The sequence below is a fragment of the Sciscionella sediminilitoris genome, from assembly GCF_000737195.2.
Lineage (GTDB): Bacteria > Actinomycetota > Actinomycetes > Mycobacteriales > Pseudonocardiaceae > Sciscionella > Sciscionella sediminilitoris.
The window spans coordinates 1-188,421 of record NZ_JALM01000017.1; the positions used below are offsets into that span (position 1 = coordinate 1).

A 188,421-nucleotide genomic window follows, 5' to 3' on the forward strand; every position below is an offset into this window, starting at 1 on the left:
TTTCAGGGGAAGTCCAACTCTGGGGAAAGTAATACTTCGCTGGTCGAAGCGATTTGTGTATGTGATCGTGAACAGGCTCGACTGGATGCCGCGATTGTGGATCACGTATATGCCTTGTATCGCGAGCAGAAACGGCGTACCGGCGAGTATCCGCATGCCTCGGTGGTCGAGGAGCTTCGGTTGGCGCGGAATGTTTCGCGTGGCCAATCGATCGACACCGTGAAGACCGCGATATTCCTGCGGGAACGTACGCCCGGGCTCGTGCGATGTATGCGAGCAGGCCTGCTGGGATTGGTTCACGCGTCGAAGGTGCGGAAGGCCTTCGGATCCTTGCCCGGTGATCTTGTGGACCTGATGGACACTCGGATCGTCGAACGCCTCCAGAGGAAGGGGCGACCCCGAGATTGGACTGGTTATCTGCGACGGCTGGCAGACGGGTTGGAGCCAGAGGCAAAAGCTATTCGCCTCGCGGCAGCACGCGCGGCGAGACGTGTGTCGTTTCGAGATCGAGAGAACGGTACCGGTAACTTGTCCGCGCGCTTACCGAGCGAAGATCTCGCCGCTTGCGAGACACGAGTCGAGGCGATCGTCCGATCTCTGCGCGGGGCTGGTGATCCGCGCACACTGGATCAGTTGCGCGCCGACGTGGTCACCGACCTCCTCACCGGCCACGACCGGCACGGCGGGGTACAGGCAGTGGTGAACGTGCACGTACCGCTCGGTGTCGCGCTCGAACTCAGCGACGAGCACTGCCGCGTCAATGGTTACGGCGAGATTCCCGCGCACACGGCGCAGGCGATGCTGGCCGATCCGCGCAACGCGGTACGTAAGATCCTCACCGACCCTGACACCGGCGTGATACGCGGCCTCGGACGACACTGTTACCGACCGAGTCCTCGGCAGCGCGACTACGTTCGATTACGTGACCAACGATGCCAGGTTCACGGATGCTGTCGCCCCATCACCGAAATCGACCATATACAAGGGCAGGCCTCCGACGACACCGGTCCTGACAACTTCCGAGGGCTCTGCCGCTTGGACCACAGGATGAAATCAGTCCCCGGTTGGCACCATGCGCTCAACCACCGCACCGGCGAACTCGAAATCACAACACCATCCGGGCATACCTATCGCAACTGAGGGGCGAGGACTGAACGGTCAGACGCCTCGGTGTTCGGTGGCGAACCCCACTGACCTCGCCCATAATGACCCGATGAATTTGCGCGCCCTTGCCCGGGAAGAACGCACCGACCTCGCGGCGTTCCTGGAGACGTTGAGCCCGGAGGACTGGGAGACTCCGAGCCTGTGTGAGGGGTGGCGGATCCGGGACGTGATCGCGCACGCGATCAGTTTCGACGAGATCGGCCTGCGCGGGCACGTGGAACGGTTCGCGCGCGGGCGGCTGAATCCGAACCGTATCAACGCCATCGGTCATGCCGAATACGCCGGGTGCGAACCCGAGGAGCTGATCGCCATCCTGCGCCGCAACCTGGACCCGAGTGGGTTTCCCGCGGCCTTCGGCGGGATGATCGGGTTCGCCGACGGGCTTATCCACCACCAGGACATCCGGCGCCCGCTCGGCAGACCACGCGAGATTCCCGCCGAACGACTGCGGCCCGCGCTCTCGGTCGCCCTGTTCGCCCCGGTACTACTCGGCGTTCTGCGGGTACGCGGACTGCGCGTGGAAGCAACCGATCTCGACTGGTCCTTTGGACGCGGGCCAGTCGTGCGCGGACCCGGTGAAGCGCTGCTACTGACCATCGCGGGCCGGCCCGGAGTGGTCGAGGAACTCGAAGGTGAAGGCCAGCCGCTACTCGCCTCGCGTGTGGGTTGACCCTCGCTCCTAGGCTGGCCGCATGCAGTTTTCGGTCGTGCTCAGTTTCATGCTTGCCTGTCTGGTACTCAATCTGGTCCCCGGCCCAGGGATGCTGTTCACCATCGCCCAGGGAATTCGCCGCGGACCGGCTGGCGGTCTTGTCTCGGCGCTCGGTATGGCCACTGGCATGCTGGTTCATGGAACCCTGGCCACGCTCGGGTTGAGTGCGCTGCTCAGCACTGCCCCGGTTGCCCTGGATGTGGTGCGGATCGGCGGGGCGCTCTTCCTGCTCTACCTCGCCGTCACCACCTGGCGTAGCGGAGCCGACGGCTTCCTCGAACCCGGCCAGCGAACGGATGGTTCACTCGGCCGGACTTACCTGTCCGCGGTGCTGACGAATATCGCGAATCCGAAGGTGATCGTGTTCTATCTGTCGTTCGTGCCGCAGTTCCTCAGCGCGGGCGGGTGGCCGATTCCGGCGCAGACCGCCGTGCTCGGTGCGATCCTGATCCTGCTCGGCCTGCTGGTGGATGCCGTGATCGGCCTGTGCTCGGGTGCCCTTTCCGCCCTGCTGCGCGCAAAGCCCGCGATCCGGCGGTGGATGAGCCGGATCGCGGCCGGTGTGTTCGCCGGGCTCGGGATCCGTCTGTTGAGTGAGCCCGCCGCCAGTTAGCGCGAGGCGCCGCCGTTGAGTGGGAAAATCTGTCCGGTCAGGTGCCCCGCTCGTTCGCTGGCGAGGAATCCGGCGAGCGCGGCCACATCCTCGGGCCGGCCGGCCCGTTTGTTCGCGGTCTCGGCGATGAGCACCGCCCTGCGTTCGGTGGGCAGGCCAGGACCGAAGAACTCGGTCTCCTCGATCAGCCCCGGCGCGATGGTGTTCACGGTGATCCCTCGTTCACCAAGCTCTCCGGCCATCTGGGAGGTCCAGGTCTCGATCGCGGCTTTCGCGGCACCGTACCCGCTCGCTCCCCGGCGTGCGGCGATCGAGCCGATGCCGATCAGCCGCCCGTTGTCCGCGAGCCGGTCCCGCAGTGCCTCGGTGACCAGCACCGTGGTGAGCACGTTGGCGGTGAAGTTCGCCGTCCACGATTCCTTGATCTCGGTCAGGGTGCGTGCGGGTTGCGCACCGAGGTCGGGGTTACCTCCCGCGCTGTGCACGAGCACGTCGATACGTTCGGGGAGGTTGGGCAGTGCCGCGGTGATCTCGTCGGGTTCGGCGGCGTCGAATGCGACCCAGTCCGCCCCGATCTCCCGCGCGGCTTTCTCCAACACATCCGGGCGCCTGCCGGTGAGCACGACACGGTGCCCCATGGCGAGCAGTTCTTGTGCGATGGCTTTGCCGATCCCGGTGCCGCCGCCGGTCACAACGGAGTTCTTTAGATCTAAACTCATGTCTTCGAAGCTACCATGAGAGGCTCGCCCCATGCAGCAACCGGATACCGCCGCACAGATCCAGCAGGCGTGGCAACGTGAACTCCCCGGGGTACCGACCGGTTCGATCGGCATCATCACCCGGATCTGGCGCGGCGCGAAGTTGCTCTCCGATGAACGCAGGCGCACGCTGTCCCGGCTCGGCATCGACCGGGCGACCCTGGATCTGCTCTCGGTACTGCGCCGCAGCGGTGTCCCCTATCGGCTGACCACCTCCGAGCTGGCGGCACGCTCCCTGGTCAGCGCGGGGGCGATCACCCAACGGGTGGCGCGCGCCGAGGCGGCCGGATTCGTGGAGGTGAGCCGGACCGCGAGCGGGGCGCGCACGACCGGGGTGACGCTCACCGCGGAGGGGCATCGCTGGGTGGACCGTTCGGTGACCGAACTGCTCACCGCGGAGGAAGACCTGGTCGAGCACCTGAGTCCCGATGAGCTGGCCGAGCTGGCCCGGCTGCTGGAGTCGTTCCTGACCGGCCTGCACGTTCGCCTCGGTGTCCCGGACACCCCGGAGGCCGGGCACTGAACGTCGACGGCCATCACCGGACCGGCCCAAGGCGCCGCTGCGCGCAGTCACCCGCGGGCGGCTGGGCACCGACCTCAGGAGCACCTGAGCTTTCCCGCTGACCTGCGCGAACAGTGAGTTCGGCCACGGCGGTAACGAACCGCCTATTACAACACGATAAACTCCTTCGTCCCCCACGCGGAGCAATCCTGCGCCGCGCACAGAGTCAGAGGGTGGCGAAAGGTGCTGATGGGCGCGATGACCCTCACCGTCGAACCGGAGATCAGGACAGCCGGGACAGCGGCGCCGCACGAAACGACGAGGACAGCGGTCCGTGCCCAGTACGGGACCACCACCGCGGCGCCGGCGCGCACCCTGCACGAGGTGTTCGCCGCGACCGTGCGCGCCCATCCGAACGCGCCCGCGATCGACGACGGCAACCGGGTGCTCAACTACCGGGCGCTCGCCGAGCGGGTGGAGACGCTCGCGCACCGGCTCACCGAACACGGCATCGGGCGCGGCGACCGTGTCGGGATCCGGCTGACCTCGGGGAGCGCGGACCTCTATATCGCCATCCTCGCGGTACTCACCTGCGGGGCGGCCTATGTCCCTGTCGATGCCGATGATCCGGCCGAGCGTGCCGAACTGGTGTTCACCGAGGCCGAGGTGTGCGCGGTGCTCACCGATGGGCACGCGCTCGAATCGCGCGGTGAGCCGAAGGGCTCGCACGGGCGGCCGGTTCCCGCCGACGACGCCTGGATCATCTTCACCTCGGGATCGACCGGAAAACCCAAGGGTGTCGCGGTCACCCATCGCAGCGCGGCGGCGTTCGTGGACGCCGAGGCGGAGCTCTTCCTCGCCGAGGAGCCGCTCGGCCCGGGTGACCGGGTGCTGGCCGGGCTCTCGGTCGCTTTCGACGCCTCCTGCGAGGAGATGTGGCTGGCCTGGCGCAACGGTTCCTGTCTGGTTCCCGCCCCGCGCTCGCTGGTGCGCACCGGGGTGGATCTGGGTCCGTGGCTGCTCGAGCGCGGGATCACCGCGGTGTCCACGGTTCCCACGCTCGCCGCGTTGTGGCCGATCGAGGCGCTCGAAGATGTGCGGTTGCTGATCTTCGGCGGCGAGGCCTGCCCGGCCGAGCTCGGCGAACGGGTCGCGGTGGAGGGGCGCGAGGTGTGGAACACCTACGGGCCGACCGAGGCCACGGTCGTCGCCTGCGCCGCGCAGCTCACCGGGGAGGGCCCGGTGCGGATCGGGCTTCCGCTGCGCGGCTGGGAACTGGCCGTGGTGGATGCCGATGGGGACCCGGTCGCCGAGGGCGAGACAGGTGAACTGATCATCGGCGGGGTCGGGCTGGCCCGCTATCTCGACACCGCCAAGGACGCGGAGCGTTTCGCCCCGTTCGACCGGCTGGGCTGGGACCGGGCCTACCGCAGCGGGGACATGGTGCGCGCCGATCCCGAGGGGCTGGTGTTCCTCGGCCGGGCTGACGAACAGGTCAAGCTCGGCGGCCGGCGCATCGAACTGGGTGAGATCGACGCCGCGCTCGCCGCCCTTCCCGGGGTCGCGGGCGCCGCGGCCGCGGTACGCACCACCAAGGCGGGCAACCAGGTCCTCGTCGGTTATCTCGCGGGCGAGGTGGACACCGCGGAGGCGAACGCCCGGCTGCGTGAACAGCTGCCCGCCGCCCTCGTCCCACTGCTCGCGGTCGTCGGTGAACTGCCGACGCGCACCTCCGGCAAGGTGGACCGGGCCGCGCTCCCCTGGCCGCTGCCCAAGCGCACGGAGCGCGACCAGTTGCACGGCACCGCGGCGATCCTGGCCGAGGCATGGGCCGAGATCCTCGGTGTCCCGGTCGCCGACACCCGCGCGGACTTCTTCGCCTGCGGAGGTGGCAGCCTCACCGCTGCCCAGCTCGTCGCCGTCATCCGGGCCACCCACCCGCAGGTCTCGGTGACCGATATCTACACAAATCCGACCCTCGGCGAGCTCGCCGCGCTGCTCGACCGGATGGACGCCACCGAGACCACGCGCGCGGACGTGCGCCCGACCCGGCGGCGCACCGGTATCGCACAGGCACTCTGGCTCGCTCCGATGTTCGTGCTGCTCGGGCTGCGCTGGACCACGATCGCCGCGGCGCTCGGCAAACTGCTCGCCCTCGCCGGGGTGTCCTTCGCGCCGAACCCTCCGATTTGGGCTCTCGCGCTCGGCTGGCTCGTGCTGTTCAGCCCGCTCGGCCGGATCGCGATCGCCGCGGGCGGTGCGCGGCTGCTGCTGCGCGGGGTCCGCGCCGGGAGCTATCCGCGCGGCGGGCGGGTGCACATGCGGCTGTGGGCCGCGCAGGAGCTGGCGGATTTCTCCGGTGTGGCCGAGGTTTCCACCGCGTCCTGGATGACGCACTACGCGAAGGCGCTCGGTGCGAAGGTCGGCAAGGATGCCGATCTGCACGCCCCGCCACCGGTCACCGGGATGCTCAAGCTGGGCAAGGGAGCCGCGGTCGAGCCGGAGGTGGACCTCGCCGGCTACTGGATCGAGGGCGACACCCTGCACATCGGCAAGACCCGGATCGGCGCCGGTGCCCGGATCGGGGCCCGCAGCACCCTGTTCCCCGGCGCGCGGATCGGCAAGAACGCCGAGATCGCCGCGGGGTCCACGGTGCGCGCCGCCGTGCCGGCCGGGCAACGCTGGGCCGGATCCCCCGCGACGCGCGACACCACCGACGCGATCTCCTGGCCGTCGAGCCGTCCGCCGCGCTCACGGTTCTGGACCGCGGTGTACGGCTCGAGCTCGCTGCTGCTCGGCACGCTCCCGCTGCTCGCGACGCTGCCCGCGGTGCTGCTGTTCGCCGCGGTGCTGCGCGGTACGGACTCGCTCTCCGCCGCGATCGGGCCGGCACTGCTCGCCGTTCCGGCGGCCACCATCGCGTACTTCCTGACGTTCGCGGTGCTGATCCTGGTGCTGGTGCGCGCGCTCGGGATCGGTATGCGCGAGGGGCATCATCCGGTGCACAGCCGCAATGCCTGGCAGGTGTGGGCGACCGAACGGCTGATGGACATGGCGCGCATCGCGCTTTTCCCGTTGTACGCCAGCCTGTTCACCCCGGTGTGGCTGCGGTTGCTCGGCGCGCGCATCGGCCGCGGTGTCGAGGCGTCGACCGTGCTCGCACTGCCCAGGATGACCAAGGTGACCGATGGCGCGTTCCTGGCCGACGACACCATGGTCGCCACCTACGAGCTCGGCGGCGGCTGGCTGCACGTGGCGCCCGCACGCATCGGCAAACAGGCGTTCCTGGGTAACTCGGGGATGACCGGGCCAGGGCGCTCGGTCCCCAAACGCGGGCTCGTCGGGGTGCTCTCGGCGACCCCGCGCAAGACCAAGAAGGGCGCCTCGTACCTGGGGATGCCGCCCATGCCACTGCGCCGCGCGGCACAGGAGGCGGACACGGCGCGGACCTATGCCCCGCCGCCACGGCTCAAGCTCGCCAGGGCACTCGTCGAGCTGTGCCGGATCATCCCGGTCATGGCGGGCACCGCGCTCACCGTCGGCGTGTTCGCCGCGCTGTACGCGCTGTGGGACAGCGCCGGGTTCCTCACCGCCGCCGCGGTGTCGGGTCTCGTGCTGTTCGCGGCCGGGGTCCTCGCCTCGATGCTGGCGATCCTGGCGAAATGGGCACTCATCGGGCGGTTCCGGGCCGGGACCCGGCCGCTGTGGAGCGGATTCGTGTGGCGCACGGAGCTCGCGGACACCTTCGTCGAGGTGCTCGCGGTGCCCTGGCTGATCGGTTATTCGAGCGGCACTCCGCTGCTGACCGCCTGGCTGCGCGGGATGGGCGCGCGCATCGGCCGCGGGGTGTGGTCGGAGACCTACTGGCTGCCCGAGTCCGATCTGGTGCACCTCGGCGACGGGGCTACCATCAACCGCGGCTGCGTGGTGCAGACCCACCTGTTCCACGACCGGATCATGAGCATGGACGAGGTGCGGCTCGACGAGGGTGCGACGCTCGGCCAGCACGGGATCGTGCTGCCCGGCGCGAGCATCGGGGCCCGCACCACCGTGGGCCCCGGTTCGCTGGTCACCCGCGGGGACGCGGTGCCCTCGGACGGGCGCTGGCTCGGCAATCCGATCGCGGTGTGGCCGCAGAAGAAGACCGGAAAGGTCACCGCCAAAGAGTCACGAAAGGGCAGCCGGCGTCGAAAGTGATGGCGATCGATTCCTACATTCCCGAACACGGCGACGACGGTTTCCACGTACAGCACTACGAACTCGAGCTCGACTACCGGGTCGGGCCGAACCTGCTCTCGGCGAACGCGCAACTGTCCGCGATCGCGGCGCGCCCGCTTTCCCGGTTCGCGCTCGATCTCGCCGGGCTGCGGGTGCGCCGGGTGCGAGTGAACGGGCGCGCGGTGAAGTTCGGGCATTCCGGGACCAAGCTGCGGATCACCCTGCCCGCACCGATCGCCGCCGACACCCCGTTCACCGTCGAGGTCCGCTACAGCGGCAATCCCCGGCCGCTCGGGGGAACCTGGGGGGACATCGGGTGGGACGAACTCACCGACGGGGCACTCGTGGCCAGCCAGCCGATCGGCGCGCCGACCTGGTTTCCGTGCAATGACCACCCCTCGGACAAGGCGAGCTACCGGATCGGCATCACCACGGACTCGCCGTACACCGTCGCGGTGACCGGGAACCTGGTCGGCAAACGGCGCTCGGCGAGCAAGACCAGCTGGGTCTTCGACCGTCCCGAACCGACCGCGAGCTATCTCATGGGTGTCCACATAGGACAGTACAGCGAGCTCGGCCTCGCCGAGAAGCCGGTGCAGCGGGCCGTTTTCCCCGAGCGGCTGCGCGCGCCGCTGCGCCAGGATCTCGGCAGGCACGCGGAGATCATGTCCGCGCTGCAGGAGTTCTTCGGTCCGTATCCGTTCGACGAGTACGTGGTCGTGGTCACCGATGACGAACTGGACGATCCCATCGAGGCGCAGGGGCTCTCGGTGTTCGGCGCCAACCACATCGACGGCAGCGGGGTGCACGAACGGCTCATCGCGCACGAGCTCGCGCACCAGTGGTTCGGCAACAGCCTCACCGTCGCCGACTGGCGGCACATCTGGCTCAACGAAGGGTTCGCCACCTACGCGGAATGGCTGTGGTCACAGGCCTGCGGCGGGCCGAGCACCGAGGAACTCGCGCGGCGCTGGCACGCGCATCTCGCCGCGGGGGAACAGGACCTGATCCTCGCCGATCCCGGGGTGGACCGGATGTTCGACGAGCGGGTGTACAAGCGCGGGGCGCTCACCCTGCATGCCCTGCGTGCGGAGCTCGGCGAGGACTCCTTCTTCGGCCTGCTGCGCGAATGGTGCGCGCGCTACCGGCACGCCACGGTGACCACCGAACAGTTCCGCTCCCTCGCCGCGGAGTTCACCGCCCGCCCCCTGGACGGCCTCTTCGACCGCTGGCTCTACCGGGCGCCGCTGCCGTGACCCACGGGGCCGAGGCGTATCGCAGCCGCGAACCACTTGCCGCCCGGATGAACATCTATCGGTGGCAGCGCGATCCGGTGGACCTTCCCGGGCTCGCCGTCGCCGAACTGTCCGGGGTTCGCGGAACCGTGACGGATATCGGCTGCGGGGTCGGCGGCTACACCGATCGCCTCCGTGCGCAGCGGCCGGACCTGCGGGTGCTGCCGCTGGACCGCTCCCCCGCGATGGCCGCCGATGCCCTCGCCGACATCCGGTACCTCCCGCTGGCCGATGGTTCGGCGGATGCCGCGCTCGCCATGCACATGCTGTACCACCTCGAGGAGCCCGGTGCGGCGATCGGCGAACTGCGCAGGGTGCTCCGTCCGGGCGGCACGCTGCTGGCGAGTACGAACGGAGCGGGTGACAAGGCGGAGATCGCCGAGCTGTGGGCCGCGGCGCTGCGCGATCTGCTCGGCGCCGAACCGGAGCCCTACGCGAACCCGGCTGCCGGGTTCACCCTCGACCACGGACACCTGTTCGAACCGCATTTCGCCGGGATCGAGTTGCGCGAGTTCGCCAGGGAGACCGTGGTGCCCGAACCCGGCCCGATGATCGCCTTCCTGCACAGCCTGCGCGGGCTCGCCGAAGGGCAGTTGCCGGACGGGATCGGCTGGCCGGACTTCCTGGACCGCGCCGCTGCGCTGGTGTGTCGCCGGATCGAGGAGACCGGAGCGTTCCGCCTCACCAACCGGTTCGGCCTGTTCGTCTGCCGCTGAGCCGTGCCCTCCGGCGCCGGGCGTGGCAGACTGCGCGCATGCCTGCGATCGACGCGTGGATGCAGCACCCGAGCCTCCGGTTCATCAATCACGAGATGCTCGCCTCCCTGCGACGCTGGACGGGACTGGAGAAGTTCACCGAGGATCCTCCGGTCGCCGCCACCATCGCGGCGATGGACGCGGGCGGGATAGAGCTGGGCCTCAGCTGTGCCTGGTACGGCCCGGAAGGTGCGCTGGTCAGCAATGACGAGCTTGCCGGTTTCGTCGAGGAGTCCGGCGGGCGGTTGCGCGGGATCGCGGGGGTGGACATCCGGCGCCCGGTGGCCGCGGTCCGTGAGCTGCGCCGTGCGGTGACCGAACTGCGGTTCATCGCCCTGCGGATCGTGCCCTGGCTCTGGGAACTCGAACCCACCAACCGGCTGTACTATCCGCTCTACACCGCCTGCGCCGAGCTCGGGATCCCGTTGTGCACCCAGGTCGGGCACACCGGTCCACTGCGCCCGTCCGAGACCGGGCGCCCGATCCCCTATATCGACCGGATCGCGCTCGATTTCCCGGAACTCGACATCGTCTGCGGGCACATCGGCTATCCGTGGACCACCGAGATGATCGCGGTCGCGGACAAGCACGAGCGCGTCTACATCGACACCAGTGCCTACACCGTGCGCCGCTATCCGGCCGAGCTCGTGGACTATCTCCGCGGGCGCGGCCGGGGCAAGGTGCTGTTCGGCACCAATTATCCGATGATCACCCCGGCCAAGGCGCTCGACGGGCTCGGCGAGCTCGGCCTGGACGAGGAGACGGCCGAGTTGTTCCTCTCCGGCAACGCGAAACGGGTCTTCGGACTCTGAAACTCCGAAACTCTGCAAGCTCCGAAGACCCGGAAACGCGCGGCTGCTACTCCAGCTCGATGAGCAGGTCACCGCCCTCGACCTGTTGCACGGTGTTGATCGCCAGTCGGCGCACGGTTCCGGTGCGCGGTGCGGTGATCGCGGCCTCCATCTTCATCGCCTCGATGGTGGCCACCGTGGCCCCGGCCTCGACCTGGGCGCCCTCGGCCGCCGAGACCGTGACCACCCCGGCGAACGGGGCGGCGACGTGCCGGTCGTTGCCCCGCTCGGCTTTCTCGGTGACCGGGAGATCGGAGGCAACGGAATTGTCCCGCACCTGGATCGGCCGCATCTGCCCGTTGAGCGAGGCCATCACGGTGCGCATGCCGCGGTCATCGGCCTCGCCGACGGCCTCCAGTTCGATGAGCAGCCGCACACCCTGTTCGAGGTCGACCGCGTACTCCTGCCCGGGCCGCAGTCCGTAGAAGAAATCCTTGCTGGAGAGCACGCTGGTGTCGCCGAACTGTTCGCGGTGCGCGCCGAACTCCTTGGCCGGGCCGGGAAAGAGCAACCGGTTTAGGGTGGCACGCGGATCGTTGCGCAGCCCCTCGGTGTCCTCGGCGGAGAGCGGGGTGACCGGCTTCGCCGCCGCCCTGCCCTCCAATGCCTTGGTACGGAAGGGTTCCGGCCAGCCACCGGGCGGATCGCCGAGTTCTCCGCGCAGGAAACCGATCACCGAGTCCGGAATGTCGAACCGCGCCGGATCCTCCTCGAACCGCGCCGGGTCCACGTCCGCGCCGACGAGGTGCAGCGCGAGGTCACCGACCACTTTGGACGATGGGGTGACCTTGACCAGGTGGCCGAGCATCCGGTCCGCGGCCGCGTACATGGCCTCGACCTGTTCGAACTTGTCGCCGAGGCCGAGCGCGACGGCCTGGGTGCGCAGATTGGACAGCTGCCCGCCGGGAATCTCGTGGTGGTAGACCCGGCCGGTTGGCGCGGGAAGCCCGGCCTCGAAGGGCGCGTAGATCCGGCGCACGATCTCCCAGTACGGCTCGAAGGAGGTGACCGCGCCGAGATCCAGATCGGTCGGCCGTGCGGAATGGTCGGTGGCACCCACGATCGCGGACAACGAGGGCTGCGAGGTGGTTCCGGAAAGCGAGGCCGCGGCGCCGTCGATGGCGTCCGCTCCCGCATCCACCGCGGCGAGGTAGCTGGCCAGCTGCCCACCGGGAGTGTCGTGCGTGTGGATGTGTACCGGAAGCTCGAATTCCTTGCGCAGCGCGGAAACCAGCGTGCGCGCCGCGGGCGGGCGCAGCAGCCCGGCCATGTCCTTGATGGCGAGTACGTGCGCACCGGCGGCCACGATCTGCTCGGCCAGCTTCAGGTAGTAGTCCAGGGTGTAGATGTTCTCCTTGGGATCACTGAGATCCCCGGTGTAGCAGAGCGCCACCTCGGCGAGCTTGTCCGCCTCGCCGACCGCCTCGATCGCCGGGCGCATCTGCTCCACATCGTTGAGCGCGTCGAAGATGCGGAAGATGTCGATCCCGGTCCGTGCCGCCTCGGCCACGAAGGCGTGCGTCACCTCGGTGGGATAGGGCGTGTAGCCGACGGTGTTGCGCCCGCGCAGCAACATCTGCAGGCAGATGTTCGGCACGGCCTCGCGCAGTTTCGCCAGCCGTTCCCACGGATCCTCGGCAAGGAAACGCAGTGCGACATCGTAGGTCGCCCCGCCCCAGCACTCCAGGGAGAGCAGTCCGGGCAGCAACCGCGCCACGTGCGGGGCGACCGCGAGCAGGTCCTTCGAGCGCACCCGGGTGGCGAGCAGCGACTGGTGGGCGTCGCGGAACGTGGTGTCGGTGATCCCGATCGTCGAGGATTCCCGCATCCACTGCGCGAATCCTTTCGGGCCAAGGGTTTCCAGGCGCTGCCTGGAACCCTGCGGTGGCGCGGCGGACAGGTCCACCTCGGGCAGTTTCTCCACCGGGTCCACGAAGGAGGGACGGGGTCCGTGCGGTTTGTTCACCGTCACATCGGCGAGATAGGTCAGCAGCCGGGTGCCCCGGTCCGCGGAATGGCGCGCGGTGAGCAGCTGCGGGCGCTGCTCGATGAACGAGGTCGTCACCCTCCCCTCGGCGAAGTCCCGGTCGTCCAGCACCGCCTGCAGGAAGGGGATGTTCGTTGCCACGCCCCGGATCCGGAATTCGGCGACCGCACGCCGCGCCCGGCCGACCGCGGTCGGGAAGTCCCGGCCGCGGCAGGTCAGTTTCACCAGCATGGAGTCGAAGTGCGCGCTGATCGCGGTGCCCGCGAAGGCGGTGCCGCCGTCCAGCCGGATCCCGGAACCGCCCGGTGAACGGTAGGCCGAGACCGTCCCGGTGTCCGGGCGGAACCCGTTCGTCGGGTCCTCGGTGGTGATCCGGCACTGCAGGGCCGCCCCGCGCAGATAGATCGAATCCTGGGTGAGGCCGAGATCGCTCAGTGTCTCCCCTGCTGCGATGCGCAGCTGGGACTGCACGAGGTCGACATCGGTGACCTCCTCGGTGACCGTGTGCTCGACCTGGATGCGCGGATTCATCTCGATGAACACGTGATTGCCGCGCTGATCGAGCAGGAATTCCACGGTTCCCGCGCAGGAGTAGCCGATCGAGCGGGCGAACCGCACCGCGTCCGCGCAGATCCGCTCGCGCAGCGCGGGATCCAGGTTCGGCGCGGGGGCGAGTTCGATGACCTTCTGGTGGCGGCGCTGCAGCGAACAGTCGCGCTCGTAGAGGTGGATGACCTCACCGGTGCCGTCACCGAGCACCTGGACCTCGATGTGCCTCGGTTCCACCACGGCCTGTTCGAGGAACACCGCGGCGTCCCCGAAGGCGGACTCGGCCTCGCGCATCGCCGCCTCGATCGCCCCGCGCAGGGCCGATGCCTCGGTGACCCGGCGCATCCCGCGCCCGCCACCGCCCGCGATGGCCTTGACGAACACCGGATAGCCGATGTCCTCGGCGGCCGTGAGCAGTTCGTCGACATCGGTGGACGGTGCCGAGGACTGCAGCACCGGGATACCGGCCTCGCGGGCCGCCGCGACGGCGCGTGCCTTGTTCCCGGTCAGTTCGAGCACCTCGGCGCTCGGGCCGACGAAGGTGATGCCCGCTTCCCGGCAGGCGAGCGCCAGGTCCGGGTTCTCCGAGAGAAACCCGTACCCGGGGTAGATCGCGTCGGCTCCCGCCTTCTTCGCGGCCGCGACCACTTCCTCGACCGACAGGTAGGCGCGCACCGGGTGACCGGGTTCACCGATCTGGTAGGACTGGTCGGCCTTGAGCCGGTGCAGCGAATTGCGGTCCTCGTGCGGGAAAACCGCGACCGTGCCCGCGCCGAGCTCGTAGGCGGCGCGGAAGGCGCGGATGGCGATCTCGCCGCGATTGGCGACGAGCACCTTCGAGAACATCATGGACGCCTGCTCCTTACCTGGTATGGCGGGATGCGGCGTTCATTGTCACAGTATCCGAGCCCACGTTGCCAGGTGCCCAAGAACACACGAAGGCGGCGACCATCCACATGCTGGGATGGTCGCCGCCCCGCGCCCGATTTCGGTGTGCTGTTTACTGCGGAAGCGACACGCCGTAGTCCTTCGTGGACAGCGTCGCCGGATAGAAGCAGGAGGTCGAGCTGTCACCGCCGGTGAGCGTGCCGAGCCCCTTGCTGCCGTCGTAGGCGGGTCCGCCGGAGTCGCCGCCCGCGGAGTGCGCGGTCGTGCAGAACTCGTGGTAGACCGTGTATCCCTCGGCTACGAAGGTGTAGTCGAGCTCGGTGACCGAACCCGAGGTCACCCCGCTGGTGCGGCCCGCGCGCTTCATGTTCTCGCCGACGGTCGGATCCGCGATCGAGGTGATCTTGGTGCCGTCGTTGATCTCGCTCGGTGCGGAACCGGTGTTGTTCTCCACGAGCATGGAGTCCTTGGTCGGGAAGTCGGCGTTGACCACCTTGCCGCCGTTCCAGTCCCCGCTGCCACCGAGCACCGCACAGTGACCGGCCGAGAGCAGGTAGTCCTTGCCGTCCTTGGTGACGTTGAAGCCGTTGGAGCAGGTTCCGCTGCCGTTGCTGATCTCGTCCCCACCCCGGATGAACAGGCTCATGGCGCCGCGCTCGTGCTCGACGCGCGCCTTGTCACCCAGCGAGCGGGCCTTATCCTGCAGCGCCTGCTTGGCAGCCGCGGGCGTCGCGTCGTAGAGGTGCACGACGACCTGGTTGCGTACCGGGTCGATACCCCAGCCCGCCTGGGTGACACCGGGCAGCCGGTCGAAACTCGTCTTCGCCGCGGTGAGCTGGGCCATGGTGTGCTTGACCAGCTTCGGTACCGCGCCCGCGGCCCGCACCGTGGCCTCGTCGGCCTTGTTCACCACACCGACGACCGCCTTGCCCCCGGCGTCGAGGTAATGGCCACCACTTGCCGCGCCGAGCTCGTTCGCGACCGAATTGGCGAGATCCACGGAATTCACCGAAGCCGGTGCCGCCGAGGCCGGTGTGCCGAATCCTGCGAGTAATAATGCCGCACCGGCCGAGGCCGCAGCGGCGAGAATTCTTGACCGGGTACCACGCATGGGTTCCTCCTGCCCTCTTTGGATACCGCGCCCAAGGCTCGATGCTGCTCGTCACCGAACCGTACGGCAAGAATGCGTCACTCGGGGTTACCGTTAACTCTTCACTTCCGCAGCTGACGTTTCAGCACTTTCCCTGTCGAATTGCGGGGCAGCGCCTCCACGAATTCGACGTGCCGGGGGCTTTTGTAATGCGCGATCCGGGAACGCGTCCATTCGATCAATTCCTCCGCGCCGAGGTCCGTGCCCGGCTTGAGCGCGACCACGGCCTTCACCGATTCACCCCAGCGTTCGTCGGCCACCCCGATGACCGCGACCTCGGCAACCGATTCGTGCGCGGCGATCGCGTTCTCCACCTCCGGTGAGTACACGTTCTCCCCACCGGTGATGATCATGTCCTTGAGCCGGTCGGAGATGGTCACGAAGCCGTCCTCGTCGACCCAGCCGATGTCCCCGCTGCGCAGCCAGCCGTCCTCGGTGATCGTCTCCGCGGTCGCCTGCTCGTCGTTCAGGTATCCGGCCATGATCTGTTCGCTCGCCAGCCACAGCTCGCCCGGCTCCCGCGGCGGGAGGTCCTTGCCGGTGGCCGGATCCACCACGCGCAGCCGCACTCCCTCGATCGGGGTTCCCGCCGAGGCGAGCCGCTCGGGATGCGCGGAATCGCGGTGTGCCTCGGGTTTGAGCGAGGTCACCACCCCGCCCATCTCGGTCATCCCGTAGACGTGGATGAACTTCATCTCGGGCCACGCGGCCAAGGCCTTGCGCAGCAAGGGATAGGGCATCGGCGAGGCGCCGTAGCCGAGGTACTTCAGCTTGCCGAGCACCGCGACCGCCTGCTCCCCCGCCGCGAACGCGCCCGCCACGATGGCCGGGACGAGGAAGGCATGCGTGGCACCGGCACTGATCGCCGCGAACAGGGTCGCCGCGTCCGCCTCGCGGGTCAGGTAGGTCGGCGCGCCGTTGTGGATCCCGATCTGGATGTAGGAACTGCCGCCGACATGGAACAGCGGCATGGCCACCAGGTTCATATCGCCGCGCTCGAACTTGAAGTCCCCGTTGCCCGAGATCGTGTGCGCGACCAGGCCGCGGTGGGTCAGCTGCACCCCTTTGGGTTTGCCCGTGGTGCCCGAGCTGTAGAGCACGGTGCACACCTCGTCCGGGCCGATCTCCGGATCCCGGTCCCACGGGGCGGCCGAGGCGAGCAGCGGTTCATAGGCGTCCTGCGCACCGCCGACGACCACCCGCTCCCCCACCGAGGTCAGCCGGTCGGCGATACGCTCGATCGCGGGTGCGAGCTCCGCGCCGACGAACAGCAGGCGCGGGCCGGCGTGGTTGAGCACGTAGACCAGTTCCTCATCGGCGAGCCGCCAGTTCACGATCGCCGTGGCCGCGCCGAGCCCGGCGGCCGCGAACACCGCCTCCACACAGCCGATGTGGTTTTTGTCCAGGAAGGCGATCCGGTCGCCCCGGCCGATCCCCTTGTCCCGCAGCGCGCCGGTCAACCGCCGGATCCGGTCGTGCCAGCCCGCCCAGGTCCACGTCTGATCCGCGAAGGTGATCGCCGGCTCGTCCGGGGTCGCCCGGGCCCAGTGTTCGAGCCGATCGCCGATCAGGACGGGTGCCGGGGCCTCAGTCATCGCTGTTCCCATCGCCGGTGATCAAGGTGTCGATCAGCCTGGCACACCCCGGCGCGCAACTACAAGCACGCCGGATTGTTTCCCCCGGCGTGCGGGTCCGCATTGCAGCGAAAACTATGCAGAACGACCTTTGCAGAAAAAGTTCTGCAAAGGTCGCTCTGCAGGCCCCTCGACTCAGCGCCGCTCCCGGCTCAGGGCCGCGGAATATTGCGCAGGTTCGACTTGGCCATCTCGAGCATCTTGCCGACCCCGCCGTCGAGCACGGTCCGGCTGGCCGCCAGCGCGAATCCGCGCACCTGTTCGCCGGTGATCTTCGGCGGGAGCGACAGGGCGTTGGGATCGGTGACCACGTCCACGAGCGAGGGGCCGTTGTGCGCGAACGCGGTGCGCAGGGCGTCTCCCACTTCACCGGGCTGCTCCACGCGCTGGGCGTGGATACCGAGCGCGGTGGCCACGGCGGCGTAGTTCACCTCCGGCGTATCGGTCTGGTACGAGGGCAGCCCGTCGACCAGCATCTCGAGCTTGACCATGCCGAGCGAGGAGTTGTTGAACACCACGATGTTCACCGGGATCTGCTGCTGGGCGACGGTGATGAGTTCACCCATCAGCATGCCGAGACCACCGTCCCCGGACAGCGAGACGACCTGGCGGCCGGGATAGGCGAGCTGGGCGCCGATGGCGTGCGGCAGCGCGTTGGCCATGCTGCCGTGGATGAACGAGCCGATCACCCGCCGCCGCCCGTTCGGGGTGAGATACCGCGCGGCCCACACGTTGCACATCCCGGTGTCCACGGTGAACACCGCATCGTCCGCGGCGACGTCGTCGAGCACGTCCGCGGCGTACTCCGGGTGGATCGGCAGGTGCTTCTCGATGTCCCTGGTGTAGGCGTCCACCACCTTCTCCAGGGAGCGGTGGTGGCGGCGCAGCATGTCGTCCAGGAAAGCGCGGTCCTGTTTGCGATCCAGCAGCGGCTGCACCGCCTCGAGGGTGGCGCGCACATCCCCGTGCACGGCGAGGTCGAGCGCGGTGCGCCTGCCGAGCCGCGCGGCATTGTTGTCCACCTGGATGGTGCGCGCCTGGGGCAGGAACGAGTCATACGGGAAGTCGGTGCCGAGCAGCAGCAACAGGTCGGCCTCGTGCATGGCGTGGTGCGCGGCCCCGTAGCCGAGCAGTCCGGACATCCCGACGTCGTAGGGATTGTCGAACTGGATCCATTCCTTGCCGCGCAGCGAGTGCCCGATCGGCGCGTGCACGGTCTCGGCGAGCCGGATCACCTCATCGTGCGCCTCCCGCACGCCCGCGCCGCAGAACAGGGTGACCTTCTCGGCGGCGTTGATCGCATCGGCGAGCGCGCGCACCTGCTCTTCGGTGGGATGCACGATCCCACTCGGCGGGCAGTAGCCGCCGGTACCGGTCGGATTGGTGGCGGGCTGATCGGCCACATCGCCGGGGAACACGAGCACCGAGACCGAGGAGGTCGCCACGGCGTGCTGAATGGCCACCCGGACCAGGCGCGGCGCCTGGCTCGGGTCGCTGATCATCTCGCAGTACTCGCTGGCGTCCACGAAGGTGCGCTCCGGGTGGGTCTCCTGGAAGAACCCGGTGCCGATCTGGCCGCTGGGGATGTGCGAGGCGAGCGCGAGCACCGGGGCGCCAGTGCGGTTGGCGTCGTAGAGGCCCTGGATGAGGTGGGTGTTCCCCGGGCCGCAGGAACCGGCGCACACCGCGAGCCTGCCGGTCAGCTGTGCCTCGGCGGCCGCGGCGAAAGCACCCGCCTCCTCGTTGCGCACGTGTACCCATTCGATGGCATCGGTTCGACGGATCGCGTCGACGACCGGGTTGAGGCTGTCCCCGACGACCCCGTACACCCGGCGTACTCCCGCCTGGGCCAGGATCTCGACGAACTGCTCGGCCAAGGTTTTCGCCATTTCGGACTCCCCTTGCACGTCATGATCATCAGGTGTCTGACCACCCGCACGTTACGCGGTGGGCGCGGTACCGGCAGCGCGAGGAGTTCGCCGACGTGCCAGGGGTCACCACCCTCTGGCGGCATGGTTCATACTGTGGTTAGGCTGTCCTAATAAATTTGCAGGGAGACGTATGGCCTCCGGTTCGGAACTGCTACGCGAAAACGTTGCGGGGCAACGCAAACTGCTTGCCGCCTCCTCGACCCTGGCCGCCGTGCATCAGGGCGGCGAGGCGCTGGTGCCGGTGCTGATCGGTGTGATCATCGATTCGGCGATCGCTTCCGGTTCGGCGGGCGCCCTGCTGGTCTGGGTGCTCGTGCTCGCCGCGGACTTCGCGATGCTCTCCACCGCGTACCGGTTCTCCGCGCGGTTCGCCGAACGGGCCAACCAGCGCGCCGCGCACGAGCTGCGCATGCGGGTCACCGAACGGGTGCTGGACCCGCGCGGTGGCGCGGAATCGGCCCGGTTGCCCGGCGAGCTGGTGAACATCGCGACCGGGGACGCGCGCCGAGTCGGGAAGCTGCAGTTCGCCATCCCGTACGGGCTCTGCGCCTCCCTGGCCGGGGTACTGGTCAGCGCCATCGCCCTGCTGCGGCTGTCCATCCCGCTCGGGCTGACCGTGTTGCTCGGCGCTCCGCTGATCGTGTTCGGCGCGCAGCTGATCGGCAAACCCCTCGAGCGGCGAAGCGATGCCGAACAGGACGAGGCGGCCTTCGCCTCCGGGGTCGCCGCGGACCTCGTCTCCGGCTTGCGCGTGCTCAAGGGCATCGGCGCGGAACGCCCCGCGAACGCCCGTTACCACGCGCGCAGCCGTTCCTCGCTCACCGCGACGCTGCGCGCGGCACGGGCACAGGCCTGGCACGACGCGACGATCCTGATCCTGACCGGGCTGTTCATCGCCGCGGTCGCACTGGTCGGGGTGCTGCTGGCCATGCGCGGTTCGCTGGGTATCGGCGGACTGGTCGCGGCGATCGGGCTCGCCCAGTACCTGCTCGGCCCGTTCCAGGCCTTCGGCAGGCTCAACGGGCTGCTCGCCCAGGCGCGCGCCTCCGCGGGACGGATCGCCGCGGTGCTCGACACCCCGCACGCGGTACCGGGCGGGGAGCGCGCCCCTGCCGAACCCGTGCGCGGCGCGCTCAGTCTTCGCACGGTGCACTGCGGACGGCTTTCCGGGGTGGACATCGAGGTTCCGGCGGGCGCTCTGCTCGGGATCGTGTGCCGGGAACCGGACGCCGCGACCACGCTCGCCGAACTGTTCGGCCGTGCCCGTGATCCCGAGTCCGGGCAGGTGTATCTGGACGGGGTGCCGCTGACCGAGCTGGACCCCGCGCTGCTGCGCACCGGGGTGCTCAGCGCCGCCCACGACGCGGAGCTGTTCTCCGGGACCCTGGCCGAGAACGTGTCCGCCGCGGCGGACGGGGCCATCGAACCCGCCCTGCGCGCGGCCGGGGCCGAGGAGGTCGCCGCCACGCTCGCGCAGGGAACCGCGACCCGGATCGCCGAGCGGGGCGGATCGCTTTCCGGTGGCCAGCGCCAGCGGGTCGCGCTCGCCAGGGCCCTCGCGGCCGAACCACCGGTGCTGATCGTGCACGATCCGACCACCGCCGTGGACACGGTCACCGAAGCACAGATCGCCCGTTCGCTGCGGGAGTACCGGGACGGCCGCACCACGATCCTGCTCACCACCAGCCCCGCGCTGCTCGCCGAGACCGAATCGGTGGTCTTCCTCGCCGACGGCACGGTGACCGCGCGCGGCAGTCATGCCCAGCTGGTGCACGAGAACGCCGACTACCGGACGGCGGTGCTGTCATGAGTGAACGTCTTCCCGTCGCCACCGGAAAGCAGACCGCGAGCGCGCTGCGGGAACTGTTGCGCGGCAACCGGTTTCTCGCCGCGGCCGCGCTCGGCGCGCTACTCGTCTCCACCGCCGTCGGCCTCGCCGTCGCCCCGCTGCTCGGCAGGCTGGTCGACCTGGTCGCCGCGCACCGGGCCCCGTCCGCGCTCGTGCTGCCGATCACCGCGCTGGCCGTGGTCGCCGTGGCGCGCGGGCTCACCAGCGCGCTCGGTGCCATCCTCACCTCGAAGCTCGGCGAGACGATGCTGGCCCGGCTGCGGGAACGGTTCGTCGCGCGCACCCTCGATCTGCCGCTGGAAACCGTGGAACGGGCCGGATCGGGTGATCTCACCGCCCGCGTCACCAATGACGTCGCCCTTGTCGGGGAAACGGTGCGCGAGGGGCTGCCGCAGCTGGCGCAGGCGGTGCTGACCATCGTGCTCACCTTCGGCGGGCTCGGCGCGCTCGACTGGCGGTTCCTGCTCGTCGCGCTGATCGCGGTGCCGCTGCAGCTGCACACGCTGCGCTGGTATCTGCGCCACGCGGTGCCGCTGTACGCGCGCCAGCGGGTGGCCAGCGGGGACACCCAGCAGTCGCTGCTGGACACCGTCGGCGGCGCGAGCACGGTGCGCGCCTTCGGCCTTTCCCGCGGGCACACCGAGAAGGTGGCCGGTGCCTCCTGGTCCGCCGCCGAGCTGATGCTGCGCGGGATGCGGCTGGTCACCCGGTTCTACGGGCGGCTCAACCTCGCCGAGTTCATCGGGCTGGGCGCCATCCTGGTGATGGGTTTCTTCCTGGTCCGCGCGGATGCCGTCACCATCGGCGCCACCACCGCGGCCGCGCTGTACTTCCACAGCCTGTTCAACCCGATCAACGTGGCGCTCGCGCTCGTGGACGATGCGCAGGCCGCGGCCGCGAGCCTGGCCCGGCTCGTCGGCGTGGTGGACATCCCGGAGACCGCACACGGGGAATCCGGGCGCCGTCCGGGCGGCGGGACCGTGAAAACCTCGGCGCTGCACCATTCCTACGCGAGCGGGCCGCCGGTACTGCACGATGTGCACCTGGACATCGCCGAGGGCGAGCGGGTCGCGATCGTCGGCGCGAGCGGGGCGGGCAAGACCACGCTCGCCACCATCATCGCCGGGGTGCACACCCCGGCCGGTGGTTCCGTGCTGCTCGGCGGAGTGCCACTCGAAGAGCTCTCCCCCGATCGGCTGCGCGCCAGCGTGGCCCTGATCAGCCAGGAAGTGCACGTGTTCTCCGGAACACTGGCCGAGGATCTGCGGCTGGCCAAACCCTCGGCCACGGATGCCGAACTGCGTGCCGCCCTGGACCGCGTCGGTGCTGCCGACTGGGCACAGGCACTCGAACACGGGCTGGACACCGTGGTCGGGGACGGCGCGCACCGGCTCACCACGACCCAGGCCCAGCAACTGGCGCTGGCCAGGCTGCTGCTCGTGGATCCGCCCATCGCGATCCTCGACGAGGCCACCGCCGAAGCGGGCAGCGCCGGATCGCGGGTGCTCGAGCGGGCCGCCGAGGCCGCGCTGCACGGGCGGACCGCGCTGATCGTCGCGCACCGGCTCACCCAGGCCGCTGCCGCCGACCGGATCATCGTGCTCGACGCGGGCCGGGTGGTGCAGACCGGGACCCACGCCGAACTGTCCACAGCCGACGGCCCGTACGCGAAACTCTGGGCCGCCTGGTCGGACAACCGGAATTGAGCCGCGTCCGGCGGGAGTTCGCGCTACCGTGCCCATCATGAACGAGGACGGCTACTTCGACGCACAGGTCGCGGCGAACTACGACCGAACCAATGCGGCGATGTTCGCACCCGAGGCGGTGACACCGGCCGTGGAGTTCCTCGCCGCGCTCGCCGGGGACGGGCGCGCCCTCGAACTCGGCAGTGGCACCGGCCGCATCGCCCTGCCGCTTTCCCGGCGTGGTGTTCCGGTGCACGGGATCGAGCTGTCCACCGCGATGACCGCGCTGCTGCACGCCAAACCGGGCGGTTCCGCGGTCCAGGTGACCACCGGGGACTTCGCGAACACCCGGGTTCCCGGCACGTTCTCCGTGGCATACCTGGTGTTCAACACGATCAACAATCTCCTCGCGCAGCAGGAACAGGTGACGTGTTTCCGCACCGTCGCCGAGCACCTCGAACCGGGCGGCAGCTTCGTCATCGAGGTCGTCGTGCCGGAACTGCGCAAACTTCCGCCCGGTGAGCGCATCGTGCCGCTGTACGCGAACCCCACCGAATGGGCCTTCGACGAGTACGACGTGGCCACCCAGTCACTGAGCTCCAACTACGTCGAGGTCACCGAGTCCGGCGCCAGCTATCGCTCGATCCCGTTCCGCTACGTGTGGCCGAGCGAACTGGATCTGATGGCCCAGCTCGCCGGAATGCGGCTGCGGGAACGCTGGGCGGACTGGAACCGGGAACCGTTCACCAACGAGAGCACCAAACACGTGTCGGTGTGGGAAAAGCTCAGCTGAGTTCACGGTCTTCGGCACCTTGCGTCACCGGCACGGGTGCCGCCCGGCCGGGCACCCGTGCCGGTCCGGGCCATACGGCTGATGAACAGCGACCACTTCGGCTTCGCACCGAATCGGGCACTCGGTGATTCGTGGTGGCCGCACAGGCACCGACTCGCGGGGAGTGAAATCGCCGGGAGTCCACGTGTCCGGGCTGTAGGTGAACTGATCGGCCTTGTGCGGCAGGCGGATCGTGTCCGGTCAGCATGGCGATCGCATCCACCTGGCACCACCTCGGGGCATCCGGGTAGTCGATGACGCACTCGCCTTCGCGTTCCAGATCCACCAGGGTTTGCGATGAGACCGCCCAGCCGAGGACCATGGTCCGGCCAAGAGCCCACGAGCAGGACATCGGTCCGATGTTACAGCTGCCATCGGGACTCATCGTGGTGATCAGCGCGACCGGCGTTCCGACGTAGAGCACCGTCAGGCCGAACTTTCGCCGACACGACGGTCCAGCCCGTCGAGGATGAGCGCCAGGCCCTCCTCGAACGCCGACTCGTGATCGATCGCCGGGATGTCGCCCGCCCGCTCCGCGTTCTCTCCGAGTGCGGCCTCCGCCTGCTCCTCGAGCACGCTGCCCACGGTGAACCGGCTTGCGGCCAGCATCGCCAGCTGCGCGTCCCGCTCCGGCAGCCCGGCGGCGAGCAGGAACTCCATCTTGCGACCGAGGCGATCGAGGTCCGCGCCCGCGGGGAAAACCCCGGCGTGCAACCGGGCACCATCGCGGCGCAGCAGCAGTGTTCGCCGGAAACTGCGGGTGTTCTCCAGGAACCAGGCGCGCCAATCATCCGCAGGCCGCGGTAGCGGGACCGCGGCGTGCGGGGCCATCGCCGCCTCGGCCATGGCGCTGAGCAGTTCCTCCTTCTTCCGGAAATGCCAGTAGAGCGAGGGCTGTTCGACACCGAGCCGCTTCGCCAGCCTGCGAGTGCTCACGGCGTCCAGACCGACCTCGTCGAGCAGCTCGAGCGCCTCGGCGACGACCGTATCCCGGTTGAGCTTGACCATATTGACAATCTATCGCCGATAGGCAACTCTGTAAACAGAACCTATCACCGATAGATTGAGGTATCGAGATGACACGGCACGCTCCACTGAACGTCCTCGTCTGCGGCGGCGGAATCGCCGGACCGGCCCTGGCCTACTGGCTCACCAGGGCGGGCCATCGGGTGACCGTTGTCGAGCGCTTCCCGGCGCTGCGGGCCTCGGGCGCCCAGGTGGACCTGCGCGGGCAAGGCATCGAGGCGATCGAGCGCATGGGGCTGCTCGACGCGGTCCGCGAGCAACTGGTACACGAACCGGGGGTCACTTTCGTCGGCAACCGGGGCAAGGCACGGGGAACCATCATGGCCAACACCTCCGGACACGGCAGGCAGACCCTGACCTCCGAGTACGAGATCATGCGCGGCGATCTGGTGCGGATACTGCACACGGCGACCGAGAACGACGTGAACTACGTCTTCGGCACCAGCGTGGAGAGCTTCGAACAGGACGAGAACCGGGTCCGCGCGTATTTCGCCGACGGTTCCTCCGGAGAGTTCGACCTCTTGGTCGGCGCGGACGGCCAGGGTTCACGTATTCGCAGGGCGATCCTGCCCGCCGGGGCGCCCGAGCCGTACTGGAAGGTGGGGATCCATACGGCGCACTGGCTCATTCCGCGCACCGGTTCGGACAGCGATTTCAAGAACACCTTCCACGCCCCGAACGGCCGGATGATCATGCGCCGCAGCCACAACGCGGACGACACTCAGGTGTACTTCTTCCTGCGGGAACAGTCCGCCGAGGCCTCGGCGATCCACCGCGAACCGGTCGAGGAGCAGAAGCGATTCTGGGCCGATCGGTTCCGCGACGCGGGCTGGCAGACCGAACGATTCCTCGACGGCATGGCGAAAAGCGAGAGCTTCTACTCCCAGGAGGCCCTGCAGGTGCGCACGGACACCTGGTCCAAAGGGCGCGTCGTGCTACTCGGCGATGCCGCACACTGCGCCTCCCCGTACAGCGGCATGGGCGCATCCGGTGCCCTGGTCGGCGCCTACGTCCTCGCCGGGGAACTCGACCGGCACACCGACGACCTGCCGACCGCGCTGGCGAACTACGACAGCACACTGCGGCCGTTCGTGAACGAAATCCAGGCCTCGGTGAAACCGCGCCTGCTCCGCCTCGGCATGCCCGACAGCAAGCTGGCGATCGAGGTTTTCCACGGCCTCACCACACTGGGCTGCGCGCTGCACCTTCCCGAGCTCGTCGCCCGGTGCTCGCCGCAGGACCGGGGCGGATCCTGGCAGCTTCCCGCGATTCCGGACCTCGTCGCGGGATGAGGTGCGAATCCAAAGTAATCGGGACGCCGAGGAGGCGCTGTGGCAGGCCGAACGTCCGGCCGCCGCGCCGTACGTCGACTATCCGCCGACACCGGCCTGGTACCCACCGGCCATCGGACTGCGAGCCGCTGCCTTCTGCCTGGCGATGGGCATCCCATCCGGCGGCGCCCGCAAAGCGGTCGCCGTGGCTCTCTTGGGGATGGCAGAGTCCGGGTTTGCCGTCTGGTATCGCCGATATCGAGGAGTGTTGCCGCGTGGACGAGCACCCGAGGAAGTCCGCAAGGTGCTGACGGCCTTCATTTTCGGTGCTGTGGTCGTGATCGGCGTCGTCACACCCGCGATCATGGGGCACGAGCGGGCATACACTGCCGCCGCCAGCAGCACCAGGGCGCGACTGGCATGAGCCAGTTCGGCTCGACCACCTACCGGATCACCAAGACCGGCCGCCGAGCCTGCCTCGCACACCGCAAGGCACTACAGCGCAACCGGACCATCCACGGACCCCTGGACTACGAAACCGGACTCAAACTCCGCAGCGTCCTCGACGCACTCGGCACACCCGATACACGTACCCAAGCCGAACGCACCGGTCGATATCTCCGACTCACCACATCGCCTGCGACACCGGACATACCAAGGAGGCCGGAGGTAAGCCGACTCGAAGAAACACGGCCCATCCGACCGACAACGCTCGGCTTACCGGAGGCCGGATTGGTATCTACCAACACAGCATCCCCACCATCCTCGGCAGCGACGGCGAAGTACTCGACACGGGCTGCCGCGACCGCACCACACCACCCAAAACAACATGGTGCTCCTCTGCGCCCACCACCACCGCATGATCCACCACACCGAATGGCAAGTCCGCATCACCAACGGCAAACCCGAATTCACCCCACCCGAACACCGCACCCGCCCAGCCGTCGAGCCATCGGTTTTGACAGGCAAGTAATCACTTGCCTATTATTCGGCCGCGGCCGATCACGGCCCACTGACCGCGGCCGGACAGGCGGGGACTCGCATGACAACCACCAAGGCCTACGGAACGCTGGAGGACATCGGCGGCCGCCGGGCGCTCCGCTTCGAGCTCTCGGTCGCGTACCCGATCGAGCGGGTATGGCAGGCCGTCAGTGTGCCGTCCGAACTCGAACAGTTCTTCCCGGGCGCCGCCGATTGGACACCCGTGACCGGCGAGACCATCACGGTCGCCGGGCTGACCATGGAAGTCACGGAGGTCACCGCGCCACACCGCTTGGCCTGGACCTTCGCCGGTCAGCCGCAGAGCTTCGAACTTGTCTCGACGGAAACCGGCTGCACGCTGACCTTCACCCACGTCATCGACGACCTGCCGGCAGCGCAAACGGCGACCGGCTGGGAGGTCTATCTCTCCCGGCTCGGCCCGCATCTCGCCGGCGATCCGCTCAGCGACGAGGAAGCGCACCGGCCGTGGCGTGAAATCCACGAACTCTATGCCACGCGTTTCGGGGTCGACCCGGAACCGGGCCGGGAGTGGGCGGAACAGAACCTGCCCGGCCGGGCCTAACGCAGCTGACCTTCGGCGATCCGGTCCAGTTCGCGCAGTGTCTCGCTTTCCGGCATCGTCTCCAGGAAGAACGTCGCCCGGTCGATCCCGGCCTCGGTGAGCTCCGCCAGATTCGTCCCGGCGGGCGCGTTGATGACCACCTCGGAGCGACCGCGCGCGGTGAGCTCGGCACGAACCTCGCGCACCTGCTGCGGGGTGACACTGACCGGCAGCCAGCCATCGCCGTGCGTGTAGAGCCGTTCGAGCGCGGACTCGCTCTGCCCGCCGATGTAGATCGGTGGCTGTCGCACGGGTTTCGGCCACTGGTGGATCGGATCGAAGTCCACGTGCCTGCCGTGGAACTCGGCCCCATCGGTACTCCAGATCCGCTTGAGCGCGGCGAGCTGTTCGTCCAGCAGGGCGCCCCTGGTCCGCGGATCGGTGCCGTGGTTGGCCATCTCCTGCCGGTGCCATCCCGCGCCGACCCCGAACAGCACGCGCCCGCCGGAGAGCAGGTCGAGCGTGGCGACCTCCTTGGCGGTGTGGATGAGGTCCCGCTGGGTGAGCAGCACGATCCCGGTGCCGAGCAGCAGGGAGCTCGTGGCGGTGGCCGCGGCGGTCAGCGCCAGGAACGGGTCCAGGGTGCGGTAGTACTTGGCGGGCAACGGGGAACCGTCCGGGCCGTCGGTATCGCCGACCGGAAGGTGCGAATGCTCGGCGAGGAACAGGGCGTCGAAGCCGCGTTCCTCCAGGGCACGCGCGAGCACATCCGGCCGGATACCGTCATCGGTGACGAACGTCGAGATACCGAATCGCATACCTCTGGCCAACCGCGGTCCCCCGCGCGAAATTCCCGGTTCAGCTCACCTCGCGCAACGACTTCGGCCGCAGATCGGTCCAGTTGCGCTCCACGTAGTCCAGGCAGGCCTGCCGGGAGTCCGCGCCGAACACGGTCCGCCAGCCCTGCGGGACCTCGGCGAACTCGGGCCACAGCGAGTGCTGTTCCTCCTCGTTGACCAGCACGTAGTAGCGGGCATCGGGGTCTTCGAACGGATTGGTCACCGATATCTCCTATTTTCCCGCGATTCCGGGCTTCGCCTTCTTGACCGCGTCCACGACGCGCTGCAGTTCGGGGGTGGCCAGCTGGTAGCTGAATCGCGGTTCGCCGTTCCAGGCGCCGATCTGGTTCGCCCGGACCGCGGGCAGCTGGCGGAACGTGGGGAACTTCTGCTTCATCTGGTCGGCGGAAAGGGAGAACTTCCGCGAGTCCGCGAGGATCAGGTCCGCCGGGTACTTGTCCGCCCGTTCCCAGGAAAGCTGTTCGTAGAACTGATCGGCACCGCCAGCCCCGCCGAGCAGCTGCATGCCGAGCTGGGTGTAGTAGATGAGGTCGGAGTAGAACTTCGGGTTGGCCACGTACATGCCCTCGTTGTCCCCGTAGACGACCTCGACCCGCAGCCCCTGCTTCTCGCGCAGTGCCGAGCGCAGCTCCTCGCCGGTCTTCTCGAACTCCTCGCGCGCCTTCTTGATGCCCGCGAGGTCCGCGCCGAGCCGCTGGGCGAGGTTGCCGTAGGCCTCGATCACCTTGGGCTGCGGCTTCTTGGACTCCTGGATGGCCAGCACCGGGGCCAGTTTCTCGACCTTGTCCGCGAGCTGGTCCTTGAGGATCCAGCGATCGGCGGGTTTGTCCCCGGCCAGGCCGGTGATGACCAGATCGGGCTTGAGCGAGGCCACCTTCTCGATGTTGAAATCGTCGTAGCCGTTGCCGACACTGGTCACCTTGCCGAGGTCGATATTGCCCGCCTGCAGGGACTTTCCGCCGTCGTCATCGCGCTGTGGGCCGAACACGCCGACCGGGTGGATCCCGAAGTCCCACAGCGCGGCCGCGCAGCTGACGTACGCCACGATCCGTTTCGGCTGCCCGTCGCGGCGGATGTGCTTGCCGAGATCGTCGGTGTACTCCCAGTTCCCGCCCCCGGAGCCGGACTGCCCGCCACCGCAGGCCGCGAGTGCCGTGGCGGCACCTGCCCCGGCGACCGCGAGGAACCCTCGCCTTCCCATGCGCGTGTTCAGCACTGTCATTCCCTTCCTGTCCTGCGGCCGTTGTGTTCGGCCGATCCGGGGACCGGTTCGGCGGCGTCGTTGCCGAGTGCCACGACCCGGTTGGCTTCGTCCACGTGCACGATATTCGGCCGGTGTCCGGCGATCTCGTGCTCCTCGAGCTGGGCGAAACTCATGATGATCACCAAATCACCCGGGTGCACCAGATGCGCTGCCGCCCCGTTGATCCCGATGACCCCGCTGCCCGGCGGACCGGTGATCGCGTAGGTCTCCAGGCGCGCCCCGTTGGTGATGTCGACGACCTGCACGAGCTCGCCGTCCACGATCCCGGACGCGGCGAGCAGATCGGCGTCGATGGTCAGCGAGCCGACGTAGTGCAGATCAGCCTCGGTCACCGTGGCCCGGTGAATCTTGGCGTACAGCAGGGTTCTGCGCATCATTCCTCCATGGTGGACAGTCGAGCGGCGATCGCGGCCGGACTGGTGAGGGTGAACAGTTCGGCGATGGACAGGTGCGCGCCGAATTCCTCCGCGATCGCGGCACGCAGCCGGACGAGGGACATCGAATGCCCGCCGAGGGTGAAGAAGTCCTGCTCCGGACCGACCGTGGCGGTCTCCAGCACGGTGCCGAACAGCTCGCACAGCCGCCGCTCCACCGGGCCCTCCGGATCCCGGCCCGCGTCCTGCTCCGCGGGAACCGGAAGGGCACCGAGGTCGACCTTTCCGTTGCGGGTCAACGGGATCTGCTCGACCCGCACGATCGGGGAAGGCACCAGGTAACCGGGCAGCACCCCGAGCAGCGCCGCGCGGGGATCCTCGGGTTCCCCGACCACATAGCCGATCAGCCGCTCGCCGTGCACGGTGACCGCGGCATCCCGCACCCCGGGCACACCGCGCAGCGCGGCCGCGACCTCACCCGGTTCGATGCGGAACCCGCGGATCTTGACCTGGTCGTCCGCCCGGCCGAGGTAGCTCAACTGCCCTTCAGGGGTCCAGCGGGCCAGGTCACCGGTACGGTACATCCGCTCCCCCGCCGCGCCGAACGGGTCGGCGAGGAACCGCTCCGCGGTGAGCTCGCCGCGTCCGAGATAGCCGTGCGCGAGCCCGGAACCGGCGAGGTAGAGCTCGCCGGTCACTCCGGGCGGCACCGGGCGCAGTGCCGCATCCAGCACATAGGCCCGCGCCCCGGCGACCGGGCGACCGATCACCGGTCGTTCGCTGTGCCCGGCCTCGGCGACGAGCGCGTCCACGGTCGCCTCGGTCGGCCCGTACAGGTTGTAGGCCGCGGTCTCGCGCAGCCCGCGCAGCCGCTCCCACAACCCCGAGGAGACCGCCTCCCCGCCGATACCGACCGCGGTCAGCTCACCGTCGGCGAGCCCGAGCAGGTCCAGCTGGGACGGGGTCAGCTCGATGAAGTCGAGCCCACGTTCCCGGATCGCCGCGGCGAGCAGTTCCGGGTCCCGCCTGGTGTCCTCGGCGAGCACGTGCACCTCATTGCCGTCGAACAGCCACAACTGGGGCTGCCAGGAGGCGTCGAAGGCGAACGGCCAGGCGTGCCCGACCCGCAGGTTCCGCCCGGCGCGTTCCCTCGCGGGCCGGTGCAGGGTCTCCCGGTGGCTGTGGAACAGGTTCGCCAGCGCCGAATGCGGGATCACCACGCCCTTCGGGGTCCCGGTCGATCCGGAGGTGTAGAGCACATAGGCCGGATCCCCGGGACGCGGTGCCCGAACGAGCGCGTCCGGCCGGTCCGGCCCGTCGAGCTCGATGCGGGGCACATCCCCGGGAAGGGCCGCGCTCCCGTCGGTGAGCACCAGGACCGGCCGGGCCTCCGCGAACACCTGCGCGGTGCGGGCCAGCGGTTGCCCCGGATCGACCGGCAGATAGGCCGCACCGGAGGCGAACACCCCGAGGATGGCCTCGTACACCCGGGCGGACCGGGAAAGGGCAAGCGCCACAACGGTTCCCGACTGTGCCCCGGCCGCGGCGAGCCGCCGGGACAACCGGGCGACCCGGTCCTCGAGTGCGGCGAAGCTCAGCGTCTCGTGGTCATCGGAGAGCGCGTTCGCCTCCGGAGCACGGCGCACCGCCTCGGTGAACAGTTCGGCCGCCGTCGTGACCGGGCCCGGGGCGGCGCCCGTTCCCCAGTCCAGCACCCGGGCGCGCTCCTCGGGCAGCAGCACCTCGAGTTCGCGTACCGGGCGGTGCGGATCGGCGAGCACTCCGCGCAGCACGGCGAGGAACCGGGTCGCGAGCCGTTCGACGCTTGGTTCGTCGAACAGGTCCGCGCTGTACTCGATCTCGCCCTCGATCCCCGCGCCGCCGGAGAACTCGACCAGATCGAAGGACAGGTCGAATTTCGCCGCCCGCGCACCGGGATCGGCCCAATCCGCGTCGAAGCCGAGCAGCCGCTCCCGTTCCCGGGAACCGTGGTAGACCGCGAGCATGACCCCGAACAGCGGATGCCTGGCCAGTGACCGCGGCGGGTTGAGTAGTTCCACGAGCCGTTCGAAGGGCAGGTCGGCGTTCGCGTAGGCGGCGAGGTCGGTCTCCCGGACGCGCGCGAGCAGTTCGGCGAAACTCGGCGCCCCGGACAGATCCGTGCGCAGTACGAGAGTGTTCACGAAGAACCCGGCCAGTTCGTCCAGTGCGTGCTCGGTGCGCCCGGCGATCGGGGTGCCGATCGGGATGTCCGCGCCCGCCCCGGTCCGGTGCAGCAGCGTGGCAAGCGCCGCGTGCAGCACCATGAACACGCTGGTGTTCGATTCGGCGGCGAGGGCGCGGAGTCCCGCGTGCACCTCGGCGGGCACGGAGAACCGGACCAGTCCGCCGCCTCCGCTGGAGCGCACCGGGCGCGGCCGGTCGGCAGGCAGTTCGAGCTCGACCGGGGCACCGGCGAGGGCCGCGCGCCAGTAGTCCGCCTGCCGCCGCATGGTCTGTTCGTCGAGCTGTTCCCGCTGCCAGAGCGTGTAATCCACGTACTGCACGGGCAACGGTGTCCATTCCGGACTCGTGTCCTCGAGCCGGGCCCGGTAGGCGGATTCGAGATCGCGGCGCAACGGGGGAAGCGACCAGCCGTCCGCGGCGATGTGGTGCGCGGCCAGCAGCAGCACGCTCTCCCCGCCGAGCCGGAAAACCCAGGCACGCAACGGAATCTCCGCCTCGATCGCGAAGCAGTACCCCGCGGCCTCGGCGAGCAGCGCGGGCAGTTCCGCCGGTGCGCAGTCCCGCGCCTCGAGCCCTACCGTGGCGCGCGGATCCTCCTGATCGAGCACGTGCTGGTACGGCGTGCCGCCCTCGTCGAGGATCAGCGTGCGCAGCGCCTCGTGCCGGGTGAGCAGATCGTCCAGTGCCCGTCCGAGCGCGGTCTCGTCCGGTCGCCCGGCCAGCCGCCAGCTCCACGCGATGGTGTAGGTGGAGCTGGGCCCGGAGAGCCGGTCGAGGAACCACAGTCGCTGCTGGGCGAAGGAGAGCGGGATCCGTTCCGGGCGCTGCCTTCTGGTCAGCGCCCCGGTCGCGACCCGGCTGCGCCCGATGTGTTCGGCGAGCCGCTCCGGGCTCGGCGCGTCGAACACCGCGCGCAGCCCGATGTCCGCGCCGAACATCGCCCGGATCCGGCTCACCAGCCGGGTGGCGAGCAGCGAGTGCCCGCCGAGGGTGAAGAAGTTGTCCTCCGCGCCGATCCGGTCGGTGCCGAGCACATCCGCGAACAGTTCGCGCAGTGCCGTGACCACGGGGGAATCCGGCCGGTCCAGGCTCGCCGGCGCGGGCACCGGGAGCGCGGCCACATCGAGTTTCCCGTTCGCTCCCAAGGGAAGCGTGGCGAGCGCGAGGATCGCGTCCGGGACGAGCGCAGCCTGCAGGTGCTCGGCGAGGAACCGGCCGAGCCCCTGGGTGTCCACGGTTTCCGGGGTCACGTAACCGATCAGCCGGTCCCCGTCGGCGCGCACCGCGCAGGAGCGCACCTCCGGATACCGTTCGATGGCCGCGGTGACCTCGCCCGGTTCGATCCGCACCCCGCGCACCTTGAGCTGATCGTCGGCGCGGCCGAGGTGTTCGAGCACCCCGTCCCGTCCCCTGCGGACCACATCCCCGGTGCGGTACAAGCGCTCCCCGTTCCCGAACGGGTTCGCCACGAACCGTTCCGCGGTCCGCGCGGGCATACCGGAATAGCCGCGCGCGAGACCGGGCCCGGACAGGTAGAGCTCCCCCCGCACCCCGTCGGGCACCGGGCGCAGCGCCGCGTCGAGCACATAGGCGCCGGTGTTCGCGATCGGGCTGCCGATGCGCGCGTCCGCGTCCAGCACCGGATGCGCGAGGCTGTCCCCGGCGAGCTCGGAGCAGCCGTACAGGTTCACCAGCCGCGCGTGCGGCAGCGTCCGGGCGAACCGGGCGGCCAGCGCCGGACTCAGCGGTTCCCCGCTGGTCACCCAGTCGGTGACGGTGGCGAGCGCGCCTTCCGGTGCGGTGTCCAGCAGCGTGGCGAGCAGGCTCGGCACCACGGTGAGCGCGCGGATCTCCTCCCGCTCGGCGAGCTCGGCGAGCGCGAGCGGATCGGCGGCCTGCGCGTCTTCGGCGAGCACCAGCGGATCACCGGAGGCGAGCGCACCGAGCAGTTCGGTCGAGCCGTCGATGAAGGTGAGCGCGCTTTTCGCCAGCCGGGGCCCGATCGGGCGGGCCAGGGCGGCGAGCCGGTTCGCGAGCGCCCGCTGGGTTCCGGCGACCGGTTTCGGTACCCCGGTCGAGCCGGAGGTGAACAGCACATAGCCGAGCTGATCCGGATGCACCGGGTTCGCGGCCTCCGGTCCGCGTTCGTCCGGGTGCACGCGGGTGATTCCGGTGTCCGCGAACAGTTCCGGATCCTGGGTCACCAGGGTCCGCGCGCCCGTGCTCGCCAGCATCTCCTCGCTGCGCCGCCGCGGCTGATTGAGGTCCAGCGGCAGATAGGCGGCACCGAGGCGCAGCACGCCGAGCAGCGCGATCACCAGTTGCGCGGATCGCGGAAGGGCAAGTGCGACAACGGTTTCCGGTCCCGCTCCGTGGTGGCGCAGCACCCCGGCGAAGGCCGCGGCCGCCGCGTCGAGTTCGGCGTAGCTCCAGTCCTGCCCGCTCGCGCGCAGCGCGGTCGCCTCCGGCCGGGCGCGCACCTGCTCGGCGAACAGTTCGGCGACGCTGCCCGGGACCGGGGTGACCGGGGCCGGGGCGGTGAGCCGGGCCCGTTCCGGCGCGCCGAGCAGTTCGTGTTCGGTGATGCGTGCCCGCGGATCCCTGGTGACCGCGTCCAGCAGGGTGCGCAGCCGCGCGAGGAGATCGCGCACGGTCGATTCCTCGAACACCTCGGTGTTGAACTCCGCGTCCACCCGGATGCCGTCCTGTGCCCCGACGAACAGCACCAGATCGGCGCGCGCCGTCCCGGTGTGCACCTCGACCTCGCTCGATTCGAGCCCGGGCAGGCCCGCGGCGACCGCGGAGGTGTCCTGCCAGGCGAGCATGGTCTGGAACAGCGGATGGTAGGCCAGCGAGCGTGCCGGGTTCAGTTCCTCGACCAGCCGCTCGAACGGGACATCCTGATTTGCGTACGCCTCGAGGCCGTCCTCCCGGACCCGCGCGAGGAGTTCGATGAAGCTCGGATCTCCGGACAGGTCGGTGCGCAGCACGAGGGTGTTCACGAAGAAGCCGACGAGCCCTTCGAGCGCGGGTTCGGTGCGCCCGGCGATCGCGGTGCCGATCGGGATGTCGGTGCCCGCGCCGAGCCGGTGCAGCAGCGCGGCGAGCGCGGCGTGCACCACCATGAACAGGCTCGCCCCGTGCTGTTGCGCGAGCAGTTCCGCGGACTCGCGCAGCACCTGCGGGTAGTACACGGTGAACGAGGAACCACGGTAGGCGCTCACCGGCGGATGCGGGCGATCGGTGGGCAACTCGATGCGCTCGGGCAAGCCGGCGAGCCGCTCCCGCCAGTAGCCGAGCTGCGCGGGGAACACCGCATCGGCGAGCTGTTCCCGTTGCCAGAGCGTGTAATCCGCGTACTGCACGGACAACGGTGTCCATTGTGGATCCAGTCCGGCCCGGCGCGCCCGGTAGGCATCCGCCAGATCCGTCCACAGTGGACCCATGGACCAGCCGTCGCCCGCGATGTGGTGCAGCACGAGCACGAGAACGTGTTCCCGTTCGGCCACCCGCAGCACATGGGCGCGGACCGGGAGCTCTTCCTCGATGGCGAAGGGCACCCGCACGAGCTCGTCCACCTGCTCTTCGAGCTCCCCTGCGGGGCGCACATCGAGCACCGGCTCGGCCTCGGTCAGGATCCGCTGCCACGGAACGCCGTCCTGTGCCGGGAACACGGTGCGCAGTGCCTCGTGGCGGTCGAGCACATCGGCCAGCGCACCGCGCAGCGCGGTCAGGTCCAGCTCACCGCGCAGCCGCATGGCCAGCGGCATGTTGTAGGTCGCCGAGGCCCCTTCGAGTTGGTAAAGGAACCACAACCGTTGCTGGGCATAGGAAAGCGGCAGCTGCTCCGGACGCTCGGGAACCGCGTGCAGCACGGGCCGCTCCCCGGATTCCGGTGCGGGCTCCGCGGGGAGCAGTTCGGCGAGTTCGGCGACCGTCGGTGCCTCGAACACCGCGCGGATCGCGATCGGGGCGCCCAGCGCCTCGCGGATCCGGCCGACGAGCCGGGTGGCGAGCAGCGAATGGCCGCCGAGTTCGAAGAAGTTCTCGTCCGCGCCGACCCGGTCCATGCCGAGTACCTCGGCGAAGATCGCGCACAGCGCCTCTTCGGCGGGGGTCCGTGGCTCCCGCCCCGCGCTTTCCCGCTGCGGTTCGGGAAGGGCGGCGCGGTCGATCTTCCCGCTGGGCAACAAGGGGAACCGGTCGAGAACCAGGAATGCCGATGGCACCAGGTAATCGGGCAGCCGCGCGGCGGTGTGTTCGCGCAGCGCGGCCAGCAGCGCCCCGGTATCGCTGCCCCCGGAGGGCGTATTGCTCACCGCACCGGACACCTCGATCCGCCGGTACACCGCCTCCGGGCGTGGTTCCGCGTCGAACACCACGTCCAGGGTGTCCACCTCAGCGGGCGCGAAGAACACCCGGTATCCGGCCCGTTCCCCGATCCGCACGTACTCCTCGGGATCGGTTTCCGGCGCTGCGGTACCGAGCAGTTCGCGGGCGCGGTCGAGGTCTCCCTCGGCCAGCGCGGTCTCGGCGCGCCGTTCCGCGGCCAGCCTGCCGTTCGGCACACCGCGCAGCCGGGCCCGCCGCGGATACGCCTCGGCCAGCTCCGCGGTCCCGGTCAGTTCCGTCTCCTCGGGCGGGTTCTCGTGTTCCCCCTTGTGCAGCACCACGTCGTAGCGGTGCCTGGTCAGTTCATTGTGGAACACGCCGCGTTTGGCGAGCACGGTGAACCGGCCGAGCGAACCGGAATTCTCGGTGAACCGCGCGAAGAACTCCGGATCGAGCACCAGTTCGCTTTCCCCGGAGAGTCCGCGCTCCGCGGCGGCGAGCACATCCGCGGCGGTGTCCCCCGTCTCGGCGCGGTGCAGCGCGATCGCGGTGCGGAAGGTGGGCAGGGTGCGCAGATTCCGGATGTCGCCGAGGAAGATCCGCCCCTCGGGGGCCAGGAATTCCAGTGCGTTGCCGAGCACCTGCTCCAGGTAGCTCGCGCTCGGGAAGTACTGCGCGACCGAGTTGATCACGACCGTGTCGAAGTAGCCGCGCGGCATCCCGGAAAGGTCGTGCGCGGCGCGCGCGGCCAGTTCGACCTTCGCGTCCAGCTCGGGGCGCTGCGCGAGCGAGGCACGCAGGTTCGCCACCGCACGCTCGGAAAGGTCGACGCCCCAATAGGATTCGCAGTCCGGGGCGATCATGGACAGGATCAGCCCGGAACCCACGCCGATCTCGAGCACCCGGCGCGGTCGCAGCGAACGGATCCGCTCGATGGTCGCCGCGTGCCATTCGCGCATCTGCTCGAGCGGAATGGGATCACCGTCGTAGCTGGAGTTCCATCCGGCGAAGTTCTCTTCCATGCCACCGGATTCGGCATCGGCGAACACCAGCTCGTGCAGCTCCTGCCATTCGCCGACGAGTTCGGTGTCCTCGGCGCCCTTGCCCTCGGCGGGGACGACGTAGCCGGTGAGCCTGCCGTCCTCGGCGGTGACCACGGCGGAGGCGATGTCCGGGTGTTCGGTGAGCACCGTCTCGATCTCGCCCGGTTCGACCCGGAATCCGCGCACCTTCACCTGTTCGTCCGCGCGGCCGAGGAAGACCAGCCTGCCGTCCGCGGTCCAGCGCACCACGTCCCCGGTGCGGTACATCCGGTTGCCCGGCGCGCCGAACGGGTCGGCGAGGAAGCGTTCCGCGGTCAGGTCCGCGCGCCGGTGATAGCCGCGGGCCAGCCCGAGGCCACCGAGATACAGTTCGCCCGCGATTCCGGGCGGGACGGGACGCAGTTCGGCGTCGAGTACATAGGCCCGCGCTCCGGGATCGGGCACCCCGATCGGCACCACGGAGGCCTCGGCGAGCTCGGCCGGATCGCAGAGCCCGAGGGTGGAGTTGACGGTGGCCTCGGTCGGGCCGTAGGCGTTGAACATCCGCCGTCCGTGCGCCCAGCGCTGCACCAGCCGCGGCGAGATGCGCTCGGTTCCGGCCAGCAGCACCGAGTTCTCCGGCAGCGTGCACTCCTTCGGCAGCGCGTCGAGCAGCGCGGGCGGCAGGATCATCATGTCCGTGCGGTGTTCGAGCGCGAACTCGGTCAGTTCCGGTCCGGCGACCCGCCGCCACGCGGGCACGGTGACCAGCCGGCCACCGGAGCACAGGGCGAGCACCAGATCCCAGAAGGCCACGTCGAAACTCGGCGAGGCGAACTGCAGTACCCGGGTCTCCGGGCCGAGGCCGAACCGCTCGGTCTGGGTGGCGACCAGTTTCGCGACCCCGGAATGGGTCAGCAGCACGCCCTTCGGTCTGCCGGTGGAACCGGATGTGTAGATCAGGTAGGCGAGGTTGTCCACCCGCAGCGGGGCCTTCCGGTCCACATCGGACACCGGTTCCGGCGAGGCGGCGGCGCGTGCCGCGATCAGTTCCGGACCGTCGAGCACCAGGAACGGCGCGGCATCCGGGAGTCCGGCGGCGAGCTCGCTGGTGGTGAGCACGGCGAGCGGGGCCCCGTCGGTGAGCAGCAGCCGCAGCCGTTCGGCCGGATAGTCGGTGTCCACCGGCAGATAGGCCGCACCCGCGGTGAGCACGGCGAGCTGGGCGATGGTGAGCTCCGCGGTGCGCGGCAGCGCGATCGCGACCACGGTCTCCGGTCCGGCCCCGCGGTCGATGAGCACCCGCGCGAGCCGGTTCACCGCGGCGGAGAGCTCGGCGTAGCTGTGCTCGCCGTCTTCCGTGACAAGAGCGACCGCGTCCGGGCGGGCGCGCACCTGTTCGGCGAACAGCTCGGGAAGGGTGCGTTCGGTGATCCGTTCGTCCGCCCCCGTCCAGCGGTGCACCGCCGCTCGTTCGCTCGCGGTGAGCAGATCGATGCCCCCGATGCGGATGTCCGGATCCGCGACGGCGGCGCGCAGCACGCTGCCCAGCCGGGCCACGATCAGTTCCACGGTGGAGCGCTCGAACACATCGGTGTTGTATTCGACGACCAGTTCGACGCCTTCGCTGGCATAGACCGAGATCGACAGGTCGAACTTGGATGCCCCGGTCGTGACGAGCTCGTGCCCGGTCTCCAGTCCGGCGAACTCCGCCTGCGCGCGGGTGTTGTTCTGCCCGGCGAGCATCACCTGGAACAGCGGGTGATACGCCGGGGAGCGCTTCGGGTTGAGCTCCTCGACCAGCCGTTCGAAGGGCAGGTCCTGGTTGGCGTACGCATCCAGGTTCCGTTCCCGCACCTGGCCGAGTAGCTCGCGGAAGGTGGGGTTTCCGGAGGTGTCCACCCGCAGCACCAGGGTGTTCACGAAGAACCCGACGAGCTCGTCGAGCGCGGCATCGGTGCGCCCGGCGATCGGCGAACCGATCGGGATGTCGGTGCCCGCGCCGAGCCGGGTCAGCAACGCGGCGAGACCCGCGTGCACCACCATGAACACGCTCGCCCCTGACTCGTTCGCCAGCGCGGTGAGCCCGTCGTGCAGACGCGCGTCCCAGTCGTGGGTGAACAGCTCACCGCGGAACGAGGCGCGCGCGGGATGCGCACGGTCGGTGGGCAGCGCGATCCGGTCCGGGATCCCGCTCAGTGCCCGGCGCCAGTGTTCCAGCTGGCGGTGCCCCTCGCTCTCCGGATCCGCGAGGTCCCCGAGCAGTTCCCGTTGCCACAGCGCGTAATCCACGTACTGCACCGGGAGCGGGGACCAGTCCGGGGCGGCACCGGATCGGCGCGCCGAATAGGCCTCGGCGAGATCGCGCCACAGCGGGGCCATCGACCACCCGTCCGAGACGATGTGGTGGAACAGCAGCACCAGCACGTGTTCCCGGGGCCCGCGGCGCAGCAGCGTGAAGCGCATCGGCAGTTCGGTGCCGAGTTCGAACGGTTCGCGCACCAGCTCGCGCAGCGTCTCGGCCAGTCGCCAGTCCTCGGCCTCCTGGATGTGCAGGGGAACCTCGGCGTGGTCGAGCACTCGCTGCCACGGAGTCCCGTCCTCGGTCTCGAACACGGTGCGCAGCACCTCGTGGCGGTCGAGCACATCCGCGAGCGCCGCACGCAGCGCGGCCACGTCGAGTTCCCCGCTCAGCCGCAGCACGAGCGGGACCGAGTAGGTCGCCGAGGGGCCTTCGTACCGTTGCAGGAACCACAATCGCAGCTGGGCGAAGGACAGCGGCGGATGCCCGGGACGCGCCACCTCGCGCACCGCCGGTCGCTGTGCCGCGGGACGCTCGCCGTCGAGCAGCGCGGCCAGCCCGGCGATGCTCGGGTTCGCGAACACGGTGCGCAGTTCGATGTTCGCCCCACCACCGCGGCGCAGCCTGGCCACGAGCCGGGTGGCGAGCAGCGAATGCCCGCCGAGGGCGAAGAAGTCGTCGTCCACGCCGACCGAGTCCAGCCCGAGCAGTTCGGTGAACAGGCCGTGCAGCAGCCATTCCTGCTCGGTTACCGGTTCCCGGCCGGATACGGTGATCTCCGGGGCGGGCAGCGCGGCCTTGTCCAGCTTCCCGTTCGCGGTGACCGGGAACCTCTCCAGGGCGACGATCGCCGCGGGCACCATGTAGGCGGGCAGCGATTCGGCGAGGAATCCGCGCAGTGCCTCGGGATCGGTGTCCCGCTCCGGAACCACGTAGCCGATCAGCCGCTCCGCGCGCGGCACCACGACCGCCTGTGCCACATCCGGATGCCCGGCGAGACGGCTCGCGATCTCCCCCGGTTCGATCCGCTGGCCGCGCAGTTTGATCTGGTCGTCGCTGCGGCCGAGGTATTCCAGGGCACCGTCGGTGCGGCGGCGCACCACATCCCCGGTCCGGTACATCCGCTGCCCCGGCAGGTTCGGATCGGCGAGGAACCGTTCCGCGGTGAGCCCGGCGCGGCGCAGATAACCGCGCGCCAGCTGGGCACCGGCCAGGTACAGCTCACCGGCCACCCCGCTGGGCACCGGGCGCAGCCGCTCGTCGAGCACATAGGTCCTGGTGTTCCACACCGGATGGCCGATCGGCACACTCGGCTGCCCGGGCACACAGGCCCAGGCGGTGACATCCACGGCGGCCTCGGTCGGTCCGTACAGGTTGTGCAGACCCGCTTCCGGCAGCCGCGCGAGGAAAGCCTCGGCGAGTTCGACCGGCAGCGCCTCACCGGAGCAGAACACCAGGCGCAGGGTGTCCAGCCCGGCCGGGTCCGCGGCGAGGAATTCCCGCAGCATGGAGGGAACGAAGTGGGTGACGGTCACCCCGGCCTCGTCGATGAGCTGCGCGAGGTAGTCGGGATCGCCGTGCCGACCGTCCTCGGCGAGCACCTCCACCGCCCCGTTCGCGAGTGGCAGCAGCAGTTCCCACACCGAGACGTCGAAGGTGGCCGGGGTTTTCTGCAGCACCCGGTCGGCAGGAGTGAGCCGGTACTCGTGCTGCATCCACTCCAGGCGGTTCACGATGGCCCCGTGCGAGACCACGACTCCCTTGGGCCGCCCCGTGGAACCCGAGGTGTAGATGACGTAGGCGGGATGCTCGGAGCGCAGTCCGGTCTCCGGTGGGGTAGCCGGGAACCGGGCCAGTTCCGGTTCGATGGCGGCCAGTTCCGCTTGGTCGAGTACGCACACCGGATCGGCCTCGGCGAGCACCGATTCGGTGCGCTCACCCGGATGTCGCGGGTCCAGCGGCAGATACGCCGCGCCCGCCTTGAGCACGGCGAGGATCGCGAACACCAGTTCCGGTGACCGGGGCAGCGCGAGTGCCACGACCTTCTCCGGCCCCGCACCGCGCTCGACGAGCAGCCGGGCGAGCCGGTTGGTGTACTCGTGCAGTTCGGTGTAGCGGTACTCGCGCGCACCGTGCCGCAGCGCCACCGAATCGGATATCCCTTGCGCGGCAAGCAGTTCCGGCAGGGTTCCGTGCTCGATTCGCTGTGTGGCACCGGTTTCGGCGGTGGCCAGTGCGGCGCGCGCGCCCGCGTCCAGCAGTTCCAGTTCCCCGATGCGGGTTTCCGGTTCCGCGCACACGGCGGCCAGCAGATCGTGCAGCCGCCGCACGATCAGCTCCACGCTGGAGCGGTCGAACACGTCGGTGTTGAATTCGACGAGCCCGCGCAGCCCGCCGTCCCCGGGTTCCGAGATGGAGATCCACAGGTCGAACTTCGCCGTACTGGTGGAAGCGGTGAGCTCCGTGGTCTCCAGCCCGGGAATCGACACGCCCGCATCCGGGGTGTTCTGCCAGGCGAGCATCACCTGGAACAGCGGGTGGTGCGCGAGACTGCGGGTCGGGTTCAGTTCCTCGACCAGCCGCTCGAACGGAACTTCCTGATGCGCGAAGGCATCAAGGTCCCGTTCGCGCACCCGGTCCAGTAGCTCGGTGAACCGCGGGTCCCCGGATGTGTCGGCGCGCAGCACGAGGGTGTTCACGAAGAAGCCGACCAGACCGTCCAGGGCCACATCGCCACGCCCGGCGACCGGGGAACCGATCGGGATGTCGGTGCCCGCACCGAGCCGGGTCAGCAGCGCGGCGAAGGCGGCGTGTACGACCATGAACACGCTCGCCGAGCGGGCGCGGGCGAGTTCGGTGAGCGCGGTGTGCAGGCGAGCGTCCCAGTCGAAGGTGAACAGCTCGCCCGCATAACTGGCATGCGCGGGATGCGGGCGGTCCAGCGGCAGTTCGATGCGATCCGGAAGCCCGGAGAGCGCGGCACGCCAGTAGTCCAACTGGGCCGCGGCCATGGTGTCCGGCTCGCTCGCGGCGCCGAGCAGTTCGCGCTGCCAGAGCGTGTAGTCCACGTACTGCACCGGAAGCAGTCCCCACGCCGGCGGGGAGCCGGCCAGCCGCGCGGTGTACGCGGTCGCGAGGTCGTGCCACAGCGGGCCGAGCGACCAGCCGTCGGTGGCGATGTGGTGGAACACCAGCACGAGCACGTGCTCGGTTTCGCCGCGGTGCAACAGGACGCCGCGGAACGGGATCGCCGCGGCGAGGTCGAACCGGGTCCGCACGATCTCGTCGATCGCGGGCTGTACCTCATCCGCGACCACCGAGCGCTCTTCGAGTTCGATACCGGCCTCGCCCACCACCCGCTGGAACGCGGCCCCGTCCTCCTCGGCGAACACGGTGCGCAGCGCCTCGTGCCTGGCGAACAGGTCACCGAGCGCCGACTGCAGCGCGGCGTGGTCCACCGCCCCGGAAAGGCGCATCACGAGCGGCACATTGTAGGTCGGCGAGGGGCCCTCGAGCTTGTGCAGGAACCACAACCGTTGCTGGGCATAGGAAAGCGGCGGCCGTGCCGGGCGGACCGGGGAGCGGCGCAACGCCCGGCGCACCTGTCCGCCGCGGGCGCGCGCCTGCTCGGCGAGCCCGGCGACGGTCGGTTCCTCGAACACGGTGCGGATGTCGAGCTCCACCGCGGCGTTCGCGCGCGCCCGCATGATCAGCCGGGTGGCGAGCAGCGAATGCCCGCCGAGCGCGAAGAAGTCCTCGTCGATGCCGACCTCGTCCAGGCCGAGCACCTCGGCCATGGCCGCGCACAGCGCACGTTCCAGGTCATCGCGCGGGCCGCGGCCGGTTCCGCTGCGCCGCCGCGGTTCGGGCAGCGCAGCGTAGTCGATCTTTCCGCTGCGCAGCACCGGAAGTTCGGGAAGCGGCACTACCGAGGAAGGCACCATGAAGGCGGGCAGTTTGCCCTTCGCGTACTCGCGCAGCGCGGCCTCCTGGGGCCGGCCGCCTTGCGCGGCAACGACATAGGCCGCCAGATAGGTGCCACCGCGCCGGTCCTCGCGCGCCTGCACCACGACCCGGTCGATCTCCGGGTGCTCGGCGAACACCGACTCGACCTCGCCCGGTTCCACCCGGAAACCGCGGATCTTGATCTGTTTGTCCGTCCTGCCGAGGAAATCCAGCCGCCCGTCCGGCAGCCACCGCACCACGTCTCCGGTGCGGTACATGCGCTCCCCCGGCGCGCCGAACGGGTCGGCGAGGAACCGTTCCGCGGACAGTGCGCTGCGCCGCAGGTAACCGCGCGCCAGCCCGCTGCCCGAGAGATAGAGCTCCCCGGGAACTCCGGCGGGCACCGGGCGCAGCCGCGCATCGAGCACATAGGCACGGGTGCCCGGGTCCGGATGACCGATCGGCACGAGCTCGGCGCCGGGCGCGCATTCCCCGAGGGTGGAGTTCACGGTCGCCTCGGTGGGCCCATAAGCGTTGAACATCCGCTGGCTGCCCGCGTACCGGGCGACCAGTTCCGGGGCGACCCGCTCGGTACCGGCGAGCAGGGTCGCGCCCTCGGGCAGCGTGCAGTCCGGCGGCAGCGCGGCGAGCAGCGCGGGCGGGAGGATCAGGAAATTGGCCGCGTGCCGGGCCGCGTACTCGGTCAGTTCCGGACCGGCGACCCTGCGGTGCTCGGGAACCACGATGAGCGTGCCGCCGGAACCGAGGCCCAGGCACAGGTCCCAGAAGGCCACGTCGAAACTCGGGGAGGCGAACTGCAGCACCCGGGAGTGCGTGCCGACCCCGAACCGTTCCTGTTGGGTGGCAAGGAGTTTCGCCACCCCGGAGTGGGTGACGACCACGCCCTTGGGACGCCCCGTCGTCCCGGAGGTGTAGATCAGGTAGGCGGCGTTGTCCGGGGTGATCGCCCGGCTCGGCGCGGTGGTCGGCGCGGCCTCCAGTTCGGCGCGCACCTGCGGCGATTCCAGTTCGAGTACCGGGACATCCGCGGTGCCCGCGAGGGCCCCGCTTCCGGTGAGCACGCAGGCGGGGGTGGCATCGGCGAGCAGATATGCCACCCGGTCCGCGGGATAGGCCACGTCGACCGGCAGATACGCCGCCCCGGCCTTGAGCACCGCGAGCTCGGCGATGATCAGCTCGGCCGAACGGGGCAGCGCGATCGCGACCGCGTCCTCCTCGCCGACCCCTCGCGCGCGCAACAGGTGCGCGAGCGCGTTCGCCCGCGCGTCGAGTTCCACATAGGACAGTTCTTCGTCTTCGAAGATCAGCGCGGTGGCCGTGCCGCGCTCGGCGACCCGGCGCTCGAACAGGTCCGGCAGCGTGACCGGCGGGATCCGGCACTCGGTGTCGTTCCAGGTCTCCAGCACCCGGATGCGCTCGGCAGCGGAGAGCAGCGGGAGTTCGTCCACCCGGGTGCGCGGTTGCGCCCGGGCCCCGGCGAGCAGCCGCTCCAGATGGTCCAGCGGGGCCGCGAGATCGGTTCCGGGCAGCGGGGCCGCGCGGTACTCCAGGCCGACCCGGTCACCGTCCACTCGGAACACGAAGTCCAGATCACGTTGGGTGGCAAGGGAGAACTCGATCCCGCGCAGCCGCTCGGTCAGTTCGGCGAAGCTCACCGAACCCGGCACCTCGAACTCGCGCGCACCGTCGAGCAGCACCTCGCCCGCGGCCGCGTAGTGCGAGAGCAGCGCGAGAATCCCGGCGCGCACATCCGTTCCCGGCAGGGTCCGCTGCGCACTCCCCGCCTCGGTCGCCTCGGTCATCGGCCGCCCGCCTTCGCCGGTTCCCGGGAAAGGGCCGCGAGCAGCGAGTCGCGGATCTCCCCCACCCGCACGGCGGTGTTGGACAGCAGCGAGGAGGTGATCCCGTGCGTGTGCTCGGTTCCACCCTGCAGGTACAGCCCGGCGCGCATCCGGGGCGCGGTGCGCAGCCGGTAGTCCCGCTCCACCCGGAGCCGGTCCTGCTCATCACGGGCGCAGTAGGGCTCGAGTTCCCCGAGCAGCGGGCTCGGATCCGCGGGCCGGTACCCGGTCGCGTACACTACCGCGTCCGCCTCCAGTTCGGTGTGTTCCCCGCTGACCAGGGAACGGATCGTGACCCGCACCCCGTCCTCGGTCTCGCGCACCCCTTGCGCCTCGGCGAGATTGCACACCCGCAGCCGTTGCTTGCCGAGCACCCGCTCCTGGTACATCCGCCGGTAGAGGTCCTCGATCAGCTCCAGGTCGACCGCCGAGTAGTTGGTGTTCCCGTGGTAGTCCAGCAGCCGGTTCTTCACCGCCTCCGGAGCCTCGTAGAAGGCGTCCACCGCGTCCGGGTCGAAGATCCGGTTCGCGAACGGGCTGTCGTCCGAGGGGCTGTAGCCGTAGCGGGCGAACACCGCGCACACCTCGGCCCCGGGGAACTGGTCGTGCAGATACGCGGTGACCTCGGCCCCGCTCTGCCCGGCGCCGATCACCACGAACCGCTTCGGCTCGGTGCCCGCGAGCGATTCGACCCGCCCGCGCAGATCGCGGTTGTGCCAGACCCGCGCGGACTCGGTGATCCCGTTCGGCAGGTTCGGCACCAGACCGGTCCCGAACACCACGTGGCGCGCCCGGTAACTGCCCGCATCGGTGTGCACTTCGACACACCGGACATCCTCGCCGTCCCGGATCACCGAAAGCCCGGTGACGGACGTGTCATAACTCACCATTCCGGGCAATTTGGCGGCGCACCATTCCAGATAGTCGTGAAATTCGACGCGCAACGGAAACAGGGTTTTGTGATTGATGAAATCGACGAGGCGTCCATTGTCGTGCAAGTAATTGAGGAAACTGAATTCACTCGTCGGGCGACGCATGGTCACCAGATCCTTGAGGAAGGAGACCTGCATCGTCGCGTCTTCCAGGAGCATCCCGCGATGCCAGCCGAATCGCGGCTGGCGCTCCAGAAAACGCGCTGTCACCGGAGAGTCGCTGTCCTCGTTGTGTTCGGAGAGCGCGATCGCGAGGGCCAGATTCGAGGGCCCGAACCCGATCCCGAGGACGTCGTATGTCACCGGTTCACCCGCCCCGGCCCTCACCCCATTGGTCGTGCCGTCGCGGAGATCATCCCGAGTGATTCCCTGTGTCATGCCCGTCCTCGCGTCGTGTGTCGTTCCGGTGGCATTTTTAGGGAACCCTAACTTAGGTTAGCCTGTGTTCGCCAGATGGGTGTGAGCTAACGAAGGAGACAGAATGCGCGTCGCTATGTTCGGTTACCAGACCTGGGGGCACCGGACGTTGTCCGCTCTGCTGGGCTCGGAGCACGAGGTGGTGCTCGTGGTGACCCATCCGCGCAGCGAACACGCGTACGAGAAGATCTGGTCCGACTCGGTCGCCGAACTCGCCGAGGAACACCAGGTCCCGGTGCACATCGCGCAGCGGCCGACGGAGGAGACCGTGCAGGCGCTGCGGGACGCGGCCCCGGACATCATCGTGGCGAACAACTGGCGGACCTGGATCCCGCGGGAGATCTTCGACCTGCCCCCGCGCGGCACGCTGAACGTGCACGACTCGCTGCTTCCCGCCTACGCGGGCTTCGCCCCGCTGGTCTGGGCGCTGATCAACGGCGAACCCGAGGTCGGGGTGACCGCGCACATGATGAACGAGGAACTGGACGCGGGCGATGTCGTGCTGCAGCGCTCGGTCGCGGTCGGCCCCCGGGACACCGCCTCGGATCTGGTGCTCAAGACCGTCGACCTGATCGGGCCGATCGTGGTGGACGCGCTCGCCCAGATCGAGGCAGGAACCGCCGTGCTCACCCCGCAGGACCGCAGCAAGGCCAGCTTCTTCCACAAGCGCGCGGTGCGGGACTCGCGCATCGACTGGACCTGGCCCGCCGAGGACCTCGACCGGCTGGTGCGCGCCCAGGCCGACCCCTACCCGAACGCGTTCACCACGCACAACGGGGCCACGCTGCGCATCACCGAGGCCGAGGTCTCCACCGCGCACTACGGCGGCACCCCCGGCCGGGTTTTCGTCCGCGAGGGCGAGGGCATCGTGATCGTGGCGGGCCCGCAGGCGCGCTCCGGGCACTCACCGGGGCTGAAGCTGCTGCGGGTGCGCACCGAGGACGGCACCGAGCACGCCGCGGTGGACTACTTCAAGCGAATGGGCGACTACCTCGGCGACTGAGCCGCCAGTCGCATTGGCTTTTCACCGCCCAGTCGACCAGCACCACGGGACCCGCCAAGCACCTCAGGCGGCCGTCTCCCGATTCTCCTGCTCGGCGAACTGGGTGCGGTAGAGGTCGGCGTAGTGCCCACCCAGTGCCAGTAGGTCTTCGTGGGTGCCACGCTCCACGATCCGGCCCTGGTCGAGGACCAGGATCTGGTCGGCCTGGCGCACCGTGGCCAGCCGGTGCGCGATCACCAGGGAGGTGCGCCCGGCGAGCGCGGTGGCCAGCGCGTTCTGCACGGCCACCTCGGATTCGGAGTCCAGGTGCGCGGTGGCCTCGTCGAGCACCACGATCTCCGGTTTCTTGAGCAGCAGCCGGGCGATCGCGATGCGCTGTTTCTCGCCACCGGAGAGGCGGTAGCCACGGTCGCCGACGAGGGTGTCCAGCCCTTCGGGCAGTGCCTCGAGCAGTCCGCTCAGGTGGGCGGCACGCATTGCCTCGCGCAGTTCCTCGTCGGTGGCCGATGGCCGGGCGTAACGCAGGTTGGCCCCGATGGTGTCGTGGAACAGGTGCGCCTCCTGGGTGACCACGCCGAGCCGGTCGTACAGCGAGGAGAGCCGCAGTTCGCGCACATCGTGGCCGCCGATGCGCACGGTCCCCGAATCGGCGTCGTAGAGGCGCGCGGCGAGCTGGATGGTGGTGGTCTTGCCCGCGCCCGAGGAGCCGACGAGCGCGACCATCTCCCCGGGCCGCGCGGTGAAGCTGAGCCCGTGCAGCACGCGCTGTTTGCGGGTGCGCTCGCCGGTGGCGACCGCTTCGAGCGAGGCGAGTGAGACCTCGTCGGCGCTCGGGTAGGAGAAGGTGACGTCCTCGAACTCCACGCTCGCCTCGCCCGCGCCGAGTTCCACCGGCCGCTCCGGCTCGCTGATCATCGGCTTCAGGTCCAGCACCTCGAACACCCGGTCGAAGCTGACCAGCGCGGTCATCACGTCGACGTGCACATTGGACAGTGCGGTCAGCGGGCCGTAGAGGCGGGCCAGCAGCGTGGTGATCGCGACCAGGGTGCCGAGCTGGAAGCTGCCCGCGATCACCAGTGAGCCGCCGAGCCCGTAGGTGATGGCGGTGGCCAGCGCGACGATCATGGTCAGCAGCGCGAAGAACCCGGTGGAGTACATCGCCGAGCCGATGCCCAGATCGCGCACCGCACCCGCCTTCGCGGTGAACGCGCGGGTCTCCTCGGCGGGGCGGCCGTAGAGCTTGGCGAGCATGGCACCGGAGACGTTGAACCGCTCGGTCATCATCGAGCTCATCTCCGCGTCCCGGCGCATCTGCTCGCGTGCCACGGCGGAGAGCTTGCGGCCGAACCACTTCGCCGGGAGCACGAACAGCGGCAGCAGTACCAGCGCGACCAGGGTGACCTGCCAGGACAGCACCAGCATCGTGGTCAGCACGATCACCAGGCTCAGCGCGTTGGACACGATGGCCGACAGGGTCCCGGTCAGTGCCCGCTGCGCGCCGATCACATCGGAGTTCAGCCGGGAGACCAGCGCCCCGGTCTGGGTGCGCACGAAGAAGGCCACCGGCATCCGCTGCACGTGGTCGAACACCTCGGCGCGCAGGTCGTAGATCAGCCCCTCGCCCAGCCGCGCGGAGAACCACCGTTCGGCGAACTGTAAACCGGCGTTGACGATCGCGATCGCCGCTGCGGCCCCGGCGAGCCAGAGGATCACGTCATAGCGGCGTGGCACGATCCCCTCGTCGATGATCGCCTTGAGCAGCAGCGGGGTGACCACCCCGAGCGCCGAGCCCAGCGCGACGAGCAGCAGGAACAGCAGGACCGTCCGCTTGTAGCGCGCGGCGTAGCCGAGCACCCTGCGCAGCGTTCCCTTGGACAAGCGTTGCCTGGTCACCGATTTGTCCCTGGAAAAGGACTGCATCGTCTGCCAGCTCGAGACTTCGGACATGCCTCGAGTATGAAACCTCGAGTAATGTAGAGGTCAACCCCGCTCGGCGGATGTGCGGATCGTGAGGCCGGTCTCGTCCTCGCTCACCGTCAGTTCCGCACGCAGGCTCCACAGCTCGGCGAGGGTGCCGAGGTGGGTGCCGCCGCAGGGCACGCTCGCGGTGCCGTTCGGGAGCTCGCACTCCCAGGTGCGCAGGTCGGTCAGCAGCGGGCCCTCGCTGCGCACCGCGACCTTGGCCGCGGACGCGCACCATTCGGCCAGCTTCTCGTTGACCGCCTGCTCGATCCCGGGCGCGTCCGCGGCGAGCTCACCCGCCGTGAATCCCTTCTTGCGCAGGGATTTCCCGATGCGGTACTCGTCGATGCTGCCGCCTTCGAGGATGCGGGAGCGCACCATGGCCAGCGAGTCGAAGTCCGGGCTGCCGAGCGAATCGGCGCGCACCTCCTTGCGCCAGCGGTCGGCGAGTGCGGCGTTGAGCGCGAAGGCGAGCAGGTGGCAGCCGGTGTGCCCGGCCGAGAGCGCGGCACGGTATCCGGCGTCCACGAGCAGGTCCACCTCGCTGCCGACCTCGGGCGGCTCGCCTTCCACCACGTGCGCGACGTGCCAGGACCACTCCGGGTCTCCCCTGCGCGCCGGGATGTCCTCGCCGAGGAACACCCCTTGCCCGTCCCCGGCCGCGGTCACCGTGTCCACGACGGTCAGCCCGCCGAGGGTTCCGGTGTCCCCCGGCTGGTCCGGCCAGGTGTGGTCCACCGGATGAAACGGCGTGCTGTCGGTGAGCACGGCGAACCGGCCTGCCTCGAGCTCGTGCACGGCGAGCACACGCGCGCTGCCGCGCGACCCGCCATCGGGGAAATCGATCTTCGTGGTGGGTAGCAAGCTGGGGATCCCGTTACTTCTTCGGCGCGGTTACTTGGGACTGCCGGCCTTCTTGGCGGCCTTGCGCAGTTGCAGGATCCGACCATACCCGGGGATCGCGACGAGCAGCACGCCACCGACGGCGGCGAGCAGCAGCGCGACACCCGCGGGCAGTTCGCCCTGCGCGCCGAAGAAGTAGATCTTCACCGGCTGCAGGTTCTGCACGATGAAGATCAGCAGCAGGACCAGCACGATCGCGGCGAGCACGAGGGTCGTCCACACCACGCCCATGCGGGTGTTCTTGACCTTCGGCTTGGCCGGGGTGCTCGTGCTGGGAGCCGGCGTCTCCGCCGCCTGCTCGACCTCGGTCGTCCCGGGAGCCTCGACGGCCTCTGGAATCTCGGCCTGCTCCGAGGACTGCTGTTCCTTGTTGTTCACCGGTTCGCTCCTCTCCGTGCGAAGTGTGTCGCCAGGTGTTGTCGTTCTACCTTCTAGACACGCGCCGGAGTGGAAAGATCACCCGCGATTCGGTAACGATTCGGACGTCACCGGCTACCGGGCCCTTCCGTGGCGGAGTTTGACCACCTTGCGCACCAGGGCGAAGACCAGCCGGTTGCGGTTGAAGGTGAACAGCTCACCGCCGGGGATGGAGAATCGCTTCTCCGCGATCGATTTCGGCCGGGAGAACTCGCGCAGCCCCTCCTCGCCGTGGATCCGGCCGAAACCGCTCTCCCCGTGCCCGCCGAACGGCAGCGCCGAGGTCGCCGCGAAGGCCATCACCGAGTTCACCGCGGTCGCGCCCGCGTTGAGCCGGTTCGCGATCTCGGCGCCGTGGTGGCGGGAGAATACCGAGGCCCCGAGCCCGTAGTCGGTGGCATTGGCCAGCTCGACCGCCTCGTCCATCGAGTCCACGGTGCGCACGGTCAGCGTCGGGCCGAAGGTCTCCTCGCGCACCGCGGCGCTGTTCTCGTCCGCGTCCAGGATCACCACCGGGTCCACGAAGGGCTCGCGCACCGACTCCGGCCCGCCGATGACCGCGCGCCCACCGGCGGCAAGCGCCGCGTCGATGTGCCTGCGCACGGTGTCCGGACCGGTCGGCATGGTCATCGGCCCGTAGCTGGCGTCGGCCTCCCCGCCGGGGCGCAGTTCCCGCGCCTGGGCCCGCAGCGCCTCGAGGAACCGGTCCCGCACCGGGCGCGCCACGTACACCCGCTCGGTCCCGATACAGGTCTGCCCCGAGTTGGAGAAGGCCCCGAACGCCACCGCGTCCGCCGCGGCCTCCACATCCGCGTCCTCGGCGACGATGAACGGGTCCTTGCCGCCGCATTCGAGCACCACCGGGGTCAGGTTCTCGGCGCAGGCGGCCATGATCTTGCGCCCGGTGCCCGGGGAACCGGTGAAGGCGAGCTTGTCCACCCCGGAGCGGCACAGTGCGGCACCCGTCTCGCCGAAGCCGGTGACCAGGCTCAGCACCCCGGCGGGCAGGTGCGGGTTCGCCTCGGTGAACGCGTTGACCAGGTATTCGCCGACCGTCGTGGTGTACTCGCTCGGTTTGAACACGACCGTGTTCCCCGCCGCGAGGGAGTAGGCCAGCGAGCCCATCGGCGTGTAGACGGGGTAGTTCCACGGCCCGATCGCGCCGACCACCCCGAACGGGCGCTGTTCCACGGTCGCCGAGAAGTTCCCCATGAGCAGTCCGGTGCCCACCTTGCGCGGCCGCAGCACCCGGCCCGCGTGCTTCGCCGCCCAGCGGATGTGTTCGAGCGCGAGCAGCAGTTCGGCGTACGCGTCCTCGTGTGGTTTGCCGTTGTCCTTGTGGATGACCTCGGCGAACTCATCGCTGTGGTTGACCAGGTAGGCGGCCCAGCGCAGCATCGCCTTCTCCCGGTCGGCGAACCCGAGGGTGCTCCACCGGCGCGCGGCCTCCCGGGCGGTGGCCACGGCAGCGTCCACATCCTCGGCGGTGTGCACCGGATAGGTCGCGATGAGCGCCCCGCTCGCGGGGTTCACCGCACGCAACTCGGCACGGTCGGCCCGCGCGGTCCCCTTCGTCCCCGCGACGGTCTCAGTCATCACGTTCTCCTCACATCGGCCGCGCAACCTTGTTCGTACAGCGTGCCCCGCGAACCCTATAATTGACAAGATGCCAATACGCCCCGAAGCTCGCTGAGCATGAGTGTCGACGTCCCCGCACGCCGGGGCAGAAGGCTCGAGCCGGACGCGCGCCGCGAACAGATCTTCGAGTGCGCGCGGACGCTGTTCCTCGCGAGTGACTACTCCGCGGTATCCACCGGGGACATCGCCGCGGCCGCCGGGGTGGCGCGCGGACTGATCAACCACTACTTCGGCACCAAGCGCGCCCTGTATCTGGAGGTGCTGCGCGAATCGCTCACCCTGCCGCCGATCCCCGAGCTGGATCTGCCGCAGGGTTCGCTCGAGGAGCAGGTCACCGCCGGGGTGACCTGGTTCGTGGAGTTCGTCTGGCGCAACCGGCAGGCCTGGATCGCACTGTCCGGGGTCGGTCCGGCCGCCGATGAGGACATCCGCCAGATCGTGCACGAAGCGGAGGAGACCTGCACCGACCGGCTGCTCGCCGCGATCGAACTCGGCGAGCGGCTGGTGGACGAGGGCTCGCGGGCCACGATCCGGGCCTTCGCGGGCATGGTGCGCGCCACCGCGGCCGAATGGCTGGTGCGCGGCTCGATGGACCGCGAGCGGGTACGCGAGCTGCTCAGCTGCTGCCTGCTCGCCATCCTGCGGGATGTGCTCGCACCCTGACGGCGGAACCCTGACGGCGGCACCTACAGCGGGGGCACGAAACCGGGCAACCAGCCCGAGTCCTCCCCGTCCCCGCACACCGGGCACGGGGTCGAGGCGAGCTGACCGGGCGCGACCTCCCGGATGATCATGCCGTCCCCCGGGATGATCAGGGTGCGCACCCGCAGGGTCTCGTCCGGGCCGTCGACGTGGGTCTGGGCGACGCGCCGGCAGCCGTGACAGACCGTGCGCAGACCGGGGAACGCACCGTCGGCGCGGTAATCGTCGAACGGAAGTGCACCAGCCATGCCTCCACGCTAGCGAAGCAACAGGAACACCGCTCCACCGGCGACCGGTCCGAGCAGTGCCCCGGCGATCACCTGGGCGAGCGTGTGGTCGGCGAGCCGCACCCGCGACCAGCACACCACCGCCACGGCGGCGTACAGCGCGAGGTAGGGCAGCCCGTAGACGGCGACGACCGCGGCCGCGGCACCGGAGGCGACCGCCCCGTGCAGCGAGATCTTCCACCAGCGGGTGATCACCATCGCCACGACGAGCACCGTGAGCATGGCGGCCAGCAGCGCGATCAGCTCCCGCGGCGCGCCGCCGAACAGCAGACCGGCGAGGCAGCCGAGCGCGCACAGCAGGCAGGCGAGCATCGGTACGAAGCGTTCCTCGCGGTTGCGCACGTGATGGGTCTCCCACCGGCCGCGCCGCGCCCCGTGCACGATGAAGGCCATGGGCAGCGCGCTGCAGCACAGCGCGACCAACAGTCCCCAGCCCAGTGTCGGCCACGGCCGGTACCCGGTGGCGTGCCAGGCGATCGCCAGCGGCAGGAACACCACCACGATCCCGGGGGAACCGCCCTCGCTCAGCGCTTTCGCGAACCTCATCGGTAGGTGAGCAGTTCGCGGCCCGCGCCGTCGAAATGCGCGTGGTCGTTGAAGCACAGCAGGTTCGCCCCGCTGCGGCCGATGACGATCTTGCTGATCGAGGCGTTCGCGGTCACCCGGTTCAGCGCGATGAACCCGCGCACGTCGAGCCCGAGGATGCTGGCCACGACCGCGGAGATCACCCCGCCGGAGGTGAACACCACCGCAGCGGCCCCCTTGCCGAGTTCCCCGCGCAGCTCGTGCATCGCGTCGTCGATGCGCTGACGGAACTCATACCAGGTGCCGGGTCCGGTCTCGCTCCCCCAGTGTCCGAGCGACTGCTCGAGCAGTTCCTGGCTCGGCGCCGGCCAGACCGCGTCCTCGCCCGCGTAGCGGCGGATGATCTCGGCCGCGTCGTACTCGTTCCACCGCTGATCGGCACGCGCCTCGAGGTCCGGGAGCGCCTCCGCCGCGGTGTCCAGCTGCCTGCGCAGCGTCCCGGACAGGGTCAGCTGCGGTGCCACGCCCCTGCGGCGCAGTTCCGCCCCGACCAGCCGGGCCTGTTCCCGCCCGAGTTCGGAGAGCACGTCGTAGTCCTCGGCACCCCAGGCCGCCTGGCCGTGCCGGACCAGGTAGATCACACCCATATCGCTCCTGGCTTGCGTACCGTGTACACCGAACACCGTAGAGGAGGTCCGAGCATGGCGCGCTGCGTCGTCCACATCGCCCGTCCGGTCACCGACCCCGATCGCTGGCGGTTCCTGCTCGACGAGGGGGAACAGGCCCGGGCCGACCGGTTCCGGCAGGCCATCGACACCGCGCGGTTCGTCACCGGGCGCGCGGTCGCGAAACTCGCCATCGCCGATCACCTCGGCACGAAACCCGCCGACGTCCGATTCCGGCTCTACTGCGCGAACTGCGACAGCGCGGAACACGGGAAACCGGTCGTGGACGGGGTGGAGTTCTCCATCGCGCATTCCGGCTCCTTCGTGCTCGTCGCGGTCACCGGGGATATCCCGGTCGGTGTGGACGTGGAATTCGTCAACCAGCGCACCGATGTCGATTCACTCGCCGGGAGCGTGCTTTCCGAAACCGAGCGCGCGGAATTCACCGCGACCGGGGATGCCGCGCGGCGTGCGGCGTTTTTCACCTACTGGGCACGCAAGGAAGCGCTGGTGAAATCCACCGGGCTCGGGCTTTCCGGGGAACTGCGCTCGGTCTCGGTCACTCCGGCCGACGCGGATCCGGGCGTGGTCTCCTGGAACGGACCGGAAAAGGTCCGGCTGACCGATCTGACGCTCGAGGACTACGAGGACGGGACGGACTACCGTGCCGCGCTCGCCGCGCTGACCACCGAGGAGCTCGAGGTGGTGTTCCAGCATTTCGCTGCATAACCAGCACAGTGCCGCCTGACAGTGGTTGACCTCCAGTGCACTGGAGGTCCGAGCATGGATCGCATGCCGTTGTGGATATGCGATGTATGCGGACTGGAACACCCGGACACCCCGGAGCCGCCGAGCTGCGTGCTCGACCGCGGCGAGGTGACCATCGAGGAACGCGGCGATATCGGGCCGCACCCCGAACACTGGTCCACCCACGAGGAACTTGCCGCGCTGCCCCACGAAACCGTGCACCAGGATCACGGGCGCGGGATCCACAGCCTGCACAGGGAACCGCGGTTCGGGATCGGCCAGTGGTCTTTCCTCGTCCAGACCGGGCACGGGAACCTGCTCTGGGATCCGCCGAACTATCTGGACGAGGAAGTCCTGGAACTGGTGCGCGGACTCGGCGGGGTCGCCGCGATCGCCACCAGCCATCCGCACATGTTCGCCGCCCAGATCAGCTGGAGCCACGCGTTCGGCCGGATTCCGGTGTATGTCAACGCACGCGACGAGGAGTGGGTCCCCCGCCCGGATCCGGTGCTCGAATACTGGGACGGGGAAACCGAGCCACTGCCCGGAATCACGCTCATCCACGTCGGCGGGCACATGCGCGGCAGCGCGGTCGCGCGCACCGCGGACGGGACCCTGCTGGCCGGGGACACCATCAGCGCGGTGCCCAAACATCCCGCCTGGGTCTCGTTCACCCGCAATTATCCCAAGCTCGTTCCGCTGTCCCCCGCCGTGGTGCGCCGCATCGTCGACCGGCTGGACGCCTTCGACTACGACCGGCTCTTCGTGCTCAACGGGTACACAGTGGACACCGAGGCGAAACGGGTGGTGCACCGCTCGGCGCAGAGCCACATCCGTTGGGCGAGCGGAGAATTCGACCACCTGACCTAGCTCAGCCGCCCAGTTCGGCGACCGGTCCGTGATGCACGGTGCGGACCTTGTAGTCGGCGTCGTGGTATTTCTTCGCGCCCGATTCGTAGACCACGTACAGCTCGCCCTTCGCGATCGCCAGGTCCTCGGACATGTTCGGCGCCACGATGCGTTTGCCGACCGGGCCCTGGCGCGCGTCGACGGTGAGTTCGCTGTCGTTGTTGCGCCCGAACGAACGGCTCCACACGAAGTTCTTCGGCGTGATCGCCATGCCCTGCACCTTCGCCGGCACCTTGAACGAGGAACCGTCGTATTTCGGTTGTTCCTTGGCGTCGAGGGTGTAGCGGTACACGGTTCCCTCGGTCTTCTCGTTGAAGGTGCCGACGTAGAGTTTGCCGCCCGAGATCTCCATGAAGGAACTCGCCTTCAGGTGCGAGATACCGGAGTTCTTGATCGTCGAACCGTTCTTCGCCTTGGCGATCGCGTCCTTGGAGTACCGGATCACCTGTTTGTCGCTGCCTTTGGTGCTGGACACCCACAGGTAGTGCTTGCTCTCCGCGAGGGTTCCGGCATGGCCCTTGTCGTCCAGCGCGAGGATTTTCTGCTGTTTGCTGGTCTTGCGGTCCAGGATCGCGATGCGCGCGTTGCCGCCTCCGTCGTGGTAGTAGGAGACGACCATCGCGTCCTGCTCGGGCAGATAGGCCAGCCCCTGCGGAACATAGGGCGTGGTGTCGAGGTAGGGGATTTTCGCCGCACCACGGCTGAATGTCGAGTAGTACTGCTTGTAGCGCGGCGGATCGTCGGCGTTCGCGGTCGCGGCGGGCAGGATCGTGGCCAGGAGCGCGGCACCGGCCGCGGCGGCAATGAGGTTACGCATGTGCCCAGCATCACGATTGTCCGGTTCCCCGGCAACATCCGTTCTGCGATGTTCACCCATCCCTTGGTCGGTGGTGGCGGAACTTAGGGCTATTGCGGAACGAGCTGCCCGGCTACCTCGTGGCCCGGGAGACGGTGTGCACGTAGAGATTCTTGAGTCGTCGGTGCACGATCCGCCATCCTTCGGGTCGCCGCTCCAGGGTGTCGTGGAACAGGCCCGCGGCGAGGACGTTCGCCGGTTCCCCGGTTTTGGTCTCGTGGGTGTGCAGGTGCGGTGACACGGCGGTTGCCCGGTCGCCGTCGATCGTCACGGTGGCGTGTCCTTCGACGTGCTGCCAGACGGTGTAGATCTCGGCCATGCCGCCGTCACGATCGGGGCCACGCATCAGGTCGGCGAGGTCCGCACGGCTCATCGCCGCGGGCATCCCGGCCTCGGAATAATCGAGTACGGCATCCTCGGAGAACACGTCCGCCCAGTGCTCCAGTACATCGAGATTCTCGTCGTGGGGCTGATGCAGGTCCTGTCCGAGACCATAGCGCGCGATCACATCCTGGATCTCAAGGCGATCCAGGAGGTAGCGGACGTCCGACTCGAGTGACATGGAGTCCCCTTTGCTCGGCACCGGCGTCACCGGCCTTCTGACCTCATACTCTCAGGTGCACACCCCGGCGAGCCGGACATAGCCGCCGAGGTTCTCGTCATCGGTGCCCAGCAGTCCCTGCGCGGAACCGGGAAGGCAGGCGATGCCCTCGATCTTGTGCCCGGTGAACCGGCCGCGGGACTCGGGTTTCCCGGTGCTCAGCCGGGCCTTCGCCGACACGGTCCCGACCCGGTAGACGGCCGAGTCGAACGGGCCGTCGTCGCCGTTGTCCGAGGCTGAGGAGATCAGCAGCCCGCCCCCGGGCAGGATCTTCACATCGGAGATGTGCCGGACGTGTTCTTCCGGATAGGGCACCCGGATGTCGGCCTCGTCCACTTTCCCGAACGTGAACTTCGCGGTGTCGAAGGGTGCCGCGAACAGCCGCCCTGGCCGCTTCTCGGCCTTGCCCCGGTCGGCCCACACCGCGACGGTGCCGCCGTCCCGTTCGGCGAGCGCGAAGCTCTCGTAGTTGGCCTTGCCCTTCGCCTCGGGCAGCTCGAAGGTCTTGCGCACGGTCGCGGTGCCCCCGGCGAGGGTGAACGCGTACCCGGTGCCCGCGCTGGCCAGTGCGATGTACTCGCCCGGTTTCCCGGGAACCGCGTCGATCGATTCCAGGTCCACCGGTTCCGCACCGGACCAGCGCAGCGGGGTCAGCTTCGCGCCCTCGCCGTCCACGAGGTGCACCGCGGCGAGCCGGTTCTGCCCTGGTTCCTTGTTGTCCCGCACGACGAGCGCGTCCACCGTGCCGCCGGAGGCTCCGGTGATCACCGCACCACTGACGCCCTCGGTGATCGAATCACCGACCCGGTACCAGGCGCTGTCCGCGCTGGCCGGAACGGACGTGAGGACAGCTGCGGCGGTGAGCGCCAGACCTGCGATGATCTTCATGCGGCACAGGCTAGCTAATCACCGCGCAGAACGGAACGCAGTGATTCGAGTACGTTCGGGTCCTCGATGGTGGAGGGCACCGGCTCATCCCGGCCGTCCGCTATCGCCCGCATGGACTTGCGCAGCACCTTGCCCGAGCGGGTTTTCGGCAGCGCGTCGACCACGGCCACATCCCGGAACGCCGCCACCGCACCGATATCCCGGCGCACCGCGGCGACCAGCTCATCGCGCAGCGTCTGCTCCGCGATGTCCACATTGGCCTTGAGCACCACGAATCCCTTGGGCAGCTGGCCTTTCAGCCCATCAGCCACCCCGATCACCGCGCATTCGGCGACCGCGGGATGCGCGGCGAGTACCGCCTCCATGGAGCCGGTGGACAACCGGTGGCCCGCCACGTTGATCACATCGTCGGTGCGGCCCATCACGAACAGATAGCCGTCCTCGTCCAGATAGCCGCCGTCCCCGGTCAGGTAATAGCCCTCGTAGCGGGACAGGTAGGACTCGATGAACCGTTCATCGTCGCCCCACAGGGTGGGCAGGCAACCGGGCGGCAGCGGGAGTTTCACGCAGATCGCGCCCTCGGTGCCCGCCGGGACCTCGGTGCCGTCCGGATCGAGCACCCGCACGTCGTACCCGGAAACGGGAACGGTCGGCGAACCGGGTTTGACCGGCATCGGTTCCAGTCCGCGCGGATTCGCCGCGATCGCCCAGCCGGTCTCGGTCTGCCACCAGTGGTCGATCACCGGGACACCCAGCTTCTCGTGCGCCCAGGCATAGGTTTCCGGATCGAGCCGTTCACCGGCCAGGAACAGCGTGCCGAACGCGGAGAGGTCGTAGTTCGCCAGCAGCTCCGCGTCCGGGTCCACCTTCTTGATGGCACGCAACGCGGTGGGCGCGGTGAACAGTGCTTTGGCCCGGTATTCGGAAAGCACCCGCCAAAACGCGCCCGCGTCCGGGGTACCCACCGGCTTGCCCTCGTAGATCACCGTACTCGCGCCGACGAGCAGCGGCGCGTAGACGATGTACGAGTGCCCGACGACCCAGCCGACATCCGAGGCGGTCCACCACACATCCCCGGGCCCGATGTCGTAGATGTTGGTCATCGACCAGGCGAGGGCGACCGCGTGCCCGCCGTTGTCCCGCACCACGCCCTTCGGTTTCCCGGTCGTGCCCGAGGTGTACAGAATGTAGAGCGGATCGGTCGCCCGCACCGGAACACAGTCCGCGGGCTCGGCGGCGCGCACCGCGGCGGCCCAGTCCACGTCCCGGTCCCCCAGCTCCGCGCGCGCCTGCTCACGTTGCAGCACAACGACATGCTCGACGCTGTCCGTCGCCTCGACGGCTTCGTCGACGATCGGCTTGTACTCCACGACCCGGTTCGGCTCGATCCCGCAGGAGGCGCACACCAGCACCTTCGGTTCGGCGTCCGCGATCCGCGCGGCCAGTTCCTTGGGCGCGAACCCGCCGAAGACCACCGAGTGCACCGCCCCGATCCGGGCGCAGGCGAGCATCGCGATCAGCGCCTCGGGCACCATCGGCAGGTACACCACGACCCGGTCGCCCGTGCCAACGCCGAGCCCGCGGAGCACCCCGGCGAACCGGGCGACCTGATCGAGCAGCTCACCGTAGGTGTACTGCGCCTTGCTGCCGGTGACCGGGGAATCCCAGTACACCGCGACCTGCCCGGCACGCCCGGCCGCGACGTGCCGGTCGATCGCGTTGTGGCAGGTGTTCAGCTCGCCATCGGGGAACCAGTGGTAGAACGGCGGCTCGGTATCGTCGAGCGCACGGCTGGGCGGGCGCTGCCATTCGATGGTGCCCGCCGCATCGAGCCAGAACGTGTTCGGGTCCTCGATACTGGCGCGATATTGCGTACTGTAGTCGCCTCCGTGCGCATTCATTGCCATATCGTGCACCGGAGAAGCCTCGAAACACCACCGTTACCGGGAGTGGCTAGCCAAAGTGCAAGAGAGACTGCACCATGTCGCTATGGAAGCCGAGCGACGACGCCGGATCGTGGTGGGTGTCGATGACGGATCGGACAGTGCCCTCGCGGTGCGCTGGGCCGCCGCTCACGCCGCCGCCGTCGGACTGCCATTACACTGCGTGTACGCGGAGTTCAATCCGTACACCATGGCCGCGGGTGACGCGGGGATCCCGCCCGCGCTCGATCTCGGGATGTCCAGATCGGACACCGACCGGGTGCTCAGCGACGCCATGCGGATCGCCAGCGAGGTCGCCCCTTCGCTCGACATCCGGGCGCACGCGGAACCGGCGAGCCCGGCGACCCTGCTGCTCGGCGAGGCGAAGATGTCCTCGCTGCTGGTGATCGGCAACCACGGCGCCGGAGTGCTCTCCGACCTGCTGCTCGGCAGCGTGTGCGGGACCGTGGCGGCGCGTTCGGCCTGTCCGGTGGTCGCGGTGCGCAGCAGGCGCACCGAGCTCGACCAGCTCGCCCCGGTCGTGGTCGGCGCGGACGGCTCCGAGGTCTCCGAGCGGGCCATCGAGTGGGCACACAAGTTCGCCGCCTGGCACGACAAACCGCTGCGGGTGCTGCACGTGTGCCGTCGCGGGCGCGGCGACCTGGACCAGGCACGGGCCTACACCGAACAACTGCTCGACCGCTGTGCCCACCCGGGTGTCCCGGTCAGTACCGAGTTCGTGGACGGCGAACCGGCCGAGGTGCTCGCCGGTGAGGCGGAGAATGCCTATCTGCTCGTGGTCGGGGCACGCGGGCACGGGGTGGCCTCGGGCCTGCTGACCGGCTCGGTTTCGCACGCGCTGCTGCGCCAGGCCCCCTGCCCGGTCGCCGTCGTGCGCAAGCAGGTGGTGCTGCAGCCGGTATAGCCTGGTCGGTATGGGCATCCGTGCGCGCGTTCGGGAACTGCTCGAACGCCCGGGTTCGGCGAACCTGCAGCGCTACAGACCGATCGTGACCAAGGCGGGCGAGCGCGAGCGGGAACTGAAGGAGTACAGCGACGCCGAGCTGACCGCGGCCGCGAACCGGCTGCGCGAGGGCGCCTTCGACAAGGCGGGGCTGGCACAGGTGTGCGCGCTCGGCAGGGAGGCGGCCCGGCGCACGCTCGGCGAACGCCCCTTCGAGGTGCAGCTGCTCGGGGTCGCCGCGATGCTGAACGGGCGCGTCGTGGAGATGGCGACCGGCGAGGGGAAGACCCTGGTCTGCGCGCTCGCCGCGGCCGGGTACGTGTTGCAGGGCCGCCGGGTGCACGTGGTCTCGGTGAACGACTACCTCGCCCGCAGGGACGCCGAGTGGATGGGCGAGCTCTACGCGCTGCTCGGGGTCTCGGTCGGGTCGATCGATCAGCACAGCACCGATGCGCAGCGGCGCACCGCCTATCGGGCCGAGGTCACCTATGCCTCGGTCAACGAGGTCGGTTTCGACGTGCTGCGGGACCGGATGCGCACCGAGGCGAGCGAACTGGTCACCGCCGAACCCGATGTGGTGCTGGTGGACGAGATCGACTCGGTGCTCGTGGACGAGGCGACGGTGCCCCTGGTGCTGGCCGGTTCCGCCGAGCGCGCCCACGGGGATCCCCAGCTCGCCGGGCTGGTGCGCAAGCTGAAATCCGGCACGCACTACGAGGTGGACGCGGACGAGCGCAATGTGAACCTCACCGACGCCGGGCTCGATCACGTGGAGCGCGAGCTCGGCGGGATCCGGCTGCACACCGAGGAACACGCGGCGCTGCTCACCGAGCTCAATCTCGCGCTGCACGCGCAGGCGCTGCTCCGCAGGGACGTGGACTACCTGGTGCGCAAGGGAAAGGTCGAGCTGGTCAACCGCTCACGCGGCCGGGTGGCCCGGCTGCAGCGCTGGCCGGACGGGCTGCAGGCCGCCGTGGAGGCCAAGGAGGGACTGGCCGCGAGCCCGACCGGCGAGGTGCTGGACTCGATGATCGTGCAGTCGCTGATCGGGCGGTATCGCACCGTCTCCGGATGCAGCGGGACCGCGATGGGGGTTGCCACCGAGCTCGCCGAGTTCTACAAGCTCAGCCTCGGCGCGGTGCCCACGAATCTGCCCTGTGTGCGCGAGGACGAACCCGACCGGCTCTACGAGACCGCGGCGCAGAAGCAGGCCGCGCTCGTGGAGTACGTGCGCGAGGTGCACGAGACCGGGCGCCCGGTGCTGATCGGCACCGCCAGCGTCGCCGAATCCGAGCAGCTGGCCGCCCAGCTCGACGAGGTCGGGGTGTACGGGGTGATCCTGAACGCGAAGAACGACGCGCAGGAGGCCGGGATCATCGCGCGCGCGGGCGAGCACGGCCGGGTCACCATCTCCACCCAGATGGCCGGGCGGGGCACCGATATCCGGCTCGGTTCGGCGAACGGGCGCGGCGGGGAACGCATCGCGCGGCTCGGCGGGCTGTGCGTGGTCGGTTCCGGGCGCTATCACACCGGACGGCTGGACGACCAGTTGCGCGGGCGCGCCGGGCGCCAGGGTGATCCGGGCAGTTCGGTGCTGTTCACCAGCCTCGAGGATCCGGTCGTCACACACAACATCGCGGAACCGCGCCAGCCGGCGCAGGTCGGCGAGGACGGCCGGGTGACCGATCGCCGCTGTGCGGAACTGGTCCGGCACGCGCAGCGCGTCTCCGAGGCCGGGCATCTGGAGATCCACCGCAACACCTGGCGGTACCACCAGCTCATCGCCAAGCAGCGCGAGCTCGTGCTCACCGAGCGGGATGCGGTGCTGCACGGTGAACGGGCCGCCGAACTACTGCGCGAACGCTGCGCGGACCGGTACGCCGCGCTGCGCGAGGAGGGACACGAGCGCTCCGCGATCGACCGGGCCGCCCGGCTGGTCATGCTGTTCCACCTGGATCGCCGGTGGACCGAGCACCTGGCCTTTCTCACCGATGTGCGCGAGGGAATCCACCTGCGCGCGCTCGCCAGGGAAACCCCGATCGACGAGTTCCACCGGATCGCGGTCGCCGAATTCGCCCGGTTCTCCGCCCAGGTCCACGAGCGGTCCGCGAGCACCTTCGAGGAAGTGAAGCTCACCGAGAACGGTGTGGATCTCGAGGGGATCGGGTTGCGCAGGCCGAATTCCACCTGGACCTACATGGTGACCGACAATCCGTTCGGTTCCGAGGAGGAGCGCGCGCTCGCTTTTCTCGGGCGCGCGCTCAAATCCTCGAAGAACGATCAGGACTGAGCGCCCCGCAGCTGCTCGAGGTTCGCCGGAGCGGCACCCAGCCACCAGCGCGGATCTGCGCTGCCCTCGGTGGTCTCCCCGTCGCGGTGCACGAAGAACCGCTCGTCCCGGCCCGGTGTGTCGAACGCGCCGTCCAGCGTGCGACGTACCCATTCCGCGCTGTACGCGAACACCTCGGCCGCGACCCCGCCGAGCGGGTGGAATTCGTTCTCGTACACCCGCATTTCCTTGGGCGCGGTGATTTTCTCGAATGTCGCGATCGCATTCTCCACCGGGGTCAGCTCGTCGAATTCCCCGATACCGAGCAGCACCGGGCGCTCGATGTTCCGGACCAGCTCGCCGAGCGGCATCCGCTGTTTCAGCTCCCGGTCGAAGGCCTCCTCATCGGTGTACCCGGCCATGTAGAGGTAATTGTTCTTGAAGCTCGGCTGGGCGCGTTCGAAGATCGTCTCGAAGTCCCCGGAAACGGCTTCGTAGGAGGCCACCGCCCGCAACCTGGTGTCCGGGTTCGCCAGCGCCCGCAGTGACCAGTAGCCGCTCATGCTGATCCCGAACATGCCGATGCGGTGCTCGTCCACCTCCGGAAGACCGGCCAGGTATCCGGCGTAGGTCTCGATCGCCCGCTCGTAGTTGTCCAGCGTGACCGTGCAGCCGTTCGCCCGGGTCTCCCCCTGGCCCGGCCCTTCGATCGACAGCGCGACCACCCCGTGCGCGGTGTAGTAGCGCTGCGCCGCGTGAATGTAGTCCTCCTTGATCATGTCCATTCCCGGGCCGAGGATCACCGCGGGCGCACCGGTCACCGGGCGATCGGGCAGATGCAGCAGCGCGTAGATCGTCTGCCCCTCGAAGTCCAGCTCCACCCGGCGCACCGTGTTCCCGCGCAGTACGCCGAGCCGGGCCACGCAGTGATCACAGCGCTCGCGCAACTTCGCCTTGCGCGCATCGGCCGGGTCGAAGATGGAGTACTGCGCGCGCCCGTACATCACCGCGGCCCGCAGGTACAGATCCGAGGCGGTGCGCGCGAAGCCGAGCGATTCGTGGTGCTCGGCCCGCCGCTGCGCCTGCGCCGCGATCGCACCCCAGGCCTTCGGCTGCATCGCCCCACTCTTGACCAGGGCGAACACCTTGTCGAAGTCGGTGTGATCGTGGCCGAGCTGCTCCAGGGTCCCCTTTCCTTCCGGGTGCAGCGCGTCGAAACCGCCCTGGGCGAGGGCGATGTCCAGCGACCAGCTCTGCCCCGCCGAACGTGTGGTCATGGCAACCTCCCAGATTGCTAAGTACTTATTGATTAACTACTTAGCTAATGTAGCGAGGGTCCCGTCCGGGCGCAAGCCGCCGCCCTCGCGCAGGCGGCAGGGACGGGGCAGAGAGGATGTGCCGATGAGCGACCGAACAACGGCGGTGGACCAGCTCGCGAAGGCCGCGTACCGCCTCAGCGCTGCCGATTCCCGGCTGCGCGGCCGGGCAACCCGCGAACCGGGCGCGCTGTCCCTGGCACACGCGCGCGCGTTGAAGAGCCTCGCCGAGCACGGCCCGATGACCGTCGGCAAGCTGGCCGCCCAGGTGGAAACCACCGGGGCCGCGGTGACCCAGCTGGTCACCGGGCTGGTCACCGCCGGATTCGTCACCAGGGAGCGCCCGCGGTCCGGGGACCGGCGCACCACCACCGTCGCGCTCACCGAGGCCGGACTGGCCCGGCACCGGGAACGCGAGCAGGTGGTCACCGCAGGACTGACCGAACTGCTGCACGAACTGGACGCGGACTCCATCGCCACGGCCGCGAATGTGCTCGACCAGCTCGCCGTCCTCTACGACCGGCTCTGAATCACGATCGGCGCCCGCTCCCGCGCGATTAGCACGACCGCCGGAAATCGGCCAGGAAACTCACCCTCGCGTCCGGGGAATCGTCCGGGCGAACTCGCGCAGAGCCCCATGAACACCACGTTCGGTGCAGAATGCGATTACGGGCAGAGTGAGGGGAGCCACCATATGTCGCAACCGAGCGAGAATGTCAGACCGGTCGACCGGATCGAAACGGTCGCCGAGCGCACCAGGGCGAAACTCGGCGAGCTTTCCCCGAGCGAACGCAAAGTCGGCCGGATGCTGCTCGCCGCCTACCCCATCGCCGGGCTCGAAACGGTTTCCGAATTGGCCAAACGGGCCGGGGTGAGCGCGCCGACCGTGCTGCGGTTCGCCGCCCGCCTCGGATTCGGCAGCTATCCCGCTTTCCAGGACGCGCTGCACCGCGAGGTGCACGAACTGCTCGGCGCGGGACCGCACCTGGCGCCGAGCCCGGACTGCGACGGGCCCCAGCTCGCCGAGGCACACGGCCGCTATCAGGAGACGCTGGCCGCGACGTTCAGCGCGCTGCCCGCCGCCGAGCTCGAGCGGGCCGCCGAACTGCTCGCCGATCCGCGGCTGCGGGTGCACCTGCTCGCCGGCCGGTTCAGCGCCTGCCTCGCCGACTACCTGTGGAACCAGTTACTGCTGGTGCGCAAGGATGTGCTGCTCATCCCGGAAAACGAGCCCTACCGCACGAGCACCCTGCTCGATCTGGGCCGTCGGGACACGCTGATCGTGTTCGACTTCCGCCGCTACGACACCGCGATCGTGGACTACGCACGCCGGGCGCAGGAGGGCGGCGCGCACATCGTGCTGTGCACCGATCCCCGAATGTCCCCCGCCGCCGAGGTGGCCGAGGTCGTGCTCCCCGCCCGGATCGAGGGCCTGACCCCGTTCGATTCGCTCGTGCCAGCCTGCGCGGTGGTCGAAGTCCTCACCGCCGCGGTCGCCGAACGTATCGGCAATCCCGCGCGGGCCAGGCTGCACCGGATCGAATCGATGCGCGCGTTCGCTAAACCGACCGGTTGATCCCGCTGCGCAGCCGCCGCGAGAACACGGCGGTGACCAGCAATACCGTGCCGATCCCCGCGACCACGTACCCCAGCACGTGCATCCCCTCGGTCGGGGATCGGCCGGTCTGGGCGAGTTCGATCACCGCGGCCGCGATGTTCGCGCCGATGTACTGCGAGGTGCGGTAGAGCCCGGACGCGGCGCCTGCCTGCCCGGCGGGCGCGGCCGCGTACACCGCCGACTGGTTGCCGATCGAGTTGAAGCCGTTCGGCAGGCCGAGTACCGCGGCCACCCCGAACAGCAGCGCCAGCGGGGTGTCCCTGGCGACGAGGGCGAGCAGGCAGGCACCGAGCAACAGCCCGGCGGAACCGATCACCAGCAGTGGCCGGATCCCGTTGCGGCGCTGCATGCGCGAGGCGATGGTGACCACGACGACGCCGAGCGCGGCGAGCGGGAGCATGACGAGTCCGGCGAGCCCGGTGTCCAGTCCACGGCCCGATTCGAGCCAGGAGGGCATCCCGTAGAAGATCAGATAGAAGGCCACGTAGGTCAGCGCGGTGCGGGCGTAGGTCGCGCGCAGGCCGGGGTCGGTGAGCAGCCGCAGATCCAGGAACGGCCGGAGGGCGGCACGTTCGCGGACGAAAAGCAGGACAGCGAGCAGCACCGTGATCGGCAACAGGTACCACTGCGGGGTCTCCGCGAGCGAGAGCAGGAACAGCATCAGCGCCGACATCGTCGCGGTGAACAGCACGAGCCCCGAACCGTCCACAGTGGACAGCTTGCGCAGCGCCCCGCTGCGCTGCTCGTCGGCGGGAAGATAACGCACCGCGAAGAACACGGCGACCGCGATCAGCGGCAGGTTCACCAGGAAGATCGACTGCCAGCCGGCGAACTGCACGAGCAGGCCGCCCAGCGGCGGGCCGAGCGCGACCGCGACCTGACCGGCGATCGCGAGCACCCCGATGCCACCGACCACATTGCCGATTCCGTGCCGGTCGGCGTAGGCCCGGATCATCGCGATCCCCGCCGGATACGGCGCCGCCGTCCCGATACCGAGCAGCACCCGCAGGGCGATGAGCACCCCGATGTTCGGCGCGAACGGGGCGAGCGCCGAGCCGATCGCCACGATCGCCAGCCCGCCGAAGAACACCCTGCGCGGCCCCAGAATGTCCGCGAGCCTGCCCATCAGCGGAGCCCCGACCGCGGTCGCCAGATAGAGCCCGGAGATCAGCCAGGAAACCGAGGCACCCGCGTGGAACGCGGAGCGGATACCGACGAGCGCGACCGCGATCATCGAGGAGTTCAGTGCCTGCAGCAGGGTGCCGAGCGCGATCGGCACCACGAGCCTGGCCGGGACCTTCGGGGCACGCGCCAGATCCTGGCGCGCGTTCGCTCGCATCGGGCGTCACTTTCCTTCGTCTTGACTCATTACTGAGCATGGCTCACTAATGTGGGCCGACGCAAATCGGAATACTCCGAACACGAGCGGTGGTTATGCTCGTCCGGGTCCGATGTATGGCGATACGAAAAGGACGAACGTGACAGCCACCCAGGCTATCGACGAGACCAGAAACCACCCACTCCGTACCAGAATCAGGTTCGCTCTGATCCTCGGCGCACTCACCGCATTCGCGCCGCTGTCGATCGACATGTACCTGCCAGCGCTTCCCGCGCTGCGTAACGAGTTTCACAGTTCCGAATCGCTCGTGCAGCTCACCCTCACGGCCTGTGTCATCGGTCTCGGTGTCGGCCAGCTGATCGCCGGTCCGCTCTCCGATTCGCTCGGCAGGCGCCGCCCGCTGCTCGTCGGTCTCGGCATCTACGCCCTCGCCTCACTCGCCTGCGCGTTCGCCCCCTCGGTCCCCGCGCTCATCGGTCTGCGGCTGGTGCAGGCGCTCGCCGGGTCCGCCGGACTGGTGATCGCCCGCGCCGTGGTGCGCGATCTGTTCTCCGGCAAGGCGATGGCCAAGTTCTTCTCGATGCTCATGCTGGTCAACGGGCTCGCCCCGATCCTGGCCCCGGTGCTCGGTGGTCAGCTGCTGCGGGTCACCACCTGGCGCGGGGTGTTCGTGGTGCTCACCGTCGTCGGGGTGCTGCTGCTCGCGGCCACCGTGTTCACCCTCCCGGAAACCCTGCCGCGGGAACGGCGCGGTGCCGGGAAGGTGAGCGCCACCCTGCGCACCTATCTGCGCCTGGTCACCGATCGCGGGCTGCTCTCCTGCGTGCTCGTCGCCGGGATCTCGTTCGGCGCGCTGTTCACCTACGTGAGCAGTTCCTCGTTCGTCCTGCAGTCCGGCTATCACCTGAGCCCCCAGCAGTTCAGCTTCGTGTTCGGCGCGAACTCCATCGGCATCGTGTTGTTCGGCCAGCTCAACGGCAGGCTGGTGGGCCGCTTCTCGCCGCGGGCCCTGCTCGGCACCGGGCTCGGGATCTCCGCGGTCGCCGGGGTCCTGCTCGTGCTCGCCGTGCTGTTCGGCGCCGGGCTGGCCGTGGTGCTCGTGCCGATGTGGGTATCGGTCTCCTCGGTCGGGATGATCATGCCCAATGCCAGCACGCTGGCGCTCTCCGACTACCCGGATTCGGCGGGCTCGGCCTCCGCGCTGCTCGGTTTCGGGCAGTTCCTCATCGGCGGGGTCACCGCCCCGGTCATCGGTCTCGGTGGCGCGAACCCGCTCCCGATGGCCGCGTCCATCTGCGGTTTCGCCCTGATCGCGCTGCTCGTCTATCACACCATGGCCAAACCGGCCACGCGCTGATCCTCCGGCGGCGGAATTCGAAGGCGCAGCGCCGAGTTCACTGTGTACAGTCCCGCCCATGCTCGAACTGGCGCTCGATGAGGACATCCGGCTCACCGCACTGGAACCGTGGCAGGCGGCGGAATTCGCCGAGTTCATCGCCACGTACCGGGAGCACCTCGGGCGGTGGCTGCCCTGGGCGAACACCATCACCGACACCGAGGGCGCCCGGGCCTGGCTGGCGGACTATGCGGAGAAACAGCGCACCGACAGCGGCCGGATCTTTGCCCTGCGGGACGGGAAGACCATGCTCGGCGGGGCGGTGTTCCGGGTGTTCAGCGCCGAGTTCGGATTCTGCGAACTGGGCGTGTGGCTCGCCCCGGAGGCCCAGGGACGCGGGCTCATCACCAGGGCGGCGATCGCGATGATCGACTGGGCGGTCACGGTGCACGGCATCGCGCGGGTGGAATGGCGCTCCGTGTCCGCCAATGAGCGCAGTATCGCGGTGGCCGGGCGGCTCGGCATGCACCGCGACGGAGTACTGCGCGAGGCGGTTCCGCGCGACGGTCAGCGCCTGGACCTCGAGGTGTGGTCACTGCTCGGGCACGAATGGCCGGCCAGGCGCGCCGAGCTCATCGGCCGCTGTAGCTGATCGATTCGAGGCTGCGCCCGGTCGTGCGCGGCCCGAGCACCGCGACGTCCACGATCACCAGCACCATCGCGGCGACGATCACCGCGAACAGCGAGGCCGAACCCGCCAGGTCGAGCACCGGGACCAGCAGGAACGGCATCGCCGCATTGGTGAGCCTGCTGATCGAGTACGCGCTTCCGGCCGCCGTGGCCCGCACCGAGGTCGGGAAGATCTCGACCTCGTAGGCGTGGTACGCGTTGGAGAAGAAATTCGAGGAAAGCGTGTAGCAGAACCCGAACACCGCGATGAGCGCCGCGCTCGTGGTGAATCCGAAGGCGAGACCGAAGGCGATCATCGCCAGCGCACCACCGCACACCAGCCACTTGCGCTCACCGCGTTCCATGATCGGCACCGAGAGCAGTGAACCGACCGGATAGCCGAGGTAGGACAGCGCCGTGTAGGCCAGCGTGGACGTGACCTCGAATCCCTTCTGCTGCAACACGAGCGGCACCATCGTGCCGAAGCCGTAGTAGCCGACCGTCTGGAACACGTGGAAAATCCACAGCATCACGGTCCGCTTGCGCCACTGCCCCGCGAACAGCTGCCGCAGTGAGAGCCGTTCCCGTTCGGGTTCGAGCTCCACCGGTTCCCTGGCCCTGTCCCCGGCCAGCCGCTCGAACCGCCTGGTCGCCTCGTCCGCTTCCGCTTGCCTGCCAACAGATTCCAGCCAGCGCGGCGATTCCGGGAGGGTGCGGCGCAGGAACCAGATCAGCACCGCGCCCACCGCGCCCGCGCCGAGCAGCCAGCGCCAGCCCTCGATGCCCAGCGGTGCGGCGGGAGCCAGTGCCATACCGGCGAAACCCGCGACCGGCATCCCGCAGAAGCCGACCGTGAACGCCAGTGCCACGAACCGGCCACGCACCGCCGAGGGCAGCAGATCGGCCAGATAGACCGCGCCGAGCGGGAGTTCCGCGCCGATCCCGACCCCGGCGAGGAACCGCGCCACGATCAGCAGCTCGACCGAATTCGAGAACGCGCCGAGTAGCGAGAACACCGAGTACACCGCGAGCGTGGCCAGGAACGCCGTCCGCCGCCCGATCCGGTCCGCGACCCGGGACATGATCAGCGCGCCGAAGAACGAGCCGACATAGACCGAGGCCAGGAGCAGCTTCTTCGCCGTGGCACTGCCACCGAGCTCCTCGGTGAGCGTCACCGCGAGAATCCCGGAGAGGAAGGACTCATAGAGGTCGAAGAAGAAACCGATCCCGATGACCACGGTCGCCTTGCGGTGCAAGGCCGTTATCGGGAGCGCGTTCAGCCGCGCCGCAACCGAGAAATCCGCCACGTGTCCGTCCAACCATTGACCGACAGCCGCTTACCACGGCCAGTTCAACTTCGGCATGCTAACCGGTTGACCGAAGCCGCAGCGTCCCGGCGGGCACACTTCCCGCTCAGTGGGAAACCGGGGTTTCCGTCCTCGACGAAGACGCCTGGCCCGCACGGCGGCCCGGTCCTAGACTCGGCGGATGACCGCGATCCGAGCCGCGCACGCCGGCGATGCCGAGGAACTGTCCACATTGGCCAGGGACGCCTACGCGCATTACGTGGAACGGATGGGCAAGGAACCGGCGCCGATGCGGGAGGATTACCGGGCCGCCATCGACACCGGCGGGGTCTGGGTGGCCGAGGACGACCGGGCGCTCCGCGGCCTGCTGGTGCTGAAGTTCGAGCCGGATCATCTGCTCCTGGACAATATCGCGGTGTCCCGCGAGGTACGCGGCACCGGACTCGGTGCCCGGCTGCTGGCGTTCACCGAGGAACGGGCGCGCGCACACGGCCTTCCGGAAATCCGGCTCTACACCAACGAAGCCATGACCGAGAACCTGAGTTACTACCCGCGGCACGGCTATGTGGAGACCCACCGCGGCGTCCAGAACGGGTACCGCCGGGTGTTCTTCACCAAGCACCTGTAGCCGCCGCAACCGAACCGCCCCGACCGAACCGAGGACGAGCGACCATGGTCGAGTATCTGCCCCAGCCCCGCACCCTGCTCACCGGACTGGCCATGGTCGAGTCCGCACGCTGGCACGACGGCCGGCTGTGGTTCGCCCACTGGGGCGCCGGCGAGGTCATCGCCACGGACATGGACGGCAATGCCGAGGTGATGGCCGCGGGCCCGGCCATGATGGGCTGGTCGATCGACTGGCTGCCCGACGGGCGCCTGGTCACGACCGGACCGGAGGTGACCCGCCAGGAACCGGACGGTTCCCTGGTGACGCACTGCGAACAGGGCGGCAACGAGATCGCCCTCGATCCGCGGGGACACCTGTACGTCAACGGTTTCGATTTCGATTTCCTCGGCGGCGGGGCACCGGAACCGGGATGGATCAACCTCGTCGCGGCCGACGGGTCCTATCGTCAGGTTGCCGACGGCATCGAGTTCCCCAACGGGATGGTGGTGACCCCGGACGGTTCCACCCTGGTGGTGGCCGAGTCGTTCGCCGGTCGGCTCAGCGCGTTCGACATCCGGGACGACGGCGCGCTCACCGGCCGCCGGGTGTGGGCCCAGGGTCTGGGCCCGGACGGTATCTGCGTCGACGCCGAATCGGCGATCTGGACGCAGACCGCCGACACCGCCGCGCACACCGGGGATCCGGACGCTCCCGCCGGAGCGTGTGTCCGGGTGCTCGACGGCGGCGAGATCACCCACCGCGTCGAGACCGAACTGCCCTGCTTCGCGGTCACCCTCGGCGGGCCGGAGGGCCGCCACCTGTTCCTGCTCTGCAACGAATTCGAGGGCGTCGAGCAGCTGCAGGCGGTGCAGGCCCGCCGATCCGCCCGGATTCTCGTGACCGAGGTGCCGGTGCCCAGGGCGGACTGACCCGGGCGCGGCGCGCTCAGCCCTCGAGCCGGACGGTGACCGTCACCTTTCCCGACTCATCGCGGTGCGCGATCGCGTGACCGCCGCGTTCGGCGCCGTCCAGGCCGAGTGAGATCGGCCCGCCCGGATCGGTGAAGTTGCGCCACCAGTTCTTCGTGTCCGGCATCCGGACCCCGATCCGGACCGTGTCCGCGTGCCGCCGGTATTCCACCGGGGTACTGAACCTCCGGCCCGAGCGCCTGCCGGTGTAAGTGACGACGGTGATGCGCCTGCCGACCAGTTTTCCCCAGCGCGGGGACGAATGCAGCGCACCGACCCGTGCGTTGAACCATTCCACGGCACGTTCGATCGGCGGTGCTACGGATCGCATGGCACCTCCCTGCCGGGGCCACCCTCGGGCATCATCCGGCGAGCGAGCCGAGGTCCCCTTCGCGCAGCGCGTCCGCCGAGACCTCGGTTCCGTTGTCCACCAAGGCTTGCAGTGCGTCCCCGTCGTCCCAGAGGTTCACGTTCATCGCCGCGCGGACCGCGCCCTCGCGTAGCCAGAAGGCGATGAACTCCCGATCGGCCAGCGATCCGCGCACCACCAGTTCGTCCTTGGCCGGATCCGCCAGCCCGCGGTATTCGCAGCCGAGCTCGTACTGATCGGTGAAGAAATAGGGCGAGGCAGTGTAGTCGCCCGCCTCACCGAGGATCGCCGAGGCGGCGTGGATGCCCTGGTCCTTGGCATTGGACCAGTGCTCCACCCGGACCCGGGTGCCGTACCGCGGATGGTCGTGCGCGGCGATGTCCCCGATGGCGTAGATCTCCGGGACGGAGGTACGCAGCGTGGAGTCCACGGCGACCGCTCCCCCGTCGATCTGGATCCCCGCGGCCTCGGCGAGTTCGATGCGCGGCTGCGCGCCGACGGCGAGCAGGACCACGTCGGCGGGCAGTTCGCTGCCGTCGTCGAGCCGCACCGAGCGCACGGCCCCGTCCCCGGTGAACCCCTGAACACCCCGGCCGAAGCGGAACTCCACGCCGTTCTCGGTGTGCAGCCGGGTGAAGACCTCGGCGATCTCGTCCCCGAGCACGCCGAGCAGCGGGGCGGGCCCCTGCTCGACGACGGTGACGGCGGTGCCGTGCTTGCGCGCGGCGGCCGCGACCTCGCAACCGATCCAGCCGGCGCCGATCACCACGAGCCGGGCGCCCTCGGTGAAGGTCTCGCGCAGCGCGAGCGCGTCGTCCAGGGTGCGCAGGGTGTGCACGCCGGAGAGCTCGATCCCCGGTACGGCAAGGGTTCTCGGCCGTGATCCGGTGGCGAGCACGGCCGCGTCATAGGCGTAGCTGCCGCCCGCGGCGTCGAGCACGGTGTGCTCCTCGGTGAGCAGCCGGGTGACATCGGTTCCGGTGCGCAGGTCGATGTCGAAGTCGCGGTAGAAGCTCGGCTCCCGCACCCAGTCGGGCTCGTCCGCCTCCCCGAACAGGATGCCCTTGCTCAGCGGCGGTAGTTCATAGGGCTGGTGGCGCTGCGCGGAAAGCAGGGTCACCGCGCCGTCGTAATCGCGCTCGCGCAGTTGCGCGGCGGCACTCGCCCCGGCCAGACCGGCACCGACAATGACAATCCGCGACACCATGGCATACCTCCGTAGTCGAAATGTCCGCCAATCGGGTGATGAACAAGCAGAACGGCCGCTACTCGCGTCATCCATGCCTTCTGCCATGCTCTCACCTCCGCAACGGGACGCAGCAGGGGAAGGTGAACCGACCGTGTCGAATCAGTGGCGGCTGCACTATCGGGACATCTCCGGCCGCAAGCGCGAACTGAAGGTGGTCTCCGAGCCCTCTTCGGTGACCCTGTTGCTGCCGACCGGTGACCGCGCGACCTTCACCCCGCTCGAGATCGGCAGGCTGCGCGCGGCGCTGCGGGATGCCGCCGCCGAGGCCACCGCGGCGGCGGAGGCCATCGTGTGGCAACCGAACCGGAAATCATGACGGATGTAATCGGGACGAATCAGCCCTCTGTCGCCACCGTGCCGGGGCCGGGACGGCATGATGTGCCCTATGCGACCCGCAAACGTTCCCCCCGCGGAGCACAGTAAGCAGTTACGGCTGCGCAATCCCGCGCACCGGGTGAGCCCGAAGGCCAAGCGGATGTGGCTGGTCGAGGGCTCGATCGGCTGGCTGGTGCTGCTCGTGCTCGAGGTCCTCGCGGTCACGCTCGACTGGTTCCCCGGTCTGCCGACGGCGATCCGGGTGCTGGTCCTGGCCATCACCGTGCTGGCCGCCGCGGCGCATCTGACCCTGATGCCGCTGATCCGCTACCGCGTGCACCGCTGGGAGACCACCGGCGAGGCGGTGTACACCCAGAGCGGCTGGCTGAACATCGAATGGCGGATCGCCCCGGTCTCGCGCATCCAGACCGTGGACACCAAGCGGGATCCGATCGAGCGGATGTTCGGGCTCTCCTCGGTCACCGTGACCACCGCATCCGCCGCCGGACCGGTGCGGATCAAGGGACTCGATCACGAGATCGCGATGTCGCTCGCCGATGAACTGACCGCGACCACCGCGAGCAGCGCGGGAGACGCGACATGAGCGCCCCGCAGGCGGCACCGGAACAGCCCTGGCAGCGGCTCAACCCCAGGATGATCGTGGTGCGCCCGATGCACGACGGGATCACCCTCGTCCCCGTGCTGTTCTTCTACCTCGTCTTCGGCGAGGGTGACCGGCTCAAGATCATCCTGTCCTGCGCGGCGTTCGCGCTGCTGCTCGCGCACGGGCTCGCGCACTGGTACCTGACCACCTACCGGATCGATGCCGAACAGGTACAACTGCGCACCGGACTGGTCTCGCGCAAACGCCTCTCGGTACGCACCGATCGCATCCGCACGGTCGAGACGACGGCCAAGTTCGGGCACCGGATCTTCGGCCTCGAAGCGGTGCGCATCGGGACCGGGCAACAGGTCAAGGAACACGAGGACGAGCTCAAGCTCGACGCGATCACCAAGGCCGAGGCCGAGCGGCTGCGCCTGGTTCTGCTCGATCGCGGCCGGAAGGCCCGGGAGGCTCCGGAACCCGGCACCGCATCCGCCGCCGAGCCGACCGCCGAGGCCGCGCAACCGGTGCCGCCACGCGCCGAGGGCACCGTGCTGGCCAGCATCCAGTGGGCCTGGCTGCGCTATGCCCCGCTCACCCTCACCGGACTGACCGCCTCCGCCGTGATCATCGGCGTTTTCCTGCGCGCGCTCAACGAACTCCAGGTCGATCCGGCCAGCGTCGGCGCGGTCGACTGGGCGGTGGACACCGTGCGGCGCAACAGCATTCTCGTGGATGTGCTGCTGATTCTCGCCGTACTGCTGGTGATCGTGGTCGTCGGCGGGCTGATCGGCTACGTGGTCCAGTTCAGCAACTACCGGCTCACCCGCGAACCGGACAAGACCATCCGGGTGCGCCGCGGCCTGATCACCACCCGCTCGATCACCGTCGAGGAGGCCAAACTGCGCGGGATCAGCGTGCGCGAACCCGCCCTGCTGCGGCTCGGCAGGGGCGCGCGGACCGTGGTCATCGCCACCGGCATGAGCAAACGGGACCAGACCCCGCTGCTCATTCCGCCCGCACCGAAGAAGGTCGCGCACGAGGTCACCCGGGATGTGCTGCGCGCCGAGCAGCCACCGACGGCCGCGACGCTGCTGCGGCATCCCCCGGCCGCACTGCGCAGGAGGCTGGTGCGGGCACTCGCCTTCGCCGCGGTGATCATCGGCGGGCTCGCGATCGCCGCGGCCGCGGGTGGCCTTCCCGCGTGGCCATGGCAGCTCGCGCTGGTGCTCGTGCCGATCTGCCTGTGGCTCGGCATCGACCGGTACCGTTCCCTCGGGCACGCGCTCTCCGGGCCGTACCTGGTCAGCCGGTCCGGATCGGCCCAGCGGGACACCACGGCGCTGCAGCGCACCGGGGTCATCGGGTGGACCGTGCGACAGTCCTTCTTCCAGCGCCGCTCCGGCCTGGTCACCCTCACCGCGACCAGCGCCGCGGGGCGGGGCGCGTACCACGTGTTCGACCTGGACCAGGGCGAGGCGACCGCGTTCGCCGAAGCCGCCACTCCGGGCCTGCTCAGCCCCTTTCTCGAACCGGGTGCCAGCGAGACCGAACCAGCCGAGTTAGGCTCACCAGCGTGAATGACCATCTGGTATGGATCGACTGCGAGATGACCGGGCTCGACCTCGGGAACGACGCGCTCATCGAGATCGCCGCACTGGTCACCGACGCCGAGCTCAACGTGCTCGGGGACGGCGTGGACCTCGTGATCAGCGCACCCGAGGAGAAACTCGAGCGCATGCCCGATGTCGTGCGGGAAATGCACGCCAACTCCGGGCTCACCGAAGAGGTACGCGCCTCCACCGTCACCCTCGCCGAAGCCGAACAGGCCGTGCTCGACTACGTTCGCCAGTACGTGCCCGAGGGCAAGAGCGCACCGCTGGCCGGGAACTCCATCGCCACCGATCGCGGTTTCATCAGCAGGGACATGCCCATCCTCGACGGCTACCTGCACTACCGCATGGTCGACGTCTCCTCGGTCAAGGAGCTGTGCCGCCGCTGGTACCCGCGCATCTACTACGCACAGCCCGACAAGGGCCTCGCCCACCGCGCGCTCGCCGACATCAAGGAATCCATCCGGGAACTCGAGTACTACCGCAAGGCCGCGTTCGTCGCGCATCCCGGGCCGAGCACCGACGAGGCCAAGGCCATCGCGGCCGAACTCGCCGCCAAACCCCTCCCCGGTGACTGAGCCCGCGAGCGTTGCGCTAAGCTAAGCGAGCCGCATGCGGCGATGGTGGGTGTAGCTCAGCAGGTAGAGCACCTGGTTGTGGTCCAGGAAGTCGCGGGTTCAAGTCCCGTCACTCACCCCAAAGTTTTACCAGGTCAGACGGTGTCCACAGTGGACCGCAGACCCATAGGGTGGCGAAGTTAGACCCACGGGGTCTAACTTCGGGGTTATGGCAACCCTGCAAAAGCGCACCCGAAGTGACGGCAGTCACGGTTACAGAGTCCGTTGGTACGACCCGGACACCGACGACAAGCCTTCGCTGACGTTCGACGACCGCGACGAGGCGAAGCGGTTCAAGACTCTTCTGGAGGCTTCCGGGCACCGACTGTCCAAGGCCAACGAGGCCATGATCAAGATCAAGGCCAAGGAACCCTCGGTCGCTGAAGTCGCCGAGCGGCACATCAAGGGCATGACGGGTGTGAGCGCCCGTACCCGCGCCGACGCCCGCCGGGATGTGCGCAACCACATCGCCCCGGACCTTGGTGCCTTCCCGATCTCCGTTCCCGACCAGGAACGCATCCGTGCGTGGGTCAACGACCGGCAAGACGCTGGTATGGCGCCGAAGACGCTCCGCAACATTCACGGCCTGCTGTCGGCCATCTTCACCACCGCCATGAACACCACGCCCCCGCTACGCGACGACAACCCGTGCCGTGGAATCCGTCTGCCGGAGGGTGACGACGAGGAGATGGTGTTCCTCGATAACCGCGAGTTCGCGGTACTGCTCGAACACGTCGCCAAGCCGTACCGGCTGTTCGTGCGGTTCCTCGTCGGCACCGGCGTGCGATGGGGCGAGGCAGTCGCTATCACTCCCGCTGACATCACGTTTCCCAAACCGGGCAAGGCACGGGTACGGATTAATAAGGCGTGGAAGCGGCTCGCTGACAACAGCATGGGAATTGGGGCTCCGAAAACCAAACGGGGTCGGCGCACCGTTCCGATTCCAACAAGCATGGTCGCGGAGATCAAAGAACTGTGTCTTGCGCGCCCGAGCGATCAACCGCTATTCACCACTCGCTCGGGTAGCCGATTGCATCACGGTAATTTTTCGAACCGAGTTTGGAAACCAGCGATCGAGGCCGCGACCGCGGTTCGCGACAAGGACGGGCACGAAATCCCGCGCGAGAAGCGCATCGAAAAGCAGCCGCGGATTCACGATCTACGGCACACCTATGCGTCGTGGATGCTGGCCCAGGGTATCGACATCACGAAGTTGTCGCGACTCCTGGGGCACGAGTCGATCACCACCACCGTGGACCGTTATGGACATGTGGATGACCAGCAGTACGACGACGTCGCCGACGCCGTCGATGTGGCGTTGAACGTCGCGATGTAGCACTTCCGTAGCGTCCGTGTAGTGGGGCCGCCATGAAGCGCGCTTCACCTTCGTTCGACGTCACCCGGCCAGCGGTACCGCAACAGCCATCGATATGTGTCCCCCGCAAGGTGGACACCCTCGGTGGCCGTTGCGGTCCGTCGTTGGGGTTGATCTTGTTCGAGGCATCGCATCGTGTGTGGTTCTGGTTCTAATGTCCCAATCCCCGGTACCCGTAGGTAGGGAGGCGCGGAAGTGGCCGACCGCATTGGTAGATGCTGCCACGACAACGACGCCAGGACAGTAGTCGGCCTGGACGCTCGTGACGGCACGGCCGCCAGCGTCGAGATCCGCCTGACCGCAGGCGGTTACCTCGTGCTCGAGTCAAGCGGCCCAACAGTGCTCAGCCACGCGGAATTCGCGCTACTACAAGACAAGATGGACCAGGCCATCGACGCCGCGTTGAGGCAGGTTTACGGCCCTAACCAGTAATGGAATCAAGCAGTCGCCGAAGGTTCGCCCCAGTCACGGCAGATTTCCAAAGCTGGTCGAGCCAATCGTTGTACAACTTCACATCGGCGGTGTCGGTAGTAGTGATCGTTGTGTGCACCAACTCGATTTCGACCAGCTCGTCGTACACCCAGACGCCATGGAGCGGCAGCACGCCGAGTTCTGCGTTCTGCGGTATCACTCCGATGTGGACAGTCCCGGCGAGTGCGCGGATACGATCCGCCTGCGCGACCAACTCGTCGCCGGACACCTGAGGATGCCTCAACGCGGATTCGAGCATGAGCAGGTCGATACTTTTGCCTGAGTCATACAAGACGTGTTGGCGTTCCATGCGTGCTGCGACAGCCGCATCAGTGTCGGCGACACTGCCGTGAAGCCGCGCGTGCTGTTGGAAGACCGCCCTTGCATAACCCGCCGTTTGCACGAGACCAGGGATTAGGACCGAGTCAAAGACCCGTATCCGTGTAGCGTCGGCTTCGATGGCTGCTTTGGCCGTCTGCACCGTGCGGTGCCCGCTACGGAGCTGCCGACTCCACCGCGCTTCGTCGGCACGCATGGCCACAAGATCGGCGAGCAGTTCGTCAACCAGTTCAGGAGTGGTGTAGCGACACCACGTCCGCACATCGTCCTCTGTCGGATTCTGCTGACCACGCTGCAACCGCGTGACCTTCGACGGCGGCCAGCTCGCTTGCTCGGCGAGTTGAGCACCAGAAACGCCGGCCGCCTCGCGCACTTCGCGCAGGCGGTCGGCGAACCGTTCACGAGCTGGTGAGATGTTGATCAGACACTCCGGACATCGGTCAGGTACTTGCTGTGCGGGATGGCAAGGTCGGATACAAGGTGCCGCCACTTTAGTGCGCGCTGCACCGCATCGCGATCGTCGGTCACCTCGGCGCCACACACCCCGTTCTCGTCGAACAGCAGCGTTGCCACACGGACGTCGTCGAAGATGTAGAAGTCATCCCTTGGACGGTTCGGCAGGGCTGCAACGGTGCTTTCAGCGATCCACCGGATGTCTTCCCCGGCGTCGATGTTGAGGTGTGTAAACGAGAGCATCCATTCCAAGTACTCGGTCAGCGGTTCGGTAAGCATCCGGACCCGGCCGAACGTCTTGCCCTCCCCCGTGAGTTTGCGGATCTTCTCGCACCACGGCTGCAAGAACGAATCGTCCGGGTGACCGGCCTTCCAAGCCGCGAACGGTTCGGCTTCGTCTGGCTCGTGGTACTCGCCCTGGCACTCCCAACGCCACGCGGTGCTTGAGAACGTGTCGAACAGCTCCGGGAACCGCACGCGCGACACCCGTTCTACGGTCATCCTTGAGCCCCCGGTATCAAGGCCGCCGCCTCCGGATCAATCGTGAATTCTGGCCGGTCAGCGGGCAGATCGACCTCGGCAAGTTCGGTAACGTCCACGAACGGCAGCAGCTCTGCGGGGATCTCCACGGCCGATTCGTACGACGGTATGCCGTTGCCGTAGGTCGCCATCTTGGCGAGCGCTTCTGGGTCTGTGACGGTCGTACCCTGCACGACGATCGTTCCCCGCTCGGTCTTGAACAGGGTCGGGCAGCCGCCACCGCCTGATGTGGAGCCCAGAAATTCGATTCGCATTGCTCTTCCTCTCTCCCGGATTCGAGCAACGTTCGTGGAATTGCAGTGTAGGACATACCGCCGTCTGAGTGAACGAGACACCCCAAGCCCGTCTACTATCCGCCATTCGAGTGTATATTGCTTTAAAATTGCTCATCATTGCTTGACCATTCGCACTTTCATCCACCAAGCTGTTCGAGACGCACCGCCAAGGCGTTCGACGGCAGCAGCCGTCACGGCCTCGGCAACCGATGGAACTAGAGGAGTCGGCAGCGATGTACGACGAGATATGCACCGAACTAGCCCGCATGCAGCGGGACAACCCCAGAGGATGGCGAGCAGAGGCCACGGACCGTGCGAAGGCTTGGGAGGCGAGCAGCCAGCGACAGCGGAACAGCCTCACCCGTTCTCAACATCTCCAGCGCGCGTTTACGTGGCATAGGGCCATCACGACAGCTGTGGCAACTGGTTCGCACCGATGAAGGGGGTGAAGCAGGCATGGAAGCAAGTAGACGAGCGCGCCAAGAACGTGCGCGAATCCCTGAACCCCGATCTCGCGCGTCGGGTGATGACGATTCGGGCCGACAAAGCATGTCAGGAAGCGGAGCGGTGCCGGGAAAAGGCGGAGTCGGCGGCCAAGCACGGGGAAGACATCGTCATGCACTGGGAGAGCGAAATGCGGCAGTGGGCGCGGGCGGACAGGTGGTCACAGCACCTCTCCGGTGTATTTCGACCGCTATACACGGCTCCTGGTATGACCCGGATGTGCGGGCGCGAGTCAACGCAGCATGCCGACGGTTAGGAATACAACCGGTGTTCGACCGCGTCACACCGATCCCCTAGACGGTACGGCAGCGCCTACCCGACCGCTCTGCCTCGCCGTGCCCCACTCCTGCAACGAAGGGTGATCATGACCGGCAAGTTTGACCCTGAGCGGTTGCCGACAGCCGCGCAGAAGATCCACCGCCGGTTCCTCGCGCCCTGCTCCTTCTGCCGAACCTATGCTGCGGACCGGTCGGTGACGGTCGCCGCTGGCGACCGGGAAACCTACATCTGCGCTGTGTGCGTCGCCGACGCCGCGCGTCTGCTTGAGCAGCTACCGCCGTCTCGCGGCCGTATCGTCGAGCTCCACCCCAACGAAGGCAACTGAGCGCGTAGCGATTCGTGCCGTTCGCCCTGCTAAGTCGGGCTCCACCCCCCCTTTACTCCCCCACTCCGGTGAGCCCATGTGGGCGACACAGGGCACACCACGGAACCGGCACCGCCAAGTTTCGTCATAGCACACACGTGTTGGCGTCACACCGCTACGATGGGCTGCGGTTCGCTACGCAGTGGGAGATGGGGAGAGCAGCTATGACCACACCGGGCCAAGGTCAACAGGGACCGCTACCGATACCGGGCACCGCGGGGTCAACGCCGCTGACGCCGATGAGCGAGCAGATCGAGGCGGTCAAGCACGGCCAGCTCCCCAGCGGCCCCGGCGGCTACGACCCGAACAACCCCGGCAGCTGGGAAGAACAGATCCAGCGCGCCGCCTACCTCCACCAAGCGGGACTACCGCAGGACCCCGAACCCGACCATGGCGGCAAGGGCTACGAGTTCAACCCCGAGACCCTGCCCGCGTTGATCCGCGAGTTCGAAGAGATCGCCGAGGATTCAAGGCATTTCGAATACCAGATTCGACAGGCATCCAGTGCCGCAACTCCCCCTGCGCCGGACAAGAAGAGCATGGAATATGTGACGGCGTATCAGGCATCACTCAATAAAGCTGCTGAACAGGCCAAGGGCGCCTCGGTATATCTTGACGATCTTGTCCAGAGCATGAAGAAGGCGCTCGCTGACTACCAGCAGAATGAAGAGCATAACGCGCAGGATTTGCGGAGGAATAAGGCGTGAAGCGAGGGATCGTCGCGACTGCGATATCCGCAGGTGCCGTACTTGTACTGACTGGGTGTGGCGGCGCGCCAGCGCAACCGGGAAGTCTGGACAAACCATCGAGCACGTCCCCATCAGACAGCGGCGCACCGAAGGTGCCAACTCCTGTCGATGTCTCGCAGTACGTGCAAGATCCGTGCTCATTGACTCCGGAATCATCGATGTCAGCACTCGGACTAAAGCGCGACGGTACAGACACCGTTGGAAAACGTGCAGATGGCCAGCCGAACAAGATATGCAATTGGGACGGCTCGAAAGGTGACAGCACGGGCGTGAGCCTACTAGGCATGGGTATTGATGCTCAATACAAAAAACAGAAGATGATTCATTTCTACACGAAGTTTGAGCCGACGACAATTAACGGATACCCGGCCGTTAACACAACCAAAGCTAACGACGAAAAGGACGGACGCACTAGCCTCACGATTGGTTTGAATGACCACGAGTCCGCCGATGTTCAGGTAATCGCTCGCACCCCCGGTGAGGCGAAGAAGATCACGGATGCTGTGGCGAAGGCGATCGTGGACACGGCGAGATCGGGAGGGAAGTAGCCGTGGGATACAGCGGGGATGAGATCTATCAGAAGGTCGTCGCGCAGAAGCTCGGGACCGAGGGCATGTTTCAGTCCAAGGACCAGGTTTTCGGGTTGACGCAGCGGTTCAACGAGATTTCGGATCGGATCAAGCAGGCCGCGGGCAAGCTGGAAGGCAGTTGGAAGGGCAACGCTTCTGGTGCGGCGAAGCGCGGGGCTGGGCCTGCGGGGGTGGTGTATTCGACGATGGGTGAAAGCCTGGACAAGGCCCAGGACCTCACCAGGGCCCAGGCCCAGACCTTCGACGAGGTCAACCCCCGTATCAAACCGATCCCCTCGGTGCCTGCGGAGCCGAATGGGTTGACGAAGTTCGGGTCGATCATTCCCGGTATCTCGGACTGGACCGGTGCCGGTGAGGACGTGAGCAACTACGATGCCGCGGTCGCGTCGAAGCAGGCCGCGGAGGCGAACAACGTCCATCACTACCAGAACTTGGCGACCGCGACCGGGTACAACGTCGGCAACCTGCCGAAGGAGTACGGCCCGCAGCAGGCCGAGGGTGGCCAGTTCTCCGTGGGCTCCGGCTCGGGTGGTGCGCCGTTGCGTTCGGGTGGTGGGCATCCGATGAGCGTGAACCCGCCCGCCACCGGAGGTGGTGGAGGAACCGGCGGACACGCGAGCGCAGGCGGCGGATCCTCGGCGCCGAATCAAGCACCCCCGACCGTTGGCGGCGGTGGCGGTGGTGGTGGCCAGGCGGTCGCGCACGGCCCAGCCGGTGGTGCGGGGAACGCGCCGCCTCCGCAGGTGGGCACCGGGCCGGGCGGCACCGGTGCGCAGGCGGGAACGAACACCGCGGGCTACGCGCCGCCACCGGTCGATCCGAGTCTTCCTGGGGGCGGAACAGGCACCGCGACACCGTACGGCGGCTCGGGCGGTTCCGCGGGCACGGGCAGCCCCTATAGCGGGCTCGGTGGCGGGTTCGTCGGCGGCTACAACAACAGTGGTGGGGGTTCGTCGCGGTTCGGTGGCGGCCCGCGCGGCACCGCTGGGTTCGGCGAAGGTACCGGCGGCCGTGGCGGTAGTGGTGTTGGTGGCGGCAAGGGCGCCGGATCCGAGGGCGGGCTCAAGGGTGGTCCGCGGTCGGGTGCGGGGCGCGTGCCCGCCGAGGAGCCCAGCGCGGGCAGCGGGCGCGGGGCTGCGGGTGCGGCTGGCCGCGCGGGCGCGAGCGGGATGCCGATGACCGGCAACGGTGCCCGCAAGCAGGACGACAAGGAACGCAGCGGCGCGGGCTATCTGATCACGCGGGAAAACGGTCAGGAGATCGTCGGCGATCTGCCACCGACCGCGCCCCCGGTGATCGGGGAAGACGTGGAGCCGAAACGACCGAAGGACTAGAACGTCGTGCTGACGCAGGGAACGATGACCTGCTACGCCAGCCATCTCGCCCGGATCGCGACGCATTTCGGTATCGGCGAGCTGCTGCTGCCGTTGCGCCCGGACCCGATCTGGCTGGACGAAGACGAAGAACACGAAGCCAACCGGACCGCACTGGACGCGATGCGCCAGGCCGGGCTCCTCGAACGCGATGGCCGCCTGGATCGGGATTTCACAGTCACCGTGGAAACACTCTGTTTTCCCGAGTTGGCTTACATCGGGTGGCTGGTCACCGACCACGAACCCTGGCAGCTAGTCACCGCCCGCAAGGGCCGCGAGGCCGTACTCGCCGTGCGGGTCAACAACGGCCTCTACCTGCGCCAGATCACCCCGGACGGACTCGGCGAGGCACTACTAAGCGAGCTGATCGACCGCGACATCGCTTCGTTCCACCCGATCCGGCTGCCCGTCTCGGTGTTCAACGGCGAACCACGCACCAGCGACGGCTTCCTCATGGACAACGACTACACCGTCGAAGACGAGGCCCGCGACACCGTCCTCGAACTGGTGAAAGCCCCCAACCAGGGCGGTGGGGAGTTCCTGGTGCAAACCCGCGACCACACCGGGCGTACCCAGCGCAACCAGACCACCCTCGGCTACGTGCTCGGACCGTACGGCGCGTGGCTCAACCGACTCGAAACCGACAAGGCAGGCGACGACTACCTGTTCTGCGCCCCTGCCACCGACCACGCCATCACCGAACAACTCGACGTGCTCCACCACGAATTGAACTAGCAGTGGCCTCGGGGCCGCGCGGCAACGTCGGATGTCACCCATTCAGGTAACGCGGAACTCGCGGGTGCCGATATCCCAAGTGGGAGCCGTACACTTCTACCGGCCCCTTTGTCACGGGAACGAGTGACCTTCCTTCCCAAGGTGCCGGTGTCTACGCCTGCACGTGCCTGTTTGAGCGCGGGCACCGGCATCGGGGGCTCGCCCGATGGCTACAGTGCCGCAACGGTTTCCATGATGCGCACGACCAGACTGGAGATCGGTATCCTGCCGCCCTCGGCTGCGGCGCCGGGGAAGCGCAGTTCGATGATGCGCTCGCCGAATTCGCGGATCTCGCCAACCTTGACCGAACTGTCGCCGAGGCCCGGATGACGGCCCACCCCGCCGGAGACTCCCCTAAATGCTCAGACCTGCACGTCTCAGTTCCTTTTCGACGTTGCGCACCGCTCGCCGGTCGCTTGGCGACAGGGCGCTGAACACCACGGCCCCGTCCGGCGACCGCCAACGTAAGTGGTTGTTCCTAGTCAGCTCGATACTCCAACCTGCGGCCTCGGCATGGCGCGCCAAGGTTCGGAACACTCTGGGTACTCCTCTGATCATCAGACTCCCTTGTCACAAGGGCGTGCGCCACCGTCTGGCCGGTCGAAGAACCGTCCAGAAATAGAGCAAACCTCAGTTCGGAATTACATCAACAGTGAAATGGGTCAGAACCCCGGAACACTCCCCGGTCAAGCCTTCACGCGCTACGCCGTATATATCGGAACATTTCGTCATACTAACTTGGCGTCGCCGACGATGATAGCTACTAGCAGTACGCCATACGGGTGAAAACCTATCTAACGTAGATAATTGACAACTTCGACCGCTCGGCCTGCCCGAAACTCTGCAATCTGTGCGAAACGATGCAATCGATGCAGGCGGCCCCGAGCTGCACTGTAGCTACAACGTAGCTGTTGTGTAGATACAGCGATCACCACCCGTGCTGATATCGAATAGAACGGTGGTGATATCGGCACGGTCTTGAGTATCCGATTATGGACATCCAGTTATGAGCACTCTGATTCGCGACCGCGAATACTTTCCGTAAAGCTTCAAATATTGAAGCATGTCAAACAAGGTCTACATGTTTTCCTTTATTTAACACAGACAACAAGGCAGGATCGCAGCTACAGGGCGCAGACGGAAGGGCGCCCCATCCCCACGAAGGATGGCAACCCTGGCGCGGGGATGGGGCGCGTTGCCCAGCGTATCAAGCTGTGCACAGCTATTGAGTACGGTGACGGCCGTGCCCGTCTCCGGGGATCTCACGCTCGGCTTCGTCGCCGGTGGCAGCGCCGCCTTCGTCGTCGCCGTCTGCGTCGATGCTGTCGGCCATGACCGGCGGTTGCCCGCCGAGGTTCGGTAGCGGAACGAGCGGGTTCCCGTCCTGGTCGCTCGGCGAGTCCACCGGTGTGGTGCGTGGTTCAGCACTGCGGACAATGCCGAGTGCGTGAAGCAAAGAGGTCACCATTGGAAGCACGGTCACCACCGCGCCGAGCAGACCGGCCACAGTGGTGTTGATCTGGTCGGCGAGCGCCGGTGTGATCGCGCCGAACGACACCGCGGCGGCCACTGCCGAACCGGCGAGCGCGATGATCGCCTTGCGTTTGGCCTCGTCGAGGATCGGGCGGTCATTGCTCGGTGACTCTGTCATTTCGGCACCTCGATCCCGTTCTTCTGCGCCAGGCGCCGGAACACCCCGGCCCACGGTCCATCTCGCCGTTGTCCGGGCGCACCGAACTGTTGGTCGTCGAATAGCAACGCCATCCGGGCCAAGCAGTCGTGCACGGTGATCTCACTGACCCTGCCTTCTCGGTTCTTGTACCGAACCTTGTCGTTCAAGTCCATGTCGATCAGCTCCCCTGCTGTAGGAACGGTGACGTTGTACGGAATAGCGCCGGTATCGAGATCCACGGAGGTTGCCGAGATACCCGGCACGCGGCCGGCTTGGCTGTGCTGCCACACGTCGTAGCGCACCGTCGGTTCAGCTCCGTAGCGCGCCACCCAGATCAGCGTCGAGGGCACGGCAGCTAGCACAGCGGGCGCGACGACGCGCATCATTGAGTTATTCGCGTAGAGCGCTGGCCGGTGTCCGCGTTCGCGTATGCGCCGGCAGAACGCGACAGCGAAGTCCACCGCGGCCGGGCCGGGTACGAATGGCGACTCGAGGTCGAGTGCCGGGGCTAGCTCGGTGGCGTGGAAGTATTCGCACCGTGTGGTGAAAAAGTCGGCCTGTGCGCGAGGGTCGCCGGGTTGGGCGTAGTGGTAACCGCCGGGCGCGATACCGGCGGCTTTCGCTGCGGCGGTGTAGCCCCCTTCTGATCGGGTGGCCATGCCGTCGGTCAGCTTGAGGTAAACGAATTGGTATCCGGCTCGTCGGACTGCTGCCCAGTCGTGCACAGCTTGGTATGCCGTGTACACGTCGATTCCGATTGCCATCGGGGGTTCACCTGCCCTTGCAACGTTTCGCGGCGGTGGTTGTTTCAGCCGAATACGAGCAGCGCGGCGCCGGTGTGACTGGCGGACACCTGGTATGCGACAGCACCAGCCGAGGACAACTGTGCGGTGAACGCGACAGTGTGGCCGCCTGCGCGCAGGTTGGTCAGCACCCATGTTTGCCCGGCAGTGCCCCGCCATACGGCCTGTGAGCCGAAGATCAGTTGTTCATTGCGCGCGGTCCCGTCGATCAGGCATTTGACCACAAGGCACGCCGTGCCTCCCGCAGTGACGATCGTGTTCGCCGTGGTCATGGCGACGTCGAAGTTCGCGAGGATCACGACCGGTGCGTTGGCCGTGTTCAGGGTGATGTTGGTCGATCCGAGCGTTGTTGCAGTCGTGCTGTTGACTGTTCGTTCGGTGGTGACGACGTACTTCGTGGCGGTGACGTTCATCCCGCTGTCGCCCTGCTCGAGCGTGGTCACGCGGTTGTCAAGCGACTTCTCGCTGACGTAGGGGGTTCCCACTGCGGATTCGAGCGCGGATGCCCGGCCATTCAGCGAGGAGATATCGGCCGTGGCGGAGGAAACCGCGGCTTGCGTAGATTCGATGTTGGCGTTGGCCTCGTTGACCGCATGTGTTAGCGGGTTCCACCACCCCGTCGCCGTGACGATGGTTCCGGGCGCGATGTCGGGTAGCTCGGTCGCCATGGTGTTGTCTCCCAATGCGATTAGTTCATGAGGGTGGTCTCGTCCATCACCGAGAAGTTCGGGTCATCGATGACCCAGCTGCCCGCGCGCGGCCCGAAGGTGCGTAGCGTCAACGAATCGGTGATGCCGCCTTGGGCATCGAACTTGCGGTTGATGCCGACGACGGTCGCGTAGATCGGGCCGCCGATGCCGCCGGGATCGTCTATGCGTACGACGTCTTGCAGTTGCCGCCGGGGGTCGCCGTGCACGTCCACGGACGTGAACACTGGCCGGGGCTGTGCGAGGTCGTCGGCAAGTTTCTGCGTCAGGTCGTATTGCGTGCTGTAGTCGCTCGCCCAGTCGGACTGTGGCCGTGACACATTGCGCACCCCGAATGATTCGAACGAAGCCGTGTCGGTCGAGGCGACGGTGTCGTTGACCTGTTGGTCGGCAGCGATCTTGTAGCCGCGTACGTTGAAGAACGCAGTGTTGTCATCAACCGATGCGGCGCTGGTGCGACCACCCACCGGAAGGCCAGACGACAACCCGAGTGTGAGGTGGCGCGGGTCGCGGTCGCCGCGCGCCCACCCTGCCGCTGCTGATGCGAACACCCCCATGCCTTCGGCCGGCTGTCCCGGCGACGCGCCGGGGTAAGTGATTCCGGCACCGACAACGTCGCCACGGTTGTGCGCGGTGAACCCGTTCTTCCAGTGTTCAGGCGCGTAGGCGCGCATGAAATCTTGCCATGTGTAGGCCGGTTTGCCGGTGTTCGGGTCGTTGGGGTTGTCGCCGGATCCCGCGGTGGTGGACCAGTAACCTTGCGCAAGCCTGCGCGGAGTGACGTTTCCGGGCATGACCGACATGGCGTCGTTGACAGTGGTTTGCCAACGCGCCGATCGTCCTGAGGCGACCTGGAATTGTTGCGGGTCGCTGGCTTCGAAGATCGCGGCATCTACAGCGTACTTGTCTTGGCTGGTGAATGTGATCGAGTTAGCGACAGAGTCGAAGGTGGTGTACGGGTTGACCTCGTCCACTTCGGCTAGTGACAGGTACGTCGTGGTCTCGCCGGTGTCACGGCGGCGCACGATGTCTTCCCAATTGGTGTAATGCAACACTCCGTCCTCGGTGGTGTGCACGACGCCGAGGTCGGCTGTGCCTATCGCCTTGATGACGTCCCACGCCGGTTTGCCTTGCACGTCGGGAGTCCACAGGACACGTGCCATGCTCGGACCGATGTCAGTCTGGGGCAAGTAGTCCATGCATGCGGCGCTGTTAGACCACTCCATGGGCGTCGAAGCGGAAACCAAGCTCTGTTGCCACACGCCCCAGTGCTGTGCACCGCCGGTGGTGAATACCCGCACGCCGCTGGTTTCGACGTTGCGTCCATCGACGCTGGCGTACTTGCTGTACGAGGTTGGGTAGGTTCCGCCGGAACTGCCCCACTGGCGCGCGGCCGTGACGCCGTCGAGCTTGGTCGTGATCGTCGGTGCACCGCTTACCCCGAAGTCCAGGTTCACTGCGGTGTAATGCACCCCGTCTTCGAGCGGGGGTGTCCAGCTACACGACCATGTTTGGTACACACCTTGGTTCGGATACTGGAAGCTCACGTAGACGTTGTGCGCGCGAGTGCTCGGGTGCACGGAGAAGGTCACATACCCCAGTGGTCCGTCGATGCTGCCGTCGTGATTCGGGTCTATTTCGGAGGCGGCGGCGAACCCTGCCAACATCACCGTAACCGATGTTTCGTTGGTACTGTTGATGTTTCGGTCAAACCGTAGCCACCCACCGAGGCCGACTCGGCATCGGTAGTCGCCGTAGGCGTTGATGACCACAGGTTCACTCGTCGTTCCGACCATGCGCATCCAGTCGCTTGTATTGCCATAACTGGACACGTCCGAGTCGTAGACGTCATAGCGCATCTCCGGGCCGAACTGTCCACGTCGCCACATGTAGCGCGGATACACGTGGGGCGTCTCAATGTCGGGTGACCACGGTCCGACCGGGTATTCGGCACCGGAGGGCAGCCGATCACCGAATGAACGCACGTACCGTGGCAGCTCGTTGAGCGACTGCAATAGGGCGGACATGATCCAACTTCCGGAGGCGACCGGCCAGGATTGACGGCCGTCGCGTGGCATCTGTTCCAGTCCACCGATTTCGGGCAGCACGCCCCCGGCCAGTGTCCAGTAAGCGACGCACCCTTTCGGTGGTTTCGGCCCTTGATACAGCCCGGAGGCACGGCAGACGTGCAGCAGGTACCACGACAGTGAGTTGCCGCCCCGTTGGCGCACGCGTGAGTCGATCGAGTCGTTCCCTGACTGTGCCCACTGGGCGAGCACCTGTGAGCGCGCCGAGGGCATCAATGTGACCCCATTAGTGAGCTGACTGGTGACGTCGGCCAGCTCAAGCTCGACGGTGCCGTCGGAACGTTTCGGCGTGGCCTGGATCAGGTAGCCGTTGAACTGTTCAATTTCCACTCCACCATCCGCGGTCGCTACCCATATCGAGTAGTAGCACGGAGTGCCCACCGCGCCGATGTTCCCTCCGTAGTAGCCGGAGTACGGAGAAAAGAATTTCAGTACGTGCACGTCGTTGACGTGCCCGGTGACGTGCACGGTCAGGCGGCGTTGCGCCGCGCCGTCGTTCACCTCGAATTCCGGCGGGTACTGGCCGGAGAACTGCGCGTCCAACGTGCCGTCGCAGAAGTTCACCGACAGATCGGCGAAGTCGGTCGCGTACTTGCCGTCGCGCGCCCAGTCGAATCGCAACGTGTAATCCACGTTGATCGTCTGACCGGCAGCGAGCGCGGCGGCGAGCGCGACGTTATCGGCGAGCTGCACTACAGCTCCTCGAGGGTCACGGAGACCGTCTCAAGTGGGTAGCGGCTCGACGAAGAGGACTTGTCGGTGAACGCCACCCGGTAGGCGCCACCGCCATTGGTCCATTCGGTGCCCCCGTCGGCCGCTGCCCGCCAAGCACCCGACACGATCGTGCCCACCTCGGCCTGTGTGAGCCGGTACGCGGCGAACGCCGACCGGTCGGGCACCGGGGCCGTCAACACCGATTTCGTGAGCGTGGTGGCGCCACCAGGCACCGTATCGGCGGTGGTTGTGCCCAGCACCGTGCCGAGAGCATCGGTAAAGGTCACTTCGGGTGTCAGCTCACTCGAGGCACGTGACCACGACACGAACGTCAAGGTTTCCCCTCCCACTACGGGTAGTCGGTCGTAGCCGAGGTAGGTAGCTGCGGTGACCCGTACCGAGCGAGGCGGCGCGTTCGGACAGTCGGGTTGTTCGGCAACGGTCGTGGTCGCTGCGTCCGAGTTGAATGCTTGTTCGCCTCGCAGTGTTGATCCGCTCGAGGCGACGCCCTTCGGGTACCGATTCGGGGTGAGCGGGTCGATCAGCCACAGCGGTTGGATGGCGCCGTCCCAGCACAGTTCCAACCATGCCCGCTCGCCAGGAGTGCACCATGGCAAGTCGAGTTTGAACTTTCGCTTGGTGCCGAAGAACCATTCGGTGCCGGTACCGTCCAGTGACCGTGACACCGGGGCGAACCGTGTTCCTTCGGGCTGCACATCGGGTTTCGGCGGCGGCAGCGGGCGGAGCCGACCGGGCGAGCCAAGGTAGACGTTGCTGGCATCGATGGGAAGGTCCAGTGCGGCGGTCATCGTTTCGCCTCCAACTTGCGCGCTCGGTCCACGCCACGCGCCACGGCACGGCCGTCCATGGTGATCGTGGTTTGCGCCATGCCGTCCCGAATGGCCTCGGCAATGGTGCCGTGCAGTGTCGTGCTGCCGCCGAGGCTGCTGGTGAAGTCACCGTGCACGTCGGCGGCGACATCGGACATTTGGCCCGCCATGCTTTTGACGGCACGGATCGGTGCGGAAGCGTTGCCGTTGATTCCTTCGGCCATACCGGCGGGAACCCACTTGCCGATCTCGGCGAACACGCGTGAGGGCGAGGAGATACCGAGAATCTTGCGCACCCAGCCGGGCAGCAGGCTGCCGAAGAAGTCGCCGAGCTTCTGCAACAGCCAGTGACCGGCGTTCTTGATGCCCTCCCACAGTCCAGTCAGTAGATCCTTGCCGATGTTGAGCAGCCATGTTCCGGCGCCCTTGAACACACCGAGGATCTGACCGGGGATGCCGGTCAGGAAACCTACCAGTCCGCCCCACACGGATTGGGCTGTGGACTTGATGCCATTCCAGATGCCCGCGAGGAAATTCCCGAGACCGTTCCACACCGAGGTGAATACCGACCGGATCCCGTTCCATAGCCCGGAGAAGAACCCAGACAGGGCACCCCATACGTTTCGCGCAGCGCCGACGATCCCGTTCCAGATGCCGACGAAGAATCCGGACAGGGCGGTCCAAACGGCCATAGCCACGGATTTGATGCCATCCCAGAGTCCGATCCAGAACGCCCGGAACGCCGCTGACTTGTTCCACAGGGTCACGAACGCGGCCACCAGGCCGACGATCGCGGTGACTACCAGTCCGACGGGGCTCAAGGCGAACGCGGCCGACAACAGTGTCCATGCGGTGCGGGCGATCGCGATGGCTGACGACAAGCCCTTAAGCGCGACGGCCGCGCCGAGGAACGAACCGACCAGTGTTCCGAGGATGGGCATGATCGGTCCGAGCGCAGTCGTGAGTAGCTGGAACAGGCTCGCGAGCCACTGAAACGCCGGGCCGACGACAGTTTGCAAAATGGTGCCCACACCTTGTACCGCTGCCAGAAACCCGACGCCGAAGCCCTGTAAGAACGGTTGCGCTGCCTGCCAGAGCGTCACGAACGCTTGCCCGAACGGCGCGAGGTAGGCGCCGACTTGCTGCAAAATCACAGGAAGCTTTTGCAGCCCGGCAGACACCGCGTCGCCGATCTTGATCAACGCTGGCCCGAGCGAGGACATCAGTCCTTGCGCCATGAATCCGAGCGAGGTCAACACGTTGTCTTTGACGCGTGCCCACGTGTTGGTCAGGGTTCCGGATGCGGCGTCGCTGGCTGCAAGCAGTTTCGAAAACGTTGGCCCCGACGCGGATTGGATCGCCGATACCATGTCTTCGATCGAGACTTGTCCGTCGGAAACGGCCGCGCGCACCTCGGTGATCGATTTGCCCGCGTGGGTGGCCAACGCTTCCCATGCCGGGATCCCGGCTTGGGAGATGCGGTTGATGTCCTCGGTGGTCGCCTTGCCCTGGTTGACCATTGACAGCATGGCGTCGGTGACTTGGGTCATCGCTTCGGAGCCCTTACCGGCGCCGACCAGGGCACGGCCCACGTTGTTGAGAATCCCGATCGCCTTGTCACCGGAATAACCCATGTATGCCAGCGATTCCGCGCCTTTCGAGAACGCGGAGAAGTCAATGGGCGAACCGGCGGCTAGTTTGCGCAAGCGCCCGATCATGTTGCTTGCCTGCTGTGCGTTGCCGTACAACCCGGTCAGCGCCGCCGTGGACTGCTGAATGCCGGATGCGGCTTGGAATGCTTGCCGCCCGATGGACAGCAGTCCGGAGCCGACCGCGAGCCCGCCGAGCATCTTCGAGACACCACCGAGCCCCGAACTGATGCCGGTCAAGGACTTCTGTGCGGTCTGCCCGGATCGGGAGAACATGTTCCCGATGCGGGATGCCCCGGCGCCGACGGCATCCACGGCTGAGCGAAGTTTCCCGCCGATAGTGCCGGAGAGCCCCGAGAAGTTCGACGCGGCGACTTGCGAGGACATGAACCCGTCCCGCATACGGCCGACAGGCCCGAGGACGGTCGTCACGGCTGAACCGAGCCCGCGAGAGATGCGGCTGCCAGCGTTGCTGGCCATGTTCGACGCGGCGTTGAACGCCGAATCGAACCCGCGAGAGAGCAGACCGGTAGTAGATGACAGGCCAGTGCTCACCGCGCTACCGAGGCGGCTTGTCAGCGTTCGCCCGGCGGCAGCCGCGGGCGCGGCGACGCCGTTGGACAGTTGGGACCCAAACTTGCTGGTGTCTGGGGTTACTTTGACGTAGGCGGTCCCGACCAGTCCACTAGCCACGGTCCGCCCCCTTACTGCTCGTCGGTGAGCCGCGCATGGCGCGCATCGCCATCGCGGCGAACACGTTCTGTCCCTGCCGTTTGCTCGCGCGACGTTGGCCGAGCTGATCCGACGGTGCCGGGACCGGTTTGGGCTTCTCGACTCGTTTGGCGCCGTTGGCCTTCGCGGTCACGTACAGCAGCAGGTTCAACGTGTCCACGGTCTGCTTGCGCAGATACCGATCGACGTCCCAGTCGATCGGAACGTCCCGCGCGGCGGCGACGTATGCGGAGTGCTCGCCTAGCGTCGAGAGCAGCGCCAGTACCCGCCGCGGGGAGACGTCGTTCTGCTCCCGGAATAAGTCGAGCAGGTCAATTCCCCACAGCCGCAGCAAGTCTGACTCGATCGCGGCCGGGTACCGGCGCAGCTCTCGCGCTAGGCTGACGCTTCCCCCGGCTGCGCCGCGTTGGACCACATTTCAAACAGCGTGTACCGCTCGGCCCGGTCGAGCCCGGAATAGAACTCGTCGAATCGCGCCCTGTCCGAGCAAACCAGCACGAGCACTTCGTGCATCAGGGTTTCCATGCGCAAGGCGGTTTCCATGCTGTTCTGGTCGCCTTCGCGGGCCAGTTGGTCAATCTGTTGTACGAGTTCCTGTGTCTTGCGCAAGTCCGCGTCACCTAGCCGAAGCGGCGCGTAGAGGGTCAGCGCTCCACCAGGCGCATCAGTGATGTGTGTTGACCCGTAACGCTTTTCGGACTCGTTGCGAATGTTGGCCAGGGTAAATTCTGCCATCTTCGCCCCCTAGGCTGCCTGCTCGACGGTGCTCGACACCTGGTCAGGTACGGACCCCTCGCCGTCGATGGTCGGGCCGATCCAGTCGTAGAAGGGCATACCTGTCTGCTGCAACAGCGTGGCACGCAGCGGGAACGCCATGAATTCCTCGCTGTCAAGTTCGATGTCGTCCTCACGCGAGAGCGACACGCGAGGTGCATAGAAGGCGCCCCACCGCTCACCGTCGATCACGACAATCAACAGCGCTCGTTCGGGATTCCGCCCGCCGCGCGAACTCGCGTGATACACGCCCTGCTCGATCGTGCCGTCCGCTGCCGCCCCATTGCCGCGTCCGGTGTAGAACTCGAGAATTTCCCGGTTGAACTGCACGGCGTTGAACGTCACGAATTCTGTGGCGACCTCGGTCACCACCGAGCGCAACGCTTCGTTCTGCCACGTTCCCTTGACCTCGGGGTCGCCACCGTCATGTCCCCAACTCGGCAAGTCATCACGGGAGGTGTGGCCAATGTTGTTCCAGTTGTCGGGAATACTGTCCGGGATCGCGGCAATCTCGGTCTTGGTTGGTGCGGCGGTGCCGCGTTCGGCGGTGAGGATGTAGCCGAGCGCGGACAGGATTACGGCATCGTCATCCATAGCCATGACGGTCGGTTCCTTTCAGATTTCAGTGCGCCGTCGCAGGCCGGAGGATCAGTTCGTACTGAGCCACGAACCGAAAAACCTCCGAGGGCTGGTTGTCCAACCGCTGCTCGTACGGCATGGAAAGTGCGCGCACCCGCGCGATGCTTGCCCCCGCGTAGGTGCGTTGACTCAGGTGGGCGCGCCACAGTGCGACCCGCACAGATTCGGCGAGATCAGCACCCGCTTGTTTGCTGCCTTCGGCCCAAGAGATGACCGATAGCGCCGGCCGGGAGGCAAAGGCCGGATCCAGTTCGGTTCCGCCGACCACCTCGGCGAACACGTACGGCAGCCGTTGCAACAACCGGTCATCGAGTTGGGTTTCAACGGTTACCGTCTCCCCCAATGCCTCACGCAGCACCGTCACCGCCACCAGGTCGGCGTATGGCAACAGCCGGGGCATGCACACCCCTTTCCGTTATGCGTCACGGAGAACGTGTTTCCCGGCGACGTAGGTACCGGTGCGGCTGTGGTGGCCGGTCTCGACTGCGAGCGCTGCCGGGCCTTCGAGGTTCACGTACCGGTCGATCACCCCGCGGGTGGTAGTGACTCGGTGACGGCCACCGTCGCGAACAGCTGCCAGATTTGACCGCGCGCGACCTGCGATTGCCGATTGCTGCCGAGACAGCTCGGCTTGCGCTTCACGGGCCACGGCGGCGATCCGTTCCAGCCCCGGTTCGGGGATGAACATCTCGGCCATCGGGTCACCTCCGTTGGTTCAGCAGCAACGTCACGTGTCGCGTAGCGTGTCCGCGTCGGTACTGCTTCGGTGCTCCGTCGGTGTCCCAGGTGCGCCCGTCCCACAGCACTTCGCAGAACTCGCCGGACACGCCCGTTGGCAATGCCCGGACGTATGCCCGCACGCTGTGGGTGATGCGCAGCCCGTTCACCGCCTCGTTGTTGGACTCGACGGGTTCGACCTGCGCACCAGTCACCACGTATTCCGGATCTCCGGGCGACCAGCCGCGCCACCGTTGGTTGCCGTCCGGGTCGATATCCCGAATCGACGGGCGCAGCGTGATCGTCTCGGGACCGGTGTCGAGCAAGCTCACCCGTGCCACCACCCAGGTGGGGTGTGTGGCTCGCCGGGTGTGGCGTCGTACTGGAACGCCCACGGTGGCTTCGTCCACCACGGCCACCGGTCACCGTCGAGGTGCGGGGTGATGGTGAACGCCCCGTCGCGGTATCCGAGGAGCTTCCATTCGTCGTCCAGCACCGTGAGGAACCCGGCCGCAGCGCGGGTATCGACGGTGTAGGAATAGCCGCCCTCGGATTCCTGCCGGTAGCCGTCCGGGTTACGCAGCACCCGAACGACCATGTTCGCCTCGACCATCACAACCAGGTCGGCGAACGCGGGATCTTTGGCCGCGCGTTCGAGCAGATCGGGAATCCGAGCGCGGAGCATCAGTTCCGCGTCACCCAGCAGCGTTGCGGCTAGCTCGTTTTCGTCGCTGCTTGTCTCGCGCCCCAGGCGGGCGGCCACGTCCTCGACCGTTGCCAGGCTCACCACTCACCGCCTTTCCGCCCATCACGGCCGGTTCGGGCTGGTCGGACCATCCGGCGGCCCGTAGCGGTGCGGCGTGCGCCGCTGGCACAGCTCGGCGCCGTCCGTCCGGATGGAACAACACGATTCGGCCGTCACCGAAGTTCACTAGCTGGCACCTTCGAGTGCGGCGACGCGAGACACCAGGGCGTCCCAGTCGGCTTGACTGGGTGCCCCGTCGGCCCCGGCCGGGCCGGTGTCACCTTTCGGTCCGGCTGGTCCTGTATCGCCCTTGGCGCCTTTTTCACCGTTGAGCGCGCCGGAATTGACCAAGGCCCGAATCTCTTTGATGGCCGCGATCTCGGTGGTGTGGATACCGGGATGGTCCGGGTCTCCCTCGTGCACGGAGTCAGGCAGTGTGACGGTCCAATCAGCCATGGTCACGCCTGCCCTTCGACACGTGCCGTCACGTCACCATCGGGCGGCGTGGTTTCGGCGGTGAGCTTGCCGAACGCGCCCACGTCACCAACGGCCCATCCGAACACTGTTTCCACCAGCAGTGCGACAAGGTTGTTTTGCCACAGGTTCAGGTCCGTGCCGTCCGAGTCCGTGACCATGGCCTGGTTGCTAGTTTTGATCGTCATGTCGAGCGCGTAGCCGTACCGCAGTTGCCCGGACCAGTCGCCAGCGAACGCCCGCACCCCGGTGTCCGGGTTTGCGCCCACGCGCCCGGATACCGACCGGCCGTACACAACCGGGATGCCCATGAGCGAATCAACCTGGTTGGTCAGACTCGGTGCCTGGCCGGGCTGGAAGATCGGGCGCCCGAACTGGTCTGTCGCGGCCATGACCTGAAACCGCAACCGCGGGTCGGCCGCAAAGCCGTTGACGTCATATCCCGGTCCGGCGTTGCCGATCGCATTGGCCAGCGCGGCAATATCGCCAGCCATACCGCCCTCGGTTGCAGGGGTGGTGCCGATGGCGACACTGTTGCTGGTTTGGTTCAAGAACTTGACGCCCGGAATGTCGGCGCCGTTGTTCGCCGATTTGCCGTACAGCACCGCCAGGTCGATACCCCGCGCCACCGCGAAAGCGAGATCGCTACTGATCTGCGAATAGAACCCGTCAATGTTAGACCGCTGGAATTCCTCGCTGACCACAACGATCGTGGACAGTTTGATAGGACGAATCGTCTCGACGCCGTAAGCATACGAGGATACCGGCTTACGTTTGCCCTCGCCGTAGTACTCGGACCCGTCGGGTTTCGGTGTCTCGCCCTGCAAACCGACAACCCCGACCTCGGGGCGCTGCGTGACTGTGGGGATGGCCGTGTCGCCGAACCCAACCGGGATCGACTGGCCGAACCGCAACACCACGGACTGTTCCTGCGCCTGATCGAAGATCGGGCCAACCACGTTGCGCGGCAGCAGGTTTCCGGACAGCCCGTTGAGCATGAGCGGCACATTGTCCTGTGCCATAACGGAAACTCCCTAGGTGATTCCGCGCATGAACGCTGCGAACTCCTCGGCTGGTGTCACCGCTGCGCCGGTCGCTCCTTGCGAGCGATCGGGCCTGCGTTCGGGTTTCGCGTTCGATGCGCTGCCGAATAGCTTCTTCAGGTCCTCCGCGTCGGCTTCCAACTCGTCGGCTGTTTCGCCGCGCAGTCGGGACGCGAAGGTTTCGATGTCCTCGACAGCAACCCCGGCCTTGACGGCCGCCCGGTAACGCAACAGGTCACGCTCGGCGGTTTGCGCCCGCGTGGACAACTCGGAGTTCGTCTCGGTAAGTTTGTCCACTTCGGACTTTTGCGCCTCGTTGAGCTTGTCCAGCTCGGCGGCCTTCGGCTCAAGCTCTTTGACCTTGGCGCGCAAGTTGCGGGCTTCCGAGTTGAGCTTGCGAATTTTTTCCGTGGCCGCCTGCGCGTCGTAGCCACCTTCGGTGTGATCGGCCTCGGTCCCCGCCGGGGGGCTCGTCGGTTCATCACCGGTCGGTGCCTGCTGCCCGGTCGCGGGCGTGTTCGTGCTGTCTTCGGACATGCAGAACCCTCCAAGGGGTGTGCGAGTTCGCGCGGCCCGCCAGAACGTGGGGTCGCGTGGTGTGCTTGAAAAACCGGCCCGCCAGGGGTCGGAAGACTGGGGTTACTGCTCGGCCATGGTTCGGCGGAACCTGTTCAGCGCATCCCGTCCGCCGTGGCCGCCCGTCGCTTCGCGCCACCGGTCGCGGTAGCGCCGGTACTGCTCGTCACCGTCGAACCCGTGGCCGCGAAACACCGGCGAGGGGCGGCAACTGCACCCGTTGTGCGCCGCGAACCCGGCGCCGTCACGTGAGTACACCGGACCTCGACTGATCAGCATCGCGCAGAACGCGCACGGCGGTTTCAAACCGGTGTGCACCCGCGCCCACCCGGTGGCGGCCGGGTCAGCAGCCGCGGCATCCTTGATCACGTCGATGCCCGCTGCGCCCGCGTGCCGGATTGCCGCACCGGTCACGGCTCGGTCGAACGCCGGTTGGCCAGGCTGGCGGTTGCGAGTGGTTGCCAGGATGCCCTCGGCGAGCGCGTCCCTCGGATACGTGCGCTGCGCGGGAATGGTGAAGTCGTCGGCGGTGCCGAGGAGGCGAGCGCGCAGATCACGGTAGAACTCGGCCGATAGCTCGTAGTGCAGCCTGCGTGCGCGCGTCACCGCAGGCAGGATCGCTTGCGTCAACAGGGCTACCTCACGCGGGTTGAGCGTTCGCCCCGCCATCCGCGACAGAAGCGCGGTCACTACCACCGCGAGTTGTCGATCCACCCGGTTCGTTGCGGCTGCCAATTCCGCCAGCTGCATTGCCCGTCCCTTGCGTGAGGAGTTGCGTCAACGGATCCGCGCTCGCCTGCCCATCAGCTTCGGCGCGCTGCTCAGGGGTGAACCCGAGTACGTCATAGGCGTAGCTGCGCGGCACCGGTAGACCGACCTGCCACAGCTGCGCCAAGGCGGATGCCTTAGATGCGAACGTCGGAGTTTCCGGGTTCGCCCAGACGGTTTCCAATCGGGTGTCCGCGTCGATGCTGTCGTCTCCGGCCATACGCAGCGCGATGCGCATGGCGGTCTCCCATGCGCCACCGAACGCCGTGTTGCGCTGGTTGGTGCGCATCACCAGCCGCGACTCGTCAGAGCGGATCGCGTCCGCCGAAGCGGGGTTCGCGTCGCTGGACACGCCGAAGAACCGCAGCGGCACACCTGACACACTCGACACGAGTTTCGCGTACGACTGCATCACCGCGGTGAAGTTGTTCAAGTCGGCAGCCGGAAGCTGCTGCACCTTCGCGTCCGGATCGGCCAAAGCGTTCATCCGGCCCAAATAGGCTTCCCACGTCGTCAGCGGGCGCCCGGTGGCCTGGTCCACGAAATCGGACTCCTGCGCGCCGAACACGAACCGCACCGGTACGGCAAGCAGTTCTTGCGCCCCCTGTAGGTTCGTCAGCACCCGACACGCTGCATCGGTCAACGGGATCACGTCGGCCATCTCCGAGGATCCCCACCAGGCCAGCCGGTCATGCCGCGACGGCAACCGAGACCGGTTGACCATGGGCACTACCGGCACGACGCCGAGAGCGTGCTGCCACTGCTCGTACTCTTCCCACCGGCCCGAGTTCCGGGCGTAGTAGGTGGTGGTATCCGGCAGGTACACCGTCGCCATCTCGACCGTGTCACCGGCCGGCGAGGTCTCCTCCCACCGCCGCAATGCGGCGGTGATAGCGCGGGTACGGGGGTCACGGTCCACGGCGATCATCGACGCTGATTCGCCCATGATGACCGGATACTCGGGTGCGTCAGGGTTGTGATCAACGGTCACCCATGCCCGGCCCTGCACCATGGCCTCGGTGTGGACCGGTGTTGCTTCCTCGTCCAAGTTGTTGCGCTGCCACAGTTCCCACATGCGTTCGCTGGCCTGATATTCGCCAGCCAGGCGGAATCCCTCGACGCGTTGCCGTTCAGCGATCGCGTCCACCACCACACGAGGCCAGTTCACCACCGTTTGCAACTTCTGCATCTCCGGTGGCAGGGCCAACCCCATCGCGGCCAACCGCTGCGCGCCCTCGTAATACGCTTCCCGGCGGGCGTGGTGCACCGACAGCGCCGACCAACGCGGTTCCAGCGCGGTCAACACGGACTCCGGCGACATGTTCGTCAACGCCACGTCATCACCCCCAACGTCGCGCTACTCAACGGAACACCAGCACTCGCCTGTCACGCTTCTGCGTTCGCTGTGCCCACGCTTTCGACCCCAACACCATGCGCCGCACCATGCGCACCCCAATCACGCACACCGCCGCGTCGATCTTGCGCGGCGAATGCCGCGAGTCCTTCCCCACCGACGTCATCGCCCGGTACGGCCGAGCGCGCGCATTCCGAACATGCCGGGCCACCCGGCTATCACCGTCGTGTGTGAACGCGCCTTCCATGATTTCCGCGTGGCACGTCTCGGCGGCCTTCGCGAACTCGTCCTTGTGGCTGCGCATGTCCCATGCAATCGGCTGCGGCGGGCGCGACGAGGGCGCCGCCCACAGCATCAGGTCACCCCCGTAGCGCTGCGGCCACTCCCCCAGCACGAACCCTTGGAACTCGGCGACGTCCGCGAAAAACGCGCACACCTCGAACCGGCCGAACACCACCCGCACCACCGCATCCACCGCGGCCGCATCCACCGTCGCGTTTGGATCGCGCCGGTCCGGCTCCCACACGCCGAGCGTGAACACGTGCCCCGACTCGACCACGCAGCCGAGCAACGCCGTAGCGTCATTCGATTTGGAACCATCGAAGAACAACACCACCGGTGTCCCGTCCGGCACCGTCACCGACGCGTCCGCCATCGCCAACCACGCCTCGGGCTGTTCAAGCCACGAATCCTCGGCAGCTGTCGGCCAATTCAGATACTTGCGCTTGCTGTCATCGATGCGCGAGTTCACCGACCAGATGCGCTGCTTAATCGGGTGCAAGTCCTGCCAATAACAATCGTCGTACACCCACCGCAGGGCCTTCGTCAGCGACTCGTCATCGGCCAAGTTCGTGTCCGGCGGCGCGATCCGCGCGTCATACAGGATCCGGGTCTCCGCGCGCACGCGGCCCTCCTCCTGCGCGCACCACGCCGCGTAAGTCTCCTCGGCGACGCTTCCCCGATCCGGTTCCCACGCGTTCGACGTTTCGAGCATGCGATTACCCGACTTGGCGAGGTTGTCTTGCAGCGTCGCCGCCAACACCGGCCCCCCATTGCCCGGTTTCCAATGCTCGGTTTCGTCAGCGATCACGAACGACGCCTCCGCCCCCTCGGCCGCATCAGCCGACGAGGTCTTCACCTCCAGCGTCCCCTCGGGCTCCTTGTAGTACTTGGTCTTGCCCGGATCGAGCGCATACTTGCCGACCACCGGGGAACCCTTCGGCGCCATAGCACGCACCATGCGCATCGTGTTGAACGTCTGCGGTTCCGCCGTCGCCACAATCTGCACCCACGGCATATTCACCGGCTGGCCCACGCAGCCACCGCGGACGCGCTGGTCAAAATCCGCCAGCCGCACCGGTGCACAGAACTCGATAAGACCGAGCACCGCAGCGAACGGAGACTTACCCGACCCCTTCGAGAGGCGCCGTACACCGTGGTGAAACAACCAACGCCCATCCTCGTCGAGGGCATACCACCACAGCAGAAAATGCAGCTGCGACCCCGTCGGTTCCCAGCGTCGCCCCGCGCGCGGCCCGTTCGGCTGCACAAGGTTCCGCATCGCCCACAGCGCGGCCTCGTAGCCGAGCGTCAGCGCCGGTTCCCCTTGCGGCATCGTCGCCAGGCGCTCAACCGGCTTTGCCGCCACGAATCGACTCCAACGTGGCCACCGTGTCGTCCTCGAGCTGGTCATCCTGTCCGGCCTGCAACTCGACCCCGGCCCGTCGGCGAGCCGCCTCGGACACCAGCAAGTCGGTCATGCCTTTCAGATACGCAGTCAACGAGGTACCGCCGATCGGCATCTGCTGAATAATCGCTTCCCCGGTCTCGCCGGATATCCCCACGAACCGTGGTTTCAGATCGCGCGAGATCGACTCGGCCAGCATGTAGGCCAACGCCCAATCCGAGGCCGTGTAGTACACGCATTGCCCGGACTGGCCCAGCGACTCATACCACTGCTGAGCCACCGGGTGCCAAGCCGTGTCGGCCGGTTTCGGGGGCTCGCAAACCTGCCGGCGCGCGGACTCGGTGATCGGGTGTTCGGGCTTGTTCTGGCGCCGCCGCTGTGACGACCGTTTCGGCGCCGGACCGCGTTCGCCCACAGTCAGCACCTCCGTTACGCGGGGTAAAGGGAAACCCGTAGCGACCGTGAGCGGCTATGACCTGCCGGTGTCGCCGAGGCCGGGGGGAGGGGCACCGCCCCCACCTCGAAGTTCAGGCCGACGGCTGGGTCAGTCCGGGATGCTGTTCGCGTTTCTGCGCGCGTTCCGCGCGGCTCGCTATTTGCGCTTGTTTTCCTTCGCGCGCGCTCTTCTGTCGATGATGCCATGCACACAGCGACCAGAGATTGTGATCGTCGTGGTTGTCACCGGGTGCCTTGTGGTCTACCTGGTTCGCGTGTGCGCCGCAGGTTCCGTGTTCGGTTGGCCATTGGCATTGGTGCTTGTCTCGGTGCAGGATTCGCCGTCGTTTGCTTGGCCAGTTCTTCGGCAAGCGTGCATGTCGGTTGCTGGCGTGTGGCCACACGGTGTGTGTTCCTCGGGTGGGTCTAGGGCCGGGTGTGGGGCTAGGACCGCAGCCAGGGTGTGGGGGCTGGGTCTCGGGTCACGGCGTAGGTGTGGGGTGGACATGTCCAGCAGGTGAGGTTGCGGTGCCGGTATCGCATGGGGCGGAATTACTTGCCGCGCTTGGTGTTGTGGCTGCCGCGTTTGGGGCCCGGGCTTGGCGCCGCGCCCTTTGAGTCGTTGGTCTTTCGGGGTGCCGGGGTTTGGTTTGGTGCCTGCCATGACTATCGACTTTCGTTCGGGAGTGGTTCGGCCTTGACGTGGCTGACCTCTACGGCGATGACGTGCTCGCTGTTAATGGCGGTCCACGTGCCGGTCCCGGTGTGCTGGACGATCTGGCGACTGTTGGTGTTGCCGTCGATGGCGTCGGCGAACACGTGCGCGATCTGTTCAGGGGTGGTGTATCCGGCCGGAAGTTCGTCGTTCGGCACGTCGTAGTCGAGCTGGCCGGCGATGGTGGTAATGGTGAGGTGCACGCGTTCTCCCTGGTCTGAATACTTACGCTTGACGTTAGTATCGTCTCGCGTTATCATTGGGTTGTGATTCAGTCGTTCGCCGACAAGCAGACCGCTCGAGTGTGGCGACGGCTCGGCACGAAGCTGCACCCCGACGTGCAGCGCGCGGCGTGGAACAAGCTCGCGATCCTGAACCGCGCCGCGACTCTCGACGACCTTCGGGTACCGCCGGGGAACCGACTTGAGCAGCTTCGGGGCGACCGGAGCGGACAACACAGCATCCGCGTCAACCGGCAATGGCGTATCTGCTTCCGGTGGACCAACGCAGGACCAGAAGACGTGGAAATCACCGACTACCACTAAAAGCGAGGTGACCAGCGATGACCAGCAGTGAGAAGCCGATCATGGCGCCAACGCATCCCGGTGCAATCCTGCGCGAGGAGTTCCTAGAGCCCATGGGGATCACCGACTATCAGTTGGCCAAGGCAATCGGCGTGCCACAGACACGAATCAGCGCTATCACGCACGGCAAGCGGCGGATATCTGCGGACACAGGGTTGCGGCTGTCGCGCTACTTCGGCATGTCCGAAGGCTTCTGGACGGGGCTACAGGAGGACTACGACCGCGAAACTGCGAAAGACGCCATTCTCGACGATCTTGACCGCATCGAGCCGGTGCACCGGACTGCCGGGTAACGACACACGCATCCGTCACGAAGCGTTGCATCGAACGCGACCGGCAGTCAAGCCGCCTCGTCGTGCGCGGCGCTATCCTTGGATTCGTGGACGCTCGACGACTCACGGCACGCGAGATAATCGCAGCCTTGCGACACTTGGGGCTCCCTGCGACAAGTCCAGCCACACTGCGCAGTTGGAAACGCCGGGGCTGGTTGAGTCGCGGTCGCGGCTATGACCCTGGCGAGGTGGCCGCCGTATACCACCGCCGGGCTGCGCGCGAGGTTGGGTCCTGAACAGAAAGAAGGCGTTGATGCCACGAGGCGATGAATCACTCGTTGTCGAAGCGTTCTGTGCGTGGCTCCGCGCTGACGGGTGGACAGTAACAACGGAGGCGGATTACGTAGACGTTGTGGCCGAGCGCGGAGCGCAACGCCTATGCGCCGAAGCCAAAGGGAAAACGACCCAACCGGGCCTCGACGTGAATACTGCATACGGGCAGCTACTCAGCCGTCTTCCGGAGAGCGACGACCTTGCTACCCGCTACGCGATAGTCGTGCGTGACGAGCCGCGTTCGGTCCGCGCGGCGTTACGTGTGCCGATACGTGTCCGCGACTTATTGCGCATCACGGTGTATGCGGTAGCCGAGGATGGCTCGGTTCGCATAGTCTGAACGGAACGTTAGGCCGTACGGGTGAACTCAGGGATAGCTGTAACAGGCTGACTCGATATGACGATGTCTCTGGCGACCGGAATATTCTGCCTGTCCGTTATCGCGTGTCCGTTGACTTCATTGGTGCTCTCGCCCGGTCAAAGATTTGATCTATTTGGCCGCCTTCTAGGGAGCTTATGCATGTCTGTACCGATGATGTCCGCGCCGACACCAGTGCGCCAACGTGGTGTCGGTCTCGGCGTGACCGCGCTGGTGCTCGGCATCGTGTCGATTGCCTTGTGCTGGATCCCGATTCTCAATATTTTCTGCGGGATCATCACGGGGCTTATTTCACTGGGGTTCGCAATCGCCGGTCTCTTCCGCTCGAATCTCCCGATGTCGATCATCGGCGGGGTGCTTGGCGTACTGGGATTGGTGTTCGCCTGTCTCGTGAATAACGCGGTGTTTGACCACTCCGCGGCGAACGGTTCTGCTCCATCGGCAACGCCGGAACCCACGAATGCCGCTCCCGTCGAAGCGCCAGTCACGACGAAGCCTTCGGGGCACTTGACGACACTCGACGTGACAGCACCGTCCGGGGCTAAGTTGAATTGGAAGATTGCCGGTCGAATCGACGGTTCGCAGACCGAGGGGTCCGCTACCGTCGATTCTTCGGGCAAGTGGTCCATGACTTATAGCGCGGACACGAGTGTGACAGGATTCGCGACAGTCGATGTGTCTACCAAGACCGATTTCAATCGGCTAAGCAGCGTGCCGCATCTGGCCTGCTCGATCCGTCAAGGCAGCGTGGTCCTGAACAGCATGGACAACGCAGTCATGGCCCTGTGTAGCGCGAATCCCCACTGACACAAGGTCTCAGCTACTAGTGCCGGTTTTCCCATGGCCAAGCCGCATCGCGTCCGGCTTCGAGCAGCGGGATAATGCGGAATCCGGCGTCGGTGAGGCCGCCGAAAGTGTATCGGTTGGGGCCGTCGGCGGCGTGCCCGTACCGATATCCGGCAAGGTTCCATGTGTACAGCGGAACCCGGTTCGGGAGTAGTCCACCGATGCCGCCTTGCGCCGTTTGTTCGTCGGTGAGGATCACGACGCGGTCGTGCCCTTCGTAGTGGGCACGTACCGCTGCGGCGGTGTCCGTACCGGAGCCGATGAAGAATCCTTCGTCGCGCCACCGACGCAGTCCCGCCAGCACGGACTCGGCGCGACGCTGTGGGAACACGAGCGTGTTGTGCAAGCCGCGTCCACCGTACCCACGGAACCCGCCGAGTCCACCGGAGTACGACACCACGTCGCTTCGTTCGCAGTTAGCAGCGAGCGCGAGCCCGAAGAGAGTGGCGGCGTCCCAGCGTGCGAGGCTGCCGTCTCGACTGAACGCGTCGCGCATGCTGGCCGAGGTGTCCACGAGCACGAGGGTGCGGCCACTCAGGCGCGGAATGTTGCGCACCGAGTGACCAAGTGCTTGTTCTAGTGGCCATGCCCACCGAAGACTCGGCGCGGCGTTGAACGCGGACAGAAACCGTAGAGGAAACTGCCGACTCCGCGCTACCTGTTCCGGGTCGGCGAGCTTGGCCGCGATCGTGGCTGCCAGTTCGTCCGATATTCCGGCGCGGTCGAAGTTGCGGAGGTTGCGCAGCAGCGCCATGTATCCCATGGATGGGATGACGGCTTGCCATGATTGCGCGTCCATTGGGCCTTGTAGCCATCCGGCGAGCGCTTCCCATGTCATCCCGGCAGCGGAGAGCGTGCCGACCGCGTCGAGACCGGCGACGATGGCTCGCCGGTGTTCGGCCGGCGTCGCCATGAGCGCGCGCCGAGCGCCGAGCGTGCGCAGGCTCGCCGGAGGTTCACCATTCCCGTTGCCGTGCCGCTCGTCGAGGATGTGGCGGTAAAGGTCAGCCTGCCACGGTGCACTGTGGTCGGGGTGTGCCAGCTCGATCACGTCGGCCATACGGAAGTCGCGTGCTTCGCTGTCCCATTTCAAGTAGGCGCGCTCGTTGTAGAGCCGCTGTACCGCGTCGGCCACGCCGCGCTTGACCGGTTTCGGCAGGGCGCGCCCATACCGGGAGGTCCAGTAGCCGAGTAGTTCGCCGGGTTCGTCGGGGCGTTGGAGCACCGAGGCGATCACGCCCCGGTTGGTAACGGTGGCGTGCTCGGCGCTGTCACCAGCATGGAGCCGGGCGTGCACGTACTCGGCGGCACCGACGATCGCCGCCGTGCGCATGTTTGCTTCGCCGCGCAGCCACCCGAGCATGTTCGCTGTCCAGTCGGGGTACTCGATGGCGGCCTGGTGTACGAGTTCGGTGTACCGCTGGTCGCGATCCCCTGCGGTCTCGTAGAAGCTGGTTTCGCTGACCATATTGGTGACTGCGAGCAGAAACAGTGCCGAGCGGGCGTCGCGCGCGTATCCGTCGCCGCCTTCGTGGGTGCGACCGGTCGGGATGGTTTCGCTTCGGATGGGTCCGCGGCCTGCCGGCCGAGCGGTGGGGCTGTTGAGTTTCGCCATTGGTTGTGTCCCTCGTAGTGTGGTGCGTGTCGAGGGCACACGTTTGCAGGGTCGCCCGAGATCGAAGGTCGGTAACGGTCAACAGTGCTCTTCCGTTGAGCTACGCCGCAAGCGCGGCGATCGGATTCGAACCGACAACCACTCACTTAACAGGTGAAGTAACCGTTCCCTGCGCACCGGGCGATCCAGTGCAAACTCTTGGGTGCCCCCGAGTTCATGAGCGCCTGGCGGTGTTTATCCAGTTGCAAGGTGAAGTAACCGCCGGGCTTCGCACCGGGTGCGCCTTGCAGCGTAGGGCATCCCGGCACCGTGGGCCAAGGTCTTTTTCGTTACTGGTTTACCTCCTGCGCGATATGAAGCCGGGCAAGGTCTAGGCCGCTGTAGACCGTGTGGCACTTGCGGCAGCGGACCCCGGATGCGTCAGACAGCGGATAGACCTGTCCGTAGCAGTCGATCCGCATGCAGTCCCCGGCTGGCGGGTCGGGCGCGAGTCCAATGAGAGCGACAAGCCGTTTGCGGATCTCGTCGAGTTCGGCGGCGTATTCGTCGGCCCAAGGGCGAGCGAGGATCCACGAGTGGTGCCGTCGGAGGAAACCACATTCGCCGGTTACCGTGACTTGTTCGGGTTGTTTGGTGTCGCATTCGTAGGACACGAGCCGCGTCCAACTGGAGAGCGCGGCGAGTGCGCCGACGTGCCCGTCATCGTCAGCTTTGCTGCGCGCGTCGGTTTCCACGAGTACGTGGTCGCGCGCCGGGGAGCGGGGGCCGTATCCGGGTGCACCGCGCTCGTGTTCACCGCTGACGGGCACGGCCGACAGGGCGAGATAGCAGAACTCGATTTGCCGAAGGTCGCGCAACAAGGCGTTACCGCATCGGTCGCACAAGCAGGATGCGGGTGCCGCGTCACCGCCGCACCGGGGGCATACAAGTGTTGTCATGCTTCACCTTTCGCGCGTTGCTGTTGTTCGATGCGGAGCACTTCGTGTCCTGTGTTGGCGCCGTGGTCGGCGGCCCACGTATCTCGCTGGTCCTCGTCACGGAAGGGCTGCACGGTTTCGCATTGCATGCAAAACGCGAGGTGCCACAGTCGCGGTTTCATTGGTGGGGCTCCACTGGGTAGACCGCGATGTGGCATCCCGGCGTTTCGCCGAGGTTGGCGAGTCGTTTCGTTGCGGCGAGTGCGATCACTTGCGCGTCGTCGCGCCAGGTTCCGGCGGAGCCGAGCGCGTCGAGGATGGCGCGTGTGAGCTTGTCGAGGTCGGGTCGTTTCACCGCGGGCGGTGTGAAGCGCTTCGGGGTCGCGGTGGGACGGCGCATCACGAAGGTGAGTTCGACGGCGACGCCGCGTGCGAGCATTGACGGGTGCTCGCGCAGGACGGCGGCGCGCACGTCGTCGCGCCAGGTTTTGACGTTGCTAGAGGATTCGACCATGACCCCGTTTCCGACGTGGCGTTTGCTGCCTTGCGGTGCCGGGTGGCCGGGCACGAACACTTCGAGTACCGCGCGGCCGCATGTGCCGCTGTGAGTGCCGCTCCCCCGTACTCGGGTGTCATCCATCGCGCTCGCCCCGTTCGCGTGCGAGCGGCGCGTTCGGCCGGGCAGAAGCGGTGGGTTTCGGTGCGGCGTCGCGGATTCGTTGCCAGTGAGCGGGGCTGCGGAGCGCGGCGCCGGTGAGGGTGTTGCGGCACGGCTCGCCGGGGGCCGCGTGGCAGCGTACGCATCGCACCTGTTCGGCTTCGGAAGCCATGAGAAAGGCGTCTGTGCTGTTCATCCGGTGTCCCGTTGTTCGTTTCGACAGGTTGCGCAGCAGGCGGACAGCCCGGTGTCGGGGTGGATTACCAGACCGCCAGGTGTGCCGTGTGGACATTCGTTGGCGGGGTCTGCTTGGGCGGCTTCGAGCTGGGCTGACCACTGTTTGCGCTGCTTAGTGTTCGTTTGGTCCCATTGCTGGGCGGCGCGGCGTGCGTCCGCGCACCGACCGCAGGGCGGCGGTTCGCGTTCGTGCCGATGCTGGTCGCACCGGTCGTCGGGGCGTGGTCCGAGCGAATGCTGTGGGGGTGGGGGGTTTTCGCGCGCGCGTTGACCCACGTAACTCCCCCTCCCTAAGTAACCACCCCCTTGGGATGGGATGGGAGTGGGGCGATTCGGGTCCGACTCGGTTGGGGTGTCACTCCCCCAATCGGTAGACCGATCGCTACCCGAGAACTGTTCTCGCTGGCAGTAGGGGCACGTTGGAACATGTTTCCCTTTTTCGATATGCCACCGGCGATGGTTTCCGATCGCTCCACCCGATGACTGGCGAGACCTCATCGCGGTCAATTCCGATCGGGTTGGGTTTCGCGGGGTTCCGTCCCCGTCGGCATCCCATTCGTGGAACAGGTATCCGCCCCTCGTTCGCTTCCACAACCCGCGATTGATCAACTCGCGCACTGCGGTCTTGGGGTCGTCGCAGAAACGCGCGGGCATCTTGGCAGGCACGAAACCGTCGGTAAGGTTCCGTGCTGACCAAGACCCGGCGCGCACCCATAACGCCACAACGCAGTCCGGTGCGTCGAACACCTTAGGGTGGTCGTAAAACGAGTCATCGACCTTGAACCACGGCATCGCCTAGTTGCTCCTCCGTTCTCAGCGGCACTCGGTCGTGCTAACGTCCGCCGTTGGCTGCCAGCCCGAGTTGTTCACGGATGCGACCGACCGTGTAGGTGGACCAGCCGGTGTGTTCGGCCAGTTCGACGTCATCGAATCCGGCCGCGTGAAGTTCACGCACTAGCAGCTGATGGTCCTGTGGGTCGAGCGCTTCGCCGACCAGCTCACCGGCCAGCGCGGCGCGCAGGCGCCGCGCGCGCATGCTCTTGGTTTGTCCGGTCATGCCTGTTCACCGGTGAGCGTCCTCCGCTTCGGGCGTGGTGCCGTACATGACGGGTGCTTCGATACGCAGCGCGTCACGAACGCCGTCCACGATTGTTTCGAACGCTTGCCGCCTCGCCTCGTCCGGGCGCAGCAGCTTGTATCCGATCCGCAAGCCGCCGTCACGGATCCGGTAGCGCAGCCGCGCGATGAGCTGTTGCGGTTCGGCGCCGACGAATGGGCGAAGCTCGATCGCGAAGCGTTCGGGCACTTCGATGTTGCCTTTGCCGCCTGCCTTCGCGGTGGTCTCTTCGCTGTAGGTCAAGGCCACGTCGCCGGATTCCAACCGGGTCGAGCGATTGAACTCGGCTTTGCTGTGCGCTTTGAACGTCATCGCGATCATGTGCATGGTCGCCGCGTCCGGGTTGCGAATGGTGTGCGCGGTGTCTTCGATGTGCTCGGCGAACCATTCCTGATCGCCGAGTGAACCGTCACTGTTGGTCCACAGTTGCCAGTCCGGATCCGGTTGCAGCGCGAGACGTGCGGTGTGGTCTCGCCATCCGGGGGTGCTGCCGCCGTGGTCGTTGAATACGGCGCTGACGGTGCCGACCCGTTCGTGTGCCCATATGGTTGTTTCCGGTGCGCCTAGCCGATTGACGTAGGTGAGGAAGCTCGGCAGGTCGTGCAGCACCGCGCCCCCACGGGCGCGTTGGGGTGCGGGCATGAATTGTTCGAGGTGCCGCACTTCCATGTGCCGGGTATCGTCGAGCGCTCGCAGGTACAAGGGCCGGGCCGGGTCGATCGCGCGTGGTTCCGCGTCAGCGTCGGCGGCGTCGATGGCGTTGCGGCCGATGAGGTCGATTGCCTCGGCGGTCATGTTCACAGTTCCTTTCCTTCCCAGTCGAAGAGTCCTGTCTGTGTTGGGTGTTCGCGTAGGAGTTCGCCGCCTTCGGTGGCGAACCACATGTCGCCGCGCCTGCTGAACTTCGGAAGCGTGGACTTGATCTCGTCGGTGACCACGACCATAGTTTCCAAGTTGCCGTCGGGTTTGATGCTGATCGTGTAGGTCAGCTTGCCGGGTTTGCCGGTTTCCATGACGGCGGAGACGAGCTCGTGTAGTGCCTCGTCGAGTTCGGCTGCGCTGCGTCCTTTGTTGTGGTTCGCGAGAAACCACACGTATGCACCGTTTCCACTGCTACTGTCGTTGCTGCCCAATGGTTTCGCTCCTTCCGTCGCGCTTGGTCGTCATGCCACGCCACGCCTGCCCTGCCGCGCCATGCCAAGCTGTGCCACGCCATGCCATGCCACGCCACGCCTGCCCTGCCGCGCCATGCCAAGCTGTGCCACGCCATGCCATGCCATGCCATGCCTGCCCTGCCGCGCCATGCCTGCCGTGCCATGCGCTATGCCGCGCTCATCTCGCGCAACACGAGCTGCGTGAATTCCTCGAACGCCTCATAGCGTCGCTTCAGCTGCCGCCACTCGCGCTCCATGTCGCGTAACACCAACTCGCGCGTGAACTGGTTCTCCGCGATCTCCCCGGACGGCTGATACGCCCAGCCCTGCTGATCCCGCACGGCCTGAAACGCCCGCACCTGATTCGGGGCGCTGCCCGCATCGCGATACACGATCCGCGCCGTGCGGATCAGCTCGTGCGCCTGCTCGCGCCGATACTTCTCGGCGGCCGCCGCATCGTCCCACTCGAACCGGTTGTGCAACGGGTGCCCCGGATCGCGTGCTTCGCTGAGTACCAGCTCCGGTGTTAGCCGCTGGTGGCGGTCATAGATTCCTTGTAGTTCCTCGCGCAAGCTGGTCATTCGATCACCTCGATGTCCGTGTTCGGATCGATCCGGTATGTGCCGTGCTGGCCGCCGCCTTTCTTTTCCGGCCGCCACTCGCCGACCCCGCACCCCAGTCCGCCCGCGTCGATCAGCGACAGCAGCGAGTTCCGCGACAGGAACGATTTCACGTAGGTGATGTCCAAGGTTGTCGCCCAGTCTAGGAACTCTGGCCGGTAGCGCAGGTCGGTGCTGTTGATGCCGAACCGCACCACGTCCTGGCGCATCTTCGGTTCACCCTCGATCGGTGCGAGTGGTTCGTTGTCTTCCCCGAGCTGCCCGGAGAAGAACAGGCACTGCCGCAGCTCGGTCATTTTGACGTTGCTGTAGAACCGGGCCGCCCCGATCGTGGCTGCTTTGAACGCCACGACCGGGAACCCTTGTCCGTCGCCGAGTCGATACATGGCCGCCTCGTATTCGGCTTCCGGGTTGCGGTGTTCCTTCGGCGGCTTGCGGCCCTGCATGCTGTCGAGCATGGTGTTTTTCGCTTTCTCGCTGAACCGGTGCATGATCAGCGAGGAGGTGCCCACGATCGGCACCCGTACCCGCTCGGATTCGATGCGTTCGAGGTAGACGTGTTCTGCCATCGCGTTTCACTCCTGTTCTGGGCCAAACAAGGCGGTGTTCGCCGTCTCGGCTGCTGCACTGTCGGCGGTGCTGGTGGTGGTGGTGGTGTCGAGCAGTTCGGTGACCACGGCCGGTAGGTCGCCGGTCGAGGCGAGGCTTTCGAGTGCGTCGATCAGCGTTATGGCTTCGGCCTTGGTGAGGTCGTTCGCGCTAGCGAGTTCGCGTTCGGCCAGCTGCGAACAGATGCGTAGCCGGGTGTCGCGTTTATTCAGGCCGTTGTCGCTGAAAATGGCTTGCAGCTTGGTGAGCTGGTCGCGGGTGATGGGCTGGTTGTTCCCGGTTGGTTCCGGGGGTGGTTCGTCGAGTTCGGGTTCGGGGCCGTTGGCAGCCGAGCGGTGCTCGGTGGTTTCGCTGGTGTCCGCACCGCTGCGTGCGCCACTTCCTTTGACCGGGCTGCGACGCCGGGCGGTGCGTTTCGGTTTCTCCGCGCTTGTCGGCAGTTCTGTTTCCCCGCCTGCCCCGCCGGGTGCGTCGTTGTCTTCGAGTTCTTCGGCGGTGTAGGCCATGCCGCCGAGACAGTCGGCGAACTTGCGGCGGCACAGGCGCGCTGTCGCGCGGGCCACGAGCTTGTCCTCTGGGTAGGTTCCCAAGTCGATGCGGGCTTTCTTGGCCTGGTCGGCGGTGAACGTGACGCGTTCGTACTCTTCTTCACCCTTGCGGCGCCCTTCGACCACACAGCGGGTGTCGGTGGTTTCCACGTACCGGATGCTGTGCCCTCGGGTGAGTACGAGTTGGCGCATCAGTTGCGCCGACTGGCCGGGTTTGCCCTTGATGACGTGAATGTTCTGCAACGCGGTCATCGGGCCGACTCCCATCTCGCGCCCGGCGAGGATCGCGGCGGCCACGGCTGCGGTTTTGCCGCGCATCGAGTCGGGAACAAAGTCGGTGTCGGCGATCTTGCTTGCCAGACTGCCCACTTCGGCGATGATCTGCACCCACGAATCCACACCGCCGGACCCGCTCGCTACTGGCGCGGGCGCGGTTGGTTCGTAGCGTTCGAGTTCGTTACTGCTCATGCTGCGGGCTCCCGTGGTGATGTCAGGGCTTCTGATTTCAGGGCGTCGAGCGAGCGCGTGCTGCGGGCGACGTAGGCGACGTGGAGGAAGTCGCGGAACGTGCGTTCGCCGCACTCAAGTTCGTAGACGTCGTATCCGTCACCACGCACCCAAATGCCGAGCCCACCGACGATGCCAAGCTCTGCCATGCGTTGCTCTGCCCGGTCAGCGTCCAGATAGAACTCCGCGAACCGGTAGGCCGCCAACTGAAAAGCGGTCTCGCCGTAGATCCCCGAACGGGAAGTCTTGATATCCGCGATCACGCGGCGCCCGTCGGCGAGGTCGATCACCATGTCCAACGTGCCCGCGTAGTTCCATTTCCGGTTCGCCACCGAGCATTCGGTGATCACGGGTTGCGGGTTCCATTCGTCCAGAAACCGGCAATACGCTTCGACGTGCCCGGCCAGTTCGTCGGGCACCTCGACCTCGTCGCCGTGCATGAGCGCTTCGGCAAGGTTGTGCACCTCGGTGCCTCGACGTGCGGCCCGGTCCCGGTCGGTGAACCGTGCTTGCTGTAACCGTTTCAACTGGTCGGCGGGTCCAAGCTGGGACAGTTCGGCCCAGTGGTTCACGGCGTATTCAGCGGTGCTGTTCGCGGACCAGTTGATCAAAGCTGGTTTCGGGATGCCGTCTTTCAGCAGGGTGGTCACCCCGTCGGCCTTGTCACCGTCGAGCTTGTACCAATGCCCCTTGCCGTTGTTGATGCGCTGTAACGCCACCGCTACTCACCTCCTCGGTGCAGTTGCTCGTGCTGTTCGCGCACCGCCTCACGAATCCGTCCAGCCATCCGGTGCACCAGGAACGCCACCCCTGGCGGGGCATGCTCGCTGTAATCCCGGTCGGCCCGGTCGATCTCGGCGAGAAGTCGATCCCGCTCGTGTGCGGACATCACGCCGCATCACCACCGAGCAGGTCGAACAGTGAAGACTGTCCCGGCTGATCAACGTGTCCCGGCCACGCTGACGTGTTCACCGGCGAGCCGACCCGCTCAAGACGCTGCTTGATCAGCGGAAGATATTCGGCGTCGCGTTCGATAGCGACCACGTCGAACCCTTCGGCGCGGGAGGCCTGCACCGTTGTTCCTGAGCCCGCGAATGGTTCCAGTACGGTCCCGCCGGGCGGGCAGACGAGGCGGCACAGCCAACGCACGAGGCTGACCGGTTTAACGGTTGGGTGACCGACGCCGTTGTAGCTCGGACGTTCGCTACTGTCTGCTTTGGGTGTCCACCGAAACACCGGGAAGAATCGGCTCGCCCCGCCCGTATCGTCGTACCCGTATTCGCCGGTGTGACTCGGCAGTCCTTTGCCGCCGCCGTAGATGTCGCCGGGTTTGCTGGTTACAACCGATCGGCGGCTGGTCGTTGTTCCGGACTGGTAGTCGAGCTCTGCGGCTGCGTGATCATCAAGGACCACGTTGGTTGGCCAGCGACCGGCCGCCGAGCCGACTACCTCCCGGCTGTAGTTCCCACCGGCCATTGACGAGTTGTTCGAAACCAGCTTCCCGGTTGATGCCTGCTTCGGTCTCACCTCGTTTCCGACGCGGCCCCCGTCGATATTCAGCGCCCCTGTCCCCCACACCTGGACGTTGGCCGCCACCGTGCCGCCAACTGGCTTGCGGGCTACAACGATCGGTTCGAAACTGGGCTTGAGCGCGGTGCCCCAGCCTTGCCACTGGCAGGCGGCGTCGGTCGTGGGAGCGGTGATCAAGTTGTCTCCCGCGAAAGCGCCATACGTACCTGATTCCTTACCGGTACGTTTGGCCCTGTCAATGACCTCTCGCTCAGCCCCTGCCGCCTTGTCAATCGCCTTCGATACGTCCAGGCTCTTTGGAAACCCCGACCCGTATAGCCATGCGATCGAGTCACGTAACTCGAATCCGGCGTCCTCCACCGCTACCGCCAATCGGTGATACGTCCGTGTCCCTCCGAACGCGACGAGGTGCCCGCCTGGTTGCAGGACGCGCAGGCATTCCCGCGCCCACTTCGTGCACCATCGCTGGTAGCCGATCGATGCTCCGCCCCCGCGCCCGTACTCGATCCGACTACGGCTGTACGGGTTGCCACCGGATCCGTCTTGGAAACCGCCCCGTTCGACCGCCGGATCGCGAACCACCGCACCGCCGTGTTTCCATGGCGCGTCCCATTCACGGCCCATGAATTCCAAGCCATAGGGCGGATCCGTGACAACGGCGTGCACCGAGTTGTCCGGAAGGGCAGCGAGCAGATCGAGACAATCCGCGTGATACAAGGTCACGTGCTCGTCACGGTAGTACGGTTTCATGCTGCCACGCCTTCGACATCGAGTAGCGACAGCAACCAGCGGAACGCGGTAACCGCCTGGTCATGCGCACCGGCGAAAAAGGAACCCAGCCGCATCATTTGCCCACCTCGGCATGATCGAGCAGCCATTGCCGAGCGACGGCCATCGCTTGTGCGTGTGCGGCCATGTTGCGCCCCTTGGTGTGGCTGATCCGGTCGCGCAGATCGAGTGGCAGCCGAAACCAGCACACGCGGCACGCGTAGTAGCGGTGCGGTACCGAACGGCCGCACTCTCCGGGGCACTCGTGCCACCACATCAGCTTCGCCCCCGGTTCAGCGTGTTCATCCGCTCGGAGTGATCGCGGTAGGTGCGCAGGGCGGTGTGGTTCAGCGCCCACCGGACAACGCGCACGACGTCGAATCCCTCGTGGGCCAGTGCTCGGCCTTCGCGGCGCGCGGCACTCTGAGTCGCGAATCGGCACGCACCCCACACGTCCCCGTCGGGCATGCGCACGATCACGGTCCAGAAAGTTTCAGGTAGCACTCGCGGGTACCTCCTCACTCGGGCTCACCAACGTGCGGATGCGACGTTGCGGTCGCGGGAAAAGTCCATCCATGCCGCGCGGTTCCGGACGTGGCCGCGACTGACCACCGTCGCCGGGCGCACGGAACTCGACACACACGTATTGCTCGGCGAGCGAGTACCTGCCGCGTTCGTCGCGCGGACCGTCCAGCCATTCGGCCGGGGTGCGGTTGGTGAGCGCGACAAGCAGCAGTGGACACCCAGAACCCTTGCCCATGCGCCGAAATGGCGCATCCCGCAAACAGCGCGCACACCAGTTCGCCTGCCACTGTTCGCCTTCCACGGAGTTCGCGAACGGCATGCGATCCCGCGCGTGGGCTGCGATGTCGTTGTCGGTACGCATTAGTGAGTCATCGCCCATGCCACACCGACCATGACGAACACCACGACCGCGCAAGTCAGCACCGAGGCGAGCGCGGCAACGATATTCCAGCGCGACCGGGACGCCTTCGAGTGAACCTCCGCGTCGAACCACGCCGCAGGCGGTTCCGGTGCGGTCAAGGACTGTTCAAGGTGGAGCGCCGCATTTTTCACAACCGGACCGGCTGGCTGGTGTGTGGCCCACAGCAACAGTTCAGCCAGATGCTCACGTTCGACGAGCACCACATCTTCGCATGTCGAAGCTTCGCGGGGACTGGTCATGTCCACACACCCCGCAAGCGGCATTGCAGCCCACACATGTGCAGCAGCGCCAGAATTCCGGCGGTGAGAGCAGCGTCGTCGTCAACTGAGCGCACCAGCGCTTGGCACTGCTCGCGGTCGTTTTGCGCTCGGGCGAGCATGAACCTTCCCGCCCACCGCACCGGAGGCGCCGCGTCATCCGCGCCGGTTACTGTCCCGTCCGGCCCAAGGAACGACAAGGTTTCGTACTCGTGGGCTGGTGGCACGGACGTGTCTACCCAGGCTTGCATCGCCAGCCACAAACCGCGCATACCGCATTCGGAGAGGATCAGGCCCACATTGATCGTGTCCTCGAACGCGTCGGCGTGCTGCGCTTGTCGCAGGGCGTAGGCGGCCAGCGTGGTCAACCTCGAATCAAGTTCGATCATCACCCCACCCCCAATGCGACCGCCAGCAGCGCGACTGCGGGAACCAGCACTGCCGCCAGGATCCAAACCAACCGGACTACGGTCGGTCGTCCAGCACGGCGGATCCGCGCCAACAGTCGATGCCGTGCTCGCCATTCGCCCCGGCGGAGCGCACTAGCGGTCACAACATCAAGCAAGTCAACGCCGCCGTCATGCGCGAAAACCACCACAGCATTTGGCCCCGGCCGGTGCCGGTGCCTAGCTGTCACATGAACAGTGCCCACGGAAGCCTCCTCGTCGTCGTGTTGCGTTGGGGCTGTCTCAGTCGTTCGCGTCGAGGCGGTGCGCAACGTCTTCGACAAGTCGCGCGAACGAGATACGGAAGGCGCGCGCCAGCACTCCGCGATGGTTCGAGGTTCGGTGCAGCCAGAGCGCAAACCGACGCAGGGAGACGGAATCACTGGTCGTCAGCGGAGCTAGATCATCGGGGCGCCGATCAGGGCTCATGTTGTGCCCCGGAGGTAACGCCCGACCCGGCAAGTGTGCTGACGGTAGCGCGCTCGGGAACGCTGCTCGCCGGGTCGGGCGCACGGTCCCCATCGGCAGAAGTAAGACCGCCGTCCGGGGAAGTATTGTCGGGACCGATCGCCGGATCGGGGAACGGGTCGCCGAGCTCGGCTACCAGCGCATCCCACACTGGCGTCTCGTCGAACGGTCGGTCGTTGACGTCGGCCCGCGCGACTTTCGGCGGTTCGACATTGCTGCGGCTGGTCAACGCTTCGGCTTTCTCGGGCTCGCTCGCCATCGTGACTTCTCCCTACTGCTGCGTACCTACGCTGTTCGTCGGGTTCTGTTACGCGCTACCGACCGCCTGGTCGCTTGGAACGCCAGTTCGTCCGTCGGCGATCGCGGCTCCTCGACGTCCGCGTGGCTGCCATCGGCTGGGCGCTTCTCAAGCGCCTTCGCGATCTCCGCGACGTGTTCATCGGTGAACCTGAATTGACGACCTACGACCAGGTACGGGAAACGGCCCCGACGACAGCCTTCCCTCAGCCACCAATCGGACCGAGCCCCGAACAGGTCTGCGACTTCAGCGAACGAATAGGTCTTCATGCGACCGATTCCTTCGCCCTCGTGGCGCCAACCGGCACAAGCAATGCGCCGTAGTTCTCTGGACCGATTCCAAGCCGGTTCAACATCAGGGCATAGGTGTCACGAGCGCATGTCTGCGTCACGCTCGTTTCGAGTCGCGACAGCGTCGATTTCGAAACGCCGCACGATTTCGCCAACTCGGCAGTGCTGACATTGCAGAGTTCACGCACCACTCGAAGTGCTGCCCCGTGAATGACGACGCGGTCGGTGTCGTAGCAGCTCCTCATAATCTGCAACCATATGCACTCTATCGCACTATCATCAAGGGTTAAAGTGCAAATTGCAACGCCTGTTTCGGTTCAGGCCGTAGACGAAAACGCATCAACATTATGCGCTACCTGCAAAAATAACGATCGCGCCCCCGCGCTTGCCGTTGCACAGCGTTGCTGCAAAACTATGCGCATGATGACGCCCGGCACCCGAGCGCGGATCGCGGCGGCACTACAAGCGGAGATGGCCGCCCAACACGTGACCGCAACCCAGCTGTCGAAAGCCGCAGGAGTCAACCCGCGAACCGTCAAGCGAATCCTCGACGGCGAACCTGCCTACGACCACAACGTCGGCAAGGTGGCAACGACACTCGGCTGGAGTAGCGATCAGCTCACCGAGCTGTTGAACGACCGTGACCACCCGGCCACCGAACACACCCCCGACGGGATCATGCGCGGCTATCGCAACGTCTTGGCGTTCGCCGAGGAAGCGCGAGACATCGGCGTCAGCGCCGAGCGCATCCGGGCCATGACAACGGCCGCGCTCGACATACTCGAAGAGTCGAACCGTCCAGGATTTAGACCGAGCGCCGACCAAGGCGCGCCCCCATCCTGACCCAGCATCCGCGTAGACCCGCGTAGACCCGCCGGGTCTACGCGGGTGCATAAACGTGCCGATCCATACCAACAGTAACCAACCGAGAACAGCCGTGACCAGGGAAGACACGCCAGAAACGCACTCTATTGCGGTTTCAAGTCCCGTCACTCACCCCAAAGTTTGTGCAGGTCTCATGGGGACATCCTGGTCAGGCTGTCCTCAAGAGACACGACATTCGATGCTCCAAAGCGCCCACTTCTGACATCAGTCGGCGCGAAACCATCCGCAACGTCCCTGTATTGCTTTCGGCCGCGATGACGACGGCTGTCGATTCGGCACCGCTGGCAGCTCGCGTATGCCGGCACCGAACGGAAGGGGTCGCCCAGGGGCCGAGGCATGCTCGGCGAGCAGCACTGTCCTGTTCAGGACAATGCCGAGCTCGTTTTCCGGGCGCGCAGGGCATACAGAGTCGGCACGCGTGGCTGCGCGCCTGCTCCGACGTGCCACCATCCATAGTCGGTTCGGGACATCGATGGCCAGCGAGGCCATGGCAAGACATCGAGTTCGGTCAGATCATCGAGCACGAGTCCGGCCCCGAGCAAGGCGGTCACTACTTCGCCGATGCCATGTGACCATTCGTAGTGCACGGTGTCGTTTTCCAGGGCCGGACCATCGGTGTAGGTATGGCGGCTGTCGTGTTCGATGGCGCCGCGACCCTCCAGATAGTCCTGGCGGATCGTCAGTCCCGTGGGGTCATCCGGGTCGGCGTTGGCGCCGAAGGCCGTCAGCAGTGGGTGGAATTCCACGACGTACACGAATCCACCCGGGCGGAGCAGTCCGGTGACAACCTCAGCCCATCCGGATAAATCGGGCAGGTAACACAAAGACCCCTTGCCGGTATAGACGATGTCGAAGCGTTCCGCGCCGAGCACCCCGACCGCGTCGTACACATCCGCCTTCGCGTACTCGATGTCCAGGCCCGCGGTCCGGGCGGCACCGGCGGCTTGCTCGACCGACCGCGCCGAGATGTCCAGCCCGACGACGCGGGCGCCCGCTTGCGCCAAGGCCATCGTTTCGACCCCGAGATGGCACTGCAGGTGGGCCACGTCCACACCGGCGAGCGCGCCGAGCGCTTCCCACTCGAACGGCGCGATCCAATCCTGAGGATCCCGCGTACCGAGCCCATAGAACTCACTCTGCACATGGATCGGAGTACGCGCGTCCCAATTCCGCTCGTTGAGGGTGATCCGGTGCTGTGTATCCACATCGAAAGTCACCACTCAGACCTACCACACCAGAGCGGGCGACGGGCAGCTGTCAACGCAGCACAGAAACCGGATCGCAGCGGGGAACCTCCAGCAGATCCCGGACAGATCGGCGAAATTCGAGGCCGTGCACCGAGCACTCCCGATGTTTCACCGCAGAACCGCTAGGCACCAAGCGGTCAGCGTTGGACAATTTCGCTGCCGTGCATTGCCATTGATCTCCCGGATGGACACCGCGCGTGGCGCCCGGCCAGCGCACAATCGATGCGCGAGTCCAGCGGCGTCATCACTGCCCGATCAGCACTGCCCCGCGGATGCCCGTCATCCTCGAAACGATCAAAGCGCTCCAGAAATCACTGGCTCGGATCCGAGCTGGTTTTCGCGGTGGTTGAGCCAGGTTGGCTCGCCACGGCGAATCGCAGCGTATTTCCCGAAAGATCCTGGACCGTCAGCACTCCCTCGGCCAGTTCGGCCGGATGATCCGCCGAACGCAGCCGCCCGGCGAGCTCTTCGAGGTCCCGCGTCCCGGGCAGCGTAAGGTTCACCGCGAGCAGCTGGGCGCTGTCCTCCGGGGCGGGCTCGCTGTCGGCGGTGCTGAACCGGTTGGTGACCACGATCATGCTGCGCTGTTCGCCAGGGCCGACGCCGAGGAACTTGCGCCCCATCCGGGCACCGACCTCGAACCCGAGCACGTCACAGTAGAACGGTTCGCTGTCCTCCAGCTCGGCGTCGGTGACCTTCAGCTGGACGTGCCCGAGTTCCGTGGCCGGGGCGAGCCCCTCGAACGGCGCCTCCGCTTCCGGATCGGCCGTCAGCGCGGACAGCTCCATCGGGTGAGCGACCAGCACCGGCAGCCCGTCCGCCCACCGCCATTCCGCGCGCGGGCGCGCCGCGGTCAGTTCCACGGTATGTCCGTCCGGATCGACCACATAGCAGGACTCCGAGACCTCGTGATCGATCAGCCTGGCTTCGGAGTGCGTGCCGAGAAAATGCCGGGCGAACCGGCCAAGATCGGAGCGGCGCGGCAGCTGCGGCGCCACGTGACTGAGCCCGGGACTGGATTCCGGCGCGGGCCGCGCCCCCGGAAGCTCGTGCAGCACCAGCAGCGTGCGTCCGGAAACCCCGAACCGCGCCCGACCCCCGTTCCTCTCGATCAGGTCCAGACCGAGGGCGTTCGTGTAGTACGCCGTACTCCGCTCGAGATCACCGACGGTCAGCTCGACCGAATCGAGCACGACCCCGCTGCTGATCCGAAACCTGCTCATCTTCACTCTTGCCTCCGTGCCGTTGTCTCGGTGTCACTTTCAGTGTAACGAACATGTTCGTTACGAACAAGTTCGAACTGTTCGGATCGTTCGGATTCGCGCTCACGCAGTGACCGCGACTAATATCCGCCCGTGACCGCCAACCTGACCGCGCTGCACTGCGTCAACTCCTGGGAAGCCGCCTATCTGCGCGATGAGGTGAACGGCTACTTCGCCAACGGCATCGAGCTCGCCCCGGGCGCGACCGTGCTCGACGTCGGCGCCAATATCGGGGTCTTCTCCGCGGCCGTGCACGAACGATCGGCCGGCGAGGCGCGAATCTATGCCTTCGAGCCGTTGCCGCCGCTGCACGCGATACTCGAACGCAACGCCCGTGAGTTCTTCGGCGGACGCGTGACCACCTTGCCCTACGGACTCTCCGCCAGCGAGGCGGAACTCGAGTTCAGCTATTTCCCCGCCGCCACGATTTTCTCGTCCTCCTTCCGGGACAAGGGGAATGTCGATGCCGAACGGCGGCGCATCGCCGCAAGCATCGCCGAGATGATGCGCCGTGAGGAGAACGGATCGGCGGTTTCCCGGATGCCCGCCCCCATCCTGCGCGCCCTCGTCGGCCGCCAACTGCGTTCGATGCGGCAACTCGAGACCCATCGGGTCCGGGTCCGACCGCTGTCCCGGGTACTCGAGGAACACCACATCGAGCACATCGACCTGCTGAAAGTCGATGTCGAGGGCGCCGAACTCGAGGTACTGCACGGGATCGAGGACCGGCATTGGCCGCTGATCCGCCAGGCCGTCGTCGAGGTCGAGGGCTGGCGGCGAAACGGTGCGGTGATCGCCGAACTCCTCGGTGAACACGGCTTCTCGATCAGCACCGAACAGGGGCCGGTCCAGCGGGCGGCCGATGTCGGCATGGTTTTCGCCATCCGCTGACCGAATTCGATCCGCGCATTCCGTGACGGGAATTCCGAATGACAAGACCACACCTTTTCGGAACCTTCGTCAGTTGAAGTTCAATTGAGCAATAATGGTGAGCTCTCTCTTTTTTCTACCGCGCCGTTCAATCTCGATGGAGCTTGAACCGGATGCGGGCCGATAGCCGAGGGTAAGCGATCGGCCCCCTGACCCGGCCGGTTGCACACATCGAGCCGCCAGGGCACGCGGTTTCAATGAAAAGTACAAGACGATGATTTAGCCTTCCTGTATCGCGTCTTGAGTATTTTATTTCGATGTCTCATTTCGAAGACGGCGTCTTGTCAGGAGCCGTGCTTTCAACTTAATCTGCTAGCTGTCCTTGGTTATGAGAGGCATTCTCACAGAATGAGAGGACACGAAAATGAGTCAGGCAGCAGACAAAGTGCTCGTGGTTCTGGATCACGTGGCTGCCAGCGGGGAACCGGTCAGCGCGATGTCGGTCGCGGGTCAGCTCGGCCTGGACAAGTCGACGTGCTCGCGGTTGCTCGCCCTGCTCGTCCAGCGGGGATGGCTGGTCCGGGATCACCGCTCGAGGCTGTTCAGCATCGGACCGATCCTCGCCCGGCTCGGTGCCACCGCCGTGCTCAACAACCGTTTTCAGTCGATACTGCTGCCCCTGTTGACGAAACTGCGCGACCAGACCGGCGAGACCATCGGATTCAATCGCCGCACCGGGGATCACCGGGTCACCGTCGCCGGACTGGAGAGCCAGGAGGTGATCCGCCGGATCCTGCCGATCGGTGAATCCTTCTTTCTCCCGTACGGGCCATCGGGAAAGGCGATCATGGCGTTCGTCGACGGTCCGCAACGGGATGCGCTGCTGGCCACACTCGATCCGCCCGAGGCCGACATCCTGGCAGCACAGCTCATCTCCGTGGCACGGATCGGGTACTTCTCCTCGGATGTCGACCATGTTCCCGGCGCGAGCGCGGTGTCGGTTCCGGTGTTCGACGCCAACGGCATCTTCGGCTCGCTCACCATCGCCGGACCGGGCCAGCGCTGGACCGCCGCCCGGCGGGAGCGCGCGACACCCGCGCTGCTGGCCGCGGGTCAGGCCCTTTCCCAGAGCATGGGCTACTGCGAGAACCGCTACCAGCAATGGCGGCGCGCTTTCGACCAATCGAGACAGGAGGCGGCGGTATGAGATATCGGCCGCGGGCACGCTAGACCCGCACCACTTCGGTCCCCGATCAACCGGCCGCACGGCTCGGCAACCAAAGCCGTTTCATTGTTCCCGGCATTCACCGAAGGGCGCAGCCATGCCTTGATCCGGCCGGACCCTGATCCGTTTCCCGCACATTCCCACTGCCGACAATGGAGTCGTCCTGATGACATTCACCTCGTTACCCGATCGCGAAATCTCTCCCGTGCTGCAGGATCTCAGCCGCAGGCGGGTACTCCGGCTCAGCGCGGCCACCGGTGCAGGGATCGCGGTCGGCGTTCCGGCGCTGTCCGGATGCTCGCTCGGCAGTGCGCCCGCGAACCGGCCATCGAGCCCGCCGCCGGGCAAGCCGACCGGGGTACTGCGGATCGCCAACAACGCCGAACCGCAGAGCCTGGATCCGACGATCGTCTCCAATATCGCCGACCTCGGCATCCTCAAGCACAATATCTACGAGAGCTTGGTGCACTATCGCACCGGAACGAACAAACTGGAACCACAGCTGGCCGAAAGCTACGAGTCCTCGCCCGATACCCGCGAATGGATCTTCCGGCTGCGGCGGGGAGTGAAGTTCCACGATGGCTCGGATTTCACCTCCGCCTCGGTCAAGGCCTCCTTCGAGTACGCGAAGAACAGCGGCGGATCCACCGGCCGGTTCCTCCCCGACAACGCGACCTACGATGTGTCCGATCCGCATGTCCTGCGGGTCACCATGCCCACCCCGTTTCCCGATATGGCCAGGAACGTGGCGGCACAGAAACTGCTCTCCCCCAAACTGCTCGCCGCCGGGGAATCGGCGATCAAGCAGAAACCCGCGGGCACCGGACCGTTCCGGTTCGTCAGCTACCGGACCGCGCAGAGCGTCATCCTGGAGGCGAATCCGGACTACTGGCAGCACGGCGGAGGCCCCTATCTCGAGCGGCTGGAATTCCTCATCATTCCCGACCAGGACAGCCGGATCGCGGCGCTGCGCTCGGGCAGCGTGGATCTGGTCCTGCAGCTCACGCCCACGGATTCGGTCACCCTGCAGGGAGATCCGAACATGGTGGTCACCAGGAACCAGGCGTGGACGACGAGCAGGCTGTTCCTGTTCACCAAGACCCCGCCGATGGACAACGTCAAACTGCGCCAGGCACTGGCCTGCGCCATCGACCGGCAGGCGCTGATCAAGAGTGTGCTGCGCGGTGTCGGCGGCAAACCGAGCAACAGCTGGGTCGCGCCCGGCGTCTACGGCTATCAGGAACCCACGGACGCCAACACCTACGACCCGGACCGTGCGCGGAAACTGATCGCGGAAAGTGGGCTGCGCACACCGGTGCCCATCACCATCGCCTTCTCCAAGGACGTCATCGGGCCGGGCGAACAGCTCGCCCAGGCGATTTCCGGAATGGCCAAGAAAGTCGGCATCGACCTCACCGTGCTCTCCAAACCTGGCGGTGAACTCACCAAGGTGATGACCAACCAGGCGCCCGGCCCCCGGCCGTGGCACGGCATGGTCGGCACCCGGACCTTCGTCACCGGCGGGGCCGCGCACTGCATCGCGCTGAAATGCCTTCCGCGGGAGAACCAGCTCGACGATCCGCAAATAACCGATCTCGGCAAACAGGTGCTCAACACGCCGGACGGGCCCGCGCGGGAACGGTTGTTCGAGGATATCGAGAATCGGGTGGCGGGCCTCGAACCCGTGATAACGCTCTACGCGCAGACGGCGCTGAACGCGCATCGCGCCAACGTCCGGGGATTCGTGCCGCCGCAGGACGGGCTGATCCCGGAGTACCGCTCGGTCTACCTTTCCCGTTGAGCGCGGTTCGGCTCCTCGATCCGTGGCATGGCCATGCCTAAGGAACCCCACCATGATCAAACGTTATGTGCTCGGCCGCCTCACCCAGGGAATCATCGTCCTCTTCGGCGCGGTCGCGATCAGTTTCCTGCTCACCAACGTGATCGGCAAACCCGCGGATGTTCTCGGTGGCGATTCCCTCACCCCGGCACAGCGCGCGGTCCTCAACGCGAAACTCGGTTATGACCGGCCGATGCCGGAACGATTCCTGAGTTTCCTGAAGGGAGTGGTGACCGGGGATTTCGGGAAGTCGTACCGCACCGATGACAGTGCGATCGGCCTCGTGCTCCGGGCCCTGCCCAACACCCTCGTGCTCGTCCTGCTCGCGATGGCCCTCGCGGTGCTCATCGCCGTGCTGCTGGCGATCTTCAGCGTGCGGCACCGGGAACGGCGCTCCGATCGCCTGCTGCGCCGGGTGATCGGAGTGCTGCAGGGAATGCCCGAGTTCTGGCTGGCGCTGATGATGATCCTGCTGTTCTCGGTGCAGCTGCGGCTGTTCCCCAGTTTCGGTTTCTACAGCGCTTCCTCGCTGATACTTCCGGTGGTCTCGCTCGCGATTCCGATGGTGCCGATGCTGTTCCGCATCGTCCGCGGCCAATTGCTCGATGTGCTCTCCGGTGAATTCGTGGACGCCATGCGTGCGCGGGGGCTGACCGAACGGTTCATCCTCTACCGGCACGTGCTGCCGAACACCGCCGGTCCCAGTGCGACCTTCGGTGCCCTGCAGCTTGGCCACCTCATCGGCGGCAGCCTCATCGTGGAAACCATCTTCTCCTGGCCCGGAATCGGCAACCTGACCGTCTCCGCGGTCCAGGCGCGCGATTTCACGGTCGTGCAAACGGTCATCATCATCGTGGCCGCGTTCTACGTCCTGCTCAACCTCGCCGCGGACCTGATCGTGCTCGCGGCCGACCCACGTGTGCGGGTAGGTGTCTCATGACGGCGATTCCCCTGCGTCTGTTCCGTCTCCCGGCCAGAGCGGGTGCCGCTTCGCTGCGTGCGGGAGGAATTCTGCTCGGCGGGCTGATCCTGCTCTCCCTGATCGCGCGCTTTTTCCTGCCCGATCCGAACAGCCAGCAGCTGACCAGTGGCAATCTTCCGCCGTTCTCGGCGGGGCACCCGTTCGGCACCGACCTGCTCGGCCGCGATGTGTTCACCTGGTGCGCGAGCGGTATCACCACCTCGCTGTCGGTCGGGCTGGCCGTGGTCGTGGTCAGTGCCCTCGTCGGGGTGCTGGTCGGCACCTTCGCCGGATACGCGGGCGGCTGGGCGGACGCGGTGCTGATGCGGTTGGTGGATCTGCAGCTCGCGGTGCCGCCACTGCTGATCTTCCTGGCCGCCTCGATGGTGATCACCCGAAACATCCCGGTGCTGATCGTGCTGCTTGCCTCGGTGAGCTGGGTTCCCTACGCGCGGCTGGTGCGGGCGCGGGTACTCACCGAACGCGAGCGCGGATACATCGCGGCCGCCCGGCTCGCCGGTACCCGAAGGCTCGGTATCGCCTTCGGCCACTTCGTCCCGGCCTGCACCACACCCATCATCGTGTACGCCTCGCTGCACATCGGATTCGTCATGCTGGCCGAATCGGCGCTGTCCTTCCTCGGCCTCGGCCTGGAACCGCCGACCATCAGCCTCGGATACCTGATCTCCCAAGGGCGCAACGAACTCACCAGCGACTGGTGGATAGCGACCTTCCCCGGCGTGATGATCGTGCTCCTCGTGGTGGCCACCAATCTGATCGGCGACGGCCTGCGGGACCGCTTCCACCTCGACTCAGGAGACGTGTGATGACCACCGGAACACCGCACACCGAGGCACTCGGCGTGCAAGACCTCACCGTGCTGACGAACGCGGGCACCCGGATCGTCACCGAGGTGAATCTGTCCGTGCGCGCCGGAGAACTGCTCGGCCTGCTCGGCGAGACCGGTGCGGGGAAAACCATGACCGCGCGCGCCATCCTCGGCCTGCAGCCGCGCGCGCTGCACGCCACCGGACGGGTCCGGTTCGGCGGCGGGGAATGGCTTTCCCTTGCCCAGCGGGGAGAACTCGCCCGGCATCGGGGCCGGACCGCCGGGCTCATGCTGCAGAACCCCATGGGAGCCTTCGATCCGATCAAACGGATCGGCCCGCAACTGATCGAAGCGGTGGTGCACAACGGGATCATGACCAGGGAACGGGCCATCACCCGCGCCAGGAGTCTGTGCCACCATCTCGGGCTCGAGGAGACGGATTCCGTCTTCCGGCTCTACCCGCACCAGCTCTCCGGCGGGATGAGCCAGCGCGTCGCCCTGGCCCTGACCCTGATGCCCGCGCCCAAGGTACTGCTCGTCGACGAACCGACATCCGCGCTCGATGCCAATCTGCGGGTCGAGGCGCTCAACCTGGTGCGTTCCGTCGCCCGCGAGGACGGCACCGCGATCGTGCTGATCTCCCACGATCTCGGTCTGGTCAGCCGGTTCTGCGACAGCATCGCCGTGCTCTACGCGGGCCGGCTCGCCGAATACGGGCCCACCGCGGACATCCTCGGCGCACCCGCGCACCCGTACACGAGCACGTTGATCTCGTGTTCCCTCGGCCTGGACAGCCCGCGCCGCACCGCCTTGCCCACGGTCGGCGGGGAACCACCGTTACCCGGTCAGCTGCCGAACGGGTGCTGTTTCCATCCGCGCTGCCCCGAGGTCCGGGAACGGTGCGCACTGGAACAGCCCGAATTCATCGCCGGACCCGAACGCGGGGTCGCCTGCCACTTCGCCACCCAGGAGGTGCACTGATGTTCATCGACACACCCGCCATCGAAGTAGCCGGGATCACGAAGACCTTCGGTTCCCGCGCGGTCCGGCCCGCACTGGACACGGTGTCGTTCACCGTGTTCCCGGGGTGCACGACGGCCGTCGTCGGGGAAAGCGGTGCCGGAAAGACCACGCTCATCCGCTGCGTCGCCGGTCTGGAGAAACCGTCCTCCGGGGACATTCTCATCCACGGCAGGCCACTCCTGTTGCGGCCCGGCCGCACCAGCCCGGTGCAGATGGTCTTCCAGAATCCCTCGGATGCACTCGATCCCATGCGCAGCATCGGTTCGAGCATCGCCGAGCCACTGCGCGGTACCGCTCGCGGGCAGCGGCGGGCCCGGGTGCGGGAGCTGCTCTCGCTCGTCGGCATCAACCCGTCCCGGGCCGGGGAACGGCCACGTGCCTTCTCCGGCGGGCAGCTGCAACGCGTGGTGGTGGCACGGGCGCTGGCCCCCGCACCGGATGTGCTGCTCTGCGACGAGCCCACCTCCGCACTCGATGTCTCCGTACAGGCACAGATCATCAATCTGCTGCTCGAACTCCAGGAACAGCACAGCTTCGCCATGGTGCTCGTCACGCACGACCTCGCCGTCGCCAAGGTACTCGCGGACGACATTCTCGTGCTGCGCAAGGGAACCGCCCGGTTCCACGGGGATGTACGCGAGCTGCTCACGCCGAGCGAACCACTCGAGGAATACGTCGCAGGCCTCGTGGACACCTCCCGGGCGAGCGAACTCAGCTGTGCAAAACCCGCACCACCGCGGCCTCAGGACCTGACCTTCCTCACCGGGGCCTGAACGAGCGCCCGGGTGCCGGTTATCGGACAGGGTTTGTCGCTCGCGGGCCCCGTCCGGGATCCCGGTCTCCCCTAGTCTCGCGGATATGACCGCTGTCCTCAGCCGCACCCGGGATCCCGAACTGCTCGACGAGCTGTCCCGGCGACTGGTGCCGGACGAGATGTGGCTCGTGATCGAACCGATGCTCCCGGCGGGGCACCCACGCCCGCAGGGCGGCGGACGGACCCGCGTCGGAGATCGCGCCGTGTTCACCGCCATCGTCTTCGTCGTGACCACCGGCTGCGCCTGGCGGCACCTCCCGCCGTTGTTCGGGGTCACCGTTCCCACCGCGCATCGCCGGTTCTGCGAATGGACCGAGGCCGGGCTGTGGCGCGCGCTCGAGCACGCGGTGCGCGAGGAACTGAGCTGCGCCTGCCTCATCGACTGGTACCGGACGATCCTGGACAACGTCTCCGTGCGCGCCGGGAAGCACCCGGCCTGCTGACCCGAACGGCGGTACCACCTGTCGACCGTTTACGCAGGTCACACGCTTCTCGCGGGCGCGAGCGCGCCTTGACACCCCACAGAGAACAAGGTAAAACAACATGAGCGGTCACGCCCTGATCGAGAGGTCCCGGGGAGGTCGCGAGCTTCCGTCCGAGATTGGGGGACGACGACATGTTCGCTCTCGAGCGTCGGCAATTCATCGTCCGGGAAGCACAGAAACGCGGCAGCGTCGACGTTGCCGATCTCGCTGCCACCATCGGGGTCACCACCGAAACCGTCCGCCGCGACCTCACCCTGTTGGAACAGCAGAACATACTCCGCCGCGTGCACGGCGGAGCCGTACCGGTCGAATCCGTCAATCCCGTTCCCGGCCTTGCCGAGGGCCCCGACCTCATGGCGAGCGCGAAACGTGCCATCGGAAAGCGCGCCGCCGCCCTACTTCCGCGAACCGGCACGATCCTGATCGACTCGGGCACGACGACCGCGCAGCTCGCCGCGGCGATCCCGGAGGACCGGGAACTCACCGTGATCACCAACGCCCCGCCGATCGGCGAGTCCCTGGTCCGGTTGCCCCTGCTCACGGTTCACCTGCTCGGCGGTCGGCTGCGCCCTTCGCCGCTGGCCACGGTCGATCACTGGGCACTGGAGCAGCTCGGTTCCCTCGATGTGGATGTCGCGTTCATCGGCACCTACGGGATTTCATCGGCCAGGGGGTTCTCCACCCCGGATTCCTTCGAATCGGCCGTCAAGCGCGCCATGGTCAAGTCCGCCAAGAAAGTGGTCGTGCTCGCCGACAACACGAAGATGGAGAACTCGTTCATGTCCGTGTTCGCCCCGTTGGACAGTGTCGATGTGCTCGTCACCGACTCCGGCGCACCACGGGAAAAGGTCGCCGCGTTGCGCGAGAGCGGCTTACCGGTCGAACTGTCCCGCCGTCTCGGCCGCGGGGAAGCCGGGGAAAGGGAGAATCGGGCACCCGGGCGTAGTCTGACCGGATGGCCGACCAGTCCGCGGTTCCCGAAGCCGTCCGAGCACCGGTCCGGTTCGGCACCGCGGAGCTGAGCCCGGACGAGACCGCCGAGCACCGGTGGCGGGTCCTCGTCGACGGTGTCCTGCAGTCCTATGTGGACCTCGCGGATCCGGAGAACCTGGTGCTGCCCTACACGAACTGGATGGCCTCGACGATCGAGGAACACTGGGCCGGGCAGCGGCCGCTGACCGCGGTGCACATCGGCGGTGGCGGTTGTTCCCTCGCCCGCTACCTCGCCCGGACGCGCCCCGGATCGGCGCAGACCGTGTTCGAGCTCGACGAACCGCTCACCGGGCTCATCCGGGAACACCTCGGCCTCGACGATGTTCCCGGGCTGCGGGTCGAAGCCATCGACGGGCGGGCCGGAATCGAGCGGTTGCCCGGGCGATCCGCGGATCTCGTGGTGCTCGACGCCTTCCGGGCGGGTGCCCCGGACACCGGAATGGCCACGGTGGAATTCCTCGAGCGGATCGCGCGCGTGCTGCGCCCCGGCGGGCTGTACCTGGCCAATGTGTGGGGCGCGGGCGAACTGGACTTCCTGCTCGGTGCGGCCGCCGGGATGGATGTGGTGTTCTCCCGGATGGCCGCCCTCTCCGAGGCCGGGGTCTTCATGCGGGTCCGGCCGGGCAATGTGGTGCTCGCCGGGGTGCGGGCTCCGTCGCCGGACCGGGAACTCGGCGGCTGGGCCGCGGGCACCGGTGGCGAGGTGTTCTGCCTGGATCCGGCCACCCTGGCGGCCGCCTGCGGAACGGCCGCCCCGCTGACCGGTGCCGGGGACGGCTACCCGGAACCGCCCCCGGTGCGCCCCTGGCCCCGGCTCGACACCTGAATCGGCTTCAGACGCTCAGTCGAAGGGCATCGGGGCGAGGTTCTTGTTCGCGGGGCACGGATTCGGGAAATCGGGCAGCCCGACACTCGGTCCGTTCGGGATCCCCATCGACAGCATCCACGAATAGAGGCTGTAGACCACCGCGTTGAGGTTGTCGCAGAACGGTCCCAGCACCGTGCCGGTGACATCGGCCTTGCGCTGGATCATGCCGCGCAGCTCGTTCTCGTAGGGCTGCAGGTTCTTCCGGATCTCCGCGGAGTTCGGAAGCCGCGAGCGGTCCACGGACTCGAGGTAGTCGTGCACCTGGGTGCGTACCTGCTCCGGGTCCCGTTGGGTCAACGGCACACCGGTCTGCGCGCTGCCCGGCTCCGGAGTGGCCTTCGGTTGCCGCGGCGCCGGTGCCGGGGCCGGGGAACGCTTTGCCTGCTCGTTCTGCACCGCGGCGCGAACCTGGGCCGAGGACTCCGCCGGTGACTCGGGCGCGGCCTGCTTGACGTGGCCCCCGCCCTGGATCCCGGCGAAAATCACGACGAGCGCGACCAGTGCCGCCACCGCGAGCGCCGCTATGCCAGCTCTTTTCACCATGATGTTCTTCCCTGTCGGTCGGCTCGTATCACCGGAAGCCTCAGAAGCCCTTGGTCAGCAGGGGCCAGGCACGTTTGAGTTCGTGAATCCAGTAACCCCACATGTGGGTTCCCGCGCCGTAGAAGTGCGTCGTGACCGGGATGTTCAGCCGGTTGAGCTTGTTCACGAACATCAGCGAGTTCGGCAGGGTCGGCATCTCGAACATGTTCAGCCCGTTGTCGGTGATCAGGTGCAGCGGGCCGGGGAAACCGTTGCCGGTGGCGATGTAGAGCCGCGTTCCGCGCAGGTTCTCCGCATTGTCATAGGGATTGTGCGCTTTCCAGATATCGGCCTGCGCGACCGGATCACCCCAGAGCGCTTCCTGCTTCTGGCCGGTACGGAAATTTCCGACCATGACCCCGAAGTCACCGAACATCGAGCGAACGTTCGGTGTGCCACTGAAGGCCGCGGCCGCCTGGAACATGCCCGGCCGCCGGGAGGCGTACTCCATCGCACCGTAGGCACCCGCGGAGAGTCCGGCCACCGCGCGCTGCTGCCCGGCGTGGTAGTTGCGCTCCAGAATCTGGCGCATCTCGTCGAGGTGGAACTTCTCCCAGTTCGGTGGCCCGTATTTGCCGTAGTTCCACCAGTCCGAGAAGTTCCCGTTCGCCCCGTCGGTCGGCATCGCGATGAGCACGTTCTTGTTCTTCGCGAAGGCGGCGATATCGGTCAGTTCGGTCCAGGCCCGGAAGTCCTTGGGTTCGCAGCACCCGGGAAGCAGATAGAGGACCGGCCAGGTACGCGTGGCGTTCGGCGTCCATCCCGGCGGAAGCAGCAGGCGCATCCCCACATTCGTACCCACCGCGGGCGACTGCATGATCACGTCCAGCATCTGCCCATTCGGCTGGGTCTGCTGGACCACCTTCGCGCCGTCATCGGCCGCGCTCAGCGTGCGCGGTGCCGCACCGGCGAAATTGGCCGATCCGATGGACAGCACCAAGGCCCCCAGCAGAGCGCACGCGAGCTGCACAGGTCTTCTTGGCTTCATGGAATCGAACGATAACCCCGAAATCCGTGCGGCTGACCCGAAAACCACCTGCAACGGGGAACTTTCCGCGGAACCCGTAACGAACCGCGGAGCGAAGCTTTATCCGAAAAGCGTAGTGTCGAAACGGTAGCCGAAAACCGTGGCCACGACTACCCATCGCGACCACGGTGGGCCGTCAGACCACGAGCCAGTCCCGCACGGCCGCGGCCATCGCGGACACATCGGCTTCCGGAACCACGCGCGCGATATGCCCGTCCGGACGGACGAGCAGTCCCGCGAACGTGTTCGAAGGCGGCACCCGGCGCACATCGAGGTGTTGCCCGCCGAAGCTCGTGAAGGCGCCCGCGGGCGTGGCATCGGCGATCAGGAACCGGTCCGGCCGCAGCAGGCGGAACACGCTCTCGCCGTCCGCACGCAGATCCGGCACCCGCTCGCCGCTCGTCGCCGTGCCCGGATAGCGCACATCGAGCCCGGCAAGCCAGCGGGCGAGGGTTTCCCCGGTGCCGCCCGGCCCGGTGATCAGGTCGGTGAACAGCTCGCGCAGCGCCGATCCCGCCGGAGTGAAGGTGGTCATCAGGCCGGACTGGGCCAGGGTGTTGCGCGCCAGCTGGGCGGACTGCCGCGCACGCTCGCTGTGGTAGTCGTGCTCGCCCTCGGTGATCGCGGCGGGCGCACGGCCACCGAGTTCCGCGGCGAGTTTCCACGCGAGATTGGCGGCGTCCTGAATCCCGGCGTTGAGCCCCTGACCTCCTGCGGGGAGATGGATGTGCGCGGCGTCCCCGGCGAGGAACACCCGCCCGCTGCGATATCGCTCGGCGCGGCGGGTGCCATCGTTGGCGGTGGACTTCCAGGTCACCTCGCGCAGCCCGAAATCGGTCCCCGCGATGCCGTGCAGGATCTCGCGCAGCCCGTGCTCGGTGAGCCCTTCGGACTGGCGTGCACGGACCTGTTCCGGGCTCAGTCCCGCATCGCACGGCCGCGCGCCGAACACCCGGTGCAGCCCGTCCGGCAGCGGGGTGATGCTGACCCATCCGTTCTCGTGCGTCCAATGGTGCAGCACCTCCGCCGGCGGATCGGCCAGCCGCACATCGGCGACGAACCCGCACAGCGAGGGCAGCGTTCCGGGGTAGTCGATCCCGGCGCAGCCGCGGACCACGCTGCGCGCACCGTCCGCCCCGAGCACATACCGGGCCTCGTGCACCTGCGCACCGGCATACACCCGGACACCGTCCGCGTCCTGCTCCACCGCGGTGACCTCGTGCGTGTACCGCACATCCACCCCGCGCGCGGACAGGTGCCGGGCGAGTACCGCTTCGGTGTGGTGCTGGCCGAGCATCAGCACGAACGGATAGGGCGTCGGCAGTTCGCGGTAGTCCAGCAGTTCCGGCAGCACGGCGAAGTGTGCCCGTCCGGTCGGCCGCCCGAGCGCGAGCAGCTCGTCGGTGACCGTGCGCCCGGTGTCCGTCCGGATGGCGTCCAGCAGTTCGAGGGTGCGCGGATGAATGGTCGTCGCCTTGCCCTGAGCCTGGCGCGGCCCCTCGGGACCACGTTCCAGGACCCGCACCGTGACCCCGGCCGCGTCCAGTAGCGCGGCCGCGGTCATCCCGACCGGTCCGGCTCCGACGACGATGACCTCGGGGTTCACTCGCCACGCCCCGGCCGGAGCAGCCACATGCCGGTGGCGAGCCCCGTGGTCGATGCGATGTGGATGGTCAGCGCTTTCCGGTTCGGCGCCCAGGTGCCCGTGGTCGGCCCGCCGGACCACATCGCGGCGACGAATCCGCCCGTGATGCTGGCCATCGCGGCCCACATCCGCCGGTCCCGCTGCTCGGTGAGCAAGCCGATCCCGAGCGCCCCGAAGGCACCGAGAGTGATCAGGGCTTCGCGCGCCATGTGGTACTGCACGTGCCCTGCCCCGTGCCGGGCCTCGGGCGCGCGGTAGCTGCTGTCCCGGATGTGCGTGACGGTCTGCCACACCGAGGGTGCCGCGGCTGCCAGTCCGAGCACCGAGGTGGCCAGTCCGATCCGCTTACGCATCTCCATCATCTCCAATAGTTGAACCTTAAGAAGATTAACGTTAATATACTGAGTCTTCATGTTCTGATCAAGGCCTGTTACTCTTCGTGGTTGTGACCTCCGGAACCGATCGCGACATGATCGACGCGCTGATCGAGGCCATCTCGGCCCCGCACGACGCCGGGACGCTCGAAGCCAAGGCGCTCAGCTATCGCATGCGCCGCATCGCACACCATCTGGAAACCCGGATACGGCGCGAACTCGCCCCGCAGGGCATCGAACTGTGGGAACTGGAGATGCTGGCCTGCCTGCGCAGGGCCGATCCCGACTGCCGGCTCAGCGCCGGTGAGCTGATGCGGCAGCTGCAGCTGACCTCGGGCGCGGTCACCAACCGGGTGTCCCGCCTCACCGCGAAAGGATGGGTCACGCGCGAGGTGGACGAGGCCGACCGGCGCAGCGTGAGTGTCGTGCTCACCGAAGAGGGACGGGCCCGCGCCAAGGCGGTGTTCGGCGGGAAGACCGAGACCGAGCGCGAGGTCTTCTCCCCACTCAGCCGGGAACAACAACACCGGATCAACGAGGACCTGCGCACCCTGCTGCTCGCGCTGGAGGGCCCCGTGGCATGAGCCGCCCCGGGCCGACCGTGCCCGGCGCCACACGGAGCCGCACCACACCGGCTCGCTGTTGCGGGGATCTCACCACCCGGTCTAGCCTCGATATGCGCAGGGTATCGGGATATTGCTGTCGTAGGACATCGTGGTGTCATTGCCGTAGGATCGCGTAGCGCGTGCACCGCGTATTCGCACCGGGAGCGCAACGATGAGCTCACTGACCACCCCGACGAAGACCGCCGGAGTCGCGCTGAAGCAGGCGGGCAAGGCCGCCGACGAGCTGGATGCCCGCCTGCGGTTCGCGGCGGGCATCCGCCGCCAGTTGAACAAGGTCTTCCCCACGCACTGGTCGTTCATGCTCGGGGAAATAGCGCTGTACTCGTTCATCGTGCTGCTGCTTTCCGGCACGTATCTGGCGCTGTTCTTCGACCCCTCGATGCAGGAGGTCACCTACAACGGCTCGTTCGCGAATCTGCGCGGTGTGGAGATGTCGCGGGCCTACGAGTCCACCCTGAACATCAGCTTCGATGTGCGCGGCGGGCTGTTCGTGCGGCAGCTGCACCACTGGGCGGCACTGTTGTTCGTGGCGGCGATGGTGGCGCACCTGTGCCGGATCTTCTTCACCGGCGCGTTCCGCAGGCCACGCGAGACGAACTGGTTCGTGGGCGCGTTGCTTCTCGTGCTCGGAATGTTCGAGGGCTACTTCGGCTACGGCCTCCCCGACGATCTGCTCTCCGGAATCGGCATCCGGGCGGCCATGTCCGGCGGAATTCTCAGCGTTCCACTGATCGGCACCTGGATTCACTGGCTGATCTTCGGTTCGGAATTCCCGGGAAACGAGCTCATTCCCCGGCTCTATACCATTCACATCCTCATTCTTCCGGGAATTCTTCTCGGCCTGATCGCGGTACACCTCGCCGTGGTCTGGTATCAGAAACACACCCAGTTCCCCGGAGTGCGCCGCAAGGAGAGCAACGTGGTCGGCGTGCGCATCATGCCGGTGTTCGCCGCGAAAGCCGGGGCCTTCTTCGCGGTCGTGCTCGGACTGCTCGCCGTGATCAGCGGGATCTTCCAGATCAACCCGATCTGGAATCTCGGCCCGTATTCGACCGGGAAAGTATCCGCCGGGGTACAACCGGACTGGTACATGGGCTGGACCGACGGGCTGATCAGGTTGTGGCCGGACTGGGAGATCTATCTCGGCAGTTACACGGTTCCCGCGGTTTTCTTCCCGCTCATGGCCTTCGGTGTGATCATCACGCTGACGATCATGTATCCGGTCATCGAACGCAAATTCAGCAAGGACACCGCACACCACAACGTGCTGCAGCGGCCGCGGGATGTTCCGGTACGGACCGGGCTCGGGGCGCTCGCCCTCACGTTCTACGCGGTGATGTTCATTTCCTGCGCGAACGACATCATCGCCTTCAAGTTCGACATCTCGCTGAACGCGATGACCTGGGGCGGGCGCATCCTGCTGCTGATCGGTCCGCCGATCGCCTACTACGTGACCTATCGGATCTGCCTCGGCCTGCAGCGCTCCGACCGCGCGATACTCGAGCACGGGATCGAGACCGGGATCATCAAACGGTTGCCGCACGGCGAGTTCATCGAGGTGCACCAGCCACTGGGCGGAACCGATGAGCACGGGCACGCGATCCCGCTCGAATACCAGGGCGCCTCGGTTCCCAAGAAGATGAACGAGCTCGGCTACACCGGTCGCGGAATGTCCGGGATCTGGCGTGCGGCCGACCCGCCCGAGGAGATCGAGGCACTCGAGAAAGCACGGCAGGATCAGCACGAACCGCACTGAGCGGTCAGCGCTGCGCCGGCGGCCTCCTGCGCAGTGCGGCATCCGCGAGATGCGGTGGTGTGTAGTCGGTGTCCCCGGGATTGAGGTCCGTCGCCGGCGCCACGATCGCATCGATCCGGTCGAGCACCTCGTCGGTCAGCTGGATCTCCGCCGCGGCGAGCAGATCGTCGAGCTGGGCACCGGTTCGCGGCCCGAGGATCACCGAGGACACATCCGCGTGGCTCGCGGCGAAGGCGAGCGCGAGATGGGTCAGCGAGATCCCGCTATCCGTGGCGAGGGCGAGCAGTCGTTCCACCGCTTCGAGCTTGCGCCGGTTCCCGGGAAGGTCCAGATCGAACTTGTGCGCGATCAGTTCCCGGAATCCGCTGATCTCGATCCGCTCATCGCGAATGCGGCCGGTGAGCCATCCGCTGTTGAGCGGGCTCCAGGTGAGCACCCCGAGGCCGTATTCGCGCGCCGTGGGCAACACATCGCGTTCGATCCCGCGCACGAAGATCGAATAGGGCGGCTGCTCGCTGCGGAACGGGATGTGGTTGCGCTCGTGTGCCACCCATTGGGCTCGCACCAGCTGCGCGGCGGAGAAATCCGAGGAACCGATCGCCATGATCTTGCCCGCCCGCACGAGATCGGAGAGCACCGAAAGGGTTTCGTCGATATCGGTGTCCGGGTCCGGGCGGTGGATCTGGTACAGGTCGATCCGGTCCGTACCGAGCCTGCGCAGGCTGTTCTCCACGGCCCTGGTGATCCAGCGGCGGGAATTCCCACTGCTGTTCGGGTCCTCTCCCATCGGAAAATGTCCCTTGGTGGCCAGCACGACGTCATCGCGCCTGCCCCGGATCGCCGCGCCGACGAGCCGTTCCGCTTCCCCGCCCGAGTACATGTCCGCGGTGTCCACGAGGTTGATACCGGCGTCGAGCGCGGTGTTGATCAACCTGCCGACCTCAGCGGGTTCATTGTTGCCCCACGGCCCGAAATGCATCGTGCCCAGCGCGTACTTGCTCACCGAGATCCCGGTCTTGCCGAGGTTCCTGCGCAGCATGATCCCCACTTTTCTTTGCAGAACTTTCTTTGCAGAACTATTTCCGTAATCGGGCGGGCTCGGTGTTCCGCCGCCCGGTCAGCCGCGGCGCTGTAGCTCGGCCGTGCGCGCCGAGACCGGCGCACCCTCGCAGTCCAGCCCGGCCTCGATCAGCTCGCCGTAATGCCCGATCTTGTGCTCCACCGTGGCAAGATCCGCCCGCAACTGCGCCATCTGATCCAGGATCCGGTCCCGCTGCTCGGTGAGCAGGGTCATCCGCTTCCCATGCGTGGACGCACCCCGGCGCACCAGATCCACGAATTCCCGCACCCTGGCCACCGGCATCCCGGTGCGCCGGAGACAGACGATCAGCCGGACGAAGCCCACCTCCGCCGCCGAGTACCGGCGCCGGCCATCGCTGCCCCGGTGCACCGGAGGCACCAGCCCCGCACGCTCATACCAGCGCAGGGTCTCCATGCTCAGCCCCGTCTGCTCCGCGACATCCCGGATACCGAACATCGCCGCCTGCCCGTTCCCAGCCATGCGGCAACCGTAGGCGTTGGAGCCCACTCCAAGACAACAATGCAGGTCACAGCCACACGTTCGGCGCGATGCTTGATATCCGGTCAAGTGGAGACCCGATACTGCCCGTATGACTCCATCGACCCCGAATCCGCCGGAGAGCACCGAGGCCACCGCGATCCGAGCTATCGTCACGGACCTGGAAACAGCCTTGAACACCGCCGACGCCGAGCTGATGAGCACCCACTTCACCGCCAACGCCATCGTGATCGAGGCGAACGGAACCGTGCTCTCCGGGCGCGCCGAGCTGCACGAGCGATACCGGCGCGGCTTCGCGGCCGAGCTGCACGGGATGCGCGCCCGCTATACGCCCGCCGAGCCGATCTTCCTTCGCCCCGATGTCGCACTCGTGCACCAGCGCGCACACGCGGTCGATGCCGACGGCGAACCGCTCGAGCTCGACCACACCATGATCACGTCATATGTCCTTGTCAATCAGGAGGGCCGCTGGTGGATCCGGGCACGCCAGGACACGCTCGCGCCAGCCTGAACGATCACACAGTCGCCGCAGGGGGTCCGAGCCGAGCTACTTCCCGCCCCGGACCCGCCGGAACTGCGAGCGGACCCAGCCCCAGAAACGACGGCGTATCTCATCGGAACGCTGGAGCCGATCCCCGTCGAGCCCGGACTCCATTTGCTGCTGCTGAACGAACCGTTTCGCGCTCTCCTCATTCCGGGTATTGACCCACGAACTTCCGCCTCCACCGAGGTACACCGAAACCACCTATTCCCAGATCCCTGGTCAACGGTCCATCACGAACGAAATCGACGATGACGCGCGCTCAGCGTGGCGCGGAGTAGGGATCCGAACCACGCGCGCGGAAACGGGCGATCATGCGGCTCCACCACGACCCGCGCGCCTGCCGGACACGGTCGATCTCCGCCTTCCGCGAAGCCTGCTCCGACGAGACCCGCTCGTTCGGCCGCACATGCCGCTCACCGCGGCGACCCGAGACCTGATGAAACTGTCCTGACCCGTAGAACATCATCGCCTCCCAGATTGGAACCAGTCATTTTACTATGAACAGCAAAGCGAATCGAACTTCACAATCCGCCCGAACCACGTTCGAAGAGCCGGTGCGCGACCAGCACGGACAAGAGCACCCCGGCGGCCACGCGATCCCGGTCCCCTCAGATCGGCCATTCGCATTAGGGTGCCGCTATGAGTGAAGACTGCCTGTTCTGCTCGATCGTCTCCGGGGACATCCCGGCGACGGTGGTGCACGAGACCGACGAGGTGCTGGCGTTCCGGGATCTGAACCCGCAGGCGCCGACGCATGTGCTGGTCATCCCGAAGGCGCACTATGCCAATGCGGCGGAGCTGGCGGAGGCGGAGCCGTCGGTGGCCGCTTCGCTGCTGACGGCGGCCAAGGAGGTCGCGGTGCTCGAGGGCATCGCGAAGAGCGGTTACCGGCTGGTGTTCAACACGGGCAAGGACGGGCAGCAGACGGTGTTCCACGTGCACTGCCATGTTCTCGGCGGCCGCGCGATGGTGTGGCCTCCCGGCTGAGCCCGCCGAACGCCGACCCCGCCGAGCGCTGGGCCTGCCCACCGGGCAACGGGGAACTCCCCGGCCCGTTCCTTCGTTGCACTCGGTGACTGCTGTTGATGTGCGCTGGAGGCCGCCGTGAACACCGCGATCGTGATTGTCGTGTTACTCGTCGTGGTGATCGCCGCTATCGTGCTGTTCACCAAGCGGGGCAACGACCGCAAGGCCGATGAGCTCGGCGATGCGAAGGCGGAGGCGCGGCGCTGGATCGAGCGGCTGGGCGGGCAGGTCTTCCAGCTGGAGGGCACGACGGAACCGGCGGCGAAGCAGGCGATCGCGGATGCCTCGGAGCGGTACACGGCGGCAGGTTCACAGATCGAGCAGGCGAGCACGACGCGGCAGTGCCAGCTGGCGACGCACACCGCGATGGAGGGCCTGTACTACGTGCGTGCGGCGCGTGAGGCGCTCGGCCTGGATCCGGGCCCGGAGCTGCCGGAGATGGACGGGCAGCGCGCGGCGGGCTCGGTGACCGAGAATCGCAAGGTTCAGGTGGAGGGCCATGACTACGCGGCCTCGCCGAACCCCGGCGAGGAGACGCCGCACTACTACCCCGGTGGCACGGTGGCCGGCCGCCCGGTGCCACGCGGCTGGTACTCGGAGCCGTGGTGGAAGCCCGCGCTGATCGGCGGCGCGTGGGGTGTGGGCTCGATGCTGTTGTTCGACTCGCTGTTCTCCGGCATGCACGGCTTCGGCGGCGGCTGGGACGCCGGTGGCTTCGACCCGGGAATGGGCGATATGGGCGGCGATTTCGGCGGTATGGACATGGGCATGGACGGCGGGGACTTCGGCGATTTCGGCGGCTTCGACCTCGGCGACTGGTGAGCCGCCCCGCCCGAGCACGCCCTGCCGTTCAGGACCGGCGCAGGAGCTCCGCGATCCGGGGCAGCGTGCGCGCGTCGATGGTGTGTCCGCCGGGATGATCGATCCGGGTGACCTCGGCCCCCGCGGCCCGCAGGTCCGCGACGAGCCGTGCGGTGTGCTCCGGAGTGGCCATGGGATCGGCGTGGCCGTTGACCACCGCCACACGCTTACCGCTCAGGTCCGCCTCGGGCGGCTGCCGGAAGGGCACCATCGCGGCGAGCAGCACGGCACCGGCCAGCCGCTCCGGCCTGCGCAGCAGCGTGGCCGAGGCGATGTTCGCGCCGTTGGAGAAGCCGATGGCGTACCAGGAACCGGGCGCGACACCGTAGTGCCGTTCCGCGGCCTCCAGGAACGCGGCGAGCTCGTCGACACGGGCACGCAGATCGTCCTCGTCGAACACGCCTTCGCGCAGCCGCCGGAAAAACCGCGGCATGCCGTTCTCCAGCACGGTGCCCCGGACCGAGAGCACCGGGGCCTCGGGCGCGAGCTGTTCGCGCAGTGCCAGCAGATCGTGCTCATTCCCGCCGGTGCCGTGCAGGAGCAGCAGCGGTGGTTGCCCGGTTTCCCCGGGCAACCACACGTGCGGGCGGTCCAGTACCGCGGTCATGCGGTCTCCCGTTCCGCGAATCCGGGGTTGTTCTCCTCCGGAACGGACAGGCTCGCCAGCTTGGCCTGGATCTGTTCGCGGGTCGGCTCCAGCCACGGCGGCAGCTTCAGCGCGCGGCCCAGCTCCAGCAGCGGCTCGTCGATCGCGAAACCCGGTTCATCGGTGGCGATCTCCAGCAGCGTGCCACCGGGCTCGTGAAAATAGATCGACCGGAAGTACTGCCGGTCCCGCACCTCGGTGACCTGCACACCCCGCTCGACGAGTTCTGCACGCCAGCGCAGCTGGGTCTGCTCATCCGGGGCCCGCCAGGCGACGTGGTGCACGGAGCCACCGGAGACCAGCCCATGCGGTGCGCGGGGATCCACCAGAATATCCACGAGCGCCCCCGGTCCGCCCTCGCCCGCGGCGAACCGCAACCGGTTGCCGTCCTGGCTCTGGGCGTGCAGGCCGAGCTCGGCCAGCATCGCGATGGTGCCGCCCTCATCGCCGGTGGACAGGGTCACCGAGTGCAGTCCACGGACTCCGTGCTCGGCCGGGATGATCCCGTTGTCCCACGGTGCACGCGGGTCGCCCTGGGGGTGCGCGACCAGGGCGAGTTCGAGTCCGTCCGGATCGTGGAAGGTCAGCGCTGCCTCCCCGTCGCGTTCGGTGACCTCGCTGACCTCGGTGCCGAGCTCACGCAGATGATCCCGCCACCAGCCGATCGAGGCGGCAGGTACCGAGAACGCCGTGGTCGTGGCCTGGCCGTTGCCGTGAATACCGGGCGCCACCTTGCCGAACGGGAAGAAGGTCAGCAGCGTGCCCGGCTGTCCCTGCTCATCCCCGTAATAGAGGTGATAGACGTCCGGCGCGTCGAAGTTCACGGTGGTCTTGACCAGCCGGAGCCCGAGGGTGCGCAGGTAGAAGTCCGCGTTCGCCTGCGGGTTCCCGGCGATCGCCGTGACGTGGTGCAGGCCGCTGGTCGCGAGTGTCATCGGTCCTTTTCGAATCGGGCGGGCCGGTCAGTTCTGCTTGATCGCGGAGAGTTCGAACTCGAGCACGATCTTGTCACTGACAAGTACTCCCCCGGTCTCCAGCGCTGCGTTCCAGGTGATGCCGAAGTCCTTGCGGTTGATGGTGGTGGAGCCCTCGAAACCGATCCGGCTGTTCCCGAACGGGTCGGTGGCCTGGCCCTCGAAGGACAGCGGGACGGTCACCGAACGGGTCACGCCCTTGATGGTCAGATCACCGGTCACCTCGAAGGTGTCCTGCTCGGTCCAGGTGATCTCGGTGGACCGGAAGGTGATCTCCGGGTACTCCTCCATGGCCAGGAAGTCGTTGCTGCGCAGGTGCGCGTCCCGGTCCGGGTTGCGGGTGTCAATGCTGTTCGCCGCGATCGCCAGTGCCGCCGAGGAGTTCGCCGGGTTCTCGCCGTCCACGCGTGCGGTGCCCTCGAACTCGTTGAACGCGCCGCGCACCTTGGTCACCATCGCGTGCCGCGCGACGAAACCAAGGCGGCTGTGCGCGGGGTCGATCGTGTACTCGCCGGTCAGCTGCGTGTAGTCGCTCGCCGTGGTCATCTCGGTACCTCCAATTAGTTGACGTGTCATATTGATACTGACTCCAACATAGGTGATGTGTCAACTATTCCGGTAGACTGGATTCCGTGACGCGATGGCTCAGCGATGACGAACGACGTGCCTGGCGGGGCTACCTGGACATGAACGCGCAGCTCAGCGCGCACCTGCACCGCCAGCTGCAGGCGGACTCCGGACTGTCCCTCGCCGATTTCGACGTACTCGTCCAGCTCACCGACCGCACCGAACCGCGGATGCGCGTCGGAGAGCTGGCCGATGCGCTGCAATGGGAGAAGAGCCGTCTCTCCCACCATCTGGCCCGGATGAACAAGCGCGGGCTCATCGCGCGTGAGGACTGCCCGGACGACGCCCGCGGCGCCTTCATCGTGCTCACCGAGAAGGGCAGGCAGGCGATCGAACAGGCGGCGCCCGCGCACGTGGACACCGTGCGGGACCTGGTCTTCGATCACCTCAGCGCCGAGGAGGTAGCGGCGCTGGCCGCGATCAGCGCGCGGGTGCTCGGCAGGCTGGGGCGCGGCGGACCGGAACCGGCATGAGCGGAAGAGGACGTGCCCCATGGACCCGCCAGGACTGATCCGGTTCCGCACCGGTGATCTGCCGCGCGCGCACCGGCTCGCGGCCTGGGAGGAGCACAACGCCCGCTCGCTGCTCGGACTGCGCGCCCGCGCGCTGGACGACCGGCCGTTCGAGGGCACCGAGCTGAATCTGCGCCTGCCGCGGCTGGGCCTGGCCAGGGTCAGCGGTTCGCCGCACGTGGTGCGCCGGGATCCGGACCAGATCGCACGCCACCCGGCCGAGGGGATCGTCGTGTACTTCGCCCTGGCCGGCGAGGGACGGTTCCGCGACCGCGAGGGCACCTGGGTGCTGCACCCCGGCCAGGCGCTGGTGTGCGATGCCGACCGGCCGTTTCGGCGCGGTTTCCCGCACGGGCTCACCGAACTGGTGCTCACGGCACCACGGACCGCGCTGCGCGAAACGGCGGGACGGTGCGCGCCTGCCGGTCCGCGGGTCTTCGGTTTCCGGGACGGCGTGGGGAAGGCGCTCGCTTCGGCGGTGACGGGCGCACTCGCGGGCCACGGCGACTGGGAGACGCTGGAGAGCACGGTGCTCGGCCTGCTCGCGGGGTTGCTCGGGGCACCGGCCACCGATCGGCTCGCCGCTGCGCGCGCCTATATCGACGCGCACTTGCACGAACCGGAGCTGTCCGCGAGCCGGATCGCCGCGGCGGCAGGTTATTCCGAACGGCAGCTGTCCCGGTTGTTCGCCGAGTCCGGGCAGAGCGTGCCGCAGGCGGTGCTGGCCGCGCGGCTGGACGCGGCCCGGAGCGCGTTGACCGACCGGAACCGGGCGCGAACCCCGATCGCCGAGCTCGCCACCCGGCACGGTTTCGCCTCCCCGGCGCACTTCTCGCGCAGTTACCGGGCCAGGTTCGGCAGTTCACCGCTGCGCGACCGCGCGCGCCGGTGATTTTTGCCTGGATCCGCCATCCCGGAGCATCGTGGTTCCCGGGCCGCACGGAACCTGTCACGGTGCTCCCGAGCTACCGGCGACGTGGCCGGTCCGGAAAAAGGAGGCCTCCGGCATGGTCGAGACGGATGTGCTGATCGTCGGTTCGGGGCCCGCGGGTGCTTCGGCGGCGCTTTTCCTGTCCACACTGGGCATTCCGAACATCATGGTCACCAAATACCGCTGGACGGCGAACACGCCCCGCGCGCACATCACCAACCAGCGCACCATGGAGATTTTCCGCGACCTCGGGATCGAGGATCAGGTACTCGCCGAGGCAACACCGCATCGGCTGATCGGCGACACGGTGTTCTGTACCTCCTTGGCGGGCGAGGAGATCGGCCGGATCCTGGCCTGGGGTACCCATCCGGCCCGGCATGCCGACTACGAGCTGGCCTCGCCCTCGCTGAACTGTGACATCCCGCAGAACCATCTGGAACCGATCCTGGTCCGCAATGCCACGACGCGGGGCACCCATACCCGGTTCAGCACCGAATACCTCGGGCACAGCCAGGACGCGGACGGCGTGGATGTGCGGGTGCGCGACCGGCTCTCCGGCGCCGAATACACCATCCGCGCGAAGTACCTGATCGGCGCGGACGGCGCCCGGTCCGCCGTGGCCGCGGATCTCGGGCTGCCGTACGAGGGCGAGATGGACATCGCGGGTTCGATGAACATCACGTTCACCGCGGACCTGACCCGGCTCTGCGGGCACCGTCCCTCCGCGCTGTACTGGGTCATCCAGCCCGGGGCCGAGATCGGCGGCATCGGAGCAGGACTGGTGCGCATGGTCCGGCCGTGGAACGAATGGCTGATCGTCTGGGGATTCGACATCGAGCAGGGTGTTCCCGAGGTGAGCGAGCAGGACGCCCTGAAGATCGTGCGCGATCTCGTCGGTGAACCCGAACTGCGCGCCGAGATCACCGGGATCTCGTTGTGGGGCAACAACGAGCAGTACGCCACGCGGCTGCACCGGGGCCGGGTCTTCTGCGCCGGGGACGCCGTGCACAAGCACCCGCCGAGCAACGGACTCGGTTCCAACACCTCCATTCAGGACTCCTACAACCTGGCCTGGAAGCTCGCCGCCGTGCTCGGCGCACAGGCGGGTACCGGGCTGCTGGACACCTACTCCGCCGAGCGCGCCCCGGTCGCCCGGCAGATCGTGGCGCGGGCCAACAAATCGGCCCGGGAGTTCGGCGCGCTGTTCACCGCGCTCGGCCTGGACGGGGCCGAGACCGAGGACCAGTCGCGCGCGGCCATCGCCGAACGCAAGCAGGACAGCGCCGCCGGTGCCGCCAAACGCGCCGCCGTGCGCGAAGCCATGGCGCTGAAGAACTACGAGTTCAACGCGCACGGCGTGGAACTGGGCCAGTGCTACGTTTCCACCGCCGTGCTCGCCGACGGCACCACTCGGCCCGAACCGAGCCGCGATCCGGAGCTGTACTACGAGCCGTCCACCTATCCAGGAGCACGGTTGCCGCACGTGTGGGTCGGCGACAGCGCACGGCGGTACTCGACACACGATCTCGCCGCCTACGGCCGGTTCACCCTCCTCACCGGGATCACCGGCCAGGCATGGGAATCCGCCGCGCCGCGGGTGGCCGAGCGCCTCGGCATACCGCTGACCGCCGTGGTGATCGGGCCGGGCCGCGCGGTCACCGATCTCTACTTCGACTGGGCACGGATGTGCGGTGTCGCCGAGGACGGCGCCGTACTGGTGCGCCCGGACAAACACATCGGCTGGCGCTGTGCCGCGCTGCCCGCCGATCCCGAAGCCGCGCTCGACGGCGCGCTCACGGCCATCCTGAACCGAGGAGATGAGCTATGAAACCGGAATTCGATCACGTCACGCTCGGCCAGCGGGTGCGGTTCGGCACCGGCAAGGTCGCGGAGCACCTGGCCGAGGAAGTCGCCAGGCTCGGTGCGGAACGGGTGCTGCTGCTGGCTTCCGCGGACCAGCCTGCCGAACGGGTGAGCGCGGCCATCCAGGTGGCCGGGCGCTGCACGGAGATCGCCCCGCACGTCCCGGTCCCGAACGCCGAACGGGCCAGGGCACAGGCCGCCGAAACGGGCGCCGACCTGCTGGTGAGTGTGGGCGGCGGTTCGGCGACTGGGCTGGCGAAGGCCGTCGCGCTGACCACCGGGCTGCCGATCATCGCCGTACCCACCACCTACGCGGGTTCCGAGGCGACCAACGTGTGGGGCCTGACCGAGTCCTCCCGCAAGACAACCGGCGTTGACGAGCGGGTGCTGCCCGGCACCGTCATCTACGACGCCGCGCTCACCCGGTCCCTGCCGGTCGAGCTTTCCGTGGCCTCCGGGTGCAATGCGCTCGCGCACTGCGTGGACGCGCTGTGGGCCCCGCGCATCGATCCGATCGATCAGGCGCTCGCGGGCGAAGCCATCCGCGCACTGGCCGCCGGGCTGCGGCTGATCCGGGCCGATCCCACCGGTATGGAAGGGCGCGAGCGCACCCTCTACGGCGCCTATCTCGCCGCCGTGGCGTTCACCTCCGCCGGTTCCGGGCTGCACCACAAGATCTGTCATGTCCTCGGGGGCGCTTACGACCTGCCGCACGCGCGCACGCACACCGCGGTGCTGCCGTACGTGCTGGCCTTCAACGCACCGGCGGCACCGGAGGCCGCGAACCGGATCGCCGCGGCACTCGATGCCGAGGACCCGGTCACCGGATTGTCCGCGCTCTACACCGATCTCGGCGCCACGCACACACTGCGCTCGGTGGGTCTCGAGAAGTCCGCGATTCCCGAGGCCGCGCGGCTGATCCTGGACGCGGTGCCGCCCGGCAATCCGCGCCCGGTCACCGAGGAGAACCTGACCGCCCTGCTCACCTCCGCCTGGGAGGGCCGGGATCCCGCGGAGCCTTCGCCCGGGAAGCAGCAGCGCGTCGAGCAGCGGCTGACCGGGGAAGTACTGGCCTCGTTCGAGGACACCCCGGATCCGCGGCTGCGGGAGCTGATGCGCTCGCTGACCGGGCACCTGCACGCGTTCATCCGGGAAACCCGGCTCACCGAACAGGAATGGCAGCGGGGCATCGATTTCCTGACCGCCGCAGGGCACATCACCGACGACAAACGCCAGGAATTCATCCTGCTCTCCGATGTGCTCGGCGCCTCGATGCAGACCATCGCGGTCAACAACGAGGCCTACCGGGACGCGACCGAAGCCACCGTGTTCGGCCCGTTCTTCGTCGAGGACTCGCCACTGATCGGCAACGGCGGGGACATCGCCGCGGACGCCTCCGGCACACCTTGCTGGGTCCAGGGCACCGTGCGCGACACCGAGGGAAATCCCGTCCCCGGAGCACGCATCGAGGTCTGGGAGGCCGACGAGACCGGACACTACGACGTGCAGTACCCGGACGGCCGGGTCACCGGTCGCGGGCACCTGTTCGCCGAGGACGACGGGAGCTTCCGGTTCTGGTGCCGCACCCCGACCCCGTACCCGATTCCGCACGACGGGCCGGTCGGCGCGCTCCTCGATGCCGTGCACCGCTCCCCCGTGCGCGCCGCCCACCTGCACTTCATGGTCTCCGCCGAGCGGTTCCGCACCCTGGTGACCCACATCTTCGTGCGCGCGGATCCACAGCTGGCCATCGGCGACGCCGTCTTCGGGGTCAAGGACTCGCTCATCAAGGACTTCACCGAACAGCCCGCGGGAACACCTGGCCCGGACGGCCGGGACCTCGGGAAGCGCCCCTGGCACAGGGCGCGGTTCGACATCGTCCTGGCACCCGCCCGCTGACGGGAGGGTGTGACACTGCATGTTGGCCATATTTGTGGCATGAGCGTAGGGTTAAAGCCTACGGAGGTGACACTTATGCCCCATACGCCCGCGCGAGTGCCACCGGAACTACTCCACGGTTCCTCGCGGGTACTCCGCCCCCGTGATGCCACCGGAGTGTATGCGCATCCGCGCCCCGAGTTCGCCCGGCTCGAACGGGCCGGCGCCCTGCACCGGTTGGCGACCGGGTATTACGTCCCCGTTCCCGACGACCAGCTCGGCCGCGACTGGCGCCCCGAGCTGGAGGCGGTCGCGCTGGGGATCGCCGTGGCCGACGAGGGCACCGCCTCGGTCGCACTGATGGGGCTATCCGCTGCTCGCGTGCACACGGCCATCCCACGCGGGCTGGCTATCGCGGTGGTAGCGACCAGCCGCCACCGTCCGCCCCTGCATCTGGCCGACCGGGATGCGATGGTTCTGTTCGCACGTCGCCGAGTCAGCTCCCTGGACGTGCAGCACCACACCGGTGAACTCGGCCAGGGATGGATCACCACGATCGAGCAGACCACACTCGATCTCGTTGCCCGGCCGACGCTGGGCGGGCTTCCCGATCAGGCCTTGAACGCCGCGCACGCCTTGCTCGCCCGCTGTGACCGGGACCTGTTGAACGAACTCGCCGTTACACAGCGCCGTCAAGCCAGTCTCTCCCGCCTCTACTCCGTAGCATGAATCATGCTCGATCCCAACGAAGCGGCCGCCATCGCCGAAGAATTCGGCGTCGCCCGCACACAAGTGCGCCGCGACCACCTGATCTCCCATCTACTCGCCGCGGTCAGTGAACACCTGCCCGGCGAGGTCCTGTTCTTCGGTGGAACCGCCTTGTCCCGCACCTTCGCCCCGCACGGCCGACTGTCCGAGGACATCGACCTGATCGCACACGGAAACCGTAGCCGTACAGCGAAGGCTCTCGACACCATCCTGCTCCGCGCCACCCGGCGCGAGTACCCGGGGCTGCGCTGGCAGCCCGCGCTCTCGGCGGTCAGCAACTCCACACCCGCCGTACTCGTCGCACCGGACGGCACGAGCGTGCGTATCCAGTTGCTCAGCCCGACCGGCTACCCTCCCTGGCCAGTCGAACCACAGGCAATCACGCAACGCTACAGCGACACCCCACCGGCCACCCTGAATGTACCCACCGCGCCGGCCTTCACCGCCTGGAAAACCGTCGCCTGGACACAACGTGCCGCTTCCCGCGACCTCTACGATCTCTGGCTGCTGGCCCGCCTCGGCCTCATCACCGCCGATGCCGCCGAACTCTTCAAACGCTTCGGCCCCACGAACAGGCCACCGGCCGACACACTGTTCACCGATGCGCCCGAGGAACCCACATGGACGCGCGAACTCGCCGGGCAAACCCGCCTGAACGTCACCGCCACCGCAGCACTGAATGAGGTACGCCAAGCATGGAGCACCGCTACTCAAGCACGCAGCGGACAGATCTGAACGGCTAACCCGCCTGGCAGCTCGGGCACCAGTAGAGATTGCGCCCGGCCAGCTCCGCCATCGCCACCGAGGTACCGCACACATGGCAGGGCATCCCCGCCCTGCGGTAGACGTACACCTCTCCCCCGTGCCGATCCTTGCGCGGCGCGCGACCGGCCACCCGCGGATCGTGCTCGGGCCGCACGGTGTCGATCCGCCCGACCCGAACCCCGTCCCGCATCAGCGCGACCAGGTCGGCCCACAGCACCGACCACAGCTCCCCGTCGATCTCCCGGCCGGGCCGATACGGCGGAATCCCGTGCCGGAACAACAGCTCGGCCCGGTACACGTTCCCGACCCCGGCGAGCACGCTCTGGTCCATGAGCAGCGCGGCGATGCTGGTCTTGGAGCGGGCGATCCGCGCGTGCGCGAGTTCGGGCTTGGCGTCCTTGCGCAGCGGGTCCGGGCCGAGCCTGGCGAGCATCCGGTCCACGGCGAGGACGTTGAGCAGTTCGCATTTGGTCGGCCCGCGCAGGTCGGTGGTGTGGGTCTCACCGGTCAGCCGCATCCGCACCTTGCCGACGGGTTCGGGCGCGGGGTTCTCGAGTTCGGTGAAGGCACCGTAGAGGCCGAGGTGCACGTGCACGATGCGCCGGTCGTCGTACCGGTGGAACAGGTGCTTGCCGTAGGCCTCGGCCCGCTGCAGCACCATGCCGTCGATGGACTCGGCCTCGAGCGCGAACCGTCCCTGCGGGCTGGAGACGGTGACCGGCTTGCGGGCGTAGCGGCGCTGGTGCAGCTTCGCGAGCCGGTGCAGGGTGTGCCCCTCGGGCATGGTTACGGCAGCCTTGGCGGCTCGCCGCTCGATTCGTACTCGGAGAGCATCGCGATCCGGCGCTTGTGCCGTTCCCCGTCGGAGAACGGTGTCGCCAGGAAGGCCTCGGCGATCGCGATGGCTTCCTCGGTGCTGTGCATCCGGGCGCCGATCCCGGCCACCTGGGCGTTGTTGTGCTCGCGGGCGAGACTCGCGGTCTCGGTGCTCCAGGCGAGCGCGGCACGGGCCCCGGGCACCTTGTTCGCGGCGATCTGCTCGCCGTTCCCGGAGCCGCCGATGACGATACCGAGGCTGCCCTCGTCGGCGACGGTGCGCCGCGCGGTCTCCACGCAGAACGGCGGGTAGTCGTCGTCCGGGTCGTAGGCGGCGGGCCCGACATCCACGACGTCGTGCCCAGCCTTGCTCAGGTGGGCGATCAGCTCGCCTTTGAGTTCGTATCCAGCGTGATCGGAACCAAGGTAAACGCGCACGGCCAAAAGTCTGTCACCTCCTGTTCCGCGGCTGCATTAGGGTCGCCCGCATGGAGGATTACCACCGTCAGCTCGACCATCCGGTTCGCTGTGATTGGGGCCCGGAAGGGCTCGACGCGCTCGCCGATTGCGCGGTGCTGATCATCGTCGACGTCCTCTCCTTCTCCACCTCGACCACGATCGTCACCGAGCGGGGTTCCTCGGTGCTTCCGCTGCGGATGACCGACGAGGGCGAGTTCGACGCGGCCCGGGCACGCGGTGCGGTGCTCGCCGGGGACCGGTCCTGGACACTGCGCCCGTCCTCGCTCACCGGTATGGAGCAGGGGGTGCTGCTCGGGCTGCCTTCGCCGAACGGTGCCACGCTGTGCACCCTCGCGGCGGGCACCGGGGCCACGGTGCTGATCGGGAGCCTGCGCAATGCGAGCGCGGTGGCCGCGGCCGCCGCACGGCACGGCGGGCCGATCGGGGTGCTCGCGGCGGGTGAACGCTGGGGCAGCCGCTCCGGACCGCTGCGCGTCGCGGTGGAGGATCAGCTCGGCGCGGGTGCGATCGTCAGCGCGCTCGAATCCGCCCGCTCCCCCGAGGCCGAACTGGCCGCTGCCGGGTTCGCCGCGTCGCGGCCCCGGCTCGCCCCGGTGCTGCGGGACTGTGTCTCCGGGCGGGAACTGATCACCAAGGGGCACCCCGGGGATGTGGAGCTGGCGGCCGAACACGATGTGACCGGGGTGGTCCCGGAACTGCGGGACGGGATCCTCGCGCCGCAGCGGGTGCCGGGCCTTGCTTGACCGGTGGGTGGAGCTCGCGGCGGGTGTCTGGGTGGTGCGCAACCGCGAGCTCGACCTGAACCTCGGCTTCGTGCTCGGTTCCCGCTCCGGTCTGGTGGTGGACACCGGTTTCGGTGCGGCGCACGGGGCGGCGTTCGCCGAGGCGATCCGGGAGCGCACCCCGCTGCCGCTGTCCGTGGTGCTCACCCACGCCCATTTCGACCACGTGCTCGGCACCTCGGCGTTCCCGGGCGCCGAGGTGTACGCGCATCCGGTGTGCGCGGCACGACTGGCCGAGATCACTGTTCACGACCGAGAACAGTGGTCACAGGAGTGTCCGGCGTTCACCGAGGAGATCACCGTTTCCCCGGTCGTGCCGCCGACCCACCCGACCGCGGACCACACGCTCGACCTCGGCGGGCGCACGGCGCGGCTGCTGCATCCGGGCCGCGGGCACACCGGAGGCGACCTGATCGTGCACATCCCGGACGCGGCCTGCGTGTTCGCCGGGGACCTCGTCGAACAGGGCGCCGAACCGCAGGCGGGCGAGGACGCGTTCCCCGCCGAGTGGCCCGCCAGCCTGGAGCGCCTGCTCGCGCTGCACCCGAAGGTCGTGGTCCCCGGTCACGGTGAACCGGTGGCCCCCGCCTTCGTGGCCGCTCAGCGCGAATCGCTCACAGCTGGATGGACTTGACCTCGGTGAACTCCTCGAGCCCGTAGCGCCCGAGTTCCCTGCCGATGCCGGACTGCCGGTACCCGCCGAACGGGGCGACCGGGTTGAACGCGCCGCCGTTCACGTCGACCTGTCCGGTGCGCAGCCGCCGCGCGAAGGCCAGTGCCCGGTCCGGATCGGCGGAGGACACTCCCCCGGCGAGTCCGTAGACGGTGGCGTTCGCGATACGTGCCGCGTCCTCCTCGTCCGCGTAGGGCATGATCGACAGCGCCGGTCCGAAGATCTCCTCGTTGGCGATGGTCATCTCCGGGCGCACCCCGGCGAAGATGGTGGGCGCGACATAGGCGCCGCGGTCCGGCAGCCCCTCGGCCTCGGCACCGCCGAGCACCACGTCCGCCCCTTCGCTGGCCCCGGTGCGGTAGTAGCCGAGCACCCGCTCGCGCTGCGCGGCCGAGGACATCGGGCCGACGCGGGTTCCCGGATCGGTCGGGTCACCGACGGCGTACTTCGCGGCCGCGGCGACGGCGAGTTCCACGATCTCGTCGTGCCGCGCGGCGGGCACCAGCATCCTGGTGAGCGCGGTGCAGGTCTGGCCGCCGTTGATGTAGCAGTTCGCCAGCCCCAGCTTGACCGCCTTGCCGAAGTCGGCGTCGTCGAGCAGCACGTTCGCCGATTTCCCGCCCAGTTCCAGGGCGACCTTCTTCACCGTGTCCGCGGCCGACTTGGCCACCAGTTTGCCCGCGCGGGTGGATCCGGTGAACGAGATCATGTCGATGCCCTCGTGCGCGGACAGCGCCGCGCCCACCACGTCCCCGGTGCCGTGCACCAGGTTGAACACGCCGGCGGGAAGGCCGATCCGGTCCAGGATGTCGGCGAAGATCCCCGCCGAGAGCGGGGCGATCTCCGAGGGCTTGAGCACCACGGTGTTGCCCGCGACGAGCGCGGGGGCCACCTTGTTGACCACCTGGTGCAGCGGGTAGTTCCACGGGGTGATCGCGCCGACCACGCCGACCGGTTCCCGCACCACCAGCGAGTTGCCGATCCGCTCCTCGAAGGCGTATCCGGCCTCGAGCAGGTCCGCGAGGCCCGCCGAGGTCGATGCGGGCAGACCGGCCTGCACCTTCTGCGCGAAGGTGATCGGCGAACCCATCTCGGCGGTGATGGTCGCGGCGATCTCGGAACCGCGCGCGCCGAGCTCCCCGGCCAGCGCGCGCACCACGGCGATCCGGTCGGCGAGCGGGGTGTCGGCCCAGGCCGGTTGCGCCGCGGCTGCCGCGGCCACCGCGTCGTCCACATCGGCGCGCGTCCCGGCCGGGACCGAGGCGATGACCTCTTCGGTCGCCGGGTTCACGACCTCGATGCGTTCGCTGCCACCGCGCTGCTGCCCGGCGATGACGTGCTCGGTACTTGTCGTGACTGGCGCGGCCATGGGGCTTCCTCCCGGTGGGCGGTGACTCGACTGATCACCGCCCACCTTGCCACATTCCCCGGAGTCAGAAATGCAGCGCGGGAAGCAGCGAGCGGTGCTCCTCGGCCGTGCGCTTCTGTGCTTCCGCGTTCTCCGGCTGTGGATCGGGCAGCGGGGCGCAGGTCACGTCCGACTGGCGGCCCGGTTTGCGGTCCGGGAGCTTGCCGGTGGCCAGATAGTCCGCGATCCGGTCGTCCACGCAGGCGTTGCCGTAGAGCGAATCGGCGTGCGCGGTCCCGCCCGGTTCCCCGATCAGCCGGGCACCCGGGTAGCGGGAACGGACCTCGAGGCTGCCCTCGAACGGGGTGGCCGCGTCCAGGGTCTCCCCGATGAGCAGCGCGCTCTTGGTCTTCGACCCGTCCACCTGCACCGGTTTGCCCGCTTTGGCCGGCCAATTCAGGCAGGGGGCGTTGTACCAGGTGTTCGACCAGGCGTTGAACGGCGCGGTGGCGTGGATCCGCCAGGCATCGGCCCGCCACTTGCCATACGAACGCGGCCACTGGATGTCGGTGCACTGCACCGCGTTGTACACCGCGTAGTTGTTCTCGCTGTCCGGTTCGGTGGTCGGGCCGAACTCGGAGATCAGCGGTTCCGCGTCACCCTTGTTCACCCAGGCCGAGAAGGCGTCCGCCAGTTCGGTCCACACCACCCGGTAGTACCCGGCGCTCTGGAAGATGTCGGTCCACTCGGCCGGGCCGATCTTGCCCCCAGCGGGCGCGCGCTTGAGCCGGTCCCGCTGCTGATACCACTGCGCATGCACGGCTTGTTTGGTCTTGCCGAGGTGGTAGACATCGTCGTGCTTGGCCAGCCACTCGAACCAGATCCCCAGATTGCGGTCGAAGGCGTACTCCTGGTTCAGGTTGGCCTGGTACCAGATGTTGCGCGGGTCCACATTGGAGTCGAGCACCATGCGCCGCATCCGGTCCGGGTGCAGCGTGCTGTACACCTGGCCGAGGTAGGTGCCGTAGGAGAAGCCGAGGAAGTTGATCTGCTCGGCGCCGAGCGCGGTGCGGATCGCTTCCATATCGGAGACCGAGTCGGTGGTCTTCATGTGCTCGAGCAGTTTTCCGCCGTTGCGCCCGCAGGCCTTGGCGTAGTCGTGCTTGTGCTTGCGCCAGTACTGTTCGATTCCCGGCCGGTCGGGTGTGTAGTCGGGCCGGTTGAACCCGGTTTCCTTCGGATCGCAGGAGAGTTTCGGCGTGGACTCGCCGACCCCGCGCGGGTCGAAGCCGATCCAGTCGTAGGCCTTGCCCACCCCGTTCGGCACCTTCTTGCCCTGGGTGGCCATCCGCAGCCCGGCCCCACCCGGACCACCCGGGTTGACCAGCATGACGCCCTGATAGGCCGAATCCGGCACGGTGTGCTTGATCCGCGAGACGGCGATCGACACCGTGCCCGCGCCGGGATCGGCCGGATCGAGCGGCGCCTTCACCGTGCCGCACTGCGCGCCCGCCTTCTGCAGATCGGCCGACGCGCACTTACCCCAGTCGATCCCGTCCTGGTGCTGTGCCGCGGCCGCGGGCGTGACGGTGAGTGCCGCACCGAGCAGCAGCCCGCACGCGAGCGTGGCGGTCCCGGTCTTGTTCATCGCTGTTCCCTGCCCATGTGTTCTGCCCAGCCCCTGCGTGAGTAGTCCTGTGTGATCGCAAGACCTTAACCGAGATTCTTGATCCGGGCATAGTTTTCACGGATAACTGATTCGGACTTACCCGTGAAGGTGGCCGCGGGCTCGCGAACATCCCATTGTGGTGGGCATTCGGCACCGGAGAGTGTCCACGCGGCCTGCCGCGCGGCGCCGAGCGCGACGTACTGCGCCGGCCGCGGCACCGTGACCGGGAGCCCGAACACGCTCGGCGCGATCCGCCGGACCGCCTCGGAGGCGGCACCGCCGCCGATGAGCAGCAGTCGCTTCGGCGTGATTCCCTGCTCCCGCAAGGGTTCGATGCCATCGGCCAGTCCGCAGAGCATGCCCTCCACCGCGGCACGGGCGAGGTTTCCCGGACCGGCGTTGGCCGTGGTGAGCCCGGCGAACATCCCGCTGGCGTCCGGCCGGTTGGGGGTGCGTTCCCCGTCCAGATAGGGCAGCAGCGTCATCCCGCCCGCACCCGGTTCCGCGCCGAGTGCCAGTTCGTCGAACTCCGCACGGTCCGCGCGCAGTAACCCGGCGGTCGCGTCGAGTACCCGCGCCGCGTTCAGCGTGCACACTAAGGGAAGGTAGCCACCGGCGGCGTCGGCGAACCCGGCGACGAATCCGCCCGGGTCCCCACTCGGCTCGCTCCCGATCGCGAAGACCGTCCCGGATGTACCGACCGAGACGACGACCTCACCCTCGGCGAGATCCATACCGAGCGCGGCTCCCATGTTGTCCCCGGTCCCCGGGGCGAGCAGGATGCCGTCCGGGGTCTCCCCCACCGGTTCGTTCGGCGCGGCGATCCTGGGCAGTTCCGGAACCGAGCCGAAGGCGAGCTCCACCAGATCGGTGCGGTAGTCCGGTTGCCACGGCGCGAAGTACCCGCTTCCCGAGGCATCACCGCGATCGGTGGCCGGGCGCTGCCTGCGACCGCCGAGCCGCCAGGTCAGCCAGTCGTGCGGCAGCATCACCCCGGCCACCCGGCGCGCGTTCTCCGGCTCGTGTTCGGCGAGCCAGCGCAGCTTGGTGATGGTGAACGAGGCCGGCGGCACCGAACCGATGGCTTCGGCCCAGCGCTGTGGCCCGCCGAGCTCCCCGATGAGTTCGGCGGCCGCTCGCGCGGAGCGGGTGTCGTTCCACAGCAAGGCATCGCGTACGACCTCGCCCTGCTCGTCCACGGCGACCATGCCGTGCTGCTGACCGGCGACCGCGAGCGCGCGCACCCCGTCCAGCAGGCCGTCCGCGGCCTTGCCGAACGCGGCGAGCCAGGCGTCCGGCGGGCATTCGGTTCCCGGCGGATGCGGTGCACTCGCCTCGCGGACCACCGCGCCGGTCTCGGCGTCACAAACGACGATCTTCGTTGACTGGGTGGAGGAATCCACCCCCGCGACGAGTTCGGTCATGCGGGGAAGCCTAATGCCTGGAAGAACCGGCGCGGGTCAGGGAACGACCTGGATCTTGCGCCCCGCCCCGGCCCGGAACCGTTCGATGGCGCCGTCGTAGCGCTCGAGCGGCAGCCGGTCGGAGATCATCGTGTCCGCATCGATCACCCCGGAGGCGAACAGTTCGACCGCGCGCCCGTAGGAATGCAGCACGGCCATGCTCCCGACGATGGTGATCTCGTTGTTGTAGACCGCGAACGGGGAAACCTTGGCCATCGCCTCCCCCGCGGCCACCCCGAACTGCTGGAACACCCCGCCTGGTTTGACCCGGCGGATCGCGTCCTCGATCGCGGGCACCGCGCCGGTGCAGTCGATCACCACATCCCAGCCGCGCGGGTGCGCATCGGCCAGTTCATCGGCACTGGCCGCGGTGGCGCTCGCCCCGAGGGCCGCCGCGGTGCTCAGCCGTTCGGCGTTCAGATCGACCACGGAGACCGAGATCGCGCCGCCGAGCGGGGCCAGCTGGGCCATCAACAGCCCCATCGTGCCCGCGCCGTAGATCAGGTAGTGCGAGCCCAGTTCCCGCGGAAGCAGGTCGAATCCGTGCACCGCACAGGAAAGCGGCTCGATCAGCGAGGCCTGGTCGAGCCGTACGGACTCGGGCAGCCGGTAGCAGTTGCGCACCGGGACCCGCACGTACTGCGCCATCGCCCCGTCCACGGTGTCCCCGATGGCGTTCCAGTTCAGGCACAGATTTCCCTTGCCCACCACGCAGTTCGCGCACTCGCCACAGAACAGCGAGGGATCGCAGGCCACCGCGTCCCCCTCGGCGAACTCGGTCACCGCGGAACCGAGCGCCACGATCCGCCCGGCGAACTCGTGCCCGGGCACCAGCGGATACGGCGCGAGCGGGAACTCCCCGTCGAGAATGTGCACATCCGTACCGCAGATCCCGCAGGAGTCGACCTCGACGATCACATCCCTCGGTCCCGGTGTCGGATCATCCACAGTGGACACCGCGGTCTTGGACGGTGTCTCGATCACCAATGCACGCAACTAAACGCTCTCCCTATTTCACGGCGCCCATGGAAAGTCCACGGACCAGTTGCTTCTGCGCGAACCACCCCGCGAGCAGGACCGGAATCGAGGCGAGCGTGGCCGCGGCTGCCAACCGTGCCCAGTATGCCCCTTCCGAGGTGATGAACGAGACCAGGAACACCGGCATGGTGGAGGCCCGGATCGTGGTGAGATTGAGCGCGAAGAAGAATTCGTTCCAGGTGAAGATCACACATATCAGTGCGGTCGCCGCGATTCCCGGGGCCACCACCGGAAGCAGCACGTGCCGGATCTCCTGCCCGAGCTTGGCCCCGTCCATCCGCGCGGCCTCGAGCATTTCCGGTGGCACCTCGAGGAAGAACGAGCGCATCATCCAGACCGCGATGGGCAGGTTCATCCCGGTGTAGAGCACGACGAGGGTCCAGATGTTGTCCAGCCCGGAAATGCTGCGCGCCGCCAGATAGATGGGAATGATCGCGGCGACGACCGGGAGCATTTTGGTGGAGATGAAAAAGAACAGCGCGTTCTGCACCTTGCGCACCGCGTAGATCGACAACGCGTAGGCGGCGGGAACCGCGAGCACCAGCACGAGCGCGGTGGAGACCACGGTGGCCAGCAGCGAGTTCACCAGATACGGGCCGATCCCCGAGGAGAACACCGAGGCGTACTGCTCGAAAACCGGCTTGAACACCAGATGCGGGGTGGTGGAATAGGCGTCGGCCTCGGTCTTGAACGAGGTGAGCACCATCCACAGCACCGGGAAGAAGAACAGGATCCCGATGATCCAGGCACCGATCGCCCAGATCGAGGTGCCGAGTTTTCCCTTGCGGCGTACCGCGATCTCGCTCATCGCACTCGCTCCCCGGGGGAGCTCGGCGCTTCGCGCACGCGCTGTATCAATGATTCGCTCGCAAGCTCGCTCATGCCCGTCCCTCCGCAGTCTTGAACACCGAGAACAGGCTGCGCAGCGCCACGGTGGCGACGATGATCGTGCCGATCACGGTCACCACGCCGAGCGCGGAGGCCTGTCCGATATCGAATCCCTGGAATGCGCGCTGATAGATGTAGTACGGCAGGTTCGTGGTCGCCGTCCCCGGTCCGCCCTGGGTCATCATGTAGATCAGGTCGAAGGTGTTCACCAGATAGATGGCGCCGAGTAGCCCGCCCAGTTCCAGGTAGGAGCGCAGGTGCGGCAGGGTGACCGAGAAGAAGGTGCGCAGCGGACCCGCCCCGTCCATGCTCGCCGCCTCGAGCACCTCGTGCGACTGGCTCTGCAGTCCGGCGAGGCAGATCAGCATCATGAACGGGGTCCACTGCCAGACGAGCACCACGATCACCGAGGTCATCGGGAAACTCGACACGAAGTCCACCGGTCCGGCACCCACCTGGCGCAGCAGGTAGTTGAGGATGCCGTAGACCGGATCGAGCATCGTGGTCTTCCACAGCAGCGCGGCGACCGTCGGCATGATCAGGAACGGCGAGATCAGCAGGGTGCGCACCACCGAGCGGCCGGGGAACTTCCGGTCCAGCAGCACCGCGAACAGGGTGCCGAGCACCAGCGAGACCAGCACCGCGAGCACGGTCATCAGGACCTCGTTGAGCAGCGCCTGCAGCGCGGTCCCGTCGGTGAACACCGAGGCGTAGTTCTGGAACCACACCCAGCGCGTGGATCCCGGGCGCAGCAGGTTCCAGGACTGGAAGGAGAAGATGATCGTGAACAGGAACGGGATCTGGGTGACGATGAACAGCAGGATCAGCGCGGGAAGCAGCGGCGCGCGCCTGCGCATCGCCGCGCCACGGGCACTGATCCGGCCCGCGTCAACGACCGCCATAGGAGGCTCCAACCGTCGCGGCGTACTCCTGGGACTGTGCGAGGGCGTCGTCCACCGACTTCTGCCCTGCGATCGCCGCGGAGAGCTGCTGGCTCACCCGCGTACCGAGATCGATGAATTCGGGAATGTCCACGAACTGTCCTCCCGTGTACGGCACCGGTTTCGCGGTGGGATGCTCGATCGTCGGTGAATTGATCGCGTCCAGCGTCGGTTTCGCGAACGCGCCCGCGAGCTTGCGGTAACCGGGACGTTCGTAGGTGGACAGCCTGCTCGCCGGGGGCACCCGCGACCAGCCGAGCGTTTTGCCGACCTCGCCGATGTAGTGTTTCGAGGTCGCCCAGGACACGAATTTCCAGGCCGCGTCGGCATGTTCGCTCGTCTTCGGGATACCCAGCGACCAGGAGTACAGCCAGCCGGTTCCCGGATGCCGCTGCACCGGGGCCGCCACATAGCCGACCTTGCCCGCGACCTTGCTCGATTTCGGGTCCTCGAGGGTGCTCACCGCCGAGGTGGAGTCGTACCACATCGCCGAGTTCCCGGCCGCGAAGTTGTTGAGGCACTGGGTGAATCCGGCCGCGGCGGCACCCGGCTCCCCGTATTTCCGCAACAGGTCCACATAGAACCGCACGGCCTCACGCACCTGCGGGCTTTCCAGCTGGGCGCGCCATTTCGGATCGAACCAGCGCCCGCCGAAGGTGTTGATCACCGTGGAGAGCGGGGCCATCAGCTCACCCCAGCCGGGCAGCCCGCGCAGGCAGATCCCCGCCGTGTCGCTTCCCGGATCGTTCAGCTTCGCCGCGAGCGCCGCGACCTGCTGCCAGCTCGGGTTCGGCGGCATGACCAAGCCCTTCTTCGCGAACAGATCCTTGCGGTACATCAGGAACGAGGATTCGCCATAGAACGGGACCGAGTACATGTTCCCCTGGTAGGAGAGCGCCTTGCGCACCGTGGGCACGAAATCCTGCTGGTCGTAACCGGGTGTCCGGGCGATGTCCGGACCGAGATTCCGCAGCCATCCGTTGCGTGCCCAGATCGGCGTCTCGTAATTGGAGATCATCACGACATCGAATTCCCCGGAACCCGTGGAAACCGACTCCGCGGTCTTCTGCCGGGATTCGTTCTCCGGAAGGCTGACGAACCGGACATCGATTCCCGGGTGCTCCTCGTGGAACCGGCCGATGAGCTCCTGCATGTCCTGCATCTGCGGGTTCGACACGACCGCGACGGTGATGGACTCACCCTTGCCGCCACCGCCGCCCGCACCGGCGAACCCGCATCCGGTCAGGGTCAGCAACGCCACGAACAACACGCAGATCCGCCGCATCATGCACACACCAATCGTGCTCCGGAATCCTCGATTTCCTTGGCCACATCCGGATCGAGCTGTTCATCGGTGAGCACCACATCGATATCGGCCAGCCCGGCGAACCGGCAGAACGTGTCCCGGCCGATCTTGCCGTGGTGCGCGAGCAGCACCCGTTCGCGCGCGCAGTCGAGCATGGCCGCTTTCACCGCGGCCTCCGCGGGTTCCATCGCGGTAAGTCCTTTGTGGACGGTAAGCCCGTCCACACCGACGAAGGCCAGGTCCACGGTGAGCGATTCGATGCGCGCGCGGGCCCATTCGTCGACACAGGCCAGCGTGCTCTCGCGCAGCCGCCCGCCGAGGCACCAGGTGGTGACGTTCGGCTTCACCGCGAGCTCGGTGGCCACCGGGAGGCCGTTGGTGACCACGGTCAGCGCGGGCCCCTCCGGGAACGCGCGGGCGATGGCCTGCGGCGCGGAGCCGGAATCCAGCAGCACCGTGGAGTTCTCCGGGAGCCGGGCGACCATCTCCGCCGCGGCCAGCGCCATCCGCTCCTTGTCCGCGACGTGCTGGGAATTGCGCCGTTCGAGCAGCGGTTCGAAGGTGTTGTCCCCGACGAACACCGCTCCGCCGTAGACCCGGTGCAGCTGCCCCTGGCGTTCGAGCACCCCGAGATCGCGCCGGACGGTTTCCGGGGCGACGGTCAGCCGGGAGACCAGATCGGTCACCTCGACCCGGCCGATCTCGCGCGCGAGCGAAAGAATCTGCTGTCTCCGCTCATCCGGATACACCGGGGGCACCTCCGAGCTCCATTGCCGCGCTGCCGCGTTGCCGACGAAAACGCAGCAATAATGTGCCCGAAGATGCCCGGTGTCAAGCTCACATCGGGCATAACTAGGCAAACAGACCGTGACACCGCCCGTTCATGCCCGGTTCGCGGCCCGGTTACCGTTGTCCGAATCGGGCACGCACGGCCACCCCGGCGCAGCCGATCACGGCGAGCCCGCCGAGCACGGTCGGCCAGGTCAGCCGTTCGCCGAGCAGCAGGGCCGCCCAGCAGATGCTCAGCACCGGCTGCACCAGCTGCACCTGACTGACCCGGGTCATCGGGCCGATCGCGAGCCCTCGGTACCAGGCGAAGAACCCGAGGAAGGCGCTCACCACGGCCAGATACGCGAACGCGGCCCACTCGGGCGCTCCACCACTGGGCGGCCGCCCGGTCATCGAGACCGCGGTCAGGGCGATCATCAGCGGCGCCGCGAGCACGAGCGCCCAGGACATGGTCTGCCAGGCACCGAGTTCGCGCGCCAGCAGCCCGCCTTCGGCATAACCGATCGCGCAGGCGAGCACCGCGCCGAACAGCAGCAGGTCCGACCAGTGCAGCCCGGCGAACCCGCCACCCTGCAGCGCGGCGAACACCACCGCGGCGATCGCGCCGAGACCGGCCATGATCCAGAACGGTTTCGGCGGCCGTTCCCGCCCGCGCAGCACGGCGAGTACCGCGGTCGCCGAGGGCAGCAGGGCGATCACCACGGCACCGTGGCTGGCCGGTGCGGTGGTCAGGGCGAAGGAAGTCAGCAGCGGAAAGCCCACCACGGCACCACCGGCGACGACCGCGACCCTGGCCCACTGCACCCCGCGGGGCAATCGCTGCCTGGTGAGCGCGAGCGCAGCGGCCGCGAGCACGGCGGCGATCACCGCCCGCGCCGAGCCGATGAACAGCGGCGACATGCCCCCGCTCGCGACGGCGACCCTGGTGAACGGGACGGTGAAGGAGAACGCGGTGACGCCGAGCAATCCCCACAGCAGCCCGCTCCGAGGCGAGGATAGCGCTGGCGGGTTTTCGAGGATAGCGCTACTATTCTGTCTCATGTTCGACGATAGCAGTTCGCGAATCGTCGCGGAGCTGCGCACGTGGATCTCCACCGCGGCCCCGGGCGCGAGGCTGCCCGCCACCCGGGAGCTCGTGGCGCGCTACGCGGTGAGCCCGGTGACCGTGCAGAAGGCGCTGCGCACCCTGACCGCACAGGGAATGGTGGAAAGCCGCCCCGGTGTGGGCACCTTCGTACGCACGGTGCGGACCGCGAAACCGAACGACTACGGCTGGCAGACCGCGGCGCTCGGCTCGCCGGACCACCGGATCCCGCGGCTGCCCGCCTCGCTGCGCCCGGCCCCGAACGACGCGATCGCGCTGCACTCCGGATACCCGGGAAGGGAACTGCTACCCGAACGGCTGCTGCGCGCGGCGTTCACCCGGGCCGCGCGCTCCGAAGCGCTACTGGGCAGGCCCCCGACGGCGGGCCTGCCGGAACTGCAGTCCTGGTTCGCCGCGGAACTGGAATCGGCGACCCCCGCCGGGATCACGACGGCCTCCCCCGGCGAGGTTGTGGTGATTCCCGGCAGCCAGGTCGGACTGATCACCGCATTCCGCTCGCTGGTCGGGGCGGGCGGGCCGCTGCTGATGGAATCGCCGACCTACTGGGGCGCGATCCTGGCCGCCGCGCAGGTCGGGGTGGAGGTGGTTCCGGTGCCGAGCGGGCCGGGCGGCCCCGATCCCGAGGCACTGGAACGAGCCTTCGAACGGACCGGGGCGCGCGCCTTCTATGCCCAGCCGACCTTCGCCAGCCCCACCGGCGCGCTGTGGACCCCGGCGCTGACCGATCAGGTACTGGACACGATCCGGCGGCACGGCGCGTTCCTGATCGAGGACGACTCGGCGCACGATTTCGGTATCGACGCGGATCCGTTCCCGGTCGCGGCCCGGGACGGTGGCGGGCACGTGGTCTACATCCGTTCGCTGAGCAAGAGCCTGTCCCCCACGGTCCGGGTGGCCGGGCTGATCGCGCGCGGACCGGCGCGCGACCGGATCCTGGCCGATGCCCAGGCGGAGTCCATCTACGTCAGCGGGGTGCTGCAGGCGGTCGCACTCGACGTGGTCACCCAGCCTGCCTGGCGCACCCACCTGCGCCGGTTGCGCCAGCAGCTCAGGAGCAGGCGGGACCTGCTCGCCAAGAGCCTGCTCGAGCACGCCCCCGCGGCGCAACCGGTGAGCGTTCCACAGGGCGGGCTGAACCTCTGGGCCCGGCTGCCGGATTCCGTGGACCTCGCCCGGGTCGTGCGCGACTGCCAGGCGGCGGGCGTGATCATCGGCCCGGGAAGCGAATGGTTCCCCGCGGAACCGGCCGGCCAGTTCGTCCGGCTGAACTATGCGGGCCCCAATCCCGGAGCGTTCCCGGAAGGGGCCCGCGTGCTCGGTGCGGCGCTTGGCTGAGCCGCCGAGTCGTCAGTCGAAGTTCAGTTCCCCGGTCCGGGTCCGCTTGAGCTCGAAGAACTTCGGGTAACCGGCCAGCAGCCGGGACCCGTCGAAGACATCGAGCGCAGCCTGGCCACGCGGGATCTCGGAGAGCACCGGACCGAAGAAGGCCACCCCATCGATGTGAATGGTGGGTGTTCCGACATCCATCCCGACCGGGTCCATACCCTCGTGGTGGCTCTTTTTCAGCGCCTCGTCGTACTCGGTCGAGGTGGCCGCCTCGTTGAGTTCGGCGGGCAGGCCGAGTTCGGCGAGCGCGTCCACGACCACCTCGGCGCGGTCCTTGCGGCCCTGGTTGTGGAACCGGGTGCCGAGCGCGGTGTAGAGCTCGCGCAGTTTCTCCTGGCCGTACTGCTGCTCGACGGCGATCGCCACCCGCACCGGTCCCCAGCCGCTGGTGAGCAGCTCCTTGTACTGCTCGGAGAGCCCTTCCCGGCCCTCGTTGAGCACCGAAAGGCTCATCACCCTGAACGTGAGGTCGAGCTCCCGCTGGCGCTCCACCTCGATGATCCACCGCGAGGTGATCCACGCGAACGGACAGACCGGGTCGAACCAGAAGTCGACCTTCGTGCGCTCGGCTGAACCTGTCATACCTCAAACTCCCGTCCGTGATTCCTACCCTTCCTGATGAGCAGAACATCCCCGGAGCCCGGAGTGTTCCACGGGCACGGTGAACTCGGTACCGATCTTGACGAGCGACGTGATTGGATGCGGTGGAACAGGGAAAATTCCCAGGCCGACGTAATGGAGAGGTGATCCGTGGCCGCGCCGAATCTCACTCGCGACCAGGCGCAGCAGCGCGCCGCGCTGCTCGATGTCGAGTCCTACGCGATCGAGCTCGATCTGACACCGGACGCGGACACCTTCCGCTCGCGGACCACGGTGCGGTTCTCCAGCACGACCGCGGGTGCCTCGAGCTGGATCGACATCGTCGCGCCGCAGGTGCTGCGCGCCGAGCTCAACGGCGTGGAACTGTGCCTGGACGATTACCGCGAGGACGAGGGCATCGCGCTGCACGACCTCGCCGAGCGCAACGAGCTCACCGTCGAGGCCGACTGCGCCTTCATGACCACCGGCGAGGGCCTGCACCGCTTCGTGGACCCGGTCGACGACGAGGTCTACCTGTACACCCAGTTCGAGACCGCGGACGCCAAGCGGATGTTCGCCTGCTTCGACCAGCCCGATCTCAAGGCGACCTTCGATGTCACGGTCACCGCCCCGGAACACTGGAAGGTGATCGGCAACGCTCCGGAGGCCTCGAACACCGGCGGCAGGCACGTCTTCGAGACCACCAAGCCGATGTCCACCTACCTGGTCGCCCTGGTGGCCGGGCCCTACGCGCAGTGGACCGACGAGTTCCGCGGCGCGCACGATGAGGTCATCCCGCTGGGCCTGTACTGCCGCGCCTCGCTGGCCGAGTACATGGACCCCGACGACATCTTCACCATCACCAAGCAGGGTTTCGCCTGCTATCACGAGAACTTCGGGTTCACCTACCCGTTCGGGAAGTACGACCAGTGCTTCGTCCCCGAGTTCAACGCGGGCGCGATGGAGAACGTCGGCTGCGTGACCTTCCGCGAGGACTACGTGTTCCGCAGCAAGGTCACCCGGTTCTACTACGAGGCGCGGGCGACCACGATCCTGCACGAGATGGCGCACATGTGGTTCGGCGATCTGGTCACCATGCGCTGGTGGGACGATCTGTGGCTGAACGAGTCCTTCGCGACCTGGGCCTCGGAGTTCGCCAAGACCGAGGCCACCCGGTTCACCGAGGCCTGGACCAGCTTCGCGATCGCGGAGAAGTCCTGGGCCTACCGCCAGGACCAGCTGCCCTCCACGCACCCGGTCGCCGCGGACATCGCCGACCTGCACGCGGTCGAGGTCAACTTCGACGGGATCACCTACGCCAAGGGGGCGAGCGTGCTCAAGCAGCTCGTCGCCTTCGTCGGCCAGGACAACTTCCTCGCCGGGCTGCGTACCTACTTCGACCGGCACCAGTTCGGCAACGCGGTGCTCGCCGATCTGCTGCGCGCGCTCGAGGAGGCCTCCGGGCGGGATCTTTCCGACTGGGGCGCCCAATGGCTGCAGACCACCGGGCTGAACCTGATGCGCGCCCGCTTCGAGGTCACCGACGGCCGCTACGGCTCGTTCGCGATCGTCCAGGGCCCCGCCCGCCCCGGCGCGGGCGAGCTGCGCAAACACCGCCTCGCCGTGGGGGTCTACGACTTCGACGGCGAAGGCAAGCTGGTGCGTACCAACCGGGTCGAGCTGGATGTGGACGGTGAGCTGACCGAGGTGCCGGAGCTGGTCGGCGCGCAGGCGGGCAAGCTCGTGCTGGTCAACGACGACGACCTCACCTACTGCTCGGTGCGCCTGGACGCGGGCTCGCTGGCCACCCTCGTGGACCACATCGGCGATTTCGCCGACTCGCTGCCGCGCACCATGTGCTGGTCCGCGGCCTGGGAGATGACCCGGGAGGCCGAGCTCAAGGCGCGCGACTTCCTGTCCATCGTGCTCGGCGGGATCGAGGCGGAGACCGAGATCAGCGTGTTGCAACGGCTGCTGCTGCAGGCGACGACGGCGGTGAACTCCTACACCGATCCGCAGTGGTCCGACGAGGGCTGGCGGCGCCTCGGCACCCGGCTGCTCGAACTCGCCAAGGGGGCCGCTCCGGGTTCGGATCACCAGCTCGCCTTCGTCAACGCGCTCACCCAGGCCAAGCTCGGCGACACCGAACTGGGCGCGCTGCGCGGCTGGTTCGACGGGACCATCCCGCTGGAGGGTCTCACCGTGGACACCGATCTGCGCTGGCGGCTGCTCTACGCCCTGGTGGCGCACGGGGTCGCCGGGGAACCGGAGATCGCCGCGGAGGAACAGCGGGACAACACCGCCACCGGTGCCCGCGCGGGCAACCGGGCGCGTTCGCTGATCCCGAACGAGGACGCCAAGAAGACCGCCTGGCAGCGTGCCGTGCACGACGACTCGCTCACCAACGCCACCATCGACGCGGTCATCGCCGGGTTCTCGCACCCCGCGCAGCGCCAGCTCATCGCGGGTTATGTGGACCGGTACTTCGCCGAGGTGGCCGAGGTCTGGCAGCGCCGCTCCCCCGAAGCCGCCCAGCCGGTCGTGGTGGGGCTGTTCCCGAGCTGGGCCATCGAGGAGGACACGGTGCGCGCGGCCGACGAATGGCTCGCCGGGGAGCACCCCGCCGCGCTGCGCAGGCTGGTCTCCGAGGGCCGGGCGGGCATCCTGCGCGCACTGGCCGCGCGGGAGTTCGACCGCTCCTAGCCAAGGGCACGCCGGACAACTCCATGTCCTGCTGCGCTGCAACCTCGGCGAAGTACCTTCGCATGAACCTCGGCGAAGTACCTTCGCATGAACCTCGGCGAAGCACCTTCGCATGCCAGCGCGGCGCTGGTAGGGCCTCCAGCGCCGCGCTGGCACGGCGAGCGTTGCCCTCGATCACCGCAGAGACCCACTGCGGCTCACTCATCCGCCGCGACCTCGGGCGCGGGTGTACCAGCAGTGCACCGCATCCACGCTGGACACCCGCCCGCGACGGACGAGAGTCATCAGACGCGCTCCTGAAACGGACGGGTTGACCTCAACCTTAGTTGATGTTGCACGGTGGAAACGGGTCGAACGGAACACACCGAAAGTAAAAACCGTTCGAAACCGGACAGAAGTCTTCGTAGGCTGACCAGGTCTGCGGCGGCTTCTGCCACACCGCGCATCCATCGGAAAAGTCTTGGGGGAACCCGTGTCCACTTCCACTCTCGGTCACGCGAGTGAACCGGAGAATCCACCGGTAGCGATCCCGCGCCAGGCCTGGCTGAGCCTGGTCGCCGTGGTGTTCGGCGTGTTCGTCGTCATGCTCGACGGCACCGGGCTGTTCGTGGCCAATCCGGAGATCGCCACCGATCTGCACGCCGGGCCCGCGGGGATCCAGTGGGTCACCAACGCCTATGTGCTGGTGCTGGCCGGACTGATGATCCCGCTCGGCAACCTCGCCGACCGGTTCGGCCGCAAGCGGATGTTCCTGATCGGGGTCGGCGGGTTCTCCCTGACCTCACTGCTGGCCGGGCTCTCGGTCTCGATCGGGATGCTCATCGCGGTGCGGGTACTGCAGGCCGGGTTCGGCGCGATGCTGATCCCCGCGGGCATGGGCGTGCTGCGTGCCGCCTTCCCGCCGGACCGGCTCGCCCGCGCGATGGGCGTGTTCGCCGCGCTCTCCGGGGTTTCCTTCGCGGCCGGACCGATCATCGGCGGGCTGCTCGTGCAGTATGCGAGCTGGCCGTGGGTGTTCTTCATCAACCTGCCCTTCGGCGTGCTCGGTGTGCTGCTCGGGATGCGGATCATCAAGGAGTCCGGGGAACGGGCCCGGCAGGGCTTCGACCTGCTCGGCGCGGGCACTCTCACGGTGGCCGTGGTCAGCCTGATCTGGGGCATCACCCAGGCCCAGGCGGCGGGCTGGACGAGCGCGAACACGCTGGTGTTCATCGCCCTCGGGCTGGTGTTCGGCGCGGTGTTCGTGTTCGTCGAGGCCAAGGTGGCGAACCCGATGATGCCGCTGGGCCTGTTCCGCAGCCGTACCCTCGCGCTCGGTTCGGTGCTGATGGTCATGGTCATGTTCTCGATGCTCTCGCTGATGTTCTTCGTGACCTTCCTGGTGCAGGGCGTGCTCGGCCAGTCGGCGATCGTCACCGGGCTCTCGATGCTGCCGTTCTCGGTGATGTTCGCGATCATCTCGCCGTTTTCCGGGCTGTTGACCGAAAAATTCGGGGTGCGCAAACTGCTCGTGCTCGGCGCGGTGTTGTTCGCGGGCGGGCTGCTGCTGATGCTGCGCGTGAACGCGGAAGCGCGCGTGTTCGATCTGCTGCCGACCTTCGTGCTCGGCGGTCTCGGCCTCGGGCTGATGATGGTCTCGGCCACCCAGGCCATCGTGGGCAGCGCACCGGTGGAGAAGGCGGGCGTGGCCTCGGGCATCCAGCAGTCCATGACCCAGCTCGGCGCATCACTGGGCACCTCGGTACTGGGCAGCGTGCTGGCCACGGTGGTCGCGGGCAGTTTCGCGCGGAACCTGCGCGGCGCGTTCGGTGGCCGCGGCGGACCGGCCATCGATGCCCTCGGCGGCAGCGAGGCGGTACACAAGAGTGTGGAGCTCGGCTTCCCGCCCGCGGCCCGGTCCGGGCTCGCCGGGCAGCTGGCCGGGACCGGGATCCCCCGGCAACAGGCGGAGCAGCTCGCCGCGGGTGTGGCCCGCGCGGCGCACATGACCTTCGTGAACGGGTTGCACACCGTGTACCTCGTGGGCACCGTGGTGATCCTGGTCGGGGCCGCGCTCGCCCTGTTCATCAAGGATTCCGAGGCGGTCTCGAACACCGAGCAGACCGTGCACGTGTAGGTCCCCCGGGTGAGGGCCTTCACCGTCGACCGGGTCCGTGGCCGTCCGTAGGCTGTACGCCGAGTCCACGTGATCTTTCCCGAGGGGTACACCGATGTCCGCTGCACCGACGGACGAGCGCGCCGAGCCCGGCGGCAGCACGATTCCGCGCCACGCATGGCTGAGCCTGATCGCCGTGGTCACCGGGATCTTCGTGGTGATGATCGACGGCACCGTGGTCGCGGTCGCGAATCCGACGATCGCCAGTGATCTGCACGCCAGCCCGGAGGGCATCCAGTGGGTCACCAACGCCTATCTGCTGGTGCTGGCCGGGCTGACCATCCCGATGGGCACGCTCGCCGACAAGTTCGGCCGCAAGCGCCTGTTCCTGATCGGGGTCGGCGGGTTCTCACTCGCCTCGCTGCTGTGCGGGCTCGCCGGTTCGATCTGGCTGCTGGTGGCCGCGCGGGCGCTGCAGGCGGTGTTCGGGGCGATGATCGGGCCCGCGGGCATCGGCGTGCTGCGCGCGGCGTTCCCGGCGGACAAGCTCTCCCGCGCGCTCGGGATCTTCGGCTCGATCTCGGCCATCGCCACGGCGGGCGGGCCGATCGCGGGCGGGCTGCTCGTGGAGTACGCGAGCTGGCCGTGGGTGTTCTTCATCAACCTGCCCTTCGGCGTGCTCGGTGTCTCGCTGGGACTGGCGATCATCCGGGAGTCGAGTGAGCGGATCCGGCAGCGGCTGGATCTGCCCGGCGCGGTCACTCTCACCCTCGCCATGGCCAGCCTGGTGTGGGGCATCACGAAAGCTCAGGACAGCGGTTGGACGAGCACCACGACGCTCGTGTTCATCGCGCTCGGGCTGGTGCTGCTCGCCGCGTTCGCGGTCATCGAGCTCAAGGTCGAGAACCCGATGGTGCCGCTGACCCTGTTCCGGGACCGTTCGCTGTCCATCGGGGTCGTGCTGATGATCGTCGTGATGTTCTCGATGTTCAGCCTGATGTTCTTCATCACCTTCTTTCTGCAGGGCCCGCAGGAGCTGACCGCGGTGGCCACCGGAATCGCGCTGCTCCCGCTTTCCGCGACCTCGGTCGTCGCCTCCCCGGTCTCCGGCTGGATGACCGAGAAGGTCGGGGTGCGCAGGACGCTGGTCTCCGGGGCCGTGCTCCTGGTGATCGGCCTGCTGCTGATGCAGCGCATCGATGCCGGTTCGAGCGTGTGGGAACTGGTGCCCACCTTCGTGATCGGCGGCTTCGGCATCGGGTTCATGATGGTCGCGGCCACCCAGGCGATCGTGGGCAACGCACCCGTGGACAAGGCCGGGGTCGCCTCCGGGCTGCAGCAGTCCATGACCCAGCTCGGCGGGGCACTGGGTACCTCGGTGCTCGGCGGGGTGATGGCCGCGGTGGTCGGTTCCAGCTTCGCGGGGAACCTGCGCGGGGCGCTCGGCAGCGATCAGGCCGCCGAGCAGTTGGCCGCGGGGCTCGGCAAGACCGTGGAGCTCGGCTTCCCACCAGCTGCCAGGGACACGATCGCCGCGGGCCTGACCCAGACCGGCGCGCCCGCGGCCAAGGCGGACCAGATCGCGGGCACGATCAGCGGTATCGCGCACCAGACCTTCATGACCGGGCTGCACACCGTGTACTGGGTCGGCGCGGCGGTCGCGGTGCTGGCCGGGGTACTCGCCCTGTTCGTGCGCGACAGCTCCCCCGCGGCCGAGGTGCACGACTAGGGATGGGACAGCAAAAAGGGGCGGCCCAGCACGGGCCGCCCCTTTCCGGATGTCCTGGGTCTAACCGCCCGCCTGCTCGGTGAGCATGCGCAGCCCGGAGACCAGGCCACCGACGAGGTCACCCTCCTTGAAGGAGGCGACCATGCTCATCACGGCGAGCTTGCAGGAACGGTCGGTGAGCTGTTCACGCGCGCCGCCGCCGGTCACGATCTCGACCGCGCGCTGCCCCGGGGAGAGCGCGATCAGCACCGAGCGGGCCGGGTTGTCGGTCTCGGCGTGCAGCTCCTGCGCGCGGGCCCGTTTGTCCTCGCCGAGCTCGCCGAGGTACACGCTGAACACCAGCCCGGTTTCCCTGCTGGACAGCGTCAGCGCCTCGTCGAGCCTGCTCAGCTCGCGGGTGGAGAACGGCGTCGACGGTGTCGGGGTGGCGTGCTCGAGCGCGGTGGAGATCCGTCCACCGGGCATCTCCGCGGCACCGAAGGCGAGGTTCTCCGGCAGATCGGCCGGGCGTTCCAGCGAAGCGGTTCCCCCGCTCGCGACGACTTCACCAGTTGCCACTTGCGCCTCCTACCGTGGTCTGCGCCCCGGCACCGATTTCGGCGTGCTGCGCCGAACCGTGCGCGCCGTGTGCGTCGAGTCCGGCACCCACCGGGTTCGGGCCCCACCACACGGGAGCGAAGTTCCATTCCTTGCCCGGCCGGTACGCGGCGGCCTTGTTCCGCCGACCCGCGGTCGAGAGCAGAGCGATCAGGCCGTACAGCGCGGCCGGGATCACCACGTACACGAGGATGGTCTGCCAGACGGTCACACCGCCACGTTAGCCGATCGCGCCCATCTCATCGCGCGGGGCTCATGGATTCCCAGGTCAGGACCAAAGACATGCCCTGCGTACCCCTTTGGACGCACGTGTGGGGGAGGCGACCCACCCAAATGCAGCCTTGTTTACACCCGATAGTGGTTTTAATGTCACCTGTACGGGGCAAGGCGAACTCATATCGACTACCGACGGCAACCACTGTTGTCGTATTTGTTCGGTATTTAGCTGATTGTCCGTCTTAACGAGTGAATAAAGCTATTCGACGAAGGAGTGCTTCATGAACACCAACCGCGGCACCGGAGTCCGTATCAACCGTGGCGTCCGCATCAATCGCGGTGTGCGCATCAACCGGGGTGTCCGGATCAACCGCTGACCAGCGCGAACAGCGGGGAATACGCAACGGAGCCAGCCCGCCGCCATCGAGTGCCATGCACCCGGGCGGCGGGCTCCATGCGTTCGGTGACCGCTCCTACGCCGCTGGTTCGAGGTAGGGCAACCACAACGGGTCGGTGTGCCGCACGCCCGCGAGCAGCCGCCAGTGCGGCCCCTTCGGTGCGGTGGGCTTCCTCGGCAGGGTCCAGCCGAGCTCGGAGAGCAGCTTGTCCGACTTACGGTGGTTGCATCGGGCACAACTGGCCACACAGTTCGTCCAGCTGTGCGGCCCGCTCCTGCTCCGCGGGATCACGTGGTCGATGGTCTCCGCGCGGGCGCCGCAGTACACACACCGATAGTGGTCCCGGTACATCACGCCCGCCCTGGTGAGCGGAACCTTCGCCCGGTAGGGCACGCGGACATAGTTCTCCAGCCGGATCACCGAGGGAACGGTGACCTCCAGGCGCGCGGAGTGCAGCAGCGCGCCCGCCGGATCGTCGTGCACCACCTCGGCCTTGCCGCAGACGAGCAGCACGATCGCCCTGCGCAGCGGGAGCGCGGTGAGCGGTTCATAGGTCGCGTTGAGCAACAGCACCTGGCGCTTGCCCCATGGCCAGCCGATCGGGTCGCGGCACGCGTCCGTCCCCGCCGCCTCGCCGTCCTGCTGCGTGGCAGCGTTCGGGATCGGTTGTCGGTCTAGCACGCGACCACCTCCACCGGGTGCACGCACAGTCGACCACAGATGCGAGTGAAAAGCACGTACGATTTGGCCACATGTCGCGGAGTCGACAACGACAGTGACCAACCTGGCCTCGGCAAGTAGCCTCGATGGGGCCGCCAAGGGCACTGACCTGAACATCCCCTGAACAGACCCCGAAAGTTCGATGTCGCCTTCCGCCACCCCCGCCACGCCCCTTTCCGACGCGCTCTCCGGTGCCGGTACTCCGCCGGACTGCGTGCGCGATGCCGACAGCTGGTGTTCGAAGCTCTACAGCCTCACCGGAAGCAACTGGCTCGCCTCGAGCGCGGACTGGCTGGTCGCCAAACCGGCGACGATCCTGCTCATCCTGATCGTCGCGCTGCTGGTGCGCTGGCTCGCCCGGCGCGCGATCGACCGCGCCATCCAGGAGCGGCCGGACGGGAACAAACCCGCGCTGCTGCGCCCGTTCAAGGAGCGCGTCACCCGGACACCCGCGGCCACCGAACGGCGGCGACAGCGCGCGAAGACCATCGGTTCGGTGCTGAAATCCCTGCTGAACTTCCTGGTCTTCGGTATCGCGGCGGTACTGATCCTCGGCGAGCTCGGGGTGAACCTGACCCCGATCATCGCCTCGGCCGGGGTGATCGGGGTCGCGGTCGGGTTCGGCGCCCAGACGCTGGTGCGCGATTTCCTCTCCGGCATGTTCATGATGGTCGAGGACCAGTACGGGGTCGGCGATGTGATCGACACCGGTGAGGCGATCGGCACCGTGGAATCGGTCGGACTGCGCGTGACCACACTGCGTGATCTGAACGGCACCGTGTGGTACGTGCGCAACGGCGAGGTACTGCGGATCGGGAACTTCAGCCAGGGGCACGCGGTCGCCGTGGTGGATGTGCCGGTCTCCGGCAACGCGGATGTGGACGAGGCCCTCGCGGTCGTGGACCGGGTCCTGCGGGCCGAGGAGACCCTTGCCGCGCTCGGCGAGGACATGCTCGAGGAACCGCAGCTGCTCGGAGTGGAATCGGTGACCGCGGAAGGCATCGGGCTGCGCGCCACGCTGAAGGTCCGGCCCGGTAAGCAGTGGGCCATCCAGCGGTTGTTGCGGGCGCGCATCGTGGACGCGCTGCGCGATGCCGGGATTCCTGGCCCCGCGATCCGGATCGGCTCCGGCGAGACCCGGAACGGGTAACTAGACTCGGAACCGTGGCAGCACCAGAGCAACCGGAGCAGATTTCCTTCTACGAGGCCGTCGGTGGCGCCGAGACCTTCCACCGGATCGTGCACCGCTTCTACCAGGAGGTCGCCGAGGACGAGGTGCTCCGGCCGCTGTACCCGGAGGAAGACCTGGGCCCGGCCGAGCGGCGCCTGCGGATGTTTCTCGAGCAGTACTGGGGCGGCCCGCACACCTACTCCGAGGAGCGCGGCCATCCGCGGCTGCGGATGCGGCACGCGCCGTTCACCATCGGCCCCATCGAGCGGGACGCGTGGCTGCGCTGCATGCGGATCGCCGTGGACGAGGTCGGACTGCAACCGCGGCACCGTGACCAGCTGTGGCAGTACCTGGAGATGGCCGCCCAGTCGATGGTGAATTCCTGGCTGTGATGTTCACCCCGGAGTAGTTCTCAACTCACCGGTAGCTCGCACAGCCGTCCGGGTGGCATGATCTGCAAGATGCGACGGGGCGCAGCGAGCAGCACGCTGGTCACCGGGGACACCACCTGGTGGCGGGATGCGGTGTTCTACCAGGTCTATGTCCGCTCGTTCACGGACTCGAACGGTGACGGCATCGGTGACCTCGAGGGGATCACCTCCAGGATCGGCTATCTCGACCTGCTCGGCGTGGACGCGCTCTGGCTCACCCCGTTCTATCCCTCCCCCATGGCCGATCACGGCTACGACGTTGCCGACCCACGGGATGTGGATCCGCTCTTCGGTGATCTCCCCGCCTTCGAACGGCTGCTCGCCGAGGCGCACGCGCACGGCATCCGGGTGACCATCGACCTGGTGCCCAACCACACCTCGGCGCAGCACCCGTGGTTCACCACCGCGCTGGCCTCGCCGCCGGGCAGCAAGGAACGCGAGCGCTACATCTTCGCCGAGGGCAACGGCTCCGAACCACCGAACAACTGGGTCTCGGCGTTCGGCGGTCCGGCCTGGACCCGGGTCCCGGACGGGCAGTGGTACCTGCACCTGTTCGCCCCGGAGCAGCCCGACCTGAACTGGGACAATCCCGAGGTGCGCGCCGACTTGGAGCGGACACTGCGGTTCTGGCTCGAACACGGCGTGGACGGGTTCCGGATCGACGTGGCGCACGGTATGGCGAAACCGCCGGGCCTCACGGACATGGATCCGCGGATCATCGAGGCCCAGCAGCGCGGGGAGGACGTGTTCGCCACCGATCTGCGCACCGATCCGCGCTGGGACAACGAGGGCGTGCACGACATCCACCGCGGGATCCGCAAGGTCGTGGAGGAGTACCAGGGCACCGCGACCGTCGGCGAGGTGTGCGTGCACGACGACGAGCGCTTCGCCCGCTACGTGCGCCCGGACGAGCTGCACCTCGGCTTCAACTTCCGGTTGCTGCAGGCCGAGTTCGGGGCCGAACCGGTGCGCGCGGCCATCGAGCACACGCTGGCCGCCGTGCAGGACACCGGCGCGCCGCCCACCTGGACACTGTCCAACCACGACGTGTCCCGGGAGGTGACCCGCTACGGCGGCGGCGCGCTCGGCCGCGCGCGGGCCAGGGCGATGCTGCTCGTCGAACTCGCCCTGCCGGGGGCGGTGTTCATCTACAACGGCGCCGAACTCGGCCTGCCCGATGTGGACCTGCCCGACTGGGCGCTGCAGGACCCGCGCTGGGAACGCTCCGGGCATACCCAGCGCGGCCGGGACGCCTGCCGGGTTCCGCTGCCCTGGGAAGGTGAGGCACCCGGCTACGGGTTCACCAGCGGGGAACGGAGCTGGTTGCCCATGCCCGAGCAGTGGGCCGGGCTGACCGCGGCCGCCCAGCTCGAGGACCCGGATTCCACCCTTTCGCTCTACCGGCAGGCCATCGAACTGCGGCACACCGATCCGTCCTTCGCCGGAACCGAGATCGAGTGGTACGGCGCCCCCGAAGGCTGCCTGGCCTTCCGGCGCAAGGGCGGCGGACTGACCTGCGCGCTGAACACCACCGGCGCACCGGTTCCGCGGCCACCGGGCAAACTGCTGCTGGCCAGCGGGCCGTTCGACGGAGACGAGCTCGCGGCGAACACCGCCGTGTGGCTCACCGCCTGAATCCGGGCCAACCGAGAACGGACATCGCGCGTATACCAAGTAGATTCGGCTCACCGGCTCGACTACCTGGGGTGTCGCGATGCAGGCTAGGCGAAGACAGACGGTACTGCGCATACATTTCACGCCGGAGGACGTCCTGCGCACCCGGGTGCTCGCGGCACCGGATCCGATGTGGGAACTCGTGCTCAGCAGCCATCGGTTACGCAAACCCGCCCAGTGCGCCGCGCACGCCCGCTGGCGCGGCATGGTGACCGGCGCGCTCGCCGATGAACGCACCCGGACCAGTTTCCGGATCGTCACGCGGCTGATCCCCGATGCGGGCAACTTCCCCGATTTTCTCACTCCCTATCCCAGCCTTACCGCGCATCCGGACGGTACCGATTTCGCCGCCGAACTCGAAACCGTCCGGGCCACCCCGCGCGCAGTACTCGCCCGCGATATGCACCCGGACAGGCTCGGCAGGAACACCGGCGGATTCGGGCGCGCCCTCGCCGAATCCGATCGCACCGCGCTCGAGGAACTCGGTACGGCGCTGCGGCACTACTTCCGCACCTTCGTCCAGCCCTACTGGGCCGAGATCGGCGCCACCATCACGCAGAACGCCGAGCGGCACGGGCGCCGCCAGCTCAGCGGGGGCACCGAAGCCCTGCTCGCCAACCTCGGGCCGACCTTCCGGTGGAACTGGCCGGTGCTCGAGACCGACTACATCCGCGACCGCGAGCTGCACCTCGGCGGCCGGGGACTGCTGCTCGTGCCCTCCTACTTCTGCCGCGGCACCCCGGTCACCATGATCGACGCCGAACGCAGGCCCGTGCTCACCTTCCCCGCCGTACACAGTCCCGTCGCACACAGTCCCGTCGCACCCGCTCCCGCCGCGCATCCGGCCGTCGAGCGAGGCGAGCACCTCGACGGGATCCTCGGCAGCACCCGCGCGCGCATCCTGCACGCCCTCCAGGAACAACACTCCACCAGCGCGCTCGCCGAGGCCATCGAGCTGTCCGCGGCCTCGGCCAGCCAGCAGGTCACCCTGCTGCGCAAGGCGGGCCTGGTCAGTTCGCGGCGCACCGGACAGTCGATGCTGCACTCGATCACGCCACGGGGCCGGATGCTGCTGGCCCGCCCCTGAGCGGCACTACAGAGCGAGGTGCACCCGGAGCGCGCCGTCGAGCTCGCGCAGCAGGGAAGCAGACGCCTTCCCGCACTGCGCTTGAACACGTTCGACGGCGACGGCGCGAACCTGCTCCGCCTGCGCCTTCGAATCACGCGGCAAACCGGTTTCTTCGGCGGGAAGCAGGACCTGAAACGGATAGACACGGTCGATGTTCGAGGTCACCGGCACAACCGTGACCACCCCACGGCCGAGCCACACGGCGGTGGCATTGGCCGTGTCATTGCTGACCACGACGGCCGGCCGGATCTTGTTCGCCTCGGCACCCCTGACCGGCTCGAACTCCACGAGCCGGATATCCCCACGGCGCATCAGTCGCCCAGCCCGTCACCGGAAACGGTCTCCCACACCTGTGCGTCCTCGGACTCGCTCCAGGAACTCCAGGCGTCCTCATACGCCTCGGCGAGCTCTTCCGAGCGCAGCAGCTGGACGGCCCGCTGCAGAGCGGCCGAACGCGAAGAATAGCCCTGCTTGTCCGCGTACTCCTCGAGGAAGCGGACGTCCTCCTCGGACAGGCTCACACTCATCTTCACACCCACGATACTACCCAAAGTGGGACTCGTGATGCTACTCCGCGAGCTACAGCAGCAGCGGGAGCTGGGCGTGCCTGCGCCGCACGATGGCACCGAACCGGGCATCGACCCGCATCCAGGCGTCGGTCGCGGTGACCTTGACCCGTTCGCCGTCGGGAACCTCGCGATCCAGGAATCCCATGCCGGACATGGCGAACAGGGCCCGCATGGGGATCTCGACGCGCAGTCCGGAGCCCTCGACGGTGAGCACGGACTGGTCGAGCAGGGAGGCCGGTGGGTTCCCGGTCGGCCCGGTGTTGGCCTTCGCGAGTTCCACGCCTTTCTCGGCGAGTTCGGCGAGCACGCTCGCGGGCGGGGTGTCCAGCGCGGACCAGCCCTGCTGCGGGGGCAGCGGCGCGCGCCACAACAGATCGCGCGGCGGTCCCGCGTCCAGGTGCGGACCGCCGACCACGGCGAGCGCGGCGAGCAGTTCGTTCCCGGAGACGGTGGCATCCCCCGGTTCGACGGTTCCCGCGACGGTACGGGTGGCGAGCACGTCGAAGGGGGTGGCGAACCAGGCCTCGACCAGTCCGCCCTCCCGGTTGCGCAGCCGCACCACACCCTCGGTCTCCAGGCGCACGGCGCGCGCGACGAACGCGCCGAGGGTCTCCCGCTCGGCGCGTTCGGGGATCTCGATGCGCACCGGTTCAGGCACTGCCCCTGCCCGGGGTCTCGGCCAGCCATCCGGCGAGGAAGTCCCGCTCGGCATCGCTGAGCCTGCGCGGACTCGACTGCTCGAGATCGTACGGCGCGATCAGGGTGTGCGCGGTGGCCACGGTCCGCGCGCGCTCACCCCGCCCGGAGATCACGGTGTAGTCCATCGCGAAGCTCGCCGCGCGCAGATCGCGCACGGCGAGCTCGATGCGAACCGCGGAGCCGTCCACCACGAGCGGTGCCCGGTACTCGATGGACAGCTTCGCCACGACCACGCCCTTACCGAGCTCGGTGACGCCGCGGCGCACCGCTTCCTCGAACAACAGCGCTACCCGCGCCTCCTCGAGGATGGTGACCAGGCTCGCGTGGTTGACGTGCCCGAACGCGTCCATATCGGACCAGCGCGGCCGCACCTCGGCCACGAATACGCCCACAGTGAACTGCCCTTCAAACTCCGGAAAAACGATCAGCGGACCATGTTACGCACCTGGCGCGCGGCGACCGACAATGTGGCCAGATCATGGGAGCCGGACTCCGCGATCTCGGTGAGCGCACCCCGCGCGCGGGCCAGCCGCGAGGAGTTGGAGCGCTCCCACTTGTCGATCTTGACCGCGGCCTCGTCACCCGGATCGGACTGGCGGAGCACATCGAGGGTGATGCTGCGCAGCGAGCCGTACAGGTCGTCGCGCAGCGCCAGCCTGGCCAGTGCGTGCCAGCGGTCTCCGCGGTCGAGCTCGGAGACCGAGGTGAGCATGTCGTCCGCGGACAGGTGCTCGGAGAGCGCGAAGTAGAGCTCCGCGGTCTCCTCGACGGGCCGGTCGGCGGCGAACCCGGCGTCCTGCTCGGCGAGCTCGGACACCTCGATCACGTCCAGGAGTCCGTAGCAGTTGAGCAGTCCGCCGATCGCACTCGCGAGTTCGGCGGGCACACCCGCCTCGGTCCAGCGCCGTGCCCGCTCCTCGGCGAGCTCGCGCTCCCCGCCGCGCAGCAGCTCCATCGCCCGGGGCAGCAGCGCGCCGACCGGTTCGGCGAACCGGCTGATCTCCGCACCGACCGCGATCGGCTGCGGGCGGTTGGACAGCAGCCAGCGGCAGGCCCGGTCGAGCAGCCTGCGGGTCTCCAGGATCAACTCGTCCTGCACCGCGCTGCTGACCACGTTGTCCAGTGCCTCGATCTTGCGCCACAGCTCGGGGAGCCGGAAGATCCGGGTCACCGCGGTGTAGGCGCGCACCGAATCGGTGGTGGTCGCGCTGATCTCCTCGGCGAGCCGGAACGCGAAGGAAACCCCCGCCCCGTTGACGAGTTCGTTCACCAGTGCGGTGGTGGTGATCTCGCGGTGCAGCGAGTGCCGGTAGATCGAGTCACCGAACCGCTCGCGCAGTTTGCTCGGGAAGTACTCGGGCAACCGTGCGGCGAACACCTCGGCGTCCGGCAGGTCGGAGTCCAGTATTTCCTGTTTGAGCGCCAGCTTGACATGCGCGACGAGGGTGGCCAGTTCCGGCGAGGTGAGACCCTTGCCTTCCTTGTCCAGCCTGCGGAACTCGGCCTTGCTCGGCAGCGCCTCGATCTCCCGGTCCAGTCCGTGGTTCCGGACCAGATCGTTGACCAGGCGTGCGTGCACGGTGAGCATGTTCGCCGCGTGCGAGCGGGAAACCCCGAGCAGCTCGTTCTGCGCGTAGTTCTCGCCGAGCACGAGTTCGCCGACCTCGTCGGTCATCTCGAGCAACAGTTCGTCGCGCGCGGCCGGATCCAGGGTCTGATCCGCGACCAACTGGTCGAGCAGCACCTTGATGTTGACCTCGTGGTCGGAGCAGCTGACCCCGGCCGAGTTGTCCAGCGCGTCGGTGTTGATCTTGCCGCCGTTCCTGGCGAACTCGATGCGCCCGCGCTGGGTGCAGCCGAGGTTGCCGCCCTCGCCGACCACCTTGACCCGCAGCTCGCCGCCGTCGACCCGGATCGCGTCGTTGGCCTTGTCGCCCGCGTCCGCCTGGGTCTCGGTGGCAGCCTTCACATAGGTGCCGATCCCGCCGTTCCAGAGCAGATCGACCGGAGCGCGCAGGATCGCGGTCATCAGCTCGGCCGGGGACAGCTCGCCCGGTTCGAGCCCGAGTGCCGCCGCCGCCTGCGGGGAGACCGGGATCGACTTCGCGGTCCTCGGCCAGATCCCGCCGCCCTCACTGATCAGCGAGCGGTCGTAGTCGTCCCAGGAGGAACGGGGCAGCTCGAACATCCGGCGCCGTTCGGCATAACCCGCTGCCGCGTCCGGATCCGGGTCGATGAAGATGTGCCGGTGGTCGAACGCGGCGACCAGGCGGATGTGCTCCGAGCACAGCATGCCGTTACCGAACACATCCCCGGACATGTCGCCGACCCCGACCACGGTGAAGTTCTCCCGCTGGGTGTCCACGCCGAGCTCGCGGAAGTGCCGTTTGACGCTCTCCCACGCACCCTTCGCGGTGATGCCCATGCCCTTGTGGTCATAACCGACCGAGCCACCGGAGGCGAACGCGTCACCGAGCCAGAAGCCGTAGGACTTGGAGACCTCGTTGGCGATGTCGGAGAAGGTCGCGGTGCCCTTGTCCGCGGCGACCACGAGGTAGCTGTCGTCGCCGTCGTAGCGCACGACGTCCTTGGCGGGCACGACCTCGCGGGCACCGTCGACGGTGCGCAGGTTGTCGGTGAGGTCGAGCATTGCGGAGACGAACATCCGGTAGCAGGTCACGCCCTCGCGCTGGGCGTTCTCCCGGTCGATGCCCGGGTCCCCGGTCGGCGCCGGCGGGCGCTTGAGCACGAACCCGCCCTTGGCGCCCAGCGGCACGATCACCGCGTTCTTGACCTGCTGCGCCTTGGCCAGCCCGAGGATCTCGGTGCGGAAGTCCTCCCTGCGGTCCGACCAGCGCAGGCCGCCGCGCGCGACCGGCCCGAAGCGCAGGTGCACACCCTCGAACCGGGGCGAGTACACGAAGATCTCGAACCGCGGCCTCGGCTCCGGCAGTTCGGGGATCCGCCTCGGATCGAGCTTGACGGCGAGGTAGCCGCGCGGGTCACCGGACTCGTCGCGCACGTTGTAGCTGGTGCGCAGGGTGGCGGTGATGAGGTTGTGCAGGCTGCGCAGGATGCGGTCCTCGTCGAGGCTGGTGACCTCGTCGATGAGGGCGAGCACCTCGGTGGTCAGGTCCTCGGCGGTGCTCTCCCGCTCGCGCTCCGAGCGGTTCGGGTCGAACCGCGCCTCGAACAGCTGGATGAGCAGGGTCGCGATCCGGGTGTTGCGCAGGATCGCGGACTCGATGTAGTCCTGGCTGTACTGGATTCCCGCCTGGCGCAGGTATTTCACGTAGGCGCGCAGCACGGCGGCCTGTTCCCAGTCCACCCCCGCGCGCAGCACGAGCGAGTTCAGCCCGTCGACCTCGGCGTTGCCGGTCCACGCCGCCTCGAAGGCGCGCTCGAACCGGCCGCGGACCGCGGCGACATCTTCCTCGAGCCGGTCCAGCACGCCCGGCGGGACGCGCAGCCCGAAGTCGTAGATCCAGCAGCCGACCCCGTCCTCGCGGAACACCTGGTACGGCCGTTCGTCGACCACCTCGACGCCCATCCGCTGCAGCACTGGGAGCACCTGGGTCAGCGTGATGCGCTCACCGGCGTGGTAGATCTTGAACCGCCGCTGCCCCGCGTCCGCATCACGCGGCACGTAGAAGGACATCTCCAGGGTGTGCGAGAAGTCCTTTGTGGACAGATTGTTCAGCCGGTGCAGGTCGTTCAGGCCGATCTCGGCGCTGAAGTCCTCCTTGTACGCGGCGGGGAACGAGTTCGCCAGCCGCGTCACCTGCTCGGTGAGGGTGCCGTTGGCCAGTTCGACCCCGTTGCCGTTCCCGTCCCCGGACTGCTCGGCGAGCACGGCCTCGGTCATCAGGTCGTCCCAGGTCCGCGTCGCGTCGATCAGCTTCTGCTGCAGCGCGGCGACATCCACCTCGGGATGCTCGGCCGAGGGATCGGTGTTGATCATGTAGTGCACGCGAGCCAGTTCGGACTCGCCGATGCTCACCCCGTACTCGAGCTGTTCCCCGCCCAGTTCGGATTCCAGAACTTCCTGGATCGTGCGCCGTCCGCGCGTGGTGTACCGATCCCTTGGCAGGTACACCAGGCAGGAGTAGAAACGCCGGTACGGATCCCTGCGCAGGAACAGCCGCAGCATGCGCCGGTCGGCGAGGGCGAGCACCCCGGTGACGATGCCGTAGAGCTCGTCCTCACTGGTGGACATGAGCTCCGAACGTGGATACGTCTGCATCGTGTCCAGCATCCGCTGCCCGGAATAGGAGTTCAGCGGGAATCCGGCGCGCCGGATGATGTTGCGCACCTTCCGCTCGATCACCGGAATGTCGAGCACATCCTCGTGCAGCGCGTTCCCGGTGAGCAGGCCGAGGAAGCGGTGTTCCCCGTCGACCTTTCCGTTCTCGTCGAAGGTCTTGAGCCCCACGTAGTACGGGAACACGTTGCGCCGCACGCTCGCCCGCGCGCTCGCCTGGGTGAGCACGAGCAGTTCGGGGGCCAGCGCGGTGTCCGGCCCGGAAAGCAGTTTGCGCGAGGAAAGCGAATCGGCGCGCAGCACCCCGAGCCCGGTGGACAGCACTGCGCGCTGGCCCGGCTCGCCGTCATCCTCGGTGACCAGTTCGTAGCGCCGGTAGCCGAGGAACACGAAGTGCCGCTCGATCAACCAGCGCAGGAAGTTCGCCCCGTCGGCGACCTCCTCGGACTCCAGCTGCGGTGGATTGGTGTCGAGTTCCTCGGCGAGTTCGAGCGCCTTCTGCTTCATGCGCGCGGAGTCCTCGACCACCTCGCGCACATCCCCGAGCACCGCGACGAGCCGGTTCTCCACCTCGCGGGCCCGCTCGTGATCGGTGATCAGGTCGACCTCGAGATGCATCCAGGACTCCGCGGTCGCCCCCTCGGGCACCTCGTCCGGGTCCACATCGGCGAGCACCTCGAGGAGATTGCCCGTCGCATCACGGCGCACCACGACGATGGGGTGCACGATCCGCTGCACCGAGGCGTCCGCCCGGCTCAGTTCCGCGGCGACCGAATCGACCAGGTACGGCATGTCATCGGTGACAACCTGTACAACCGTGGTCGCGGAACGCCAGCCGTCCTCGGCGCGGCTGGGATTGAGAATGCGCACCACCGGCCTGCCCGGCGCGCGATGCTCGGCGAGCGCACGGGACGACCGCACCGCGCCGACGAGATCCGCGGGGTCGTCACCGGCGAACTCCTCGACCGGCACATAACGGTAGTACAGCCGGATCAGCTCGCTGAGATCTTCGTCACTCGCCGCGGCTTCGGCGATCAGCCGGTCCCGGAACCGTTCCGAGTCGGCGTCCACGACGTCGACTCCCCCTTGGTCCCGGCCGTTCCCTTGTCGTGTAGTTGAATCCGTCCCTGAATGCGTGGCCGCCATCTTCACCTATCTCCGCCTGAATCTCCGGCACGTCCATGTGCCGGGCCATAGCCACCATATGCCGGTACACCACCCCCTGACTGCCCGGGTGCCGGGCGTGTGGCCTTGCTTTCCAGGGGGTTGTGCACTCGCCCGGTGGGCTACTCGGATGATCCAGCCGAGTTCGGCCAGTCGGCCTGGAAGTAGTCGGCGTACCACGGCTCGTTCGCCGGTTTGCCGTGCTTGCTACCGCCCGAACCGTTGCCCGCACGCCGGGTGCCGAGCCCATTGGCCTCGGGTTTGCGATGCCGCGCCGGCCGGTGCTCGTCCAGGCTCGCCAGTGTCGCGCTGAGACCGAGGCCGGTGCCCGGATCGAAACTGGTGTCGGTACCCGGATCGAAGCCCGACGACGGTTCCGAATCGAAACGGGTCTCCGGATCGGCGTCGTCGTCACGGGCTTGATCGGTACCGTTACGCCCTTCGCCGGTGTTCTCCTCGGCACCCTGCTCCGGCTGATCGGCGTGATAGGCGTCCATCGCATTGGCGAGCAGATCGGCGAAGCCCAGTGAGTCGTCGAAGTCCGGACCGGCCGGGGTCGCCTCCGCCTCGCTGCGCGGATCCGGGATCGGGCCCGAGTGTTCACCCGGTGTATCGGAGAGCCGCTGCGCGCCTGCCGTCTCCGGAAGGTCAGGGGGGTTCGGCTCCGTCTGCTCCGGCACCGTGTGCTCCGGTGCTGACTGTTCGGGTGCCGACTGTTCGAGTGGCGCCTTTTCGGGCGTCGTCCGTTCCTCGGGCGTGGCTTCTTCGGCGGCCG

General features: G+C 67.6%; 175 protein-coding genes, 1 tRNA gene and 1 pseudogene. 74 read left to right on the forward strand and 103 right to left on the reverse strand.

The annotated features are described in order from the left end of the window. The 3 genes from AD72_RS35465 to AD72_RS08585 all read left to right on the forward strand — a co-directional run. On the forward strand, positions 1–1,140 hold a 1,140-nt coding region (locus AD72_RS35465; RefSeq protein WP_343123700.1), incomplete at its 5' end, for an HNH endonuclease signature motif containing protein. A gap of 73 nt (positions 1,141–1,213) precedes the next feature. Further along, complete coding sequence (locus AD72_RS08580; protein WP_031465889.1) at positions 1,214–1,834, forward strand: maleylpyruvate isomerase family mycothiol-dependent enzyme; 621 nt, start codon at positions 1,214–1,216, stop codon at positions 1,832–1,834. 22 nt (positions 1,835–1,856) lie between these two features. Then, positions 1,857–2,489: a LysE family translocator gene (locus tag AD72_RS08585; protein WP_031465890.1), complete on the forward strand. Its 633-nt coding sequence runs from the start codon at positions 1,857–1,859 to the stop codon at positions 2,487–2,489. Here AD72_RS08585 and AD72_RS08590 read toward each other — a convergent pair. Next, positions 2,486–3,208, reverse strand: a complete 723-nt coding sequence (locus AD72_RS08590) for an SDR family NAD(P)-dependent oxidoreductase (protein WP_031465891.1) — start codon at positions 3,206–3,208, stop codon at positions 2,486–2,488. The genes AD72_RS08585 and AD72_RS08590 overlap by 4 nt on opposite strands. Positions 3,209–3,239: 31 nt before the next feature. Between AD72_RS08590 and AD72_RS08595 the strand changes: the two genes are divergently transcribed. The 5 genes from AD72_RS08595 to AD72_RS08615 all read left to right on the forward strand — a co-directional run bounded on the left by AD72_RS08595 (position 3,240) and on the right by AD72_RS08615 (position 10,829). Next, positions 3,240–3,770 carry a MarR family winged helix-turn-helix transcriptional regulator gene (locus AD72_RS08595; RefSeq protein WP_031465892.1) on the forward strand — a complete coding sequence of 177 codons (531 nt, stop codon included), beginning with the start codon at positions 3,240–3,242 and terminating at the stop codon, positions 3,768–3,770. Positions 3,771–4,007: 237 nt separating this feature from the next. Further along, on the forward strand, positions 4,008–7,946 hold the full coding sequence (locus tag AD72_RS08600) for a Pls/PosA family non-ribosomal peptide synthetase (RefSeq protein ID WP_051898312.1): 3,939 nt from the start codon (positions 4,008–4,010) through the stop codon (positions 7,944–7,946). Beyond that, positions 7,946–9,223, forward strand: a complete 1,278-nt coding sequence (locus tag AD72_RS08605; RefSeq protein ID WP_031465894.1) for a M1 family metallopeptidase — start codon at positions 7,946–7,948, stop codon at positions 9,221–9,223. Before AD72_RS08600 ends, AD72_RS08605 begins: the two co-directional genes overlap by 1 nt. Then, a complete protein-coding gene (locus tag AD72_RS08610; protein WP_156365091.1) occupies positions 9,220–9,978 on the forward strand; it encodes a class I SAM-dependent methyltransferase in 759 nt (252 codons plus the stop codon). The genes AD72_RS08605 and AD72_RS08610 overlap by 4 nt, the downstream gene beginning before the upstream one ends. 38 nt (positions 9,979–10,016) lie before the next feature. Beyond that, positions 10,017–10,829: an amidohydrolase family protein gene (locus AD72_RS08615; RefSeq protein ID WP_031465896.1), complete on the forward strand. Its 813-nt coding sequence runs from the start codon at positions 10,017–10,019 to the stop codon at positions 10,827–10,829. Positions 10,830–10,875: 46 nt separating this feature from the next. Here AD72_RS08615 and AD72_RS08620 read toward each other — a convergent pair whose 3' ends face one another. From AD72_RS08620 to AD72_RS08635, 4 genes are all read right to left on the reverse strand, one after another. Continuing rightward, positions 10,876–14,250, reverse strand: coding sequence for a pyruvate carboxylase (locus AD72_RS08620; RefSeq protein ID WP_031465897.1), 3,375 nt, complete (start codon positions 14,248–14,250; stop codon positions 10,876–10,878). A gap of 154 nt (positions 14,251–14,404) precedes the next feature. Continuing rightward, complete coding sequence (locus AD72_RS08625) at positions 14,405–15,403, reverse strand: S1 family peptidase (protein WP_037345181.1); 999 nt, start codon at positions 15,401–15,403, stop codon at positions 14,405–14,407. 101 nt (positions 15,404–15,504) lie between these two features. Continuing rightward, positions 15,505–17,037 (reverse strand): long-chain-fatty-acid--CoA ligase, encoded by a 1,533-nt coding sequence (locus AD72_RS08630; protein ID WP_031465899.1) that lies wholly within the window; start codon positions 17,035–17,037, stop codon positions 15,505–15,507. Positions 17,038–17,228: 191 nt separating this feature from the next. Further along, positions 17,229–18,965, reverse strand: coding sequence for a pyruvate dehydrogenase (locus AD72_RS08635; RefSeq protein ID WP_031465900.1), 1,737 nt, complete (start codon positions 18,963–18,965; stop codon positions 17,229–17,231). 172 nt (positions 18,966–19,137) lie between these two features. Between AD72_RS08635 and AD72_RS08640 the strand changes: the two genes are divergently transcribed. From AD72_RS08640 to AD72_RS08650, 3 genes are read left to right on the forward strand one after another with little or no spacing between them, the layout of a single operon-like run. Further along, positions 19,138–20,817 carry an ABC transporter ATP-binding protein gene (locus AD72_RS08640; protein WP_031465901.1) on the forward strand — a complete coding sequence of 560 codons (1,680 nt, stop codon included), beginning with the start codon at positions 19,138–19,140 and terminating at the stop codon, positions 20,815–20,817. Beyond that, on the forward strand, positions 20,814–22,562 hold the full coding sequence (locus AD72_RS08645) for an ABC transporter ATP-binding protein (RefSeq protein ID WP_031465902.1): 1,749 nt from the start codon (positions 20,814–20,816) through the stop codon (positions 22,560–22,562). Before AD72_RS08640 ends, AD72_RS08645 begins: the two co-directional genes overlap by 4 nt. A 37-nt stretch (positions 22,563–22,599) precedes the next feature. Then, positions 22,600–23,334, forward strand: coding sequence for a class I SAM-dependent DNA methyltransferase (locus tag AD72_RS08650; RefSeq protein WP_031465903.1), 735 nt, complete (start codon positions 22,600–22,602; stop codon positions 23,332–23,334). Positions 23,335–23,799: 465 nt separating this feature from the next. On the opposite strand, the gene AD72_RS08655 is transcribed toward AD72_RS08650, so the two are convergent. Then, positions 23,800–24,381, reverse strand: coding sequence for a TetR/AcrR family transcriptional regulator C-terminal domain-containing protein (locus AD72_RS08655; protein WP_031465904.1), 582 nt, complete (start codon positions 24,379–24,381; stop codon positions 23,800–23,802). A gap of 68 nt (positions 24,382–24,449) precedes the next feature. On the opposite strand from AD72_RS08655, the gene AD72_RS08660 reads away from it, so the two are divergent. From AD72_RS08660 to AD72_RS08665, 3 genes are all read left to right on the forward strand, one after another. After that, positions 24,450–25,691, forward strand: coding sequence for an FAD-dependent oxidoreductase (locus AD72_RS08660; protein WP_031465905.1), 1,242 nt, complete (start codon positions 24,450–24,452; stop codon positions 25,689–25,691). A gap of 1 nt (position 25,692) precedes the next feature. After that, positions 25,693–26,094, forward strand: coding sequence for a hypothetical protein (locus AD72_RS36420; RefSeq protein ID WP_156365092.1), 402 nt, complete (start codon positions 25,693–25,695; stop codon positions 26,092–26,094). 618 nt (positions 26,095–26,712) lie between these two features. Beyond that, the gene (locus tag AD72_RS08665) at positions 26,713–27,234 is read left to right on the forward strand and encodes an SRPBCC domain-containing protein (protein ID WP_031465906.1); all 522 of its coding nucleotides are present in this window, start codon (positions 26,713–26,715) and stop codon (positions 27,232–27,234) included. On the opposite strand, the gene AD72_RS08670 is transcribed toward AD72_RS08665, so the two are convergent. The 6 genes from AD72_RS08670 to AD72_RS08695 are packed head-to-tail and all read right to left on the reverse strand — an operon-like array spanning position 27,231 to position 46,710. Beyond that, entirely contained in the window at positions 27,231–28,031 is an 801-nt protein-coding gene (locus AD72_RS08670; protein WP_031465907.1) for a TIGR03619 family F420-dependent LLM class oxidoreductase, read from the reverse strand. The genes AD72_RS08665 and AD72_RS08670 overlap by 4 nt on opposite strands. Before the next feature lie 40 nt (positions 28,032–28,071). Continuing rightward, positions 28,072–28,275: an MbtH family protein gene (locus AD72_RS08675; protein ID WP_031465908.1), complete on the reverse strand. Its 204-nt coding sequence runs from the start codon at positions 28,273–28,275 to the stop codon at positions 28,072–28,074. A 9-nt stretch (positions 28,276–28,284) separates the two neighbouring features. Then, complete coding sequence (locus tag AD72_RS08680) at positions 28,285–29,295, reverse strand: ABC transporter substrate-binding protein (protein WP_031465909.1); 1,011 nt, start codon at positions 29,293–29,295, stop codon at positions 28,285–28,287. After that, entirely contained in the window at positions 29,292–29,711 is a 420-nt protein-coding gene (gene panD, locus AD72_RS08685) for an aspartate 1-decarboxylase (protein WP_031465910.1), read from the reverse strand. Before panD ends, AD72_RS08680 begins: the two co-directional genes overlap by 4 nt. Continuing rightward, positions 29,711–45,361: a non-ribosomal peptide synthetase gene (locus AD72_RS08690; protein WP_037345186.1), complete on the reverse strand. Its 15,651-nt coding sequence runs from the start codon at positions 45,359–45,361 to the stop codon at positions 29,711–29,713. Before AD72_RS08690 ends, panD begins: the two co-directional genes overlap by 1 nt. Then, complete coding sequence (locus AD72_RS08695; protein WP_156365093.1) at positions 45,358–46,710, reverse strand: lysine N(6)-hydroxylase/L-ornithine N(5)-oxygenase family protein; 1,353 nt, start codon at positions 46,708–46,710, stop codon at positions 45,358–45,360. The genes AD72_RS08690 and AD72_RS08695 overlap by 4 nt, the downstream gene beginning before the upstream one ends. A 103-nt stretch (positions 46,711–46,813) precedes the next feature. On the opposite strand from AD72_RS08695, the gene AD72_RS08700 reads away from it, so the two are divergent. Next, on the forward strand, positions 46,814–47,752 hold the full coding sequence (locus tag AD72_RS08700) for a methionyl-tRNA formyltransferase (RefSeq protein WP_031465913.1): 939 nt from the start codon (positions 46,814–46,816) through the stop codon (positions 47,750–47,752). Positions 47,753–47,815: 63 nt separating this feature from the next. On the opposite strand, the gene AD72_RS08705 is transcribed toward AD72_RS08700, so the two are convergent. From AD72_RS08705 to AD72_RS08720, 4 genes are all read right to left on the reverse strand, one after another. Further along, positions 47,816–49,699 (reverse strand): ABC transporter ATP-binding protein, encoded by a 1,884-nt coding sequence (locus AD72_RS08705; RefSeq protein ID WP_031465914.1) that lies wholly within the window; start codon positions 49,697–49,699, stop codon positions 47,816–47,818. Between the two features lie 33 nt (positions 49,700–49,732). Continuing rightward, entirely contained in the window at positions 49,733–50,578 is an 846-nt protein-coding gene (locus AD72_RS08710; RefSeq protein ID WP_031465915.1) for an alanyl-tRNA editing protein, read from the reverse strand. 30 nt (positions 50,579–50,608) lie between these two features. After that, on the reverse strand, positions 50,609–50,995 hold the full coding sequence (locus AD72_RS37520) for a LapA family protein (protein WP_231644763.1): 387 nt from the start codon (positions 50,993–50,995) through the stop codon (positions 50,609–50,611). 114 nt (positions 50,996–51,109) lie between these two features. Beyond that, positions 51,110–52,630, reverse strand: coding sequence for an aldehyde dehydrogenase family protein (locus AD72_RS08720; RefSeq protein ID WP_031465917.1), 1,521 nt, complete (start codon positions 52,628–52,630; stop codon positions 51,110–51,112). 99 nt (positions 52,631–52,729) lie between these two features. On the opposite strand from AD72_RS08720, the gene AD72_RS08725 reads away from it, so the two are divergent. Then, positions 52,730–53,335 carry a TetR/AcrR family transcriptional regulator gene (locus AD72_RS08725; protein ID WP_031465918.1) on the forward strand — a complete coding sequence of 202 codons (606 nt, stop codon included), beginning with the start codon at positions 52,730–52,732 and terminating at the stop codon, positions 53,333–53,335. Between the two features lie 23 nt (positions 53,336–53,358). On the opposite strand, the gene AD72_RS08730 is transcribed toward AD72_RS08725, so the two are convergent. Genes AD72_RS08730 through AD72_RS08740 form a run of 3 tightly spaced genes read right to left on the reverse strand, consistent with a single transcriptional unit; the run spans position 53,359 to position 54,833 of the window. Then, the gene (locus tag AD72_RS08730) at positions 53,359–53,622 is read right to left on the reverse strand and encodes a hypothetical protein (RefSeq protein WP_020502479.1); all 264 of its coding nucleotides are present in this window, start codon (positions 53,620–53,622) and stop codon (positions 53,359–53,361) included. Between the two features lie 9 nt (positions 53,623–53,631). After that, entirely contained in the window at positions 53,632–54,207 is a 576-nt protein-coding gene (locus AD72_RS08735) for a phosphatase PAP2 family protein (RefSeq protein WP_031465919.1), read from the reverse strand. Further along, a complete protein-coding gene (locus AD72_RS08740) occupies positions 54,204–54,833 on the reverse strand; it encodes a histidine phosphatase family protein (RefSeq protein WP_031465920.1) in 630 nt (209 codons plus the stop codon). The genes AD72_RS08735 and AD72_RS08740 overlap by 4 nt, the downstream gene beginning before the upstream one ends. A 54-nt stretch (positions 54,834–54,887) precedes the next feature. Here AD72_RS08740 and AD72_RS08745 point away from each other — a divergent pair, with 54 nt between their 5' ends. Both AD72_RS08745 and AD72_RS08750 read left to right on the forward strand, forming a co-directional pair. Further along, complete coding sequence (locus AD72_RS08745; protein WP_051898247.1) at positions 54,888–55,580, forward strand: 4'-phosphopantetheinyl transferase family protein; 693 nt, start codon at positions 54,888–54,890, stop codon at positions 55,578–55,580. 63 nt (positions 55,581–55,643) lie between these two features. Further along, on the forward strand, positions 55,644–56,468 hold the full coding sequence (locus AD72_RS08750; protein ID WP_031465922.1) for an MBL fold metallo-hydrolase: 825 nt from the start codon (positions 55,644–55,646) through the stop codon (positions 56,466–56,468). Position 56,469: 1 nt separating this feature from the next. Here AD72_RS08750 and AD72_RS08755 read toward each other — a convergent pair whose 3' ends face one another. From AD72_RS08755 to AD72_RS08770, 4 genes are all read right to left on the reverse strand, one after another. Further along, positions 56,470–57,324, reverse strand: a complete 855-nt coding sequence (locus AD72_RS08755) for a hypothetical protein (protein ID WP_031465923.1) — start codon at positions 57,322–57,324, stop codon at positions 56,470–56,472. A gap of 112 nt (positions 57,325–57,436) precedes the next feature. After that, on the reverse strand, positions 57,437–57,925 hold the full coding sequence (locus AD72_RS08760) for a nuclear transport factor 2 family protein (protein ID WP_031465924.1): 489 nt from the start codon (positions 57,923–57,925) through the stop codon (positions 57,437–57,439). Positions 57,926–57,976: 51 nt separating this feature from the next. Continuing rightward, complete coding sequence (locus AD72_RS08765; protein ID WP_031465925.1) at positions 57,977–58,852, reverse strand: hypothetical protein; 876 nt, start codon at positions 58,850–58,852, stop codon at positions 57,977–57,979. A gap of 14 nt (positions 58,853–58,866) precedes the next feature. After that, a complete protein-coding gene (locus AD72_RS08770; protein WP_031465926.1) occupies positions 58,867–60,753 on the reverse strand; it encodes a propionyl-CoA synthetase in 1,887 nt (628 codons plus the stop codon). 88 nt (positions 60,754–60,841) lie between these two features. Here AD72_RS08770 and AD72_RS08775 point away from each other — a divergent pair, with 88 nt between their 5' ends. Together AD72_RS08775 and secA2 are read left to right on the forward strand one after the other, a co-directional pair. After that, the gene (locus tag AD72_RS08775) at positions 60,842–61,699 is read left to right on the forward strand and encodes a universal stress protein (protein WP_031465927.1); all 858 of its coding nucleotides are present in this window, start codon (positions 60,842–60,844) and stop codon (positions 61,697–61,699) included. 10 nt (positions 61,700–61,709) lie between these two features. After that, a complete protein-coding gene (secA2, locus tag AD72_RS08780; RefSeq protein ID WP_031465928.1) occupies positions 61,710–64,028 on the forward strand; it encodes an accessory Sec system translocase SecA2 in 2,319 nt (772 codons plus the stop codon). On the opposite strand, the gene AD72_RS08785 is transcribed toward secA2, so the two are convergent. Continuing rightward, positions 64,019–65,284 (reverse strand): alpha/beta hydrolase family protein, encoded by a 1,266-nt coding sequence (locus AD72_RS08785; protein ID WP_031465929.1) that lies wholly within the window; start codon positions 65,282–65,284, stop codon positions 64,019–64,021. The two genes, secA2 and AD72_RS08785, sit on opposite strands and share 10 nt — an antisense overlap. Positions 65,285–65,408: 124 nt before the next feature. On the opposite strand from AD72_RS08785, the gene AD72_RS08790 reads away from it, so the two are divergent. After that, complete coding sequence (locus AD72_RS08790; RefSeq protein WP_031465930.1) at positions 65,409–65,852, forward strand: MarR family winged helix-turn-helix transcriptional regulator; 444 nt, start codon at positions 65,409–65,411, stop codon at positions 65,850–65,852. 165 nt (positions 65,853–66,017) lie between these two features. Continuing rightward, positions 66,018–66,899 carry a MurR/RpiR family transcriptional regulator gene (locus AD72_RS08795; protein WP_051898253.1) on the forward strand — a complete coding sequence of 294 codons (882 nt, stop codon included), beginning with the start codon at positions 66,018–66,020 and terminating at the stop codon, positions 66,897–66,899. On the opposite strand, the gene AD72_RS08800 is transcribed toward AD72_RS08795, so the two are convergent. After that, on the reverse strand, positions 66,883–68,280 hold the full coding sequence (locus tag AD72_RS08800) for an MFS transporter (protein ID WP_031465932.1): 1,398 nt from the start codon (positions 68,278–68,280) through the stop codon (positions 66,883–66,885). The two genes, AD72_RS08795 and AD72_RS08800, sit on opposite strands and share 17 nt — an antisense overlap. Before the next feature lie 139 nt (positions 68,281–68,419). On the opposite strand from AD72_RS08800, the gene AD72_RS08805 reads away from it, so the two are divergent. Next, on the forward strand, positions 68,420–69,637 hold the full coding sequence (locus AD72_RS08805; RefSeq protein WP_343123701.1) for a Bcr/CflA family multidrug efflux MFS transporter: 1,218 nt from the start codon (positions 68,420–68,422) through the stop codon (positions 69,635–69,637). 58 nt (positions 69,638–69,695) lie between these two features. Further along, positions 69,696–70,268: a GNAT family N-acetyltransferase gene (locus AD72_RS08810; RefSeq protein ID WP_031465934.1), complete on the forward strand. Its 573-nt coding sequence runs from the start codon at positions 69,696–69,698 to the stop codon at positions 70,266–70,268. Here the strand turns inward: AD72_RS08810 and AD72_RS08815 are convergent. Further along, complete coding sequence (locus AD72_RS08815; protein WP_031465935.1) at positions 70,249–71,592, reverse strand: MFS transporter; 1,344 nt, start codon at positions 71,590–71,592, stop codon at positions 70,249–70,251. The genes AD72_RS08810 and AD72_RS08815 overlap by 20 nt on opposite strands. A 181-nt stretch (positions 71,593–71,773) precedes the next feature. On the opposite strand from AD72_RS08815, the gene AD72_RS08820 reads away from it, so the two are divergent. Together AD72_RS08820 and AD72_RS08825 are read left to right on the forward strand one after the other, a co-directional pair. Then, on the forward strand, positions 71,774–72,220 hold the full coding sequence (locus tag AD72_RS08820; protein WP_031465936.1) for a GNAT family N-acetyltransferase: 447 nt from the start codon (positions 71,774–71,776) through the stop codon (positions 72,218–72,220). A 44-nt stretch (positions 72,221–72,264) separates the two neighbouring features. Beyond that, entirely contained in the window at positions 72,265–73,128 is an 864-nt protein-coding gene (locus tag AD72_RS08825) for an SMP-30/gluconolactonase/LRE family protein (protein WP_031465937.1), read from the forward strand. Positions 73,129–73,144: 16 nt separating this feature from the next. On the opposite strand, the gene AD72_RS08830 is transcribed toward AD72_RS08825, so the two are convergent. Continuing rightward, positions 73,145–73,498, reverse strand: coding sequence for a hypothetical protein (locus AD72_RS08830; RefSeq protein ID WP_031465938.1), 354 nt, complete (start codon positions 73,496–73,498; stop codon positions 73,145–73,147). Between the two features lie 31 nt (positions 73,499–73,529). After that, entirely contained in the window at positions 73,530–74,744 is a 1,215-nt protein-coding gene (locus AD72_RS08835; protein WP_031465939.1) for an NAD(P)/FAD-dependent oxidoreductase, read from the reverse strand. 133 nt (positions 74,745–74,877) lie between these two features. Between AD72_RS08835 and AD72_RS08840 the strand changes: the two genes are divergently transcribed. From AD72_RS08840 to AD72_RS08870, 7 genes are all read left to right on the forward strand, one after another. Continuing rightward, the gene (locus tag AD72_RS08840; RefSeq protein ID WP_031465940.1) at positions 74,878–75,102 is read left to right on the forward strand and encodes a hypothetical protein; all 225 of its coding nucleotides are present in this window, start codon (positions 74,878–74,880) and stop codon (positions 75,100–75,102) included. A gap of 69 nt (positions 75,103–75,171) precedes the next feature. Beyond that, complete coding sequence (locus AD72_RS08845) at positions 75,172–75,705, forward strand: PH domain-containing protein (protein WP_031465941.1); 534 nt, start codon at positions 75,172–75,174, stop codon at positions 75,703–75,705. Further along, complete coding sequence (locus AD72_RS08850; RefSeq protein WP_037345190.1) at positions 75,702–77,285, forward strand: PH domain-containing protein; 1,584 nt, start codon at positions 75,702–75,704, stop codon at positions 77,283–77,285. The genes AD72_RS08845 and AD72_RS08850 overlap by 4 nt, the downstream gene beginning before the upstream one ends. Beyond that, positions 77,282–77,896 carry an oligoribonuclease gene (orn, locus tag AD72_RS08855; protein WP_031465943.1) on the forward strand — a complete coding sequence of 205 codons (615 nt, stop codon included), beginning with the start codon at positions 77,282–77,284 and terminating at the stop codon, positions 77,894–77,896. The genes AD72_RS08850 and orn overlap by 4 nt, the downstream gene beginning before the upstream one ends. Positions 77,897–77,941: 45 nt before the next feature. Beyond that, a tRNA-His gene (locus AD72_RS08860) sits at positions 77,942–78,017 on the forward strand. Positions 78,018–78,104: 87 nt separating this feature from the next. Continuing rightward, complete coding sequence (locus AD72_RS08865; protein WP_031465944.1) at positions 78,105–79,271, forward strand: tyrosine-type recombinase/integrase; 1,167 nt, start codon at positions 78,105–78,107, stop codon at positions 79,269–79,271. A gap of 234 nt (positions 79,272–79,505) precedes the next feature. Continuing rightward, positions 79,506–79,742 (forward strand): hypothetical protein, encoded by a 237-nt coding sequence (locus AD72_RS08870; protein WP_031465945.1) that lies wholly within the window; start codon positions 79,506–79,508, stop codon positions 79,740–79,742. Here the strand turns inward: AD72_RS08870 and AD72_RS08875 are convergent. From AD72_RS08875 to AD72_RS08885, 3 genes are read right to left on the reverse strand one after another with little or no spacing between them, the layout of a single operon-like run. After that, positions 79,732–80,610, reverse strand: a complete 879-nt coding sequence (locus AD72_RS08875; protein ID WP_255357147.1) for a Scr1 family TA system antitoxin-like transcriptional regulator — start codon at positions 80,608–80,610, stop codon at positions 79,732–79,734. The genes AD72_RS08870 and AD72_RS08875 overlap by 11 nt on opposite strands. Continuing rightward, positions 80,541–81,074: a DUF6879 family protein gene (locus AD72_RS08880; RefSeq protein ID WP_031465947.1), complete on the reverse strand. Its 534-nt coding sequence runs from the start codon at positions 81,072–81,074 to the stop codon at positions 80,541–80,543. Before AD72_RS08880 ends, AD72_RS08875 begins: the two co-directional genes overlap by 70 nt. Continuing rightward, positions 81,071–81,367, reverse strand: a complete 297-nt coding sequence (locus AD72_RS08885) for a hypothetical protein (protein WP_031465948.1) — start codon at positions 81,365–81,367, stop codon at positions 81,071–81,073. The genes AD72_RS08880 and AD72_RS08885 overlap by 4 nt, the downstream gene beginning before the upstream one ends. 457 nt (positions 81,368–81,824) lie before the next feature. Between AD72_RS08885 and AD72_RS08890 the strand changes: the two genes are divergently transcribed. From AD72_RS08890 to AD72_RS08915, 6 genes are all read left to right on the forward strand, one after another. Continuing rightward, positions 81,825–82,148 (forward strand): hypothetical protein, encoded by a 324-nt coding sequence (locus AD72_RS08890; RefSeq protein WP_031465949.1) that lies wholly within the window; start codon positions 81,825–81,827, stop codon positions 82,146–82,148. A 108-nt stretch (positions 82,149–82,256) separates the two neighbouring features. Further along, positions 82,257–82,496 (forward strand): ClpX C4-type zinc finger protein, encoded by a 240-nt coding sequence (locus tag AD72_RS08895; RefSeq protein ID WP_156365094.1) that lies wholly within the window; start codon positions 82,257–82,259, stop codon positions 82,494–82,496. Positions 82,497–82,774: 278 nt separating this feature from the next. Continuing rightward, positions 82,775–83,242 carry a hypothetical protein gene (locus tag AD72_RS08900; RefSeq protein WP_031465951.1) on the forward strand — a complete coding sequence of 156 codons (468 nt, stop codon included), beginning with the start codon at positions 82,775–82,777 and terminating at the stop codon, positions 83,240–83,242. Continuing rightward, positions 83,239–83,832 carry a DUF3558 domain-containing protein gene (locus AD72_RS35475; RefSeq protein ID WP_082468821.1) on the forward strand — a complete coding sequence of 198 codons (594 nt, stop codon included), beginning with the start codon at positions 83,239–83,241 and terminating at the stop codon, positions 83,830–83,832. The genes AD72_RS08900 and AD72_RS35475 overlap by 4 nt, the downstream gene beginning before the upstream one ends. A gap of 2 nt (positions 83,833–83,834) precedes the next feature. After that, entirely contained in the window at positions 83,835–85,208 is a 1,374-nt protein-coding gene (locus AD72_RS37910) for a WXG100 family type VII secretion target (protein ID WP_031465953.1), read from the forward strand. Positions 85,209–85,214: 6 nt separating this feature from the next. Beyond that, entirely contained in the window at positions 85,215–85,982 is a 768-nt protein-coding gene (locus AD72_RS08915) for an ESX secretion-associated protein EspG (RefSeq protein WP_031465954.1), read from the forward strand. Positions 85,983–86,191: 209 nt separating this feature from the next. On the opposite strand, the gene AD72_RS36425 is transcribed toward AD72_RS08915, so the two are convergent. The 22 genes from AD72_RS36425 to AD72_RS09015 all read right to left on the reverse strand — a co-directional run bounded on the left by AD72_RS36425 (position 86,192) and on the right by AD72_RS09015 (position 105,345). Beyond that, a complete protein-coding gene (locus AD72_RS36425) occupies positions 86,192–86,359 on the reverse strand; it encodes a hypothetical protein (protein WP_156365096.1) in 168 nt (55 codons plus the stop codon). A gap of 884 nt (positions 86,360–87,243) precedes the next feature. Then, on the reverse strand, positions 87,244–87,672 hold the full coding sequence (locus tag AD72_RS08920; RefSeq protein WP_031465955.1) for a hypothetical protein: 429 nt from the start codon (positions 87,670–87,672) through the stop codon (positions 87,244–87,246). Next, positions 87,669–88,457, reverse strand: a complete 789-nt coding sequence (locus tag AD72_RS08925; protein WP_051898258.1) for a glycoside hydrolase family 25 protein — start codon at positions 88,455–88,457, stop codon at positions 87,669–87,671. The genes AD72_RS08920 and AD72_RS08925 overlap by 4 nt, the downstream gene beginning before the upstream one ends. A gap of 44 nt (positions 88,458–88,501) precedes the next feature. Beyond that, the gene (locus AD72_RS37130; protein ID WP_031465957.1) at positions 88,502–89,164 is read right to left on the reverse strand and encodes a hypothetical protein; all 663 of its coding nucleotides are present in this window, start codon (positions 89,162–89,164) and stop codon (positions 88,502–88,504) included. Positions 89,165–89,184: 20 nt separating this feature from the next. Next, positions 89,185–91,983 (reverse strand): hypothetical protein, encoded by a 2,799-nt coding sequence (locus AD72_RS08935; protein ID WP_031465958.1) that lies wholly within the window; start codon positions 91,981–91,983, stop codon positions 89,185–89,187. Beyond that, positions 91,983–92,813 (reverse strand): hypothetical protein, encoded by an 831-nt coding sequence (locus tag AD72_RS08940; protein ID WP_031465959.1) that lies wholly within the window; start codon positions 92,811–92,813, stop codon positions 91,983–91,985. The genes AD72_RS08935 and AD72_RS08940 overlap by 1 nt, the downstream gene beginning before the upstream one ends. Further along, positions 92,810–95,176: a phage tail protein gene (locus AD72_RS08945; RefSeq protein WP_156365097.1), complete on the reverse strand. Its 2,367-nt coding sequence runs from the start codon at positions 95,174–95,176 to the stop codon at positions 92,810–92,812. Before AD72_RS08945 ends, AD72_RS08940 begins: the two co-directional genes overlap by 4 nt. After that, entirely contained in the window at positions 95,169–95,549 is a 381-nt protein-coding gene (locus AD72_RS08950) for a hypothetical protein (RefSeq protein ID WP_031465961.1), read from the reverse strand. Before AD72_RS08950 ends, AD72_RS08945 begins: the two co-directional genes overlap by 8 nt. Before the next feature lie 41 nt (positions 95,550–95,590). Next, positions 95,591–95,950 carry a phage tail assembly protein gene (locus AD72_RS08955; RefSeq protein WP_031465962.1) on the reverse strand — a complete coding sequence of 120 codons (360 nt, stop codon included), beginning with the start codon at positions 95,948–95,950 and terminating at the stop codon, positions 95,591–95,593. 9 nt (positions 95,951–95,959) lie between these two features. Then, a complete protein-coding gene (locus tag AD72_RS08960; RefSeq protein WP_051898261.1) occupies positions 95,960–96,583 on the reverse strand; it encodes a phage tail tube protein in 624 nt (207 codons plus the stop codon). A 28-nt stretch (positions 96,584–96,611) separates the two neighbouring features. After that, the gene (locus tag AD72_RS08965) at positions 96,612–97,028 is read right to left on the reverse strand and encodes a hypothetical protein (protein ID WP_031465964.1); all 417 of its coding nucleotides are present in this window, start codon (positions 97,026–97,028) and stop codon (positions 96,612–96,614) included. A 15-nt stretch (positions 97,029–97,043) separates the two neighbouring features. Then, on the reverse strand, positions 97,044–97,325 hold the full coding sequence (locus AD72_RS36430; RefSeq protein ID WP_156365098.1) for a DUF5403 family protein: 282 nt from the start codon (positions 97,323–97,325) through the stop codon (positions 97,044–97,046). A 4-nt stretch (positions 97,326–97,329) separates the two neighbouring features. Then, positions 97,330–97,677, reverse strand: a complete 348-nt coding sequence (locus AD72_RS08970; RefSeq protein WP_156365099.1) for a hypothetical protein — start codon at positions 97,675–97,677, stop codon at positions 97,330–97,332. Further along, complete coding sequence (locus tag AD72_RS08975; RefSeq protein WP_082468830.1) at positions 97,674–98,132, reverse strand: Gp19/Gp15/Gp42 family protein; 459 nt, start codon at positions 98,130–98,132, stop codon at positions 97,674–97,676. The genes AD72_RS08970 and AD72_RS08975 overlap by 4 nt, the downstream gene beginning before the upstream one ends. Positions 98,133–98,276: 144 nt before the next feature. Continuing rightward, positions 98,277–98,546, reverse strand: a complete 270-nt coding sequence (locus AD72_RS37135) for a collagen-like triple helix repeat-containing protein (RefSeq protein ID WP_037345197.1) — start codon at positions 98,544–98,546, stop codon at positions 98,277–98,279. A gap of 2 nt (positions 98,547–98,548) precedes the next feature. Then, positions 98,549–99,586, reverse strand: coding sequence for a phage major capsid protein (locus AD72_RS08985; RefSeq protein ID WP_051898267.1), 1,038 nt, complete (start codon positions 99,584–99,586; stop codon positions 98,549–98,551). A 12-nt stretch (positions 99,587–99,598) separates the two neighbouring features. Then, positions 99,599–100,144, reverse strand: a complete 546-nt coding sequence (locus AD72_RS08990) for a hypothetical protein (RefSeq protein ID WP_051898270.1) — start codon at positions 100,142–100,144, stop codon at positions 99,599–99,601. Positions 100,145–100,246: 102 nt separating this feature from the next. Beyond that, on the reverse strand, positions 100,247–100,933 hold the full coding sequence (locus tag AD72_RS08995; protein ID WP_156365100.1) for a VG15 protein: 687 nt from the start codon (positions 100,931–100,933) through the stop codon (positions 100,247–100,249). Beyond that, the gene (locus AD72_RS09000) at positions 100,824–102,287 is read right to left on the reverse strand and encodes a phage portal protein (RefSeq protein WP_156365101.1); all 1,464 of its coding nucleotides are present in this window, start codon (positions 102,285–102,287) and stop codon (positions 100,824–100,826) included. Before AD72_RS09000 ends, AD72_RS08995 begins: the two co-directional genes overlap by 110 nt. A gap of 25 nt (positions 102,288–102,312) precedes the next feature. Continuing rightward, the gene (locus AD72_RS09005) at positions 102,313–103,953 is read right to left on the reverse strand and encodes a terminase (protein WP_037345199.1); all 1,641 of its coding nucleotides are present in this window, start codon (positions 103,951–103,953) and stop codon (positions 102,313–102,315) included. Further along, positions 103,934–104,407, reverse strand: coding sequence for a phage terminase small subunit (locus AD72_RS09010; protein WP_156365102.1), 474 nt, complete (start codon positions 104,405–104,407; stop codon positions 103,934–103,936). Before AD72_RS09010 ends, AD72_RS09005 begins: the two co-directional genes overlap by 20 nt. 686 nt (positions 104,408–105,093) lie before the next feature. Further along, complete coding sequence (locus AD72_RS09015) at positions 105,094–105,345, reverse strand: hypothetical protein (protein ID WP_031465975.1); 252 nt, start codon at positions 105,343–105,345, stop codon at positions 105,094–105,096. A gap of 63 nt (positions 105,346–105,408) precedes the next feature. Here AD72_RS09015 and AD72_RS09020 point away from each other — a divergent pair, with 63 nt between their 5' ends. The 3 genes from AD72_RS09020 (at position 105,409) to AD72_RS09030 (ending at position 107,517) form a co-directional block, all read left to right on the forward strand. Then, the gene (locus AD72_RS09020; RefSeq protein WP_031465976.1) at positions 105,409–105,687 is read left to right on the forward strand and encodes a type II toxin-antitoxin system RelE/ParE family toxin; all 279 of its coding nucleotides are present in this window, start codon (positions 105,409–105,411) and stop codon (positions 105,685–105,687) included. A gap of 17 nt (positions 105,688–105,704) precedes the next feature. After that, positions 105,705–106,019 carry a HigA family addiction module antitoxin gene (locus AD72_RS09025; RefSeq protein ID WP_231644765.1) on the forward strand — a complete coding sequence of 105 codons (315 nt, stop codon included), beginning with the start codon at positions 105,705–105,707 and terminating at the stop codon, positions 106,017–106,019. A gap of 832 nt (positions 106,020–106,851) precedes the next feature. Beyond that, complete coding sequence (locus AD72_RS09030) at positions 106,852–107,517, forward strand: hypothetical protein (RefSeq protein ID WP_156365103.1); 666 nt, start codon at positions 106,852–106,854, stop codon at positions 107,515–107,517. Positions 107,518–107,533: 16 nt separating this feature from the next. Here the strand turns inward: AD72_RS09030 and AD72_RS09035 are convergent, their stop codons facing one another. From AD72_RS09035 to AD72_RS38175, 18 genes are all read right to left on the reverse strand, one after another. Then, on the reverse strand, positions 107,534–109,171 hold the full coding sequence (locus AD72_RS09035) for a TROVE domain-containing protein (RefSeq protein WP_031465979.1): 1,638 nt from the start codon (positions 109,169–109,171) through the stop codon (positions 107,534–107,536). Positions 109,172–109,500: 329 nt separating this feature from the next. After that, complete coding sequence (locus tag AD72_RS09040) at positions 109,501–110,031, reverse strand: hypothetical protein (protein WP_055731194.1); 531 nt, start codon at positions 110,029–110,031, stop codon at positions 109,501–109,503. Positions 110,032–110,266: 235 nt separating this feature from the next. Beyond that, a complete protein-coding gene (locus tag AD72_RS09045; protein ID WP_063890724.1) occupies positions 110,267–110,728 on the reverse strand; it encodes a RusA family crossover junction endodeoxyribonuclease in 462 nt (153 codons plus the stop codon). A 1,087-nt stretch (positions 110,729–111,815) separates the two neighbouring features. After that, positions 111,816–112,040 (reverse strand): hypothetical protein, encoded by a 225-nt coding sequence (locus tag AD72_RS09050; protein WP_031465983.1) that lies wholly within the window; start codon positions 112,038–112,040, stop codon positions 111,816–111,818. 6 nt (positions 112,041–112,046) lie between these two features. After that, positions 112,047–112,895 (reverse strand): DUF2303 family protein, encoded by an 849-nt coding sequence (locus AD72_RS09055; RefSeq protein WP_031465984.1) that lies wholly within the window; start codon positions 112,893–112,895, stop codon positions 112,047–112,049. Positions 112,896–112,897: 2 nt separating this feature from the next. Then, positions 112,898–113,233, reverse strand: a complete 336-nt coding sequence (locus AD72_RS09060) for a hypothetical protein (RefSeq protein WP_156365104.1) — start codon at positions 113,231–113,233, stop codon at positions 112,898–112,900. Between the two features lie 188 nt (positions 113,234–113,421). Further along, positions 113,422–113,835, reverse strand: a complete 414-nt coding sequence (locus tag AD72_RS09065; RefSeq protein ID WP_031465986.1) for a hypothetical protein — start codon at positions 113,833–113,835, stop codon at positions 113,422–113,424. Next, positions 113,832–114,443 carry a hypothetical protein gene (locus tag AD72_RS09070; protein WP_031465987.1) on the reverse strand — a complete coding sequence of 204 codons (612 nt, stop codon included), beginning with the start codon at positions 114,441–114,443 and terminating at the stop codon, positions 113,832–113,834. Before AD72_RS09070 ends, AD72_RS09065 begins: the two co-directional genes overlap by 4 nt. A 6-nt stretch (positions 114,444–114,449) precedes the next feature. Continuing rightward, positions 114,450–115,499 carry a hypothetical protein gene (locus AD72_RS09075; protein WP_051898277.1) on the reverse strand — a complete coding sequence of 350 codons (1,050 nt, stop codon included), beginning with the start codon at positions 115,497–115,499 and terminating at the stop codon, positions 114,450–114,452. Then, complete coding sequence (locus tag AD72_RS09080; protein WP_037345203.1) at positions 115,496–116,257, reverse strand: PD-(D/E)XK nuclease family protein; 762 nt, start codon at positions 116,255–116,257, stop codon at positions 115,496–115,498. The genes AD72_RS09075 and AD72_RS09080 overlap by 4 nt, the downstream gene beginning before the upstream one ends. Positions 116,258–116,259: 2 nt before the next feature. Continuing rightward, positions 116,260–116,427 carry a hypothetical protein gene (locus tag AD72_RS36440; protein WP_156365105.1) on the reverse strand — a complete coding sequence of 56 codons (168 nt, stop codon included), beginning with the start codon at positions 116,425–116,427 and terminating at the stop codon, positions 116,260–116,262. After that, on the reverse strand, positions 116,427–117,818 hold the full coding sequence (locus tag AD72_RS35495; RefSeq protein ID WP_082468826.1) for a DNA-methyltransferase: 1,392 nt from the start codon (positions 117,816–117,818) through the stop codon (positions 116,427–116,429). Before AD72_RS35495 ends, AD72_RS36440 begins: the two co-directional genes overlap by 1 nt. A 94-nt stretch (positions 117,819–117,912) precedes the next feature. After that, on the reverse strand, positions 117,913–118,047 hold the full coding sequence (locus AD72_RS37915) for a hypothetical protein (protein ID WP_255357148.1): 135 nt from the start codon (positions 118,045–118,047) through the stop codon (positions 117,913–117,915). 65 nt (positions 118,048–118,112) lie between these two features. After that, positions 118,113–118,340 (reverse strand): tudor domain-containing protein, encoded by a 228-nt coding sequence (locus tag AD72_RS09095; protein WP_156365106.1) that lies wholly within the window; start codon positions 118,338–118,340, stop codon positions 118,113–118,115. Positions 118,341–118,721: 381 nt separating this feature from the next. After that, positions 118,722–119,021 carry a hypothetical protein gene (locus AD72_RS09105; protein ID WP_156365107.1) on the reverse strand — a complete coding sequence of 100 codons (300 nt, stop codon included), beginning with the start codon at positions 119,019–119,021 and terminating at the stop codon, positions 118,722–118,724. Next, the gene (locus AD72_RS09110) at positions 119,018–119,428 is read right to left on the reverse strand and encodes a hypothetical protein (RefSeq protein ID WP_031465994.1); all 411 of its coding nucleotides are present in this window, start codon (positions 119,426–119,428) and stop codon (positions 119,018–119,020) included. The genes AD72_RS09105 and AD72_RS09110 overlap by 4 nt, the downstream gene beginning before the upstream one ends. Before the next feature lie 475 nt (positions 119,429–119,903). Continuing rightward, positions 119,904–120,212, reverse strand: a complete 309-nt coding sequence (locus tag AD72_RS36445) for a hypothetical protein (protein WP_156365108.1) — start codon at positions 120,210–120,212, stop codon at positions 119,904–119,906. A 304-nt stretch (positions 120,213–120,516) separates the two neighbouring features. Continuing rightward, complete coding sequence (locus AD72_RS38175) at positions 120,517–120,786, reverse strand: helix-turn-helix domain-containing protein (RefSeq protein WP_037345209.1); 270 nt, start codon at positions 120,784–120,786, stop codon at positions 120,517–120,519. A gap of 178 nt (positions 120,787–120,964) precedes the next feature. Between AD72_RS38175 and AD72_RS09115 the strand changes: the two genes are divergently transcribed. Then, positions 120,965–121,384, forward strand: coding sequence for a hypothetical protein (locus AD72_RS09115; protein ID WP_156365109.1), 420 nt, complete (start codon positions 120,965–120,967; stop codon positions 121,382–121,384). 404 nt (positions 121,385–121,788) lie between these two features. Here AD72_RS09115 and AD72_RS09120 read toward each other — a convergent pair whose 3' ends face one another. After that, on the reverse strand, positions 121,789–122,643 hold the full coding sequence (locus tag AD72_RS09120; RefSeq protein ID WP_031465996.1) for a class I SAM-dependent methyltransferase: 855 nt from the start codon (positions 122,641–122,643) through the stop codon (positions 121,789–121,791). A 341-nt stretch (positions 122,644–122,984) separates the two neighbouring features. Further along, on the reverse strand, positions 122,985–123,896 hold the full coding sequence (locus AD72_RS09125; RefSeq protein WP_063890726.1) for a VOC family protein: 912 nt from the start codon (positions 123,894–123,896) through the stop codon (positions 122,985–122,987). A gap of 132 nt (positions 123,897–124,028) precedes the next feature. Here AD72_RS09125 and AD72_RS09130 point away from each other — a divergent pair, with 132 nt between their 5' ends. The 10 genes and pseudogenes from AD72_RS09130 (at position 124,029) to AD72_RS09175 (ending at position 133,801) form a co-directional block, all read left to right on the forward strand. Beyond that, the gene (locus tag AD72_RS09130; RefSeq protein WP_031465998.1) at positions 124,029–124,826 is read left to right on the forward strand and encodes an FkbM family methyltransferase; all 798 of its coding nucleotides are present in this window, start codon (positions 124,029–124,031) and stop codon (positions 124,824–124,826) included. Between the two features lie 403 nt (positions 124,827–125,229). Beyond that, the gene (locus AD72_RS09135) at positions 125,230–126,012 is read left to right on the forward strand and encodes an IclR family transcriptional regulator (protein ID WP_037345211.1); all 783 of its coding nucleotides are present in this window, start codon (positions 125,230–125,232) and stop codon (positions 126,010–126,012) included. 184 nt (positions 126,013–126,196) lie between these two features. Then, the gene (locus tag AD72_RS09140) at positions 126,197–127,831 is read left to right on the forward strand and encodes an ABC transporter substrate-binding protein (RefSeq protein WP_031466000.1); all 1,635 of its coding nucleotides are present in this window, start codon (positions 126,197–126,199) and stop codon (positions 127,829–127,831) included. A 52-nt stretch (positions 127,832–127,883) separates the two neighbouring features. Next, complete coding sequence (locus AD72_RS09145; protein WP_051898282.1) at positions 127,884–128,810, forward strand: ABC transporter permease; 927 nt, start codon at positions 127,884–127,886, stop codon at positions 128,808–128,810. After that, entirely contained in the window at positions 128,807–129,658 is an 852-nt protein-coding gene (locus AD72_RS09150) for an ABC transporter permease (protein WP_051898284.1), read from the forward strand. Before AD72_RS09145 ends, AD72_RS09150 begins: the two co-directional genes overlap by 4 nt. Continuing rightward, positions 129,550–130,641: an ABC transporter ATP-binding protein gene (locus AD72_RS09155; RefSeq protein WP_484592861.1), complete on the forward strand. Its 1,092-nt coding sequence runs from the start codon at positions 129,550–129,552 to the stop codon at positions 130,639–130,641. Before AD72_RS09150 ends, AD72_RS09155 begins: the two co-directional genes overlap by 109 nt. Further along, positions 130,641–131,456: an ABC transporter ATP-binding protein gene (locus tag AD72_RS09160; protein ID WP_051898287.1), complete on the forward strand. Its 816-nt coding sequence runs from the start codon at positions 130,641–130,643 to the stop codon at positions 131,454–131,456. Before AD72_RS09155 ends, AD72_RS09160 begins: the two co-directional genes overlap by 1 nt. A 121-nt stretch (positions 131,457–131,577) precedes the next feature. Next, positions 131,578–131,925 (forward strand): annotated as a pseudogene (locus AD72_RS09165) (transposase); the annotation flags it as partial. Between the two features lie 188 nt (positions 131,926–132,113). Then, positions 132,114–133,004: a DeoR/GlpR family DNA-binding transcription regulator gene (locus AD72_RS09170; RefSeq protein WP_082468828.1), complete on the forward strand. Its 891-nt coding sequence runs from the start codon at positions 132,114–132,116 to the stop codon at positions 133,002–133,004. Then, entirely contained in the window at positions 132,938–133,801 is an 864-nt protein-coding gene (locus AD72_RS09175; RefSeq protein ID WP_031466007.1) for a spermidine synthase, read from the forward strand. The genes AD72_RS09170 and AD72_RS09175 overlap by 67 nt, the downstream gene beginning before the upstream one ends. Before the next feature lie 15 nt (positions 133,802–133,816). On the opposite strand, the gene AD72_RS09180 is transcribed toward AD72_RS09175, so the two are convergent. From AD72_RS09180 to AD72_RS09195, 4 genes are all read right to left on the reverse strand, one after another. Then, positions 133,817–134,386: a hypothetical protein gene (locus AD72_RS09180; protein WP_156365111.1), complete on the reverse strand. Its 570-nt coding sequence runs from the start codon at positions 134,384–134,386 to the stop codon at positions 133,817–133,819. 40 nt (positions 134,387–134,426) lie between these two features. Next, positions 134,427–135,362 carry an alpha/beta hydrolase gene (locus tag AD72_RS09185; protein ID WP_231644772.1) on the reverse strand — a complete coding sequence of 312 codons (936 nt, stop codon included), beginning with the start codon at positions 135,360–135,362 and terminating at the stop codon, positions 134,427–134,429. A 226-nt stretch (positions 135,363–135,588) separates the two neighbouring features. Continuing rightward, positions 135,589–137,058, reverse strand: a complete 1,470-nt coding sequence (locus AD72_RS09190) for an FAD-dependent monooxygenase (RefSeq protein WP_031466010.1) — start codon at positions 137,056–137,058, stop codon at positions 135,589–135,591. Then, positions 137,055–137,450, reverse strand: coding sequence for a hypothetical protein (locus tag AD72_RS09195; RefSeq protein ID WP_231644766.1), 396 nt, complete (start codon positions 137,448–137,450; stop codon positions 137,055–137,057). The genes AD72_RS09190 and AD72_RS09195 overlap by 4 nt, the downstream gene beginning before the upstream one ends. Positions 137,451–137,542: 92 nt before the next feature. Here AD72_RS09195 and AD72_RS09200 point away from each other — a divergent pair, with 92 nt between their 5' ends. Together AD72_RS09200 and qcrB are read left to right on the forward strand one after the other, a co-directional pair. Continuing rightward, the gene (locus AD72_RS09200) at positions 137,543–138,055 is read left to right on the forward strand and encodes a MarR family winged helix-turn-helix transcriptional regulator (protein ID WP_231644767.1); all 513 of its coding nucleotides are present in this window, start codon (positions 137,543–137,545) and stop codon (positions 138,053–138,055) included. 193 nt (positions 138,056–138,248) lie between these two features. Beyond that, entirely contained in the window at positions 138,249–139,853 is a 1,605-nt protein-coding gene (gene qcrB / locus AD72_RS09205; RefSeq protein ID WP_031466013.1) for a cytochrome bc1 complex cytochrome b subunit, read from the forward strand. 4 nt (positions 139,854–139,857) lie between these two features. Here qcrB and AD72_RS09210 read toward each other — a convergent pair whose 3' ends face one another. Both AD72_RS09210 and AD72_RS09215 read right to left on the reverse strand, forming a co-directional pair. Continuing rightward, complete coding sequence (locus AD72_RS09210; protein ID WP_031466014.1) at positions 139,858–140,892, reverse strand: aldo/keto reductase; 1,035 nt, start codon at positions 140,890–140,892, stop codon at positions 139,858–139,860. A 78-nt stretch (positions 140,893–140,970) separates the two neighbouring features. After that, positions 140,971–141,414, reverse strand: coding sequence for a MerR family transcriptional regulator (locus tag AD72_RS09215; protein WP_031466015.1), 444 nt, complete (start codon positions 141,412–141,414; stop codon positions 140,971–140,973). A 109-nt stretch (positions 141,415–141,523) separates the two neighbouring features. On the opposite strand from AD72_RS09215, the gene AD72_RS09220 reads away from it, so the two are divergent. The 3 genes from AD72_RS09220 to AD72_RS09235 all read left to right on the forward strand — a co-directional run bounded on the left by AD72_RS09220 (position 141,524) and on the right by AD72_RS09235 (position 143,824). Beyond that, positions 141,524–141,943, forward strand: coding sequence for an SgcJ/EcaC family oxidoreductase (locus AD72_RS09220; RefSeq protein WP_031466016.1), 420 nt, complete (start codon positions 141,524–141,526; stop codon positions 141,941–141,943). Positions 141,944–142,615: 672 nt separating this feature from the next. Continuing rightward, positions 142,616–142,963, forward strand: coding sequence for a histidine triad nucleotide-binding protein (locus tag AD72_RS09230; RefSeq protein WP_031466019.1), 348 nt, complete (start codon positions 142,616–142,618; stop codon positions 142,961–142,963). A gap of 117 nt (positions 142,964–143,080) precedes the next feature. Then, the gene (locus AD72_RS09235; RefSeq protein ID WP_031466020.1) at positions 143,081–143,824 is read left to right on the forward strand and encodes a hypothetical protein; all 744 of its coding nucleotides are present in this window, start codon (positions 143,081–143,083) and stop codon (positions 143,822–143,824) included. A gap of 28 nt (positions 143,825–143,852) precedes the next feature. On the opposite strand, the gene AD72_RS09240 is transcribed toward AD72_RS09235, so the two are convergent. The 3 genes from AD72_RS09240 to AD72_RS09250 are packed head-to-tail and all read right to left on the reverse strand — an operon-like array spanning position 143,853 to position 146,029. After that, a complete protein-coding gene (locus AD72_RS09240; protein WP_031466021.1) occupies positions 143,853–144,470 on the reverse strand; it encodes an alpha/beta hydrolase in 618 nt (205 codons plus the stop codon). Then, positions 144,467–145,444, reverse strand: coding sequence for a ring-cleaving dioxygenase (locus tag AD72_RS09245; protein WP_031466022.1), 978 nt, complete (start codon positions 145,442–145,444; stop codon positions 144,467–144,469). Before AD72_RS09245 ends, AD72_RS09240 begins: the two co-directional genes overlap by 4 nt. A 27-nt stretch (positions 145,445–145,471) precedes the next feature. Beyond that, on the reverse strand, positions 145,472–146,029 hold the full coding sequence (locus AD72_RS09250; RefSeq protein WP_031466023.1) for a YceI family protein: 558 nt from the start codon (positions 146,027–146,029) through the stop codon (positions 145,472–145,474). 86 nt (positions 146,030–146,115) lie between these two features. Here AD72_RS09250 and AD72_RS09255 point away from each other — a divergent pair, with 86 nt between their 5' ends. The 6 genes from AD72_RS09255 to AD72_RS09285 all read left to right on the forward strand — a co-directional run bounded on the left by AD72_RS09255 (position 146,116) and on the right by AD72_RS09285 (position 152,797). Then, positions 146,116–146,583, forward strand: a complete 468-nt coding sequence (locus AD72_RS09255) for a MarR family winged helix-turn-helix transcriptional regulator (RefSeq protein WP_031466024.1) — start codon at positions 146,116–146,118, stop codon at positions 146,581–146,583. 19 nt (positions 146,584–146,602) lie between these two features. Then, positions 146,603–147,514 carry an AraC family transcriptional regulator gene (locus AD72_RS09260; RefSeq protein ID WP_031466025.1) on the forward strand — a complete coding sequence of 304 codons (912 nt, stop codon included), beginning with the start codon at positions 146,603–146,605 and terminating at the stop codon, positions 147,512–147,514. 115 nt (positions 147,515–147,629) lie between these two features. After that, positions 147,630–149,381 (forward strand): FAD-dependent oxidoreductase, encoded by a 1,752-nt coding sequence (locus tag AD72_RS09265; RefSeq protein WP_037345217.1) that lies wholly within the window; start codon positions 147,630–147,632, stop codon positions 149,379–149,381. Continuing rightward, complete coding sequence (locus AD72_RS37140) at positions 149,378–151,315, forward strand: maleylacetate reductase and hydroxyquinol 1,2-dioxygenase domain-containing protein (RefSeq protein ID WP_063890725.1); 1,938 nt, start codon at positions 149,378–149,380, stop codon at positions 151,313–151,315. The genes AD72_RS09265 and AD72_RS37140 overlap by 4 nt, the downstream gene beginning before the upstream one ends. 75 nt (positions 151,316–151,390) lie before the next feature. Continuing rightward, positions 151,391–152,023, forward strand: coding sequence for a hypothetical protein (locus tag AD72_RS09280; protein WP_031466028.1), 633 nt, complete (start codon positions 151,391–151,393; stop codon positions 152,021–152,023). Between the two features lie 3 nt (positions 152,024–152,026). Continuing rightward, positions 152,027–152,797, forward strand: coding sequence for a nucleotidyl transferase AbiEii/AbiGii toxin family protein (locus AD72_RS09285; RefSeq protein ID WP_031466029.1), 771 nt, complete (start codon positions 152,027–152,029; stop codon positions 152,795–152,797). 4 nt (positions 152,798–152,801) lie between these two features. On the opposite strand, the gene AD72_RS09290 is transcribed toward AD72_RS09285, so the two are convergent. Together AD72_RS09290 and AD72_RS09295 are read right to left on the reverse strand one after the other, a co-directional pair. Continuing rightward, the gene (locus tag AD72_RS09290) at positions 152,802–153,611 is read right to left on the reverse strand and encodes an Fpg/Nei family DNA glycosylase (protein WP_031466030.1); all 810 of its coding nucleotides are present in this window, start codon (positions 153,609–153,611) and stop codon (positions 152,802–152,804) included. Positions 153,612–153,613: 2 nt separating this feature from the next. Beyond that, entirely contained in the window at positions 153,614–154,081 is a 468-nt protein-coding gene (locus AD72_RS09295) for a ribose-5-phosphate isomerase (RefSeq protein WP_031466031.1), read from the reverse strand. Between the two features lie 50 nt (positions 154,082–154,131). Between AD72_RS09295 and AD72_RS09300 the strand changes: the two genes are divergently transcribed. Together AD72_RS09300 and AD72_RS09305 are read left to right on the forward strand one after the other, a co-directional pair. Continuing rightward, positions 154,132–154,866: a 2-phosphosulfolactate phosphatase gene (locus AD72_RS09300; protein ID WP_031466032.1), complete on the forward strand. Its 735-nt coding sequence runs from the start codon at positions 154,132–154,134 to the stop codon at positions 154,864–154,866. Next, complete coding sequence (locus AD72_RS09305) at positions 154,859–155,539, forward strand: MBL fold metallo-hydrolase (protein ID WP_031466033.1); 681 nt, start codon at positions 154,859–154,861, stop codon at positions 155,537–155,539. The genes AD72_RS09300 and AD72_RS09305 overlap by 8 nt, the downstream gene beginning before the upstream one ends. On the opposite strand, the gene AD72_RS09310 is transcribed toward AD72_RS09305, so the two are convergent. From AD72_RS09310 to AD72_RS09350, 9 genes are all read right to left on the reverse strand, one after another. Then, positions 155,520–156,947, reverse strand: coding sequence for an aldehyde dehydrogenase family protein (locus AD72_RS09310; RefSeq protein WP_031466034.1), 1,428 nt, complete (start codon positions 156,945–156,947; stop codon positions 155,520–155,522). The genes AD72_RS09305 and AD72_RS09310 overlap by 20 nt on opposite strands. Before the next feature lie 64 nt (positions 156,948–157,011). Then, on the reverse strand, positions 157,012–158,574 hold the full coding sequence (locus AD72_RS09315) for an alpha/beta hydrolase (protein ID WP_031466035.1): 1,563 nt from the start codon (positions 158,572–158,574) through the stop codon (positions 157,012–157,014). Positions 158,575–158,639: 65 nt separating this feature from the next. Continuing rightward, positions 158,640–160,019 carry a xylulokinase gene (gene xylB / locus AD72_RS09320; RefSeq protein ID WP_031466036.1) on the reverse strand — a complete coding sequence of 460 codons (1,380 nt, stop codon included), beginning with the start codon at positions 160,017–160,019 and terminating at the stop codon, positions 158,640–158,642. Positions 160,020–160,055: 36 nt separating this feature from the next. After that, on the reverse strand, positions 160,056–161,054 hold the full coding sequence (locus AD72_RS09325; protein ID WP_031466037.1) for a zinc-dependent alcohol dehydrogenase family protein: 999 nt from the start codon (positions 161,052–161,054) through the stop codon (positions 160,056–160,058). 13 nt (positions 161,055–161,067) lie between these two features. Then, positions 161,068–161,904 (reverse strand): carbohydrate ABC transporter permease, encoded by an 837-nt coding sequence (locus AD72_RS09330; RefSeq protein WP_031466038.1) that lies wholly within the window; start codon positions 161,902–161,904, stop codon positions 161,068–161,070. A 70-nt stretch (positions 161,905–161,974) separates the two neighbouring features. Continuing rightward, positions 161,975–162,886 (reverse strand): carbohydrate ABC transporter permease, encoded by a 912-nt coding sequence (locus tag AD72_RS09335; protein ID WP_031466039.1) that lies wholly within the window; start codon positions 162,884–162,886, stop codon positions 161,975–161,977. Beyond that, the gene (locus AD72_RS09340; protein ID WP_051898297.1) at positions 162,873–164,213 is read right to left on the reverse strand and encodes an ABC transporter substrate-binding protein; all 1,341 of its coding nucleotides are present in this window, start codon (positions 164,211–164,213) and stop codon (positions 162,873–162,875) included. The genes AD72_RS09335 and AD72_RS09340 overlap by 14 nt, the downstream gene beginning before the upstream one ends. Then, a complete protein-coding gene (locus tag AD72_RS09345) occupies positions 164,210–164,980 on the reverse strand; it encodes a DeoR/GlpR family DNA-binding transcription regulator (protein WP_031466041.1) in 771 nt (256 codons plus the stop codon). Before AD72_RS09345 ends, AD72_RS09340 begins: the two co-directional genes overlap by 4 nt. Before the next feature lie 154 nt (positions 164,981–165,134). Further along, positions 165,135–166,061: a DMT family transporter gene (locus tag AD72_RS09350; protein ID WP_051898303.1), complete on the reverse strand. Its 927-nt coding sequence runs from the start codon at positions 166,059–166,061 to the stop codon at positions 165,135–165,137. Between AD72_RS09350 and AD72_RS09355 the strand changes: the two genes are divergently transcribed. Beyond that, entirely contained in the window at positions 166,060–167,460 is a 1,401-nt protein-coding gene (locus AD72_RS09355; protein ID WP_031466043.1) for an aminotransferase-like domain-containing protein, read from the forward strand. The two genes, AD72_RS09350 and AD72_RS09355, sit on opposite strands and share 2 nt — an antisense overlap. Before the next feature lie 12 nt (positions 167,461–167,472). Here AD72_RS09355 and AD72_RS09360 read toward each other — a convergent pair whose 3' ends face one another. Continuing rightward, entirely contained in the window at positions 167,473–168,093 is a 621-nt protein-coding gene (locus tag AD72_RS09360; RefSeq protein WP_031466044.1) for a mycothiol-dependent nitroreductase Rv2466c family protein, read from the reverse strand. Positions 168,094–168,261: 168 nt separating this feature from the next. On the opposite strand from AD72_RS09360, the gene pepN reads away from it, so the two are divergent. The 3 genes from pepN (at position 168,262) to AD72_RS09375 (ending at position 174,617) form a co-directional block, all read left to right on the forward strand. Continuing rightward, the gene (gene pepN / locus AD72_RS09365) at positions 168,262–170,793 is read left to right on the forward strand and encodes an aminopeptidase N (protein WP_031466045.1); all 2,532 of its coding nucleotides are present in this window, start codon (positions 168,262–168,264) and stop codon (positions 170,791–170,793) included. A gap of 472 nt (positions 170,794–171,265) precedes the next feature. Then, a complete protein-coding gene (locus tag AD72_RS09370) occupies positions 171,266–172,909 on the forward strand; it encodes an MFS transporter (RefSeq protein WP_051898306.1) in 1,644 nt (547 codons plus the stop codon). 94 nt (positions 172,910–173,003) lie between these two features. Further along, positions 173,004–174,617, forward strand: a complete 1,614-nt coding sequence (locus AD72_RS09375; protein ID WP_031466047.1) for a DHA2 family efflux MFS transporter permease subunit — start codon at positions 173,004–173,006, stop codon at positions 174,615–174,617. Positions 174,618–174,677: 60 nt separating this feature from the next. Here AD72_RS09375 and AD72_RS09380 read toward each other — a convergent pair whose 3' ends face one another. The 3 genes from AD72_RS09380 to AD72_RS09390 form a co-directional block, all read right to left on the reverse strand. Continuing rightward, complete coding sequence (locus AD72_RS09380; RefSeq protein ID WP_031466048.1) at positions 174,678–175,175, reverse strand: DUF5130 family protein; 498 nt, start codon at positions 175,173–175,175, stop codon at positions 174,678–174,680. Continuing rightward, on the reverse strand, positions 175,162–175,425 hold the full coding sequence (ctaJ, locus tag AD72_RS09385; protein ID WP_031466049.1) for an aa3-type cytochrome oxidase subunit CtaJ: 264 nt from the start codon (positions 175,423–175,425) through the stop codon (positions 175,162–175,164). The genes AD72_RS09380 and ctaJ overlap by 14 nt, the downstream gene beginning before the upstream one ends. Before the next feature lie 478 nt (positions 175,426–175,903). Then, positions 175,904–176,401 carry an HNH endonuclease gene (locus tag AD72_RS09390; protein ID WP_031466050.1) on the reverse strand — a complete coding sequence of 166 codons (498 nt, stop codon included), beginning with the start codon at positions 176,399–176,401 and terminating at the stop codon, positions 175,904–175,906. A gap of 289 nt (positions 176,402–176,690) precedes the next feature. On the opposite strand from AD72_RS09390, the gene AD72_RS09395 reads away from it, so the two are divergent. The 4 genes from AD72_RS09395 (at position 176,691) to AD72_RS09410 (ending at position 180,911) form a co-directional block, all read left to right on the forward strand. Then, positions 176,691–177,698, forward strand: coding sequence for a mechanosensitive ion channel family protein (locus tag AD72_RS09395; RefSeq protein ID WP_031466051.1), 1,008 nt, complete (start codon positions 176,691–176,693; stop codon positions 177,696–177,698). A gap of 14 nt (positions 177,699–177,712) precedes the next feature. Further along, on the forward strand, positions 177,713–178,111 hold the full coding sequence (locus tag AD72_RS09400) for a globin (RefSeq protein ID WP_031466052.1): 399 nt from the start codon (positions 177,713–177,715) through the stop codon (positions 178,109–178,111). A 69-nt stretch (positions 178,112–178,180) separates the two neighbouring features. Continuing rightward, the gene (locus AD72_RS09405; RefSeq protein ID WP_031466053.1) at positions 178,181–179,785 is read left to right on the forward strand and encodes a glycoside hydrolase family 13 protein; all 1,605 of its coding nucleotides are present in this window, start codon (positions 178,181–178,183) and stop codon (positions 179,783–179,785) included. Between the two features lie 79 nt (positions 179,786–179,864). Then, positions 179,865–180,911: an ArsR/SmtB family transcription factor gene (locus AD72_RS09410; protein ID WP_031466054.1), complete on the forward strand. Its 1,047-nt coding sequence runs from the start codon at positions 179,865–179,867 to the stop codon at positions 180,909–180,911. Between the two features lie 6 nt (positions 180,912–180,917). Here AD72_RS09410 and AD72_RS09415 read toward each other — a convergent pair whose 3' ends face one another. The 6 genes from AD72_RS09415 to AD72_RS09440 all read right to left on the reverse strand — a co-directional run. Beyond that, entirely contained in the window at positions 180,918–181,265 is a 348-nt protein-coding gene (locus tag AD72_RS09415; protein WP_031466055.1) for a type II toxin-antitoxin system PemK/MazF family toxin, read from the reverse strand. Next, positions 181,265–181,480 (reverse strand): ribbon-helix-helix domain-containing protein, encoded by a 216-nt coding sequence (locus tag AD72_RS09420; protein ID WP_231644773.1) that lies wholly within the window; start codon positions 181,478–181,480, stop codon positions 181,265–181,267. The genes AD72_RS09415 and AD72_RS09420 overlap by 1 nt, the downstream gene beginning before the upstream one ends. Positions 181,481–181,532: 52 nt before the next feature. Then, positions 181,533–182,180 carry a DUF8185 domain-containing protein gene (locus AD72_RS09425; protein ID WP_031466057.1) on the reverse strand — a complete coding sequence of 216 codons (648 nt, stop codon included), beginning with the start codon at positions 182,178–182,180 and terminating at the stop codon, positions 181,533–181,535. After that, entirely contained in the window at positions 182,173–182,613 is a 441-nt protein-coding gene (locus AD72_RS09430) for an acyl-CoA thioesterase (RefSeq protein ID WP_031466058.1), read from the reverse strand. Before AD72_RS09430 ends, AD72_RS09425 begins: the two co-directional genes overlap by 8 nt. A gap of 32 nt (positions 182,614–182,645) precedes the next feature. Further along, positions 182,646–187,628 carry an NAD-glutamate dehydrogenase gene (locus tag AD72_RS09435; RefSeq protein ID WP_425480759.1) on the reverse strand — a complete coding sequence of 1,661 codons (4,983 nt, stop codon included), beginning with the start codon at positions 187,626–187,628 and terminating at the stop codon, positions 182,646–182,648. 140 nt (positions 187,629–187,768) lie between these two features. Next, positions 187,769–188,421 (reverse strand): hypothetical protein (locus AD72_RS09440; protein ID WP_231644769.1); only part of this gene is annotated, 653 nt, incomplete at its 5' end.

Bases quoted from the DNA above. Each gene is read 5' to 3' on its own strand.
- AD72_RS08580 (WP_031465889.1), top strand. From the start codon at position 1,214: ATGAATTTGCGCGCCCTTGCCCGGGAAGAACGCACCGACCTCGCGGCG.
- AD72_RS08585 (WP_031465890.1), top strand. From the start codon at position 1,857: ATGCAGTTTTCGGTCGTGCTCAGTTTCATGCTTGCCTGTCTGGTACTC.
- AD72_RS08590 (WP_031465891.1), bottom strand. From the start codon at position 3,208: ATGAGTTTAGATCTAAAGAACTCCGTTGTGACCGGCGGCGGCACCGGG.
- AD72_RS08595 (WP_031465892.1), top strand. From the start codon at position 3,240: ATGCAGCAACCGGATACCGCCGCACAGATCCAGCAGGCGTGGCAACGT.
- AD72_RS08600 (WP_051898312.1), top strand. From the start codon at position 4,008: ATGACCCTCACCGTCGAACCGGAGATCAGGACAGCCGGGACAGCGGCG.
- AD72_RS08605 (WP_031465894.1), top strand. From the start codon at position 7,946: ATGGCGATCGATTCCTACATTCCCGAACACGGCGACGACGGTTTCCAC.
- AD72_RS08615 (WP_031465896.1), top strand. From the start codon at position 10,017: ATGCCTGCGATCGACGCGTGGATGCAGCACCCGAGCCTCCGGTTCATC.
- AD72_RS08620 (WP_031465897.1), bottom strand. From the start codon at position 14,250: ATGTTCTCGAAGGTGCTCGTCGCCAATCGCGGCGAGATCGCCATCCGC.
- AD72_RS08625 (WP_037345181.1), bottom strand. From the start codon at position 15,403: ATGCGTGGTACCCGGTCAAGAATTCTCGCCGCTGCGGCCTCGGCCGGT.
- AD72_RS08630 (WP_031465899.1), bottom strand. From the start codon at position 17,037: ATGACTGAGGCCCCGGCACCCGTCCTGATCGGCGATCGGCTCGAACAC.
- AD72_RS08635 (WP_031465900.1), bottom strand. From the start codon at position 18,965: ATGGCGAAAACCTTGGCCGAGCAGTTCGTCGAGATCCTGGCCCAGGCG.
- AD72_RS08640 (WP_031465901.1), top strand. From the start codon at position 19,138: ATGGCCTCCGGTTCGGAACTGCTACGCGAAAACGTTGCGGGGCAACGC.
- AD72_RS08645 (WP_031465902.1), top strand. From the start codon at position 20,814: ATGAGTGAACGTCTTCCCGTCGCCACCGGAAAGCAGACCGCGAGCGCG.
- AD72_RS08650 (WP_031465903.1), top strand. From the start codon at position 22,600: ATGAACGAGGACGGCTACTTCGACGCACAGGTCGCGGCGAACTACGAC.
- AD72_RS08655 (WP_031465904.1), bottom strand. From the start codon at position 24,381: ATGGTCAAGCTCAACCGGGATACGGTCGTCGCCGAGGCGCTCGAGCTG.
- AD72_RS08660 (WP_031465905.1), top strand. From the start codon at position 24,450: ATGACACGGCACGCTCCACTGAACGTCCTCGTCTGCGGCGGCGGAATC.
- AD72_RS08665 (WP_031465906.1), top strand. From the start codon at position 26,713: ATGACAACCACCAAGGCCTACGGAACGCTGGAGGACATCGGCGGCCGC.
- AD72_RS08670 (WP_031465907.1), bottom strand. From the start codon at position 28,031: ATGCGATTCGGTATCTCGACGTTCGTCACCGATGACGGTATCCGGCCG.
- AD72_RS08680 (WP_031465909.1), bottom strand. From the start codon at position 29,295: ATGACAGTGCTGAACACGCGCATGGGAAGGCGAGGGTTCCTCGCGGTC.
- panD (WP_031465910.1), bottom strand. From the start codon at position 29,711: ATGCGCAGAACCCTGCTGTACGCCAAGATTCACCGGGCCACGGTGACC.
- AD72_RS08690 (WP_037345186.1), bottom strand. From the start codon at position 45,361: ATGACCGAGGCGACCGAGGCGGGGAGTGCGCAGCGGACCCTGCCGGGA.
- AD72_RS08695 (WP_156365093.1), bottom strand. From the start codon at position 46,710: ATGACACAGGGAATCACTCGGGATGATCTCCGCGACGGCACGACCAAT.
- AD72_RS08700 (WP_031465913.1), top strand. From the start codon at position 46,814: ATGCGCGTCGCTATGTTCGGTTACCAGACCTGGGGGCACCGGACGTTG.
- AD72_RS08705 (WP_031465914.1), bottom strand. From the start codon at position 49,699: ATGTCCGAAGTCTCGAGCTGGCAGACGATGCAGTCCTTTTCCAGGGAC.
- AD72_RS08720 (WP_031465917.1), bottom strand. From the start codon at position 52,630: ATGACTGAGACCGTCGCGGGGACGAAGGGGACCGCGCGGGCCGACCGT.
- AD72_RS08725 (WP_031465918.1), top strand. From the start codon at position 52,730: ATGAGTGTCGACGTCCCCGCACGCCGGGGCAGAAGGCTCGAGCCGGAC.
- AD72_RS08730 (WP_020502479.1), bottom strand. From the start codon at position 53,622: ATGGCTGGTGCACTTCCGTTCGACGATTACCGCGCCGACGGTGCGTTC.
- AD72_RS08735 (WP_031465919.1), bottom strand. From the start codon at position 54,207: ATGAGGTTCGCGAAAGCGCTGAGCGAGGGCGGTTCCCCCGGGATCGTG.
- AD72_RS08740 (WP_031465920.1), bottom strand. From the start codon at position 54,833: ATGGGTGTGATCTACCTGGTCCGGCACGGCCAGGCGGCCTGGGGTGCC.
- AD72_RS08745 (WP_051898247.1), top strand. From the start codon at position 54,888: ATGGCGCGCTGCGTCGTCCACATCGCCCGTCCGGTCACCGACCCCGAT.
- AD72_RS08750 (WP_031465922.1), top strand. From the start codon at position 55,644: ATGCCGTTGTGGATATGCGATGTATGCGGACTGGAACACCCGGACACC.
- AD72_RS08755 (WP_031465923.1), bottom strand. From the start codon at position 57,324: ATGCGTAACCTCATTGCCGCCGCGGCCGGTGCCGCGCTCCTGGCCACG.
- AD72_RS08760 (WP_031465924.1), bottom strand. From the start codon at position 57,925: ATGTCACTCGAGTCGGACGTCCGCTACCTCCTGGATCGCCTTGAGATC.
- AD72_RS08765 (WP_031465925.1), bottom strand. From the start codon at position 58,852: ATGAAGATCATCGCAGGTCTGGCGCTCACCGCCGCAGCTGTCCTCACG.
- AD72_RS08770 (WP_031465926.1), bottom strand. From the start codon at position 60,753: ATGAATGCGCACGGAGGCGACTACAGTACGCAATATCGCGCCAGTATC.
- AD72_RS08775 (WP_031465927.1), top strand. From the start codon at position 60,842: ATGGAAGCCGAGCGACGACGCCGGATCGTGGTGGGTGTCGATGACGGA.
- secA2 (WP_031465928.1), top strand. From the start codon at position 61,710: ATGGGCATCCGTGCGCGCGTTCGGGAACTGCTCGAACGCCCGGGTTCG.
- AD72_RS08785 (WP_031465929.1), bottom strand. From the start codon at position 65,284: ATGACCACACGTTCGGCGGGGCAGAGCTGGTCGCTGGACATCGCCCTC.
- AD72_RS08790 (WP_031465930.1), top strand. From the start codon at position 65,409: ATGAGCGACCGAACAACGGCGGTGGACCAGCTCGCGAAGGCCGCGTAC.
- AD72_RS08795 (WP_051898253.1), top strand. From the start codon at position 66,018: ATGTCGCAACCGAGCGAGAATGTCAGACCGGTCGACCGGATCGAAACG.
- AD72_RS08800 (WP_031465932.1), bottom strand. From the start codon at position 68,280: ATGCGAGCGAACGCGCGCCAGGATCTGGCGCGTGCCCCGAAGGTCCCG.
- AD72_RS08810 (WP_031465934.1), top strand. From the start codon at position 69,696: ATGCTCGAACTGGCGCTCGATGAGGACATCCGGCTCACCGCACTGGAA.
- AD72_RS08820 (WP_031465936.1), top strand. From the start codon at position 71,774: ATGACCGCGATCCGAGCCGCGCACGCCGGCGATGCCGAGGAACTGTCC.
- AD72_RS08825 (WP_031465937.1), top strand. From the start codon at position 72,265: ATGGTCGAGTATCTGCCCCAGCCCCGCACCCTGCTCACCGGACTGGCC.
- AD72_RS08830 (WP_031465938.1), bottom strand. From the start codon at position 73,498: ATGCGATCCGTAGCACCGCCGATCGAACGTGCCGTGGAATGGTTCAAC.
- AD72_RS08835 (WP_031465939.1), bottom strand. From the start codon at position 74,744: ATGGTGTCGCGGATTGTCATTGTCGGTGCCGGTCTGGCCGGGGCGAGT.
- AD72_RS08845 (WP_031465941.1), top strand. From the start codon at position 75,172: ATGCGACCCGCAAACGTTCCCCCCGCGGAGCACAGTAAGCAGTTACGG.
- AD72_RS08850 (WP_037345190.1), top strand. From the start codon at position 75,702: ATGAGCGCCCCGCAGGCGGCACCGGAACAGCCCTGGCAGCGGCTCAAC.
- AD72_RS08865 (WP_031465944.1), top strand. From the start codon at position 78,105: ATGGCAACCCTGCAAAAGCGCACCCGAAGTGACGGCAGTCACGGTTAC.
- AD72_RS08880 (WP_031465947.1), bottom strand. From the start codon at position 81,074: ATGACCGTAGAACGGGTGTCGCGCGTGCGGTTCCCGGAGCTGTTCGAC.
- AD72_RS08885 (WP_031465948.1), bottom strand. From the start codon at position 81,367: ATGCGAATCGAATTTCTGGGCTCCACATCAGGCGGTGGCGGCTGCCCG.
- AD72_RS08890 (WP_031465949.1), top strand. From the start codon at position 81,825: ATGAAGGGGGTGAAGCAGGCATGGAAGCAAGTAGACGAGCGCGCCAAG.
- AD72_RS08895 (WP_156365094.1), top strand. From the start codon at position 82,257: ATGACCGGCAAGTTTGACCCTGAGCGGTTGCCGACAGCCGCGCAGAAG.
- AD72_RS08900 (WP_031465951.1), top strand. From the start codon at position 82,775: ATGAGCGAGCAGATCGAGGCGGTCAAGCACGGCCAGCTCCCCAGCGGC.
- AD72_RS08920 (WP_031465955.1), bottom strand. From the start codon at position 87,672: ATGACAGAGTCACCGAGCAATGACCGCCCGATCCTCGACGAGGCCAAA.
- AD72_RS08925 (WP_051898258.1), bottom strand. From the start codon at position 88,457: ATGGCAATCGGAATCGACGTGTACACGGCATACCAAGCTGTGCACGAC.
- AD72_RS37130 (WP_031465957.1), bottom strand. From the start codon at position 89,164: ATGGCGACCGAGCTACCCGACATCGCGCCCGGAACCATCGTCACGGCG.
- AD72_RS08940 (WP_031465959.1), bottom strand. From the start codon at position 92,813: ATGACCGCCGCACTGGACCTTCCCATCGATGCCAGCAACGTCTACCTT.
- AD72_RS08955 (WP_031465962.1), bottom strand. From the start codon at position 95,950: ATGGCAGAATTTACCCTGGCCAACATTCGCAACGAGTCCGAAAAGCGT.
- AD72_RS08960 (WP_051898261.1), bottom strand. From the start codon at position 96,583: ATGGATGACGATGCCGTAATCCTGTCCGCGCTCGGCTACATCCTCACC.
- AD72_RS08965 (WP_031465964.1), bottom strand. From the start codon at position 97,028: ATGCCCCGGCTGTTGCCATACGCCGACCTGGTGGCGGTGACGGTGCTG.
- AD72_RS36430 (WP_156365098.1), bottom strand. From the start codon at position 97,325: ATGGCCGAGATGTTCATCCCCGAACCGGGGCTGGAACGGATCGCCGCC.
- AD72_RS37135 (WP_037345197.1), bottom strand. From the start codon at position 98,546: ATGGCTGATTGGACCGTCACACTGCCTGACTCCGTGCACGAGGGAGAC.
- AD72_RS08985 (WP_051898267.1), bottom strand. From the start codon at position 99,586: ATGGCACAGGACAATGTGCCGCTCATGCTCAACGGGCTGTCCGGAAAC.
- AD72_RS08990 (WP_051898270.1), bottom strand. From the start codon at position 100,144: ATGTCCGAAGACAGCACGAACACGCCCGCGACCGGGCAGCAGGCACCG.
- AD72_RS08995 (WP_156365100.1), bottom strand. From the start codon at position 100,933: ATGCAGCTGGCGGAATTGGCAGCCGCAACGAACCGGGTGGATCGACAA.
- AD72_RS09025 (WP_231644765.1), top strand. From the start codon at position 105,705: ATGACCAGCAGTGAGAAGCCGATCATGGCGCCAACGCATCCCGGTGCA.
- AD72_RS09030 (WP_156365103.1), top strand. From the start codon at position 106,852: ATGTCTGTACCGATGATGTCCGCGCCGACACCAGTGCGCCAACGTGGT.
- AD72_RS09035 (WP_031465979.1), bottom strand. From the start codon at position 109,171: ATGGCGAAACTCAACAGCCCCACCGCTCGGCCGGCAGGCCGCGGACCC.
- AD72_RS09045 (WP_063890724.1), bottom strand. From the start codon at position 110,728: ATGGATGACACCCGAGTACGGGGGAGCGGCACTCACAGCGGCACATGC.
- AD72_RS09050 (WP_031465983.1), bottom strand. From the start codon at position 112,040: ATGACCGGACAAACCAAGAGCATGCGCGCGCGGCGCCTGCGCGCCGCG.
- AD72_RS09055 (WP_031465984.1), bottom strand. From the start codon at position 112,895: ATGACCGCCGAGGCAATCGACCTCATCGGCCGCAACGCCATCGACGCC.
- AD72_RS09065 (WP_031465986.1), bottom strand. From the start codon at position 113,835: ATGACCAGCTTGCGCGAGGAACTACAAGGAATCTATGACCGCCACCAG.
- AD72_RS09070 (WP_031465987.1), bottom strand. From the start codon at position 114,443: ATGGCAGAACACGTCTACCTCGAACGCATCGAATCCGAGCGGGTACGG.
- AD72_RS09075 (WP_051898277.1), bottom strand. From the start codon at position 115,499: ATGAGCAGTAACGAACTCGAACGCTACGAACCAACCGCGCCCGCGCCA.
- AD72_RS36440 (WP_156365105.1), bottom strand. From the start codon at position 116,427: ATGTCCGCACACGAGCGGGATCGACTTCTCGCCGAGATCGACCGGGCC.
- AD72_RS35495 (WP_082468826.1), bottom strand. From the start codon at position 117,818: ATGAAACCGTACTACCGTGACGAGCACGTGACCTTGTATCACGCGGAT.
- AD72_RS09105 (WP_156365107.1), bottom strand. From the start codon at position 119,021: ATGACCAGTCCCCGCGAAGCTTCGACATGCGAAGATGTGGTGCTCGTC.
- AD72_RS09110 (WP_031465994.1), bottom strand. From the start codon at position 119,428: ATGATCGAACTTGATTCGAGGTTGACCACGCTGGCCGCCTACGCCCTG.
- AD72_RS36445 (WP_156365108.1), bottom strand. From the start codon at position 120,212: ATGGCGAGCGAGCCCGAGAAAGCCGAAGCGTTGACCAGCCGCAGCAAT.
- AD72_RS38175 (WP_037345209.1), bottom strand. From the start codon at position 120,786: ATGAGGAGCTGCTACGACACCGACCGCGTCGTCATTCACGGGGCAGCA.
- AD72_RS09115 (WP_156365109.1), top strand. From the start codon at position 120,965: ATGACGCCCGGCACCCGAGCGCGGATCGCGGCGGCACTACAAGCGGAG.
- AD72_RS09125 (WP_063890726.1), bottom strand. From the start codon at position 123,896: ATGAGCAGGTTTCGGATCAGCAGCGGGGTCGTGCTCGATTCGGTCGAG.
- AD72_RS09135 (WP_037345211.1), top strand. From the start codon at position 125,230: ATGAGTCAGGCAGCAGACAAAGTGCTCGTGGTTCTGGATCACGTGGCT.
- AD72_RS09140 (WP_031466000.1), top strand. From the start codon at position 126,197: ATGACATTCACCTCGTTACCCGATCGCGAAATCTCTCCCGTGCTGCAG.
- AD72_RS09145 (WP_051898282.1), top strand. From the start codon at position 127,884: ATGATCAAACGTTATGTGCTCGGCCGCCTCACCCAGGGAATCATCGTC.
- AD72_RS09150 (WP_051898284.1), top strand. From the start codon at position 128,807: ATGACGGCGATTCCCCTGCGTCTGTTCCGTCTCCCGGCCAGAGCGGGT.
- AD72_RS09160 (WP_051898287.1), top strand. From the start codon at position 130,641: ATGTTCATCGACACACCCGCCATCGAAGTAGCCGGGATCACGAAGACC.
- AD72_RS09170 (WP_082468828.1), top strand. From the start codon at position 132,114: ATGTTCGCTCTCGAGCGTCGGCAATTCATCGTCCGGGAAGCACAGAAA.
- AD72_RS09175 (WP_031466007.1), top strand. From the start codon at position 132,938: ATGGCCGACCAGTCCGCGGTTCCCGAAGCCGTCCGAGCACCGGTCCGG.
- AD72_RS09180 (WP_156365111.1), bottom strand. From the start codon at position 134,386: ATGGTGAAAAGAGCTGGCATAGCGGCGCTCGCGGTGGCGGCACTGGTC.
- AD72_RS09195 (WP_231644766.1), bottom strand. From the start codon at position 137,450: ATGCGTAAGCGGATCGGACTGGCCACCTCGGTGCTCGGACTGGCAGCC.
- qcrB (WP_031466013.1), top strand. From the start codon at position 138,249: ATGAGCTCACTGACCACCCCGACGAAGACCGCCGGAGTCGCGCTGAAG.
- AD72_RS09210 (WP_031466014.1), bottom strand. From the start codon at position 140,892: ATGCTGCGCAGGAACCTCGGCAAGACCGGGATCTCGGTGAGCAAGTAC.
- AD72_RS09215 (WP_031466015.1), bottom strand. From the start codon at position 141,414: ATGGCTGGGAACGGGCAGGCGGCGATGTTCGGTATCCGGGATGTCGCG.
- AD72_RS09220 (WP_031466016.1), top strand. From the start codon at position 141,524: ATGACTCCATCGACCCCGAATCCGCCGGAGAGCACCGAGGCCACCGCG.
- AD72_RS09230 (WP_031466019.1), top strand. From the start codon at position 142,616: ATGAGTGAAGACTGCCTGTTCTGCTCGATCGTCTCCGGGGACATCCCG.
- AD72_RS09240 (WP_031466021.1), bottom strand. From the start codon at position 144,470: ATGACCGCGGTACTGGACCGCCCGCACGTGTGGTTGCCCGGGGAAACC.
- AD72_RS09245 (WP_031466022.1), bottom strand. From the start codon at position 145,444: ATGACACTCGCGACCAGCGGCCTGCACCACGTCACGGCGATCGCCGGG.
- AD72_RS09250 (WP_031466023.1), bottom strand. From the start codon at position 146,029: ATGACCACGGCGAGCGACTACACGCAGCTGACCGGCGAGTACACGATC.
- AD72_RS09260 (WP_031466025.1), top strand. From the start codon at position 146,603: ATGGACCCGCCAGGACTGATCCGGTTCCGCACCGGTGATCTGCCGCGC.
- AD72_RS09265 (WP_037345217.1), top strand. From the start codon at position 147,630: ATGGTCGAGACGGATGTGCTGATCGTCGGTTCGGGGCCCGCGGGTGCT.
- AD72_RS37140 (WP_063890725.1), top strand. From the start codon at position 149,378: ATGAAACCGGAATTCGATCACGTCACGCTCGGCCAGCGGGTGCGGTTC.
- AD72_RS09280 (WP_031466028.1), top strand. From the start codon at position 151,391: ATGCCCCATACGCCCGCGCGAGTGCCACCGGAACTACTCCACGGTTCC.
- AD72_RS09285 (WP_031466029.1), top strand. From the start codon at position 152,027: ATGCTCGATCCCAACGAAGCGGCCGCCATCGCCGAAGAATTCGGCGTC.
- AD72_RS09290 (WP_031466030.1), bottom strand. From the start codon at position 153,611: ATGCCCGAGGGGCACACCCTGCACCGGCTCGCGAAGCTGCACCAGCGC.
- AD72_RS09300 (WP_031466032.1), top strand. From the start codon at position 154,132: ATGGAGGATTACCACCGTCAGCTCGACCATCCGGTTCGCTGTGATTGG.
- AD72_RS09310 (WP_031466034.1), bottom strand. From the start codon at position 156,947: ATGGCCGCGCCAGTCACGACAAGTACCGAGCACGTCATCGCCGGGCAG.
- AD72_RS09315 (WP_031466035.1), bottom strand. From the start codon at position 158,574: ATGAACAAGACCGGGACCGCCACGCTCGCGTGCGGGCTGCTGCTCGGT.
- xylB (WP_031466036.1), bottom strand. From the start codon at position 160,019: ATGACCGAACTCGTCGCGGGGGTGGATTCCTCCACCCAGTCAACGAAG.
- AD72_RS09330 (WP_031466038.1), bottom strand. From the start codon at position 161,904: ATGAGCGAGATCGCGGTACGCCGCAAGGGAAAACTCGGCACCTCGATC.
- AD72_RS09335 (WP_031466039.1), bottom strand. From the start codon at position 162,886: ATGGCGGTCGTTGACGCGGGCCGGATCAGTGCCCGTGGCGCGGCGATG.
- AD72_RS09340 (WP_051898297.1), bottom strand. From the start codon at position 164,213: ATGATGCGGCGGATCTGCGTGTTGTTCGTGGCGTTGCTGACCCTGACC.
- AD72_RS09355 (WP_031466043.1), top strand. From the start codon at position 166,060: ATGTTCGACGATAGCAGTTCGCGAATCGTCGCGGAGCTGCGCACGTGG.
- AD72_RS09350 (WP_051898303.1), bottom strand. From the start codon at position 166,061: ATGAGACAGAATAGTAGCGCTATCCTCGAAAACCCGCCAGCGCTATCC.
- AD72_RS09360 (WP_031466044.1), bottom strand. From the start codon at position 168,093: ATGACAGGTTCAGCCGAGCGCACGAAGGTCGACTTCTGGTTCGACCCG.
- AD72_RS09375 (WP_031466047.1), top strand. From the start codon at position 173,004: ATGTCCGCTGCACCGACGGACGAGCGCGCCGAGCCCGGCGGCAGCACG.
- AD72_RS09395 (WP_031466051.1), top strand. From the start codon at position 176,691: ATGTCGCCTTCCGCCACCCCCGCCACGCCCCTTTCCGACGCGCTCTCC.
- AD72_RS09405 (WP_031466053.1), top strand. From the start codon at position 178,181: ATGCGACGGGGCGCAGCGAGCAGCACGCTGGTCACCGGGGACACCACC.
- AD72_RS09410 (WP_031466054.1), top strand. From the start codon at position 179,865: ATGCAGGCTAGGCGAAGACAGACGGTACTGCGCATACATTTCACGCCG.
- AD72_RS09415 (WP_031466055.1), bottom strand. From the start codon at position 181,265: ATGCGCCGTGGGGATATCCGGCTCGTGGAGTTCGAGCCGGTCAGGGGT.
- AD72_RS09420 (WP_231644773.1), bottom strand. From the start codon at position 181,480: ATGAGTGTGAGCCTGTCCGAGGAGGACGTCCGCTTCCTCGAGGAGTAC.
- AD72_RS09435 (WP_425480759.1), bottom strand. From the start codon at position 187,628: ATGGCGGCCACGCATTCAGGGACGGATTCAACTACACGACAAGGGAAC.